The 227,976-nt window shown below is 55.2% G+C and carries 216 protein-coding genes, 1 tRNA gene, 1 other RNA gene, 1 pseudogene and 1 other annotated feature (2 of these 220 only partly in view); of the genes and pseudogenes, 90 read left to right on the top strand and 129 right to left on the bottom strand.

Going from position 1 to position 227,976, the window contains the following annotated elements; translation table 11 throughout:
• Nucleotides 1-388, top strand: partial view of an S-methyl-5-thioribose kinase gene (mtnK, locus tag ACMGG3_RS01915; RefSeq protein ID WP_073395733.1) — the 3' end only. Its footprint begins 812 nt before the window's first position; only the last 388 of its 1,200 coding nucleotides appear in the window; its start codon lies beyond the left edge, outside the window; the stop codon is at nt 386-388.
• Between the two features lie 54 nt (nt 389-442).
• On the opposite strand, the gene ACMGG3_RS01910 is transcribed toward mtnK, so the two are convergent.
• From ACMGG3_RS01910 to ACMGG3_RS01895, 4 genes are read right to left on the bottom strand one after another with little or no spacing between them, the layout of a single operon-like run.
• The gene (locus tag ACMGG3_RS01910) at nt 443-1,684 is read right to left on the bottom strand and encodes an LVIVD repeat-containing protein (RefSeq protein ID WP_014169085.1); all 1,242 of its coding nucleotides are present in this window, start codon (nt 1,682-1,684) and stop codon (nt 443-445) included.
• Nucleotides 1,681-2,745 (bottom strand): sugar ABC transporter substrate-binding protein, encoded by a 1,065-nt coding sequence (locus ACMGG3_RS01905; RefSeq protein WP_041162483.1) that lies wholly within the window; start codon nt 2,743-2,745, stop codon nt 1,681-1,683. Before ACMGG3_RS01905 ends, ACMGG3_RS01910 begins: the two co-directional genes overlap by 4 nt.
• 30 nt (nt 2,746-2,775) lie before the next feature.
• Nucleotides 2,776-3,771, bottom strand: a complete 996-nt coding sequence (locus tag ACMGG3_RS01900) for an ABC transporter permease (protein ID WP_025204689.1) — start codon at nt 3,769-3,771, stop codon at nt 2,776-2,778.
• Nucleotides 3,768-5,270 (bottom strand): sugar ABC transporter ATP-binding protein, encoded by a 1,503-nt coding sequence (locus tag ACMGG3_RS01895; protein ID WP_414149536.1) that lies wholly within the window; start codon nt 5,268-5,270, stop codon nt 3,768-3,770. Before ACMGG3_RS01895 ends, ACMGG3_RS01900 begins: the two co-directional genes overlap by 4 nt.
• 160 nt (nt 5,271-5,430) lie before the next feature.
• Between ACMGG3_RS01895 and ACMGG3_RS01890 the strand changes: the two genes are divergently transcribed.
• Nucleotides 5,431-6,519 carry an oxidoreductase gene (locus ACMGG3_RS01890; protein ID WP_073395727.1) on the top strand — a complete coding sequence of 363 codons (1,089 nt, stop codon included), beginning with the start codon at nt 5,431-5,433 and terminating at the stop codon, nt 6,517-6,519.
• Nucleotides 6,520-6,576: 57 nt separating this feature from the next.
• The gene (locus tag ACMGG3_RS01885) at nt 6,577-7,320 is read left to right on the top strand and encodes an SDR family NAD(P)-dependent oxidoreductase (RefSeq protein ID WP_014169080.1); all 744 of its coding nucleotides are present in this window, start codon (nt 6,577-6,579) and stop codon (nt 7,318-7,320) included.
• A 53-nt stretch (nt 7,321-7,373) separates the two neighbouring features.
• Here the strand turns inward: ACMGG3_RS01885 and ACMGG3_RS01880 are convergent, their stop codons facing one another.
• Both ACMGG3_RS01880 and cstA read right to left on the bottom strand, forming a co-directional pair.
• Complete coding sequence (locus ACMGG3_RS01880) at nt 7,374-7,571, bottom strand: YbdD/YjiX family protein (RefSeq protein WP_014169079.1); 198 nt, start codon at nt 7,569-7,571, stop codon at nt 7,374-7,376.
• Nucleotides 7,572-7,629: 58 nt separating this feature from the next.
• Nucleotides 7,630-9,735 (bottom strand): pyruvate/proton symporter CstA, encoded by a 2,106-nt coding sequence (gene cstA, locus ACMGG3_RS01875; RefSeq protein ID WP_014169078.1) that lies wholly within the window; start codon nt 9,733-9,735, stop codon nt 7,630-7,632.
• A 281-nt stretch (nt 9,736-10,016) separates the two neighbouring features.
• On the opposite strand from cstA, the gene ACMGG3_RS01870 reads away from it, so the two are divergent.
• The 3 genes from ACMGG3_RS01870 to ACMGG3_RS01860 are packed head-to-tail and all read left to right on the top strand — an operon-like array spanning nt 10,017 to nt 12,326.
• A complete protein-coding gene (locus ACMGG3_RS01870) occupies nt 10,017-10,739 on the top strand; it encodes a nucleoside recognition domain-containing protein (protein WP_020885022.1) in 723 nt (240 codons plus the stop codon).
• Entirely contained in the window at nt 10,736-11,200 is a 465-nt protein-coding gene (locus tag ACMGG3_RS01865; protein WP_014169076.1) for a YjiG family protein, read from the top strand. The genes ACMGG3_RS01870 and ACMGG3_RS01865 overlap by 4 nt, the downstream gene beginning before the upstream one ends.
• 13 nt (nt 11,201-11,213) lie before the next feature.
• Nucleotides 11,214-12,326, top strand: coding sequence for a M20 family metallopeptidase (locus ACMGG3_RS01860; protein WP_014169075.1), 1,113 nt, complete (start codon nt 11,214-11,216; stop codon nt 12,324-12,326).
• A gap of 47 nt (nt 12,327-12,373) precedes the next feature.
• Here the strand turns inward: ACMGG3_RS01860 and entH are convergent, their stop codons facing one another.
• From entH to entC, 5 genes are read right to left on the bottom strand one after another with little or no spacing between them, the layout of a single operon-like run.
• Nucleotides 12,374-12,787 carry a proofreading thioesterase EntH gene (entH, locus tag ACMGG3_RS01855; RefSeq protein WP_014169074.1) on the bottom strand — a complete coding sequence of 138 codons (414 nt, stop codon included), beginning with the start codon at nt 12,785-12,787 and terminating at the stop codon, nt 12,374-12,376.
• Nucleotides 12,788-13,543, bottom strand: a complete 756-nt coding sequence (gene entA, locus ACMGG3_RS01850) for a 2,3-dihydro-2,3-dihydroxybenzoate dehydrogenase EntA (protein ID WP_020885024.1) — start codon at nt 13,541-13,543, stop codon at nt 12,788-12,790.
• Nucleotides 13,543-14,397 (bottom strand): isochorismatase, encoded by an 855-nt coding sequence (locus tag ACMGG3_RS01845; protein WP_193163110.1) that lies wholly within the window; start codon nt 14,395-14,397, stop codon nt 13,543-13,545. The genes entA and ACMGG3_RS01845 overlap by 1 nt, the downstream gene beginning before the upstream one ends.
• Before the next feature lie 10 nt (nt 14,398-14,407).
• The gene (gene entE / locus ACMGG3_RS01840) at nt 14,408-16,018 is read right to left on the bottom strand and encodes a (2,3-dihydroxybenzoyl)adenylate synthase EntE (protein ID WP_333096291.1); all 1,611 of its coding nucleotides are present in this window, start codon (nt 16,016-16,018) and stop codon (nt 14,408-14,410) included.
• 9 nt (nt 16,019-16,027) lie between these two features.
• Nucleotides 16,028-17,203 (bottom strand): isochorismate synthase EntC, encoded by a 1,176-nt coding sequence (gene entC / locus ACMGG3_RS01835; RefSeq protein WP_014169070.1) that lies wholly within the window; start codon nt 17,201-17,203, stop codon nt 16,028-16,030.
• Nucleotides 17,204-17,390: 187 nt separating this feature from the next.
• On the opposite strand from entC, the gene fepB reads away from it, so the two are divergent.
• A complete protein-coding gene (fepB, locus tag ACMGG3_RS01830) occupies nt 17,391-18,350 on the top strand; it encodes a Fe2+-enterobactin ABC transporter substrate-binding protein (RefSeq protein WP_414149535.1) in 960 nt (319 codons plus the stop codon).
• A 44-nt stretch (nt 18,351-18,394) separates the two neighbouring features.
• Here fepB and entS read toward each other — a convergent pair whose 3' ends face one another.
• On the bottom strand, nt 18,395-19,642 hold the full coding sequence (entS, locus tag ACMGG3_RS01825) for an enterobactin transporter EntS (RefSeq protein ID WP_014169068.1): 1,248 nt from the start codon (nt 19,640-19,642) through the stop codon (nt 18,395-18,397).
• A gap of 108 nt (nt 19,643-19,750) precedes the next feature.
• Here entS and fepD point away from each other — a divergent pair, with 108 nt between their 5' ends.
• Genes fepD through fepC form a run of 3 tightly spaced genes read left to right on the top strand, consistent with a single transcriptional unit; the run spans nt 19,751 to nt 22,541 of the window.
• Entirely contained in the window at nt 19,751-20,755 is a 1,005-nt protein-coding gene (gene fepD / locus ACMGG3_RS01820) for a Fe(3+)-siderophore ABC transporter permease (protein WP_040016895.1), read from the top strand.
• Nucleotides 20,755-21,744 carry an iron-enterobactin ABC transporter permease gene (gene fepG / locus ACMGG3_RS01815; protein ID WP_106504357.1) on the top strand — a complete coding sequence of 330 codons (990 nt, stop codon included), beginning with the start codon at nt 20,755-20,757 and terminating at the stop codon, nt 21,742-21,744. The genes fepD and fepG overlap by 1 nt, the downstream gene beginning before the upstream one ends.
• On the top strand, nt 21,741-22,541 hold the full coding sequence (gene fepC, locus ACMGG3_RS01810; RefSeq protein WP_020885031.1) for an iron-enterobactin ABC transporter ATP-binding protein: 801 nt from the start codon (nt 21,741-21,743) through the stop codon (nt 22,539-22,541). The genes fepG and fepC overlap by 4 nt, the downstream gene beginning before the upstream one ends.
• A 47-nt stretch (nt 22,542-22,588) precedes the next feature.
• Here fepC and entF read toward each other — a convergent pair whose 3' ends face one another.
• From entF to fes, 3 genes are read right to left on the bottom strand one after another with little or no spacing between them, the layout of a single operon-like run.
• Nucleotides 22,589-26,446: an enterobactin non-ribosomal peptide synthetase EntF gene (gene entF, locus ACMGG3_RS01805; protein ID WP_414149534.1), complete on the bottom strand. Its 3,858-nt coding sequence runs from the start codon at nt 26,444-26,446 to the stop codon at nt 22,589-22,591.
• On the bottom strand, nt 26,443-26,655 hold the full coding sequence (locus ACMGG3_RS01800; protein ID WP_014169063.1) for an MbtH family protein: 213 nt from the start codon (nt 26,653-26,655) through the stop codon (nt 26,443-26,445). The genes entF and ACMGG3_RS01800 overlap by 4 nt, the downstream gene beginning before the upstream one ends.
• Before the next feature lie 10 nt (nt 26,656-26,665).
• A complete protein-coding gene (fes, locus tag ACMGG3_RS01795; protein WP_414149533.1) occupies nt 26,666-27,865 on the bottom strand; it encodes an enterochelin esterase in 1,200 nt (399 codons plus the stop codon).
• Between the two features lie 251 nt (nt 27,866-28,116).
• On the opposite strand from fes, the gene ACMGG3_RS01790 reads away from it, so the two are divergent.
• The gene (locus ACMGG3_RS01790; protein WP_151887621.1) at nt 28,117-30,366 is read left to right on the top strand and encodes a TonB-dependent siderophore receptor; all 2,250 of its coding nucleotides are present in this window, start codon (nt 28,117-28,119) and stop codon (nt 30,364-30,366) included.
• Nucleotides 30,367-30,486: 120 nt separating this feature from the next.
• On the top strand, nt 30,487-31,173 hold the full coding sequence (gene entD / locus ACMGG3_RS01785) for an enterobactin synthase subunit EntD (RefSeq protein WP_333096275.1): 687 nt from the start codon (nt 30,487-30,489) through the stop codon (nt 31,171-31,173).
• Between the two features lie 599 nt (nt 31,174-31,772).
• On the opposite strand, the gene betT is transcribed toward entD, so the two are convergent.
• The gene (gene betT / locus ACMGG3_RS01780; protein WP_014169058.1) at nt 31,773-33,806 is read right to left on the bottom strand and encodes a choline BCCT transporter BetT; all 2,034 of its coding nucleotides are present in this window, start codon (nt 33,804-33,806) and stop codon (nt 31,773-31,775) included.
• A gap of 128 nt (nt 33,807-33,934) precedes the next feature.
• Between betT and betI the strand changes: the two genes are divergently transcribed.
• The 3 genes from betI to betA are packed head-to-tail and all read left to right on the top strand — an operon-like array spanning nt 33,935 to nt 37,686.
• Nucleotides 33,935-34,522 (top strand): transcriptional regulator BetI, encoded by a 588-nt coding sequence (gene betI, locus ACMGG3_RS01775; RefSeq protein ID WP_020885037.1) that lies wholly within the window; start codon nt 33,935-33,937, stop codon nt 34,520-34,522.
• A gap of 13 nt (nt 34,523-34,535) precedes the next feature.
• On the top strand, nt 34,536-36,008 hold the full coding sequence (betB, locus tag ACMGG3_RS01770; RefSeq protein ID WP_333177819.1) for a betaine-aldehyde dehydrogenase: 1,473 nt from the start codon (nt 34,536-34,538) through the stop codon (nt 36,006-36,008).
• Nucleotides 36,009-36,021: 13 nt separating this feature from the next.
• Complete coding sequence (gene betA, locus ACMGG3_RS01765; protein ID WP_121340115.1) at nt 36,022-37,686, top strand: choline dehydrogenase; 1,665 nt, start codon at nt 36,022-36,024, stop codon at nt 37,684-37,686.
• Nucleotides 37,687-37,732: 46 nt separating this feature from the next.
• On the opposite strand, the gene ACMGG3_RS01760 is transcribed toward betA, so the two are convergent.
• The 5 genes from ACMGG3_RS01760 to budA form a co-directional block, all read right to left on the bottom strand.
• A complete protein-coding gene (locus tag ACMGG3_RS01760; protein ID WP_014169054.1) occupies nt 37,733-38,431 on the bottom strand; it encodes a GNAT family N-acetyltransferase in 699 nt (232 codons plus the stop codon).
• Nucleotides 38,432-38,593: 162 nt separating this feature from the next.
• The gene (locus ACMGG3_RS01755) at nt 38,594-39,067 is read right to left on the bottom strand and encodes a cold-shock protein (RefSeq protein WP_014169053.1); all 474 of its coding nucleotides are present in this window, start codon (nt 39,065-39,067) and stop codon (nt 38,594-38,596) included.
• 131 nt (nt 39,068-39,198) lie between these two features.
• Entirely contained in the window at nt 39,199-39,969 is a 771-nt protein-coding gene (locus ACMGG3_RS01750) for a (S)-acetoin forming diacetyl reductase (RefSeq protein ID WP_040016887.1), read from the bottom strand.
• A gap of 20 nt (nt 39,970-39,989) precedes the next feature.
• Entirely contained in the window at nt 39,990-41,711 is a 1,722-nt protein-coding gene (gene alsS, locus ACMGG3_RS01745) for an acetolactate synthase AlsS (RefSeq protein WP_086463059.1), read from the bottom strand.
• On the bottom strand, nt 41,683-42,462 hold the full coding sequence (budA, locus tag ACMGG3_RS01740) for an acetolactate decarboxylase (protein WP_025204708.1): 780 nt from the start codon (nt 42,460-42,462) through the stop codon (nt 41,683-41,685). Before budA ends, alsS begins: the two co-directional genes overlap by 29 nt.
• A gap of 105 nt (nt 42,463-42,567) precedes the next feature.
• On the opposite strand from budA, the gene ACMGG3_RS01735 reads away from it, so the two are divergent.
• Nucleotides 42,568-43,449, top strand: a complete 882-nt coding sequence (locus ACMGG3_RS01735; RefSeq protein WP_014169049.1) for a LysR family transcriptional regulator — start codon at nt 42,568-42,570, stop codon at nt 43,447-43,449.
• 346 nt (nt 43,450-43,795) lie between these two features.
• A complete protein-coding gene (locus tag ACMGG3_RS01730) occupies nt 43,796-44,251 on the top strand; it encodes a hypothetical protein (protein ID WP_025204709.1) in 456 nt (151 codons plus the stop codon).
• 86 nt (nt 44,252-44,337) lie between these two features.
• Here the strand turns inward: ACMGG3_RS01730 and ACMGG3_RS01725 are convergent, their stop codons facing one another.
• From ACMGG3_RS01725 to ACMGG3_RS01710, 4 genes and pseudogenes are all read right to left on the bottom strand, one after another.
• Nucleotides 44,338-45,126: a phosphotransferase family protein gene (locus tag ACMGG3_RS01725; protein WP_414149532.1), complete on the bottom strand. Its 789-nt coding sequence runs from the start codon at nt 45,124-45,126 to the stop codon at nt 44,338-44,340.
• A 224-nt stretch (nt 45,127-45,350) separates the two neighbouring features.
• Nucleotides 45,351-45,468: pseudogene (locus ACMGG3_RS01720) on the bottom strand (IS3 family transposase); the annotation flags it as partial.
• A 50-nt stretch (nt 45,469-45,518) separates the two neighbouring features.
• Entirely contained in the window at nt 45,519-46,088 is a 570-nt protein-coding gene (locus ACMGG3_RS01715; protein WP_073395695.1) for a dihydrofolate reductase family protein, read from the bottom strand.
• 218 nt (nt 46,089-46,306) lie between these two features.
• The gene (locus ACMGG3_RS01710; RefSeq protein ID WP_193163125.1) at nt 46,307-46,966 is read right to left on the bottom strand and encodes a TetR/AcrR family transcriptional regulator; all 660 of its coding nucleotides are present in this window, start codon (nt 46,964-46,966) and stop codon (nt 46,307-46,309) included.
• 122 nt (nt 46,967-47,088) lie between these two features.
• On the opposite strand from ACMGG3_RS01710, the gene ACMGG3_RS01705 reads away from it, so the two are divergent.
• A complete protein-coding gene (locus ACMGG3_RS01705; RefSeq protein WP_032681458.1) occupies nt 47,089-47,982 on the top strand; it encodes an NAD(P)/FAD-dependent oxidoreductase in 894 nt (297 codons plus the stop codon).
• Between the two features lie 53 nt (nt 47,983-48,035).
• Nucleotides 48,036-48,416, top strand: coding sequence for an antibiotic biosynthesis monooxygenase family protein (locus ACMGG3_RS01700; RefSeq protein ID WP_414149531.1), 381 nt, complete (start codon nt 48,036-48,038; stop codon nt 48,414-48,416).
• 89 nt (nt 48,417-48,505) lie between these two features.
• Here the strand turns inward: ACMGG3_RS01700 and ACMGG3_RS01695 are convergent, their stop codons facing one another.
• Both ACMGG3_RS01695 and ACMGG3_RS01690 read right to left on the bottom strand, forming a co-directional pair.
• Nucleotides 48,506-48,880 (bottom strand): cell envelope integrity TolA C-terminal domain-containing protein, encoded by a 375-nt coding sequence (locus ACMGG3_RS01695; protein ID WP_414149530.1) that lies wholly within the window; start codon nt 48,878-48,880, stop codon nt 48,506-48,508.
• Between the two features lie 294 nt (nt 48,881-49,174).
• The gene (locus tag ACMGG3_RS01690; RefSeq protein ID WP_414149904.1) at nt 49,175-49,651 is read right to left on the bottom strand and encodes a DUF2938 domain-containing protein; all 477 of its coding nucleotides are present in this window, start codon (nt 49,649-49,651) and stop codon (nt 49,175-49,177) included.
• An 80-nt stretch (nt 49,652-49,731) separates the two neighbouring features.
• On the opposite strand from ACMGG3_RS01690, the gene ACMGG3_RS01685 reads away from it, so the two are divergent.
• Nucleotides 49,732-50,130 carry a MerR family transcriptional regulator gene (locus tag ACMGG3_RS01685; protein ID WP_414149529.1) on the top strand — a complete coding sequence of 133 codons (399 nt, stop codon included), beginning with the start codon at nt 49,732-49,734 and terminating at the stop codon, nt 50,128-50,130.
• A gap of 179 nt (nt 50,131-50,309) precedes the next feature.
• The gene (locus ACMGG3_RS01680) at nt 50,310-50,720 is read left to right on the top strand and encodes an ASCH domain-containing protein (protein ID WP_414149528.1); all 411 of its coding nucleotides are present in this window, start codon (nt 50,310-50,312) and stop codon (nt 50,718-50,720) included.
• 229 nt (nt 50,721-50,949) lie between these two features.
• Here the strand turns inward: ACMGG3_RS01680 and ACMGG3_RS01675 are convergent, their stop codons facing one another.
• Complete coding sequence (locus tag ACMGG3_RS01675) at nt 50,950-51,306, bottom strand: DUF4440 domain-containing protein (RefSeq protein WP_047956204.1); 357 nt, start codon at nt 51,304-51,306, stop codon at nt 50,950-50,952.
• A 15-nt stretch (nt 51,307-51,321) separates the two neighbouring features.
• Nucleotides 51,322-52,281 (bottom strand): LysR family transcriptional regulator, encoded by a 960-nt coding sequence (locus tag ACMGG3_RS01670; protein ID WP_020885050.1) that lies wholly within the window; start codon nt 52,279-52,281, stop codon nt 51,322-51,324.
• Between the two features lie 92 nt (nt 52,282-52,373).
• Here ACMGG3_RS01670 and ACMGG3_RS01665 point away from each other — a divergent pair, with 92 nt between their 5' ends.
• Nucleotides 52,374-52,850, top strand: a complete 477-nt coding sequence (locus tag ACMGG3_RS01665) for a GNAT family N-acetyltransferase (protein WP_014169039.1) — start codon at nt 52,374-52,376, stop codon at nt 52,848-52,850.
• A 108-nt stretch (nt 52,851-52,958) separates the two neighbouring features.
• Here the strand turns inward: ACMGG3_RS01665 and ACMGG3_RS01660 are convergent, their stop codons facing one another.
• The 10 genes from ACMGG3_RS01660 to ACMGG3_RS01615 all read right to left on the bottom strand — a co-directional run bounded on the left by ACMGG3_RS01660 (nt 52,959) and on the right by ACMGG3_RS01615 (nt 62,231).
• Complete coding sequence (locus ACMGG3_RS01660; protein ID WP_041162472.1) at nt 52,959-53,345, bottom strand: hypothetical protein; 387 nt, start codon at nt 53,343-53,345, stop codon at nt 52,959-52,961.
• Nucleotides 53,346-53,408: 63 nt separating this feature from the next.
• Nucleotides 53,409-55,352, bottom strand: a complete 1,944-nt coding sequence (locus ACMGG3_RS01655) for a putative bifunctional diguanylate cyclase/phosphodiesterase (protein WP_414149527.1) — start codon at nt 55,350-55,352, stop codon at nt 53,409-53,411.
• Nucleotides 55,353-55,368: 16 nt separating this feature from the next.
• The gene (locus tag ACMGG3_RS01650) at nt 55,369-55,863 is read right to left on the bottom strand and encodes a molybdopterin-dependent oxidoreductase (protein ID WP_020885054.1); all 495 of its coding nucleotides are present in this window, start codon (nt 55,861-55,863) and stop codon (nt 55,369-55,371) included.
• Nucleotides 55,864-56,272: 409 nt separating this feature from the next.
• Nucleotides 56,273-56,860, bottom strand: coding sequence for a TetR/AcrR family transcriptional regulator (locus ACMGG3_RS01645; RefSeq protein WP_414149526.1), 588 nt, complete (start codon nt 56,858-56,860; stop codon nt 56,273-56,275).
• A 75-nt stretch (nt 56,861-56,935) separates the two neighbouring features.
• The gene (locus ACMGG3_RS01640) at nt 56,936-57,481 is read right to left on the bottom strand and encodes a cytochrome b (protein WP_335257853.1); all 546 of its coding nucleotides are present in this window, start codon (nt 57,479-57,481) and stop codon (nt 56,936-56,938) included.
• Entirely contained in the window at nt 57,478-58,533 is a 1,056-nt protein-coding gene (locus ACMGG3_RS01635) for a catalase family peroxidase (protein WP_020885057.1), read from the bottom strand. Before ACMGG3_RS01635 ends, ACMGG3_RS01640 begins: the two co-directional genes overlap by 4 nt.
• 97 nt (nt 58,534-58,630) lie before the next feature.
• On the bottom strand, nt 58,631-59,194 hold the full coding sequence (gene aroQ / locus ACMGG3_RS01630) for a gamma subclass chorismate mutase AroQ (RefSeq protein WP_020885058.1): 564 nt from the start codon (nt 59,192-59,194) through the stop codon (nt 58,631-58,633).
• Nucleotides 59,195-59,528: 334 nt separating this feature from the next.
• Nucleotides 59,529-60,176 (bottom strand): isochorismatase family protein, encoded by a 648-nt coding sequence (locus tag ACMGG3_RS01625; RefSeq protein ID WP_020885059.1) that lies wholly within the window; start codon nt 60,174-60,176, stop codon nt 59,529-59,531.
• Between the two features lie 170 nt (nt 60,177-60,346).
• Nucleotides 60,347-61,261, bottom strand: a complete 915-nt coding sequence (locus tag ACMGG3_RS01620) for a LysR family transcriptional regulator (RefSeq protein ID WP_414149525.1) — start codon at nt 61,259-61,261, stop codon at nt 60,347-60,349.
• A 232-nt stretch (nt 61,262-61,493) separates the two neighbouring features.
• On the bottom strand, nt 61,494-62,231 hold the full coding sequence (locus ACMGG3_RS01615) for an SDR family oxidoreductase (protein WP_414149524.1): 738 nt from the start codon (nt 62,229-62,231) through the stop codon (nt 61,494-61,496).
• A gap of 125 nt (nt 62,232-62,356) precedes the next feature.
• Between ACMGG3_RS01615 and ACMGG3_RS01610 the strand changes: the two genes are divergently transcribed.
• Nucleotides 62,357-63,265 carry a LysR family transcriptional regulator gene (locus ACMGG3_RS01610; protein ID WP_020885062.1) on the top strand — a complete coding sequence of 303 codons (909 nt, stop codon included), beginning with the start codon at nt 62,357-62,359 and terminating at the stop codon, nt 63,263-63,265.
• Between the two features lie 19 nt (nt 63,266-63,284).
• Here the strand turns inward: ACMGG3_RS01610 and ACMGG3_RS01605 are convergent, their stop codons facing one another.
• Complete coding sequence (locus ACMGG3_RS01605) at nt 63,285-64,154, bottom strand: LysR family transcriptional regulator (RefSeq protein WP_047357073.1); 870 nt, start codon at nt 64,152-64,154, stop codon at nt 63,285-63,287.
• Between the two features lie 114 nt (nt 64,155-64,268).
• Here ACMGG3_RS01605 and ACMGG3_RS01600 point away from each other — a divergent pair, with 114 nt between their 5' ends.
• The 4 genes from ACMGG3_RS01600 to ACMGG3_RS01585 all read left to right on the top strand — a co-directional run bounded on the left by ACMGG3_RS01600 (nt 64,269) and on the right by ACMGG3_RS01585 (nt 67,895).
• The gene (locus ACMGG3_RS01600) at nt 64,269-65,015 is read left to right on the top strand and encodes a glucose 1-dehydrogenase (RefSeq protein WP_414149523.1); all 747 of its coding nucleotides are present in this window, start codon (nt 64,269-64,271) and stop codon (nt 65,013-65,015) included.
• A 49-nt stretch (nt 65,016-65,064) separates the two neighbouring features.
• Complete coding sequence (locus tag ACMGG3_RS01595; RefSeq protein WP_414149522.1) at nt 65,065-66,522, top strand: MFS transporter; 1,458 nt, start codon at nt 65,065-65,067, stop codon at nt 66,520-66,522.
• A 107-nt stretch (nt 66,523-66,629) separates the two neighbouring features.
• Nucleotides 66,630-67,013, top strand: a complete 384-nt coding sequence (locus tag ACMGG3_RS01590) for a RidA family protein (protein ID WP_020885066.1) — start codon at nt 66,630-66,632, stop codon at nt 67,011-67,013.
• 99 nt (nt 67,014-67,112) lie between these two features.
• Nucleotides 67,113-67,895 (top strand): alpha/beta hydrolase, encoded by a 783-nt coding sequence (locus ACMGG3_RS01585; protein WP_348573838.1) that lies wholly within the window; start codon nt 67,113-67,115, stop codon nt 67,893-67,895.
• 86 nt (nt 67,896-67,981) lie between these two features.
• On the opposite strand, the gene ACMGG3_RS01580 is transcribed toward ACMGG3_RS01585, so the two are convergent.
• Together ACMGG3_RS01580 and ACMGG3_RS01575 are read right to left on the bottom strand one after the other, a co-directional pair.
• Nucleotides 67,982-69,376: a sensor histidine kinase gene (locus ACMGG3_RS01580; RefSeq protein ID WP_148576434.1), complete on the bottom strand. Its 1,395-nt coding sequence runs from the start codon at nt 69,374-69,376 to the stop codon at nt 67,982-67,984.
• Nucleotides 69,376-70,053, bottom strand: coding sequence for a response regulator transcription factor (locus ACMGG3_RS01575; protein ID WP_348573839.1), 678 nt, complete (start codon nt 70,051-70,053; stop codon nt 69,376-69,378). Before ACMGG3_RS01575 ends, ACMGG3_RS01580 begins: the two co-directional genes overlap by 1 nt.
• 205 nt (nt 70,054-70,258) lie before the next feature.
• On the opposite strand from ACMGG3_RS01575, the gene ACMGG3_RS01570 reads away from it, so the two are divergent.
• Nucleotides 70,259-71,095, top strand: a complete 837-nt coding sequence (locus ACMGG3_RS01570) for a MipA/OmpV family protein (protein WP_414149521.1) — start codon at nt 70,259-70,261, stop codon at nt 71,093-71,095.
• Nucleotides 71,096-71,247: 152 nt separating this feature from the next.
• On the opposite strand, the gene ACMGG3_RS01565 is transcribed toward ACMGG3_RS01570, so the two are convergent.
• The 3 genes from ACMGG3_RS01565 to ACMGG3_RS01555 form a co-directional block, all read right to left on the bottom strand.
• A complete protein-coding gene (locus ACMGG3_RS01565; RefSeq protein WP_014169017.1) occupies nt 71,248-71,565 on the bottom strand; it encodes a YebG family protein in 318 nt (105 codons plus the stop codon).
• Nucleotides 71,566-71,641: 76 nt separating this feature from the next.
• Nucleotides 71,642-73,429: a hybrid sensor histidine kinase/response regulator gene (locus ACMGG3_RS01560; protein ID WP_025204730.1), complete on the bottom strand. Its 1,788-nt coding sequence runs from the start codon at nt 73,427-73,429 to the stop codon at nt 71,642-71,644.
• Nucleotides 73,426-74,058, bottom strand: coding sequence for a LuxR C-terminal-related transcriptional regulator (locus tag ACMGG3_RS01555; protein ID WP_040016872.1), 633 nt, complete (start codon nt 74,056-74,058; stop codon nt 73,426-73,428). The genes ACMGG3_RS01560 and ACMGG3_RS01555 overlap by 4 nt, the downstream gene beginning before the upstream one ends.
• A 175-nt stretch (nt 74,059-74,233) precedes the next feature.
• Between ACMGG3_RS01555 and ACMGG3_RS01550 the strand changes: the two genes are divergently transcribed.
• From ACMGG3_RS01550 to ACMGG3_RS01535, 4 genes are all read left to right on the top strand, one after another.
• Entirely contained in the window at nt 74,234-74,548 is a 315-nt protein-coding gene (locus ACMGG3_RS01550; protein ID WP_014169014.1) for a lipoprotein, read from the top strand.
• A gap of 116 nt (nt 74,549-74,664) precedes the next feature.
• Complete coding sequence (locus ACMGG3_RS01545; RefSeq protein ID WP_414149520.1) at nt 74,665-77,727, top strand: autotransporter domain-containing protein; 3,063 nt, start codon at nt 74,665-74,667, stop codon at nt 77,725-77,727.
• Between the two features lie 255 nt (nt 77,728-77,982).
• Nucleotides 77,983-78,519 carry a GNAT family N-acetyltransferase gene (locus tag ACMGG3_RS01540; RefSeq protein ID WP_414149519.1) on the top strand — a complete coding sequence of 179 codons (537 nt, stop codon included), beginning with the start codon at nt 77,983-77,985 and terminating at the stop codon, nt 78,517-78,519.
• Between the two features lie 137 nt (nt 78,520-78,656).
• Nucleotides 78,657-79,553: a PhzF family phenazine biosynthesis protein gene (locus ACMGG3_RS01535; RefSeq protein WP_406767288.1), complete on the top strand. Its 897-nt coding sequence runs from the start codon at nt 78,657-78,659 to the stop codon at nt 79,551-79,553.
• Between the two features lie 67 nt (nt 79,554-79,620).
• Here the strand turns inward: ACMGG3_RS01535 and ACMGG3_RS01530 are convergent, their stop codons facing one another.
• Nucleotides 79,621-80,511 (bottom strand): restriction endonuclease, encoded by an 891-nt coding sequence (locus tag ACMGG3_RS01530; RefSeq protein ID WP_395016152.1) that lies wholly within the window; start codon nt 80,509-80,511, stop codon nt 79,621-79,623.
• Nucleotides 80,512-80,791: 280 nt separating this feature from the next.
• Between ACMGG3_RS01530 and ACMGG3_RS01525 the strand changes: the two genes are divergently transcribed.
• On the top strand, nt 80,792-81,016 hold the full coding sequence (locus ACMGG3_RS01525) for a putative quinol monooxygenase (RefSeq protein WP_395016154.1): 225 nt from the start codon (nt 80,792-80,794) through the stop codon (nt 81,014-81,016).
• Nucleotides 81,017-81,188: 172 nt separating this feature from the next.
• Here the strand turns inward: ACMGG3_RS01525 and ACMGG3_RS01520 are convergent, their stop codons facing one another.
• Nucleotides 81,189-81,515, bottom strand: a complete 327-nt coding sequence (locus tag ACMGG3_RS01520) for a winged helix-turn-helix transcriptional regulator (RefSeq protein WP_032681484.1) — start codon at nt 81,513-81,515, stop codon at nt 81,189-81,191.
• An 89-nt stretch (nt 81,516-81,604) separates the two neighbouring features.
• Here ACMGG3_RS01520 and ACMGG3_RS01515 point away from each other — a divergent pair, with 89 nt between their 5' ends.
• Complete coding sequence (locus ACMGG3_RS01515) at nt 81,605-81,931, top strand: nuclear transport factor 2 family protein (protein ID WP_032681485.1); 327 nt, start codon at nt 81,605-81,607, stop codon at nt 81,929-81,931.
• Nucleotides 81,931-82,710 carry an SDR family oxidoreductase gene (locus ACMGG3_RS01510; protein WP_047955189.1) on the top strand — a complete coding sequence of 260 codons (780 nt, stop codon included), beginning with the start codon at nt 81,931-81,933 and terminating at the stop codon, nt 82,708-82,710. The genes ACMGG3_RS01515 and ACMGG3_RS01510 overlap by 1 nt, the downstream gene beginning before the upstream one ends.
• Nucleotides 82,711-82,919: 209 nt before the next feature.
• Here ACMGG3_RS01510 and ACMGG3_RS01505 read toward each other — a convergent pair whose 3' ends face one another.
• The 6 genes from ACMGG3_RS01505 to ACMGG3_RS01480 all read right to left on the bottom strand — a co-directional run bounded on the left by ACMGG3_RS01505 (nt 82,920) and on the right by ACMGG3_RS01480 (nt 87,454).
• Nucleotides 82,920-83,411 (bottom strand): DinB family protein, encoded by a 492-nt coding sequence (locus ACMGG3_RS01505; protein ID WP_014169007.1) that lies wholly within the window; start codon nt 83,409-83,411, stop codon nt 82,920-82,922.
• Between the two features lie 150 nt (nt 83,412-83,561).
• On the bottom strand, nt 83,562-84,056 hold the full coding sequence (locus tag ACMGG3_RS01500; protein ID WP_063925476.1) for a GNAT family N-acetyltransferase: 495 nt from the start codon (nt 84,054-84,056) through the stop codon (nt 83,562-83,564).
• Nucleotides 84,057-84,361: 305 nt separating this feature from the next.
• Complete coding sequence (locus tag ACMGG3_RS01495) at nt 84,362-85,102, bottom strand: SDR family oxidoreductase (protein ID WP_193163768.1); 741 nt, start codon at nt 85,100-85,102, stop codon at nt 84,362-84,364.
• A gap of 381 nt (nt 85,103-85,483) precedes the next feature.
• Nucleotides 85,484-85,753, bottom strand: a complete 270-nt coding sequence (locus ACMGG3_RS01490) for a hypothetical protein (protein ID WP_414149518.1) — start codon at nt 85,751-85,753, stop codon at nt 85,484-85,486.
• Nucleotides 85,754-85,763: 10 nt separating this feature from the next.
• A complete protein-coding gene (locus ACMGG3_RS01485; protein ID WP_041162463.1) occupies nt 85,764-86,303 on the bottom strand; it encodes a hypothetical protein in 540 nt (179 codons plus the stop codon).
• 230 nt (nt 86,304-86,533) lie between these two features.
• Nucleotides 86,534-87,454, bottom strand: coding sequence for a LysR family transcriptional regulator (locus tag ACMGG3_RS01480; RefSeq protein WP_414149517.1), 921 nt, complete (start codon nt 87,452-87,454; stop codon nt 86,534-86,536).
• Nucleotides 87,455-87,557: 103 nt separating this feature from the next.
• On the opposite strand from ACMGG3_RS01480, the gene ACMGG3_RS01475 reads away from it, so the two are divergent.
• Nucleotides 87,558-88,766, top strand: coding sequence for an MFS transporter (locus ACMGG3_RS01475; RefSeq protein WP_014169004.1), 1,209 nt, complete (start codon nt 87,558-87,560; stop codon nt 88,764-88,766).
• 327 nt (nt 88,767-89,093) lie between these two features.
• Here ACMGG3_RS01475 and ACMGG3_RS01470 read toward each other — a convergent pair whose 3' ends face one another.
• Both ACMGG3_RS01470 and ACMGG3_RS01465 read right to left on the bottom strand, forming a co-directional pair.
• A complete protein-coding gene (locus ACMGG3_RS01470) occupies nt 89,094-89,531 on the bottom strand; it encodes a hypothetical protein (protein ID WP_232937271.1) in 438 nt (145 codons plus the stop codon).
• A gap of 418 nt (nt 89,532-89,949) precedes the next feature.
• Complete coding sequence (locus ACMGG3_RS01465) at nt 89,950-90,981, bottom strand: methyltransferase (protein WP_014169001.1); 1,032 nt, start codon at nt 90,979-90,981, stop codon at nt 89,950-89,952.
• Between the two features lie 710 nt (nt 90,982-91,691).
• Between ACMGG3_RS01465 and ACMGG3_RS01460 the strand changes: the two genes are divergently transcribed.
• Both ACMGG3_RS01460 and ACMGG3_RS01455 read left to right on the top strand, forming a co-directional pair.
• Nucleotides 91,692-92,699, top strand: a complete 1,008-nt coding sequence (locus ACMGG3_RS01460; protein WP_047357059.1) for a mechanosensitive ion channel family protein — start codon at nt 91,692-91,694, stop codon at nt 92,697-92,699.
• 812 nt (nt 92,700-93,511) lie between these two features.
• Nucleotides 93,512-94,249: a metallophosphoesterase gene (locus ACMGG3_RS01455; protein ID WP_025204744.1), complete on the top strand. Its 738-nt coding sequence runs from the start codon at nt 93,512-93,514 to the stop codon at nt 94,247-94,249.
• Nucleotides 94,250-94,454: 205 nt separating this feature from the next.
• On the opposite strand, the gene leuE is transcribed toward ACMGG3_RS01455, so the two are convergent.
• Together leuE and ACMGG3_RS01445 are read right to left on the bottom strand one after the other, a co-directional pair.
• On the bottom strand, nt 94,455-95,099 hold the full coding sequence (gene leuE, locus ACMGG3_RS01450; protein WP_014168997.1) for a leucine efflux protein LeuE: 645 nt from the start codon (nt 95,097-95,099) through the stop codon (nt 94,455-94,457).
• A 206-nt stretch (nt 95,100-95,305) separates the two neighbouring features.
• On the bottom strand, nt 95,306-95,791 hold the full coding sequence (locus ACMGG3_RS01445) for a GNAT family N-acetyltransferase (protein ID WP_047955183.1): 486 nt from the start codon (nt 95,789-95,791) through the stop codon (nt 95,306-95,308).
• 321 nt (nt 95,792-96,112) lie between these two features.
• Between ACMGG3_RS01445 and ACMGG3_RS01440 the strand changes: the two genes are divergently transcribed.
• On the top strand, nt 96,113-96,424 hold the full coding sequence (locus ACMGG3_RS01440) for a hypothetical protein (RefSeq protein ID WP_032677600.1): 312 nt from the start codon (nt 96,113-96,115) through the stop codon (nt 96,422-96,424).
• Nucleotides 96,425-96,591: 167 nt separating this feature from the next.
• Here ACMGG3_RS01440 and ACMGG3_RS01435 read toward each other — a convergent pair whose 3' ends face one another.
• The 4 genes from ACMGG3_RS01435 to ACMGG3_RS01420 all read right to left on the bottom strand — a co-directional run bounded on the left by ACMGG3_RS01435 (nt 96,592) and on the right by ACMGG3_RS01420 (nt 99,152).
• Nucleotides 96,592-97,335, bottom strand: a complete 744-nt coding sequence (locus tag ACMGG3_RS01435; RefSeq protein WP_040019001.1) for an SDR family oxidoreductase — start codon at nt 97,333-97,335, stop codon at nt 96,592-96,594.
• Between the two features lie 169 nt (nt 97,336-97,504).
• Nucleotides 97,505-97,987, bottom strand: a complete 483-nt coding sequence (locus ACMGG3_RS01430; RefSeq protein ID WP_414149516.1) for a glutathione peroxidase — start codon at nt 97,985-97,987, stop codon at nt 97,505-97,507.
• A 117-nt stretch (nt 97,988-98,104) separates the two neighbouring features.
• Entirely contained in the window at nt 98,105-98,404 is a 300-nt protein-coding gene (locus ACMGG3_RS01425; RefSeq protein WP_044859032.1) for an AzlD family protein, read from the bottom strand.
• Nucleotides 98,397-99,152 (bottom strand): AzlC family ABC transporter permease, encoded by a 756-nt coding sequence (locus ACMGG3_RS01420; RefSeq protein ID WP_032677597.1) that lies wholly within the window; start codon nt 99,150-99,152, stop codon nt 98,397-98,399. The genes ACMGG3_RS01425 and ACMGG3_RS01420 overlap by 8 nt, the downstream gene beginning before the upstream one ends.
• 102 nt (nt 99,153-99,254) lie before the next feature.
• On the opposite strand from ACMGG3_RS01420, the gene ACMGG3_RS01415 reads away from it, so the two are divergent.
• Together ACMGG3_RS01415 and ACMGG3_RS01410 are read left to right on the top strand one after the other, a co-directional pair.
• On the top strand, nt 99,255-100,634 hold the full coding sequence (locus ACMGG3_RS01415; RefSeq protein ID WP_414149515.1) for a PLP-dependent aminotransferase family protein: 1,380 nt from the start codon (nt 99,255-99,257) through the stop codon (nt 100,632-100,634).
• Nucleotides 100,635-100,964: 330 nt separating this feature from the next.
• Nucleotides 100,965-101,441, top strand: coding sequence for an RrF2 family transcriptional regulator (locus ACMGG3_RS01410; protein WP_020885097.1), 477 nt, complete (start codon nt 100,965-100,967; stop codon nt 101,439-101,441).
• 69 nt (nt 101,442-101,510) lie between these two features.
• Here ACMGG3_RS01410 and oqxB read toward each other — a convergent pair whose 3' ends face one another.
• Both oqxB and ACMGG3_RS01400 read right to left on the bottom strand, forming a co-directional pair.
• Nucleotides 101,511-104,663, bottom strand: a complete 3,153-nt coding sequence (oqxB, locus tag ACMGG3_RS01405) for a multidrug efflux RND transporter permease subunit OqxB (RefSeq protein ID WP_020885098.1) — start codon at nt 104,661-104,663, stop codon at nt 101,511-101,513.
• 23 nt (nt 104,664-104,686) lie between these two features.
• The gene (locus tag ACMGG3_RS01400) at nt 104,687-105,862 is read right to left on the bottom strand and encodes an efflux RND transporter periplasmic adaptor subunit (RefSeq protein WP_014168988.1); all 1,176 of its coding nucleotides are present in this window, start codon (nt 105,860-105,862) and stop codon (nt 104,687-104,689) included.
• Between the two features lie 332 nt (nt 105,863-106,194).
• On the opposite strand from ACMGG3_RS01400, the gene ACMGG3_RS01395 reads away from it, so the two are divergent.
• Nucleotides 106,195-106,545, top strand: coding sequence for a helix-turn-helix domain-containing protein (locus ACMGG3_RS01395; RefSeq protein ID WP_032670748.1), 351 nt, complete (start codon nt 106,195-106,197; stop codon nt 106,543-106,545).
• A 73-nt stretch (nt 106,546-106,618) separates the two neighbouring features.
• On the opposite strand, the gene ACMGG3_RS01390 is transcribed toward ACMGG3_RS01395, so the two are convergent.
• The gene (locus ACMGG3_RS01390; RefSeq protein ID WP_414149514.1) at nt 106,619-107,452 is read right to left on the bottom strand and encodes an oxidoreductase; all 834 of its coding nucleotides are present in this window, start codon (nt 107,450-107,452) and stop codon (nt 106,619-106,621) included.
• Between the two features lie 103 nt (nt 107,453-107,555).
• Between ACMGG3_RS01390 and ACMGG3_RS01385 the strand changes: the two genes are divergently transcribed.
• Nucleotides 107,556-108,476, top strand: a complete 921-nt coding sequence (locus tag ACMGG3_RS01385; protein ID WP_040016856.1) for an AraC family transcriptional regulator — start codon at nt 107,556-107,558, stop codon at nt 108,474-108,476.
• 70 nt (nt 108,477-108,546) lie between these two features.
• Here the strand turns inward: ACMGG3_RS01385 and ACMGG3_RS01380 are convergent, their stop codons facing one another.
• The 5 genes from ACMGG3_RS01380 to ACMGG3_RS01360 form a co-directional block, all read right to left on the bottom strand.
• On the bottom strand, nt 108,547-108,942 hold the full coding sequence (locus ACMGG3_RS01380; RefSeq protein WP_047357054.1) for a YidB family protein: 396 nt from the start codon (nt 108,940-108,942) through the stop codon (nt 108,547-108,549).
• 44 nt (nt 108,943-108,986) lie between these two features.
• A complete protein-coding gene (gene lysM, locus ACMGG3_RS01375; protein ID WP_020885103.1) occupies nt 108,987-109,436 on the bottom strand; it encodes a peptidoglycan-binding protein LysM in 450 nt (149 codons plus the stop codon).
• Nucleotides 109,437-109,640: 204 nt separating this feature from the next.
• Nucleotides 109,641-110,504 carry an efflux RND transporter periplasmic adaptor subunit gene (locus tag ACMGG3_RS01370; RefSeq protein WP_414149513.1) on the bottom strand — a complete coding sequence of 288 codons (864 nt, stop codon included), beginning with the start codon at nt 110,502-110,504 and terminating at the stop codon, nt 109,641-109,643.
• On the bottom strand, nt 110,501-110,716 hold the full coding sequence (locus tag ACMGG3_RS01365) for a DUF1656 domain-containing protein (RefSeq protein ID WP_025204767.1): 216 nt from the start codon (nt 110,714-110,716) through the stop codon (nt 110,501-110,503). The genes ACMGG3_RS01370 and ACMGG3_RS01365 overlap by 4 nt, the downstream gene beginning before the upstream one ends.
• On the bottom strand, nt 110,706-112,703 hold the full coding sequence (locus ACMGG3_RS01360) for an FUSC family protein (protein ID WP_414149512.1): 1,998 nt from the start codon (nt 112,701-112,703) through the stop codon (nt 110,706-110,708). Before ACMGG3_RS01360 ends, ACMGG3_RS01365 begins: the two co-directional genes overlap by 11 nt.
• A gap of 76 nt (nt 112,704-112,779) precedes the next feature.
• Here ACMGG3_RS01360 and ACMGG3_RS01355 point away from each other — a divergent pair, with 76 nt between their 5' ends.
• Nucleotides 112,780-113,574: an AraC family transcriptional regulator gene (locus ACMGG3_RS01355; RefSeq protein ID WP_044858974.1), complete on the top strand. Its 795-nt coding sequence runs from the start codon at nt 112,780-112,782 to the stop codon at nt 113,572-113,574.
• Here ACMGG3_RS01355 and ACMGG3_RS01350 read toward each other — a convergent pair.
• On the bottom strand, nt 113,571-114,461 hold the full coding sequence (locus tag ACMGG3_RS01350; RefSeq protein WP_032677591.1) for an oxidoreductase: 891 nt from the start codon (nt 114,459-114,461) through the stop codon (nt 113,571-113,573). The two genes, ACMGG3_RS01355 and ACMGG3_RS01350, sit on opposite strands and share 4 nt — an antisense overlap.
• A gap of 143 nt (nt 114,462-114,604) precedes the next feature.
• Between ACMGG3_RS01350 and ACMGG3_RS01345 the strand changes: the two genes are divergently transcribed.
• Nucleotides 114,605-115,726 (top strand): YbdK family carboxylate-amine ligase, encoded by a 1,122-nt coding sequence (locus ACMGG3_RS01345; RefSeq protein ID WP_025204771.1) that lies wholly within the window; start codon nt 114,605-114,607, stop codon nt 115,724-115,726.
• Here the strand turns inward: ACMGG3_RS01345 and ACMGG3_RS01340 are convergent.
• The 3 genes from ACMGG3_RS01340 to ACMGG3_RS01330 all read right to left on the bottom strand — a co-directional run bounded on the left by ACMGG3_RS01340 (nt 115,677) and on the right by ACMGG3_RS01330 (nt 122,697).
• Nucleotides 115,677-118,811: an efflux RND transporter permease subunit gene (locus ACMGG3_RS01340; protein WP_414149511.1), complete on the bottom strand. Its 3,135-nt coding sequence runs from the start codon at nt 118,809-118,811 to the stop codon at nt 115,677-115,679. The genes ACMGG3_RS01345 and ACMGG3_RS01340 overlap by 50 nt on opposite strands.
• Nucleotides 118,812-118,820: 9 nt before the next feature.
• Nucleotides 118,821-119,882, bottom strand: a complete 1,062-nt coding sequence (locus ACMGG3_RS01335) for an efflux RND transporter periplasmic adaptor subunit (RefSeq protein WP_044858095.1) — start codon at nt 119,880-119,882, stop codon at nt 118,821-118,823.
• A gap of 106 nt (nt 119,883-119,988) precedes the next feature.
• Nucleotides 119,989-122,697 (bottom strand): cation-transporting P-type ATPase, encoded by a 2,709-nt coding sequence (locus ACMGG3_RS01330; RefSeq protein WP_047744073.1) that lies wholly within the window; start codon nt 122,695-122,697, stop codon nt 119,989-119,991.
• Between the two features lie 488 nt (nt 122,698-123,185).
• Between ACMGG3_RS01330 and ACMGG3_RS01325 the strand changes: the two genes are divergently transcribed.
• Nucleotides 123,186-123,434 (top strand): DUF1158 domain-containing protein, encoded by a 249-nt coding sequence (locus ACMGG3_RS01325; protein WP_025204775.1) that lies wholly within the window; start codon nt 123,186-123,188, stop codon nt 123,432-123,434.
• A 60-nt stretch (nt 123,435-123,494) separates the two neighbouring features.
• Here the strand turns inward: ACMGG3_RS01325 and ACMGG3_RS01320 are convergent, their stop codons facing one another.
• Together ACMGG3_RS01320 and ACMGG3_RS01315 are read right to left on the bottom strand one after the other, a co-directional pair.
• On the bottom strand, nt 123,495-123,836 hold the full coding sequence (locus tag ACMGG3_RS01320) for a RamA family antibiotic efflux transcriptional regulator (protein WP_020885132.1): 342 nt from the start codon (nt 123,834-123,836) through the stop codon (nt 123,495-123,497).
• 32 nt (nt 123,837-123,868) lie between these two features.
• On the bottom strand, nt 123,869-124,972 hold the full coding sequence (locus ACMGG3_RS01315; protein ID WP_020885133.1) for an MBL fold metallo-hydrolase: 1,104 nt from the start codon (nt 124,970-124,972) through the stop codon (nt 123,869-123,871).
• A 190-nt stretch (nt 124,973-125,162) separates the two neighbouring features.
• On the opposite strand from ACMGG3_RS01315, the gene ACMGG3_RS01310 reads away from it, so the two are divergent.
• The 3 genes from ACMGG3_RS01310 (at nt 125,163) to nfsB (ending at nt 126,886) form a co-directional block, all read left to right on the top strand.
• Nucleotides 125,163-125,753: a TetR/AcrR family transcriptional regulator gene (locus ACMGG3_RS01310; RefSeq protein ID WP_020885134.1), complete on the top strand. Its 591-nt coding sequence runs from the start codon at nt 125,163-125,165 to the stop codon at nt 125,751-125,753.
• The gene (locus ACMGG3_RS01305; protein WP_032677586.1) at nt 125,743-126,111 is read left to right on the top strand and encodes an MmcQ/YjbR family DNA-binding protein; all 369 of its coding nucleotides are present in this window, start codon (nt 125,743-125,745) and stop codon (nt 126,109-126,111) included. Before ACMGG3_RS01310 ends, ACMGG3_RS01305 begins: the two co-directional genes overlap by 11 nt.
• A 121-nt stretch (nt 126,112-126,232) precedes the next feature.
• Complete coding sequence (nfsB, locus tag ACMGG3_RS01300; RefSeq protein ID WP_020885136.1) at nt 126,233-126,886, top strand: oxygen-insensitive NAD(P)H nitroreductase; 654 nt, start codon at nt 126,233-126,235, stop codon at nt 126,884-126,886.
• Nucleotides 126,887-127,008: 122 nt separating this feature from the next.
• Here nfsB and ACMGG3_RS01295 read toward each other — a convergent pair whose 3' ends face one another.
• Nucleotides 127,009-128,043, bottom strand: a complete 1,035-nt coding sequence (locus tag ACMGG3_RS01295) for a DUF2157 domain-containing protein (RefSeq protein WP_414149903.1) — start codon at nt 128,041-128,043, stop codon at nt 127,009-127,011.
• The gene (locus ACMGG3_RS01290) at nt 128,040-128,909 is read right to left on the bottom strand and encodes a helix-turn-helix transcriptional regulator (protein WP_014168966.1); all 870 of its coding nucleotides are present in this window, start codon (nt 128,907-128,909) and stop codon (nt 128,040-128,042) included. The genes ACMGG3_RS01295 and ACMGG3_RS01290 overlap by 4 nt, the downstream gene beginning before the upstream one ends.
• Before the next feature lie 107 nt (nt 128,910-129,016).
• Here ACMGG3_RS01290 and ACMGG3_RS01285 point away from each other — a divergent pair, with 107 nt between their 5' ends.
• Both ACMGG3_RS01285 and ACMGG3_RS01280 read left to right on the top strand, forming a co-directional pair.
• A complete protein-coding gene (locus tag ACMGG3_RS01285) occupies nt 129,017-130,453 on the top strand; it encodes an MFS transporter (RefSeq protein ID WP_032677583.1) in 1,437 nt (478 codons plus the stop codon).
• Nucleotides 130,454-130,519: 66 nt separating this feature from the next.
• Complete coding sequence (locus ACMGG3_RS01280) at nt 130,520-131,764, top strand: mechanosensitive ion channel family protein (RefSeq protein WP_014168964.1); 1,245 nt, start codon at nt 130,520-130,522, stop codon at nt 131,762-131,764.
• Here ACMGG3_RS01280 and ACMGG3_RS01275 read toward each other — a convergent pair whose 3' ends face one another.
• From ACMGG3_RS01275 to ACMGG3_RS01230, 10 genes are all read right to left on the bottom strand, one after another.
• Nucleotides 131,765-132,736: a LacI family DNA-binding transcriptional regulator gene (locus tag ACMGG3_RS01275; protein WP_025204778.1), complete on the bottom strand. Its 972-nt coding sequence runs from the start codon at nt 132,734-132,736 to the stop codon at nt 131,765-131,767.
• A 75-nt stretch (nt 132,737-132,811) separates the two neighbouring features.
• Complete coding sequence (locus tag ACMGG3_RS01270; RefSeq protein ID WP_193163167.1) at nt 132,812-133,954, bottom strand: Gfo/Idh/MocA family protein; 1,143 nt, start codon at nt 133,952-133,954, stop codon at nt 132,812-132,814.
• The gene (locus ACMGG3_RS01265; protein ID WP_414149510.1) at nt 133,947-134,972 is read right to left on the bottom strand and encodes a sugar phosphate isomerase/epimerase family protein; all 1,026 of its coding nucleotides are present in this window, start codon (nt 134,970-134,972) and stop codon (nt 133,947-133,949) included. Before ACMGG3_RS01265 ends, ACMGG3_RS01270 begins: the two co-directional genes overlap by 8 nt.
• A 15-nt stretch (nt 134,973-134,987) precedes the next feature.
• On the bottom strand, nt 134,988-136,226 hold the full coding sequence (locus ACMGG3_RS01260) for an MFS transporter (protein ID WP_414149509.1): 1,239 nt from the start codon (nt 136,224-136,226) through the stop codon (nt 134,988-134,990).
• 184 nt (nt 136,227-136,410) lie between these two features.
• Nucleotides 136,411-137,799: a phenylalanine transporter gene (gene pheP, locus ACMGG3_RS01255; RefSeq protein WP_014168959.1), complete on the bottom strand. Its 1,389-nt coding sequence runs from the start codon at nt 137,797-137,799 to the stop codon at nt 136,411-136,413.
• Between the two features lie 102 nt (nt 137,800-137,901).
• Entirely contained in the window at nt 137,902-140,085 is a 2,184-nt protein-coding gene (locus ACMGG3_RS01250; RefSeq protein ID WP_414149508.1) for a TonB-dependent receptor, read from the bottom strand.
• A 217-nt stretch (nt 140,086-140,302) separates the two neighbouring features.
• The gene (locus tag ACMGG3_RS01245; protein WP_025204783.1) at nt 140,303-141,343 is read right to left on the bottom strand and encodes an ABC transporter ATP-binding protein; all 1,041 of its coding nucleotides are present in this window, start codon (nt 141,341-141,343) and stop codon (nt 140,303-140,305) included.
• Nucleotide 141,344: 1 nt separating this feature from the next.
• Nucleotides 141,345-142,919, bottom strand: coding sequence for an ABC transporter permease (locus ACMGG3_RS01240; RefSeq protein WP_025204784.1), 1,575 nt, complete (start codon nt 142,917-142,919; stop codon nt 141,345-141,347).
• A 24-nt stretch (nt 142,920-142,943) separates the two neighbouring features.
• Nucleotides 142,944-143,960 carry an iron ABC transporter substrate-binding protein gene (locus ACMGG3_RS01235; RefSeq protein WP_032677574.1) on the bottom strand — a complete coding sequence of 339 codons (1,017 nt, stop codon included), beginning with the start codon at nt 143,958-143,960 and terminating at the stop codon, nt 142,944-142,946.
• 330 nt (nt 143,961-144,290) lie between these two features.
• Nucleotides 144,291-144,367 (bottom strand) — tRNA-Arg (locus tag ACMGG3_RS01230).
• Between the two features lie 278 nt (nt 144,368-144,645).
• Between ACMGG3_RS01230 and ACMGG3_RS01225 the strand changes: the two genes are divergently transcribed.
• The 3 genes from ACMGG3_RS01225 (at nt 144,646) to fimZ (ending at nt 147,530) form a co-directional block, all read left to right on the top strand.
• Nucleotides 144,646-145,344, top strand: a complete 699-nt coding sequence (locus ACMGG3_RS01225; RefSeq protein WP_047744085.1) for an EAL domain-containing protein — start codon at nt 144,646-144,648, stop codon at nt 145,342-145,344.
• A gap of 24 nt (nt 145,345-145,368) precedes the next feature.
• Nucleotides 145,369-146,085 carry a helix-turn-helix transcriptional regulator gene (locus ACMGG3_RS01220; protein WP_014168953.1) on the top strand — a complete coding sequence of 239 codons (717 nt, stop codon included), beginning with the start codon at nt 145,369-145,371 and terminating at the stop codon, nt 146,083-146,085.
• Between the two features lie 812 nt (nt 146,086-146,897).
• Nucleotides 146,898-147,530, top strand: coding sequence for a fimbria biosynthesis transcriptional regulator FimZ (gene fimZ, locus ACMGG3_RS01215; protein ID WP_014168952.1), 633 nt, complete (start codon nt 146,898-146,900; stop codon nt 147,528-147,530).
• A gap of 51 nt (nt 147,531-147,581) precedes the next feature.
• Here fimZ and sfmF read toward each other — a convergent pair whose 3' ends face one another.
• The 6 genes from sfmF to fimA form a co-directional block, all read right to left on the bottom strand.
• A complete protein-coding gene (gene sfmF, locus ACMGG3_RS01210; RefSeq protein ID WP_047356118.1) occupies nt 147,582-148,106 on the bottom strand; it encodes a fimbria assembly protein in 525 nt (174 codons plus the stop codon).
• Between the two features lie 9 nt (nt 148,107-148,115).
• On the bottom strand, nt 148,116-149,123 hold the full coding sequence (gene fimH / locus ACMGG3_RS01205) for a type 1 fimbria D-mannose specific adhesin FimH (RefSeq protein WP_020885154.1): 1,008 nt from the start codon (nt 149,121-149,123) through the stop codon (nt 148,116-148,118).
• Nucleotides 149,116-151,677, bottom strand: coding sequence for a fimbrial biogenesis usher protein (locus tag ACMGG3_RS01200; protein ID WP_044866375.1), 2,562 nt, complete (start codon nt 151,675-151,677; stop codon nt 149,116-149,118). The genes fimH and ACMGG3_RS01200 overlap by 8 nt, the downstream gene beginning before the upstream one ends.
• A 14-nt stretch (nt 151,678-151,691) precedes the next feature.
• Nucleotides 151,692-152,384 (bottom strand): type 1 fimbria chaperone FimC, encoded by a 693-nt coding sequence (gene fimC, locus ACMGG3_RS01195; RefSeq protein ID WP_020885156.1) that lies wholly within the window; start codon nt 152,382-152,384, stop codon nt 151,692-151,694.
• 34 nt (nt 152,385-152,418) lie between these two features.
• Nucleotides 152,419-152,964 carry a type 1 fimbrial protein subunit FimI gene (gene fimI / locus ACMGG3_RS01190; protein WP_020885157.1) on the bottom strand — a complete coding sequence of 182 codons (546 nt, stop codon included), beginning with the start codon at nt 152,962-152,964 and terminating at the stop codon, nt 152,419-152,421.
• 67 nt (nt 152,965-153,031) lie between these two features.
• On the bottom strand, nt 153,032-153,595 hold the full coding sequence (gene fimA / locus ACMGG3_RS01185; protein WP_014168946.1) for a type 1 fimbrial major subunit FimA: 564 nt from the start codon (nt 153,593-153,595) through the stop codon (nt 153,032-153,034).
• A gap of 310 nt (nt 153,596-153,905) precedes the next feature.
• Between fimA and folD the strand changes: the two genes are divergently transcribed.
• The 5 genes from folD to ACMGG3_RS01160 all read left to right on the top strand — a co-directional run bounded on the left by folD (nt 153,906) and on the right by ACMGG3_RS01160 (nt 158,400).
• A complete protein-coding gene (gene folD / locus ACMGG3_RS01180; RefSeq protein WP_014168945.1) occupies nt 153,906-154,772 on the top strand; it encodes a bifunctional methylenetetrahydrofolate dehydrogenase/methenyltetrahydrofolate cyclohydrolase FolD in 867 nt (288 codons plus the stop codon).
• Between the two features lies 1 nt (nt 154,773).
• Nucleotides 154,774-154,986: a ribosome-associated protein YbcJ gene (gene ybcJ, locus ACMGG3_RS01175; RefSeq protein ID WP_014168944.1), complete on the top strand. Its 213-nt coding sequence runs from the start codon at nt 154,774-154,776 to the stop codon at nt 154,984-154,986.
• Nucleotides 154,987-155,205: 219 nt separating this feature from the next.
• Nucleotides 155,206-156,705, top strand: coding sequence for a PTS transporter subunit EIIC (locus tag ACMGG3_RS01170; RefSeq protein WP_014168943.1), 1,500 nt, complete (start codon nt 155,206-155,208; stop codon nt 156,703-156,705).
• Between the two features lie 84 nt (nt 156,706-156,789).
• Nucleotides 156,790-157,806, top strand: coding sequence for a Mal regulon transcriptional regulator MalI (malI, locus tag ACMGG3_RS01165; RefSeq protein WP_410375308.1), 1,017 nt, complete (start codon nt 156,790-156,792; stop codon nt 157,804-157,806).
• Between the two features lie 72 nt (nt 157,807-157,878).
• A complete protein-coding gene (locus tag ACMGG3_RS01160) occupies nt 157,879-158,400 on the top strand; it encodes a metal-dependent hydrolase (RefSeq protein ID WP_025204825.1) in 522 nt (173 codons plus the stop codon).
• Between the two features lie 78 nt (nt 158,401-158,478).
• On the opposite strand, the gene cysS is transcribed toward ACMGG3_RS01160, so the two are convergent.
• Complete coding sequence (cysS, locus tag ACMGG3_RS01155) at nt 158,479-159,864, bottom strand: cysteine--tRNA ligase (protein WP_020885161.1); 1,386 nt, start codon at nt 159,862-159,864, stop codon at nt 158,479-158,481.
• A 174-nt stretch (nt 159,865-160,038) separates the two neighbouring features.
• Between cysS and ppiB the strand changes: the two genes are divergently transcribed.
• The 6 genes from ppiB to mnmH all read left to right on the top strand — a co-directional run bounded on the left by ppiB (nt 160,039) and on the right by mnmH (nt 164,547).
• Complete coding sequence (ppiB, locus tag ACMGG3_RS01150; protein ID WP_014168939.1) at nt 160,039-160,533, top strand: peptidylprolyl isomerase B; 495 nt, start codon at nt 160,039-160,041, stop codon at nt 160,531-160,533.
• 3 nt (nt 160,534-160,536) lie between these two features.
• Nucleotides 160,537-161,259: a UDP-2,3-diacylglucosamine diphosphatase gene (lpxH, locus tag ACMGG3_RS01145; RefSeq protein ID WP_279258963.1), complete on the top strand. Its 723-nt coding sequence runs from the start codon at nt 160,537-160,539 to the stop codon at nt 161,257-161,259.
• A gap of 137 nt (nt 161,260-161,396) precedes the next feature.
• Complete coding sequence (locus ACMGG3_RS01140) at nt 161,397-161,606, top strand: YdgH/BhsA/McbA-like domain containing protein (RefSeq protein WP_248048638.1); 210 nt, start codon at nt 161,397-161,399, stop codon at nt 161,604-161,606.
• A 212-nt stretch (nt 161,607-161,818) separates the two neighbouring features.
• Nucleotides 161,819-162,328, top strand: coding sequence for a 5-(carboxyamino)imidazole ribonucleotide mutase (gene purE, locus ACMGG3_RS01135; protein WP_020885164.1), 510 nt, complete (start codon nt 161,819-161,821; stop codon nt 162,326-162,328).
• Nucleotides 162,325-163,392 (top strand): 5-(carboxyamino)imidazole ribonucleotide synthase, encoded by a 1,068-nt coding sequence (purK, locus tag ACMGG3_RS01130; protein WP_414149507.1) that lies wholly within the window; start codon nt 162,325-162,327, stop codon nt 163,390-163,392. The genes purE and purK overlap by 4 nt, the downstream gene beginning before the upstream one ends.
• Before the next feature lie 84 nt (nt 163,393-163,476).
• Entirely contained in the window at nt 163,477-164,547 is a 1,071-nt protein-coding gene (gene mnmH / locus ACMGG3_RS01125) for a tRNA 2-selenouridine(34) synthase MnmH (protein WP_014168934.1), read from the top strand.
• Between the two features lie 71 nt (nt 164,548-164,618).
• Here the strand turns inward: mnmH and ACMGG3_RS01120 are convergent, their stop codons facing one another.
• The 3 genes from ACMGG3_RS01120 to ybbA all read right to left on the bottom strand — a co-directional run bounded on the left by ACMGG3_RS01120 (nt 164,619) and on the right by ybbA (nt 169,044).
• On the bottom strand, nt 164,619-165,764 hold the full coding sequence (locus tag ACMGG3_RS01120) for a porin (RefSeq protein WP_014168933.1): 1,146 nt from the start codon (nt 165,762-165,764) through the stop codon (nt 164,619-164,621).
• 182 nt (nt 165,765-165,946) lie between these two features.
• Nucleotides 165,947-168,361, bottom strand: a complete 2,415-nt coding sequence (gene ybbP, locus ACMGG3_RS01115) for a putative ABC transporter permease subunit YbbP (RefSeq protein ID WP_414149506.1) — start codon at nt 168,359-168,361, stop codon at nt 165,947-165,949.
• Nucleotides 168,358-169,044, bottom strand: a complete 687-nt coding sequence (gene ybbA / locus ACMGG3_RS01110) for a putative ABC transporter ATP-binding protein YbbA (RefSeq protein WP_014168931.1) — start codon at nt 169,042-169,044, stop codon at nt 168,358-168,360. The genes ybbP and ybbA overlap by 4 nt, the downstream gene beginning before the upstream one ends.
• Here ybbA and tesA point away from each other — a divergent pair.
• Genes tesA through ACMGG3_RS01095 form a run of 3 tightly spaced genes read left to right on the top strand, consistent with a single transcriptional unit; the run spans nt 169,015 to nt 171,350 of the window.
• Entirely contained in the window at nt 169,015-169,638 is a 624-nt protein-coding gene (gene tesA, locus ACMGG3_RS01105; protein ID WP_025206538.1) for a multifunctional acyl-CoA thioesterase I/protease I/lysophospholipase L1, read from the top strand. The two genes, ybbA and tesA, sit on opposite strands and share 30 nt — an antisense overlap.
• The gene (locus ACMGG3_RS01100) at nt 169,628-170,437 is read left to right on the top strand and encodes an SDR family oxidoreductase (protein WP_131828547.1); all 810 of its coding nucleotides are present in this window, start codon (nt 169,628-169,630) and stop codon (nt 170,435-170,437) included. The genes tesA and ACMGG3_RS01100 overlap by 11 nt, the downstream gene beginning before the upstream one ends.
• 58 nt (nt 170,438-170,495) lie before the next feature.
• Nucleotides 170,496-171,350: a co-chaperone YbbN gene (locus ACMGG3_RS01095; RefSeq protein WP_025204830.1), complete on the top strand. Its 855-nt coding sequence runs from the start codon at nt 170,496-170,498 to the stop codon at nt 171,348-171,350.
• 49 nt (nt 171,351-171,399) lie between these two features.
• Here the strand turns inward: ACMGG3_RS01095 and fetB are convergent, their stop codons facing one another.
• Together fetB and fetA are read right to left on the bottom strand one after the other, a co-directional pair.
• The gene (gene fetB, locus ACMGG3_RS01090) at nt 171,400-172,182 is read right to left on the bottom strand and encodes an iron efflux ABC transporter permease subunit FetB (protein ID WP_025204831.1); all 783 of its coding nucleotides are present in this window, start codon (nt 172,180-172,182) and stop codon (nt 171,400-171,402) included.
• Complete coding sequence (fetA, locus tag ACMGG3_RS01085; protein ID WP_041162451.1) at nt 172,175-172,846, bottom strand: iron efflux ABC transporter ATP-binding subunit FetA; 672 nt, start codon at nt 172,844-172,846, stop codon at nt 172,175-172,177. Before fetA ends, fetB begins: the two co-directional genes overlap by 8 nt.
• Nucleotides 172,847-173,063: 217 nt before the next feature.
• Between fetA and ACMGG3_RS01080 the strand changes: the two genes are divergently transcribed.
• Both ACMGG3_RS01080 and ACMGG3_RS01075 read left to right on the top strand, forming a co-directional pair.
• Nucleotides 173,064-173,978, top strand: a complete 915-nt coding sequence (locus ACMGG3_RS01080) for an SPFH domain-containing protein (RefSeq protein ID WP_014168925.1) — start codon at nt 173,064-173,066, stop codon at nt 173,976-173,978.
• Nucleotides 173,975-174,433 carry an NfeD family protein gene (locus tag ACMGG3_RS01075; RefSeq protein ID WP_414149505.1) on the top strand — a complete coding sequence of 153 codons (459 nt, stop codon included), beginning with the start codon at nt 173,975-173,977 and terminating at the stop codon, nt 174,431-174,433. Before ACMGG3_RS01080 ends, ACMGG3_RS01075 begins: the two co-directional genes overlap by 4 nt.
• Here ACMGG3_RS01075 and cueR read toward each other — a convergent pair.
• A complete protein-coding gene (cueR, locus tag ACMGG3_RS01070; protein ID WP_014168923.1) occupies nt 174,424-174,834 on the bottom strand; it encodes a Cu(I)-responsive transcriptional regulator in 411 nt (136 codons plus the stop codon). The genes ACMGG3_RS01075 and cueR overlap by 10 nt on opposite strands.
• A 108-nt stretch (nt 174,835-174,942) precedes the next feature.
• Between cueR and copA the strand changes: the two genes are divergently transcribed.
• The 3 genes from copA to ybaK all read left to right on the top strand — a co-directional run bounded on the left by copA (nt 174,943) and on the right by ybaK (nt 178,965).
• A complete protein-coding gene (gene copA, locus ACMGG3_RS01065) occupies nt 174,943-177,441 on the top strand; it encodes a copper-exporting P-type ATPase CopA (RefSeq protein WP_185791467.1) in 2,499 nt (832 codons plus the stop codon).
• A gap of 50 nt (nt 177,442-177,491) precedes the next feature.
• Nucleotides 177,492-178,286: a TraB/GumN family protein gene (locus tag ACMGG3_RS01060; protein WP_025204835.1), complete on the top strand. Its 795-nt coding sequence runs from the start codon at nt 177,492-177,494 to the stop codon at nt 178,284-178,286.
• 199 nt (nt 178,287-178,485) lie between these two features.
• A complete protein-coding gene (gene ybaK / locus ACMGG3_RS01055; RefSeq protein WP_020885175.1) occupies nt 178,486-178,965 on the top strand; it encodes a Cys-tRNA(Pro)/Cys-tRNA(Cys) deacylase YbaK in 480 nt (159 codons plus the stop codon).
• A gap of 89 nt (nt 178,966-179,054) precedes the next feature.
• Here ybaK and ushA read toward each other — a convergent pair whose 3' ends face one another.
• Nucleotides 179,055-180,707 (bottom strand): bifunctional UDP-sugar hydrolase/5'-nucleotidase UshA, encoded by a 1,653-nt coding sequence (gene ushA, locus ACMGG3_RS01050; protein WP_014168919.1) that lies wholly within the window; start codon nt 180,705-180,707, stop codon nt 179,055-179,057.
• Nucleotides 180,708-180,876: 169 nt separating this feature from the next.
• Here ushA and ACMGG3_RS01045 point away from each other — a divergent pair, with 169 nt between their 5' ends.
• Together ACMGG3_RS01045 and ybaL are read left to right on the top strand one after the other, a co-directional pair.
• Complete coding sequence (locus tag ACMGG3_RS01045) at nt 180,877-182,085, top strand: MFS transporter (RefSeq protein ID WP_032677549.1); 1,209 nt, start codon at nt 180,877-180,879, stop codon at nt 182,083-182,085.
• 229 nt (nt 182,086-182,314) lie between these two features.
• Nucleotides 182,315-183,991, top strand: a complete 1,677-nt coding sequence (ybaL, locus tag ACMGG3_RS01040) for a YbaL family putative K(+) efflux transporter (RefSeq protein WP_014168917.1) — start codon at nt 182,315-182,317, stop codon at nt 183,989-183,991.
• A gap of 89 nt (nt 183,992-184,080) precedes the next feature.
• Here ybaL and ACMGG3_RS01035 read toward each other — a convergent pair whose 3' ends face one another.
• The 9 genes from ACMGG3_RS01035 to ACMGG3_RS00995 form a co-directional block, all read right to left on the bottom strand.
• Entirely contained in the window at nt 184,081-185,385 is a 1,305-nt protein-coding gene (locus tag ACMGG3_RS01035) for an inosine/guanosine kinase (RefSeq protein WP_020885178.1), read from the bottom strand.
• Nucleotides 185,386-185,448: 63 nt separating this feature from the next.
• Nucleotides 185,449-186,411 carry a ferrochelatase gene (gene hemH / locus ACMGG3_RS01030; RefSeq protein WP_014168915.1) on the bottom strand — a complete coding sequence of 321 codons (963 nt, stop codon included), beginning with the start codon at nt 186,409-186,411 and terminating at the stop codon, nt 185,449-185,451.
• A 125-nt stretch (nt 186,412-186,536) separates the two neighbouring features.
• On the bottom strand, nt 186,537-187,181 hold the full coding sequence (adk, locus tag ACMGG3_RS01025; RefSeq protein ID WP_006809841.1) for an adenylate kinase: 645 nt from the start codon (nt 187,179-187,181) through the stop codon (nt 186,537-186,539).
• A 192-nt stretch (nt 187,182-187,373) separates the two neighbouring features.
• Nucleotides 187,374-189,248, bottom strand: a complete 1,875-nt coding sequence (htpG, locus tag ACMGG3_RS01020; protein ID WP_014168914.1) for a molecular chaperone HtpG — start codon at nt 189,246-189,248, stop codon at nt 187,374-187,376.
• A 110-nt stretch (nt 189,249-189,358) separates the two neighbouring features.
• A complete protein-coding gene (gene recR / locus ACMGG3_RS01015) occupies nt 189,359-189,964 on the bottom strand; it encodes a recombination mediator RecR (protein WP_006809843.1) in 606 nt (201 codons plus the stop codon).
• Entirely contained in the window at nt 189,964-190,296 is a 333-nt protein-coding gene (locus ACMGG3_RS01010; protein WP_010428194.1) for a YbaB/EbfC family nucleoid-associated protein, read from the bottom strand. The genes recR and ACMGG3_RS01010 overlap by 1 nt, the downstream gene beginning before the upstream one ends.
• Before the next feature lie 54 nt (nt 190,297-190,350).
• Entirely contained in the window at nt 190,351-192,279 is a 1,929-nt protein-coding gene (gene dnaX / locus ACMGG3_RS01005) for a DNA polymerase III subunit gamma/tau (protein WP_020885181.1), read from the bottom strand.
• Nucleotides 190,957-191,021: a sequence feature (DnaX frameshifting element), on the bottom strand. It overlaps the preceding gene by 65 nt.
• Nucleotides 192,280-192,367: 88 nt before the next feature.
• Entirely contained in the window at nt 192,368-192,919 is a 552-nt protein-coding gene (apt, locus tag ACMGG3_RS01000) for an adenine phosphoribosyltransferase (protein ID WP_059305808.1), read from the bottom strand.
• A 151-nt stretch (nt 192,920-193,070) separates the two neighbouring features.
• Nucleotides 193,071-193,448, bottom strand: a complete 378-nt coding sequence (locus ACMGG3_RS00995; protein ID WP_020885182.1) for a DUF454 family protein — start codon at nt 193,446-193,448, stop codon at nt 193,071-193,073.
• A 50-nt stretch (nt 193,449-193,498) separates the two neighbouring features.
• On the opposite strand from ACMGG3_RS00995, the gene priC reads away from it, so the two are divergent.
• Nucleotides 193,499-194,026, top strand: coding sequence for a primosomal replication protein N'' (gene priC, locus ACMGG3_RS00990; RefSeq protein ID WP_020885183.1), 528 nt, complete (start codon nt 193,499-193,501; stop codon nt 194,024-194,026).
• 12 nt (nt 194,027-194,038) lie between these two features.
• Nucleotides 194,039-194,224 (top strand): pleiotropic regulatory protein RsmS, encoded by a 186-nt coding sequence (gene rsmS / locus ACMGG3_RS00985; protein WP_020885184.1) that lies wholly within the window; start codon nt 194,039-194,041, stop codon nt 194,222-194,224.
• Nucleotide 194,225: 1 nt separating this feature from the next.
• On the opposite strand, the gene mscK is transcribed toward rsmS, so the two are convergent.
• Together mscK and acrR are read right to left on the bottom strand one after the other, a co-directional pair.
• Nucleotides 194,226-197,573, bottom strand: a complete 3,348-nt coding sequence (gene mscK / locus ACMGG3_RS00980) for a mechanosensitive channel MscK (protein WP_014168907.1) — start codon at nt 197,571-197,573, stop codon at nt 194,226-194,228.
• 113 nt (nt 197,574-197,686) lie between these two features.
• Entirely contained in the window at nt 197,687-198,340 is a 654-nt protein-coding gene (acrR, locus tag ACMGG3_RS00975; protein ID WP_414149504.1) for a multidrug efflux transporter transcriptional repressor AcrR, read from the bottom strand.
• A 141-nt stretch (nt 198,341-198,481) separates the two neighbouring features.
• Between acrR and acrA the strand changes: the two genes are divergently transcribed.
• From acrA to ACMGG3_RS00945, 6 genes are all read left to right on the top strand, one after another.
• On the top strand, nt 198,482-199,675 hold the full coding sequence (gene acrA / locus ACMGG3_RS00970; protein ID WP_032677536.1) for a multidrug efflux RND transporter periplasmic adaptor subunit AcrA: 1,194 nt from the start codon (nt 198,482-198,484) through the stop codon (nt 199,673-199,675).
• A gap of 22 nt (nt 199,676-199,697) precedes the next feature.
• Nucleotides 199,698-202,844 carry a multidrug efflux RND transporter permease subunit AcrB gene (gene acrB, locus ACMGG3_RS00965; protein ID WP_014168904.1) on the top strand — a complete coding sequence of 1,049 codons (3,147 nt, stop codon included), beginning with the start codon at nt 199,698-199,700 and terminating at the stop codon, nt 202,842-202,844.
• Between the two features lie 511 nt (nt 202,845-203,355).
• The gene (tomB, locus tag ACMGG3_RS00960) at nt 203,356-203,730 is read left to right on the top strand and encodes an Hha toxicity modulator TomB (protein WP_020885187.1); all 375 of its coding nucleotides are present in this window, start codon (nt 203,356-203,358) and stop codon (nt 203,728-203,730) included.
• A 27-nt stretch (nt 203,731-203,757) separates the two neighbouring features.
• On the top strand, nt 203,758-203,976 hold the full coding sequence (locus ACMGG3_RS00955) for an HHA domain-containing protein (RefSeq protein WP_014168902.1): 219 nt from the start codon (nt 203,758-203,760) through the stop codon (nt 203,974-203,976).
• Between the two features lie 209 nt (nt 203,977-204,185).
• Nucleotides 204,186-204,737, top strand: a complete 552-nt coding sequence (maa, locus tag ACMGG3_RS00950; RefSeq protein ID WP_020885188.1) for a maltose O-acetyltransferase — start codon at nt 204,186-204,188, stop codon at nt 204,735-204,737.
• Between the two features lie 117 nt (nt 204,738-204,854).
• A complete protein-coding gene (locus tag ACMGG3_RS00945) occupies nt 204,855-205,322 on the top strand; it encodes a YlaC family protein (protein ID WP_020885189.1) in 468 nt (155 codons plus the stop codon).
• Here ACMGG3_RS00945 and ACMGG3_RS00940 read toward each other — a convergent pair.
• Complete coding sequence (locus ACMGG3_RS00940; protein ID WP_333097414.1) at nt 205,294-206,754, bottom strand: PLP-dependent aminotransferase family protein; 1,461 nt, start codon at nt 206,752-206,754, stop codon at nt 205,294-205,296. The genes ACMGG3_RS00945 and ACMGG3_RS00940 overlap by 29 nt on opposite strands.
• A gap of 100 nt (nt 206,755-206,854) precedes the next feature.
• Between ACMGG3_RS00940 and ACMGG3_RS00935 the strand changes: the two genes are divergently transcribed.
• A complete protein-coding gene (locus tag ACMGG3_RS00935; RefSeq protein WP_414149503.1) occupies nt 206,855-207,565 on the top strand; it encodes a GNAT family N-acetyltransferase in 711 nt (236 codons plus the stop codon).
• Here ACMGG3_RS00935 and ykgO read toward each other — a convergent pair.
• Together ykgO and ACMGG3_RS00925 are read right to left on the bottom strand one after the other, a co-directional pair.
• Entirely contained in the window at nt 207,562-207,702 is a 141-nt protein-coding gene (ykgO, locus tag ACMGG3_RS00930) for a type B 50S ribosomal protein L36 (protein ID WP_003859006.1), read from the bottom strand. The genes ACMGG3_RS00935 and ykgO overlap by 4 nt on opposite strands.
• Before the next feature lie 2 nt (nt 207,703-207,704).
• The gene (locus ACMGG3_RS00925; RefSeq protein ID WP_010428154.1) at nt 207,705-207,965 is read right to left on the bottom strand and encodes a type B 50S ribosomal protein L31; all 261 of its coding nucleotides are present in this window, start codon (nt 207,963-207,965) and stop codon (nt 207,705-207,707) included.
• A 208-nt stretch (nt 207,966-208,173) separates the two neighbouring features.
• Here ACMGG3_RS00925 and ACMGG3_RS00920 point away from each other — a divergent pair, with 208 nt between their 5' ends.
• Nucleotides 208,174-209,739 carry an EAL domain-containing protein gene (locus ACMGG3_RS00920; protein WP_221716608.1) on the top strand — a complete coding sequence of 522 codons (1,566 nt, stop codon included), beginning with the start codon at nt 208,174-208,176 and terminating at the stop codon, nt 209,737-209,739.
• Here ACMGG3_RS00920 and ACMGG3_RS00915 read toward each other — a convergent pair.
• A complete protein-coding gene (locus tag ACMGG3_RS00915) occupies nt 209,732-210,004 on the bottom strand; it encodes a metal/formaldehyde-sensitive transcriptional repressor (protein ID WP_020885193.1) in 273 nt (90 codons plus the stop codon). The two genes, ACMGG3_RS00920 and ACMGG3_RS00915, sit on opposite strands and share 8 nt — an antisense overlap.
• Before the next feature lie 134 nt (nt 210,005-210,138).
• Between ACMGG3_RS00915 and ACMGG3_RS00910 the strand changes: the two genes are divergently transcribed.
• A complete protein-coding gene (locus ACMGG3_RS00910) occupies nt 210,139-210,990 on the top strand; it encodes a nickel/cobalt efflux protein RcnA (RefSeq protein WP_414149502.1) in 852 nt (283 codons plus the stop codon).
• 33 nt (nt 210,991-211,023) lie between these two features.
• Here the strand turns inward: ACMGG3_RS00910 and ACMGG3_RS00905 are convergent, their stop codons facing one another.
• The 3 genes from ACMGG3_RS00905 to ACMGG3_RS00895 all read right to left on the bottom strand — a co-directional run bounded on the left by ACMGG3_RS00905 (nt 211,024) and on the right by ACMGG3_RS00895 (nt 215,980).
• Nucleotides 211,024-214,116 (bottom strand): beta-galactosidase, encoded by a 3,093-nt coding sequence (locus ACMGG3_RS00905; protein ID WP_414149501.1) that lies wholly within the window; start codon nt 214,114-214,116, stop codon nt 211,024-211,026.
• A 103-nt stretch (nt 214,117-214,219) separates the two neighbouring features.
• Nucleotides 214,220-215,290 (bottom strand): LacI family DNA-binding transcriptional regulator, encoded by a 1,071-nt coding sequence (locus ACMGG3_RS00900; protein ID WP_025204847.1) that lies wholly within the window; start codon nt 215,288-215,290, stop codon nt 214,220-214,222.
• A gap of 78 nt (nt 215,291-215,368) precedes the next feature.
• Nucleotides 215,369-215,980 (bottom strand): YczE/YyaS/YitT family protein, encoded by a 612-nt coding sequence (locus tag ACMGG3_RS00895; RefSeq protein WP_014168890.1) that lies wholly within the window; start codon nt 215,978-215,980, stop codon nt 215,369-215,371.
• 87 nt (nt 215,981-216,067) lie between these two features.
• Here ACMGG3_RS00895 and ACMGG3_RS00890 point away from each other — a divergent pair, with 87 nt between their 5' ends.
• Nucleotides 216,068-217,489, top strand: coding sequence for a PLP-dependent aminotransferase family protein (locus ACMGG3_RS00890; protein WP_414149500.1), 1,422 nt, complete (start codon nt 216,068-216,070; stop codon nt 217,487-217,489).
• An 80-nt stretch (nt 217,490-217,569) separates the two neighbouring features.
• On the opposite strand, the gene ACMGG3_RS00885 is transcribed toward ACMGG3_RS00890, so the two are convergent.
• From ACMGG3_RS00885 to ffs, 3 genes are all read right to left on the bottom strand, one after another.
• Entirely contained in the window at nt 217,570-217,785 is a 216-nt protein-coding gene (locus tag ACMGG3_RS00885; protein WP_333177962.1) for a hypothetical protein, read from the bottom strand.
• Entirely contained in the window at nt 217,782-218,033 is a 252-nt protein-coding gene (locus tag ACMGG3_RS00880; protein ID WP_020885198.1) for a hypothetical protein, read from the bottom strand. Before ACMGG3_RS00880 ends, ACMGG3_RS00885 begins: the two co-directional genes overlap by 4 nt.
• 268 nt (nt 218,034-218,301) lie before the next feature.
• An RNA gene (ffs, locus tag ACMGG3_RS00875) (signal recognition particle sRNA small type) lies at nt 218,302-218,398 on the bottom strand.
• A gap of 170 nt (nt 218,399-218,568) precedes the next feature.
• On the opposite strand from ffs, the gene ACMGG3_RS00870 reads away from it, so the two are divergent.
• Nucleotides 218,569-218,880, top strand: a complete 312-nt coding sequence (locus ACMGG3_RS00870) for an MGMT family protein (RefSeq protein WP_414149499.1) — start codon at nt 218,569-218,571, stop codon at nt 218,878-218,880.
• A 30-nt stretch (nt 218,881-218,910) separates the two neighbouring features.
• On the opposite strand, the gene ACMGG3_RS00865 is transcribed toward ACMGG3_RS00870, so the two are convergent.
• A complete protein-coding gene (locus ACMGG3_RS00865; protein ID WP_014168885.1) occupies nt 218,911-219,438 on the bottom strand; it encodes a YbaY family lipoprotein in 528 nt (175 codons plus the stop codon).
• A gap of 203 nt (nt 219,439-219,641) precedes the next feature.
• On the opposite strand from ACMGG3_RS00865, the gene tesB reads away from it, so the two are divergent.
• Nucleotides 219,642-220,502, top strand: coding sequence for an acyl-CoA thioesterase II (gene tesB, locus ACMGG3_RS00860; RefSeq protein ID WP_020885200.1), 861 nt, complete (start codon nt 219,642-219,644; stop codon nt 220,500-220,502).
• A 75-nt stretch (nt 220,503-220,577) separates the two neighbouring features.
• Here tesB and amtB read toward each other — a convergent pair whose 3' ends face one another.
• The 5 genes from amtB to ACMGG3_RS00835 form a co-directional block, all read right to left on the bottom strand.
• Nucleotides 220,578-221,864: an ammonium transporter AmtB gene (amtB, locus tag ACMGG3_RS00855; protein WP_020885201.1), complete on the bottom strand. Its 1,287-nt coding sequence runs from the start codon at nt 221,862-221,864 to the stop codon at nt 220,578-220,580.
• Nucleotides 221,865-221,899: 35 nt separating this feature from the next.
• Nucleotides 221,900-222,238: a P-II family nitrogen regulator gene (gene glnK / locus ACMGG3_RS00850; protein ID WP_008503304.1), complete on the bottom strand. Its 339-nt coding sequence runs from the start codon at nt 222,236-222,238 to the stop codon at nt 221,900-221,902.
• A gap of 222 nt (nt 222,239-222,460) precedes the next feature.
• Nucleotides 222,461-224,242 carry a SmdB family multidrug efflux ABC transporter permease/ATP-binding protein gene (locus ACMGG3_RS00845; protein WP_414149498.1) on the bottom strand — a complete coding sequence of 594 codons (1,782 nt, stop codon included), beginning with the start codon at nt 224,240-224,242 and terminating at the stop codon, nt 222,461-222,463.
• Nucleotides 224,235-226,007 carry a SmdA family multidrug ABC transporter permease/ATP-binding protein gene (locus ACMGG3_RS00840; RefSeq protein WP_032677523.1) on the bottom strand — a complete coding sequence of 591 codons (1,773 nt, stop codon included), beginning with the start codon at nt 226,005-226,007 and terminating at the stop codon, nt 224,235-224,237. Before ACMGG3_RS00840 ends, ACMGG3_RS00845 begins: the two co-directional genes overlap by 8 nt.
• A 50-nt stretch (nt 226,008-226,057) precedes the next feature.
• A complete protein-coding gene (locus ACMGG3_RS00835; RefSeq protein WP_020885204.1) occupies nt 226,058-226,516 on the bottom strand; it encodes an Lrp/AsnC family transcriptional regulator in 459 nt (152 codons plus the stop codon).
• 115 nt (nt 226,517-226,631) lie between these two features.
• On the opposite strand from ACMGG3_RS00835, the gene ACMGG3_RS00830 reads away from it, so the two are divergent.
• Nucleotides 226,632-227,678: a PLP-dependent cysteine synthase family protein gene (locus ACMGG3_RS00830; RefSeq protein ID WP_414149497.1), complete on the top strand. Its 1,047-nt coding sequence runs from the start codon at nt 226,632-226,634 to the stop codon at nt 227,676-227,678.
• A 41-nt stretch (nt 227,679-227,719) separates the two neighbouring features.
• On the opposite strand, the gene cof is transcribed toward ACMGG3_RS00830, so the two are convergent.
• Nucleotides 227,720-227,976, bottom strand: the end of a protein-coding gene (gene cof / locus ACMGG3_RS00825) for an HMP-PP phosphatase (protein WP_014168878.1). The gene runs 562 nt beyond the window's last position; the window shows 257 of its 819 coding nt (coding positions 563-819); its start codon lies off the right edge, out of view; its stop codon occupies nt 227,720-227,722.

Below are 227,976 nucleotides of genomic sequence, written 5' to 3'. Positions count from 1 at the left end.
CGGCCTGCCGGGGCATCTCGGTATTCGCGATGCCGCCGCGGCCCGTGAACAGCGTCTGACCGACATTCAGACGCTGTGGAACACCTTCGCGGAGCGCTTCCAGATCCTGGCCAGTGAGAAAACGCGCGATGCGGCACTTGCTGCCCCGGGCTACGCCTCTGAATTCCTGAAAAAGGTTTGGAAAGACGCGATCGGATTCTGCGGCACGGAGCTGATTCGCCGCAGTGTCGGTCTGTCGCACGTGGCGGATATCGAGACCATTCAGGATGAAGCAATGCGCCACGAATGCCTGCGCCACGCGATTACGCTTGGCAAGGCGCTGATTGTGATTGCCGACCGTATCGACACCGCTGAAGATCTGGTGGCGCGGGTGCGTCAGTACAGTTAAACGCCTCGGCCCTCTCCCGATGAAGAGGGCCGTCAGAAAGACACCAGCGCGCCGTTACCCCAGATACTCAATCACCGACAATCCACCGTTATAATCCGTGCTGTAGATAATGCCCTGCGCATCGACAAACACATCGCATGACTGGATCACCTGCGGTCGATTCGGCCGCGTATCCATCATCCTCTCAGGCGCCGCCGGCACCAGCGCACCGGTTTCAACGGGACGGTAAGGATTGGAAATATCAAACGCGCGCACGCCCGCATTCTGCCAGGTCGCAAAAATCAGCGTTGAGCTGACAAAGCTTCCCGGCCGGTTCTCGTGCAGGTTGTGTGGACCAAAATGCGCCCCTTTGGCCACATAATCCCGCTCCTGTGGCTGCGGGAAAGTGGAAATACTCACCGGGTTCGACGGCTCGCGAATATCAAACAGCCAGATGAACTTCTCACCGTCCTCCTGGTTATCCAGTACCGCTTCATCCAGCACCACCAGCAGGTCACGATCCGGCAATGGCAGCGCGGTGTGCGTGCCACCTCCAAACGGCGGGCTCCAGTTGCGATGGCTAATCAGCTTCGGCTGCGTGCGATCCTTCACGTCCAGCAGCGTCAGTCCCCCGTCGCGCCAGCTCCCGTAAGCGGTATCCCCGGCGATAATCGCGTGGTGCAACGCGTAGCGTTTGCCTTCCGGCCAATTGGGTTGCTCACCGTCGGCCTGGTTCATCCCCGGCAGCCACCAGCGCCCGGCCACCTCAGGCTTTTGCGGGTCGGCCAGATCGATCGTCAGGAAAATATAGTCGGTAAAGCCGTCGATCAGCGCCGAAACATACGCCCAGCGCCCGCCGACGTACCAGATACGGTGAATGCCGATGCCGCTCAGGGATAAAAAACCGATCTCACGCGGTTTGTCTGGGGTGGAGATATCAAACACCCGCAACCCGGCGCTCCAGCCCTTGTCCTGCACGTCGCGTACGGTTTCTCCTACCTGACGGGTGTAGTAGACCTTTTCGTCAGCGAAACGGGCATCCGCGAACAAGTCTCGCGCATTAATGACCAGCAGGAGATCATCGTGCGCCTGAAGATGAACGTTCCAGGTGCCGGGCGGCGCGGGCATATAGCCTGCCGGTTTGGGATGTTTAGGGTCGCGCACGTCCACAATGGAAAAGCCCTGCGAGACCATATGCCCGATGTACGCGAAACCGCGATGCACCATCAACTGCACGCCGTCCGGGCGACCGCCCTGGTCGCTATGGCCAATCAGCCGCATATTGCGGCTGTATTCAGGCGTGGGAAGCACACTCATTGATGTTTCGCTTCAAGCGTCGCAAACCACGGGGCGATAAAATCTTCGGTCTGACCCCAGCCTGGAATGATTTTCCCCAGCGACGCCACGTTCACCGCGCCTGGCTGGGCGGTCAGCAGCGTCTGCGGGATCGCCGCCGCTTTGAAATCATACGTGGCGGGTGTGGTTTCACCGGCAATCTTGTTGGCAATCAGACGTACGTTGGTTGCACCAATCAGCTTCGGATCCACCGCCACGCTCACTTTCCACGGGCTGCCTGGCTCGCGCATCAGCTGAAGATCCTGGTTTGAGATATCGATGCTGTAGAGTTTGATTTCGGTGCGGCCATTCTCTTTCAGGGCTTTGTAGGCCCCCTGGCTGAAGGCATCCCAGGTTCCCCAGATGGCGTCAATTTTGCCTTTCGGGTATTTCGCCAGAATAGCACCCACTTTATTCGCGGTATCTCCCTGCACGTCAGACGAAACGGCACCGATAGACTCCAGCTCTTTAATGTCCGGATACTGCTTCTGCAGCGCTTTATAGGCTGCCTGACGACGTTCCATCGGCGGGAAACCGGCAACCCACAGCTTCACGATGTTGGCTTTACCGTTGAAATCTTTCGCCAGCTGGCCGAAGGAGAGATGGGTCAGGGAAGCATCATCCTGCTGGGTCACGGTCACCCCGGGAATGTCGCCCTGAACGGCGGTATCAAACACCGACACTTTAATGCCGGCATCGACGGCTTTTTTCACCAGCGCGGTCGCATAGGGGTCGCGCCCCTGAGAGAGGATAATCCCGTCATATTTCTGGCTGATCGCCTGATTAACGAAGTCCTGGAATTTGGCGTCGTCGCCATTGCTCAAAAAGGTGCTGACCTTAAAGCCGAGCTTTTTGCCTTCCTGAATGGCACCGGCGACAAACTGCGTGGTGTTGTCGTCAGAGCCGAGGTTACGGATCACCGCAATGCGGATAGGGCCGTCATGATTTGCAATGGCGGGCGGAAGCGGTGCGGGGGTTGCCGCAAGGCCTGGCAGCGACGTCAGTAACCCTAATGCCACCAGAGAGAGGGTGATTTTTTTCATTCTGTTTTCCCGTTGTGTTGTGATCAATCGTTAGCGTTTTTGTATGTAGGTAATCGCCAGCGCCACGGCGAGCACCAGCCCTTTTATAATGTCCATCGCGTAATAGGGTACGGAAAGCATCACCAGACCGTTCGACAGCACGCCAAGAATGACTGCCCCGACGAGCGTACCCAGCGCGTTCGGTTTTCCGGACCCGGCGAGCGAGAAGCCAATCCACGCCGCCGCAACCGCATCCATCAGATAGCCGCCGCCCGCATTCACCTGTGACGAGCCAATCCGCGAGGCCAGTAAAATGCCGCCTAATCCGGCGAGCAGAGAGGCAATCACGTAGGCCGCCACCTTGTAGCGCGTGGTGCGAATACCGGAGAGACGTGCCGCCTCCGGATTACCGCCGATGGCATACATGCGTCGTCCGTGGGTGGTCAGTGACAGCCCCAGCTGTGCGAGGATCGTCACCACCAGCATGATGATCACGATAGTCGGCACCTGTCCCAGCAGGCTGAATGCCGCCGGAATGGTCCCTTCAGCCATGTCGCCGCTCGGCAGCACCATGTTTTCGGTAATTGACCCGCCGTAGCTGTAGGTCATCGCCACGCCCTGGATAACAAACAGGCTGGCAAGCGTGGCAAGCATGTCCGGGATCCGCAGGATGACAATCAGAAACGCGTTAAACAGGCCAACCAGAGTACAAAGCGCCAGGGTAATCAGTATCGATTCGGTGGTGCCGAAGCCGTACCAGACGAACAGTGACACCACCAGCGCGTTAGCCAGCGATGCCGTTGAACCAACCGACAGGTCAAACCCGCCGATGGTCAGCGAAATTGACACCCCGATAGCAATCACCGTCACGATGGCAATGGAGCGCAGGATATTGATAATGTTGTTCGGATCGAGGAAGTTGTCCGACGCCAGGCCAAAGATGGCCACCAGTGCCACCACGGTCAGCAACATGCCCCACTTGTAGAGAAAATCAAAAATTTGCTGACGACCAGACGCTGCCGCCGTCACTGAAAGGGCCTTGCTCACGACGCCGTTCCTCCGGTTGAATAATAAAGTAGTGCCTCTTCGTGGGCCTCGGCCCCGGCGATTTCCGCCACGATACGTCCGTCCCACAGCACGCAAATGCGATCGCACAGCCCCACCAGTTCAGAGAATTCACCGGAAGCGTAAATCACCCCTTTGCCCTCGCGCGCCAGGCCGTCAATTAACTGGAACAGATCGGTTTTCGCTTTGACATCGACGCCTTTGGTCGGCTCATCGAAAATCAACACGCTGGCGTCGTTGCGCAGCCACTTGCCGATGGCAATCTTCTGCTGGTTGCCCCCCGACAGACGACGCAGCACCTGCCCCGGCCCACGCGCACGCACGCCGACGCGGGCAATCACCTCTTCCGCCCAGCGCCACGCCTGACGGTGGCCGAACAGACTCCAGCGCGAGAAGCTGTTATCCGCGGTGACCGCCAGGTTCATGCTCACCGGTTCATCAATAAAAATGCCCTCTTTACGCCGTTCCTCCGGTACCAGCGCCAGACCGCGCAATACCGAATCCGCCGGATCGCGCGGCTGCCAGGGCTGATGATTTAGCTCACCACACGCTACACGGCTTTTGCTGGCCCCAAACAGCGCCTTGCAGAGTTCCGTTTTGCCCGCTCCCGCCAGCCCGGCAATGCCCAGAATTTCGCCTTTTCGCAGGTGCAGGGAGATATCTTTCAACAGCGCGTCATCGTGCAGCCCTTCCACGCGCAGTAACGTCTCGTCACTGTGCGCAGGACGGGCCGGCGGATAGATATCGTTAAGCTCATGGCCAAGCATCTTCTCAACGATTGCGTCACCGCTGAGGTTCGCCATCGGGCCGGATTCAATCAGCTTGCCGTCGCGCAGCACGGTTAAGGTGTCGCAAATAGCGTTCAGTTCATGAATACGGTGAGAGATAAACACCACGCCAATCCCCTGCTTTTGCAGACGTCTCACTACGGCGAAAAGCCGTTCGCTTTCATGGCTATCCAGCGGCGCGGTCGGTTCATCCAGAATCAGAAAACGGCAGTGGTGTGAGAGCGCCCGCGCCAGCAAAATCTGCTGCTTTTCTGCCAGCGTGCAGGTGTCGACGATGCGTCGCACATCCAGAGCGATACCCAGCTGCGCCAGCGCCTGTTTCGCCTGCTGGCGGATTGCGCGCCAGCGATAGCGATGCCCCGGCTGTGCGAGCTGATCGAGCATGATGTTTTCGGCAATGCTCAGCCCTGGTATCAGCGCGACGTCCACTTCCTGCTGCACCAGGTGGATACCCAGCCGTTTGGCATCAAGCGGCTCGCGGATCGTCACCGGCTGGTTATTAATGCAGATCTCACCTTCGTAGCGATCGTAAGTGCCGCACAGCACCGCCATCAGCGTCGATTTCCCCGCGCCGTTTGCGCCGGTCAGCGCATGCACGGAGCCGCCCATTAACGTCAAATCCACGCGCGACAACGCCTGAAAGCCGGAAAAGGCCAGGCTGATACCGCGCATCTCAAGGCGACTGGAAACCATCCGCGTTAAATCCTTCTTTCATATTGTGATTTATCGAATTTTTCACAGCTCCGGTTGACTGACAACGACGGAAAAGGCATAAGATAAAGCGAAATATTATTAGCCATCCGGATGTCCAGACATAACATCGGGTTAGCGCTTGCTAAAAAAAGGACAACACATGAGCAACACCGATATCCGCGTCGTGCCAGGCCCGGCGAACTATTTCTCGCATCCGGGAAGTCTTGCGCACCTGAATGATTTCTTTACGCCGGAACAGCTCTCCCGCGCGGTGTGGATTTATGGCGAACGCGCCATTGAAGGCGCGCGCCCTTTCCTGCCGGAAAGCTTTCACACACCGGGGGCGAAACATCTGCTCTTTAAAGGGCACTGCAGCGAACGTGACGTCACCAATCTGGTGACGGCGTCTGGCAATAACGCAAGCGTGGTGATTGGTGTCGGCGGTGGCGCACTGCTTGATACCGCCAAAGCGGTGGCGCGCCGTCTCGGCGTGCCGGTGGTGGCTATTCCCACCATCGCCGCCACCTGCGCCGCCTGGACGCCGCTCTCCGTCTGGTATAACGATGCCGGTCAGGCGCTGCAGTTTGAGGTGTTCGACGATGCTAACTTCCTGGTGCTGGTGGAACCGCACATTATCCTCAAAGCCCCAGCGGAGTACCTGCTGGCAGGCATCGGCGATACGCTGGCGAAGTGGTATGAAGCGGTGGTCCTGGCCCCTCAACCCGAACACCTGCCTCTGACCGTTCGTCTGGGGATCAACGGCGCGCTGGCGATCCGCGACGTGCTGCTTTCCCGTAGCGAAGAGGCGCTGGCCGACCAGCAGCGTGGCGAAGCGACGCAGGCGTTCAGGGATGTTGTGGATGCCATTATTGCCGGTGGCGGAATGGTGGGCGGTCTGGGCGAGCGCTATACCCGCGTGGCGGCCGCGCATGCGGTGCACAATGGTTTAACCGTTTTGCCGCAAACGGAAAAATACCTGCACGGTACCAAAGTGGCCTATGGCATCCTGGTGCAAAGTGCGCTGCTCGGCCAGGATGACGTGCTGGCCGAGCTGGTGGCGGCCTATCAGCGCTTTACCCTGCCCACCACGCTTCGCGAACTGGAGGTGGATATCAACAACCGCGACGAGCTGGACAAGGTCATTGCCCATACGCTGCGCCCGGTGGAATCTATCCACTATTTGCCGGTCGCGCTCACCCCTGAGGTTCTGCGCGCCGCGTTTGAGAAAGTGGAATCCTTCAGCCGTTAATCGTTCCGACCGACTATACCTAATGATGATTCTCATCACTCTCGCAACGAGGTCATCATGCAGATCGATTTAACAGGTAAGAAGGCGCTGGTTACCGGCGCCAGCCGTGGGTTGGGTCGTGCCATCGCACTTTCACTGGCACGCGCCGGTGCCGATGTGGTTATTACGTATGAAAAATCCGCCGACAAAGCCCAGGCGGTCACCGAAGAGATAAAGGCGCTTGGGCGCCACAGCGAGGCGATTCAGGCCGACAGCGCCAGCGCACAGGCCATTCAGGATGCGGTTACCCATGCGGCACGCTCCCTGGGCGGGCTGGATATTCTGGTCAATAACGCCGGGATCGCACGCGGCGGCCCGCTGGAGTCCATGACGCTGGCGGATATTGACGCCCTGATTAACGTCAATATCCGGGGCGTGGTGATTGCCATTCAGGAAGCGCTGGTGCATATGTCTGACGGCGGGCGCATTATCAACATCGGCAGTTGTCTGGCAAACCGTGTGGCGATGCCCGGTATTGCCGTCTATTCGATGACCAAATCTGCGCTCAACTCCCTTACCCGGGGTCTGGCTCGCGATCTCGGCCCGCGCGGCATTACCGTGAACCTTGTGCATCCTGGCCCGACAAACAGCGATATGAACCCGGAGGATGGAGAACAGGCTGAATCTCAGCGCCAGATGATTGCGGTGGGACATTACGGCCAGCCGGAAGACATCGCCGCCGCGGTCACCTTCCTGGCCAGTCCTGCCGCCGGACAAATATCCGGCACGGGACTGGATGTCGATGGCGGGTTAAACGCCTGATCGCATGTTGAATGTAAACAAAAGCAGATTAGCCTTTGTTTACCGAAAGAGGGTTAACAGCACTTCGCGCCGCCCTTGCCGCCGTAACGGGCGTCCTGGCGGTCGCGGAAGAAAGCTTCGTAGGTCATTGGCGTCTGGTCAGGGTGGTTGACGCGCATATGCTCGACATAGTTGTCGTAATCCGGTACGCCGATCATCATTTTGGCGGCCTGGCCCAGGTATTTTCCTGCTTTGGAGAGGGTGTCGAACATAGTGGATGTCTCGTCTTTTATCCCCTCTCCCCGGCGGGGAGAGGGTGAGGTTGAGCGATTAATGCGCCCCTTTCGCCTGGGTCACAATCTCTTCCAGGTTCTCAGGCATTGGCTCATACGGTGTCTCTTTTGCCGTCGGCTTGTCTTCTTTCAGCGCCGCCAGTGCAGTCTTCAGAGAATACAACGCCAGCACCACAACCACCACCATAAAGAAGATGGTCAGCCCGGCGTCCAGACGGTTGTTAAACACCAGCTGCGACAGCTGTGATTCCGTATATTGCGCCGGGATCTTACCGCTGTCGATCATCGCCTGGAACTTGTTGGCGATAGCCAGGAAGCCCACCTTGTTGTCCGGGCTGAAGGCTTTCTGCCAGCCTGCCGTCAGGGTACAAATCAGCAGCCATGCGGTCGGCAGTAACGCCACCCACGCATAACGCTGACGCTTCATTTTGAACAGCACTACCGCACAGAGCATCAGCGCCATGCCCGCCAGCATCTGGTTGGCAATACCAAACAGCGGCCACAGGGTGTTAATCCCTCCCAGCGGATCGACGACGCCCTGATGGAGGAAATATCCCCACGCCAGTACGCACAGCGCCGTTGCCAGCAGGTTCGCCGGTAATGAATCGGTACGTTTCAGGTTCGGTGAGATCACCCCCAGCAGATCCTGCAGCATAAAGCGTGCCGCACGCGTTCCTGCATCCACCGCCGTCAGAATAAACAGCGCTTCAAACAGAATGGCGAAGTGATACCAGAACGACACGTCCATCAGCCCGCCCAGCGCGCCGTGCAGAATATACGCCATGCCCACCGCCAGCGTTGGCGCGCCCCCCGCACGGGAAATAATTGACTGCTCGCCCACTTCACTGGCGATATGGGTCAACGTGTCAGGGGTAATGGCAAAGCCCCAGCCGCTCACCACCTGCGCGGCAGAGGCCACCACGTCAACGGTGCCGGCCGGTGCCAGCAGCGCCATTGGGCTGTTCATCGCGAAGTAAACGCCCGGGTCGATAATACAGGCCGAGACCAGCGCCATTATCGCCACGAACGATTCCATCAGCATGCCGCCGTAGCCAATCAGGCAGGCCTGATTCTCATTGGCGAGCATTTTCGGCGTGGTACCGGAGGCAATCAGCGCGTGGAAGCCAGACACCGCGCCACAGGCGATGGTGATAAACAGGAACGGGAACAGGTTGCCGGTCCAGACCGGGCCGGTGCCATCAATAAATTTGGTCAGCGCAGGCATGGTCAGCGTTGGGCGCATAATCAAAATGCCGATTGCCAGCCCCACAATCGTGCCGATTTTCAGGAAGGTGGAGAGGTAATCGCGCGGGGCCAGCAGCAGCCACACCGGCAGCACCGCCGCCACAAATCCGTACCCTACCAGCATCCACGTCAGCTGTACGCCGGTGAAATCGAAGAACGGCGCCCACGTCGGGCTCTCAGCCACCCAGCCGCCTGAGATAATGGCAAACACCAGAAAGACCAGGCCGATGACCGACACTTCGCCAATGCGTCCCGGACGCAGGTAGCGAATGTAGATCCCCATAAACAGCGCCAGCGGAATGGTAAAGGCCACGGTATAGGTTCCCCACGGACTATGGGTCAGCGCTTTCACCACGATCATCGCCAGCACCGCGAGGATGATCACCATGATCATAAAGGTCGCGATCAGGGCGATCACCCCGGCCGTGGCTCCCATCTCCTCTTTCACCAGCTCACCGAGCGAACGTCCGTCGCGGCGGGTGGAGACGAACAGCACCATAAAGTCCTGCACCGCACCGGCCAGCACGACGCCCGCGAGGATCCAGATCATCCCCGGCAGGTAACCCATCTGCGCCGCCAGGACTGGCCCCACCAGCGGGCCCGCGCCGGCAATCGCCGCAAAATGGTGACCGAACAGCACTTTCTTGTCGGTAGGCACATAGTCCAGACCGTCGTTATGACGAACCGCAGGCGTCATGCGCGTGCCGTCGACCCCTAACACCGTCTTCGCGATATAGCGGCCATAAAAACGGTACGCGATCAGATAAATACAGACCGAGGCGACAACGATCCACAGCGCGTTAATCTGTTCCCCCCGGTTGAGGGCGATATAGCCCAGGGCAAATGCTCCCACAACGGAGAGCCCTGCCCACGTAAGGTATTTCCCTGAGTTGTTCATAGTTGTTGTCCGTTGTTGTGAAACAGTGAGATGTTACATTTTGTTTCTAGAACAACGCTCAAAATTTAACAACTTTGAAACGCAATAATGCGTGGTCAAACCAGACATTTACACCACATTGTTAAGCCGATCACCTTCCGCTGAAACACCCCTGCCGCCACGGGTCACACTTTTGCCTTTTTCGTCCTGACACCGCCTTACGAAATGATTTGTATCATTTTTTTTGCTCAAAACCTCGCCAGAATGACCCTGCGCAATCGCGTGCATACAAGGAAAAGGATATGAACAGTTCAGTACCTCAGGATCTCAAGGTCGGGCCCGGCGCGTACGTTGCGCTGGCATTCGCAGCCGTTTTCTTCTCTGGCCTGCTGGGCGGAAAAGAGTGGTACGGCGTGTTTGATTTCACCACCCTCAACGGTGCGTTTGGCAAGGTGGTCAGCAAGGCCAGTCTTGAAGACGGCACCCTGACTACCGCCACCAGCGCCTTTCGCGGTACCGGCGGCAGTGGCGCAATGGACGGGTTTCTCTTTGCGCTCGGTTTAATTCCGGCCGTGATGTTTGCGCTCGGGATGATCAACGTGCTGGAGCACTATGGTGCGCTGCGTGCGGCACGTAAGCTGTTAACGCCGCTGCTGCGCCCGCTGCTGGGCATTCCCGGTACCACCGGGCTGGCGCTGATTGGCAGCCTGCAGAGCACCGATGTGGGTGCATCCCTCACCCGCAACCTGTCCGATGAAGGGCAGATTAGCGAAAAAGAGAAAGACGTTTTCGCCATGTTCCAGTTCTCCGCCGGGGCGATGATCACCAACTTTTTCTCCTCCGGTGCCATCCTCTTTACCCTGGTCGCCGTTGACGGGACGGCCGCGGTGCCAACCTCCATTGGTGCCTGCATCGCCGTGATGTTCATCATGAAGATTGTCGGCGCGAATCTGCTGCGCCTGATCCTGACCGTCATCGGCAAAGATGCCCCTGAGCAACAACCGACACAAGGAGAGACCGTATGAGTGCCCCACAATCTCATCCCGTGATTACCGATGTGTTTGTCGAAGGCGCACGCAAGGGCTGGAGTATTGCCACCGGCAGCACCCTGCCCAACGTGGTCATGGCTTTTATCATCATCAAGGCGCTGGAAATTACCGGGGCACTGAAAGGGCTGGGGATGATCTTCTCCCCGCTGATGGGCCTGTTTGGCCTGCCGGGTGAAGCGGCTGCCGTGCTGATTGGCGGCTGGATGTCGATGGGCGGTGGGATCGGCGTGGCGATCGGCCTGTTTGATAAAGGGATTATTACCGGCGAGCACCTGGCGATTCTGGCACCTGCTATCTATCTGATGGGCTCACAGGTGCAGTATCTCGGCCGCATTCTGGGTGTGATCGGCACCCGCGCCAAACGTATTCCGCTGATGATTGCCATTTCGGTCATCAACGCCTTCTTAGCCATGCTGCTGATGCGCATTATTCTCTGAACAGGACGTTATTATGAACCTTGACCATTATATTGAAGAGCTGAAAACCCTGGTGAACGTAGACTGCGGCACCCGTACTGTCGCAGGCGTCGAAACCGTGGCTGGCATTATTGAAACGCTCTGGCAACGCGAAGGCTGGCACACCGAACGGGTCAATCTGGGCGACAAGGTCGGCCCGGGCGTATTCGTCAGTAATAAGCCACAGGCGGCACAGTTCGACGTTCTGCTGGTCGGCCATCTTGATACGGTATTTGCCCCCGGCACCGTCGCCGAGCGTCCGCTGAGCGAGGACGCCACCCGTCTTTATGGCCCTGGCGTATCGGATATGAAAAGCGGCTTGCTGAATATCTTGTGGGCGATGCGTGAGCTGGACGCAGCCGACCACGATCGTCTGGCCATTGCGATCGCCATGAATCCCGACGAGGAGACCGGTTCCGTCTATTCACACGAATGGATTGGCGAACTGGCAAAACGCGCCCGCTGCGTGCTGGTATGCGAAGCCGCGCGCGCCGACGGTTCGCTGGTGAAGGCTCGCAAAGGGATGGCGGGCTATCACCTGACGTTCAGCGGCGTGGCGGCACACGCGGGTAACGAACCGGAGAAAGGCCGCTCGGCGATAACCGCCCTGGCAAACAGCATTATTGCCATTAATGCCCTGACCGACCAGGAACGTGGCACCACGCTCAACGTCGGCGTGATCCACGGCGGCAGCGCGGCAAACGTGGTGGCCGATAAAGCCGTTGCCGAGCTGGACGTGCGTTTCTGGGAAAACGATGAGTACAGCCGGGTGAACCAGGCGCTGGAGGCATTGTGTGAAAAAGGCTTTTTAGAGGGCGTCACGACCTCGCTGGCGCGCGTGAACCACAAACCGGCGATGGCAGCGAGTAAAGCCACGCAGGCGCTGATGCAGCAGGTTGAAGCGGCAGGTCAGGCGGAAGGAATAGCCATTACCTGGCAGGCGGTCGGTGGTGGCAGTGATGCCAACCACACCGCCGCGCTGGGCATTCCGACCCTGGACGGGCTGGGGCCAATCGGTGCCGGGTTCCACAGCCCGGCGGAGTGGCTGGATAAAGCGTCGATTGCGCCGAGAATACGCTTGTTGAAGCGGGTGATTTCAATGCTGTAAGCCTTCCCCCTCTCCCCAGCGGGGAGAGGGATGTTGACCGTGCAACGCTAGCCCAAAATTTGGGTACTCAACCGGCAGGTACAGCACCGCCGTCCCTGCTCGTCGAACACCACAATCTCCCAGCTCTGGCTGGTTCGCCCAAGATGCAACGGCTGACACACTCCGCGCACCTTCCCATGCGATACCGCGCGATGGTGCGTTGCGTTCAGCTCCGTTCCCACCACGCTTTGTCCGTCGCGGGTCATCAGAAACCCGGCCATCGACCCCAGCGTTTCCGCCAGCGCCGCCGACGCCCCGCCGTGCAGCAGACCGAACGGCTGATGGGTACGCGCATCCACGGGCATTTCGGCCTCAAGCGTATCGTCACCGATGCGGGTATAGACGATGCCCAGATGCGCCACCATGGAGTTCAGACTGGTGGCGTTCATTTCTTCACGCGATAAGTGACGTTTCCAGATCATCTACGCCCCCAGCGTGGAGCCGCCGTCCACCACGATATCCTGCAACGTGATATGGCTGGCAGCATCGGACGCGAGGAACAGCACCGTGCTGGCAATCTCCTGCGGACGGGCGATTTTGCCCAGCGGAATACCGAGCTTGAACTGCTCGCCAAAGCCGCGAATACGCTGCTGCTCAGCGTCGTCGCTTTTCCACAGGGTGCGCTGCATATCGGTATCCGTTGACCCGGGCGACACCAGATTACAGCGCACGCCACTGCCCGCCAGCTCAAGCCCGACGGTCAGCGCCAGGCTTTTTAGCGCCGCTTTCGACGCACCGTAGGCGCTCATTCCGATACGCGGCGTGTGGGCCGCGTCAGACGCCACGGTGACAATCGCCCCGCTTTGCTGGCGACGGAACTGGCCCATCGTCTGCTGGAACAGGTTAAATGCCCCGCCGACATTAACCGCAAAGGTCTGCTGCCAGTCCTCCTGCGCAATCTGGTCGGTCGCGCCCATACGCAGAATTCCCGCCGCGTTCACCAGCACGTCCAGACGCTCAAGCCTTGCCAGCGCGCGCCCGCACACCTCGCGGACCTGTGCGGCATCCGCGATGTCCAGCGTTTCGGTGGCAAAGGGATACGCTTCCTGCGGGAAGGCCAGGTCAAATCCGGTGACCTGCGCGCCCGCTTCAACAAACGCCCGCGCCGTCGCGTAACCGATGCCCTTACCCGCGCCCGTTACCCAGACGGTTTTGCCGGTAAAATCGAACCCCGCCATCACTTCACCTCGCGGGAGAGCAGCGCCCACCAGGCGTCGAGGGTGGGATTTTTCGCCAGCATCACGAAGTCGATATCGCCGTGCACTTTGCGCCAGCGGGCGGCCAGCGCCATCATGCGCACCGAGTCCAGCCCATAGTCGATCAGGTTTTCGTCATCCATCGGCTCATCTGATTCATCCAGCAGCGGCAGGATGATGTCACGCAGCGCCGCTTTCGTGGCCGGAATGGACGGCAGCAGGTCGTCCGTCATAACCACCCGGCCGGCACGCCCTGCGACGTAGTTCAGGGACATCAGGTGCTCATCGCGGGTAAAATCGGCCAGCGCATCGGCGATAAAGAACGGTTTGATATCCCGCATAAAGGCGTCTGTAGCGGTCGTCATGCAGCCAATATGGGCGTAAACCCCGGTGATCAGCAGCTGGTTGCGCCCCGTCTCTTTCAGCATCAACTCCAGCGCCGAGCGGTGGAACGCGCTGTAGCGCCACTTCACCAGTACCGTATCGGCTTCATCCGGCGTCAGCTGAGACACAATGCGCTGCTGCTCTGGTGAGCGGGTCAGCCCCGGTCCCCACATATCGTTCAGCAGGGCGCGGTCTTCATCGCTTTGCGCTTTCGGCTGCGCGGTGTAGTAAACCGGAATATTGTGTTGCTTGCAGTAATCGCGAAGTCTGGCGATATTCGCGACCACCTGGGCCATCATCGGGCTGTTTTCGCCCCAGAAGTTCAGGAAATACTCCTGCATATCATGGATCAACAGCGCGGCACGTTCAGGCTCAAACGCCCAGTTCACTTTGTTGTCTGGCAGGTCTGCAGCCGTCGGCAGCGCATAAGCGGTTAATTGTGGAATGGCCATACTCTGTTCCTTAGCCCCGGGCGCGTTCAGCTAGCCACAGGCGCAACTGTTTCTTATCGACTTTGCCGACGGGCGTTAACGGAAGCGCATCAACGCTCTCCACGCGGTCCGGCAGTTTAAATTCTGCAACGCCCTGCTCACGCAGGAAGCGGCGTACCTCCACCGCACGCAGTGGCTCTTTCACCACCAGATACGCGCAGCTCTTTTCACCCAGCAGGCTGTCCTCCATGCTCACCAGGGCCGCGTGGATCACCGCGTCGTGGCGCAGCAGCAGGTTTTCAATCTCTTCTGCGGCAATCTTTTCGCCGCCGCGGTTGATCTGATCTTTCTCCCGTCCCTGAACGGTGATGTAGCCCTGTTCGTCAATGGCGATCAGATCCCCGGAGCAGTAAAAGCCGTCTGCATCAAAGGCGCTGGCGTTGTGCTCCGGACTGTTGAAATAGCCGCGGAAGGTATACGGCCCGCGGGTCATCAGGCGCCCGACTTCACCGCGCGGGAGCGGATTACCGTGCTCGTCCGCCACCCACACTTCGTCATCCGGGCACATCGGGCGCCCCTGCGTATTGATAATGCGTTCCGGCGTATCATCGAGCGCGGTGTAGTTCACCAGCCCTTCCGCCATACCAAACACCTGCTGCAGCTGGCAGCCAATTTCTGCCGGAATACGCGCCGCGAGCGACGCGGACAGGCGCGCCCCACCGACCTGCAGCAGCGTCAGCGATGAGAGCGGAGCATTCCCTGCACCGTCGGCAATCGCCTGCAGCCACAGGCTGACAGCCGGGGGCACCAGCGAGGTAACCGTAATCTGATGTTTTTCTATCAGCGGGAAGCAGATTGTGGCGCTCGGATCGTTTGCCAGCACCACGCAGCCCCCCGCCGTAAAGACGCCTAACGAGCCGGGTGAGCTCATGGCGTAGTTATGGGCCGCTGGCAGCGCATTCAGATAACGCGTGTCCGCGGTAATCCCGCAGATCGCATTGCTGCGACGGATGCTGTAGTCATAGTCGTTATGCGTACGCGGGATCAGCTTCGGCGTGCCGGTGCTCCCGCCCGAGAGCTGGAAGAACGCCACTTCGTCGGCAGGAGTCGGGTTCGGAATGAAATTTTCTGCCGGATGCGCAATCGCCGCGTCCAGCGCATGTTCACCTTTGTCGCCGCGCAGCTGCACGACGCGTACCGAACGGTGCTCATCGACAAAAGTATTGAGGAAGTCATCCCCTGCAAACAGGGCGTGCTCGCGATCGGCTATCAGCAGCGCAGGTTTGATCTGCGCGGCGTAGGCGTTCAGCTCCGAGCGCTGATGGCTAAAGAGCGCATTGACCGGCGCCACGCCCACCTGCAGCAGGGCGAAAAAGGTCATGTAAAACTCGCACACGTTGCCAAGCTGCACCAGCGCCGTTTCACCGCGATGAAGCCCCAACGCCTGCAGCCGCGATGCCAGGTTATTCACGGCCTGGTTAAACTCGCGGTACGTTATGCGACGGTCACCGTCGACGATCGCCACCGCATCGTTATTCTCCTGATCCGTCAGGATGTGGGTCAGCGGCAGATCCTGCCAGTAGCCTTTTTCACGGTAGCGCCGGGCAAAATCCTCGGGCCAACGGGTAAAGGGAAGGGTCATGAGTGTTCCTTAGTGCAAACCAAAAACATTGAGCATGGTGGAGAGTTTTACGCCGGTTTCACGCCACTCGCCCACGGGTGAAGAGGCCGGGACAATGCCCGCGCCGGCAAACAGGCGAACGGTATTCTGCTGCAGACGAGCGCAGCGGATGGTGACCACCCATTCGCCATTGCCTTCACTGTCACACCAGCCGACGATGCCGCCGAACAGCTCGCGATCGAACGGCTCCAGCCCGGCGATCAACGCCTTAGCAGCCTGATGCGGGAAACCGCTCAGGGCTGGCGTCGGGTGCAGCAGGCAGGCCAGCGTCAGCGCGTTTTCGTTTTCACGCGCCTCACCTTCCACCGGCGTGGCCAGATGCCAGAGCGTGGGGGTGGTGATCAACTGTGGGGAGGACGGCATGCTGAGGTGATGGCTGCGCGGTTTGAGAATGGCTTTCATCGCCTGGGTCACCAGGTCATGCTCGTGACGATCTTTTTCGGACGCCAGCAGCTTGTTGCCCGCCTCGCGATCCAGCACGTCATCCGGCTGACGACGCGCGGAGCCTGCCAGCGGCAGAGAGCTAAAATGCGCCCCTTCTTTACGCAGCAGCAGTTCCGGGCTTGCGCCGAGCAGCACGCCACCGTCTTCCAGCGGTACGTGGAAGTTGTAGCTGGCCGGGTTCTGGGCGATCAGCCGCTCCATGAGCGCACCGCTATCAATCGGTTTGTCGGTGACGATATCAATCAGGCGCGACAGCACCACTTTGTTCACCTGCGGCGTGGCGGTGAGGGCAGCCGCGCGGGCGACCATCTCTTCAAATACCGGCTGCGGCGGGATCTCGGTGCGTTTTTCCACCTTCAGCGCCTGTGAGCCGGCAACATAGCGGGCGGACTGCTGACGCGCCGGGCGAGAAAAGGTCTGCCAGCGTTGCGGAATAAACAGAGACGACGGCTTGCGGGTATCAAACGGAATGGCACCCACCATCACAGGATGGGCAATGCCGCTGGCTTTTGCGTTGCGGAAAGCCTGGGCTAATTTCTGCTGAAACTGTCCTGCCGGATCGTCACCCCCGACGGCGGATTCAGAGAAGCGGGAAAAACAGCCGGACGTGGTAAAACTGCGGTAAGGCGACATAAAGAAAAAGCTGTCTGATTGCAGCGTGCTGGCGGTGTGCTGAACTTCCTCAGCCAGGGACGTATCCATTTCATCCTCCTAAAATGATAAAGGCAGTAATAATGATTATCATTTATATTTACGCTCGCTAACCTAATCTCACATCGCGTCGCTGTCAACCGCAGAGCAAACATCTTCTTCGGGTAACGCTTGCATCCCGTCGTCGCAGACATGAAAATGAGAAGCATTAACTTCAACAGAAACAGGATGCCACGTTGTGAAATGTCTTGCCGTCTGCCGTAATCCCCTGCTTTTCATCGGACTTTTTGTTTTAGGACTTACCTCAGCGCTTGCCGCCGACTGGCCGCGTCAGGTGACAGACAGCCGCGGCGTGCATACGCTTGAGCACAAACCGACGCGCATCGTCTCCACCAGCGTGACCCTGACCGGCTCCCTGCTGGCGATTGACGCGCCGGTTATTGCCAGCGGCGCCACCACGCCCAACAACCGCGTGGCGGATGGGCAGGGATTCTTGCGCCAGTGGGGCGATATTGCGAAACAGCGTCAGCTTGCGCGTCTGTACATTGGCGAGCCGAGCGCCGAAGCGGTGGCCGCCCAGATGCCGGACCTGATTTTGATCAGTGCCACCGGCGGGGATTCGGCGCTGGCGTTGTATGACCAGCTTTCAGCTATCGCGCCGACGCTTGTTATTAACTACGACGACAAAAGCTGGCAAGCGCTGCTAAAACAGCTCGGCACAATCACGGGTCAGGAAAAACAGGCCGCCGAGCGCATCGCCGCGTTTGATAAGCAGCTTGCCCAGGTGAAACAGCAGATGACATTACCGCCGCAGCCGGTGAACGCCATCGTCTACACCGCCGCCGCACACTCGGCAAACCTGTGGACGGCGGAATCCGCTCAGGGCCAGTTATTGCAGCAGCTGGGCTTTACGCTGGCTGAACTGCCTGCCGGATTGCACACCTCCAAAAGCCAGGGTCAGCGTCACGATATTATTCAGTTAGGCGGGGAAAATCTGGCGACCGGGCTGAACGGCGAAGGGCTGTTCCTGTTTGCCGGAGATCAGAAAGATGTGGATGCGATTTACGCCAATCCGCTGCTGGCGCACCTTCCTGCCGTGCAGAACAAGCGCGTCTGGGCACTGGGAACAGAGACGTTCCGCCTGGATTATTACAGTGCAATGCGGGTACTGCAGCGTTTAGACGCACTGTTCAGGTAAGAGGCTAACCCGGCCCTCTTCGGGAGAGGGCCGGTGTGAACGCGTCAGGCCGCACTGTCGTTCAACACAACCTCCTGCCTGAACCGACGCAGCTCAACCAGGACCACCAGCAATATCACTCCCAGCATAGCCAGGACAAAGCCGCTGCTGCTCGCTGAAGCCACCGGGGTCATTATCGCCCCCAGCCCGCCGAGGATAGCCGCGCCAATGGCATCGCCCGTCACGTTCTGCGCGGTCCACAGACCGTTGATACGCCCCAGCATCCCTTCCGGCGTCTGGGTCTGAATCAGGGTGTACTGCAACAATGAACTGATGGCGCTTAGCCAGCCAAAAATCACCAGGCACATTACGCCCAGCGCCCATACCGGCATCAGGCTGAAGAAACCAATCGCAATAAACGACGCCAGGGTAGCCAGCAGCATGATCAGCCCGGGACGCGCACTCTGCGCCAGGTTACCGCTGGTCAGCGCGCCGCATGCCGCGCCGAGCGGAATAGCCGCGTACAGCACGCCGATTTCCGACGCGCTCATCTGCCACACGCCCGCCAGCGCCGGGTAAAGCACGCGTACGGCGCTGGCCATCGTCAGCAGACCGCCGAGCAGCGCAATGCCACCTATCAACGGATTGCTGAACAGAAAACGGATCGCGGCCATCAGTGATGTCAGCGGATGTTCGCGCGGCTGTGGCGGAGGCGGCAGGCGCGGCAAACGCAGGAGCGTGAGCGTAGTGATAAAGGTGCCCGCCGCCGCCAGCCCATAGTTCCACGCCACGTTGCCGGTCGCCAGCAGCAGGCCACCGACCATCGGTGAAATTACCGACCCGAGGCGCACGGTCAGCATGGTGATTGCCCCCGCCTGCATCAGGTTTTCGCGCCCGACCAGCGCGGGCGTGGCTGCCAGCAGCGCCGTGACACCGAGTGACGCAAAAAAACCGTCCCACAGACCGAGGGCGTAAATGGCAATCAGTGACGGCTCCGGCAGCATGGCGTTCAGACACAGCCCGATAAAGCCTACGCCGCACGTGCCGCGTGCCAGCAGGATCAGTTTTTTACGCTCATACCGGTCCGCCAGCACGCCGCCCACCATCAGGCCGATAAACATCGCCCCACCGGTTAAGGTGACCGAAAGCCCCACCAGCCAGCTGGAGTGGGTCATGGACTGGATCTGCACCGGCACGGCAACGCCAAGCAGGCCGAGGGAGAGGATGGAGATAAAACGGGCGATAAAGACAGCGCGGTATGCGGGGTGCGTCTTCAGCAGGCTGAGGTTGAGCAGCCAGGATTTTTGATTCATGACAAGGCCTTGAGTGTATTTCTACCAATTCCATTGGCGCACATGCTAACATAGCCAAATAAGATAGATAACGATAATCACTATCATTATCAAATCATGGATGTTGCTATGTCGTTTTCCTCTTCCGCGGTGCGCGCCATTGCCGTGCCCGTGTTATTGCTACTGTTAATCCTTGCGATTGCACTCAGTTTGCTGGTCGGCGCGAAGCCGCTGCCCGCGTCCGTTATTGTCGATGCGCTCACTGGCAGCTGTCAGAGCGCCGACTGCACCATCGTGCTCGATGCCCGCCTTCCCCGTACCCTTGCCGGACTGCTGGCAGGAGGGGCGCTGGGTCTTGCCGGTGCCTTAATGCAAACGCTCACCCGTAACCCGCTGGCCGACCCCGGTATTCTTGGGGTAAACAGCGGTGCCAGCTTTGCGATTGTGCTTGGCGCGGCGCTCTTCGGTTTTACCTCTCCGTCTGAACAACTGGTGATGGCCTTCTGCGGCGCGCTGGCGGCGTCGCTGGTGGTGGCGTTTACCGGTAGCCAGGGTGGCGGACAGCTGAGTCCGGTACGCCTGACGCTGGCGGGCGTGGCGCTTGCCGCCGTGCTGGAAGGGTTATCCAACGGCATCGCCCTGCTTAACCCGGATGTTTACGACCAGCTGCGCTTCTGGCAGGCCGGTTCGCTGGATATCCGCACCCTGGCAACCTTAAAAGTGGTGGTGATCCCGGTCGTCATCGCCGCCGCCGTCGCGCTATGTTTAAGCCGGGCGCTCAACAGCCTGAGCCTCGGGAGCGACACCGCAACCGCGCTCGGCAACCGCGTGGCGCGCACGCAGCTAACGGGTCTTGTCGCGATCACCGTACTGTGCGGCAGCGCAACTGCGGTAGTCGGCCCCATTGCTTTTATCGGCCTGATGATGCCCCACATGGCACGCTGGCTGGTGGGTGCCGATCACCGCTGGTCGCTGCCGGTCACGCTGCTTGCTACCCCTGCCCTGCTGCTGTTCGCGGATGTTGTGGGTCGCCTGCTGGTGCCTGGTGAACTGCGCGTCTCGGTGGTAAGCGCGTTTATCGGTGCACCGGTGCTGATCTTCCTCGTGCGACGTAAACGCGGAGGTGGCGCATGATGGCCCCGTCCCGACGTTTAGTCACCAGCGTGTCGTTGCTGGCCGTCGTCATTCTGATGCTGGCGGTCTGGAGCCTGCGCAGCGGCGCGGTCACGCTCGATTTCGCGCAGATTTTTAACGCGCTGCTTGGCAGTGCGCCGCGCAATGTCACCCTGGTGGTCACCGAGTGGCGACTGCCGCGCGTGGCGATGGCGATTCTGGTGGGCGCGGCGCTCGGCGTCAGCGGTGCCATTTTTCAGTCGTTGATGCGCAACCCGCTTGGCAGCCCGGACGTAATGGGGCTGAACACCGGCGCCTGGAGCGGCGTGCTGGTGGCGATGGTGCTGTTTGGTCAGCACCTGACGGCCATCACGTTCACCGCGATGACCGGCGGGATAGTCACCGCGCTCATTATCTGGGCGCTGGCCTGGCGCAACGGTATCGACACCTTCCGCCTGATCATTATCGGTATCGGCATTCGCGCCATGTTAATGGCTTTCAACACCTGGCTATTGCTGCAGGCTTCGCTCGACACCGCGCTCTCTGCCGGTCTGTGGTATGCCGGTTCACTCAATGGCCTGACGTGGGGCAAAACCTGGCCCGCTGCCCCGCTGATCCTGGTGATGTTTATTGGCGCGGTGTTGCTGGTACGCCGGATGCGCCTGCTGGAGATGGGTGATGACAGCGCCTGCGCGCTGGGCGTGGGCGTTGAGCGCTCGCGCCTGATGCTGATGCTGGTGGCAGTGTTACTGACCGCTGCCGCCACCGCCATCGCCGGGCCGATCTCGTTTATCGCGCTGGTTGCACCGCACATTGCCCGGCGCATCAGCGGCACAGCGCGCTGGGGATTAACCCAGGCGGCGCTGTGTGGCGCAGCGTTACTGCTGGCCGCTGACCTCTGCGCCCAGCGGTTATTTATGCCTTATCAACTTCCGGTAGGCGTCGTGACCGTCAGCCTCGGCGGGATTTATCTCATCGTCTTGTTAGTTCAGGAGTCACGCAAGAAATGACAAACAGCACAACCCGCTTGCGCGGCGAACACTTAACCCTCGGCTATGGCAAAAAAATCATTGCCCGTGACCTGACGGTGGCTATCCCGGACGGCCATTTTACGGCGATTATCGGCCCGAACGGCTGCGGTAAATCGACCCTGCTGCGCACCCTCAGCCGCCTGATGACGCCGGTTGAGGGCTGCGTGTATCTCGACGGCGAGCAGATCCAGCGCTTTGCCAGCAAAGAGGTGGCGCGCCGTATCGGCCTGCTGGCGCAAAACGCCACCACGCCCGGGGATATCACGGTGCAGGAACTGGTCTCACGCGGGCGCTATCCGCATCAGCCGCTGTTTACTCGCTGGCGTAAAGAGGATGATGAGGCGGTGAAGCGGGCGATGCAGGCGACGGGCATTACCGATCTGGCCCGGCAAAGCGTGGATACGCTCTCCGGCGGGCAGCGCCAGCGGGCGTGGATTGCGATGGTGCTGGCGCAGGAAACCGCCATCATGCTGCTGGACGAGCCAACCACGTGGCTGGATATCAGCCATCAGATCGATCTGCTGGAGTTGTTGAGCGAGCTGAACCGCACGCAGGGCTATACGCTGGCGGCCGTGCTGCATGATTTAAATCAGGCATGCCGCTATGCCACACATTTGATTGCGTTGCGCGACGGCGAAATTGTGGCGCAGGGTGCGCCAAAAGAGATTGTGACGCCGGATCTGATCGCGCAGATCTACGGCATGCGCTGCATGATTATCGACGATCCCGTGGCCGGTACGCCGCTGGTGGTGCCGTTGGGCAAGCATGCAGTCTGATGCCCTCACCCTCTCCTGGAAGAGAGGGTGAGAGTGAGGGGAAACCGCTACCCCAATATCGCCTTCAGCACCGGTCCTATTGTCTCAAACGCCTGCGGTGAAATGATATCCACGTGGGCGCAATCCTGGCAGTAAACCTCCAGTTCCCCCACCCACGGCGCCCAGGCCTGCTGCGGATCCAGCGTTTGCGTGCGCCCGGCAACAAACAACGTCGCTTTACCGTCGAACCGTGAACTGTGCGCCGTTGTCAGCAGGCGGACGGCATCGGCGTAATTCCCTTCGATGGCGTTAAAGAGCTCGCCAGAGCCTTGCCCCTGCTGCGCGGCGATAAACGCCTGACGCTCGCGTTCAATTTCTGCCAGTACGTCCGGATCGAGACCATTGGCCTCTTTCTCTGCCCAGTTCTGGGTTTCCGGCGGCCAGGTATCCAGCAAGCCGAGAAACGCCACCGCGTCCCCCTGCTCGCGCAGACGGGCCGCAATGCCCTGCGCCAGCGTGCCGCCAAGCGAGTAGCCGAACAGATAATACGGCCCCTGCGGCTGTTGCGCGCGCAGCGTCTGCAGATGCTGTTCGATCACCTCGTCCAGCGTAGCGCACTGCTGCATCGGCCCTTCCGGACGCGGCGACTGAATGCCGGTGATTGACCAGCGCGGGCTGAGATAGCGCGCCAGCACGCTAAACTGCCAGGCAAAGCCGGATGCCGGATGGAAGCAGAACAGCGTCGGACCGTTGCTTTCACGCAGCGGCAGAAGGGTCTCGTAGCCCAGACGCTGTGCCTGTTCGTCATTCATCGATGAATCCAGCAGCGCGCTGAGCATGCTGACCGTCGAGGCCACCATAATCTGCCCCGGCGTGACCCTGCGGGCAAACGTCCGGCTGAGCTGCGCGGCCAGGCGCATCGCCAGCAGGGAATGACCGCCGAGGGCGAAGAAATCGGCATCGATGTCGTTCACCTCACAGCCGAGCAGGGCAGAAAATGCCTGCGCGACGGCCACTTCAGCGTCTGTGTCTGGCGCCCGCCCGGACGTCTTGCGGGTCAATTCCGGCAACGGAAGCGCCTTTCGGTCAAGCTTTCCGTTGGCAGAGAGCGGCAGCGCGCTGATTTGCAGCAGCACCACCGGCACCATATGGGGCGGCAATTGAGCTTTAAGCGAGTGCAGCAGCGCATCGCGGTCCAGCGGCAAGCCGGACCCGGAGACGACATACCCTACCAGCTGTCGGGCATCGCCCCCGGTTGCCGCCGCCTGATTAAAGACGCACGCGTGCGCTACGGCCTGCGCCACGTCAGGCAGCGAAAGCATCGCACGATCGATTTCACCAAGTTCGATACGCTGACCACGAATTTTCAGCTGATCGTCACTGCGGCCCAGATATTCCACCGCGCCGTTATCCAGCCAGCGCGCCACGTCACCGGTGCGGTACATCCGCTCGCCAGGTGCAAAGGGATCGGCAATGAAGCGGCTGGCGGTCAGGTCCGGACGACCGAGATACCCCTGCGCAAGCTGGGTCCCGGTAAGATAGAGGTCACCGGCCACGCCGAACGGCACCGGACGCATCATCGCATCCAGGATGCGCAGCCCCGTATTCCACACCGGGAAGCCAATCGGCACGCTGTTGCCCGCCACCGCCGCCAGTTCCGGACCCGACGCCGGATACCAGCTCACGTCCACCGCCGCTTCCGTTGGACCATAAAGGTTATGCAACGGGACATGAGTAAGGTGCTCCCACTCCCGACACAGTTCTGTCGGCAGCGCTTCCCCGCTGCAGAACACCTGCTTCAGGGTCTGACAGCAGCCGGCATTTTCCGGCGTCAGCGAGGCAACGAATGCCGCCAGCATCGACGGCACAAAGTGTGTCGTGGTCACGCCATAATGCGCGAAGAAGTTCTGCATCGCCTGCGGATCGCGGTGCGCGTCCGGCTCGGCCATCACCAGCTTCGCGCCGGCGATAAAGGGCCACCAGAACTCCCAGACCGAGACGTCAAAACTGCACGGCGTCTTCTGCGCCACCACGTCATGCGCGTCCAGCGGATAGTGGTCCTGCATCCACATCAGGCGGTTAACGATGGCGGTATGCCCTACCATCACGCCTTTTGGCCGTCCCGTTGAGCCTGAGGTAAAGATGATGTACGCCGTGTGCCCCGGCTTTGCCAGCCGCAGCGGTTCACTGCCCGCAGGGGGTAATAGTGTGTTGTAACTAAATACAGGGACCGGCAGATCGCTAAAGCGCGAAAGCTGATCGTCAGAGGCGATCAGCAGGGACGGTTTCGCGTCCTCCAGCATCATGCGCAGACGATCGTCCGGGTAACCGGTATCCAGCGGCAACCACGCGGCGCCCGCCTCCACGATGCCGTGCAGCGCCAGGGTAAGAAACACCGAGCGCGGCAGGGCTACCGCCACGCTGTCGCCAGGCTTAACGCCGCGTTCCCGCAGTAATGTCGCAAGAGCCACCACCTGCTCGCGCATCTGGCGGTAATTCAGTTCGATGTGCGCATCAGCAAGCGCGGGGGCATCCGGCGTTTTGCCCGCCTGGTCTGCCACCAGCTGAGCCAGCGTGGTTGACGGTAGCGCCAGCCCGGTATCATTGATACGCGCCAGCTGCTGGTATTCCTGCTCTGAGACGGTTTCTGCTTCGCCGCAGCGCAAATCCGGGTTGGCAGCAAACTGCATCAGCATGGCGTTCAGGCGTGCAACGTGGCGCGTTAGCGTCGCTTCATCGTAGCGCTGCTTATTGGCAAGGATCTCAATACTCAGGCCGCCCTGCTCGTCCGGGAACAGCGCCAGTTCAAGGTCATTGACCGGGCCAGTGGCCAGCGTATGGGTGATGGCGTCCACGCCATCCATATCCAGCTGATAATCAAACACCTTGACGTTCAGTACCGGGCCAAACAGCGCGTCATCACCCGCGGCACGTCCGCTGTCGCGCACGATCTGCTCGGCGTCATAACGCTGATGGCGACGCATTTTTTTCAGCTGGTGTGCCAGACGATGCGCCAGCGCAGGCAGGCTTTCGTGCGGGGCGATGTTCACCGCCAGCGGCAGCACGTTCAGTACCGGACCGGTTGCCGTTAAGGCCGCCGACCCCATTCGGCGCATAAAGATAAACCCGGCGGCGTAGTCCAGCCGTCCGGTCAGACGCCCGATCCACAGCGCCACCAGCGCAAGCGCCAGATCGGTACGCTGAACCGGCCCCGCCGCCTGAGCAAGCCGGGTAAAGGCACGACGGTCAGCCGTCACCTTCAGACGCAGAATATCGGTGGTCACCGCACGGCCCGGCAGCGGTGCCGACGACAGCGAGACCGGGGAAGGAAGCTGCTTACGCTGCTCCGCCCAGAACGCCCCGTCGCGCTGATACGCTTCGCTGTCGCGATAGCGCTGGTACTCCTCCACCACCTCGGCGAAAGGGGTAAACGGCGACGCGGGCGTAGGCTCGCCGTTTTGCCATGCGCGATAAATGGCGGCGATCTGGCGGGTAATCGCCGGAAAACTGAAGCCATCCACCACCAGATGATGATATCGCTGATACCAGTACCAGTGCCCTTCGCCTACCTGAATCAGCTGATGGAACGCCAGCGGCTGACCGCTGTCCACGCGCAGGTTCTGGTTTAAATCCGCCGCCATCCAGGCCATCGCCGCGTCATGGGATTCGGCGCGAACCACGGACGGTTCAGGCAGTGACATAGCGTCATCCACCCACTGCCACACCTCGCCATTCTCTTGCACAAAACGCATGCGCAGGGTGTCGGCCTGCCTCATCCCTTCAACAATGGCTTTTGCCAGCAGCGGTGCGTCAATATTGCCCTTCAGCTCGGTGTAGTGTGCCACGCTCCAGGCGTTTGGCAGGGAGGAAAGCTGCTCCGCCATCCAGATACCCGGCTGGGCGGCGACAAGGGGAAGACGGTTCATGCTTTCTCTCCCGCAAAATAAGACGGTTGCAGGGTTTGCCAGTGGTCGGCGAGCCACTGCTGACAGGCTTCCTGAGACTGCGCTTCACAGACCACGCGCCAGCCCGCCGGCAGCTGGCACTGCTGCGGCCACAGACTGTACTGTCCCTGGTCGTTACGCAAAATAGCAAACTGACCCTGCGGATTATCGAAAGGGTTGCTGAATTCCATACAGACTCCGTTAGTGAATAAGCGGCTGCCAGAGGGTCATCAGCCCCTGCGTCAGCCCACCGCGCCAGCAAAGCGCGTCGTGTCCGCCGTCAACCTGACGCCAGATAACCGGTTGCTGCGGGTGCAGTTCGGCGTAAATCGCCTGATTCGCGCGGAAGATGAGCGGCTCATTGCGCCCGGCTTCAAGAACGATACGCAGCCCGCGCGCGGTGAGGTCGCCCGCTTTAAGTTGTTCGATGAGCAACCCGTCCTGCTGACCGCCACGGTGCGGCCACCAGTAGGAGCCGGACTGGCTTAATACGCAGCCAAAGCGCTCGGGCCAGTTAAGCCCGGCATAAAGTGAAGAGAGGCCGCCAAAGCTTTGACCCGCGACTACCGTTCGGTCGGCGCGGTCGCTGAACGGAGTGCGGCTGTTCACCCGCGGGAGAAGTTCCTCCTGCACCGCCTGCCAGAAATCCGGGTTGCAGGGTAACTCGTGATTGCGATGCGCCATGTCGATCACATCGATTAAGACGTAGACGGCAGGCGGCAGTTTGCCCGCGTTTGTCAGCGCGGTTAGCGGAGACCACACGGGCATGCTTTCGGCCCAGAACTGGCCGTCGAGCAGTACGGCAAGCGGCCGCTCCGGGCTGTCTTCACCGGTGGTGAAAACCCACACCCGGCGGCGGTTATTCAGACGCACGCTTTCCCATTCAAAGCAGACGGGCGCGTTGCCGGGCGTTGCGGGCGTATTCCAGCCGGGCTGAACCGGGGCCTCGGGCATTTCGAGCGCCGAGACGGGATGCCCGCGTCCGCCGCGCCAGCTTTGCGGATTTAGCGGATCGGCCATCGCCGCGGGGAGCAACTTTCGCCAGCCTTCACGCAGCGCCAAACGATCGGGTTGCTCGCCGTGGAAGACCGCGTCGGCAAAATCATCTTCGTTCACTGAGGGGATAAAACAGTAGCTGCCGCGCCACTGCGGGGTGAACTCGCCCTGCCACTGCCAGACGTCAGTATCAGGAATGCGCTCAAGGGATTGCGGACGGGCATTTTGATGGTGATCGGTCACGCCGGTGATGTAGAGCCAGACGCGTTTTAGCGGCGAGGTCTTTTGCGTTCCTGCCGGATCACGCCACCAGAAAGTGACGCGATAGTGCCCCTTCTCGCGGGTCCATTCGGGTCCGTTTTTCGACTGCCACCAGGCTTCACTTCCCGTTTTTAACCCCGTCACCCGTATAACCTCATGTTTATCAGTCTTTTTTGTTTCAGGACAAATTTTATTGATAATATTATTGATAACTATTTGCATTTGCAATAGCGTAGTGGCCGCGCTGTGGGAAGCGCGCTTATAAAACAACCATGCCACGCGTTGTGTGCGCTCGAGGACGGGGCTGCTTACGCAAACTGCGGGTGACACCATGCCGCCTCCCCTCCCTTTCGGGAATGGAGCCCGGGGATGCGGCGCGAAAAGCAGGACGTACAATGAATAAGAAGATTCACTCCCTGGCCTTGCTGGTCAACTTAGGGATTTACGGCGTTGCGATGCCAGCGCTGGCAGACGACAACACCGCCAACACGCAGCACGAAGACACCATGGTGATCACCGCCGCAGAGCAAAACCTGCAGGCACCAGGGGTATCGACCATCACCGCCGATGAAATCCGCAAAAACCCGCCCGCACGTGACGTGGCCGAAATCATCCGCACCATGCCTGGCGTTAACCTGACCGGGAACTCCACCAGCGGACAGCGCGGCAATAACCGTCAGATTGATATTCGTGGTATGGGTCCGGAAAACACCCTGATCCTGATTGACGGCAAGCCGGTCACCAGCCGCAACTCCATCCGTCTGGGCTGGCGCGGCGAGCGAGATACCCGCGGTGACACCGGCTGGGTACCGCCAGAGATGATTGAACGCATTGAGGTCATTCGTGGCCCGGCCGCAGCTCGCTACGGTAACGGTGCGGCAGGCGGCGTGGTGAACATCATCACCAAAAAATTCGACAACCAGTGGCATGGCTCCTGGAACACCTACCTGAATGCTCCAGAACATAAGGATGAGGGTTCCACTAAGCGCACCAACTTCAGCCTGAGCGGCCCGCTGGGCGGCGACTTCAGCTTCCGCATGTTTGGTAACCTGGACAAAACCCAGGCCGATGCGTGGGACATCAACCAGGGCCACCAGTCCGATCGTACCGGTACTTATGCCGACACCCTGCCTGCAGGCCGTGAAGGGGTCGAGAACAAAGACATTAACGGCGTGGTCCGCTGGGACTTCGCGCCCATGCAGTCCCTGGAGTTTGAAGCGGGCTACAGCCGCCAGAACAACCTCTACGCGGGTGATACCCAGAACACCAATAACGACAACAGCTCCAGCGGTCTGGTGAAGAAAAACTACGGTAAAGAGACTAACCGTATCTATCGCCAGAACTTTGCGGTGACCTGGAACGGCGGCTGGGATAATGGCATCACCACCAGCAACTGGGCGCAGTACGAACACACCCGCAATTCGCGTCTCGGCGAAGGTCTGGCGGGCGGTACAGAAGGATTGTTCAACAGCAATAAATTCACCGACACCGACCTGGCTGATGTGATGCTGCACAGCGAAATCAACCTGCCGATTGATTTCCTCGTCAACCAGAACCTGACGCTGGGCACCGAGTGGAACCAGCAGCGCATGAAGGACTCGACCTCCTTCTCGCAAACCCAGCAGGGCGGGACCATTCCGGGGCTCAGCAACGATCGTAGCCCGTATACCTCGGCGGAGATCTTCTCCCTGTTCGCTGAAAACAACATGGAGCTGACGGACAGCACCATGCTGACCCCGGCGCTGCGCTTCGATCACCATACGATCGTCGGTAACAACTGGAGCCCGTCCCTGAACCTGTCGCAAGGCCTGGGTGACGACTTTACGCTGAAGATGGGTATCGCTCGCGCCTATAAAGCGCCGAGCCTGTACCAGACCAACCCGAACTATCTGTTGTACAGCAAAGGCCAGGGCTGCTACGCCAGCTCCGACGGCGTGGGTTGCTACATGATGGGTAACGACGACCTGAAAGCCGAAACCAGCATTAACAAAGAGATTGGTCTGGAGTGGAAACACGACGGCTGGCTGGCGGGCGTGACCTGGTTCCGTAACGACTACCGCAACAAGATTGAAGCGGGGTATGCGCCAGTCGGCCAGACCTCCACCAGTAAAGTGACCACCGATATTTACCAGTGGGAAAACGTGCCTAAAGCGGTGGTTGAAGGTCTGGAAGGCTCCCTGAACGTGCCGGTCAGCGACACGATCAACTGGACCAACAACATCACCTATATGCTGCAAAGTAAGAACAAGGAGACCGGCGACCGTCTGTCGATCATCCCGGAGTACACGCTGAACTCAACCCTGAGCTGGCAGGTACATCAGGATGTGTCGCTGCAGTCGACCTTCACCTGGTACGGCAAGCAGCAGCCGAAGAAGTACAACTACAAAGGCCAGCCGGTGACCGGGTCTGAGAAAGACGAAGTCAGCCCGTACAGCATCGTTGGCCTGAGTGCGACCTGGGACGTGACCAAAAACGTCAGCCTGACCGGCGGCGTGGATAACGTCTTTGATAAACGCCAGTGGCGCGCGGGTAATGCCCAGACCACCGGCAACGCCACAACCGGTGCGTATATGTACGGCGCGGGTGCATACACCTATAATGAGCCGGGCCGAACCTGGTTTATGAGCGTGAACACGCACTTCTAAGGCAGGCTGTGTCTCCCCTCTCCTGCCGGGAGAGGGGCTGAATGTCTCCCTCTCCCGGCAGGAGAGGAGCGGTGTGAAGGCATCAGGCCGCTCTATTCCTCAACGTCAGGACGAGAAAACATGCGCACCACCCACTCCACATTTCGTCTTGCCGGAACCACGGTCCACCAAATTACCTTCGATCCCACCACCTTTACCGACGCCGACCTCCTCTGGCTTCCTCACCATAACGCGCTTGCTCACGCTGCCTCCAAACGTAAAGCTGAACACCTGGCCGGACGCCTCGCCGCCGCCCACGCCCTGCAGGAATATGGCTTTACGGCCATACCGGCTATCGGCAGCAGCGGCGAGCCGCTGTGGCCTGTCGGCATGACGGGCAGCATCAGCCATACGGCCAGTCGTGCGCTGGCCGTTGTAACGCCGCACGGGCTAACGGGTATCGACGGGGAAATTATCCTCGCTGATGACGAAGCGGTGGAGATCAAAGACGGGATTATTGGCCCCGCAGAGGACACGCTGCTGCGCCACACCGGCCTGCCATTTGCGCAGGCGCTGACGCTGACGTTTAGCGCCAAAGAGAGCCTGTTTAAGGCGCTGTTTTCACAGGTTAACGCGATGATGGGCTTTGATTGTGCCCGCGTCACGGCGCTCGACGAGAACACCCTGACGCTGGCGCTGACCCGCCCGCTGGCGGGGTTTTCGCAAGATGATGCCTTCACGCTGTTTTGGCTGCGTGACGGCAACACGCAGATCACACTGCTTCCGCCTTTTCCCGCCGCTTCGCACAAGTCATCATCACGGCGTTGAACAATACGCCAGACTGCAGTCTTTTCAATCCTTGCCGCGGGTGCAGCGCAGATAAGGCTGGGTGTTACGTCTTACTGAATAAAAACCTCATGCAAATGACTGTTATCCCAGTGGCACCAATGGCCGAGACGGACAGAGCAAGAATCGAAGCAAAATCATGCGCACCCTCTATGCCGTAAATACTAAACACGTTTGCCAGACGTTGAATGTTGTCCAGTGGAAAAAAGGCTGCCCATACCAGGCCGCAAACGAAAAACCAAAATACTATTTGTACACAAAACAGGAAAAAACCGGTGAAAGTCCTCATCGGGTCACCGTTATTGCTCCGCAGGAGAACCGTTAATATCAACACCGCCATCGCCTTTAAGCCACACGTAAGCTGGGTTCGTCATTTTTATCTCCTTATAAAAACCAGCAGTATTATCGTAAATCGCTTTTTGAATTAATGCATTTGTGCTTAAGGAAAGACTGATAAAAACAGATAAGGCAGATAAATATAAAAAAAGAATGGGCAAATAGCAGTGCTACTGAGTCGTAAAGGATAAGCAGTCGTAGAACGGGGCCAGAACTGGCCCCGCGGTTTTACTTCAATTCAGTGCTCAAACATCCGGGAACATCACACTATTCCCCGGTGCCTCGCGATGGAGGTGAATAAAGTTCAGGTGCCGCTCATACTGATCCAGTATGTCCGTAATTACCTGTTCCTTACTGTAATCCATCAGGTCATTCCCCTGGCTCCCTTCCAGCAGGAACGTCTCAAGACGGTAATACGTTGATTTCCCGCTGCGTGCGCGATAGGTAAACCCGGGCACCGAATACTGCTGTGGCCAAATCTGGTAGACAAAGTTTTGTTCGTCGCCCATATGCACCAACAGGTCCAGGTGTCCCAGAGTCTCACCGTCGTCCGGCGGCAGGTTTTTCAGTTCAACATACGCACCACGCAGCTTCAGCTCCTGCGCCACCTCTTCCATCGCCGGGAAGCAGACCGTTTCCATCATCTGTTTGGTGTAGCGCGTGCCCGGATAGTTCATCAGGCGTGACAACCGCTTTTTCCAGCTCAGTCTGTCCTGCGCACCCATCGGGCGTGGCGCGGTGTCGCGGCTGGCGCTGACGCGGCGGTAATCTTCCACCTTGAGAGATTTATACAGCCCGGCCATCACGAAGAAGATAACGAAACTGAACGGCAGACCCATGATCACCGTGGTGTTCTGCAGGGCAGAAATACCGTTGGTCATCAGCATGCCCAGGGTCAGCAGGCCAATGGCGACAGACCAGAAGATGCGCAGCCAGTTGGGGGCATCGCTGTTGATGTCCTTGAGCTTCGAGGTGAAGTTCCCCAGCACCAGCGCGCCCGAATCCGCCGAGGTGACGTAAAACAGCAGGCCGGTAATGGTTGCAACAGAGGCGCTAAAGGTAAACGCCGGATACTGCGCCAGCAGGCTGTAGAACCCCCGCTCCGGATGCACCATCGCTTCCTGCGCAAACGTCGCATTGCCGTGAATGATCTCGTGCAGCGCGCTATTGCCGAACACCGACAGCCACAGCAGCGTAAAGGTGAACGGGATAATCAGCGTGCCCATCACAAACTGACGAATGGTGCGTCCACGCGAAATACGCGCCAGGAACAGGCCAACAAACGGCGACCACGCGACCCACCACGCCCAGAAGAACAGCGTCCAGTTGTTCATCCACTCGACCGGGCGGTCAAAGGCGAAGCTGTTCAACGTCATACCCATAAAGCGGTTCACGTAATCACCCACGTTCAGCACTAACGCATTGAGCAGGAATGACGTATCGCCCATAAACAGCACGAACAGGATCAGCCCCAGCGCCAGCGCGACGTTCAGCTCAGAAAGCACGCGAATGCCCTTGTCCACGCCGGAGGTAACCGAAATGGTGGCGATAATCACCGACAGCGCGATCAGCGCCGCTTTGGCCGCCATGGAATCCGGGATATCAAACAGCACGCTCAGACCGTAGTTGAGCTGCACCACGCCGATACCGAGCGTGGTGGCGATCCCAAAGATGGTACCAATCACCGCCGCGATATCCACGGTGTGTCCAATCGGTCCGTTAATTTTTTTACCGAAAATCGGATAGAGCGCGGAGCGGATCGTGAGGGGTAAATTATAACGATAGCTAAAGTATCCGAGCGCCATCCCCATCAGGGCATACATCGACCAGCCGGTTAAGCCGTAGTGGAACAATGTCCAGACCATCGCCTGTCGCGCGGCCTCCATCGTCTGCCCCGCCCCTTCCGGTGGCTGCATATATTGCGTGACCGGTTCCGCCACGGAGAAGAACATCAGGTCAATACCAATGCCCGCGGCAAACAGCATCGCGGCCCAGCTCAGCAGGCTGAACTCGGGTTTTGACTGTTCCGGCCCGAGCTTTACCGAGCCAAAGCGCGAGCAGGCGATGCAGACGACGAAGACGATATAGAGCGTCGCCGCCAGCAAGTAGTACCAGCCGAAGGTCTTCGACACCCAGTTAAGGGTGCGCCCAATCCACTCGGCAGAAAAATCGCTAAAGAAGATCGTCATCAGGGAAAACAACAAAATCAGTCCTGCGGATGTATAAAAAACAACCGGATTGATTTTGTCCTTTTCTCTGTCTTGCGAAAGATCTGTCATCCAGTATCCCCACTGTTTTTGTAACTATTGAAATCCAAAACCGCAACAATTAAGACACATTTTATATTGAACGTCCAATCAAAAACCGCTTTAATGGTTAACCAACGCTGATGAATGGAGTGGCAAAAATGCCCAAAGTGGGGATGCAGCCAATCCGGCGCAGGCAACTGATCGACGCCACGCTGGAAGCAATAAATGAAGTGGGAATGCATGACGCGACCATCGCGCAGATCGCCCGTCGGGCGGGCGTTTCCACGGGGATCATCAGTCACTATTTCAAGGACAAAAATGGCCTGCTGGAAGCGACCATGCGCGACATCACCGGCCAGCTGCGCGACGCGGTATTGAACCGTTTGCATGCCTTACCGCACGGCAGCGCAGAGCAGCGTCTGCAGGCGATTGTCGGCGGCAATTTTGATGAAACCCAGATCAGCGGCGCGGCAATGAAAGCCTGGCTGGCCTTCTGGGCGAGCAGCATGCATCAGCCAATGCTCTACCGTCTGCAGCAGGTGAGCAGCCGCCGTCTGCTGTCGAACCTGGTGTATGAGTTCCGCCGCGAGCTGCCGCGCGAACAGGCGCAGGAGGCGGGTTACGGGCTCGCGGCGCTGATTGACGGGCTGTGGCTGCGCGCCGCGCTGAGTGGCAAACCGCTGGATAAAACCCTGGCCCAGTCGCTCACCAGCCACTTTATTAGCCAGCATTTACCGACCGATTAACCGAGGAGAATTTATGTCCCGAATGGCAGAACAGCAGCTTTATATCAATGGTGGTTATACATCGGCCACCAGCGGTCGCACCTTCGAGACCATCAACCCGGCCAACGGTGAAGTCCTGGCGACCGTTCAGGCCGCCGGGCGCGAGGATGTCGATCGCGCCGTAGAAAGCGCACAGCGCGGGCAAAAAATCTGGGCGGCGATGACCGCCATGGAGCGCTCGCGCATTCTGCGCCGTGCGGTAGACATTCTTCGTGAGCGTAACGACGAGCTGGCGAAGCTGGAAACCCTCGACACCGGCAAAGCGTACTCAGAAACCAGCACCGTTGATATCGTCACCGGCGCGGACGTGCTGGAGTACTACGCAGGGCTGATCCCGGCGCTGGAAGGCAGCCAGATCCCCCTGCGCGATACCTCATTTGTCTATACCCGTCGTGAACCGCTGGGCGTGGTCGCGGGCATTGGCGCGTGGAACTACCCGATCCAGATCGCCCTGTGGAAATCCGCGCCAGCGCTGGCCGCAGGTAACGCGATGATCTTCAAGCCGAGCGAAGTGACGCCCCTCACCGCCCTGAAGCTTGCCGAGATCTACACCGAAGCGGGTCTGCCGGACGGCGTATTTAACGTTCTGCCGGGCGTGGGCGCAGAAACCGGCCAGTTCCTGACCGAGCACCCGGGCATCGCCAAAGTCTCCTTCACCGGCGGCGTTGCCAGCGGCAAAAAAGTGATGGCCAATTCGGCGGCCTCGTCCCTGAAAGAGGTGACAATGGAGCTGGGCGGGAAATCCCCGCTGGTTATTTTCGACGATGCCGACCTGGATCTCGCGGCGGACATCGCCATGATGGCCAACTTCTTCAGCTCCGGCCAGGTATGCACCAACGGCACCCGCGTGTTCGTGCCGGCGAAATTCAAAGCCGCGTTTGAGCAGAAAATTGTTGATCGCGTGGCACGTATTCGCGCGGGCGATCTGTTCGATGAACGCACCAACTTTGGCCCACTGGTGAGCTTCCCGCACCGCGAAAACGTGCTGCGCTATATCGCCAAAGGCAAAGAGGAAGGCGCGCGTGTGCTGTGCGGTGGCGACGTGCTGAAAGGCGAAGGCTTTGACAACGGCGCGTGGGTGGCTCCCACCGTGTTCACCGACTGCACCGATGAGATGACCATCGTGCGCGAAGAGATCTTCGGGCCGGTGATGTCCATCCTCACGTACGAAACCGACGAAGAGGTGATTCGTCGCGCCAACGACACCGAGTACGGTCTGGCGGCGGGCATCGTGACTGCCGACCTGAACCGCGCACACAGCGCGATCCACGAGCTTGAAGCGGGTATCTGCTGGATCAACACCTGGGGTGAATCCGCGGCAGAGATGCCGGTTGGTGGCTACAAACACTCCGGCATTGGCCGCGAGAACGGCGTAATGACGCTCCAGAGTTATACCCAGGTGAAGTCCATCCAGGTTGAGATGGGTAAATTCCAGTCCATATTTTAACCGGGAGGTTTTTTTGCAATTTGACTACATCATTATTGGTGCCGGCTCTGCCGGCAACGTACTGGCAACACGACTGACGGAAGATCCCAATACCACCGTTCTGCTGCTAGAAGCGGGCGGCCCGGATTACCGTTTTGACTTCCGCACCCAGATGCCTGCCGCGCTGGCGTTTCCCTTGCAGGGCAAGCGTTACAACTGGGCGTATGAAACCGAGCCCGAGCCGCACATGAACAACCGCCGTATGGAGTGCGGTCGCGGCAAAGGGCTGGGCGGCTCATCCCTGATCAACGGCATGTGCTACATCCGCGGTAACGCGATGGATCTGGACAACTGGGCAACTGAGCCGGGTCTGGAACACTGGAGCTATCTCAACTGCCTGCCCTACTACCGTAAGGCTGAGACCCGTGACGTGGGGCCAAACGACTACCACGGCGGCGACGGCCCGGTGAGCGTGACCACCTCTAAACCCGGCGTAAACCCGCTGTTTGAAGCGATGGTAGAAGCCGGTGTGCAGGCGGGCTACCCGCGTACTGACGATCTTAACGGCTATCAGCAGGAAGGCTTCGGCCCGATGGACAGAACCGTGACGCCGCAAGGCCGTCGCGCCAGTACCGCACGCGGCTATCTGGATCAGGCGAAATCACGCCCGAACCTGACCATTCGCACCCATGCCATGACCGATCACATTATTTTTGACGGCAAACGCGCGACAGGCGTCGAGTGGCTGGAAGGCGAGAGCACGATTCCGTCAAAAGCGACGGCCAGCAAAGAGGTGCTGCTGTGCGCCGGGGCGATTGCCTCTCCGCAGATCCTGCAGCGCTCCGGCGTGGGTAACGCGGAACTGCTGAAGCAGTTTGACATCCCGCTGGTACATGACCTCCCGGGTGTGGGTGAAAACCTGCAGGATCACTTAGAGATGTACCTGCAGTACGAGTGCAAAGAGCCGGTCTCTCTCTACCCTGCCCTGCAGTGGTGGAACCAGCCGAAGATTGGCGCGGAGTGGCTGTTTGGCGGCACCGGCGTGGGAGCGAGCAACCACTTTGAAGCGGGCGGGTTTATCCGCAGCCGCGAGGAGTTTGAATGGCCGAATATTCAATACCACTTCCTGCCGGTCGCCATTAACTACAACGGGTCGAACGCGGTCAAAGAGCACGGCTTCCAGTGCCACGTTGGCTCCATGCGCTCACCAAGCCGCGGGAGTGTACGGATTAAATCACGCGATCCGCATCAGCATCCGGCGATCCTGTTCAACTATATGTCCCACGAACAGGACTGGCAGGAGTTTCGCGATGCGATCCGCATCACCCGTGAGATCATGCACCAGCCGGCGCTGGATAAATACCGTGGACGGGAAATCAGCCCGGGCATTGAGTGCCAGACCGACGAACAGCTGGACGAGTTTGTGCGTAACCACGCTGAAACCGCCTTCCACCCGTGCGGCACCTGTAAGATGGGGTATGACGAAATGGCCGTGGTCGACGGCGAAGGTCGCGTTCATGGGCTGGAAGGATTGCGCGTGGTGGATGCGTCCATTATGCCGCAGATCATCACCGGCAACCTGAACGCCACCACCATCATGATTGGCGAGAAAATTGCCGATGCCATTCGCGGACGCGAGCCGCTGGCGAAGAGTACCGCGGCATATTATGTCGCCAACGGTGCACCGGTTCGCCTGTAACGCAGTTTGCTAAGCAGCCCCTCTCCCAACGGGTGAGGGGCATATTTTACAGACGAAACGCCTCCAGCTTTTTACGCTGCCGCCCTTCCCCGTCAAAATTCGCTTCAGCCAGCCAGGCGCGGAGTTCGGCATCCCGCTGTGGCCATTCGCCATCAATGATTGACAGCATGTCGCTGTCGCGGTTGCGCCCTTTGCGCACCAGCTTCTGACGCAGCCGGCCTTCCCAGACAAATCCCAGCCTTTCCGCCGCATTACGCGAGGCAGTGTTCATTGAATCGCACTTCCACTCCAGCCGACGATAGCCATGCTCGAATGCATTCCTGAGCAACAGCCATACGGTTTCCGTGCCGAGGCGGGAGCCTTTCATCTTGCGTGACCAGGTGACGTGGCCGATCTCCACCGACCCTTGCATGCGCTCTATTGCCATATAGCTCACCAGCCCCACCGCTTGCCCGGTACGCAAATCGATGACGGCATACGGCACCAGTTCATCATCCAGTACTTTGCCAAGGACCCATTCTGCGGTGTCTTCAACGCTCACGGGCTGGGTGCTGACAAGCCACGTCCAGTCGCTGTCGTCCCCCAGCGCATAGGCCTCATACAAATCCGCGGCGTGGCGTTCGGCATCCAGCGGCTCCAGACGACAATACTGACCGACGAGCGGAGTGCGGGTTAACGCACGGGCGCATTTCCAGTCGGGGACGATATCGTTAACAGTTTGACCATGTTGATTAAGCTCGGGCACGGCGTTGACTCCCGGAAGGATAAGGGTTTTGTTATAGCAGGTTAAAAAGCGGACGAAAAGAGACGCGGCGTATCGCCTGCTCGGGAAAACGGGGGAAGTGGCGTTTGCACGCCAGGATGACAGCGGTACGCCGGGTAAGCCGTCGCCCTACCCGGCAAAACATTATTTCAGCAGCTTCACCGTAGCATCGATGTCGATCTCATCTTCCGTGAAGATCATCGTCGTATTCTGGAAGGTGGTGATAGCCAGCTTCTTCACCGTGCGCATTTCACCTGGTTTTTTGTCAGACTTGGGTTTGATGTTGTTCATCAGCAGCCCCACGGACAGTACCGCGTTCTCTTTATCGATACCGGTATCTGCTGGCTCTTCTTCGCTAAACACCACAAACGATTTGATCGAAGTGAGCTTCACGCGCTCGCCTGCGATATAGAGGTGTTTGCTTTCCGGGATCACCTTCACCGCATAGGCGGAAAGGCCTTTGTTGTTGGTTGTGGGCTCGAAGGTCACCGCTGCGTCTTTCTTAATCAGATCAGGGTTGGCGACCTTAATCACATGAAAATAGCGGTTGTCACCGTTTTCATCTTTGATAAATCCAAAGCCTTTATCTTTAAACCACGTTGTGATTGTACCGTTCATCGCTGTTACCGCCTGTCAGATCTCTAAGACTAAAGTTTTGCAGCGCGCAGTGTAATCCACAATGGCTGAGGAGACAAAAAAAAGCCCCTGCACGGGGGCAGGGGAAAACTCATGTCAGAGCTTATTAGTATTTAGTTGAACACCATACCACCGTCAATCAACAGGGACTGACCGGTCATGTAGTCGGAATCTGGCCCGGCGAGATAAGAGACGCAGGCGGCCACATCTTCGGGTTCGGACAATCTGCCAAGCGTAATGCGTTTGGCAAACGTTTCAGTGCCGTAGCCGAGCGGTTTACCCGCCGCTTCGGAGACCTGGCGGTCAATTTCCGCCCACATCGGCGTTTTGACGATGCCCGGGCAGTAAGCGTTAACGGTGATCCCTAATGGCGCAAGGTCACGTGCCGCCGTCTGGGTTAACCCGCGTACCGCAAACTTACTGGAACTGTAGACCGCCAGTTCAGGGTTCCCGGTATGGCCTGCCTGGGAACAGGCGTTGATGATCTTGCCGCCGTGCCCTTCTTTACGGAAGGCGTCAATGGCAGCCTGGATACCCCAGATAACCCCTTTGACGTTGATGTTGTAAACTTTGTCGACAATTTCCGGGGTGATCGACTCAATTGGCGTGGAAGGCGCGACCCCGGCATTGTTGACGATCACGTTGAAACCGCCCAGCGCAGTGCGGGCTTTTTCCACCGCTGCAAACACCTGCTCGCGGCTGGAGACATCCACCTTCACGGCGACGGCCTTCCCCCCATTGCGGACGATCTCATCGGCAACGGCTTTTGCCGTCTCTTCGTTGTAATCCGCGATGGCGACGGCAAAGCCGTCTTTCACCAGGCGAAGCGCAATCGCTTTACCAATCCCCTGGCCTGAGCCTGTTACGAGAGCAACTTTTTGCATTTCTCTGTCCTTATATTGATTCACAAAATCTGGCTGAGATGGAGCTGGCCCATCAGCAGCGGGTTATCGCTATAGTCGACGGGAATGGCGACCACGGCCGGGCCATCGACATCCATTGCAGCACGCAGCGTAGGCTCCAGCGCATCCGCGCTCTCGACGGCAAAGCCTTTCGCCCCGAAGGCATCGGCATAGACTTTGAAATCGACCGGGCCGAACTCTACGCCGGAAAGGCGCTGGTATTTTTTCTCTTCCTGGATCGCCACCATGTTGTAGGCGTTGTCTACCCAGATGATGTGCAGCACATTGGCGTTAAGACGCACGGCGGTTTCCAGCTCCATGCTCGACTGCAGGAAGCCGCCGTCACCGGACACCGAGACCACCTTGCGGCCAGGATTGACCAGCCACGCACCAATCGCCCACGGCAGTGCAACACCCATGGTCTGCTGACCGTTAGAGATCATGACCTGACGTGCGCGGAAGCTATAGAGATAGCGGGCGATCCAGATGTGGAAGCTCCCCATATCAACGGTGAGCGTAACGTCGTTATTGACGATGTCCTGCATGGCCCGCACGATGCGCAGCGGATGCAGGGCAAACTGATTAAGCGAGGCGCCACGGCGATCGAGCAGATCCCGTTGATGCTGACGATCGACCAGGATTTCTGACGCGCGCGCGCTGAGCTCCAGCTTGTGGGCGATCCGGCTCGCGAGCAGGTTCAGCGTTTCGGCGATGTCCCCCACCAGCTCGAGGTCAGGCACATAATTGCGTTCTTCATAGGCGGGCAGCACATCGATATGCACCAGCGTGGCGTCGCCGCTGTTCCACATGGACGGTTCGTATTCCACCGGGCTGTAACCGATGCAGATAATCAGATCCGCCAGATGCAGCAATCTGTCGCCTGCCTGGTTGTTAAAGAGGCCGACACGTCCGGCAAAGCGGGTGAAATGTTCCTGATTCACCGCCCCGGCCGCCTGATAGGTACTGGTGACCGGGATGCGACTTTTCTCCAGCAGCTTACGCAGCGCGGCGCTGTTGGCAGGCTGGCTGGCCATCAGGCCCAGTAAAATGACCGGATTCTTGGCTTTTTCGATAAGCTTCGCCACATCGTTAATGGCGGACTCCGGTGCCGGCCCCATTTTGGCAGTACTGCTGCCCGGCAAAATCGCGCCCGTGGCGGGCTGGTCGACAATATCCTGCGGCAGGCTGACGAACGCGCCCCCTGGCCTGCCGTGCTCGGCAGCGCGAAACGCGTTCGAGACCACTTCGGCAATCGCATCCGGTGAACTCACCTCTACAGCGTATTTCGTCACCGGGCTGAACATGGCGACCGTGTCCATGCTCTGATGCACCAGCTTCGCTTTATCTGCCCGCTTCACGGCACCGCCCAGCGCGACCACCGGGTCGCCCTCACTGTTGGCGGTGGCAATCCCGGTGATCAGGTTTGAGCAGCCCGGTCCGGAGGTGACCAGCGCGACCCCGGCCTTGCCGGTCAGGCGCCCTACCGCTGCGGCCATAAACGCCGCGTTCGCTTCGTGGCGCACGGGAATGATTTCGATGGAGGAATCGAGCAAGGAATCAAACACTTTGTCGATTTTTGCACCCGGAATACCGAAAACCTGCTTCACGCCCTGCGCTTCCAGCTGGCCTACGACCATATCGGCGCCATGCGCCCACTGACGTGCCTGTTTATCACTGTTCACGGTGGTTCTCCTGTTAGTTTTCGACGGAACGGATTGCAGCATCAAGGTTGCTGGGGTGAAGGTTGGCCTGTAAAAATGCGCTGTCGGCAGGCAGGTCGATCATCAGTTTGTGAATTTCACCGAAGGTCAGCACGCCGCTCTCCAGCTGGTAGTCGAGCAGATGCCCGCCGCCCTGACGATCGTCGGTGATAAAATGTTCGTGATATCCCGCGACGTTAATGCCCTGCATATGCTGCGGCGTGCGGAACCCGACCAGTACCCCTTCTCGCTGGTTAAAGCGGAACACCGGCTGGTCGTCCAGAACGTCGGTCATCGCACGGTATGGCGGCTTCTGACGCGGAACGGTACGGGTGTGGGCGTGGCGGAAATTACCGTCGATGCGTAACGCACAGAACAGGTTATCGGAGGGGATTTGCTGGTCGATCACGTCGTGGATCTGCTGACGGCTGACCGGCGCATCGAAGGTTTTGCGATACTGCGGCTGGAACCAGGTCATCACCGCAAACGGTGTTTTTTGCTCCGGCTTCGCGGCACGGGCACTCCCGTCGGCGCGCAGCTGATACACCTGGCTGCTGAAGGCAATCATTTCGCCATCCAGCTCGTTGAACGTACCCAGACCAAAATCGCCGTGCGCAAGCAGATCGGCGATAGTGGTATCCCCCTCGTACACGCCGCTTAACAGGGCGCTCATTAGCGATGTCTGATAGATCACGCTGTCAGGATGCTGGGCAGAAAACCCACGCAGGGTCTCGCACAAACTGGCCTCACAGTCGCATGCAGATGAATGCACCATCATGCTCGTCCTCTTCAACTTTATTTAGAAAGGTTAAATAAATGTTGACCCGATTCAGCATAGAGTTCCAATATAGAATCCATGCTGGTTTGAGACGTTTTTGATATGGAACTTCGTTATCTGCGGTATTTTGTCGCCGTTGCACGTGAGCGACACTTCACCAAAGCGGCCAAAGCGCTGGGTATTTCACAGCCTCCTCTGAGTCAGCAGATTAAACGGCTCGAGGAAGAAGTGGGCACGCCGTTATTCAGACGCCTGACGCGAGGCGTGGAGCTGACTGAAGCGGGAGAAGCCTTCTATGAGGACGCCTGTAAGATCCTGGCGCTGAGCGACGCCGCGCTGGAGAAAGCCCGGGGCATTGCCCGCGGGCTGAACGGCAGTCTGTCGATTGGGATCACCAGTTCAGACGCCTTTCACCCCAAAATCTTCACCCTTATTCGCCAGTATCAGCTGCAGAACATGGCGGTGAGAGTGCACCAGGTGGAAGCCAATATGTCTTCGCTGACGGCGATGCTGGCGGAGGGTGAACTGGATATCGCGTTTGTGCGTCTGCCGTGTGAGAGCAGCAAAGCGTTTGAGCTAAAAATTCTCGACCGTGAGCCGATGGTTGTGGCGCTGCATCGCGACCATCCACTGGCGAAGTGTGGATCGCTGGCGCTGGAGCAACTGCGGGATACGCCGGTCGTTTTGTTCCCGCAGGAGGTCGCGCCAGGGCTGTACGATCGCGTTTACGGCTGCTGCGAGCGGGCCGGAATTGACGTGCAGCACACGCTGCAGTCTTCGCAACTTTCCTCTTCCCTGAGCATGGTGTCCGCTGGCGGCGGGTTCGCCCTGGTGCCGAAGTCGATGGCCGCCATTTCGCCCCCCAATGTGACCTACCATGCGCTGACATCACCGGAGCTTTATACTGATATCGCGCTGTGCTGGCGGCGTTTTGAACGTTCGCGGACGGTGAAACGGTTTCTGGCGATGCTGAGTGAAGGGTAATGGCGCGGCGCTGCTTGCGCCCGCTAAGGCCTTTCTGGAAGCCGCCTCGCAAATCTGCAAGTAACCCTGTGTAATTCAGGGTTAGTGCTTTTCTTACTCTCCTCCCGGCCGTAAAGTGCCTGCGTTGCGGCACATCCGCAACCGGGCGTAGGAACCCGCATATCACGATACGACAATTATTTTGTCGCGGCAGCGCTCATCCCGTTACACTACGGTCGCGCTGGCGGAGCAACCGAAAGGTTGGCCGTTTTTGTCGTGTGCGGTATTCCTACCTCCGTCAGCGCTACCACCCATGAGCGTAGGAACTTATTGGATGGTCTGGAGTTTTTTTAAAATGGAAAATCACATGACAACTGTCCCTTCCCTGTCTTACGCGCTCTCTGAAGAAAGCGCTATACACCATCTGATTCATCTACAACTGCCTGAATCTGCAGATCTCTTCGAACTGGCCGATGCCTGCACCGCGTATGTAAGCGTGCTGGTAGAAACCGACGATGCGGTCACCCATGCAACACTGTGCACGCGTTTGCTGGCAGTCCTTAAACGCCTTCGCGCGCGTTGTGATTCTGCCCTCCCGCCTTATCTGGTCGAACAGCTGATTGCAGGAGAGAAGATTGTCTCCTGCGTTCCGGACTGCTGGCAGGATACGTCGCTCCAGGTGGACTATGCGCTGGCGTTAACGCAGGCGGTAATGGGCGGAACATTGCCTGCAAACGTGGCAAAAGAGCTGACCGGTCTGCTACATGATATGGTCTGGCTGCTGGCGGAGTTCGTGAAAGAGCCGTATATCACGGCGCACTAAGGCCAGTGCGTAAGGGCCGAAATTCAGCTGGTCTGTGAGCCAGAATTTCGGCCTTAATAATATAAAAAACCCATGCAGACGAAGGGTTAAAGTACTGAGATAGCCTCGTCCAGCCAGCCGGGAAGCGTTTCTCTGTACCAGTTCAGGTACAGCTCAAAATCTGTTTTGTTCCGGTCATAGAGCAGGGACACCACCTCTGACACAATCCATGCTTTAGCAAGGGTTATTTCCATCGCTAACTGTCGGACAGGCATATGCGGATAATGCACGCTGTAACGCTCCGCAAGCTGTAAAATGATTTGCCTGGAGCCCATCCCCTTTATCAGCGGGGCGAGGTCGATAGCCGGACTGCCCGTGCCAAACCTTTCCCAGTCAAAGAGAACCCACTCTCCGTTTTCTCTCCTCCCCCAGTTACCGGCATTGGTATCCCCTGAGATTAAATATTTCTGCCGAAACAAAACGCTGCCCGCTTGCTGAAAACAGCGCATCTGGTGGGCCGCGCGGTCCGGTAATTTCAAAAGCGCCAATGATTTTTCAAGCGCTTTCTCGGACCAGGAATGAGGGTGATACACCCAGGTTGGGTCTGGTGGAGTGCGATGAAGATGAGAAAGGCATTTCAATATGTCATCCCCCGACACCTCATCCTGAGACACTTTTCCAGGGATATATTCCAGCCTTAACCGGCGTGGATGTGGATCGGCAGACAACAGCGTCGGCGTTTTGATCCCCCTGCTGTTGAGCTCTTTCGCCGCATGCTCGTAGAAAGCGTATTCCACAGGGCTAACAGGGCATTTTTCTATGACTTGCTGACCATATTGATCCACCAAACGCTGCACTTTTGCCGCACCCATTTGGGATAAATTCTCCGCAGACATACATGACTTCCTGTGTCAGGTTTGGCTTTAAGGGATAAGTGTAGTGTGATGCGGAGAGATCAGGGGAATTGCGTTTTACGGGCGGTGTTGCGGGTTGTGGGAAGGTCCGCTTAGATCGAAGTGCGGAAGCTGGCTCTTGTACAGACTGCCAGTACAATGGTAGACAAATTCAGCCCCCACGAAGGAGAGTGTTCAAAGGCCTCTACTGACGCCCCAATATGGCTTTACCGCCGTCTCCGACTGATAAACATGTCAATGTCATCGAAGATATCGGCGCGAGCCAGATTCCGGAGTTTGTAGACCCGCTTCTCTGATTCATTGCTTTTTGAGCGAACTGAAGTAAGGCCGTAGAAGTAAAACAGTACCGCTGGCAGATGGGGCATTTTCTCGCGTTAGCGGAGGTCATCACTCTGCTTAGATTCAGCATATGACGTCAGCCGATAGTGTGACTGTACCAGACCCGAAGGGAAGCTACGGCTGGATAATAGCGTCAAATCTATATCATGGGGCAGCACTCCGAACAGCGCCTTTCCCGAACCGAGCAGGACAGGAACAGTAGTGATAACGATATCGGCGACCAGACCTTCGCGAAGGAACGACTGTATTAACTGCCCACCATCGATATAGGCCCGGTGCACGTTCTTCTCCATTAGCTCAGTAAGAGCCTCCCTTGGCGTGCAGCATGAAAACTGCACTTTACCCTTCAGCGCCTCGGGCACGGGGGTACCGGTTAGCTGCCGGGAAAGCACCAGCACGGGTCGATCATAAGGCCATTCGTCAAAAGTCAGCACCTTCTCATAGCTGCCTCGCCCCATAATGATCCATTCTTTGTCCGCGATAAATGCGGCATAGCCATGATCTTCTGTCGGGTCATCGCGCTTCAACAGCCAGTCGATATCACCATCCTGTCGAGCGATATAACCATCAAGACTGACCGCGATGAAAACATGTGTGGTGACCATCACGTGCTCCGTATTCAGGTTGCATATATCTCGTTGAGTTTAGCAATGTTAGCGATATTGATATGCTGCGATAAAGTCACATCACAATGTTAGCAACATCTGCTCCAGGCACGCAGCGAGCAAGTTACCTTAGGTGAATGTCCGCTAGCGGACATTCCAGTTGCATCACGTCTGGGCTTTACGTTGCGACCAGGACGGAGCGGGAATATAGGGCAAGTTCACAGCTGCGATATCGCATCCTGGGTGCCACCGTGCGCGGCGATAAACATGGCGACGGCCGACCGACAATATGATTCGATTTCGTTGTCGTCCTCTGCTCTGGCCGCATCGAAGCGCGCGATAATCAGAAGGTCAGAGCCTTTGAAAAGCGCGGCAAACAAGCGAGCGGATTGAAGAGGATCGGGAACGTTCAGAAGCGCTTTCTGGTGCAATTGACGTAAAAGAGCTTCGATTTGGGCGATGACATGAGCGGGGCCAGCTTCATAATGGAGCTTGCTTAACGACTTTTGATTCGTCTTGTCAGCCATGACCATGGCTTCGACGCTACTCACGTCGGGCCTCAGCAACGTGCGCAGCAGTAATGATCCCACCGCCATCAGTTGATCTTCAACCGAACCGTCAACGCCTTCAAGAAGGGACTGTGGTGCAAACAACTGATGACAACCGGCCACAATGGCCGCACTGAAGAGTGCCTCCTTGTTCTCGAAGTGCCGATAGATGCTGAGTTTGGATATCTTCGCTCGCTGGGCGACTTTGTCCAGGGTCGTCGCCTGAAATCCCAATTCTACGAATAGCTCGGAGGCGGCCTCGACGATTGTCTGGCCAAGCGCCTCGTTGACAGGCCGGCCCCGCCGGGTCGGGTTGTTTTTATTGGTCACTATAAATACAGTCCTTGACAGTATCGTAATTATTTAATTACGATACCATGCAGTTTCATAAATGTGCAAGGTGCGCCAGAGCTAGCACATCTCCTTACATCCTCAACACGGAACTCATCACCATGAATGACGTCATCATCATCGGAGGCAGCTTTGCCGGTCTTGCCGCCGCCCTGCAGCTTGGCCGTGCCCGTCGCAAGGTTACGGTCCTCGACACTGGCCGGCAACGTAATCGCTTTGCTGCCCGTTCACATGGTGTGCTCGGCCACGATCACAAGCCGCCACAGGACATCCTGGCCGAGGCGCGGCAGCAACTGGCACGCTACCCAACGATCAAGCTCGTCAACGCGCGGGCCGAAAGCGTATCTGGCACCATCGACGATTTCTGCGTCGTCACGGACGATAACGAAAGCCTGCGGGCGCGCCGCTTAATTCTGAGCTATGGCGTCGCTGACCAGATGCCTGATATTCCCGGCTTTGCCGAAAGCTGGGGTACATCCATCATACCATGCCCCTATTGCGACGGCTTTGAAGTCGCCGACCAGCACTGGGGCCTCATCTGGTCTGGCGTACAGTCGCACAATCAGGTCAGGCTCTTCCACGACTGGACAAACAGATTGACTGTCTTTGGCAACGGTCACGACATCAGTCTCGACATACGGGCCGATCTGGCCACTCGCCAGGTACCTCTCATTGATGGCAGGATCACTGAAATCGAACCTCACGGAAGCCATAGTGCCACCATCAGGATCGAATCCGGCCCCGATGTTTCAGTCGATATTCTGTTCGCGCATCCGCGGACCAGGCCGTCCGCAAGCCTTCATGATGCACTGGGCCTCGCCACGGTCAATACGCCAACCGGCATCGCCCTCAAGACCGACGAGCGCCGCGAAACCAGCATGCCTGGCATCTACGCCGCCGGTGACCTTGCCAACCCCGGTATCCCCTCGGTCACTACGGCAGCATGGCAAGGCACGATGGCGGGTATCTTCGCTCAGCAGTCGATGCTCAGTTGAGCGCAGGCAGCATCGTTCATCCAGTTCAATTTACTGTAGACAGGAGTGCCGCCATGGCCGCGATAAAACCATTTAAACCTCTGGACGAGAAATTTCCGTTTGACCGCCAACTAGGCGTTGCGGCTGCACCTCTCGTGCTAATCAACCTCTTCGCGGTCTTGGATCCCGCCGACGAAGCAGGCTTCCTGGACGCTTTCAAGGCAGCTGCCGAGGTCATAACGAAGCAACCGGGCTTCATTTCCATGCAATTACATCGGGCGATTGGCGATAGTCCGACTTACCTGAACTATGTAGTGTGGGAATCCACCGAGGCGGTTCGCGCGGCCTTCACTGATCCCGAGTTCCTCGCGAAACTTCCAGCATATCCTTCATCCGTCATAGCCAGCCCTCATCTGTTCCAGAAGGTCGCCGTCCCCGGCTTCTGCACAGCCTGACTCCGGAAATATAGTAAAGCGCGCCCCCCTAACTGAGCCGTAAGGTCCGCTACGAGCGAAAAGCGGACCTACTGATGTTCATGGTATGACTAACCGCGTAAATCAAAGCGAGATTTTTGAAAATCGCGGTACACTTCCTGATTAGTAAAAGCTGGAAAGGTGGCTTTCTGGGCTGCTGATTTTACCGCTTCGCAATATGCTTTATTACCGTCGCTAGTTGATATGTTTAAAGCCTTACCATTCTGAGCAAACTCTATGTGTAATCGACACTTCTTCCCTTTCCAGTTTTGTGGGTCAGCCAGTTTTGCATTTATCGCTGCTCTGATCGCCCGCGCTTGCGCGCCCCATTCATCCTGATCGTCCCAGTAGCCAGAACCGCAATTAGCCCTTGCAGTGGTTTTATGGCATCCGGAAGGTTTTAATGGCGTGCATCCCGTTACCAGACTGGCAACAAATGCCAGCATAAAAAATTTCCTTACCATTTCATTCGCTCTCACTCCCTGCACCCTCACTCCATTAAATTCGTTATGTACATTGATAGATTATTCCGCCATCACGAGTACATTTTCAACTGCCCATTCTGGCGATGACGAGGTCGTTATTAAGCAGTTACTGGTTCCCTTTTGATAACCTCATGGAGTTTTTCAATGCCCGCCTCTTAAGCGCTCTCAAAATGCCGATTATTGCGAAATTCGACAGAGGGTAGTTCCGGGTAAGAAGCACGAGCTGTCTCACGCCTGAACGACTTGATGAGGCTCTTAGAATGACGCCAAAACAGCGGCAACGCCATATAAGCCAATACCAAATACAATGTGTGTAAGCAGGCTTAACAGACGCAAAAGCCATGGATGAGGTGTACGTGAGGCCGCGATACCAAAGCCAAACGCGGGTTGCAACATCAAAAACGGGGCAGTTAACGTTATTAAGCCTGTCAACACGCCAATTAACAGCGAGGGTTCATGGAGCCAGCACTTTCCGTCAAGCGAAAACGGGATAAACGCAAAAAATATACCGGTAAGGTAATGGAATATCCAGCCAGTAAGCATCTCTCCATGTATCTGCGGCGATGAAAGAATGGTGTGATGCCTGAATTTCCCCTTAGGGAGGAGTAAAACCCAGCGCCCAACCAAAGCATAATTCAATGGTGGTATTTTCAGAATGTACTTCTGAAAAAGTGACCACAAATCCATAACCAGCGTTGCGCCAATTCCCGTTATGATCGTTTTGAAAATAATATCCAAAGTCCACTTCCTTTTATCAGTGAAATGATAAGCTGATAATCAGTGTGCAACTTAAAGTGCGGTTTAAGTCAACAATGAAAGAACTGGATATCAGAGAAGTCGCCAACCTTACGGGAGTTACACCATCGGCATTGCGATATTACGAAAAGAAAGGGCTTATTAAACCTATTGGTCGTAATGGCCTTAGGAGGCAGTATAACGAGATTGTGGTCAATAAATTGCAATTAATCGCTCTGGGACAGGCAGCAGGTTTTTGTCTTGATGAGATTGCCGACATGTTCAGTGAAGACAACAAACTCATACTCAACAATGTTCTGCTTCTTCAACGAGCAAAGGAGATCGACAGTACCATCCGTCGGCTCCAGTTGTTAAGCCGGGGACTGAAGCATGTTGCTTGCTGTTCGAAAAGCGTGCATTCCGAATGCGATGAGTTCAAAAAGATTGTCTCAAAAGGACTTCGGCTCGTCATATAAATGACGATTAACGAATCGGGCACGCCTCATGATACCAGGCGGATTAACAAAAGAGTTGTGAAGTCTCCAGCAGCAAAAAGTGGACGACGTTACCAGTGGGAAACATCGCTATTAATATCTGGACAGTTCATGCTCAACTCCGTGTGACATTTTTCATAGACAATTAAGAAGGGCTATTCATGGCTGCTGTTGAGGAATTGAAAGTGAAGTATCCAGGTGCAAATGCCTGGCAAATGGGTGACAGCCCGGAACTGGCCAGTGAGCTTGCGGATCTGATTAAAAAAGGGATCAAAACAGCCTCTTGCGGATCATTTGCCTCTTATCAGCAGGAAGAGCCTGCGCCGAAAATTGGGAGCTATAACATTATCCTTGATGGCCAGAGCATCCCGGTCTGCGTAATCAGGCTGGTTTCAATGCGACTGGTTCGTTTTTGTGATGTTACTGAGGAGTTTGCCCGCAAAGAAGGTGAAGGCGATTTAAGCCTTGAACACTGGCAGAAGGAACATCAGCGGTTTTTCACCCGCGAAGGGTATTTCTCTGAAGAAATGGAGCTAATTACAGAAGAATTTGAAGTGGTTGAACTACTGTAAGATCAGCTAAACGATCTTGCGTTCAATCCCCTGCCCTTTATAACAACTCCCGCTTCTGGCACAAAGCGGACCGACATAAGAGCCGCAAGGTTTGCTACGAGCGATAAGCGACCCCACAAGCTTACAATAAGCGTGGAGCAATGCCGCTATTTCAGGCCAGCCCGTCGGCTGGCTTAACTCACCCCACTTGAGATCCAGAAATCGTTTTCTGCGGTGCGCTCCTGGGACCTTATCCGCTCCCCGCATCAGGTGTCCCCTGATGGAATACCAGTTTCCATTGCCCGCTCCCGGCCCGCTCCCAACACGAAGAGCGCAAAGTTGGGCGAGTGCCGTCCGCATTGAATGTCCTGTAGTGCAATATCGCGACATCCTCTCTTATTTTAATGAGCTGAAAGTCGCTGCTGAGAATGGTCGGGATAACTGTTTCGGCAGAAAGTGCCTCTATTGTCTGCGAACGATCGATCAACACACCTGATCGTGTCATTTCCCTGAACTGGTCGTGAAGTATCTGTTCAAGCCATTCACGATCGTTGCGCCTGCTGCCATGAAGCGTGCGTTCCAGCGTTTTCAACTGTTCCAGAAGCATGGCATTTACCCTCATTCAAATTCGACTGTCAGTTTCATGGCCATAAATGTTTTGCGGCAACTCGTCCGCCAGCATGTGAAGTGTCGTCTTCAGCCATTTGGTTGCCCCTCTCTGGCCACTGCGTTTATGCGAGTAAATCTTTACTTCAAACGGGCTTATGGTGAACGGCAATGAAAAAATCTGAATACTGGCAGCATGTTTCAGCTTCTCAGCTGCAAAACGGGGAATGGCCATTAGCAGGTCGCTTTCCGCAACGATAAACGGGGCACTCAGCATGGATGGCGTCTTAAGCGCTATCTGCCGCGTATACCCCAACTGCTCAAGCCGTAAATCCAGTACCCCCTGCTTTTCGTTCCAGGGGGTTATCACCAGATGCCGTGCGGCAAGATAATCTTCCAGCGTCAGCTGTGTTCGGCGGGTATTGCTGATGACAACATACTCATCCTCAAACCAGTTTATCTCATCCAGTTCATTGTGGCGGATATCGTCGGGTGTACTGAATCCCAGCGCCAGATCCACTTCTCCTGCCAACAGTTCGTTCAGCGCCGGGCTGTGTGGCAAATAGCGTAAATCAAAGCGCAAGCCAGGCGCTTCCTGCTGCAGTCTCTGCATCAACGTCGGGAAAATGCACAACGCGGTAAAGTCCGTAATCGCAATCTGGATCCGCTCCGTGCTTTCGCAAGCCACGAACGCCGGTTGTACAGTCAGCTCCTGATTGAGAAATTTCAGTGCTGATGCAATAGACGGCGCGAGCTGGGTAGCATACACGCTTGGGCACATCCGGTGGCCTTCCCGGTAAAATAGCGGGTCATTGAGCGCAATACGCAGTCGGGACAGCGCGTGGCTCAACGCAGAGGTGCTCATCGCCAGTTCATCCGCGGCGAGGCGAACGGAACAGTGCCGATAAATGGCGTCAAAAATGAGCAGCAGGTTTAAATCAAGACGTCGTAGCGCTGGATGCATAATATTCATCATTGGGTGATTTCATTGCACTTAATTCTTCCGACAATACCCCCTATGCTTAACGCCATCAATAACGATGCCTTGCAAAAAAGACAGGAAAACATATGAGTATCAGCCTTCGCCAGGCCCGCCCGGAAGATGCCTCCGCTATTTACGATATGATTTATGAGCTGGCGGTTTACGAAAAAGCCCCGCAAGAAGTGGTCACCACACCGGATGAGATTCGCGAAACACTCTTTGGCGACGGCAGCCATACCGAAGCATTAATCTGCGAGATTGAAGGGAAAATCGCCGGGTACGCCGTGTTCTTCACCAGCTACTCCACATGGCTTGGACGTAACGGTATTTATATGGAAGATTTGTATATTTCCCCCGATTATCGCGGCAAGGGCGCGGGAAAAGCGATGCTGAAGAAAATTGCGCAATATGCCGTGGAACGGCGCTGCGGACGCCTTGAATGGAGCGTACTGGACTGGAACCAGCCCGCAATTGATTTTTACCTCAGCATTGGCGCATTACCTCAAAACGAATGGGTACGGTATCGCCTGGAGGGTAACGCGCTGTTGAACTTTGCCGAATAACGCGACCGTGTTGCAGCAAATTGCAGATGCAGGCTGCTTCTGTTGAGGGGCAATCATGTTCGCGTTGAGGGGAGTATCAGGAACACATTGATCAGGCTTCGGGCCTGTTCAGTCGCGGCGCGTTCGTCGGTGGAGTATTTCTTCGACATAATGGTCAATGGCAATATTGTGCTCACGGCTCACGCGCGAAATGAATATGTGCAAAAGCGCCAGCGATGCGTGGAGTGTGACTGCGACCAGATTGTCGAAGTCTTTCTGAGTGAAACGGTCATTCCCCTTCAGTGTCGAATGCTGGAGCAAGGTGTGGGCCGTGATCTCGAGGACGGCTCGCCTGTAATCGCTCGACAGCAGGACATCCAGATCGGTCTGGCGAAGATCAAACGTGAAGTTAAAACTGACAAATCCGGAATCGACCGGCAAAGAGTAGGTCAGTCTGTCACCCTGTTGCTCAACGTACGGTTCATACCCCTCCCCCATCAGCCGTTGCGCCTGCATATCGCCCTCTCTTCTCTTCCAGGCGCCAGGCACACGTGTTGACCAGGGAGCGTCGCCGCAGGATTAAACAAGTGTTTCACCCGCTTTGATTGATTGACTGATAAAGGGCGCGGGCTTTCCAAAGAGATATCCTTGTGCCAAATCACACCCTAAACGTTGAAGGCACAACAGTTGATCATTGGTTTCAACGCCTTCAGCAATAATTATCATATCAAGGCATTTCGCCATGCCGACCATTAATTTTGCGATGGTCTGAGTTTCTTCATCCGTGGATATTGTTCGCACAAACGATTTATCGATTTTTATTTTATCAAAGCCTAACTGAATCAATCTTGAAAGGGAGGAATAGCCCGTACCAAAATCATCAATAGAGATTTTTATGCCCAGCACTCTGAGCGCCATAAGGATTTCGATGGGGGTTTCACTGTCGGTAAACAGCGAAGATTCCGTCACTTCCAGTTCGAGTCGGGTCGCGGGCAACCCCGTTTCGGCCAGCACTGCGCGTACTGTATCGACAAAATTCATACTGCTTAACTGCACCGGAGACACGTTGACAGAGATCCTTGCCGGCACCTTCCATGTCGTCGCTTCCTTGCAGGCGATTTCAAGCGCGGCTTTGCCTATCTCATGAATGAATCCCGTTTTCTCTGCTACCGAAATAAAATCATCCGGCGCAATGATGCCCTTAACGGGATGATTCCAGCGCAGAAGGGCTTCATAGCCATATATTTCAGTGGTGTACGAATCAACAATCGGCTGATAGTAAACGACCAACTCTTTATTTGCGACTGCCACTGATAAATCACGCTCCAGGGTTCTGCTTTCCTCGAGCTTTTGCAGCATAATACGGCGAAACACTTTGATCATGTTTAAGCCTGCACGTTTAGCTTCATACAGAGCCAGATCGGCAAACTTATAAAGGTAATCTGAACGTCGTTCTAACTCTGAAACAACAATACCGACGCAGGTACCAATGGTGACGTTAGAGTTACCTATTATGTAAGGCTTTTTAATGCACTCACAGATTTCCATGGCCAGATTAACGGCACTTTCTTCCGTCAGCTCATGCGACAATAATGCAAACTCGTCGCCCCCGAGGCGATAGAATGTATTTGTTTCGTTGCTCATGGAGGATAACCGGTGCGCAACCTCACGCAATAACAGATCGCCGGCATCGTGACCAAAGCTGTCATTGACTTCTTTAAAGCGATCGAGATCAAACAACATGACCGTGATTGGCCTGTGTATGCGGCTCGCTATCGAGATGTTATTAATAAGATCATCCCAGAAATAAAGCCTGTTTTTAAGCCCCGTCAACGAGTCATGGTAAACGTCATACGCCAGTTTTTTATTCTGTTGCTGGAGTATTTCCTTCGATTTTTGGAGTTCATTTGCCAGGCTGGTAACCTGTCGGTGAGTTTTAAGTATCTTCCTGTTCTGGCAGACGTTTAAAACACCCAATATCGCACTTAAAATAATCAGCAGAACCGAAAGGCCTGAGTAGATACGATACAGCTTTTGTATATTCTGGTTTGTCTCGTTGATGGAGTTAACATCATTGGAGAGTGCACTGGATGAAAACTGGCTAAGGGAGGAATCAAGCGCATACATTTTCTCAAGATAATCAGCAAGTTGAGCGCGACTCATCCCTTCCAGATGATGATCAAGGTAATCAAGCGTTTCATGCAGGTTTTTTGCCAGTGCATTATGGCTTTTATTCGACTTTACATATTTCCCTAAATCGCCTTCTTTCAGTAACTCACGCTGGCTAAGCATGATCTCCAGCCGCATGCGGAGATCGTCCATGGTGATATCAGGATTATTGTCAGAATAACGGCTGATCCACGACTCCAGCCTGTAGTATTCTGAAACCATCTGAGACACAGACCAGGAGTCCTTATAATGGTTGAGTTTTTGCAAATCCTCCTGCCGCTCATGCAAAAGAAATGAAATATACCCGGTTGTAATGAATAGGAAAAATATAATGCCTACCAGGATCCTGTTCATGCATTTCTCCAGATTATTACTCTACGACCATTTTGCTAATCTGCCATGCTGATCTCGAGTAATAGACCTGGTTATCCAACTCTTTGTTACTTTCATAAGGATAGACAATAAACAGAGGGCCCTTGTCGCGAACGCGCATATATTGGCCGTTCATTTTTATTGCAAGGATCACGTTATATTTTGTGAAGTCTTCAATGGGAATTTCAGTCGTATAATCATTGAGCGCGGTTACACTCAGAACAGTGCCTTTGGCGCCGACCAGTTCCATGAGTTTTTTCATGGGAATACCCTCAAAGCTTGTCTGGTCATTATACCATGGGTTACGGGTACGCATGGTAACGAGGCCGATTTTTTCCAGGCCAGCGATATCAAAGACTGCAGCGCCATTTTGATTACTGTTCTCGATTTTCCCGGAGATGGTTAACACGGGTTTCCCTTCAAGCTTAGGGAGTTCCTTCCCCCAGGAACAGGTCGAAATAATCAAGAAAAGTAGGGTGATTGCCATTCTCATGCGCGATGACTCCATTAAGGAAATAGGTATGTCTTGTCGTCTATTCTGACACAAATTGTTACCAGCCAACCAGATAAGACTCCAGGACGAAACGGTCCCGTTATACTCTCGTTTAACGGTCCATGACAGCCATCCCGACGTTGTTGCTTGCCGTATCGTCATTAACAAAGATTAGCCTTCAGACGTGTCCCTGTCTCCCTTTTACACCATGATAATATGAGACAGAGCAGGTTATTAAAATTGGACGAAGGCGGAATTTGAAAAAATTGTCGTTTCTAATCCCCCGTTGCGTCTTAAACGGTCAGAATTTGTGCGGAGTGGTCAATTATTGGTACGGAATACCCTCAGGAGAGATGCACATTGCGCCCTTATAAGCAGGTTAAAAGGGCAATGTCGTGCTATCGAGCGATCAATCCGACACAAGAATATTGTCGATGACCGGCTGGACGATTTGCTGAAATACTTTCGCGTCGTTAAACGCGCGTGCGGCTAACATGGCACCATGTACCGTTGCCATTAACTGCCCCGCCTCGCTGGCGTGGGTTGACCGGACAGTAAAGCATTTTTCCCTTTCTCCTTTCTGGAGCAACTCCGTCAGCCAGCCAGAGAGATCGGCGAAATGTCCCGTCACTTCCGAAGCGACTTCGGGCGGCAACGTCGGCAGTTCGGCGGCAAGCATCGCGCAGATACAAAATGGCGCAGAACCGTCCTGGATGCATTTGGCCCAATAATCGGCATAGGCCTGAAGTTCGGCAACCGGATTATTTAGCTGACGGCTTAATGCCTGCATTCCGGCGCGAGCCTCCTGGCGATACTCGCTCACGACGACCCTTACCAGCTCCGCCTTGCTTGAAAAATGGTGGTGAATACTCGCCTTGCGAATATTCACCTTTTCAGAAAGGTCGGCAAAACTGAAGCTTCGGTAGCCACCGGTGGTAAGCAATTGTCGCGTGAAAAATATAATGTCGTTTGCTTTCTGTGAACGTTCGGTGGACATAGCCGTAACCCATTGTCAGTATACAGATCAATAAGATATCAGAGAGCAGAGCGAAAACCTACCGACAGGCCGCCTTTACTGCCGCCGTCTGCCGCTCCCCGCCATACTGTCAAAGACGCCATCTCGCAGCACTAACGCATGAAAAAGCGCGGCCGCCAAATGCAGCATCACGGTAGCAAATAGCATCAGCGCAACCAGAGAGTGCAAAGGCCGCAGAATGGCAAACCAGTCGTTATTCACCGGAACAATGGGTGGCAAAACAACCCCGCCGCCGAGGGTGATGGGGTACCCCGCCGCTGACTGCATCGCCCAGCCAATCAGGGGCTGAAGGAACATCATGAGGTATAACGCCCAGTGTGAGAGATGCGCTATCAGGCGCTGCCAGGCCGGTATGGAAGCCGGTAGCGAAGGGACGGAGGTATAAAACCTCAGCCATAGCCTGACCACCACCAGAACCAGAATCATCAGCCCCAGCGGTTTGTGGATCGCCACCAGCAGGGCATGCTTCGACGAAATGGTTGAAACCATCGCAATGCCGATAAACAGCATTGCCACGATAGCCGCTGCCATGAACCAGTGCAGAATGCGCAACGCCGGATGGAAATAAGCAACCTGTTTCATAAGCCAGCTCCTGACTGTTGGGACTGTTCACGGGTACGCGCATTGTAGGATTTGGCATAGGCCGCCGAGCGCGCATTCAGTAAAGGATCGTCCGAAGGGGCAATGCCATCGGGCAAAATCAGCGGATCGTAGTTGATGTCATTGCACGGACCGTTTTGCTGCGGTGTTGCACGCGTCAGCACGAGCATGCCGGCATTGATGGTTTGCCGATCTTCAGGCCAAACCTGGCTTGCATCGTTGCCCGGATCGCCCGGTTTAGCGACGGTAATCATCAGATCCCATTTCAGCGGCCCTTGCTTCAGGCGCTCTTCAAGATCGTGTTGCAGAAAATCTTTATCATTTTTATCCGCCTCGCTCATCGGCTGAGAGCCAATATGCGGCACCATACTCCAGCGGACCAGATGCTCTTTACCCGTTTTATCAATAAAGCGAAATGCATTCAGGCTATTAAAGCGATCGCTTGCCCAACTGGATGAAGGTACATACTGCTTTGCCCAGGCGAGGTAGGGTTGCATCTGAGGATGCGCGATCACAAACGCCTTAAGCTTATCGGGGTTGGGTTTACCGGTTGCCGGATCGGGCAGAGTCAGGTTTTGCAGCGCATAGAAGTCTTCAACGGTAGAGACCGGAAAGCGTGGCATCGCGTTCATGCCTGTTCGCCACTGCTCGCCGTTGCTCTGCCTGAATTGCAGCGCCATGCTGCGCACGGGAACGGCATAATCCGGCGCTTTTGGGTTACCCCCTGCGATGGCGAAACGGCCCGTAACTGGCGTTTCGCCAGGGGCAAATAGCGCTGCTCGCGATAACGAACTGACCTGGCCGTTAGAGATAAAATCCCCCACCACGCACACGCCCTTCGCGTGATTGCGGCGAAAACCGGGATGTTCCCCACCCGATTTCTGCAATACCGAAACCAGTTTGTCAGACGTCAGACGATTCGGCGTCAGCCAGCCGCCTGACCAGAGAAACAGCGCTATCAAGACAAGGGGAATAATCGCGACCAGGCACAGGCGGACTATTTTTTGGCCGGTGGAAAGTGAAGTGTTCGTCATATTTTTGCTCACACAGTGAATACACAATCAAATACGCGAGAACGTATTCCTGAAAACATTAAGCACGTCTTTCGCTGCTGGCGTGATAACTCGCCCATTAAGACGCGCCACAGGATGAATGAAGCAGGATTTTTTTAACTGTAGCCCAGAGCCGCTCTTTATCTCTGTCACGTATTTTTTCATGCTGAATTTCTCGCATGAATGCCGCTTTATCAGCCCCGGAAAAGCCGCCCTCCGTTTTTAATTTCCGGGCGATACTGCGAAGCGTTGATTCATCGGCATGGGCAATTTTTGCTCTCACCGCAGAGAGCGGCATCGGTGTCCTCGGTGTGTCTTCTTCCATCAGCCAGTCGGCACAATGGAAATGCTGGATAGCCTTCGCAATGTCCATCTGCAGTTGAATGAAAGACCTGACGCTCTCTCTTTCCAGCCCTGACGCGTGGGCGACAGCAAAGGCTCTTTCAAGCACGTCCCGTTCCTGTTCAGGGTCAGCAATTGCCTGACCCTGCTGCGCCTTATACGCTGCAACCTCTTTCATCAGGCAAAAACGCAGGTTGATACTCATGCCAGGGCCGGAAAAAACCTCGGTCGCTGTCGTTGTTTCCGCAATGCCATCTCCCTGAATGGATGGCCCTGCCGCTAACTCATGCTTTTTCTCCATTACCGATCTCACTTATCGCATAGGTAAAAAAATAACGTTCTCAGGCCCGGATCCGGTTGTCTGGAAAGCGAACGAAAACCAACCTATCAGTTGGTAGGTTTGGTGTCAATTTCATCACTCATTTTTTACTCAATGCTGGATGCCATGTTTGTTCGGAATGGTTTTCAAAAAAATTCGGGGTAAGACAGGCTGCCGAAACGGCGAGCGAGGGGGAATGAAGAAAGATGAACAGAACTCAGAAAAAACATGCGGGCAGGAATATTGCATCCTGCCCGCATACCGGCCATACGGTCATTCCACTCCCCCAGCAAAAAAAATCGTATGGCGAGTTATCTTAGGCGTGAACCATATCTGCACAATACTGGATGCCAATACCGAACGCTCCGCCATGTTTCTGGCTGATCGAAGTGGTCAGTTCGTAGGTTTCATGACGTGCCCAGTCACGTTGCAGTTCAAGCAGGTAAGTCAGGGCAGTAATCGGCTTTGCGCCAGCCTGAATCATGCGTTGCACAGCGCGTTCATGAGCTTCTGCACTCATGTCACCGCTGGCGTCTGTGACGATATAGACGTCAAAACCTTGCTCAATGGCAGACTGAACCGGACCATTCAGACAGACCGAGGTCCACAGACCTGCAAACACCAGGCGGTCGCGCTCCAGTTTGTTGACGGCATCAACAAAATTACCATCTTCCCATGCGTTGGAGGTGGATCGGTTAACATACGACGCGTCATCCGGGAATACCGCTGAAACTTCAGGAAATACCGGGCCCGCAAAATCATGGCGTGAAATCGTCGAAACAAGGGTCGGAATATTAAACCCCTTACCTGTTTCCGCGAGGACTGCGGTATTTTGTCTCAGCAGGCCGATATCAATATTTTTCACATTGAACGCCATCTGGCTCTGGTGATCCAGCAGGATCAGCGCATGGTTTTCCGGGCTTAACAGATTTCTGGCCGCTGCAGGTGTTGCTTTAATCGTCATAATAATTTCCGCGATGTTTGTTTAAATTTATCAGTGTATTAAGGACCTGATTCGTGAACTCGGGAAAACTATACAAAACGAAATATTCTTTTGTCCGTTCATTTTTGCAAAGGGCTTATTGCAAAAATGAACGCTGTGAAATATTAATGAATTTTATATGAAAAAAGGAATTAACATGTCTGTCCGAATATTCTCTTTCTGTTTTCTGCTAAATAGTGGGAACAGTGATTCATAAATTCCCTTATTTTTGCTGATTTCCTTACATCAGGATGCGCGAGCAGCCAAATGTCTTCACCCAGTCCCTCCACGATGGGGCTAATCTGAGCCAGTTTATCTATCTGATTGCCATGCATGCAGGGTAACAAACCGATCCCGATCCCGCTTGAGATAGCCGACGCAACACTGAGAACGGAGTCGCCGCGAAAGGTGATATTTTTCTCGGGAATATTTTTTTCAATCCACAGAAAGGCGTTTAACTTAGACATTGCGTAATGGAAGGAGACCCAGCGATGCTCCGTGAGCGCCATAGCATTGACTTGCTTTTTTTCCCATTGTTCACGTAAACCATACACTGCCCAGAACGCCGATCCCACCTTGCGGCCGGAAAGATGCTCCGGAATGTCTCTGGTGGCTCGAAACGCGATATCCGCCCCGCCATCGAACAAATTGACGGATTCATTTCCTGTCGAGACCTGAAAGGTAATGTGGGGATTTACCCGGCTAAATGACGCGATCAGCGGGTTAAGGTAATCCTGCAAAAGGGCATCCGACGTGGTGACCCTTATCTCCCCCGAAAAACCGCATTCATCCTCTTCAATGTTCTGTAGAACATAGTGGATATCCTCTTCAATGCGGTGTCCCAGGGCGATCAGCGCGGTTCCGGCTTTTGTCGGAACGTAGTGGGTGCGGTGACGCAGAAAGAGGGCTAATGCCAGCGACGTCTCAATGGCCCCCAACCGACGAAACAAGGTGGAATGATTGATGCCCAGAGCATCTGCGGCGCGTGACAGATTACCGTGCTCACCTATAGCCATAACGGTTTTCAAATCATCCCAGGAAAAGTTCTGGGAGGTCATTTTCTTCATACTCTTTAAATCCAAATATCTTATCGGCAGGCCAGCTGTAAAAATTGCTGGCGGATGCGCTCGGCAATGGCATTGACCACCGCCGCACTCTCATCAGTCGGATCAATATCAACCCGGAAGGGACGTTTCCCGCAGGTGTATTGACGATATTGACTATTGCCTGCGCGGCATGACCGTGCAGGCCTCATCGCTCATTTACCCCGGAAGCGTATGCATCCGCCTGTCGGGGGGATTAGGCGAAGCCACCGTTTACACGAATAACCTGCGAGTTGATCCAGCTCCCGTCCGGACCTGCGATCATCGCTACTGCGCTGGCGATCTCTTCTGGGGTACCGATGCGCTCGAGCGGGGCCAGTTTTGCAACGGCCGCAACCTGCTCTTCGCTCTTATCGTTAAAGAAGAGCTCAGTCCCGGTGGGGCCCGGAGCAACGGCATTAACGGTGATATTTCTGCCCCGCAGTTCGTTTGCCAGCACGTGTACAAGCCCTTCCACGCCTGCTTTTGAGGCGATATAGGGACCATAAGCCGGGAAGGATTTGGCGATCACGCTCGTCGAAAGGGCAATGATTCTGCCGCCTTCACTCACGGTTTCAGCAGCATTTGCCAGCACCAGAAATGCGCCACGCAGGTTGGTATGAATGACACGATCAAAATCGTGAAGACCGGCAGGGGTAATCTTCGCCATTGGCATGATCCCCGCGCTGTGCACCACCACATCCAGTCTGCCGGTAACCGCTTTCGCTTGCTGGAACAAGTGGCTGACATCCGCTTCGCTGGCAACATCAGCCTGAATCGCCGTCGCACGGCCACCTTTAGCAACGATGCTCTGCACGGTTTGCTCTGCCGCCTCGGCATTACCTGCGTAATTCACGATAGTGGTAAAACCGTCCCGCGCGAGACGCTCAGCAATGGCGCGGCCGATACCACGGGAACCGCCCGTAACAAGGGCAGTTTTATTAACTTTGTCCATCGTTCTCTCCGGTTTCAGTGAAAGGGGGTCTGAATGAAGATATTAATGTTTTAGCGGGAGAGATAAATGGGTGATATTTGATAACATAATTCCATTATCGTTAATAATCGCCTTCAGGATCCGTAATGGATAAATTTGATACCATGCTGCTCTTCACCCGCATTGTAGAGCTTCAAAGCTTCAGTCAGGCCGCGGACCAGCTAGGGATCCCCAGAGCGACGGCCAGCAATGCAATAAAAAGCCTGGAGAAAAACCTGGAGTGTCGTCTGCTGGAGCGGACGACCAGACACGTGCGGGCCTCGCTGGATGGCGAGGCATTTTATGAACGCTGCGTGCATATTCTTTCTGAACTGGACGATGCGGAGTCTTCCCTGCGTCATTCCGGCGTAAGACCACAGGGGATTTTGCGCGTGAATCTTCACGGGGCCCATGCGACCCGCATTGTACTGCCCCGTATTGACGAGTTTCACGCCCGCTATCCCGCCATCAGGCTGGTTATCAGCAGTGGGGATCGTCTGGTCGATCTGATTCGGGAAGGCGTTGACTGCGCCGTACGCGCGGGCAAGCTCTTTGATTCATCATTAATTGCCCGGCCTTTAGCCCAGATGCCTCAGGTTATCTGCGCCAGTCCGGACTATCTTCGTAAGCACGGCCGACCGATGACTCCAGACGATCTGCTTTCTCACCAGAGCGTCAATTTCTTTTCCACCAGCCGGGGTAAGAACTATCCTCTGGAACTCATTGTTAACGGTAAAGAGAAAAGCTATCCGACCAAAGGCTGGATGACAGTGAATGACGCAGAAAATTACGTTATTTGCGCGTTGCGTGGATGTGGGCTGGTTCAGCTTCCACGTTATCATGTGGACGATGCCCTTCGGGATGGCCTGCTACAGGAAGTGTTAAGCGACTGGAAAAGCCCGGCCATGCAACTTTCGGCTATCTATCCACAGCACCGACAGCTTTCTCCCCGTGTCCGGATTTTTGTAGACTGGCTGGTTTCTCTCTATCGGGAACGCTTTGAGGTGAACGCTTAATGGCTGCGTAAACCGTCGCTCACGTTGACGGCGCCGCGGGATCGGCAAGCATCGCATCGGCGATATCCAGCATAACCCGCAGGCGATCCATATGCCGGAGGTCAGAGTGATACCCTACCCATATATCTTTGGACGGCGGTGGCTCCGGCATGCTGATAGCCGCTAAGCCGGTGATGGCATCACCAAGCGGGCGCGGTAACACGGCGATGCCCATTCCGCGCTGGCACATCTGTGCCTGTACGGCCCGGCTGGTACTGGTGAACACACGTCGTGACTGGGGGAACCTGTCGAGCAGCCAGGCGACGTCAGAGAAGTGGGATTGTGCCGTGTTCATCAGAATAAGCCCCACTGCGGCCGGATCACGTCGGGCGATATCGGCGATTTCCGGCGTTCCATATAGCGCATAGGGGATGCGCATCAGGCGGCGCTGGACAATATCCGGTTCGGTAAAGGGAACGATGCGAAACGCAATGTCGGCATCACGCCGCGACAGGTTAAGTAAGCGGTAGCTTGCGATAAGCTCCGGCACAATCGCCGGATGGCGGCGCGTCAGTTCCTCCAGGACCGGTGCGAGAACATAGTTGGCAAACCACTCTGCTGAAGAGATCCGCAATATCCCTTCAAGACGTTCGTGATTACCGGCGAGACGCCGCTCCATCGCCAGCGCGGAGTTTTCCATCGCTTCTGCCAGCTTCAGCACCCTGTCGCCGGCGTCGGTCAAAACCAGACCCTCCTGTGTCCGGCGAAATAGCGCTTGCTGCGCCTCTTCCTCAAGCGCCTTTATCCGGCGACCAATCGTCGGATGGCTCACACCCAGGCTTCGTGCCGCCTCGCCGAAAGAGCCCTTACGCATAACTGCAAGAAATACCCGGACGTCGCCCCATTCCATGCCAGTGTCTCACCGTACAAAAATGAACATTGAATATACAAAAGTGGCAGTTCCAAAACAACTTTGTCGATATCACTATAGCGTCCTCACCCCCCCAGTCAGAAAATGAATGACATGTACAAATTAAAAGACAAAGTGGCGATTGTAACCGGTGGTTCCAAAGGCATCGGAGCCGGGATTGCCCGTCAACTGGCGGCTGACGGCGCGAAGGTCATTGTCAATTACGCGTCAGGCAAAAGTAGTGCTGATCACGTCGTTGCCGATATACAGGCTGCCGGTGGGCAGGCGGTAGCGGTCGCGGCGGATGTCACCCGTCAGGCTGAGGTTGAGGTGCTGGTTAACGCGGCCATCGACATTTTCGGGCGGCTGGACATTGTGGTGAACAACGCCGGCATTTATGAGTTCGCCCGCATTGAAGAGAGCACAGAGGCACTCTACCGCAGACAATTCGACATCAATGTTCTGGGCCCGCTGTTAATGTCCGGCGCTGCTGCGCCGCATCTGAATAAAGGCAGCAGCATCATTAACATCAGTTCGTTCGTCACCCGCGTCTTTATCGCCGAGAGTGCCATCTACAGCGGCACCAAAGGGGCGATCGATGCTATTACCGGGGTACTGTCACGAGAACTCGGCCCCCGGGGAATTCGCGTCAACGCTGTCAACCCTGGCCTTATCGAAACGGAAGGCAGTCATAGTGCAGGCGCGATGAACTCGGACTTCCAGACATGGAATGAAAAGCAGACCCCACTCGGCCGCATCGGTCAGGTGCAGGATGTTGCGCCGATCGTCTCATTTCTCGCATCAGACGATGCGGGATGGATCTCCGGTGAGGTGATTCTTGCCTCTGGTGGCATGCGCTAACGCCCTGCCTCTCAATCTCTGCACATAACCGTTACCTGTGGAGTGTTCCATGTCGCCCCCTATCCTCCCGCAAGCCGAGCCGCGTCGCTGGGCAATGTTTGTCATCCTGCTGGTTGGCGCATTTTTGCCCCCGCTCGATTTTTTTATCGTCAATGTTGCGCTACCTGCTATTCAGGACGAGCTGAGCGCCTCTTCCTCTGCTGAACAGCTGGTCATTTCGTCCTATGCAGCCGTGTATGCCGTAACCTTAATTACCGGCGGTCGTCTGGGTGATATTTATGGTCGTGGGAAGATGTTTTTTATAGGGCTTATCGGTTTTGCGGTGGCATCGCTGCTGTGCGGTTTAGCCTGGTCACCATGGGTACTGATTAGTGGACGCGTGTTACAGGGTGCTACGGCCGCGATTATGGCGCCTCAGGCATTGGCTTCCGTACAGGCCATTTTTCCGGAAGCGGAAAAACCGTTCGCGTTGAGTATCTATGGCGCTGTATTTGGCCTGGCCTCGGTTATCGGGCAGGTAATGGGCGGTATCCTGATCTCAGCGGATCTGTTTCACCTGGGATGGCGGGCTATTTTTCTCGTTAACTTGCCGGTGGCGCTGCTGGTCATTCTCTTCGGGCTGCCACTGCTGAAAGAGACGCGTGCGCCATCCGCACAACGACTGGACCCGGTCGGCATGTTACTGGCGACCGCCACGTTGAGTGCGCTGATTGTGCCGTTAATTGAAGGCCGTGAAGCGGGATGGCCCTGGTGGACATGGCTGTCATTTCTGGCTGTCCCTCTGCTGGCGTCGCTGTTATGGCGTTATGAGCGTCGCCTTAGCCAGAACGGCGGTTCGCCTCTGCTTGATCCGGTCGTATTACGCGCGCCGGGGCTGGGCCAGGGGCTGGCGATCGTTTTGCTGTTTTATTCTATCGGGGCCTTCTTTCTTTTGTTCTCCGTTTATCTACAAGATGCGTTGCAGTTAAACGCCCTGACTGCGGGCCTGCTTTTTCTGCCTTTTGGCGTGGGTTTTCTGATCGGTCCGTTGCTAACACCTTATCTGAGACGTTTTGTCGGCAATTACCTGAGCGCAATCGGGATGGGATGCGAGACGTTGGGGTTAGCAGGCCTGGCAGGGTTGATTGCCCATACCATGACGGGTAGCGCACCGGCCATGCTGCCGCTCGCCGTATTGCTTTTTATCACCGGCCTCGGCCAGGGACTGGCGATGCCGACGCTGGTCCGGATGGTGACAGGCCGCGTTGCACCGGCGTTTTCAGGCATGATTGCCGGGGTAACCAGCTCGACACTCCAAATCAGCACTGCGCTGAGCGTCGCCGTCATCGGTGGCATTTTTTACAGCATGCTGGACACCGGCAGAAGCGGCGCAAATATTACGCATGCCTTTATCGTCGCCCTTCTGGCGATGGCGATATGCCTGGCCACGGGTGCCGCGCTAAGCATCCGGCTTATCCGGCAGGCCTCCGGTTTATTTTCTGCTGCGAGCGGCGCGTCTATCAAGTAACGTAACAGACAATCAACTGGCTGAGGCGTGGACATCCTTGCTCATGTTCCTCCCCAGCGTGCCGTTTACCCGCAGCAGGTACTCATGCGTCAACCTGAGAAAAAATCATGAAAAAATCGATAGTCCCTGAAGAATTCCAACATTATTTCGATGACTGGCACTTCTCGCCTGTCATCGAAGCAGATGGCACGGTGTATCTCTCTGGTGTTACCGCGGCACGGAAGGACAAACCGATAAGTCAGCATCCGGAAGAACAATTCCATGATGCGTTTTATAAGCTTGGTGTTTATTTGAAAGCCGCAGGCTTAGGGTATGAAAATATTCTTGAGATGACCACTTTTCATATTGATCTTAAAAAACATATAGACGTTTTTTCTAAGGTGAAAGATGAATATGTTAAGGCACCCTACCCGGCGTGGACTGCCATAGGCGTATCAGCGTTCATTCCAGAAAATGCGCTGGTGGAAATGCGGATTGTGGCTAAAAAGTAGTGCCGCCGTGTGTCCCCAAATCACCCCAGGCACGAACCGGATCGACTTAAGCGCCGCAAGGTCTGCTACGAACAAACGGCAGACCTCGACGAGACGACAATGTCTTCATCAACTGCAATAGGCTATGTTTACAGATTCAGAAACTCTGGCAATGGCACTGCGGCCAGAAAATGGGACTTGCCGATGAATGCAGAGAACCTTCCTGTGGTACTTATCCCGGGATTTATGCTTGATGAAACACTGTGGGACGATTTTATCACCGCATTTCCCGAGCGCAGGCTCTTTATACCTGCGAGCCTGAGCCAGGGAACCACAATCCAGGACATAGCCGCTAACATAGTCCAGAAACTACCGGAGCGTTTTGTGCTGGCCGGCTTTTCGCTAGGTGGTTATGTTGCCAGAGCTATTTATGAGGCTTTTCCGGAACGGACAGCGGCGATGATCCTCATTGCCACGTCTCTCAGAGAGGATTCGGCAGAACAGATAAATACCCGTGTTGCTGCAGCGAATATCAATTCCTCCAGAGAATTTAGTGGGCTGAGCACAACGGCCATTAGAAAATCACTTCATGCTGATCTCGCCAGTAATACGGCCATTATTGAGAAAATCCGTAATATGGGAAAAAGGCTGGGAGCCGATGTATTCAGAGTTCAGTCAGGGCTAAACCGCGGGCGAATAACGTTAAGACCCATTTTATGCCCGACCTACGTTATTGCAGCGAAACATGATCGGCTGCGTTCAACGGAGGAGGCAGAAGAACTCGCCAGGCTAACCGGAACCTGTGTGGATTATGTTGACGGTTGTGGACATCTTATTCCTCTGGAAAAACCGGATGAACTGGCCCAGCGTGTGTCCAGATGGCTCGATAAAACAGGCCTTTAAAATAACGTTGATGCAAACAGAGTCCCCCTATTCTCTGCGAATCAAACGCCAGGTCATTTTTCTTAGATGTCTGCTTCTGGCCTCTGCTACGCATTTTCGGCTATCGGAGTTGGGAAATCGACAGTGACCAGCAGCCCGCCTTCTGCAGACGTACACAGGCCTACGCTGCTGTTGTGTTGCTGTGCAACCGCGTTGACGATGGCAAGTCCCAGTCCACTCCCGCTTTGCATCTGGTTGGGGTCGCGAAAAAATCGGTCGAATACACGCTCCCTCAATTCAGGCCGAATACCGGGCCCGGCATCTGAGACACGAAGCTGCGTGGCTTTATCCCGCGATCGTATCTCTACTTCAACCCGTCCGCCCTCAGGGCTGTACTTGACTGCGTTCTCAATCAAATTGTCAATCAGCGACATCAGGCGCTCCCTGATGCCTGTGATCCAGACTTCATCATCAGAGACGAATTCAAGCTCTATCCTGCGCTCCGTAGCCAGCGGTTCCAGTGCAGCCATTCGCTCCTGAATGAGCGTCGTCAGCGGCACTGGCTGCATAACGGTATCAATACGTGCTTCACTGTGCATCATCAGCAACAATTGATTGACGAGTCGGGCGGCCCGGCTGTTGCTGCGAATAATCCCCGCCAGTAATTCCTGTTGAGTCTCATTGCTTACATACGACTGCAGCGCCTCCACGTTGATTCGCATTGCAGCCAGAGGAGTACGCAGCTCGTGAGCGGCATCAGCAATGAAAATCCGTTCCCTTTCCGCGCTTTCGCGCACCCTGGCAAGAAACACGTTTATCGCGTCCACCATTTGGCGAAGCTCCCTGTGTTTTGGCATGGCTTTTAATGGAGAGAGATCGTCTGGCGTTCGCAAGGATATTTCATTTACGACCTTGCTCCAGGGTCGCATTGCAATACGAATTGACAGCCACGCGGGAAATAAAAGAAAAGGAATGCACACCAGTAGCGGCAATATGTAATAGCCACGCGAGTTCAGGTAGATAAAGAAGTTCCAGCCTCCGGCAGGCGTCACAAGTGTCACCTCCACATCGGAGTTCCCGGATTTGAGCGTACGGCTGGTCCAGGTGCGCCCCTCACTCTCAATGCGCTGTAATTCCCCAAATTGGGTGTTTACGACCCCTGTTGGTGCGCCATCAGATGAATAAATTATCTCGTTATGTTTGCGAATAATGAGGCTGATTGACAGTTCAGGATCTTCACCTCCGCCATATCCCTCCCGCAACGCCTTACTGAACGTGTTCAGCACATCGGTGCGTTCCTGGGGGCGATCGTCCATACTGTCCACCAGCGTAAAAAGGGTTTCGTAGGTCTTACTGCCCGTTAATATCGGGGGGCTACGCAAGTCCTCCCACAAAACAAAAGTCAAAAAAAGACACCACAGCAAGGTCAGCAGCAGCATCTGGGCGATGATGATTCGCCGAACGAGCGTGGGGAGTCTCAGGGTGCGCCAGATATTTCGCATCAATCACCGCCTTTGTAGATCGGTACAGTATCAATGACATACCCCACCCCTCTCACCGTTCGCACATAACCGTCCCCGATTTTTCGACGCAAATTCCCCATATGCACGTCGAGAGCATTACTCAGATTTTCTTTGGTGCCGAAAATTCTTTCTTCCAGAAATCGTCGTGTAAGCACGCGGTCAACGCGCAACATTAACGTTTCAAGCAGCGCGTATTCACTTGCCGTCAACTCCACGTGACGGGCACTCACCGTCACGCGACGCGTTGGCACATGAAGAGATAACCCTCTGATTTCTATCGCCTCATTCTGAAAACCGTAACTGCGTCGCGCAAGCGCTCTTACCCTGGCCAACAACTCGGCAAGAATAAAAGGTTTAACAAGGTAATCGTCTGCACCGGCATCCAGCCCACACAGGCGATCCTGTAGCGTGCCTCGAGCAGTCAGGATGATGACAGGGATCCCCTTGAACTGTTGCCGCAAGCAGGTCATCAGGCCCATGCCATCGCCATCGGGCAGTCCCAGGTCGAGCAATATCAGTTCTGGCACGCAGGCATCAAGCTGATGCAGCGCATCCTCTTTGCGGCGAACCCATATGACATCAACCCATTGATCTGCAAGGGCGATCCGCACGCCATTGCCCAGATCCAGGTCGTCTTCGATTAGTAGAATTTTCACATTGGTAACGGTATCAACAGTGAATGAAGAACGTCTTAAGAAAAAAACGGTTTCGATAAATCTATCAGGTTTACTGCAGCGGTACTTGCTTCAGCGTTTCTTCATTTTCGGCTCATAAGAACCTTAGGGTGCGTATTCAAACTGAGAAAACTGGCGTGAATAACCGCTTGTATCGTCATCATTTGAATCCACAAGGACTTCTTTAATGAGAAACATCGCACTGCGTCATCAGTTTCCTCCTTTGCTCCCGCCTCGCAGCCTGAAAAAAATAGTGCCGGGAGTCGTTCTGGCGTTTCTGACCACCCCGACACTGGCGGCAGAACAGAACCAGGGTAACGTGTTGACCCTGGGGGGAGGTGTGGATATTGCGCCACGCTATTCTGGTTCGGATAAAAGCCGCGCCACTACAGCATTAGTGCTTGATTACTCCATGGCAAATGGCGTCTTTATCAGCACCACTCGGGGTATCGGTTACGGTAACAGTGTCGGTAAACTGGATTACAACGCTGCGCTGAGCTATCGCGCTGGTCGCAAGGATCGTGACGTGAACAGCGATTCAATAAGCTCCGGCAGTGACGACTTGCGGGGTATGGGTGACGTCAAAGGCTCGGCCATCATTGTGCCCGGACTGGGGTATAAGGTGACCGACTGGCTGAGTGTGCAATTGCAGGCTGAAGTGCCGATTTCTGAAAGAAACAACGGTGAGGCCCTGCATTTCGGGATTATCAGCCCGCTTTATACATCACCGAAAAATTCGCTGACGCTGGCGCTGACCACCAGTTGGGGATCCAGCAAATACATGCAGACTTACTACGGCGTGAATGCTGCACAGTCAGCAGCATCGGGGTTTTCCCAACATGATGCTGGATCCGGTATTTATGCTTACTCGCTGAATGTGGACTGGACCCACAAGCTCACCCCAGACTGGAGCGTAGCTGTCGCAACAGGTATTACGCAGTTGACGGGAGATGCAGGCAATAGCCCCATTGTTCAACGAAAAACGTCGCCCACGGGAAGTTTGAAAGTGACGTACAGCTTCTGATCGTGATGGGATGAGTGCTTCCCGACGACTTCTCGCTCTGAACTCTCAATAATATGTTTTCGTTCCGCCCCTGTCAGATAACGGGGCGGCACTCAACACGCCCTGATGCCCCCCTGACTCGGGGCATCAGAATCAATGATGCACTCTGGCGATCAGGCAGCTTTAACGGCTCTGATTTTCTTACTGCCAGCCGCATCTGGCTCTGGGTTATCTGTGGCAGTGGCGGCATTGAGATCGGGAAGCTTGCTGGTACGCAGAATATGCTGCACGGCCTCTTTCTGCTCGGCGAGATACAGCCCAAGATTTTCAGCCTGCGTTTCATCCATCTGCATGCCGCTTTGCAACAGCCAGTCGGTGAACGCTTCTGCCATGTCGAGCAGTTTGTCGTGAGCGTCAGCCTCTTTTTTACTGGCAAATGTCATTTTCTCTTCACCTTTTCGTACGACAACGTATTTTGTTTCAACAGCCATTATGCACCTCTCATACTGTATTTATATACAGTATAGCATTTCCAGAATTGTGTTGCAGTCAAATTGTACTTTCGTTTTAGCCCGAGCCCGCAGACCACTGTGTCAGTAGCGCATGCAGTTTGGCTGGCTCCAGCGGCTTACGCAACACCAGGTAGCCTTCCTGCTCCGCTTCCAGCAAAACCGGCGAGTTAAACTCCCCGCTGACCATCGCGCCGCTCATGTCGGGCAGACGTTCGAAAAGTGCTTTCAGGATGTCGAACCCGCTTTCGCCGGATCGCAGGCGCTGGTCGCACAGTACAGCAAATGGCGTGAAACCGTCGTCAATGATGGCAAAAGCGTCTTCGGCCGAGGCCGCGCAGCGCACGTTAATCCCCCAGAGGCTCATCAGGCTTTCCCAGGCGGACGTCACCAGCGGATCGTCGTCAACGATCAGGCAGGAGCCATGCAGTGGCGCATAGCGTACCGGTGTAGCGATGTTGTCACCGGCGGGCAGTGGATCCACCGCTTTCACGTCACCCGTGTATTGCGTAAAGCGCATCCAGAAGCGCGAACCTTTGCCTTCAATGGAGTGCATTCCATACTTCACGTTCATCAGCTTGGCACAGCGGGCAACCACCGCCAGGCCCAGCCCGTGCCCTGCGCTGTCGATCTTCCATGCCAGCTCGGGGCGGTAGTAAGGCGAGAAGATTTTGCTTTTTTCGTCGTCGGCGATCCCGACCCCGGTGTCCCATACTTCCACCAGACACTCGACACCGCGCGGACGGATCGCAACCAGCACACCGCCCTGTTGCGTATAGCGAAGGGCATTTTGTATCAGGTTAATCAAGGACTGACGCACCAGCAGCGGGTCACCCATCACGAAGAGGCGACGTTTGGGCCGCCAGGTTCGCAGCCGCAGTGCGCGACTGTTGGCCTCTTCGCGAAACAGGGTGATCACCGAGTCGAGAAGCGTGCCGATGTCCACGCGTGTAGGGGCGGTCATTACATTGCCAGATTCAATTTTGCTGAGATCGAGCAGGGAATTGAACATCAGGTGCACCGAACGAACGCTCTGTTGCAGGTCAAGCAGCTGCGGCGTCAGGCTGTCGTCCTGGTTTCTGTGGATAATGGCTTCGATCAAAAAGCCCATGGCATGCACTGGCTGGCGCAGATCGTGGCTGGCGGTCGTCAGGAACTGATTTTTATCGAGCAACGCCTGTTCCGCTTCTTCTTTGGCCTGCCGGAACTGCTCCGCCAGGCGTGAGCTTTGCTCTTCCAGCAGTGCTTGCTGGATAAAGAACGCGTGGGACGTTAACGCATGGCGGTAGATTGCGAAGCCGTACAGCAGATTCAGCATCAGCACGATGAACATCAGGTCATCCAGTCGCAGGATGATACCGAGAGTCAGAACCCCCCAGGAGGCAAAGAAAAACCGTGTGAAGGTGCTGATGACCGGCGTCAGATGCGTCGCATTGGCAGCGACAATAGCGGCAATGCTGATATTAAGGAGCAGGAAAAAGTCAAAATTCTGCGTCTGCGGGGTAATTAAATAGAGTGATGAAATCCCCAGCCCGTGAAAAAAGGCCACCTTATTAATGCGCGGAAGCCAGCGGCGCAGGACGGCCTCATCATCATTTTCTTTAACCTCTTGCTGATAGCGCCGATGCACTATTCGGATCGCCACAGCACAGAGCAAGTAAATTATTATCCAGGTAATGGTGGGACCCAGATCGTCCCCCAGCAAATGGATCCAGATAGCGAAAGGAATGCCGACAAAAGGCACAGCGCTAAAGCTGAATACCAGCCGCAGAAACGTATTATTCAGCAGGCGAATTTGCGCGGGGGGAGAGATGCCATCGTTCTGTGAACCCTGGAAAAACCTCATTCCGACGGCTCCCGTTTGCCATGCAGTAGCGTGATGGCTTCCACCCGACTGTTAACGCCTATCTTTTTCAGAATATTGCTGATGTGTTCTTTTACCGTGGGCTCAGAAATAGAAAGCTGGGCGGCAATTCTCTTATTTGGCAGGCCGCGCATAATCATATTCAAAACATCAATTTGCCGCGGCGTTAAGTTAAATTTACTTAACTGCTCATTATTCGTCTTAACGGCACATTCGTTTGCACAAGGAAACCATGTCAGATTATCCGCCAGGGCAAAAACGGCCCGTGAGAATAATTCAGGAGGTTCGCTTTTCAATACGAAACCGTGTCCTCCGGCCGTATGCACTTTCTGCCAGATATCGTTATTTTCATCCCCACTGACGACCAGGAGGCGCACCTGAGGGTAACGTTGTTTCACTTCTTTGAGTAATTTCAACGCCGTACCGGAAGATAGCCAAAAATCGATTACCAGTAAACGTGGCGGGCCATTTTCCCTAATATGACGGTAGCAATCTTCTTCATTCGTCACGACATACGCCTGTTTGAACCGGCAATGTGTAATCAGAAAATTGGCGATGCCGCTTGCTACCAATGGATGATCATCAACGACCAACGCATAATTCTGCCCCAAAGGAATCTCCTTTCACCTTCGCGTATCTGAGAGTACAGATGAATTATTATCGACCCACCCTACTTTAGGAGGGTTTTTTCAATTAGGAAAGAGAAATATATTACCCGCTGATTTGGGTAATAGAAAACATAAATACAATCAGTGATTTTAACTGGTTGGATATAAAGGATAATTTATGAAAAGACCACTAATCGCTTTAACCGTTACGTTGATGCTAGCCGGTTGTTCCACCCTGAAAACCGATCAGGCTATTCCATTGCTGCAGGCGGAAACCGCTAAAATGCTGGGGCTGGGCTCGTCGGACGAAATAACGGTGACCAACGTGAATGGTGCCCAGCCGGATGCGTTGGGCGGCCAAAAACTTTCTTATCGCGCCACGACAGAAAAAGGGCGAATTTTCGATTGCTCATCAATGATGATGCCTGGAATTTTAGGATCTGCGCCGACGCTAAGCGCGCCGACCTGTACGCCGGTTGTCACGCATAAATAATTTCCTCAATACCAAAAGGCGTACAAATAATAACGCCTTTTAAATTTCCCGACACATTTGAGTTTCATATAAAAACGATTTTCCAGACATCATGCTAATGAGTACGGAGATAGCCCGTGAATAACTCTACATCGCATTCTTTAGCGGTTAAGACACCGCTTTCCAGACTTTACCTCGCTCTATTTTCCGCACCGCTGTTGATGCTCTCCCCTGCCGATTTCGCTCGCGCAGCGGATGCCATTTTTGACGGCGATGCGCGTGTTACCGAATCTTTAGGTTACACCGGCGATGTTTACGTCGGCCGTAACCAACGTGGGAACCTGCTGATCGATAATGGCAAAATCACTGCCTATAACATCAATATCGGTCGACTGTTCAACGGACAAATTTATGAAAGCGCGGTCACGGTCCGCGGACCAAATGCTGAGCTGAACGCGGTTAACGATCAGTACATTCTGCGTGGTGGCCTGAATCTTGGCCTGGGCACCCTGCGAGTCGAAGACGGTGCGCTGGCCAGCGCGAAGGAGATCGTGGTCGGTACCACCCGTGGCTACGACAGCCACCTAATCGCTACGGGCGCCGGTTCACGCGTAGTGAGTAATTTTCTCAGCGTTGGCACTGACCTGGGTGCCCGCTCCACGCTGGCGATTGAAAACGGTGCGACGCTCAACACCACCTACGATGCCCGTATCGGCAATGGTTCCGGCCCAGATGAAACCGACAAGCTGAGCCCGAAAGCTACTGTCACGGGATCCGGTTCGCAATGGAATGTTGGCCGTACGCTCACGCTTTATGGCGATCTGGACGTGCTCAACGGCGGAGCGGTTAACGTGGGCAACATTCAGGTGGCGGGCGTCTCTGGCGCGCGTAAAACCGCCGAGCTGGTTATCGCGGGCGAGGGCTCGCGTTTTACCAGTGCCAGCAGCGTTAGCGTTGGCGATTACGGCAATGGCGTACTGTCGGTCATGGACGGCGGTGCATTTTCCGCAGGCAGTAACGAGCTGGTAGTGGGGATGACGGGTTCCGGCTCGAACCGGGGCGCGCTGATAATCGGCAGCCGCGGCAATATGGACTCCGGCACCGGTTTAACGGAGCCGACCCTCGGCGCGGCGGGCGGCGCGGGCACTCTTGATGCGAAGACGGCAATCAGCCTTCGGGGTGGGTTATTCGGCAGCTATGTCTACTTCAACCATACCGACGGAAATTACGTTTTCAGCAACAAGATGAGCGGCGAAGGTGAAGTGATCAATACCTCCGGCCAGACCACGCTGAACGGTGATCTTTCAGGGCTCAAGGCGAACGTGACCGCGCGCGGTGGAAAAGTCATTATTGCCAGCAATATCAACACCCAACCCGAAGACGATATTTTTGATGTGCAGACGCTTAGCGCCGAGAACGGCGGCACGCTGATCCTCAACGCGACGGCGGGATCGGAGGTCAGTAACGGACAAGGTTACAGCAGCGCCGCATCGATCAAAGCCGGCGGCACGCTGGGCGGTGACGGCACGCTGGGCCAGACAGAGATCCTCTCCGGCGGCCATATCTCGCCCGGTGATGGTACTATCGGCACGCTGACGCTGAAACGCTACCTGAACTTTGTGGGTGAATCGTTCTATGACGTTGATATCGCCGGTGACGGCCGCAGCGATCAGTTACTGGTGTCTGGCAAAACGACCATCAGCGATCAGGCTAAAGTACAGGTTACCGCGCTGGATCCGCAGACCAGCTACAAAACGGGCCAAAGCTATCGCATTCTAACCTCCGAGGGGGGAATTGACGGCCAGTTCGCCGGGGCCATCTCCAAATCCGCCTTCCTGGACGTGGCACTGAAACAGAGCACCGACGCTGTCGATCTCACCATCGCGCAGAAAGAGACCGGCGGAGAGAATCCTGGGGGCGAAAACCCGGGTGGTGAGAATCCGGGCGGTGAGAACCCAGGGGGTGAAAATCCGGGTGGTGAGAATCCAGGCGGCGAGAACCCAGGGGGTGAAAATCCGGGTGGTGAAAACCCAGGCGGCGAGAATCCAGGTGGAGAAAATCCAGGAAGCGGTAAGCCGGGTATTTTCCAGACGGTAGCCAACACCAGCAACCAGTGGAATACCGCCGGCGCGCTTTCCACGCTGACACAAAACGGCCCTTCCCTGGCGCTGTATAACTCTCTGCTGGTACTCAGCGCACCGCAAGCGCGCGAGGCGTTCAACCAGCTGTCAGGTGAAGTTTACCCGTCGGTACAGTCTAACCTGATCGCCGGCAGCACTCAGCTGTTCAACGTACTGAACCAGCGCATGCAGCGCGCGTTCGATAATGACAGTCTGCCGATACCGCCGTTAGCGATGTCGCTGGTACAACAGCCGGAGCAACAAAATAACGGCGTATGGGGCCAGACCTTCAGTTCCTGGAGCAGAACGAGCGGCAACGGTAACGCAGGCAAGCTGGACGGCAACACCACCGGCTTCCTGCTGGGCGCGGATCGCACGTTGGCTGACCATAACGTACGTGTCGGGGGGTACTTCGGCTATAGCCGTGGTGATTACGACGTCGATAGCCGTCGTTCATCCACGGATACCGACAACTATCACCTTGGCCTGTATGCCGCAGGGCAACAGAATGCGTTCTCACTGCGCGGCGCGCTGGGTTACACCTGGCACAAGATTGAAGGCGAGCGCAACGTTGATTTCAGTGGTTTCTCGGACCGCCTGAAGTCAGATTATGACGCCAACTCGCTGCTGGCGTTTACCGAGGCGGGCTACCGTTTTGGCCAGCCGGCGATGAATGTTGAACCGTTTATCAACCTGTCCTGGATTCGACTGCATACCGACAGTTTCAGGGAAGATGGCGGTGCCGCCGCGCTGAGCGTGCGTAATGAAACGATGAACACCTTCTACTCCACGCTCGGGATGCGCGGCGTCACCGAACTGCCGAAAAACGTTAACCTGTATGGTTCGTTGGGCTGGCAGCACGCCTACGGGGATAAAAACACCTCATCGCGGATGGCATTTGCCGGCAGTGACGCGTTCATCACCCAGGGCCAGGCCGTTGATGAGGACGTGATGGTGGGCGATATCGGCGTCAGCGTACAGCTGTCGCGCGCTGCGACGCTGGATGTCGGTTATCAGGGGCAACTCGGTCAAGACACCCGCATCAATTCGGTCAACGCTAACCTGCGCTGGTCGTTCTGATTACCCTTTTCAGCATTTATACAGACCCGCGTACTGCGGGTCTTTTTTTGTCCGTTTTCTGTCCATCGCAAACTGATATCTGGTGAGGCTGACCTGTTCCCATCGGTTAACACACCAGGGTATTCGTCGTGAGCGTTTCGCCACGACAGCACACAATCGGCTCTGTCGAATTACGTCAAAACACATATATGCTTAAATCAGAGAGCATCAATTAATGAAAGACATATTCCCGTCAACACATATCAGGAGGTCTGTTTGCGAATTGAAACAACTCGATTGTGCATGCGCCCGGTAATGGCATCAGACGTAGCCGATCTTTTCAGAATTTATGGTGATCCGGCGACGAACACGTTTAACCCCGCAGGCCCCTATCCGGATATTGATCATGCAAAAACAGTTCTCAATCGCTGGCTCGCCCACTGGCAAACTCACAGCTTTGGTAGCTTCGCCATATCGCTTCTCGAATCCCCTGAAAAAATCATCGGATTTGGTGGTCTGAGCATCCGTTGCTATGGCGATAGTGTGATTAACAATCTTGGGTATCGGTTATCGACAGATGCCTGGGGAAAAGGCCTGGCGACAGAATTTGCTACACGCGCGGTAAGGTATGGTTTTGATGATAGGAAACTCACCGAGATCTCAGCCGTTGTCAGAGCTAACCATCTGGCGTCACAGAACGTTCTTGAAAAAACGGGACTGAGATATGTCAGAGATATACATGATATTAAAGACGCACCGCCGAGCCTTTTGTATTCACTCACCTTAACGGAGTGGATGAACAAAACCAGGTAAACATCACCTTCCGTCGTTAAGGTGAAAAAAACGCATACAGTTAAATGCCAGTGGGTTATGTTTTCACGTGAGCGTATATTAAAACGACAAACTCGGTGAGTATAAATTCATTTTAAGGCATGGAAGTTGAGGTCCTGGTGAGAAGACGTTATGTGATTGCAGATGTGTTTACTGATAAACCGTTTTGCGGTAATCCGGTAGCTGTCGTTCTGGATGCCGAGGGATTGACCACTGAGCAAATGCAGCTGCTCGCGTTAGAATTTGGCTACAGTGAAACGACGTTTGTTTTACCTCCTGAAGAACCATCACATACGGCTTGGGTACGGATTTTTACCCCGACGCGTGAAATACCTTTCGCTGGTCATCCCAATATTGGGACTGCTTTTGTCCTGGCGTATCAGGCTGAACTGAATGGCGAATCGCTACCTGAAACGCTGATATTCGAAGAAGCCGCCGGGCGGGTACCTGTCAGGATTATCAGAGAAAATGCAAAGGTCACGGGTGCAGAGCTTCTTGTTCCGCAACCTTTATCCTGCCATTCAGAAGTCAGTCCAGAAAACGTGGCGGCCTGCCTCTCTCTTGAAGCCAGTGATATACGCACTGAAATGCATATGCCTGTCGTCGCCTCTGTTGGCCTGCCTTTTTTGATTGTCGAACTCGCGACCCGAAATGCGCTTCGCTGTTGCGTACCCAATTTGCAGGGTTTCCGGGCTATTTTGCCCCTCGACGGTGCGGTGTCCATTTACGCCTATACGCTGGAAACGGATCCTGAAGACCCGTGTGATTTACAGGCCCGGATGTTTACGCCACGCATGACCGAAGATCCGGCAACAGGCAGCGCGACTGGCGCAGTAACAGCCCTGCTGGCCCAGCTTCGCAATAAAAAAGAGCTCTCTCTTCGCGTAAGCCAGGGCGTTGATATGGGGCGCGCCAGCATATTATTTTCAGGCTATGACGGCACTGCAGAAATCCCGTCAGTTCGGGTAGGAGGAAAAAGCGTTATTGTCATGGAAGGTTCATTTACATTGCCCTGACGGCCGCGGTGAATGAGGTGCGGATGTCAGATTCCTGCAAAATCATGCATTTATTGTTTTTTATTATCTATATTTTTCTTTTTAAAATTTTCTCCGCCAATTCGGCGCCAATTTTACCTTTCATTGTTTTTAATATTTTAAAAAGAGTAAGTTCATTCTTGAATCGTGACTTCCTTTCAACGTAAAATTCCTTATACTCCCCGGGTAATATTTCTGATAAAAGATATCTTTCCTTTAATTCAGCAGATTCAATTAAAAACCCCTTTGCTTGTTCTTCCGTCAACGCAGGAAGCATCAAGAAAAATAAAGGATTTAAACGTTCTGTCATTCCAATAAATCTTTTCAAATAATGCTGTGGAACACCGCGTATTGCAAAAACCGTCGCCAGCTCAGATTCGTTTAGAAAATCGATAGCTTCACGTTTTGAAAAAAATAAAGGTATCACATATCTTCCGTTATGTTTTTGTGCAAATTTAAAGTATGAACCTGAAACATTATCTTCCTCTCTTTCCATCAAAATCCAGAAAGGTTCTCCAATCCAATCTTTTGTAGGTAAAGCTGAGTTTATTAAATAATCAGCAACCAATATATTGAATTTTGGTAAATCCTCAGTTGTTAGTAAAGTAATACCATGCTTTTCTGCATATTCTTTTGCGCCACTCTGGTAACCAGACTTACTGACTATAACCCCGATAATGTTCCCAATATCAGTAACTTTGTTACAAAAAGGCATAATAGTATCACGATCAAGAGGACGATTATGATATTTGCACTCTATCGCTACGCGATGTATGACGCCTGCATTTTCAAATTGATAAAAAACATCTATTTGATATTCACCTTTTAATCCTTTGAGTTTAACGTTACGACTAACTTCTACCCCATTATCTCTTGGATTAAGCAAGGTAGAATAAACGTACTGAGTATAACTTTCTAAATCATTCCATGTTTTGAACATTTTCATCACCTAACTAACAAAATTATTCTAATAGAATTCCTATTCTACTGTATTGGTATTCGATTTGCTAATTATGATAAATGTAACAGTATCCATACACTATTTAAGTTTCAGATACTTCGGAGTAATGGAGGTGATATGCTCACCTCAGAACAATACATGTATCCTATGATAAGAAGAAATATAGTGCAGAGTTCAACGCAATGGCTTCTTGACCAGCTCTTCAAGCTGGCATTATCTGTAGATAAGTTTTGTACCATTTTTTAATGAAGGAGTTCACATGCTAAAGGTAATTATTAAAGATTTTATTAAATCCGAGTATGTCGGTATCCTTCTTCTTTTTTACCACAAACTCATCTCGGCAACGAAGAAAGAACCGTTGTGTATTGTTTGTGGTTTATACAGGTATGGAAAGGATCAAAGGCTTTTTATTTTCATTGAAGATTGGCCTGACCTGGTAGCACTTGACGCGCAATACACCAAGGAGCATTTCACTCGGTTTTGATCAATACGCGCGTAAAGTAGCGCAGTACATTCTGATGGATGGTAAGGTGGATCCATAGAGATAAAGTTCGCACCTGCCAAAAAGCGGACCGAAATAAGAGCCGCAAGGTCTGCTATCAGCAAGGAATGAACATCAACAATTTTCGACCATAAACAAAAATGTACCCGAGCCCCTAGACCTCGCGTTTTTCTGCCCATTTCAGCATCGCATCGAGAGCCGGACACAGCGCCTGCCCCCACTCAGTGAGCCGATATTCGACTTTCGGTGGAACCTGAGGATACACCCTACGTGACACAATACCGTCGGCCTCCAGCTGCCGCAGCTGTTGTGCCAGCATCTTCTGCGAAATTTCGGGGATCAGTTTTTCAAAATCAGAATAGCGTTGCACCTTTCCGTCGAAAAGATGAAACAGAATAATGAGTTTCCAGCGACCTTCCAGCATTCGCAGAACTTGTTCCACGCCGCTTGCGGCAGATTCCGGGCTATATAACTTACTCATAATTCAGTTGCTCACTTTTTTGTGCGTACTTGCCAATTTTACAGTCTATGTTAAAAATTCCCGTACTGTAAATAACGGGAGTAAGGGCCATGTCATTATCTCTACCGCAAGCTATTTCAACCTATTTTGCGATCGGCAATGGTGCCGATATTGCCAGCGTTAAGCGCTGTTTTACCCTCAATGCCATCGTGTTCGACGAAGGTAAAACCCATCGGGGGCACGCGGCAATCGAAGCGTGGCAACGCGCGGCGCGTGATGCGTTCGACTATAGCGTTCACCCCATTGAAGTTCTCACGCAAGGCGATCGGGTAATAGTCACCTCGAACGTTGTCGGTAATTTTCCCGGCAGCCCCGTGATGCTTACACATACTTTCGGCCTCGCTGGCGACAAGATTGCGACTCTGGAGATAATCTGATGCTGATGGATCTTGATTTACAGGGCAGACGTGTTCTGGTTACCGCAGGTACCAAAGGGATCGGCAAAGCAGTTGTCCGCCTTTTAAAACAGCAAGGGGCAACGGTGCTAACCACCGCGCGTCACGAGCCCGCAGAATCTACCGCAGACGCTTTCGTGGCGGCGGATCTGACCACCATCCAGGGATGTAATTTAGTCGTGGACGCCGTTCAGAAACACCTGGGCGGCGTCGATATCATCATCCACGTAGCAGGCGGTTCTACCGCTCCCGGCGGTGGGTTTGCAGCCCTTGGGGAAGAGGAATGGCAACAGGAGCTCAATCTTAATCTGTTGCCTGCGGTACGCTTAGATCGCGCGTTGTTGCCTGGGATGCTGGCGCAACAGGATGGGGTGATCATCCACGTCACCTCTATTCAGCGTGAACTGCCGTTACCGGAATCGACCACCGGATATGCGGCGGCCAAAGCGGCACTGTCGGCGTACAGCAAAAGCCTGTCGAAAGAGGTGTCCCCTAAGGGAATTCGGGTGGTGCGTGTGGCGCCTGGCTGGGTAGAAACCGAAGCATCGGTAGCGATGGCGGAACGACTTGCTCAGCAGGCTGGAACGGACTACGAGGGCGGTAAGCAGATCATCATGAATGCACTCGGTGGAATTCCGCTGGGCCGTCCCTCAAAGCCCATCGAAGTGGCGAACCTTATCGTCTTCCTTGCGTCATCCTGTGCTGCCACTATTACCGGTACGGAATATGTGATCGATGGCGGTACTGTCCCGACGGTATAATTTTATATCTGAAACAGTGCATTATTTTGAGCCTTAACGTTTCCTCACGACAAACGAGTGGTCAGGCGTAACGTCCGCTTAGGGCACAAAGCGGACCGACATAAGAGCCGCGAGGTCCGCTACGAGCAAGAAACGGACATTCATTTATGCTTTCACGTTTTTGCTTAAAGGGCCTATGGAGTTTTAAATTTATAGACCCTCTCACTCGTTTAGTCGGGGTTATGATCTCTTAGAAAAACGGTCACTACGTCCTTAGGCGGGGTTACACCACTTTCTGAAAGTAGCCAACCTACAGCGCCGCGATGATATGTCCCGTGAAACAACACATGATTGAGCATATCGACCGCCTTCATTTCGCCATACCCGCCATCGACGAACTGGAATTTTATTGTTTCAGTAAGTTGAATGGGTGACATAGAATCGACATGTTGGATATACCAGTCTGTACATTCAGTCATCGTTACCAGAAGTTCATCGGCAGAGGGAGTCTCTGGCGTATTCAGTGCAGTGTAGGAATGTTTCTGGCCGATAATGTTAGCTCTGAAAATCATATCAACCACATGTATGTGGTTCATCAATCTGAGCGTCAGATGGCGCTTTTCTGCATTAACAGACGCATCAATTTTTTTAATCGCTTGCAGCGTTTCAATATCTATCCAGCGCTTGTATCTTAAAAGCGTAATTATCGTTTCAGTACCCATGCGTCACCTCTAGTAACTATTTATGATCATATCAATAACATGTTGGGCTATCTACTATCTTTCGCTTCAGGCACGGAACGGACCACCTGAAGCACGGCGAGGTCTGCTATGGGCGAAAATCAGATCTGGTCTCGATGATGGTGCTGGGTTTTATCGAGTACCAGTATCTCTGCCCGTAATCGATTTACTCATATTGACACCCGTAACCCCGAAACCGCTGGTTTCATAAACATGTCGGGCACGAGCATTATCACCTGCCACGCGCAATCTGATCTCTTTAAAACCTTTGTCCTGCAAATACTCGTCAAAAGCACGTAGAGATTGTTTGCCAAGTCCCAACCCTTGGTTGGAGTTGAAAATATGAAAATCGTAGATAAAAGCAGTGCGCTTAGTTGAGTCTGGTTTGTACCATAGATAACCTACATGACTTTGCGCTTTGTCCAACTGAAAAATAATACACATTAATACTTGCCCGTGTGTGTTCACTCCCTCGGGAAGCATTTCCGAAATCTCCTGCTTTGCTCTGGCAAGAGAATCTTGAAGGGATTCCCCATAGTTTGCTTCGATTTCACATGCATAATCATTAACAAAATATTCGAGGTAAGCAGGATACTCATCTTTTGTCATCGGTCGGAAAGAAATCATATTGGACATCTCAAGTTTATGGTACTGAAAGTATTAAATATTAATAACGATAAGGTTCCCTATCGTCAATCATATTCATTTGTGAATACGTGTTTAGGTCAGGAGAATAATTTACTGGCGCTAAGTCCCCTTATGACACAAAGCGGACCGACATGAGAGCCGTAAGATCCGCTACGAGCGAAAAGCGGACGACTCTGAAGTAACGGATTGTTTATTTATAAAAGAAGGTAACCGTTATTTTCCCCACCTCTACAGTGGGGCTATGAGGACCTGTTTCAGGAAATGATGTGCCGTTCTTGCAATAGCTAGTAACGCACAAGTCCGCCATCTACGGCGTACTGGCTGCCGGTTACATAGGATGCGTCATCTGAAAGCAGAAAGAGTGCGACAGCAGATGCTTCTTCCGCTGTTCCTGCCCGGCCGAGAGGGACCTGGCTGACAACAAAATTCTCAAACTGCTGACGCGATTCCTCCGGCATGAAATGTCTAAAGTTCGTTTCAATCGGACCCGGAACCAGCGTATTGGCCCGAATACCGCGCCCAGCCAGCGCAGAGGCCCAGCTTTTAACCATTGCGACAACTGCCCCTTTAGTTGCTGCATACAGGCTGGTCATTGCCGCACCTTCATATACAGAAGAAGATGAAGTGACAAGAACAGACGCACCTGAATTGAGTGATCCCGAAAGAGCTGCAAGCTGTAGCATCGGGCCACGTACGTTAGCATTCATCATGCGGTTAAAAACATCAGCTGTCACAGATTCCGGTGAACCTACTTCTGCAAATCCAGCATTAAGCCATAATCCGTCGAGTGAACCCCAGCCGCTTATCGCTGCCTGAAGATCGCTTATATCTGCTTCGCTGGCAGCATCGTTTTTCAGAATAAGAGATGATCCCGGCAGCATGCTACGGGCGCGATTCAGCCTTTCATCATTGAGCCCGGTAATGGCAACATGACCGCCCTCACTAACGATGCGCTTTGCGCCTGCAAATCCCATGCCGCTAGTACCACCAGTTATAAGTATGCGTTTTCCTTGAAATCTGCCCATGATTAGATTCTTTGTCTTTCGAGTCATCACTTACCTTACAAAGATAACCATCAGTCGTCATCTGTTTCATCACGCAACGGTGACATTATTGTTTCAACGTCTGCATTTGGAACGAAGTGGCAAACCAAGACATCGCAAGGTCCGCTGTGAGCGAAAAGCGGACATTGCCACAGACGGACCTTCTGAATCCAGGATTCCAAAAAAGCCAAATTGATTTCATACAGATGGCTAATTACAAATTCAGGTTCTTAAAAAAAAGGAAATTTACTGATCTTACAATAAAACAGACCTTATGAATTTCATGATGAATAGCCATTGCTGAGTCAAAATTAGTTCCATCCGCTACATATTATTGTTGTGGGCTCGACGAGATCATCTGCTCTAATGACTACAAAGAATATTCCCTAAATCTTCAGATCCCGGAAATTGTGATATGGTGTATGCAATAGCACCAGCAATAATAGCCACAGGAACTATCTGAGGGACTAAATAAATAGCCGCCACAGTAACTAATCCAAGCGCTATTTTAGTTGCGGGGTTCATTTTATCAAAAACAGAAGAAATATCGCATGCATACGAAAGTTTGGGGTAAATCGAAATCAAAGATAAAGTAAATGCTGATAGGACAAATTCTCTACGTGAAATTTCCATTTGAAATTCCTCACTTAAGTACTGTCACAACAGGGGTGGTGGTTACACTATAAATTTCCTTTAATGCAACACTGGTCAGTATACCTGACAAGGCAGCCGTCTTCGTGTCGTATCCAGAATATACCTGTACAAGTGGCACGGACGACAAATATTCATCAATTACTTTATGAATGCTTTTCATGGAAAACCCAGCTCCCCTCTTAAATGAATCTTGGAATATTTTATTTATCAATACCATTCTGTAATTATGCTTAAGTTTAAATATTCGCGTCCAAACATTGAGATCATGGTCATGTCTTAGAATGTTTGCCAGAATGAAGGGCTCTTTCCTTTGCACCCTAGGAAATACATCCTTTATAAATCTATCAACAGAATCACCACATGAAATGCTAAAAATAAAAATGTTACTACTTTTATTAACGTCCCAAACAGGGAAAGTACTCATGGTTTCAATTGTTTGTGACGTTAATAGCTGGCTTTCGGATTTTTTTACTTCGATGTTTTGAAAATCAGATATCTTAAGCTGCTCTGGCTTTGCTGAAAGGTCCATAATCAATTACTCACCGTTAGTAACATGTTTTTATGATAGTACAAATTTTAAATTGTGAGTAGTTTACTCACAAACCACATTTAATATTGAAAACATACAGTTGGTCTATTGGCGGTTAAATCATCTCCTTCATAAAGATATTTCATTATTTTCAATGATTTTTTGTGGCACATAGCAGACATGCGCGCGAGTTAACGTCCGCTTCTGGTACTAAGCAGCCTATTGCAGCATCAGCAGGCTGCTATGGGTGTATTGCTCAAATTCTGCTGTATGTATTCAATAAGCGCTCGTGTTTTAGCGGGCAAATAACGCTTGTCTGAATAAAGTGCGTACAATTGAAGTGGGGCTGGCGGTTGTTCAAACTTAGTCTCGATCAGCCGTCCATCATCGATGTAGGGTTGGCAGGCCTGTTTCGAAAGAATAGCGAAACCAACACCCGCTACCGCCGCGCGTCCTGCCATCTCTCCGCTGTTTACCCGGTACTGGCCTTTAACCTTTATCGTCTCAAATCCCCCCTTTTTATTCACAAACTGCCAAGGAGCACCTTTAAGTGCATTTACCGTGGTAATACAGGGTAATTCTTCAAATTGCTGTATACGAGATGGTATGCCATGACGCTGAATGACGGAGGGGGCTGCAACGATGGTGCAAGGGATCGTCACCAGATGACGGGCTATGTAATCACCGTCATCCATCTGGCCACGGCTCACAATGATGGCTAAATCCAGATCGTCTCTCAGGGATTCAAGACCAGACAAATTTGTGGCACAGCTAATTTCCAGATCCGGGTGCTGGCAGGCGAAATCGGCAATCACAGACCCCAGCAGTGCAGGACCTATTTCATTGGGAATACAGATACGTAGTGGCCCCTTGAGTTGCATCTGCCGCAACGTTAATTCTGTTTCAGTCTGCTCAAGTGCATCCATTAATGGCTTCGCCCGGGAATAGAGCAGGTGCCCCGCTTGTGTGAGTTTCATATGTCGGGTGCTGCGCTCAATGAGCTGAAGATTCAGTCTGTCTTCTAGCTGAGAAATACAACGACTAACGTTTGATGTCGGCATTTCAAGGACTTTAGATGCCCCAACAAAACTTTCTCTTTCAACCACCGCAATGAAAACTTTCAGGGTATTAAAATCAAGAGCTGGTCGCATAGACTATCCCATAAATGATAACAATACGTGCCATTTTTACCATCTACTGGACAAGATTGAAAGCAGTTAAACTCGGATATCTTTTACCCACAGGTCGCTTGTTATGTCATCGGTCACAACAACGTTTAATCATAAAGCCCTCATCCGGATAGCGGTTGTCATGGCTTTTATCCAGTTCACAAATGCGCTGGAATATATGATGTTCAACCCTGTTTTTGCTTTTATGGCAGCAGACTTCGCCGTTCCCGTGTCATTCTCTGGCTACGTATCGGGCATGTACACCTCCGGGGCGGTCCTGTCGGGAATTATCGCCTTTTACTGGATTGGTCGTTTCAATAAGAAACGTTTCTTAATCGCCAATATGGCACTACTCGGCCTGCTGACACTTTTGACGACATTTACCTCCAGCTTTAGCCTTCTGCTTACATTACGATTCTGTGCCGGATTGGTTGGAGGCACAACTATGGGGGTGAGTATCAGTATATTGATAAATCTCGCACCAACTAACTTGCGAGGGAAATTGTTGGCGACGGTAATTGCATCATTTTCGATGGTAAGTATTGTCGGAATGCCCACGATACTATTTTTGTGTGCTCATTACGGCTGGCATGTCGCTTTGTGGCTAACCAGTACGCTGTGTTTGTTGGCACTGCCACTGATTGTTTCCATCATCCCTCAGGATACAGTCTCTTTCGATACACCTCACGCACTGCCTCTCGACGTTAATACTTTACTGTTCGCTTCCAGTAATGCGCTGGTACAGTTTAGCCCGATGCTGGTCATTCCAGTTTTGGTACCATTAATGACCCAACAGCTGGGGGGCTCTCAATACCTGCTGCCATGGCTGTTTTTCGCCGGGGGCATAGCAGGATACCTGTCAACAAAAATGACAGGTGCGCTAACTCCGCATTTTTCTCCTGTGAGTCTGGCTACAGGGTCAACTTTCGTTTTTTTACTCGCTTTGCTAATACCTGTTATGGGCTATTCGAATCCGACGCTATTTATTATTTTATTTCTCGGTGCATCTTACAGTCGTCTGGTTTCCTCCTCGGCGGTGAGTATTCAGTTTCCTGATGACAGGCAACGAGCGGGATTTTCTTCATTGCAGTCATCAATAATGTACCTGATCACAACTGTCGCATTTTTTCTGTCTGCTTTTCTATTACCTGGGAACTCCATAGCACAACAAAATATGAACACGTTGCTGGGGGTATGTGCAATTTCCGCATCAGGGTTCCCCATCATCGTTATCATTCTGCAAAAGAAGCTGGCTAAGCGTACGCTCCAACCAAATCATCTCATCAATGATTAGCATAACGTCCGCTATTGGCACAGAGCGGACGCACATTCCCACCCGTGAACATCAATGGCATATCTCATGCGACAACATTGCCCTTCCCTTGCCAACAACCAAACCGCTAACCCTACAGTCAGCGCTGGTGGAAGACTCGACACGCTCTGAAGCGCGCTATAGCGTTATCGTCTCCCTGCATGTACCGGAAGACCGATGTCGATCTGCTGACGCCGGTACAGAGTAAAGTGGATGCGCTCATCGCCAGTCAGATCGAAATTACGTCCTGAAAAAAGTGATGCATTTTCATTCGGCTCTCTCACCGGGAATGCGTCGCCACAGGTTTAATCACCACTGCTCCCGTATCACCTTTTTCACCTGGTAGAACACCCGCTGGCAGACTGACCAGAACGTTGACCCTACGGACGATGAGCGGGATACAGGTTTGTCCTTCTGGATTGGCCTCTCATCGCCGGAGATGCTCTCTTGTTCACCGACGGCGGGCACTGCAGTGCTCTCCGTCGCGACAGGCGGAACCTCAAGCTCCAGCGAAAGCTGATTCTCAGCAGGGATGTTGTCGCCCTCTGCTGCTGTCTCATCCTCGAGTGTAATCCCCTGCGTTTCGAGCCACGAGATATCCAGTTGCCAGGCATGACGAGAGCGTTCCCGCCACACGTCAAAGGCCTCATCCATATTGTCAAATGCGCCCTGAAGAGACCAGCCGTTGAGAAGAGCCAGATGAGCCACCACTTCGTTCTTTTTACCCCAGAGCTCGCTGAACCCCATGTGTTTGACTTCATGGCATGAAGGGCATAACGCGATGAGCCCGGTGAGGGGCTGACACTGCCTGTCATCGTCGTAATGCCAGATTTCATTGCACTCCACAGGCCATCGTGGTCCCTTTCCACCGCAGATCTGGCATTTCCACCCTGCTGTTCTGGCCGTTTGTTGGCGTAACCGTTTCCAGTCCGATGAAGATACCGCACTACCTATGAAGAGATTGTATTGTCAAAATGGCGGTCATCTTCTGACCGATGACGAAAAGGAGATTTAATGTCTTGTATCAACCTTAGTTGCCCCATTTCTCGTTAACTTTCTGAATTTATAGATAAAAACCATATGAAATGGGGCTGTGCTAAAAAAAACAATTTCTTCCGTAGAGGTCGACGTTAAGAAACGAGAAAACCTGAATCAAGATACAGGTTTACCTGATTACTGCCTCCACTATGGATAAATAACTGTGTGTATGAATAATGTTACTGATTTTCAGGTCTGCGCCATCCAACATTTTCCCCAGCGCCTGTTCTGTACGGGCCTGCCCGCCGTCAAAGCTTGCCAGAAGAAGCATGTCAATTTCATACCGGCCATCCTCATTATCTTTATCCTTTATAACGGGTTCTATAATTAATAATTTCGAATCAGCTCGCATGGCCCGACGACAACTCGACAGGATCTGGCAGGCCTTTTCATCTGACCAGTCCATGAGGATATACTTCAGCATATAGATATCTGCAGTAGGGCATTTTTCAAAAAAACTACCTGAGACCGTGTCCCAACGGGTATCGTCCTTGAGCTGATGAAGCACGTTTTTACTCAGAATATCTGACTGATCGAACAAAATACCACGCAATGAGCTGTCCTTACGTAACACCCGTAAAAGCAGATTTCCATATCCTCCAGCAATGTCCGCGACCGTTGCTCCGTGCGGGAAATCATAGGCGTCAGCAATAATTTCGTTTTCCACTGTCGACATCGATGACATACCAGCATGAAAATCATACTCACCACGGGAGTGCTTTTCCTTAGTCCAGTAGTCATAGAACGGCATCCCGAAAAGACTGCTAAAGACATCTTCCCCCTTAAGCGCCCTGTCAAGATGACCTGCAGGCTCCCAGAATGTTTTATCCGTGAGCATCAGTATCGCTGACCGCAATGAATGGCTGTGGTCCTTACAGAGAAAGTGGGCCGCAGGGGTAAGGGAAAAATAACCTTCCGGGAATTCCTTAAACACAGCGCCGGAGGCAAGGATCCGCATTACCCGCAGAAGTGCCTGGGCGTCAAGTTTCAGCATATCGGCCAGTTCATCGCATGATTTAGGCCCACTGGTAAGATGTTCGGCCACGCCCAGTAACGTGACAGACCGGAGTGCAGCAGCCCACATAAAACTCATGCTTTTCTCAAGCAAATATATACCATGATCACAATCCTGCGCTGAAAATATATGTTTGTCAGTCATATTAGCTCCTGAAGGATTAAAAAATGTGAATTTCTTATTTACAGCTACCGGGTACAGTTAAACCTTTATTACTTCATATGTAACGCCCCCTCCCAGAAAACAGGAGTAACATTTAAGTTACATAAGACAGACTCCTGTAAATAAAACCGGACATTAAGTCACCGTTTTTTAATGCTGGTAACTAATACCGTTAAAGATCATGCGTTTTTCAATTCATTTCCGGGTGTGGCCTGTGAATATTGTTATATATATCTGAATGCGAAATTAACGGTTGTTTACGGCGAAAGCCAATCTTCAGCATCCTTAATGTCTCTCGCTGACCAGCGCAGTATGTACCCGGTATTCCGCGCCAAAAAAGCCGCGAATTACAGGTCGCCAGTATCATGCCTGACGAAATCTTGTTTCCGGCACGCGCTGTATCGTTCGTGATGAGGTGAACAGCATCCCGGTCCCGAATGGCTCCGCTTTATTCTCCGTACTGATGTCCGCTGCCGCCTGGTTTCAGGGAACAGCGGCATCAGGACGGCCGCAGAATATCAGTCAGAGCCTGTTTGTCGGGACCGTTCTTCTGCGTTCCCCGATCTGGACGCGCTATAAATCCCTTTTTCAGGGAGACAGATATAAAACGCAAGAAAGAAAATTTATCCGGTTGTGTTCCCTGAACTGAAAAGCGTAAAATTTAACGGTTGCGAATACGAAAGGAGTCGACGATGTCCGGTGAACTGTTTATTCATAATTCAGTGGGGATAATTTTCATGATCTTCGCTATTCCTGTCCTGGGGGTTATCACCTGCCGGGGAGTGAACTTCCGGAATATTCGGTACCGTTTTACTGAGCACCTGCTGGGTTTTGCTTTATGGTCAGGAATTATACTTCTTGGCACAGATTATTTGTATGACGGAATTGCTGATTTGCACATCAGATACCTCTCACGAACGGCGGTGAATTTATTCGGTATCACGCTGATCGCTCTTTTGTTCCTGAGAAAACTGTTTCTGGTTATTGATTATTTTGAAATCCGCCAGATTAATAAAGGACATGATGTGACAGACTCGCGGGTTATCACCCGGGTGCTGAAGATAACCGTTACTCTGATAGCCATGCTGATTTTTGGTCAGCATTTCGGAATGAGTTTCTCCGGCCTGCTCGCCTTTGGTGGTATCGGTGGGATTGCCGTCGGGATGGCAGGTAAGGACATACTGAGTAATTTTTTTGCCGGCATCATGCTCTATTTTGACCGACCATTTAACATTGGTGACTGGATCCGTTCACCGGACCGGAATATTGAGGGTGTCGTGGCTGAAATTGGGTGGCGCTTAACCAAAGTAATGACGTTTGAAAACCGGCCAATGTATATACCCAACTCCGTTTTTGCTGATATCACGGTCGAGAATCCGGGGCGAATGCTGAACCGGCGCATCGAGACCACGGTTGGTTTACGTTATGAGGATGCTGAGAAAATTGCCGATATCGTGAATGATATTCACACGTTTCTGGCTCAAGACCCGGATATCGATCAAAGTCAGACACTGCTGGTCAACTTTAATAATTTTGGCGATTCTTCGCTGAATATTATGGTGTACTGCTTCACGTATACAACGGTATGGAGCGAGTGGCTGGCGGTGCAGCAAAAAGTGTTTATGAAAATCATCAGTATCGTCCATAGCAGGAATGCTGACTTTGCGTTCCCGAGTTCAACCGTTTATCTCCCACAATAACACCGGATCGTATTCACAGGTTAAATCGTCTTTCGTCGCTGGCCACCTCGCTGCACGACTCCATAAAGTCAGGATCAGCGTTTTCACGCTGCGCGAACGAACTCCGGGTCAGCCGGACGGGGCACAGGATGATGCTTTCCGACTCTGACGATCTCCGTCGCGCTCCACCCACTGAAATCCAGATCGAGGGGCAGATGGATCGCACGGATGTTCAGGGTGAAAATGATGTGGGTAGATTCGCCGTCAGGATGACTTATCAGATGAGAGCAACAATTCGCTTATTTTAAGCGTCCATTGCAACAATCTTTCTTCTCCTTTCCCGAGATCTGGAAGGCCAAGTCAGATCTCAAGATCACAGCCGGGTTGCGTTGGCTGAAATGCAGAAGATGGTTCTCCTGGCTTTCACATCAGTGATCGTCAGGCAAAAGACCTTAACCTCTCTTCTGCTTCTAAGATCCGAAAAATACCAATGTCGGATCCGGGCTGTCTAATCGTATGGAAGGCTGAGGGAAATACGGCAGGAAGGAGTTCAAGGCAAAAGGCAGGTGGGAACGGAAAGTCCGCTTTGAGCGAAAAGCGGACCTTACGCATCCCTGCTAACATTGGCTCTGAGCATTAGAAATTAAACTTAGCGATTTACTGTGAATTCCCGACCGCCTTCGGAGCCAGTTTGATTCAGCGTAACTTTTGAATTACCGATCCTAATTAATCTGTCCATTGTTGCCATAGTGGTGAAAAAATGAAATTTGAAACCGGATTTATGGCCATGTATCACGATCTTGTTCCCCACACAATAATCGTATGAGGCCTTTATGCTGATAGCGCAGGTTTCAGACATTCACGCCTCACCCGAGAATGATCATCTGTTTCGGTTCGACCAGATATTAAATTGGCTTACGCATCTGCAACCGGACGTACTGGTACTTACAGGTGATCTAACGGATGGGTATTGGCAGGAAGGTTATGTACAGATAGCTGACCGCCTGAATCAGCAAAATTACCCTTCGTATATCCTGCCGGGTAACTCAGACGACCGCAGTCTGATGCGTTCTGTTTGGGATGAAAATAGATGGGCGCACGATGCCCAAGGAGAAGCCCTGCACTTAATTCATAATACCGGTGGCATTCGCCTGATTGGTCTGGATTCGACGGTTAATTATAAGGATTACGGCAGTGTGACTGACCATCTGGAATGGTTGGATAATCAATTTAGCGACGCAGACAGCCCTCCTTCATTGCTGTTTTTGCACCATCATGTATTTGCATCTGGCATACCAACGCTAGACGAAACTATGTGCAGAGGTCTAACTGAGATGGAAGATTTGATAAGACGCTCCCCGACCAGACTACTCGCCATTTCTACAGGCCATGTCCATAGACCAATAGCTGGTACATTTGCGGACATACCTGCCTACATTTGTGGCTCCGTCTGCCCGGCTAATCCTGTCTGGTTTGGAACAGTAAACGCTCCTCCTGCAAATGACCCGCCAGCGTTGATGATTCACCGCTACGTCAGTAACTCTCTTACCAGTCATCACGTTTGCGTTTAACTGGCATTCAGAAAATGCATAGACCTCATAGAAAACGACCTGACCCCCAGTGATTAATACATAATGGTTGCGAAGGAGAAATGCCTGCTTTTGGCACAGAGCGGGCGAACTCACCGAGCATAAAGTCCGCTGTGAGCGAAGAGCGGCCGTCCCATCCAGCGTAAGAACGTAAAAAAAACCGCCGTGAGGCGGTTTAGCTGTCTTGTCAGGAAGTTGCGCTTGCGAGTCGCGCTGCAAATCCAATGAAGAACATACCTACCAGCGCGTTTCCAATGGTTGATAACCTACGGTTGCCTTTCAGACGGCTGAGCAGATAAGAGCCGCAGAAAACGAGGAAACCGAAATAAACGAGAGTAATTGCGAACATTACTGCAGCAAGAATGATAAACGCCATCCAGGAGTGTTCAGCCTGAACATTGATGAACTGGGCGAAGAAAGAGATATAGAACAGCAGCGTCTTTGGATTCAGTAGAGTAACCAGCATTCCGCGCCCGATGATCTCCTTAGCATCAGCTGAAGATTTATTTTCCTGACTCGTTTCGAGAGCTGGCTTAAAGATAGCGCGTATCGTCTGGACACCGAGATAGAAAAGATAGGCAGCACCTGCGTATTTGATGGCGTTAAACAAGGCAGGAGTTGAGCTTATAACCGCGGCCAGCCCACACCATGCCAGCAGAACCAGAAGTACGTCACTCATGAGAATGGAAAATATTGCAGCAAAGCCTCGTTTGATGCCGCTCGTAATGCTTGTTTTAATCACGAACATGGTCTCAGGGCCGGGGGCAAGGACTATCAGTGTCGCACCAAGTAGATACGTCCAGAAATTCACGATACCAAAATCAGCAAACATTTTTACTCCAGCTCTATCGTTTTCAACGAGGCTATTCTAACGTAACCGGTCATAATGAAAACACATCATGGCTACTTTCAATTCAGCCTACGTCCGCTGCTGGCATAAAGCGGCCAAACTAACGGAGCAGAAGGTCCGCTATGAATGAGAAGCGGACCTTCCATAATGATATGGTTTTCAACGGGGAGTATCTTTGCCTGAATGCTTCAGTTGGCACGACGGGCAAGCTTATCTATTGATGGGCCTGAAATCCGATGATAGTTAACGCTCCTGATAATCTGAGCACCGAGAGACTCATAAAACGTCTGCGCCAGTGGGTCTGCTGTCACAGATAACCAGTCGAGCTGAAAGCACCCGCGTTCTATAGCACGACTGGCTATAAAACTCATCAGCCCTCTCCCAATTCCAGCCCTTCTGAAAGGTGCAGAGACAAAAAGCTCTTTGATAAACATTTGCCCACTAAATCGCGGAGAGGGGTACATTACTGATACACATGAGAACGCAGCGATAACTCCATCACAAACCACTTTGTGAACTTCGGTACCGGAGTCGGCTGCAAAGATCTTATCCCTCAGATACACGGACATATCACGCCTGGACAGGCAAAGCGTCTGGTTATAGTAGGTTTCCATTTCGATAAAAATATCAGCCAAATCATCATATTCGTCTGGTCTGCAGATGGAGATGTTCATGTATGGCCCTTGAGCAAAATATAATGATTTATCATAGCGTAAGGAAAACCGAAGTGAGGGAGCTATCTCAACAAAGAGCGCTGCAGCGCTTCCCTCCTCAGAGCACTAATGTTTGCCGCTAGCGGTACACAGCGGCTGGATGCAACTGTGAGCGAAAAACGGAAGTGACCTAAATTTATCGTGGTCATGAGATTCAGTCTGAAGCAAGGTGAAGAATGTCCGATAAATCGATGTGTGAGATAACGCTCTTCGTTAATCACACCATGAGGTGCTTTCTGATGATATGGTTATACCCTCACCATTCCTAAAGAGAGAACACTAATGATTGTAAGGACCTGGCATGGATGTGTTCCGCTTGAACATGCGGAAGGTTTTGCAAAACACCTTGAAAAAACAGGGGTAGAGCATTCCAGGAGCATATCGGGGAACAAAGGCGCGTTCGTTCGCAGAGAAACGCAGGGAAGTTGGGAGCATTTCTTTCTGGCAACTTACTGGCAGGATCTGCAGTCAGTGAAGGCATTTGCTGGAGAAAACTATCATGTGGCAGTCACTTACCCGGATGATGAAGAATTTAAGCTACTTTCTGACCCTTACGTTTTCCAGCATGTTGTTGAGACAATTTCACCCCTTTAATGTCAACTTCCGGATATCCTGTCGGGATCCTTGAATTGTCATAACCCCTGATTTGCCATAACCCCCATATTGACTCAACGCATCCACTTAAGGCACAGAGCAGCCTGTTTCATCTGGTATCAACATGCTGCTCTGTGCGTAGACTGTTTTGTTTAACATCACCCGATTTAGACCCTATCACTCAGGTCTTCGCGGGTTGGACCTTGAAAGTAGAGGCTACTTATATGGCAACTACGCGGTTGAACTAACACAAAACGAATCGCTTCCCAGACCGATCGCCCGTTCAAGAGTCGCTCTCCCATTCTGCATTGGCTATCGACACTCGAATCTAACCCTGTAAGTTCGAAATCAGGAGGGTACAGTCCGGTAACCCGTATATTTTCTTCGGACAATTGCTGTGCGAGTTTTGTTGTAAATCCGCTGAGCCCATGTTTGCTGGCGAAAAAAGCGGGGTGCGCAATTGAATCCGTGAAATTCGGGATCCCGCAGGAAGAGATAATTGAGACGATATCAGCACTGTCTGAACGTCTTAACCCAGGCAACAGAGCCTGCGTCAGAAGAATCGACGCTGTCAGGCCGGAACTGACGGTATTAATAATGTCGGTATCAGGCTGGTCGTCTAACGTTCCTGACAACCATTGGGCAGCATTGAGAATTAAAATATCTATGGGCTTGTCTGAAGTTAATAGCTGTGAAGAAAACGCAGAAACGGATTCAGGCCGGGTTAAATCACAGATATACCCTTTTGCCATACCGCCTTCAGCAGTGATAAGACTGCAGGTTTGTTGAATATCATCAGCCCGCCGCGCGCAAAAATCTACCTCAACGCCTTCCCGCGCCAGCCATACGCACAGCGCCTGACCAAATCCCCTGCCCCCACCCGTAATAACCGCTCTTTTGCCTCTCAGCATCTCCATACGTCCTTTCATTAATGGGTATGTTTATGGAGATATAGCATGAGGAGAGGGAGTGACATCTTTCCGTGAGTGCTATTTTAGATGCGGACATGGCGTCTGCGATGCGCGATAAACGCCCCTGCAATGAATACCCCCTGAGTTCAGGCCATCATGACCACAATGCTTAGCGTTCAAGCGCAGCAAGGATTGCGGCTTCCATTTTCTCGGGGGTGGTGATCGGCGCAAAACGCTTGAGCGGTTTACCGTCGCGTCCGATCAGGAACTTGGTGAAGTTCCACTTGATTCGTCCCCCCAGCACGCCGGGCAATTCGTTTTTCAGATAGCGAAACACCGGATGCGCTGCGGCTCCGTTGACCTCGATTTTCTCAAATATCGGGAAGCTCACACCGTAATGAATGTGACAGGTCCTGGCGATGTCGTCGGCATCACCGGGCTCCTGTTTACCGAACTGGTTGCAGGGGAAGCCAAGCACCACCAGCCCCTGAGCGGCGTATTTCTTATAAAGCGCCTCAAGGCCGCCGTATTGTGGCGTGAAGCCACATTGGCTGGCGGTATTCACGACCAACACCACCTTGCCAGCGAAGTCGAGCATAGCGACAGGCTCTCCATCCAGACGGGTGGCTGTCAGTTGATAAAACGTGGTCATAGCGGGATCCTCAACGCAGAACCTGTTCGACGCCAACATTACCACGTCGCGCAAAGCGGCGGAGAATGGAATGTGGGAAGTCGGTTCTGTTTTTGGTTGCGCGCCAGGTCTGGAAACTTACCCTAAATAATAGCGAAGTATAAAGGCAAACATCACGCCGGAGATCACCGTCACCGGCATTGAAAAGCGCATTGCAACAATCAACGTTAACCCTAACGCGATCAGATCTGCAGGATTTCCGGAGGCAAAAAAAGGCGCAATGAAAGCCAGCATGACACAACCGGGAGAGGATTTAAGTACCGTCATCGCCCTGGGCGTAAGCACCCGGTTTCGTAATATAAGATAAGCGGTCACACGCGTTGCATACGTGGTGAGTGCCATTAATACGATGGCGATGAAGGTCTGATAATCAGGCATCCTCTCCCCCTAAAAATGCGGCAACGGCTAATCCTGCTAAAGGGCCAGCAATGACGTACCACAGGCCGGCAATAAAATGACATACCGCCACGGAGACGACCAGACTGATTATCCAGGGCACAGCTTTACGAATGCCATTCCACATGCCTCTGACCAGCACAAGAAAGACCGCCGGAAAGGCCATATCAAAACCATACTGGTGAACATCGCCCAGCACTGGGCCAATTAACGCGCCGAGTGCGGTACAGAAAACCCACATCGTATAGAAAGATAAAGAGACCGCCATATAATATGGCATGCTGAACAGCGGCGCCGTTTTGTTATTTCTGGAATGCGCGTCATTATAACTGAGTGCCCAACTCTCATCCGTCATAAAAAAAAGCGCAGGTAAGACTTTTCGTTTTGGAAAACGAGAAAGTAAGGGAACCAGCGTCGCCCCCATTAAAATATGACGACTGTTTACCAGTAATGTTACGGCCATAATAAGTAAAAAAGGTGGCGGCGACGTCCAGATTTGTATGGCGGCAAATTCAGACCCGCCGGCAAAATTTAATCCTGTCATCAAGGGAACGTCGAGAGGCGTGAGCCCCTTATGGCTTGCCTGCGCACCCAACACCAGCGCAAACGGGATCACGCCCAGTAATACGGGTAACCCATCTTTCAGGCCACGAAGGATTTCTTTTTTCTTCGTTTCACTCTTATCCAGTAATGGTCTGGCAGAACTGACATCCACACGTTGTTCACTCATGCGTTTCGCTCATTTCGTCTATTTCAAATACTGGCGCCAGAATAAAATATGTGACACTATCAGTAAATATAAATAGTGTCACATTACACTTATGGTAATCTCATGCGCGAACGTTCTCCGTGGCAACCCCGTCTTGCAGAAGGCAATTCATCCCCTACCGATCGGCTGGTCCAGGCGTTGTCAGACGATATTCTTTCAGGCCTGCTGAGGCTCGGTGCGCGCCTTCCGGCGCATCGTGAACTGGCAGATACGCTCGGTATCGCGGTGGGTACTGTAACGAAAGCCTATGGGATCCTGGAGAGACGGGGTCTGGTTCGAAGCGTTAAGGGCAGCGGAATGTTTGTCGCGCTGGCCAATTCCAGAAGCCGAACCTTTATCGACCTGTCGCAAAACACCCCGCCAGCAGCACTGACCTCCCGGTCACTGAGTAAGACACTCACCACCCTCGCCCGGCGTCCTGACATGGATATGTTTAACACTTACGCCCCGGCAACGGGCCATGATGAACACCGGCGGCTTCTTGCGCAGTGGTTCAGTCGTCTGGGTGTCCCGGCAGATTACCAGCATCTCATCTTAACGAACGGTGCTCAGCATGCGCTCTCTGTAGCGTTGTCTACGGTCTGTGAACCTTTTGGCCGACTGTACGTTGAGGCTCAAACCTATTCAGGGCTGATTCAGCTGTCGCATTTACTGAAGCTCACATTAGTGGGGATCCCGATGGATGACGAAGGCATGAATGTCTCTGTTCTGGAAAAGATCCTCGATGAAAATGCGGAAAAAGGCGGTGCTGTCTATGTCACGCCGCTCTTACAAAGTCCGTCCACACGCATTATGAGCCTGGCCCGCCGTCAGGAACTGGTTCGGGTTTGTCGGGAAAGGGGCATAAAGATTATTGAGGATGATGTTTATCGGCTGATGAGCACGACAGAATTGCCACAGATTGCCAAAATCGCCCCCGATATCACCTTATATGTGAATAGCCTATCTAAGATCCTTAATCCAGCATTGCGGATTGGCGGGCTGCTGGTACCGGAGACGCTGTATTCACGAGCAGAATCCATGCTGAGGGCAACGGCGATGATGGTCTCTCCGCTAAGCAGTTCCATCATGGAGCAATGGCTGATTGATGGCACAGCAGAAACCGTCACCCTCGCAATTGAACACGAAACCCGGCGTCGTTACCAACTCGCTATCGACATTTTAGGAGAGCACGTTTATCGCTCGGGGCTGCCCAGCTTTCATCTCTGGTTACCGTTTTCACGCGATGACGCGCACTCTTTCTACAATGCAGCGCTGGCGACAGGCATCAAAGTGACAGCACCGGCCTCAACTGAAGTGGGTCAACAGTCGGATCAGTACGGCGTCAGGTTGTGTATTGGCGGAACGGAGTTCAGCCAGTTAAAGCAAGCACTCTTGAAACTCAACGAGATTGCCGGGCAACTCAAACAGAAACCAGACCCGTTCCCGCTTTTTAATGTATGAATGACAGGATAGGTCTGACTCCTGTTTCTTCTGGCGAGGATAATGTCATTCCCTTTATGTGCTCAAAAAATCAGCGGCGATTCGATCAGCATTTTTTCATAATATTTTTATCAGTCGCCATGATGAAATAGACGATGCTTATACAATCGGTAAAGCGTATGGATGGGTCTTATGCTGCCATTCGACGCGAAGCGTAAACGCTTTTTTACGGACCAGGTCAGGCGTTGTCTGCTTCAAAAAAATTGCCGTATTTGTTATATTGTTACTTATTGATTATTCACCTCTGCGGTGCCAAAAAGAACAAGATTCACCGCAACCCAGGACAATGAAATGTTAGATTACCGCTTCCCGACAGCTTTGCAGATGGTTCTCAGCGTAGCGATGGCGGAGCAATCGGGTGAACGTTCGACGAGTGCGATTCTGGCCTACGGACTGGAAGCAAATCCGAGCTTTATCCGCAAGTTAATGGTTCCGCTTACGCGTGACGGCATTATCGTCTCAACCCTTGGCCGTAACGGTTCTATTCATCTTGGTCGTCCGGCGGATAAGATCACCCTGCGTGATATCTATGTTTCTGTCATAGAAGATAAAAAGCTGTGGGCGTCGCGTCCTGACGTACCGGCTCGCTGCGTCGTCAGCGCCAATGCGTGCTGGTACTTCAAATCTATCGCCGATGAAGCGGAGCAGGCTTCGTTAGAGGTTCTGGCTCAACATACCGTGGCCAGCGCGCTGGAAAAGGTCAAAAAAGCCGATACCAGCGGGTGCGATCCGGTGCCTGAAATTGAAGGCCTGCATAAAAAAGCGTAGCCATGCCCTTCCTGATACGAAAAAAAACCGCCTTAACGAGAAGGCGGTTTTTTTGTGCCCTGTAAAAACCTAGGCAGGTAAAACGTCGTTGACCGGTTTGCCGCGCGTAACGAATTTACGCAGCGTCACGTAAAACACCGGCGTCAGGAACAGACCAAACAGCGTCACGCCCAGCATCCCGGAGAACACCGTGATCCCGGTGACACCGCGCACTTCTGCGCCTGCGCCATGGCCGAGGATCAGCGGAATCGTCCCGGCAATAAAGGCGATGGAGGTCATCACAATCGGGCGTAAACGCAGGCGGCACGCTTCCAGCGCCGCTTCCATAATTCCTTTCCCCTGAAGCTCCAGCTCGCGCGCAAACTCAACGATAAGAATGGCGTTTTTACATGCCAGCCCCATGAGTACCACCAGCCCCACCTGCACGAAGACGTTGTTATCGCCCCCGGTCAGCCAGACGCCAAACAGCGCGGACAGCATCGTCATCGGAACGATCAGGATCACCGCCAGCGGCAGGGTCCAGCTTTCATACAGTGCGGCCAGCACCAGGAAAGCCAACAGTACCGCGACCGGGAAGACGATCAGCGCCGTGTTGCCCTGAGTGGCCTGCTGGAAGCTCAGATCCGTCCATTCAATATTCATCCCGTTCGGCAGGATCTGCTTAGACATTCCGTCCAGTTGCGTCATCGCCTGTGCCGAAGAGAGAATGCGCGGATCGGCATCGCCAATCAGATCCGCCGCCGGATAACCGTTATAACGGATCACCGGATCCGGCCCGTAGGTAGTGCTGATGTTCACCATACTGCCGATCGGCACCATTTCGCCCTGATTATTACGGGTGCGCAAATTCGCAATGTCTTCCACGCTGTCGCGGAACGGCCCGTCGGCCTGCGCCATCACGCGCCAGGTACGCCCGAACTGGTTAAAATCGTTCACATAAGACGATCCCAGATAGGTTTGCAGCGTACCGAACAGATCGGTCAGCGACACGCCCTGCGCTTTCGCCTTATCTCGATCAACCTGCACATCCAGCTGCGGAACGTTAGCCTGGTAGGTTGAGATCGGGAAATGCATCCCCGGCGTCTGCATAATCGCACCAGACATGGTGTTCACCGCGTTTTGCAGCGCACCATAGCCCAGACCGCCGCGATCCTGGATGTACAGCGAATAGCCCGACCCCTGCCCCAGCCCTAAAATCGGCGGTGGCAAAATGGAGAAACCAAAGCCCTGCTGAATTTGAGCGATTTTGGCATTGATCTCAGCGTTAATTTCCGCCGCCGTGTGTTTACGCTGATCGAACGGTTTCAGACCAAAGAAGACCGTCCCGGTATTCGGCGTGTTGGTGAACTGCAGCGCGTTAAGCCCAGGAAAAGCGACCGCATAATCCACGCCTTCGGTATTCATCCCGATTTCGCTCATTTTGCGGATCACCGCATCGGTGCGGGCCAGTGAAGAACCTTCCGGCATTTTCACGCCGCCAATTAAATACAGCTTATCCTGGGTAGGTATAAACCCGCCGGGGACCGCTTTAAACATGACGCCAGCCGCGCACAGCAGCAGCACATAAACAACAAACACCGCGCCACGGCGTCCGAGCGTTTTCCCCACCAGTCCCTGATAACCATTAGAGCTACGGTGGAAAAAGCGGTTAAACGGACGGAACAGCCAGCCGAACAGACGATCGATAAGCCGGGTCGGGAAGTCTTTCGGGGCGCCGTGCGGTTTTAACAGCAGCGCTGCCAGTGCCGGCGAGAGCGTCAGCGAGTTGATGGCGGAAATCACCGTCGAAATCGCGATAGTCACCGCAAACTGTTTGTAGAACTGGCCGGTTACCCCGGAGAGGAACGCCATCGGTACAAACACCGCGCACAGCACCAGCGCTATCGCGATAATCGGCCCCGAAACTTCACGCATCGCCTGATGCGCCGCCTGAAGCGGAGAAAGCCCCTCTTCGATATTTCGCTCGACGTTTTCCACCACCACGATGGCGTCATCCACGACGATACCGATAGCCAGCACCAGCCCGAACAAACTCAGGGTATTCAGTGAGAAGCCAAGCAGGTAGAGAATGCTGAACGTCCCCACAACCGATACCGGCACCGCGATCAGCGGAATAATTGACGCGCGCCAGGTCTGCAGGAACAGGATCACCACCAGTACTACCAGCACCACCGCTTCCAGCAGGGTCTGCACGACCGCGCGAATGGAATCACGAACGAAAACCGTCGGGTCGTACGGTGCTGCCCATTTCATATCTTCCGGGAAACGCGTGGCCAGTTCGTTCATTTTCGCGCGCACGGCGTTAGACAAATCGATGGCGTTCGCGCCCGGGGACTGGAAGATACCAATCCCGACCGCGTCTTTGTTGTTGAGCTGGGAACGCAGCGCATAGCTGCCAGAGCCCATTTCAATACGCGCCACGTCGCGCAGGCGTACCAGCGAGCCGTCTTGCGCCGTTTTCAGAATAATATTGCCAAACTCTTCTTCCGTGTGCAGACGCCCCTGGGCGTTAATGGAGATCAGGAAATCGCTCTCTTTCGGCAGCGGCTCGGCGCCAAGCTGCCCGGCGGAAACCTGAACGTTTTGCTCCTGCATCGCCGTCACGACATCCGAGGCCGTCAACCCGCGGGCTGCCACCTTGTCGGGATCCAGCCAGATGCGCATCGCGTATTCGCCAGAGCCAAAAATCTGAATCTGACCCACGCCCGGCAGACGCGCCAGTTCGTCCTTCACTTTAAGCGTGGCGTAGTTACGCATATACAGTGAATCGTACTTGCCGCCCGGCGAAAACAGATGCACCACCAGCGTCAGCGTCGGTGATTGTTTCTGGGTGGTAATACCCAGACGTCGTACATCTTCTGGCAGACGCGCCTCGGCCTGTGACACGCGGTTTTGCACCTGAACCTGCGCCTGATCCGGGTCGGTACCCGGGCGGAACGTCACGGTGGTTACCAGTACGCCGTCAGAGCCTGCAACGGATTTCATGTACATCATGTTTTCAACGCCGTTGATGGCTTCTTCCAGCGGCGTCGCCACGGTTTCTGCAATCACTTTCGGGTTGGCACCCGGATACTCCGCGCGCACCTGCACGCTTGGCGGTACGACGTCAGGATATTCGCTCACCGGCAACAGCGGGATAGCGATTAATCCTGTGATGAAAATCAGAATCGACAGTACTGCGGCGAAAATCGGCCTGTCGATAAAAAAGCGGGAAAAGTCCATATGTCGGATTCTCGGGTAAGGGATCAGTTAAGCGCGGCGCTGGCGGTCATCGGAACGGTTTTCGCGTTAACCGGCATACCCGGCATAAACACTTTTTGTAAACCGTCGACGATGACTTTATCGCCAGGGTTCAGCCCCTGCTGCACGATACGTAAACCGGCGGCCAGACGTCCCGGCGTGATATCGCGGCGCTGCGCTTTACCTTCTTTATCAACGATATAAACGTATTTGCGATCCTGATCGGTCAGCACCGCTTTATCGTCGACAAGCGTGGCTTTGAATTCAGCGCTGCCCGGCAGGCGTACGCGGGCAAACAGTCCTGGCGTGAACTGACGCTGCGCATTATCCAGCAGCGCGCGCATACGGATGGTGCCGGTGCTCGGCGTTAACTGATTATCAAGAAAATCCACCTTGCCCTGATGGGGATAACCCTCCTCCCCCACCAGACCAATCTCAACCGGGAGCGCCAGGTGATTACTGGACGCGCCCTGCCCGCTGCGAGCGAGATTTTGATAGTGGAGGTAGGTTGCCTCATCCACGTCAAAGTAGACGTAAACCGTTTTCAGGGAGACCAGCGTGGTGAGGACGCTGGCACTGTCACCCGCAGTGACCAGATTACCGCTGGTGATCAGCGCGCGGCTGGCGCGGCCATCAATAGGCGCGGTCACTTTGGTGAAATCGAGGTTAAGTTGTGCCGCGTCAACTGCTGCCTGCGCGGCGCGAATGTCGGCCTGCGCCTGAGCGGCGGCCGAACGGCGCTGCTCCCACTCTTCACGGGAGACGACGTTGGTATTGACGAGTTTATCGGTACGGTTAGCCTCACTGCGCGCCAGGCTGGCCTGCGTTTTGGCTCTCGTTAAGGTGGCCTGCGCCTGTTCCAGCGCAGCGCGATAGGTTCTGTCATCGATAGTGAACAGCACCTCGCCCTTTTTCACTTCCTGGCCGTCGGTGTAATTCACTTTATCAATGTAGCCGGAGACACGGGGGCGCAGCTGAACGCTTTCCACCGCTTCAATCCGGCCGTTAAAGCTATCCCACTGACTGATGGATTTCACTACCACGTCAGCGGCGCTCACAGCGGGCGCTTGTGGGACGGCATTTTGTGCCACGCCGTCATCGCATCCGACAAGCAGCATGGAGAGGAACATCGCTCCCAGCGCCGTCAGATGAACGTTAACCCAGGGTTTTTGCAGGCTCATTATTTTTATTCCGGTAATGGTAGCCGCCGGGCAAGACGCTGCGGGAGACGCGGCGCCACTTCCTTTGTCCGGACTGGCTTGAGACTATTTGTGTCGTTCATCGCCACAAAACTGTAACAGTTGCGAATACACTATCGCGGCGATTGTAGGAAGGCGTCAGATTTAGTGCAAGAATAATTAATACACTTTATGTGCTATTTGGCTCAGGGACAAAAGGCGCGTTTTCGGCAAGGAATTAAATGCAACAATAAAACTTGCATTTAATGTCAGAGCGAGTCATCTTTAAATGCAACAGACAAAAATGCTTTTTAAAACGCGGCGTGGGGGAAACCATGAACACTGACGCATTTATTCATGATCTACTCGACTGGATCGACAACAACCTTGAAAGCCGCCTGGACATTAACACCGTTTCCAGGCGCGCCGGCTACTCGAAATGGCATCTCCAGCGGATCTTCAAGGAACATACCGGTTATCCGCTGGCCGAGTATATTCGTGCACAAAAGCTGCAAAAATCGGTCGAGCGCTTAACCCACAGCGATGAACCGATCCTGAACGTGGCGATCGCGCTGGGCTTTGACTCCCAGCAGTCCTTCAACCGCAGCTTTAAGCGTCAGTATGGCCAGGCCCCCGGGGCATGGCGTCGCAGTACCGTCTGCCCTGAACGCCAGCAATCAACCTAGTGTCGCGGCTTTCGCCGCGACCCGTACTGGCCGGTGGCAAACCGGCCTGTAATCATGCTCCCGTGTTCGCCGCTCAGCCGTCCGTTGAACGTGTTAACGCTTCCCAGCGATCGATTTCCTCGCCTAAACGCGCAAGCTTTTCCCGCACTAAACTCAAAGCATCACTGCCAAGCAATAAATGCGTCGGCGGGTTCTGTCTCTCAATGATAGCCAGCATGGCGCGCGCCGCTTTTACGGGGTCGCCGAGTTGCTGACCACTTTTTTCCTGACGAGCCTGGCGGACAGGATCGAATAACGCGTCATAGTCCGGGATGCTGCGCGCGCTGCGTACCATCGAGCGTCCTGCCCAGTCGGTGCGAAACGAGCCCGGTGCCACCGCAGTGACATGTATGTTGAACGGAGCAAGCTCTTTGCTTAGCGTATCTGATATGCCTTCGAGCGCAAATTTACTGCCGCAGTAATAGCTGATGCCGGGCAGAGTGATGAAACCGCCCATCGAGGTGATATTAAGAATATGGCCGTGACGACGCTGGCGCATGCCCGGCAGCACGGCTTTGATCATCGCGACGGCGCCAAACACATTCACCTCAAACTGGCGGCGCATGTCTGCGAGCGAGGACTCTTCCAGTATGCCTTCGTGACCGTAACCAGCATTGTTCACAAGGACATCAATCGGGCCGACGGCAGACACACTCAGCGTAACCACTTCATCAATGTGCGCATAGTCCGTGACATCAAGCAGGCAGCCGAATGCCCGCTGCGTATCGAGTGCCTCGAATGCCTGCTTTGCTTCGGGGGTGCGCACGGTCCCCACGACCCGATGGCCTGCGGTGAGGGCTTCCTCCGCCAGAGCACGACCAAAGCCGCTGCTAACGCCGGTGATTAAGATTGTTTTTGCAGATGCCATAAATTACTCCCATGAACAGTGAAGGTTGCATGGTATTCTCTGATTTGCCGTATTTTTAGGCCGTATTTTCTCTTTTTATTGCCTGATTTTATGAGGTGCAGTGATGTCCGGGATGATTACCTTAGTAAAAGCACTGGCGGTGCAGGAGGGGTACAACCTGACGGCGTTGCCTGATGTGCGAATTTTGCGTGCCGACCGCCCGCTTGCGCGAACGCCCGTGCTTTACGATCCGGGGATTGTGATTGTCTGCCAGGGCAGCAAACGCGGCTTTTTCGGTCAGCAGACCTATCTGTATGATGAACAGCACTATCTGGCCGTGTCGGTTCCGGTGCCGTTTGTGATGGAAACCGACGCGTCGGCAGAACACCCCTTACTGGCGATATATCTGCATCTGGATTTTCAGCTTGCCGCTGAACTGATGTTGCAGATTGAGCAGCATCACGCCCCACATCCTCCCGCTGCGCCACAAAGCATGATGTCGAGCCCGATGGACGACGCGGTAAAAACGGCCGTGCTGCGCCTGCTTGAAGTACTGAACAATCCGCTTGAGGCGGCGATCCTCGGCCCGGCGCGGGTGCGAGAGCTCTATTTCCGCGTCCTGACGGGCGCCCAGGGCAAGGCCATGCGCGCCGCGCTGGCCTTACAGGGGCAGTTCGGCAAAATTGGCAAAGTACTGCAGCACATCCATACCGCCTACGCTGAGCCATTAACGCTTAATCAACTGGCGATGGAGGCCGGAATGAGTGTGCCGACGTTTCACACTCATTTCAAAGCGATAACCCGTATGCCGCCGATGCAGTATGTGAAATCGGTGCGCCTGCACCAGGCAAGGATGTTGATGGTGCGTCAGCATATTACCGCCGCCGCCGCGAGCTACGCCGTCGGTTATGAAAGTCCGTCGCAGTTTAATCGTGAATTCAAACGGCTGTTTGGTTTGCCACCCGCAGAGGAAATAAAACGCATGCAGCGTAATTTCGCCGTTCCGCCTGTGCAGCAGGCGTCGATATTTGTCTCTTCCCATTAAGCCTGATACTACATACCAGGCCTGAATACAGGCCTGGTATGTACACGGCGTCATCACGCCGTGGATTGCACTAACTCAGGAACTTACCTTTGAGCAGGTTAAGTCCCGCAGACATCAGGTCGCCCTGGGCCGGGGCTTCGCCCTGCGGTGAAAGGCCGTCGACGATTTTAGGCAGGTATTCAGCAATCAGCGTCGACGCGGTTTGAGAATCCACGCCCAGTTTCGCGCCAAGATCCTGCAGCGCTGGCGATCCAAACACCGATGTGATCTGTTCGCTGCTCACCGACTGATTACTCTGCTGGCTAAGCCACGACTCGACAACGCCGCCCAGGCCGCCATTGCGGAATTTTTCGAGGATCCCCTGAATGCCGCCCTGCTGCTCAATCCAGGTCATGATCGCCTGGAGTTGCTCCGTCTTACCGCCCTGCCCGCCGGCCAGGCTGCCGATTTGATCTAATAATCCCATCACAGACTCCCTACAAACATCGCTAACACGTCCTGATTGACGGCTTACTTAGCCGGGATAATCAGTACCTGACCCGGGTAGATTTTGTCGGGATGCGTCAGCATCGGTTTATTGGCTTCAAAAATACGCTGATACTCATTGGCAGAGCCATACATCGCTTTTGAGATGGCGCTCAGGGTATCGCCGGATTTCACCGTGTAATAGCGGCTTTCCACCCCGCTTTGGGTGACGGTCACGCTATCATTGACCTGACCAATCCCGGTGACGTTACCTACCGCCACCAGAATTTTTTCTTTATCTTCCTGGGAGCCCACGTCGCCGGTCACCGTCGCCGTACCGTCGTCCGCGACATTAATGTTGACCTTTTCGGCACCAGGCAGGTTAAGACTATCAATATGTTTTTTCAGCTTGTCGGCCTGATCTTCCTTGCTACCGCCGGATACGGCATCCCAGATTTTCTCGCCCGCTTCTTTCACAAAACTTAATAATCCCATCTTCCACACCTCCATAACTGTTTCATGGTGAACATTTTCATTGGATCCCGTTGCAGGATGTACGATGCGGTGTCTCCGCTCTGGCTGAAAAATCGGGAAACAGCACAACCTGCCACATGAAGTATATCCAATAAGCGTCAGGGTGCAGGATATTTGCCCTGGTATCGCCGTTATGCCGCAATATAAACAGGGATCCCGTCGCCCTCAACGCACCACCTCCACGCTCGCCGACAACCCGGCTACCAGCTCAATCCCCTTCGGCAATGCATCAATATGTATGCGCACCGGGACGCGCTGCGCCAGCCGCACCCAGCTAAACGTCGGCTCGACGTCGGGAAGCCCAAGCCCGCCCGTCTCATCGTTGTTATCACCGATCCCATGGCCGATGCTCTCAACATGCCCGGCAATCACCGGTTCATAGCCCATCAACACGATATGCGCCGTGTCCCCAACGCGAATATGGCGAAGTTTGGTCTCCTCGAAATACCCCACCACCCAGAAACTGTGCGCATCGACGATGGCGACCTTAGTCTCCCCCGCGGTGGCATAGTCCCCCGGGCGAAGCCGCAGATGGGTGATATAACCCGAGACGGGAGCCCGTACGGTTGCATGGGACAAATTAAGCTCGGCCAGCTCCAGCGCGGCCAGCGCACCGTGATAATTCGCCACCGCGACGTTCGCGGCGCTGCCCGTTTGCTGTAAATCCTCGCTGGAAATCGCGGCTTTAATCTGTGCGCGTCGCCTGGCGGCATCCTGTCGCATCACCATCTCATGCCGTCTGGATTCCACCTCAGCCTGCGCGCTGGCCACCGCCAGCGTGAGCCAGTGCGGATCGATAGCGTAGAGCACATCGCCCCGGTTAACCCACTGGTTATCCCGGACGGCCACGCGGATTACCGGCCCGGATACGTCCGGCGCAATCTGTACCACATCCGCCCGCACCCGGCCGTCGCGGGTCCAGGGCGTTTGCGCATAATGTTTCCACATCATAAAAGCCAGAAGCGTGGTCGCCGCGACGGCACACAACGTCAGCGCATAGCGACCGACCAGAGAAAGTAGTGATTTCATCTAAATAACCCCAGCGCGGTCAGGCCCTGCATCAGCAGGAAAAAGGTGACCAGATAAGTTGAAACGTCCAGCAGCGGGCGAAAAGGCAAATGACGGTAGAGCCTGCTGAGCGATAAAAGCGCGATGAGTGCCAGCGTGCAGGCCAGCGCCGCGAGCGCGGTGACAAGCAGTCCCGGGATAAAAACGCCCCCGATATTCAGATCATTGACCATCGTCTGCCCTCCGTAATGCGCAATGTAAATCCACCAGATGGCCGACAAACTGGCGCGTTTGTGCATCTGTGGCAGGCAAACAGAGGCGGATGTGGTCGGCGATGTGTTCACGCAAGGCGTCGGTGTCGTTCAGGTGATACAGGCGCGCGCTAATCTCTCTGCTCGCGGGCATATCGCAGCGGCGTAAATGCATCACCGAAAGGCCGATGCGCAGCGCGCGCAGCAGCGGGTTAAGCACCTGCTCTGAGGCACGTCCGCTGCGCTGCAGGCACGGCATTAACAGGGCAGCGCGGTCAATCATCAGATTGGTCCAGTGCGTCTCATCCAGCAGAAGCTTGCCCTTCACGCTGCGACGAATATCGCGCTGGCACAGCGTGTGCAGACGTGCGATGGCCGCGTCGGCCTGTACGGTTTGCAGCAGGCTCATGCTGATAACAGCAAAGCCGGTTGCGGCAAACAGCGCAATGGCGGTATTGGCCGCCGTGGCAAAGTCTCCGCTGTAGTGGGCACCCAGCTCGCACAATACCGGCAGCGTCAGGGTGATCCCCATCGCCATAAACGTGGTGGGAGGACGTGCCTGAAGCGACCCGGCCAGCAGATATACCGGCGCCAGCACGGCCACCAGCACGGGGAAATCGCTCACCTGCGGAAGCAGCACAAAGCTGTACAGCAGGCTAATCAATACGCCCCAGAACGAGCCAATAATGTATTTCACTATGTGCGGAGCCGGGGTGTCGAAACTGCCAAACAGCGTGCAGCAGACCCCAAGGATAGAGACTGCCGTGCTGCCATCGGGCCAGGCGGAGAAGATCCAGACCAGGCAGCCGCTCAGGATAATGGCGAACGCGCCCAGCGAGGTGCGGGCGGCAGTAAGAGGATCGCGGTGAAAAACATACCCTTTAACTGCCCTGCCCGCCGTCAGTCCGTGGGCGGGCTTCGCATGGTGGATGGCATCAGAAAGACGTTCGCACTGCTGCAACAGCGTAATGGCCTGCGTCAGATAACGGACAAAACTGGCCAGCAGCGCGTCGTTCATCGTCCGGGCCTGTGCAGCGTAGCGCTCTGCGAGCTGTTCACTGCGTGCTATTAACGCATCTGCCGTGCTGTGGCGTGCAGCATCTTTATCCCCCAACCAGGCCTGAACGTCGTCGAGCAATACCTGCAACCCGGCAGGCACCGTCGCCGGTAAGCGATCGCGTAATTCACAGTTAACGATGACCAGCCGCCCCAGTCGGTCATGGATAGCCTTTCTGCCCTGCCGCACCGGAGCAGACAGGGCAAAATCATACGGAATATGGTGGCTTATACCCTGCAGAAACTGCAGCGCCAGCGCCAGATGCAGCGGGTCTGAAACCGCGACGGGTTTGCCTGCGAGGGTGTCAGCCACCCGCTCACGTGCGGCGTGCAGGGTTTGCGATAACTTACTGTTGAACAGGCCGGAGATACGCGCGGGTAACACATAGCGATGTATCAGCGCCGCGCAGAAGATCCCAATGACAATCTCCTGCACACGGATAATGGCGATATTAAAAATCCCGCCGGGGTCGGATACCGCAGGAAAACCAATCAGGCTCGCAGTGTACCCGGCCAGCACAAAGGCATACGCCCGCGGGGTGCGCTCCAGCAGAGATAAATAGAGGCAGAACGTGATCCAGCCCGACAGCATCACGCTGCAGAGGATCGGCATATTGACGAAGACAGGTACGATCGCAACGGTGGCGCAGGCCCCCACAACGGTGCCGGCCAGACGATAGAGACTTCTGCTCAGCGAGGCCCCCACCGACGTCTGCGACACGATATAGACGGTAATAATGGCCCACGATGGACGTTCGAGGCCTATCGACAGCGCAATGGAGTAAGCGAGCATCGCCGCTGCAAAACTTCTCGCGGAATAGAGCAACGCACTGGCATCGTTACGCAGCACGGGAGATAAGCGCTCACGCATGGCGCGCCACGAATGAAAATGAAAAGCGTTTAATATGTTCATGCCAGAATTATTACTGGCTTGCGAACCCGCTTAAATACTCTATTCTGTCAAAAAATACCTAAATGTTGCCAGAAACGTGAAACCTCAACTTGCCAATACGCTCTTCGATCCTGACACCACCGCATGCCCGGCCGTAGCCCGACATCTGGATTTCGTGGAGTACGCCGCGGAAGTGCCGGTGCACACCCACCGTAAGGGGCAACTGATTATTGCTTTGTATGGCGCGGTGATTTGTCATGCGGAAAATGATATCTGGATCGTGCCGCCAGACTGTGCCGTCTGGATCCCTGGCGGGATCGCACACAGCGCCAAAGCGACCTGGAATGCTCATCTCAACTATCTGTTTATTGAGCCCGGTGCCGCCGCGCTGCCGGAGAAATGCTGCACGCTGGCCATTTCCCCGTTAATCAAAGCGCTGGTTGACCGTTTGACGCATGAACGCGTTGATTATCCGCCAGAGAGCCATGCCGCGCGGCTGACCAGAGTGACGCTTGATGAGCTCGCCAGCATGCCGCAGCAGAAGCTGAGCCTGCCCGTTTCAGCCCATCCCAAAATACGCGCCATGGCCGACGCGCTGGTCAGCCATCCTGACGACAGAAGCACCCTGAAAGCGTGGGCGAAACGGCTGGCGCTGAGCGAGCGCTCATTTGCACGTTTGATGGCGCGCGAGACCGGGCTGAGCTTTGGCCGCTGGCGTCAGCAGCTGCAGTTGATTATTGCCCTGCAGGAGCTGGCAAGCGGTGTCCCGGTCCAGAACGTGGCGACAACGCTTGGGTATGAATCCGTGAATGCGTTTATCACCATGTTCAGGAAAGCCATGGGCACCACGCCCGCGCACTATTTTGCCGAACGAAAAGTCAGCGGCCGTTAACCCGGCCCTTCGCTGCCTGCAGCAAGCAGGGGAACCAGCACATCGCTAATCGGAACGGGAATACCGTGAGCACGACCATAGCGCTGGATCACGCCGTTGCGGATATCCCACTCCATGGGACGGTTGGCCTGACGATCGGCGAGGATAGACGTGCCTAAATCGGCAGGTGCGCGCTGGAAATTCGCCAGGATCTCCTGCGCAACGTCATCGTGCAGCACCGCGCCTTCTGCTCGGGCCACGGCAAGCCCCTCGCGCAAATACGCCAGCGCCAGCTCGCTGATATCCTCACGGGAGAACATCCCGGCACGACGATTCGCAAGCACCATCAGGCCTGCAACCGCATTTTGCAGCAGCTTGCGCCATGCGACGGTAAGAAAATCTGCCGACAAGTCTACCGCGCAGCGAGTGCCGTTCAGCGCATCAGCCACCCGTTTTGCCTGCGGCACATCCGGCAGCGTCAACCGCGGACTGGCCCGCAGCCAGACTGACGCATCCGGCTCACGCTGTGCCGGGAACCAGACCACCGACGGCAGTACCGTCGCACCATTGACCCACGGTGCAAGCTGGGCCTTTTGCTCGACGCCGTTTTGCAACGCGCAAACCACCGTGTTTTCATCGCACAGCGCGTTCAGCCATCCCGCGCTGTCGGCGTTCTGGGTCGTTTTCACTGCGATAAAAACCAGATCGTACGGACGATCGATGACCGTCGGATCGGTTAATACCGGCCCGGGTACCACGATTTCACCCTCATCGTGCCGCAAACGTAATTGCGGATGTGCGGTACGTCCGCACAGTTGCGGCGTGCGGCCAGCCTCATGTAGCACCGCAGCGATAGTGGTTCCGATTGCACCGGGTCCAATCAGCGCAATGGTTGGATAGTCAGACATTGTTAACTCCCCTGGTCGCTAAAGCCCTAATCAGTGTGCCGTGGCGTTCAGCATAGCCGCCACACGTCCCTTTATACCACCGCCTGAAGTGGGAGCCATACCCGTTGTCTATACTCATTTCATCTACGACAACGGAGTGCACCATGCCATTACCCGATTTCCATTCCTCTGAACCTTATACCCTTGGTATTGAACTTGAACTGCAGGTGGTTAACCCGCCGGGGTACGATCTGAGCCAGGACTCCTCCGCCCTTATCGCTGCCGTCAAAGACGACATCAAAGGTGGGGAAGTGAAGCACGATATCACCGAGAGCATGCTCGAAATCGCCACCGGCGTGTGTCAGAACATTGATCAGGCCGCCGCACAAATCTCGGTGATGCAGCAAAGTATTCTGCGCGCCGCTGCGGAGCAGCATATTCAGATCTGCGGCGGTGGGACGCACCCTTTTCAGAAGTGGCAGCGTCAGGAGGTGTGTGATGACGAGCGCTATAACGTCACGCTCGAACGGTTTGGCTATCTGATTTTGCAGGCGACGGTATTCGGCCAGCACGTGCATGTCGGGTGTCGGACCGGCGACGACGCTATTTATCTGCTGCATGGTTTGTCGCGCTTTGTCCCCCACTTTATTGCTCTGGCGGCGTCCTCACCCTATATGCAGGGTACGGACACGAAGTTCGCCTCGTCGCGACTCAATATCTTCTCGGGATTTCCGGATAATGGACAGATGCCGTGGGTGAACAACTGGCAGGAGTTCGAAGGGTTGTTTCGTCGTCTGAGCGCCACCAGCATGATCGACAGCATTAAAGATTTGCACTGGGATATTCGCCCCAGCCCGCATTTTGGCACGGTCGAGGTGCGGGTGATGGATACACCGCTGACGCTCGGCCACGCGATCAACATCGCCGGGTTGATTCAGGCGACGTCTCACTGGCTGCTGACCACGCGGCCCTATAAGCATCAGGAAAAGGATTTTCTGCTGTACCGCTTTAACCGTTTTCAGGCGTGTCGTTATGGGTTAGAGGGCATTCTGACAGACGTGCAGACTGGTGAGCACAAAACCGTGGCGGAAGATATTGCGTGGCTGCTGGAACAGGTTGCGCCGTCGGCCGAGAAGCTCGGCGCGACGAGCGCGATTAAGGAAATAGCCCTGATGTTAAAACAGGGCAAGAGCGAGGCGCAGCGCATGCGCGATTTTATCGCAGACGGCGGTTCGCTTATTTCTCTGGTTCAGAAACATTGCGAGCTGTGGGCGACGAGTCCGTAAGGCGATGCCCCCACTCACGCAGGCGCTGGAACAGCACAAACAGCGCCGGGATAAACAGAATGCCGACCACGGTGGCCACCAGCATCCCGCTGAACACCGTGGTGCCAATGATGCGGCGGCTCTGCGCCCCTGCCCCGGACGCCAGCATCATCGGCAGCACACCGATAATAAATGACACCGCCGTCATCATCACCGCCCGGAAGCGGCGGGAGGCACCTTCACGGGCCGCATCGACAATCGCCATCCCCTCATGACGCCGTGCGCGGGCAAACTCGACGATCAGGATCGCGTTCTTGGCCGCCAGCGCGATTAACAGTACCAGGCCAATCTGCACATACACATCGTTGGCGTATCCCGCGATCCACAGCCACACCAGCGCGCCCCCGATGGCGAACAGGACTGAGAGCATCACGCTCGCGGGCAGCGTCCAGCTCTCATACTGCGCGACAAGGAACAGCCACGCCATAACCACCGCGGCCAGGACAATCCAGATGGCCTGATTCCCGGTCTGCTGCTCCTGATAAGACATCCCGCTCCAGGCATAGTCGTACCCGGCAGGCAGGTTTTCCGCCAGAAGCTCGCTCATCACGGCCATCGCCGTGCTGCTGCTCACGCCGTCTGCTGCCGACCCGCTCACTGACACCGACGGGAACTGGTTGTACTGCTGCAGGAACGGTGCGCCAACGGTCGGGGTAATCGTGACAAGATTACTCAGACGCACCCGCTCACCGTTATTGCTGCGCACGAACAATTCGCTGATTTGCCCGGCACGCTCGCGCCACTGCATTTCGTTCTGTACCACCACGTGGTAGACGCGGTTGTTAACGCTAAAATCCCCGGCCCGCGTGCCGCCAAAGGCGGTTTGCAGGCTGCTGAAGATGCGCGAGACCGGCACGTCGAGGCGGGCAGCGCGCTCGCGATCAACGGTCAGCGTCAGCTGCGGCACGTTGCTGCTCCAGGTGGTAAACACCCGGTTAAGCTGCGGATGCTGGTTAGCTTTTATCAGAACGTTGCGGGTAACGCGTTCCAGCTCCGCCGGGCTTTGCCCCGCCTGGGCCTGAATACGCAGGTCGAAGCCGGAGGCGTTGCCCAACCCCGGCAACGTCGGCGGGGCGAAGGTCATGATGGTCGCTTCCGGCAGCGCCAGCAGCTGACGCTGCAGCGTTCCCATCACCTCATCAAGCGGCGGACGCTCACTCCATGTCTTCAGCATGATGGAGATAAACCCGCCGTTAGATGCGCTGGTACCGTTGAGAATGTTAAAACCGGAGACCTGAATCACATCCTCGACCGCAGGGTGTCTGGCGATAAGCTCCCGCGCGGTGGTCATCACCGCTTCTGTACGCTCCAGCGACGCCGCTTCCGGCAGTTGCACGCTGGCGAAGAAGTAGCCCTGATCTTCCTGCGGCAGGAAGCCCTTTGGCATCGACATAAAGCTGAACACCACCACGCCCGCCGCGCCGGCCGTTGCCAGCAGCACCAGCCACGGACGAAGGTTAATGCAGTTAACGATACGGGTATAAACGGTGCGCGTGGTATCCAGTCCGCGGTTGAAAACGCGGTAAACCGCGGCTGGCTTCTTCGGGCGCGGGCGCAGCAACAGCGCACAGAGCGCTGGCGTCAGGGTCAGCGCCACCAGGCTTGAGAGCGTGACGGCGGTGGAGAGCGTGACCGCGAACTGGCGATACAACTCCCCCACGATCCCCGGCAACAGCGTCACCGGCACAAATACCGCCAGCAGCACCAGGGTGGTGGCAATCACCGGTCCGGCAATCTGGCGCAGCGCCTGTGCGGTAGCCGCCGTGCGGCTTTGCCCTTCCGCCATTAGCGTTTCAACGCTCTCCACCACCACAATGGCGTCATCCACCACCATGGTAAGCGCCAGAATAATGGCGAACAGGCTGAGCGTGTTGGCCGAATAACCGAGGGTATAGAGCACCGCAAAGGTGCCGACCAGCGACACCGGAATGGCGAGCGCCACAATCAGCGTCGCACGCCAGCTCTGCAGAAATAAGGAAACCACCACCACGACGGCGAGCAGGGTCAGCGCCAGCGAGACGCCAATCTCCTTGATGGTCGCAGCGACGAAGGTGGTGGTATCGAATTTTACTTCATAGGTCAGATCGTCCGGGAAGCGTGCGGAGAGTCGCGCCAGCTCCGCGCGAACCGCATCGGCTACGCGCAGGGCGTTGGCGGACGGCGTAGGGTAGATGCCAAGATAGGCCGAGTCATGCCCGTTCAGCTGGGCGCCGGAGCTGTAGCTGCGCGACCCCAGTTCAATCGTGGCGACATCTTTCAGGCGCACCAGCTGGCCCATCTCCCCCGCACGGATAATGATGTCTGCAAAGTCCTCAGCCTGATTTAAACGCCCCAGCCCGTTAATCGTCAGGGTTTGCTGCTGGCCGTTAAACACCGGCGGCGTTCCGACCTGGCCTGCCGCCCCCTGGACGTTCTGCTCGCGTAACGCCTGAGCCACGTCATCGGTGGTCACGTTCAGGGCGTTCATGCGATCCGGACGCAGCCAGATACGCATGCTGTAGTCGCGCGCGCCAAACATCTGCACCTGCCCGACGCCCGGCAAACGCGCCAGCGCTTCACGCACCTGCGTGCTGGCGTAGTTACTGACGAAAAGCGGCGTGTGGCTATTGTCCGGTGAGTAAAGGCTTACCCCCATCATCAGATTGGTGGCGCGTTTACGCACCTGCACGCCGTTTTGCTGCGCCTCGGTGGGCAATTGCGCCACAGCCTGCGCCACGCGGTTTTGCACGTCGATGGCGGCCAGATCCGGATCGGTCCCTGCCGCAAATGTGATGTTCAGGCTGTAGGCACCTTCATCCGAACTGGTGGATTCCATATAGAGCATGTGATCCACGCCGTTAAGCTGAGTCTCCAGCGGCGTGGCAATGGCTTCCGCCACGTCAGCCGAACTGGCACCGGACCAGCTGGCGGAGACATTCACCACCGGTGGGGTGATCTGCGGGTACTGCTCCACCGGGATAATCTTCAGCGCGATGGCACCCAGCAGGGTTATCACCAGCGCAATCACCATCGCGAAGCGCGGGCGTTTGATGAAAAACGTCAGCATGATGGCTCCTTAATTCAGTATCTGGACGGCTGCGCCAGGCTGTACGCGCTGGGCACCGTCGGTGATCGCTCGCTCACCGGGATGTAAGCCGGATGAAATCTCAAACTGCTGGCCAATCTGTCCGGCAATCTTCAGCGGGCGTTTTTCGGCTTTGCCTTCTGCGTTAACCACCCAGGCAAAGAATCCCTCGCCGTTTTGCTGTACCGCCGCAGCGGGTACTGTCAGCACCGGCTGCGCGCTTGCCGGACGCAGGTAGACATTCACATTGCCGCCCGGCAGCAGCTGATGGCGCGGGTTGGCGAATTCGGCGCGCAGCATCACGCTGGCGGTACGCGGGTCGATACGATTGTCCACGGAGGTCAGTTCACCGCTCAGGCGCTGACCATTGCTGTCAATCCGCGCCTGCCAGGCGCGCTTCAGGGCGCTGATATCCGCATGTTGTCCGGCTTTGGTGGCAAACGCCCCCTCTTCCAGCGCAAAGGCGATACGGATCGGATCAAGCTGCACGACATCCACCAGCACGCCGCTTGACGGGTTCACCAGGCTGCCGGCATGGAACTGGCTGTGCCCCACGCGGCCATCAATCGGCGATGTGATGCGCGTGTACGCCAGCGTCACGTTACGGGTTTCGAGGCGAGCTTTCGCCTGCTCCAGCGCAGCGCTGGCGACATCGCGCTGCATGCGCGCGTTATCCACGTCGTGACGGCTGATGGCATTGCTGTTGCCCAGGCTTTCAAAGCGTGAAAGCTGCTGCTGCGCCTGACGCAGCGTGGCTTCCGCGCTCTTTACCTCAGCCTGTGCCAGACGCACGGCGGCGCGTGGCTCGGCATCATCCAGCTCAAACAACACGTCACCTTTTTTCACGTATTGTCCGTCGCGAAAATGAACCTGGGTAATCACGCCTTCCGTGCGCGCTTTTATCTCGACGGTATGAATGGCTTCAATGCGGCCAGGCACGTGCCGTTCAGCTGCGTGGGTCGTTTGCTCCACAACCGCCACGCGAACCGGAATGGCAGCAGCAAACGCGGGTTGAAAGAGGGCGAGGAGGACAAACAGGAGCGGGAATTTCATGGGGATGTACCTCTGATGTGTTTCCCTCACCCCGGCCCTCTGCCCAATGAAAGGGAGGTCAGCATCCCCTCTCCCGGCGGGAGAGGGTTAAGGTGAGGGCAAAAGGTTATGCAGCCTTACGGAACCTGCGGGTCAGTCGCTTCTCGATTTCAACAACGAAGAACATCACCGCGGCTACCGCCAGCGTGACGAACCAGTAGCGCAGAGGCAGCGCTTCCGTACCGAAAAGCATCTGCATAAACGGCAGGTAGATGATTGCCGCCTGGAGCAGGAACAACACGCCTGTGACCAGCCAAATCCCTTTGTTCGCCAGCAGGCCACGGTTCAGGGAGAACCCTTCAGTGTTGCGGCAGTTAATCATGTATACCCACTGGGCGCAGACCAGCATCTGCAGCAGCACGGTGCGGATGAACTCCGCGCTGTGGCCGCGCGGTGCCAGCCAGGCTTCCAGCGCAAAAGCGGCGATGGCAATCATGGTCCCGACAAAGGCCACGCGCCATACGGCGTACGCATCCATCACGTGCTGTCCGGTCTGACGCGGCGGACGCTTCATGATGTTGCGCTCGGCGGCTTCAAAGGCCAGGCCAAAGGAGAGCGTGGCGGAGGTTGCCATGTTCATCCACAAAATCAGTACCGGCGTCAGCGGGATAATGTTTCCTGCCAGCAGCGCAATAACAATCAGTAACCCCTGCGCCAGGTTGGTCGGCATAATGAACAGAATGGTTTTCTTCAGGTTGTCGTAAACGCGACGCCCCTCTTTTACCGCGCTGGCGATGGTCGCGAAGTTATCGTCGGTCAGGACCATATCCGCCGCCTCTTTGGTCACTTCGGTGCCTTTGATGCCCATTGCGATGCCCACGTCCGCCTGGCGCAACGCCGGAGCGTCATTCACACCGTCGCCGGTCATGCCCACGATCTCACCCTTGTCCTGCAGGGCTTTCACCAGGCGCAGCTTATGCTCCGGGCTGGTACGGGCGAAAATGTCATATTTCACCGCGGCGTCTGCAAGCTCAGCGTCGTCCATTTTCTCCAGCTGGTAGCCCGTCACCGCCTGCTCGCTGTTGGTGATCCCGAGCATCTGGCCGATGCTCATTGCCGTCTGCGGGTGATCCCCGGTGATCATCTTCACGCGGATCCCGGCCTGCTGGCAGGCATGAATCGCATCAATCGCTTCAGGACGCGGTGGATCCATCATTGCGGCAATACCGAGGAAGATCAGCCCGTGATTCAGATCGTCATGCGTCAGCGCCTGCTCACCGTTCGCCGGTTTGAACGCCGCGGCAACCATACGCAGCCCCTGGCGTGCATAGCGCTCCATCTCGGTTTCCCAGTAAGCGCGATCGAACGCTTCAGCGCCGTTACGGGCCTGCTGCTGTTTACACAGCGCGAAAATCACGTCCGGCGCGCCGGTAATCAGGATGTGCTCCTCGTGACCAATCTGATAGTGGGTGCTCATGTACTTGTACTGCGAATCGAACGGGATCTTGTTAATCAGGGTGGTCATCACCGGCTCAAGATGCGCCTTCGCCGCCAGCACCTTCAGCGCCCCTTCGGTCGGCCCACCGGTGATGCCCCACAGACCGCGTTCGTCCTGAATCAGCTGACTGTCATTACAGAGATCGACAGTGCGCAGGTACTGCTCCAGCACGGTGCCCGGCTGGATCTGCATCGGCTCGTCGCTGCCTTCCAGGTAAATGTTCCCCACCGGCTCGTAGCTGTTACCGTCCACGCGGTAGCAACTGTCGGCAGTAATGATGGCTTTCACCGTCATCTCGTTCATGGTCAGGGTGCCGGTTTTATCCGAGCAGACCACGGTCATCGCCCCCAGGGTTTCAACCGTTGGCAGCTTGCGGATAATCGCCCGCTTGCGTGCCATCGCCTGCACGCCAAGAGAAAGGATGATAGAAATAATGGCTGGCAGACCTTCCGGCACGGAGGCGACCGCCAGGCTAATCAGAGAGAGCAGCAGCTCGCCCATGGGGATTTCGCGGAACACCAGGCTGAAGACAAACAGTGCCGCCATCATCGCCAGAATAATGGCGAAGATCGCCTTCCCCAGCTTGTCCATCTGCACCAGCAGCGGCGTACGATGCTTTTCAATACCCGCCATCATCTGGTTAATGTGGCCAAGTTCAGTCTCTTGCCCGGTGGCAATGACCACGCCAATGCCGCCCCCTGCACTCACGGTCGTACCGGAAAAGACCAGGTTAGTGCGGTCGCCCAGCGGTAATTCACCGGTCAGCGGATTAATGTGTTTATCCACCACGGTAGATTCGCCGGTCAGAATAGCCTCTTCCACGCGTAAATTATGCGCTTCGATTAAACGCATATCCGCCGGAATACGATCGCCCGCGCGTAATACAATAATATCGCCCGGGACTATTTCAGTTGTCGGTAGCGTTTCATGATTGCCATTGCGAATGACGCGCGCTTCGCTGGAGAGCATATTGCGAATACTCTTCAGGGATTTTTCCGCATTGCTTTCCTGAATATGGCCAATTAACGCGTTGATTACCGCCACACCGAGGATAACCAGCGTATCGACCCAGTGGCCCATAACCGCGGTTAATACCGCCGCGGCAAGCAGAACGTAAATCAGTACATCATTAAAATGGGCGAGAAAACGTAGCCAGGCGGGTTTGCCTTTTTTCTCCGGCAACGCGTTAGGGCCATACTGATGCAGACGTGCCTGCGCTTCAGCACGGTCGAGGCCGCTTGCCTGGCTCTGCTTGTTAGCAAGCACTTGCTCAACGGTCTGCTGATACGCCTGCCCACCAGCAGGTGGCATGTTCTGAGAGAGATTTTTTTTGGTCATCGTATTTTTCCTTCAATATACGGTGGACGGAAGCCTGAATTCCTTTCTGGCTTTAATAAATTCATTTTTAAGGCTTACGGGTAAAATTGATCTACCGCAATATAATTACTGCCGGGATATTCAAAACTAATAAATATTATTCGAATACGATGATTTTTACAAAATATTTCTAAACCAACGCTAAACGAGGAGGAACCATGTTTGGTATTTATCGCGCACGCCGCCTGGCGTTATACATTGTCGCAGCCATTGTTATTGCCACGTTAATTGGATATAGCACTTATATGTTTGTAAAATTATTTGCATGACAAGGACATTTATTTACATAACGCGATAATAATTTAATCGCTTCAGAGAGATTATTCTCTTTCTGTTATTTATTCGCAGAAAAGTGCATTTGATTTAACAAAAAACGTCTGCCGGGTTTATATTGCTTTACGTTCCGCGATGCCGGACAATGACATTTTTAACTGACGATTAACATTAAGATGAAACACCCGTTAGAATCGCTGCTCACAGCGGGGGGCATTTTGTTGATGGCCCTGCTCTCCTGCCTGCTGTTACCTGCGCCGTCGCTTGGGCTGGTGCTGGCGAAAAAGCTGATGACGATCTTCCACATGGTCGATCTTAACCAGCTGTACACCATTTTGTTCTGCGTGTGGTTTTTACTGCTTGGCGCCCTCGAATTCTTCATCCTGCGTTTCGTCTGGCGTCGCTGGTTTTCACTGGCATCGTAAGTAAAAAAAAACCGGGTGCGGCTGCGCCTTACCCGGTCGGATTTCTGCATAACGACACGTTCAGTGTGTCCGGCTGTGGTTCTCTTTGCGGTACGCGCCAGGCGGCTGGTTGAAGGTACGGGTAAAGATACGCGTAAACGTCTGCTGCGAATCAAAGCCGTAGCGCAAACAGATATCGTAGACGCGCTCGTCCGATTCACGCAGGTCACGCGCTGCCAGCAGCAGCTTGCGTTCGCGAATGTAACGCCCGAGACTTTCTCCCTTGTACTGCATAAACAAACGCTGCAGATGCCATTTCGAGTAACCCGCGTGGCGGGCGATCTCTTCGATACGTAATGGCTGGTGCAGGTTGTCGTCGATCCACTCGACGATGGTGTCGATGACTTGAGCGGAAATGGTCATACTGCTCTCCCCCTCTGCTTCTCGCTTAAACATTATTCCCACCACTCACGAAAGGTTTGCGTGGTATCACTGACGTGAACAGGTTCACCCAGCTCCGGCGTCAGTAGCCGATAATTTTTATCTTTGCTGGCCTGCGCCAGCTGGATCAGCGGATCGTTCCAGGTGTGTTTCGCCAGCACAAAGCGTCCGTTATGACCGGGCACGACAGCTTTCGCGTTAAGGTCAGCCGACGCCTGCGCCGTTTCCGCCGGCATCATGTGAATGTACTTCCAGTCCCGATCGTACTGGCCGTTTTCCATGATGGCTAAATCCACCTCGCCGAACTGCTCACCGATGGCCCTGAAGTGCGGGCCGTAACCTGAGTCTCCGCTGTAATAAACCTTCTGCGCCGGCGTGACGAACATAAAGCTCCCCCACAGGGTTTGATCGCGTTTAATCCCGCGTCCGGAGAAGTGACGTGCCGGCAGGACGTGCACCGTTAAGTCATCACTGATGCGCACCGACTGGTTCCAGTCGCGCTCGTCGATAATTTCCGGCTTCATGCCCCAGTAGCGCAGATGAGATCCAACGCCCAGCGGGGTAACCACACGTTTCACCTTCGGCAGTAACGCCCTGATGGTGGCGTAATCCAGATGATCGTAGTGATCGTGGGAGATGATCAGCAGGTCGATCTCCGGCATGTTCTGCGCATGCCAGGGATACTCGCCCGCAAAAGCTTTATTGAGGAACGAGAACGGCGCGGCATAGTTGCTGAGTACCGGGTCAATCAGAATACGTTTACCCGCCAGCTGCATATACCACGACGAGTGACCGAGCCAGACCAGCGTGTCCTGCTCCAGCGGCAGACTGGCGAGATCGGTTTTCACCAGCGGCAGCGGCTGCGCGGGACGGGCATTTTCGGTTTTGCGGGTCAGAAATTGCCACCACGCCACCAGCATATTTTGCTCGCCGGTGAAGCCCGGTGTCGGCAACGTATTGTGGAATTTCCCGTCGCGATACTGCGGGGAGGCCTCCACTTCGGTAAGCTGCGCACCCTGCGGTGGCTGGCCAAATCCAGGATTCAGGACAAAAGGTAAACTCGCAGCTGAAGCAATAATCATGACGAACACCACGCAGATGAATAGAGGCTTTTTCATATCCTGACCCAAAAACGCGCCCCATCCGATGGTTTACGCGGGTTGAACTTGATTATGAGTGAGTAAGCACTCATTATAGATATGATGATAAAGTCGTCAAGACGTTTTCGATCTTTGACATTGCGCGTTGCAGCCTGTCAAAGCTCGTGTTTCAATCAAGGTTTTTACAATTGACAGGAGGAACAATTTAGTGGCACGTCCGAAGAGTGAAGATAAAAAACAGGCCTTACTGGACGCAGCAACCGCTGCATTTGCACAGTCAGGTATTGCCGCCTCAACGGCCTTAATTGCCCGGAACGCGGGCGTCGCTGAAGGCACACTGTTCCGCTACTTTGCTACCAAAGACGATCTGCTGAATGCCCTCTATCTGCACCTAAAGCAGGATCTCTGCCAGACGATGCTGGCGGAGCTTGATCGCACGCTCACCCTCCCCAAAGAACATACCCGCAATATCTGGAACAGCTACGTGGACTGGGGCATCCGTAATCCTGTCGCTCACGCCGCCATTCGCCAGCTTGGGGTCAGCGAGAAGATCAGCGCCGAAACGGAGCAGGCCGTGCAGGAGATGTTCCCGGAGCTGCATGAACTGTGCCGTCGCGCAGTGCGCCCGGTATTTATGTCCGATGAGTTTCGTACCTTTGGTGATGCCATGTTCTTATCGCTTGCCGAAACCACCATGGAATTTGCCACCCGCGATCCGTCCCGCGCCGTCGATTTTAAAGCGCTGGGCTTTGAAGCCATGTGGCGTGGACTCGCCTCCGAGGATATTGATGGACAGTAAATCGCTGCAGGAACACGCCAAACGCGTGGCGCTGGAACTGCCGTTCACCGAACACTGCTGGCCGTTCGGGCCGGAATTTGATGTGTTTAAAGTGGGTGGCAAGATTTTCATGATTGTTGCGGTTGCTCACGGGCGACCGCATGTCAGCCTGAAATCCGAGCCGGAAAAATCCCTGTTAAACCAGCAGATCTACCGCGGCGTTGAGCCGGGGTATCATCTCAATAAAAAGCACTGGATTTCACTCTACGGCACCGACGATGTTACGCCGGAACTGGTGGCCGATCTCATCAACGATTCCTGGAATCTGGTCGTCGATAAACTGCCGAAAAAAGACCAGAAATGGATCAGGCCGCGCTGATTGTTCGTCTGAGACGAACAGATTAAGCGCTCAAAATGCACTTATCTTTTCCCGCTTCGCACGGTAATCTGCACTCCTTTTCGCGCCCGCACGCGGGCGAACTTTATCACCAGGAGTTGTTATGGATATCATTTCCGTTGCCCTGAAACGCCACTCCACCAAGGCGTTTGACCCAAGCAAGAAACTGACCGCTGAAGAAGCGGAGAAGATCAAAACCCTGCTGCAGTACAGCCCGTCCAGCACGAACTCCCAGCCGTGGCATTTTATTATTGCCAGCACTGAGGAAGGTAAAGCGCGCGTGGCCAAATCTGCGGCAGGCACTTACGTGTTCAACGAACGCAAAATGATGGACGCCTCTCATGTGGTGGTGTTCTGCGCGAAAACCGCCATGGACGATGCGTGGCTTGAGCGCGTCGTGGATCAGGAAGAGGCCGACGGTCGCTTCAACACCCCAGAAGCAAAAGCGGCGAATCACAAAGGTCGCTGCTATTTCGCCGACATGCACCGCGTGGATCTGAAAGATGACGACCAGTGGATGGCGAAACAGGTTTACCTTAACGTCGGTAACTTCCTGTTAGGCGTGGCCGCGCTGGGCCTGGATGCCGTACCCATTGAAGGTTTTGACGCCGCCATCCTCGACGCAGAGTTTGGCCTGAAAGAGAAAGGCTTCACCAGCCTGGTGGTGGTCCCGGTTGGACACCACAGCGTGGAAGATTTCAACGCCACGCTGCCAAAATCTCGCCTGCCGCTGAGCACGATTGTGACCGAGTGCTAAGACAAACGGGCCGCAACTGCGGCCCGTTTTCAATCACGCGTCATCTGCCTGGTTTCGCCATTGAGTCAGCATCTCACGCAGACGACGTTTTCTGCGTCTTCCCGATCAACACGCGCAAAAACTTACTTCTCCGCACTCCCGGCATGCCAGATCCGCTCCGCATACCGCCCTATCACCGCCAGCGACGCCGCCAGAATCAGGAAGAACACCACCTTGTTCATCCCATCCCAGAAGTATTCGAAGTAGCGGGTATAGAGGTTAATGGCGAGGAACGTCAGGCCAAACCCGCGCAGCATGCCATCGTCGGTTTTCAGACTGATGTAAATACAGAGAACCGCCGCCACCGCAAACAGCAGCGCCCACGGCAGCAACGAGGCCTGGGTCACGCTGTACCAGTTATCGATATCGTAATTACCAAATATCGACATGATCCACAGGGCGACAAAGAGATACGTCAGCCCCATCGCTTTACTGGTGGTGTAGAGATGACGGGACTGCAGCACAGCACGCAGGATCCAGCACAGGGCCAGCAGCGCGCCGCCGAAAAAGATAAAGCGCACCGGATAGTTCATCCCCAGCCAGTAAGCGCCCCAGCCGGACATATAGCCCGTCTCCGCGCCAAACCAGTTGCCAAGCGAGAGCAAGAAGAACAGCCAGACCAGCCCGGAGCGGCCGAAAAAGCCTACCAGGCCATAGACGGCACAGCCGGCCAGGAACAGGGGGGCGATGTGGCCGCTGCCGTTATCCAGCCGTTCACCCAGCTGCCAGAGCGCGATGGCGGTAAACAAGACTCCGAGGAACAAAATCGCTTCGGTACTGTAATGCCACTGCGTCTCCCGCCGCTGGCGGCTGAAGCCCCACAAATAAAACAGCACGGCCATCAGTGCCGGCAGCCCGATGCGGGCAAGGGAGGAAAAAGCGAAGAATTCGATAATGCGCGCCATCAGTTCGCTGTCCGAGAACAGGCTGCCGATGGCGATAATGACGCAGGCGAGTGCCGTCCAGAAGGCGTAGCGGCTCAGCCGCTGCCAGTCCATGGTCACGCGTTGAAGCGTACCGGCCAGCCGCTGATGGTCGTCAGCGGTTAATGTGCCTTCCTGTTGCCACTCGTTGAGTGCGCGGCGTAGCAGCCGCTCCTGTTTGCCGGTAACCTTCATTTTGCCTGCTCCGTCAGCCATTCCATTGCTCTCTCCCCGGCTTCATCCACTGGCAGATACACCAGCAACCGGGAACCGTTTCGTGGAGCAGAGTACCAGTACATCTGCTGCAGGGTAAATTCCCCAAGCTCAGGATGGGTAAACAACTTGAGCTGGTTTTCCACACCGCGCACGTCATTGCGCTGATGCCACAGATTTTTAAACTCCTCAGACACCGCAAAGAAGCGCGCCAGTTTGGCTTCCCACAACGGGTCACCCCGGTGCTCGGCCATCGCCGCCCGGAAATAGGAGACAAAGACGGGCAGCACATCGTCACGTCTGCCGAGACGGGCGCGCCATGCCGGGTGGGTGAGGAACAGATAAATACAGTTGCGGTCTTCCGGGGGGATCGCATTGAAATCGACCCCCATCAGATGACCAAAGCTGTCGTTCCACGCCACGATGTCGAAATTGGGTTTCTGAATGCTGGCCGGTTTCGGCATCAACGTATCAAGCAGGCGGCGCGTGCCTTCGCTGATCCCTTCACAGCAGGTGGCCTGCGGTGCTTCACCCGGCGGTAGCCCGGCCAGCACAAAAAGATGGCGCGCTTCGGTCGGGGTACATTGCAGCGCTTTTGCCACGGCGGCCATCACCGCGCTGGACGGATTGACGTCCCTGCCCTGCTCAAGCCAGGTGTACCAGGTCACCCCGACGTCCGCCAGCAGGGCCACCTCTTCACGGCGCAGCCCGGGCGTGCGGCGTCGACCGCTGCGCGGCAGGCCGAGCCGCTGCGGATCGAGGCTTTCGCGTCGGGCGCGTAAAAACGCACCAAGTTGTTTTCGGGTGTCATCCTTGAGCGAGACGACGGGTTCAGACATCAGCGCCATAAATCCCCCTGCATGGTAGTGCCAGTACCAGTATAAGCAAGAACTGGTACCCGTTTATCAGATCGTTGATGCTACGACCATCTGTTGAATGACGCAATGGAGTTACCATGAATACGTCAGTCGTTTCACCGGGCCGCGCAGGCCTGATATTGCTGTTAACCGGCCAGATGCTGCCGCTGATTGATACCTCAATCACCAACGTGGCGCTGGATGCTATCACCCACTCGCTGCACGCTACGGCCACCGAGCTGGAATTAATTGTTGCCCTCTACGGTGTGGCCTTTGCCGTCTGCCTTGCCCTCGGCAGCAAGCTGGGGGATAACCTTGGCCGCCGTCGTCTTTTCATGTGGGGCGTGGCGAGCTTTGGCCTGGCCTCGCTGCTGTGCGGAATGGCAGGCAACATTGAACAACTGCTGGGCGCCCGTATTCTTCAGGGGGCTGGCGCGGCGCTGATCATGCCGCAAATTCTCGCCACCCTGCACGTAACACTGAAAGGCACGGCCCACGCGAAGGCCATCAGCCTCTTTGGCGGCATCGGCGGCATCGCGTTTATCGTCGGCCAGATGGGCGGAGGCTGGCTGGTATCGGCGGACATTGCCGGCCTCGGCTGGCGTAACGCCTTCTTTATCAACGTGCCAATTTGTCTGGTGGTGCTGGCCATGAGCCGCCGTTACGTGCCGGAAACCCGCCGCGACACGCCATCAAGCATTGACTGGACGGGCACCGTCCTGCTGGCGATCATCCTCTGCTGCCTGCTGTTCCCGATGGCGCTTGGCCCGCAGTGGCACTGGTCCTGGCCGCTTAAGGTCGCGCTTATCGCCATTATCCCGCTTGCCGGGTTGATGGCCCTCAACGCCCGCAAAAAAGAGCGGGACGATGCGCATCCGCTGATCCCGCCGCGCCTGCTGCAGTTGCGCAGTATCCGCTTTGGCGTGCTGATTGCGTTGCTCTTTTTTAGCGTCTGGTCCGGCTTTATGTTCTGCATGGCGTTAACCATGCAAACCGGTCTGGGGATGGCGCCGTGGCAGTCTGGCAACAGTTTTATCGCCCTGGGTGTCACCTACTTTATTTCAGCGTGGTTTGCCCCGCGTCTGATTGCCCGCTACAGCACCAGTACCATTCTGCTGACCGGTCTGGCGATCCAGATAGCGGGCCTGCTGGCACTGATTGTCACCTTCCGCCTCTGGGGAATGCACAATACCGCGCTGACGCTGGCACCCGCGACCGGGCTGGTCGGCTACGGTCAGGCGCTGATCGTGAACAGCTTTTATCGTATTGGCATGCGCGATATTCAGCCTGATGACGCCGGGGCGGCGAGCGCCATTTTGAGCACGCTGCAGCAGGCGGCGCTTGGACTCGGCCCGGCCATCTTTGGCGCGATTTTGCTGCACGGTCTGCAGAATCATCACGGAGATTACACCCAGGCGATCACCCTCTTCCTCGCGGTGGAAACTGGCCTGATGGTGATCCTCGCGCTGGCGACGCTGCGGGTTCGCCATCACCTGTGCCTGCCGGTGGTGACGACCTGCCACGCCGTCAAATAACCCTGACGAATTTGCATAATAGATCCGCAGCCGCCATTATGGGGCTGCATCAATACAGGAGACGTTATGCAGGAATTAATTGCTCAGGTTGAAGAGTTAGGCATTGAAATTAATCACACCACCTCTTTAGTGATTATCTTTGGTATTATTTTTCTTACCGCACTCATCGTTCATTTTATTCTGCACAAAGTGGTCCTGCGGGCCTTTGAGAAACGCGCGCAGGCCAGCAGCCATTTATGGTTGCAAATCATTACCCAGAACAAGTTATTTCACCGTGTCGCCTTTACCCTGCAGGGGATAATTGTCAACGTTCAGGCGGTACTGTGGCTGCAAAAAGGCAGCGAAGCCGCGGAAATGCTCACCACCTGCGCAAAGTTGTGGGTGATGGTGTATGCCCTGCTCTCGTTCTTCTCGCTGCTGGACGTCATTTTCAATCTTTCGCAAAAGATGGCGACAGCCTCGCAGCTCCCGCTGAAGGGCATCTTCCAGGGGATAAAACTGGTGAGCGCTATTCTGGTGGGGATTTTAATTATCTCGCTGCTGATTGGTCAGTCGCCAGCCATTCTGATTAGCGGCCTGGGCGCCATGGCTGCGGTGTTAATGCTGGTGTTTAAAGACCCGATCCTCGGGCTTGTCGCCGGGATCCAGCTCTCCGCCAATGACATGCTTAAACTCGGTGACTGGCTGGAGATGCCAAAATACGGAGCCAATGGCACGGTCACGGACATTGGCCTGACCACCGTCAAGGTGCGCAACTTCGACAATACCATCACCACCATTCCGACCTGGGCACTGGTCTCTGATGCCTTTATCAACTGGAGCGGCATGTCGGCCTCCGGCGGGAGACGCATCAAGCGCAGCCTGAATATAGACACCACCAGCATCCACTTCCTCGACGAGCAGGAGCAACAGCAGCTGATTCAGGCGAAGCTGCTTAAGCCGTACATGGCGGCGCGTCACGAAGAAATTTCGCTCTGGAATCAGGAAAACGGTGAAGGCGAATCGGTGCTGAACCTGCGCAAAATGACCAATATTGGAACCTTCCGCGCCTATTTAAATGAATATCTGCGTAATCACCCGCGGATCCGTAAAGATATGACGCTGATGGTTCGCCAGTTAGCACCAGAAGCTAACGGGCTGCCAGTTGAAATATACGCGTTCACTAACACGGTCGTCTGGGCGGAATATGAGGCGATTCAGGCCGATATTTTCGACCATATATTCGCCGTGGTGGATGAATTTGGTCTGCGTATTCATCAGTCTCCGACCGGAAACGATATTCGCTCGCTGGCTGGCGTAATAGCGAAATAATCAGGCGCTGGCGCGGGAGATAAAGCGCCAGTCCATCATCACTCTTTCCGTGGGCGCATCCGGGTTATCGATTTTATTCAACAACAAATCGACCGCCTTGCGCCCAATATCCCGCGACGGCTGTTCGATGGTGGTGAGCGAAATCATCTCCGCCAGTTCCGTACCGTCAAACCCGACTACCGCAATGTCTTCCGGCACGCGTAATCCCGCCTGCTGGATCGCATGCAATGCGCCTGCCGCCAGGGTATCGGAAACGGCAAAGACCGCGTCAGGCGGGTTTTCCTTCAGCAGGTTTTGCATCGCCGCCATTCCGGCGCCGAAGCTGAGATCGCTGGCGTATTCCACCGCCTGGTAAGCCAGATCTTTCAGGTGGATAACGCTCTTATAGCCACGCTCGCGCAGGCGGGCATATTTATAACTCAGGTCGTGGTTAATCATCGCGATCCGCCCGCGCCCGCCGTCGGCAAGCTGGCTGACCGCATGCTGCGAGGCGTCCACATCGTTAATCCCGACGCAGGAGACCGCACCGGCATCGGCGTATTCGGCGCACTGCACCCACGGCGCAGCGCCAATCAGGGCGGCCAGCTCAGGAAGCTTTGAGAAGGCATCCATGGTGATAATGCCGTCGACAATTTTACCGGACAGCAAACTCAGCCCCGAACGCGAGCGTTCAATGTCAGAGCCGGAATTGCACAGCAGAATGCGGTAGCCGTTCTTTTCGGCTTCCTCTTCAATGCCTTTCACCACTTCGGCGCAGAACGGGTTAGCGATGTTCGACACCATTACCAGAATCATATAGCTGCGGGCAGTTCGCAGCTGGCGCGCCAGCAGGTTGGGCTGGTAATTACTCTCTTTGATCGCCTGCAGGACGCGTTCGCGGTTTTTCGCTTTCACGGTATCGCTGTTGTTAAGCACGCGAGAGACCGTTGCCACGGACACCCCGGCAAGCTGAGCGATTTTCTGAATGGACATAGCGACGGCATTTCCTGCGGTTAACGTTTTATGCAGGCTACCATAAATTCGTTGCCCGGCGAACCGGGCAACGCGTCAATACGCAACGCGCACCCAGCGCTGCTGCTGATGGCTTTTCACTATCGCATCAATGATATACATGACGTTCGCGCCGTCATGGAACGTCGCAAACAGCGGCTGTGCCGGCATCTCCCCCTGCATCACGGCGCGGTAAAACTGCGCCATCATATTTTTAAAGGCATCAGGCCAGCCTTCGATATGTCCGCCGGGAAAATGGGCGCTTTCGGCCACGTCACGGTTCATCAGGTTTGGATCGTCGGAGAGGGTCTGGTTTGCCTGCGCACGATGGCCGATCCAGAGTTGCTGCGGCACCTCCTGATCCCACGCCACGGACCGTTCGCTGCCGTTAACTTCAAACGTCAGCCGATTTTTGCGCCCGGCGCTGACCTGCGAGACGTTAAAGCTGCCTTTGCTGCCATCGTCGAAGCGCACCAGCACCGAGCCAAAATCTTCGGTGGTGACCGGTTTGTCTTCATCGTTCGCGCTGCGATCATCCGTGAAGGTCCGGTTTCCCGCCGCACTGGCCTTGCGCGTTGGCCAGACGATGGCGAGGTCGGCCATCACGTCGGTGATCCGCCGCCCGGTCACAAACTGCACCGTGTCACACCAGTGGGAGCCGATATCCGCCACCGCGCGCGATGCACCGCCCAGCGCGGCATCCACCCGCCAGTTGTAGTCGGTTTCCAGCAGCATCCAGTCCTGCAGGTAGCTGCCATGTGTGGCAAACAGCCGACCGAGACTGCCCTCGCGCCTCATGCTGGCCGCCTGGCGCACCATCGCAAACTGGCGATAGACAAAGCTGACGCCGTGTACCACGCCCGCCTGCTCAGCCAGTGCCACCAGCTCGCGGGCCTCCTCCGGGGTCATACACAGCGGCTTTTCGGAAAAAACATGCTTACCCGCCCGCAAAATCTGGCGGTTAATCTCTGCGTGCAGATGGTTTGGCGTGCAGTTATGCACCACGTGCAGATCCGGATGGGCGAGCAGCGCCTCAACGTTCCCGTAAGCATGGGGCACATTCAGCTGGCGCGCCTTTTCCTGCGCTTGTGAAAGCGAGCTGTCGCACAGGGCGACCACCTGCACACTGCCGAGACGCCGCAGCGCCTCAATGTGCGCCGGGCCGATAAAGCCGCTGCCGACGATCCCGACGTTAATCATGGCTGCCTCCCGCGGCGAAATCGTCAAACGCGCGCCCGGATACCGGAATGATATGGCGACGGATAAATTCGCTGCCTTCGCGGGCGCCGGTATCGCCATCCTTAAGACAGCACTCCCACTCCAGCACTGCCCAGCCCTCGTAGTCGTACTGGGTCAGTTTGCTGAAAATACCGGTGAAGTCGATCTGCCCGTCGCCCGGCGACCGGAAGCGACCCGGACGATGAAGCCACGACTGGTAGCCACCGTATACGCCGCTGCGCCCGTTGGGACGAAACTCTGCATCTTTGACGTGAAACGCTTTAATGCGCGCATGGTAGAGATCGATAAACGTCAGGTAGTCCATCTGCTGAAGCAGCATATGGCTGGGATCGTAGAGAATATTGCAGCGCGGGTGGTTGTCTACCAGCGCCAGAAAACGCTCAAACGTCACGCCGTCATGCAGGTCTTCCCCCGGATGCAGCTCATAACAGACATCGACGCCGTGCTCATCAAAGGTGTCCAGAATGGGCCGCCAGCGGGTTGCCAGCGTCTGGAAAGCGTCCTGAAAACGTTGCGCGTTGTGCGGCGGCCACGGGTAGAAAAATGGCCACGCCAGCGATCCAGAAAAAGTGGCGTGCGCTGTCAGGCCTAACTTTTCGGAGGCCGCCGCCGCCTGATTGAGTTTGCTGGTCGCCCACGCCCGACGGGCCGCGTCGTTACCCCGCACGTCTGCCGGCGCGAAATGGTCAAACGCGTCGCCGTAGACCGGGTTCACCGCAATAAGCTGCCCTTCCAGATGGGTCGACAGCTCGCTGATCGCCAGCCCGTGCTCTGCCAGCGTGCCGGTAATGTCGTCACAGTAGGTCTGGCTCTCAGCCGCTTTCTCCACGTCAAAAATGTGCGGATGATTGCAGGGGATCTGCACGGCTTTGTAGCCCTTACCTGCTGCCCAGCCTGCCAGCCCATCCAGCGAGTTAAACGGCGCTTCTGCGCTGATAAACTGCGACAGGAAAATACCGGGTCCCTTAATCGTTCTCATACCACCTCCTGAACGTTACGCCTTGTCATCGTCATATTTGAACGTGAGAAGGAAAATCAGCGCAATCACCGCTGCCGCCACCGCCGGGATCCACCAGAAGGTGACCCACGCCTGCGGCACGGCCTGTCCCGCCACCAGACGGTTATACAGCGCGCCAGAAATCTGCGAACCAAGCAGCATGCCGATGCCGTAGGTGAACATCACGATCATGCTCTGCGCCTGGCCTTTCACCTTTTCGCCCGCCACGCGATCGGTATAGATAAAGCCCACCACAAAGAAGAAGTCATAGCACACACCGTGCAGCAGGATGCCGAGATAGAGCAGGAAACGTCCCTCCTCACTCACCCCCATGGCAAACATCGCGTAACGGACAAACCACGCCAGCATGCCGACCAGCAGCATAACTTTCACGCCCAGACGACGGAAAAGCAGCGGGATCACCAGCATGAAGACAATCTCTGACATCTGGCCGAACGACATCGCGGTGCTGACATCAGCAATCCTGGCATCCGCCAGATACGAGGCGGTGTAAGCGTAGTAGGTGCCAAGCGGCACGGAAATCAGCATTGCGCAGACGGAAAAGACCAGGAAGTGGCGGGTTTTCAGCAGGGCAAACGCATCAGCGCAGAACAGATCGCGAATCTGGACCGGCAGCCCTTTTGCCGGGGCGGGCGTGTGCGGCAGCGTCAGGCTGTAGAGCGCCAGCAGCACGGAGCTCGCCGCCGCAACCTGGAAGATCGTGACGCTGGAGGCCACGCCGGTAACGCCGATAAAGATCCCCGCGACAATCCAGCCGATAGTGCCGAACACGCGCACCACCGGGAAGGTTTTATCGACGTTTACCAGGCTGTGAAACGCGATGTTGTTCGTTAACGCCAGCGTCGGCATATAGCAAAGTGTGTAGCCAAACAGCAGGCCGATCAGCAGCGCACCATTTTCAGCGATCAGCGCCCCCGGAACGAACCACAGGATAGCCGCGCCCGCCAGGTGCATTACCGCCATCACCTTCTGCGAGGCGAAGAAGCGATCCACCAGCATCCCGAGCACGAACGGCGACAAAATAGAGGCGATGGGCCCGGCGGAGAACGCATCACCAATCAGCAGCGACATGTTGTGCTGGGTCATCACCAGACCCAGCGTGACCGACCAGCTACCCCAGATAAAAAACTGCAGAAACATCATCAGCGACAGACGCGGAACCAGCAGCCGGTGCTGCGCTATCACCTTTCCACTACTTTCAGTTGTTGACACCATAATGAGCCTCACCCTAGAAAAGTAATCGATTACAAATACCCTCAAATGAAAAGTAATCGATTACAAAATAAAGATCCTGTGGATCAGGAGAGATTTGGGAGAGGGGTCACGATAAAGAGGTTAATCGCGTTGGGATGGGAAACCGGATAGCTCGTCCTCTCCCACCGGGAGAGGACGGCATGCATTATTGCTTGCGGGAAAGTTTAAATGCCACAAACAGGAAGATGACCCACACCGGGAGCAGCATCGCGGAAAGGCGCATGTCGTCCATGGTGCACATCAGCACAAGGATCAACCCGAGGAAAGCGATGCAGAGATAGTTTCCTGCCGGATAAAGCAGCGCTTTAAACTGCGTCTCACGTCCCTTGCGACGCATCGCGGCACGAAAACGCAGGTGCGCCAGGCAGATCATGATCCAGTTCAGCAGCAGGGTGGCAACCACCAGCGCCATTAGCAGGCCAAACGCCTCTTTTGGCAGCAGGTAGTTGATCACCACCACCAAAGAGGTGATCGCACCGGACAACAGCAGAGAATTCACCGGCACGCCGCGACGGCTGACGCGGGTTAAGAACTTCGGCGCATTCCCCTGCACGGAGAGGCCAAACAGCATCCGGCTGTTGGAGTAGACGCCGCTGTTATAGACCGAAAGTGACGCCACCAGAATAACGAAGTTCAACGCTGAGGCCACCACATTGCTGTTGAGATCGTGGAAAATCATCACAAACGGACTGCTGTTTGATTTCACCTCAACCCAGGGATAGAGCGCGAGCAATACCACCAGCGAACCAATGTAGAACAGCAGAATACGGTACACCACCTGGTTGACCGCTTTCGGAATGCTTTTATGCGGGTCGCGCGCTTCAGCGGCGGTGATACCAATCAGCTCCAGCCCGCCGAAAGAGAACATGATCACCGCCAGCGAAAGGATAAGCCCCTTCCAGCCGGTCGCCAGGAAACCCCCGTGCTGCCACAGGTTGTCGATCGTGGCACGCTCACCGCCGTGACCCGAGAACAGCAACCACAGGCCAAAACCAATCATGCCGATAATCGCCAGCACCTTGATGAGCGCAAACCAGAACTCGGTTTCACCGTACAAACGGACGTTCACAAGGTTGATGGCATTGATGATAATGAAGAAGGCCGCCGCCCAAATCCAGGTGGGCACATCCGGGAGCCAGTACTGCATGTAGATGCCAGCGGCGGTCAGCTCTGCCATCCCCACCAGCACAAACATCACCCAGTAGTTCCAGCCGGAGAGGAACCCCGCAAACGGGCCCCAGTATTTATACGCAAAGTGTGCGAACGAGCCTGACACAGGCTCTTCGACGACCATCTCGCCAAGCTGGCGCATGATCAGGAAGGCGATAATCCCGGCGAGGGCATAACCCAGCAATACCGCCGGCCCCGCCATCTGAATGGCCGGGCCGATGCCGAGAAACAGCCCGGTACCGATAGCCCCACCGAGGGCAATTAACTGTATATGTCGATTTTGCAAACCACGTTGCAGCGTCGGATTCTGTTCCGACGAAGCTTCAGCGCTACCGGTGCCTGAAGCGGATGACGCGTCTTTCACGCCCTACCCCTGTCTCTTTTTTAGAAGGGGCACGTTTTAACACTTCAGGCTGGTGGTAGCAAGGGAATGGGGCATCCCTGCCCCGGATAACGAGCGGCGTTCTCAGAATGCGTAGCCCACCGAGACTTTAAAGGTACGCGGTTCGCCCTGGGTGATGTAGGTACCTGAATCATCCACGCTGGACCAGTAGTTTTCATTGGTCACGTTGTCGATACCCGCACGCACCGTCATCTGATTTTGATTGTGGTTAACGGCGAAGCGATAACGCATACCCAGATCCAGCGTAGTGTAGCTGTCCAGCTTTTTGGTGTTCGCCAGGTCCGCGTATTGCGTGCCGGAGTGGTTCACGCGCGCGGTAGCGGTCAGGCCATCAATCGGTTTGATGTCATACTCTGCGCCCAGAACAGTATAGAAATTCGGAACGCCAATCGCATCATTGCCCTGGTTGAGGCCGTTGTTGGTTTTGGTCAGCTCCGCCTGCAGCCAGGTAGCGCTGGCGTTCAGACGGACGCCCAGCAGGGGCTCGCCGAACACATTCAGCTCCACGCCGCGGTTACGCTGCTCGGCATCAAGACCATAATGACCGTTGCTGTTGAGGATCGCCGACGGCATTTTGATCTCAAACAGCGCCAGGGAGCCGCCCACGCGACCAAAATCCGCCTTCACGCCCACTTCGTTCTGCTTAGAGTGAACGATGCCGGTGCTCTGCCCGTAGTTGGTGGCGGTGTTGGGGGCTGATTGACCCGGCTGCAGCGCTTCGGTGTGGTTAGCATACAGGGAGATCGCCTCCCACGGCTTGTAAACCACGCCGTAGGTAGGCATCCAGCGGCTGCCGTCGAAGCCGTCTGCTTTATTCTCCTGCCCGGTAATTTTGTTGTATCCGCGAATGACCACCTTCTGATGACGCGCCCCGGCGGTAAACAGCAGTTTGTCGTCCAGCACGCCCAGCGTATCACTCAACAGCCAGCCCTGCGTCCGGGTACGCCCGCTGGTGAGCGGATCGCTGTAATTTCCGCCTAAGCCGTTGAAACTGGAGCTGTCCGGCATATCCACACCGGTATTGTGATAGATATTGGTGGTTGGGTTATCCGCCGCCGACGACATTTTCCAGCCGATTTTTTCGTTTTTGGTCATCGCGGAGTAACCGACGTTGACTTTATGCGTTACGAAGCCGGTAGCAAAGTTACCGCGAATACCCGCCATCCCGCTGATGGAATCGCTGATGCGGTTGGTATCAAGACGGCTGACCGTCGCCTTACCGCTTTTATCCAGCAGCTTCGGCGCGCTGTAAATCCCTTCTTCGTGAGCGTGCTGTGCGCCGAGGCCGGTATAGGCCGTCCAGTTATCGGTAATGTCGTACTCGCTGCGCCACATCCCGAATTCATTTTCGATGTTGCTGTAGGCCCATTTCTGCGAGAAGTTGCGATCGTTTTTCGGCGGTTCAGGCACGAAATCCACGGCGGAGATATTGACGCTGGTCGGGCTGCCATGGAAGGTTTTCTTCTGATACCCCACATCCAGAGACGTGCGGAAATTGTCGCCTTTGTAGTCGAGGCCGGTGGAGAGCAGCGTAGTGCGGCGGCGATCGTTGGGCACCCCGCTTTCCCCTTCGCGATGAACGAGGTTCACGCGCGCGCCAAACTGGTCGTTGTCGCCATAGCGACGGCCCGCATCCAGCGTGGTGCCAAACTGGGAATCAGAGGTGTAATCAACACCCACTTTTGCCTGCGGCGTTTCATCCGCGTGTTTCGGCTCAAGGTTAATCATTCCCCCCACGCCTGAACTTGCCGCGCCGTTCATCAGGGCGTTTGCGCCTTTAAAAATCTCAATGCGGTCGACCATCTGCGCATCCACCACCTGACGCGGCAGAACGCCGGACAGGCCGCCGAAGGTCATGTCATCTCCGTCAAACTTCAGGCCACGGATACGGAAGGTTTCGGCGCTGTTGCCGTAACCCTGCACGTACTGCACCCCCGCGTCGTTAGCGACCACATCAGCAATGGTTTTCGCCTGCTGATCTTCTACCAGCTTCGAGGTGTAGCTGATGATATTAAACGGCACGTCCATGGCGTTCTGCTGCCCCAGCATCCCCATGCGTCCACCGTTCGCCACCTGCCCGTCAAGGAACGCCGGCACAAGCTGGTCACCGCCGGGTTTAAAATCGCTGGCAGGCGCAGACTGGACAATCAGGGTGTCTTCTTTCTTTTCATCCACCGCCAGGGCGGAGTGCGTGACCGCGCCAATGGCGAGAGCCAGCAGCGTTTTATGCCTTTTCGTGTTGTTCATAATTAACTCATTAAACGTGCGCGCAAAAAGGGCCCGTTGTCGGGCCTTAGAATGTAATCAAGTGCAATGCAAATGAGAACTATACGCATTACATGATTGTTGGCAAGCGTAAACGCACGTCACTGCGTGAGAAAATCGGTTAACAGGCGCGGGAAATCAGGAGGACATATGGACGGGATAGCGTGGCGCATAACCGCCCCGTTTCCGGGACGGTCTTTCAGGCGCGGCGGGAGAACGATAAAACGCGGGCGGTTCCCGCAACATCAATACGCACAGCCGTACCCGGATTCCAGCCAGGCTGGCTTACAGTCTTCAGAACAACAGGCTCCTGATGCCCGGCAAACGCCAGGGTGAGCGTGGACAAATGACCGGTAAAATCGACATCAATTATCGACACCGGGCTTTCATGCGGCGCGCACGCCGTCACGCGCAGTTGTTCAGGGCGCATCATGACCCGGCCCTGCCCGGTGGCATGCGTATTGTTGGTGGGTATCTCACCCAGCGCGCACACCGCATGGCCGGCGGTAAGCTGAGCGGGCAGGATCACCGCGTCGCCCAGAAACAGCGCGGTCTCTTCATCAACGGGCTGAGTGTAGACGTCATACGGGGTACCCACCTGGGTGAAGCGCCCGGAACGCATTACCGCCACCTGGGTGGCAAAAGATAACGCTTCGTTTTGATCGTGCGTCACCAGAATCGAGGCAACGCCTGCTTCCGCCAGCAGGTCAGCGGTCGCTTTGCGGGTCATGGCGCGAAGACCGGTATCGAGCGCCGAGAACGGCTCATCCAGCAGCATCAATGAAGGACGCTGAGCCAGCGCGCGGGCGAGCGCCACACGCTGCTGCTGTCCGCCAGAAATCTCATGTGGCCAGTGGGTCGCGAGCTGCCTGTCCAGCGACACCATCTCCATCAGTGCCTCTACGCGCTGGCGCTTTTCGTGGCGCGTGCCGTCCAGCCCCCAGGCAATGTTGTCTGCAACGCTGAGATGCGGGAATAACGCCCCCTCCTGGGGAACAAAGCCGATGCCGCGCAGATGGGCGGGAACGAAGCTGTTTTCGTCAAACAGCGTTCGGCCCTGCATCACTATCCGCCCGGCGTCCGGCGTTTCAAAGCCGGCAAGAATGCGCAGCAGCGTCGTTTTCCCTGACCCGGACGGCCCGACTATCGCCGTCCGGCTCCCCGGCGCAACGCTCAGGTTTAAGCTGTCGAGCACCTGCACACCGGAAAAGGATTTAGAAATGGACGTCAATTCAAGCATGTCATAGTCCTGCTATTTTTTTCGACTGCACGTAGAGGATGGCGGTCAGCGGGAGAGAAATCAGGATCATCAGCATCGCGTACGGCGCGGCGGCAACATAATCGATCTCACTGGTCAGCGCCCAGAAACCGGTGGAAAGCGTGCGTGTTCCCAGCGGAGAGAGCAGCAGCGTGGCGGTCAGTTCGTTGCTGACGCCGAGAAAAACAAGCGCAGCCCCCGCGGCGGCACCCGGCGCGGCCAGCCGCATGGTGACGCTCCACAGCGCCTTCGCAGGCGTGCTGCCAAGGCTACGCGCCACGTTTTCCAGCTCTACCGGCGCCTGTGCAATCCCGGCCCGCAGGTTGATGAGCGCGCGGGGCATAAACATCAACAGATAGGCGAGGAACAGCGTAATTTCCGTCTGATAAATGGGGCGGGCGTAATGAATCGTCACCGTTACCAGCGCGAGAGCGGTCACAATCCCCGGCAGCGAGCTGGTGATGTAGATACACCCTTCCAGCATCCGGAAGACGCGATGCGGATAACGGATACCAAGCCACGCAATGGGGATCACGCAGGCCGTGGTCAGCAGTGCCCCACCCACGCCGAGCATGAGCGTCTGGCGCAGGGAGTGCCAGAGGTCCGCGCTCATCCAGTTCTCAATACCGCCCAGCCAGACCCAGCGACAGAGCACAATTAACGGTACGCCCAGCGCCAGCACGATCAGCGTGAGGAAAAACAGCTGGCCCAGCGTGGCCGCGACCGGCTTCAGCGGCCAGCGTTTCTGTTCACGTGCAGCCCCGCCGCCGATGCGCGCATAGCGTGCTTTTCCGCGCGTCACCCCTTCCAGCATTAAGATGGCCAGACAGCATAAGGCCAGCACGCCCGCCAGCATATTGGCTGCCGGGCCGCTGAAGGTAGACTGAAACTGGTCATAAATCGCGGTGGTGAACGTATCAAAGCGGATCATCACGTACAGGCCGTATTCCGCCAGCAGGTGCAGCGCGACCAGCAGCGCCCCGCCGCAGATAGCAAGCTTGAGCTGCGGCAACACTACGCGGAAAAAGACCCGCCACGGCGGCGTGCCGAGCGACGCGGCCACATCTTCAAGCGTCGGGTCGAGGCGGCGCAGTACCGCGGCAACCGGCATGTAGATAAACGGGTAGTAAGCTAAAACAGAGAGAAATACTCCCGCGGAAAGACCGTGCAGGGAGGGGATGACGCTCACCCAGGCATAGCTTTGTACAAACGCGGGGATTGCCAGCGGGGCGACCGCCAGCGCAGACCATATTCCCCGCCCTGCCAGCCGGGTACGCTCCGTGAGCCAGGCTATCGCCACGCCGGTCACAATACAAAGCGGAACCGCTAAGGCCGTCAGCCACAGCGTGTTGCTGAGCAGTTCAGCAACACGCGGGCGGAACACCAGCGTCTTAATGGTCTCCCAGCCCGTCTCAATGCCAATGGCAATGATAAAACCCAGAGGCAGAAGCGCCATTAATGAAAATAAGACAGCTAACGCAACCATCGGCAGCGCAGGTCGCCTGCGAGCAGGCTCCTGCATCCTGTTTTTTCCGATGTCGAGACTCAGACCAGACATAAGGCGTTCACTTAACTCTCACGATCACAGCAGGCCGGCTTGCGTCATCAGCTCGATAACTTTTTTGCTGTTAAGCGTTGAAGGTTCCACTTTCGGCGCATCCAGATCTTTCAGCGGAACCAGTTTCGGGTTAGAGGCCGCGTTCACGCCAACCGCATATTCAAACGCGTTGTTGGTGCGCAGGCTCTCCTGACCTTCTTTACCGGTGATCCACTTGATGAATGCCTGAGCCTGTTCTTTGTGTTTGCTGGACGCCAGTACGCCACCGCCGGAAAGGCTGACAAAGGCACCCGGATCCTGATGTTTGAAGTAGTAGAGTTGGGTGTTTTTGCTGTTTTCACCCGTTTTGGACTGATCGACAAAACGGTAGTAGTGATAAATCACACCGCCATCAATCTGGCCGGCGTTAACGGCTTTCATCACGGTGCTGTTACCTTTGTAGGCCACAAAATTGGTTTTCATCGCCTTCAGCCACTCAAGGGTGGCCTGCTCGCCTTTCAGGGCCAGCATTGCACTCACGATCGCCTGGAAATCCGCGCCTGACGGCGATGCCGCCCAGCGGCCTTTCCACTCAGGTTTCGCCAGATCCATCAGCGATGTTGGCAATTGCTGTTCGCTCAATTTTTCCGGGTTATAGACAAACACCGTGCTACGCGCAGCAATCCCGATCCAGCGGCCGTGCGCAGGACGAAATTCCGCAGGCACCTGCTTCAGGGTCTCTGCATCCAGTGGCGCGAACAGTTTGGCATTATCCACCAGAACCATTGATGGCGAGTTTTCCGTCAGAAACACGTCTGCAGGTGATGCCGTGCCTTCCTGAACCAGCTGATTACCCAGCTCGCTGTCATCGCCATTACGCAGCGTCACCTTAATACCCGTTTCTTTGGTAAAACCGTCAACCCACGCCTTCACCAGATTTTCATGCTGCGCGTTATAAACAACGATACCTTCGTTGTTATCAGCGGCAAGTGCTTGTGTGGAAAGGAAAAGAGATGAAGACAACAAGGCAAGCGAGAAGCATGACAACAGGCGAGAATTCATGAACATATCCTTTATAGACCAGGGTGATTTACCACGCATAGCGTTGTGGGACAGGATTAAAGCATACAAAAACGCTAATGATAATTAGTATCAATCAAGTTTAGTCGTAAAAGTGTAAAATATTCTTATACAGCGGATAAATATGATAAAAATCCAGATTATAAAAATGGATGAAATAAAGATTAAGAAAACCTTAGGCTGGAAAAATAACAAATATTCATTAGCGTTCTATTTATTTCCCGATTATTTAATCGACAGAATGAGATCGGCATAAACGTGTATTTAGCGTAAAACGGGAGAGTGGAAGCGCAAAAGGGTGAAGGCAGTAAATGGCACGCCCTGTAGGATTCGAACCTACGACCTACGGCTTAGAAGGCCGTTGCTCTATCCAACTGAGCTAAGGGCGCACTGAGAAGAGTGAACTTCGCGGTGGTGAAACGCCTGGAATTATACGGTCAATGACAGGTGAGTCAATGCCTTTTCGGCTTTCAGGGGCAATTACCGCTAGCCGATTGTAAATACGGCTGTTTTTTCAACATTCATCGCTTTTCCGTCGTAGAATTTCGCGCTGCGAAAAGGCTTAGTTGCATTTAAGTAACGCCTGCTGTTTTCCTGAGCGTCAGCTCGTCACACTAGTGTGAGGTATCCCGGCCGCCTGGAGGCTGACAGACAACAGGACCATGGAGTGACAGCGCAAAACCTGACCTATACGCCCCCCCGGTTACAGTACCTTTCTCAGGACATCGTCGGCATCAAACTTGAGCCCATCGTCGCCCTCTCCTCTTTACGCAGGGTCGGCGTGGAGGTCCTTAGCGTCCTGTCTGAAACGCAGCATAGCGAAGCCTTTTTCCGCCATCAGTCTGCAGACTGGTCGATAACGCTGCTTGAAGCACAGCTCACCGCGTTAAAAAATACCCCGCACTGTAATAATTTTTTCATTAATCTGCCGATAACCGTCCTGACAGAGCCCGACGCTTTTCAGCGGCTTAGCCGGATAAAATGTCCGCCGCTGAATATTGAACTTGTCGACCCCAGTGCTTTTTTAACGCTGTCAGCCGCGCAGAGGCAGACCGTTACCCGGAGCCTGTTGCAGCTCATAAGACAAGGTCACGGTATCTGGCTGGATGACATTGATGAAACACTCATCCCGCCCTTTTTATCCTGCCGGTTACCGTTAAGCGGCGTAAAAATCGATAAGGATGCATTCTGGCGTCTACGCGCCACGCCCGCGCTACGGCAACTGGTGTCCCGGTGCTTTCAGCTTGCCGGGAAAGTGCTTATTGAAGGTATTGAGACTGAGCAGGATTGTACCTGGGCACTGCAGGCAGGCGCAGAACTCGGCCAGGGCTATTACTGGCCGTCCTGGACATGGCCGGAGGATTAAAAAGCCATTTCCAGGGGGGAGGCCATGCGAATGACAGTGCGCCGTTACCGGCGGCGGCGTACAGGAAGTGATGCACTGGGATTTACGCACTCGCCTTTTGCTCCCCCCTTCTTCGACCGGCTCGAATTTTTGAGTCAGTCCATCAGCCAGCCCCGCAAAACAGACGCTCCGTTTATCATTCTGGTGACGGAGGATCATTTTCTACGCACCGGTTTTCTCAACGGCCAATTCCCCCTGAGCAGCTGTTGCGACTATCCCACGCTGGAGGATGCGTTTAGCGCCCTGGCCCAGTGGCCTTCCGCCCGCCTGGTGGTGGATATTGAAAGCCGCTCCACTGCGCTGATCGACAAGCTGGATCAGCTCAGAAGGCATAGCCTCTATCCCCCTTTTCTGACGCCCTATCTGTTAGTCAGGGCGGATAATTACGATACTCGCCTGTTCTGCAAAGCGGCGGGTCCTTTTCACGTGCTCGAACGTCAGCTGACGCCGTCTGCTTTCCAGCACAGCCTGATGGATACCAGCCCTCCCCAGGGCTGCGATAAAGACTGGTTCTCCCGCACCGAATGGCCTATTTTGCAGGAGTTATCGCGGGGGAAGACCCTTCGCCAGATAGCGTTGATGCAGAATCGCCCCTATAGCCGCATTATCTATCGTCTCAGCTGCATTCTGTTGAAACTGGGTCTGACCCATCGCCAGGAACTGCTGCACCTTCTCAATAACCTCTCAGACTGCACCTTCTAACCCACCCACTAAGCCCTTATTTCCTAAAGACCTTTAGGAATTTACTTATCAATCATGTTGCTTATTTGTTAAATTTTAACAATAATTTCAATTTTATAACTATTCCTAATTTACGGGCTTAAACCATGTGAAATGTCACAGAATGAATAATCTGCAGCACTTTCCTCCGTGCGTTAAGTGTTTGATAAAGGAGTTAATAAGACGATAATGATGTAAAAACAAGCGGCTCGGCGAGACTGCCTGGCAGTCGAAAGCGAAGTCTGTAGTATGTTCTGCTGTACGACGGGTGCCCTTTCCGGCGGCGACCCGATCACTTTCAAACGAAGGTCTGGTGCCCTCTGTGAACACTTTTTCACCATCCGTTCCCGCTTTCAGCCCCTGAAAACGGCCGTCGATTTGTTAACATTTGATCAACATACAGTGTGATATGTCATTTTTTGTTATTACATAAAGATCAAAAGATGTGGTAAATGGGATAACAGGATATTTAAGCTAATTTTAAAAAAATAGCTATTCGGATCCAGAAGATAATACAAAGTAATAAGCGAGGGGTAATTTACAGGGTTTTCGGAAAAAACTTACACGGTATAATAAGACGCGTATCAAATATGAATAAGAAAAACCTTTTTGCCAACACCAGCCAAATGAGATGACCGCGCTGAGGCATAGATTTCTTCACTACGTTAACAAGGATGCTTTCGCTCTTTCCAGGGAAATACTACGGTATAAGGATCTGCACATTTATCCTTCCGGCATTTCGAGAGTTTTAACCAAACTCGGCATAACGCTTTTAACAGTCTGAGGCATTAAAAATGAAACCGGCATCCGTTATCATTATGGACGAACACCCTATCGTCAGAATGTCGATAGAAGTCCTGCTACAGAAAAATAAAAACATCACAGTCAAACTCAAGTCTGGCGACAGCCATGAAGTCCTTGACTGTATCCGTAACCACCCTATCGATCTGGTGATCCTGGACATCGAACTTACGGGCACAGATGGCTTCGCTTTACTGAAGAGAATCAGAAACTTAAATAAAGACATCAAGGTCCTGTTCCTCTCTTCAAAATCCGAGTCTTTTTACGCGGGACGCGCCATTCGCGCCGGGGCAAATGGTTTTGTCAGTAAACGAAAAGATTTGGGCGAGATCTACAACGCCGTTGAAATGATCCTGATGGGCTATTCTTTTTTCCCGTCGGAAACGTTGAATTTTATAAACCATTTGGGTTCGGGGAAAGGGATGGTCGCGGATATGCCATTATCGAATCGTGAGGTGACGGTATTACGTTACCTGGCAAATGGTTTATCCAATAAGGAGATTGCAGAGCAGTTGCTATTAAGCAACAAAACCATCAGCGCACATAAATCCAATATTTATTCCAAGCTGGGTGTGCAAAGCATCGTTGAATTAATTGATTATGCCAAAGCACACGAACTGCTATAACCTGAATTCACTCCCTGCAGCTTATCCGAGCTGCAGGGAGTGCGGTCAGCGCTAATTATAATTAATCATGAAGGTGGCATCAGCATCAGCCCGTCCGGGCTGAGGGTTATCAGCAGTGGCAATATAATTGGCATAAAATGACAATGTCGCATTTCCCTGCGCATCAACCGCTACCGGCTGGCTGGCCTCCTGAAGTGCCAGACGCGTTTTATCCGCATCCCTGATCTCGACGGCAACGTTGCTTGCCGTACTGGCGTCATTGAGCGCCAGTAACCCGTTATTGCTTCCGTCGGCTTTACCCGAAAACGTGATGGACGCCGCACCAGGCGGACAGCCGGTCAGCTTCAGCGTAAACGGCATGGGCTGCGTGCGGCTTCCCGTGGTGCTGAGCTGTTTCGTGGGCCAGGTTCCCAGCGTAACGCTCTTGTCGCTATCGCTGCCCTCGGCCACACAGGTAAAATCAACAATGTTGCCGTACATCTGAATATTGATCTCCCCCAGCGCAGTGGCTGCCTGCGCGCTGGCGTGAAGCATCATCAGTGTCATCGCGGCGAAATGCCAGTTCCGGTTCCGCATCTCTTCCCCTTAATCGTAATCCACACGCAGATAACCCCGCGACGTAAAACGGCCTTCCGCAGGCTTATTCCCCGTCACGCTGACCGGCCAGACCCGGATCCCCACCTGCGCCTGCGCGCTGTCGTCGAGACGGAACGGGATTTTGCTGGTCAGGTTGTTGGGCGTTAGCGGGGTACCGCTTTCGTTGGCAATCACAAACCCCACATCGGGGTTATCCGACACCACCGCGTTGCTGGAGACCTTTTCTGCCTCAACGCGCATCGTCAGCATTGCGTTCGCTTCCACGTTGGTGCATTTGATGGCGATGGTTTTGCTTTGCGCGGTTACCCCCTCCGGTTTGTTACCCGCCCCGGCCTTGCTGAACAGGGAGGCACCGATATCGCCGAAGTCAAACTCCACGATATTCCCCGCATTGATGGCGCAGCTTTGCGGCACCTGAATGGTCCCGCTGTAGCTGATGGTGTAGACCGGCGAGGTTAACGGATCAGAAGAGGTAGTGGTGACATAGACGCGGAACATGGTCGCCCGCGGGATCACCACCATATTAATAAACCTTCGGGTCACTTTGAGGCGAAAGACGAGGCTGGAATCCTGAACGCCAAACGGTTTGTTTTTAGAGACGTTCGGGTGACTCCCCATCTGGATGTAACTTTTGGGCGGATAAAATACGCCAGCAAAGCTGTCCGTAATTTTCATTGCCCCATCCAGATAGTCGTTTAGCTTCAGGTACTGATAGCCATCACTTGTTCCCGTGACCGGGTAATCGGTAACATAACTACGTTTGGTCGTGTTCCCGGTGGTACCCTTCGGGCAGACGGCATTCACCCCCACCCACTGCGATTTCTCGCTGAGCGTCACCACCTGTCCGATCTGGTTATTCGAACTGTTAAATTTATCCGTCAGGTCGTAATGCACCTCCGTAGGGACGCCCTTTTCATTCACACACACGGTGGCTAAGGCATTCCCCACGGGCAAAATAGAGAGAAGTGATAAAGCCAGGCAATGGATTTTACTCACAGCGAATCCCCTTAAGTGTGATTGCCTGTTGCAGGCTCTTTTCTGGCAAGCTGTAGTGCGCACGACACTGGGATTGCATCCCGTTGCCCCACTGGATCAGCAGTTCACCTTCCAGCGGCAGGCCGCTCAGGTAAATCTGTCCGTCATCGCCCACCATACTGGTGACGCCGCTCTGGGTTTCACGCACCACGGCACCGAATGGCACAGGCTGGTTGCCGCGCGTGACGGTCAGCAGGGCGCGCACGCCAATACGGGTATCAAAGCTGGCGCGCACCAGCGCCCCTTTTGTCGGCACCACGCTGCTCACGTTATTTTCGATATCGGTGTTATTGCTCATGGTGTTGGTATCCAGCGCCACGCGGTTATAGCGGTAGACGGTGGCATACGGCATCACCGCATAGCCACGCCAGTCGGTTTTCACACCGGTCTGGTTTTCCACGCTCACGCCCGATGCTCCCGGCGCTTTGATCAGAACGTTGGTATCACCCAGCGGCTGGCTGAAGGTTACGCCATCCGCATGGCCGACCACGCCGCCGGAGAGCTGCCAGTTGAGATCGTGCTGGTCGCGTGCGTAGTTGTAGCCAACACCCAGCGTGCCGTAGGTTGCCTGCCAGTTCGCGCTGGCGCTTCCGCTTGAGCCGTTATTGCTGGTGTGGCCCTGGGTCACGCTGTAGTTCAGGTTGCGATCTTCCAGCAACGTCCCACTGACCCCGGTTTGCCAGCTTGTGTCGCCATCACTATTACGGCTGGCTGACGCCGTAGCATAGGCGCGGTCAATGGCGCTGTCCCGACGAAAACCCTGGCGGGTAAAGAGGCTGAACGGTACGGAGACGTTAAACGACGCGATTCGGTCCGTGCCGTCTATCCCGACGGATTTGTTCCATGACCAGGACACAGAGTAGTTGATGCCCTTCACGCCGCCCGCGTACCCCAGTTGATACCAGAGGTTGGACTCATCGGTGCCCCAGTACGTCTGTTCACTACCGGAGATATAGACCGAGCCGTAATCCCCCAGCGACTGGGAAATATTGAGCTGGAAGCGCCCTTTTTTATTCCACGTCAGGTTGTGATAACTCTCCACATCCGGCACACCGTCATCATCCTGGTTGTCGGCATACTGGTAGCCTTCCATCGAACGCCACGCGACATCATCCAGGGTGTAGAACCCTTTTGTGGAGTAGCGGTAGCCCAGCAGCTGGAAGTTGGTTCCGAATCCGTTAAGCGATTTTGCATAGAGGAAACGCAGCGACTGCCCTTCATGGCGGCTGTCATCCGCAAGCTGGCTGCGGGCATGGGTAATATCGAGCGACACCGCCCCCCAGTCACCGAGGTTTTTCCCGGCCCCGATGGCCACCGCGGTATAACGTGACGCGAGTTGGGTACCGCCGTACAGCGTGTAGCCGTCGCCAAGCCCGGTAATCAACGTACCCTGCGTGAAGAATGGCGTATCCTGTTCGCTGTTGCCGCTGCGGTAATCCCCGGCCACCAGATCATACTTCCAGCGCCCTTCGCGCTGCAGGAGGGGCACGGTGGAATACGGCACGGTATAGCGCTGCTGGCTGCCATCCTTCTCTTCAACCGTCACCTCAAGGTCACCGCTTGACGAGGTTGGGTTAAGATCGGTGATGGCAAAGGCGCCAGGCTGTACATAGCTTTGATAGATAACGTAGCCGTTTTGTCGAACGACCACTTTGGCGGGCGTCCGGGCGATGCCGCGAACGGTTGGCGCGTAGCCCTGCAGGCTGTCCGGGTACATGCTGTCAGACGAGAAGAGCCGCCCGCCGCGAAAGCCCACGCTGTCGAAAACGTCATTACCGGTATTGCTGTCGCCCAGCACCAGCTCGCTTTTCAGCGGGATCACGGTGCGCTGCGCCCAGGTGCCAATATTCTGCCAGTTGCTGTGCCGCTGCCCGTTATTCTGCGTGTAACGCCATGCGCCATTATTGCGTAAACGCCACGCGCCATAGTTCAGCCCGCTCTGCAGGTTCAGATAATAGCTGTCGTCCTCGCTCCCGCGGTTGCCGGTAAAGCTGTAGTTCACCAGCGCGGCAGGGATCCCTTCATCCCATTGATCGGGCGGAATGTAGCCGCGTGCGCTGTTCTGCATCGCCACCTGTGGCAGGCTGATATTCAGGCGCAGCGAGGCGAAGTTGAACGCGATCTCACTGCCGGGAATAGCCTTCGCCAGGGGTATACAGGTCTCCCCTTTCACGTTAACCAGCTCAGGAAAGGCCGCGATATTGACGCCAAAACGCTCCAGCATCACGCGCGTAATGCACGGCGACAACCCACCGGCAACCGGCGGTGTATTGTCGGCCTGCTCGAAGCGCACATCCTGCGTCGCGATAAACTCATCGTTACGCCAGATATCCACGCGATAAACGCCAGGCGCCTGCTGGTGGCCTTGTTCAAAACGCGATAAATCCGCCACGTTGGCGGTGTCATCGGACAAGAAGGCCGGGTTAAAGTAGCTTTCGCTCCAGCCAGCCTGTGGCCAGAGCGCTGCCATCAGCGCCAGTGCGACCGGGCAGTAACGTCCCTGGTGATTATTCATCGCCCTGACTCTGCTCACAGGTTGACGCTACGCGCCGGCGTAATGGCACCGTAGTCATTCACGCTCTGCCAGGAGAGCGTACCGCTTGCGGCGGCTGGCAGTACCTGCTGCGCCGAGTTTTTAGGCGCAACCATCAGGTTATCCAGTGTCTGTCCGCCCAGCTTCATATTGACCAGCGTGATGTAATACGGCGAAGCGTTACTGACTTTGAGGTGGTTGCCGACGCGCTCAAAACGCAGCTGCGAGAGCGCCTCTTCCGGCTGCATCGGCAAATTTGTCGGGCGGACAAACAGCTTGATCCGCGACAGGATGGCCAGCTGCAGCACGTTATTGTTTTCCGTTTTCGCTTTGTTCACGGACGGGATCGCTTTCACGTTCATGTAGAAGAGCGATTCACGATCGGCAGGCAGCGCGGGCCCGGCATAAATAATGCGCAGCGTATTTTCGCTGTCCGGCTCGCTGACAAACAGCGGCGGGGTCACGGCAAAGGTTTTTTCTTTTTGCCCGTTCGCATTTTCGATCCACGCGTTGATTAAATAGCGCTCTTGTTTATTGCTGTTGGTGATCGCCAGCGAAGTTTGCTTTGCATCTGCCGGATAAATAACGCGGGTGGCCCCCAGCGCAATACCGCCGGAAGCATTTGCGCATGCAGAAACCATCATTAAAATTAACGATAAAAACAGTCCTGGTTTAATTAGGGTATTCATCACAACCGTACCTTTAATAATGTGTTCGCAGGTGTTATGGATAAATCAACGTAAACCAGACATCTGACTGAATATTGCCTGGCACGAGGTGTTCGGAAATAGCCCGATAGCGGGCGCTAAAATGAAACGCAAGCTCACTGGTATTCACCGGCAACCAGCTGACGGCCGTTGCGTTCGGGATAATCTGACGTTGTTGTTCGTCAAAAAGAGCCAGCCCGACGCCGCTGCTTATCGGTGATTCACCTGGCCGCGATGTCGCCAGAAAAACCTGCGGATCTTCTGCTGGCGTAACACCCTGAAACTGGATCCCCACGGTGCGCGAGACATCCACGCTGCAATCCAGCAGCCGCACGGTGAAGGGCACATTGACCGTGGAAAAACTGCCAACACCGGAAAATGAATTGGTTCGGTACTGCCCCATTTCGATGCGCATGTTCTGGCTGTCGGGTGCCACGGCGCAGCCGCCGTTCACCAGCTCACCTCTGAGATGAACTTTGCCGCCGTCGATCACCACGGTATGTGCTGAGGCCTGGCAGGCCATCGCAAGGGTTAACAGCAGTAGTGTTCCGGTCCTTGTCATCCTTCGTTCCTGGCCTTAGCGTATGACGGCCTCTTCCCTGAGGCCTGAACATCCCTGTGCGGAGGAATTACTCGTATTTCATTACGAAAGTGGCGTCAGCGTTTGCCTGGCCTGGCTCGGTGGTCGCAGCCGTTGATTTGTAACGCGCGGTGAAGTTCAGGGTGTTAGTCCCTTCGATCAGGTTCTGCGCGGCAGAGAAGGTTGAACCATCTGGAGTCAGGGTGGTGGATTTGCTGTCGAGGATCTCGATGCCCACGCCCTTCGCGGAGTTGTCGTTGTTACCAGAGGTTACCGCCAGCAGGGTTTTGTCGGTCGCGTCGATCTGACCGGTGAACGCAACTGCGGCCGTTTTCGCAACCAGCGGGTCACAATCATTCAGTTCAATGGTGAACGGAATATTAGAGGTGGTGTCACCCACTTTCGTGAACTTCGCGGTACGGTATTGGCCCAGGTTAACCGTCTGCTCGGAAGAATCAGTATTTACTGAACATGCAGCATTAACCAGTTCACCTTTAAAGTGTACGGTACCGCCATTTACGGTAACCGGAGTGGCTGGATCTGCTGCATTTGCGGCACCCGCAACCAGGGCCAGAGTAGCAATAACAGTAGAAGCAATGTTGCTGAGTTTCATGTCTATTCCTTTAAAATGTAAATAACCCTTCCCGCGAATAATCGGGAATAAGAAATACGTTCAATTGATTAATTGAAAGCTTATTTCGGAGGAGACAAAGTAGCTCATGAATGTATTTTAAAATATGTCAAAACGCTGTCATTTCGCCAGGTCACATCCTAATCCTGCCTAAGAAATTGACCATCCCCTCAGAAGGGTTTTTACGGCCTCCTGATGAAAACTCGCAAAGGGTGACTGACAGCGGCGCTCGCTTCTGACAAAATACAGGCAATCCCCCCTTTCAAACGTTACAGACGGAATCTTCTCTCTGATGGCAGCAAAGATTATTGACGGTAAAACGATTGCGCAGCAGGTGCGCTCTGAGGTCGCGGAAAAAGTGAAGGCGCGTAAAGCTGCCGGAAAACGCGCCCCCGGGCTAGCCGTTGTGCTGGTCGGCAGCAACCCGGCATCGCAGATTTATGTCGGCAGCAAACGCAAAGCGTGTGAAGAGGTGGGGTTCGTCTCCCGCTCTTACGATTTGCCGGAAACCACCAGCGAAGCAGAGCTGCTGGAACTTATTGATACCCTGAATGCCGACAACGCGATCGACGGTATTCTGGTTCAGCTGCCGCTGCCAGCCGGCATCGACAACGTGAAGGTGCTGGAACGTATCGCCCCCGACAAAGACGTCGACGGTTTCCACCCGTACAACGTGGGCCGTCTGTGCCAGCGCGCCCCGCGTCTGCGTCCGTGCACGCCGCGCGGTATCGTTACGCTGCTGGAGCGTTATAACATCGATACCTACGGTCTGAACGCCGTGGTCATTGGCGCATCAAACATTGTCGGCCGTCCGATGAGCATGGAGCTGCTGCTCGCTGGTTGCACCACCACCGTGACCCACCGCTTCACCAAAAATCTGCGTCATCACGTAGAAAACGCCGATCTGCTGATCGTGGCGGTCGGGAAGCCGGGCTTTATTCCGGGTGAATGGATTAAAGAAGGCGCGATCGTTGTGGACGTCGGTATTAACCGTCTGGAAAACGGGAAAGTGGTCGGTGACGTGGTTTACGAAGATGCTGCGGCTCGCGCCTCTTACATTACCCCAGTTCCGGGCGGCGTAGGCCCGATGACCGTTGCCACACTGATTCAGAATACTTTGCAGGCATGCGAAGAGTACCACGACGTAGAGGACGCGTAAGATGGCCACATTTTCATTAGGTAAACACCCGCACGTTGAGCTGTGCGATCTGCTGAAGCTGGAAGGCTGGACCGAAAGCGGCGCGCAGGCCAAAATCGCCATTGCCGACGGGCTTGTTAAGGTGGACGGCGCAGTGGAAACCCGCAAGCGCTGCAAAATTGTCGCGGGTCAGACCGTGAGCTTTGAAGGGCAAACCGTGACGGTGACCGCCTGATGCTCTCCCCCTCTCCCGTCGGGAGAGGGAACCCACATTTCCCCACACCCATCACGGTTAATTATCGATCGACTTCAAATAATCACTATTTCATCTGTTGAAAAGTGAAAATTCTGTTGCGCGTTTTTCACTCTTTCCCCACGATAAGTAGAACGTTCTACTAAAACGTTCTACTTACAATAACAGCGCAAAAAAAAGCGCTACTCGGGGGAAATCAGCATGAGTCTGATATCAGGGTTTGTTAAATCGCTCTCTAAATTATCGATGATTGGTCGCGCGTTAATGCTGCCAATTTCACTGCTTCCCGCTGCGGGCCTGCTGCTGGCCTTTGGCGATAAGTTTCACCTGCCGCTGATGATGAACGCGGGCGGGGTTATCTTTGATAACCTGCCGATGCTGTTTGCCATTGGTTCCGCCGTGGGGCTGGCATCCGAGTCCGGCATTGCCGCGCTCTCGGCGGCGGTCTCGGTGTTTGTCACCAACATCACCATCAGCACCGTCTTGAGCATCACGCCGGAAATGGCGTCTCAGGGCGGCAAATACGCGATGGTGGTCGGCATCCCGACGTTGCAGATGGGCGTCTTCGGCGGCCTGATCTGCGGTATTCTCGCCGCCTGGTGCTATAACCGTTTCCACACCCTGCAGCTGCCAGAGTTCCTCGGGTTCTTCTCCGGGAAACGCTTTGTGGCGATTGCGACAGCGTTTCTCTCTTTCCTGCTCGGCCTGCTGTTGCCGTATGTCTGGCAGCATATCCAGGCGGGCATCGATGCGCTCTCCGTGGTGGTTAATGGCGATAATCAGGCAGCCTCGACCTTTATCTTCGGTCTGGTGGAACGTGCGCTGATCCCACTCGGCCTGCACCACATCTGGTATCCCTCTTTCTGGTATTCGTTTGGGGATTACACCACCCAGGCCGGTCAGGTGATTCACGGCGACCAGACCATCTGGTTTAAGATGCTCGAAGAAGGGGTCAAATCCTTCAGCAGTGACAGCTACCAGAACGCCGGTAAGTTCATGCAGGGTGAATTCCCGCTGATGCTGTTCGCGCTGCCTGCGGCGTGTCTGGCGATGTACCACGAAGCGCACACCAAAAATAAGAAAATCGCGGCCGGTATTTTGTTCTCTGCGGCGCTCACCTGCTTCCTGACGGGGATCACCGAGCCGGTTGAATTTACCTTTATCTTCGTCGCCCCTATTCTGTACGTCTTTAACGCCATCATGGCCGGTCTGGCGTACATGACCATGTATCTGCTGCATGCGCATATCGCCAAGTCGTTCTCTGCGGGCTTTATCGACTACCTCTCGTTCGGGATCCTGCCGTCATTTAACGGCTACAAAACCAACTTCCTGAACGCCATTATTATCGGCATTCCGATGGGCCTGATTTACTACTTCACGTTCCGCTTTGTGATCCGTCGTTTCGACGTGAAAACGCCGGGCCGTACAGAAGTGACCGCCAGTGCGGACGATAAGTCAGATTCAGAACTCGCTACAGAGATCATCAACCTGCTGGGCGGCGCGCACAACATCGACTCCGTCGGCTCCTGCATCACCCGTCTGCGCCTGGAAGTGGCAAAAAGTGAAGCGGTTGATAAGGACGGTCTGAACGGCCTTGGCGCCCGCGGCGTAGTGTTCGTCGGTGATAACGGTATTCAGGTGATTTTCGGTGCCAGAGCACAGTTTATCGCCCAGACCATGTCCACCATGATTGGCAAATAATAAGATGCCTGAACGACACGTCTCCTGTACGCTGGGGGACGTTGTCTTATCTGGCTGATAATCGGTAAATTTCAGGGAGCGGTTTTGAAGAAAGTCAGCATCATTGATGTCGCAAAGCATGCGGGCGTTTCGGTCTCCACCGTGTCGCTGGTGCTGCGCCAGAAAGGGAAGATTTCAGACGCAACGATCGCGAAGGTCAATGCTGCCATCACTACGCTGGGCTATGTTCACAACGTCGCCGCTGCCAACCTCCGCGCCAACACCTCCAACCTGATCGGCCTGATCCTGCGCGACTTTAGCGACAGCTTTTCCATCAAGGTGATGGCGAGCATCGTCCAGGAGCTGGAGAGACAGGGGTATATGGTTTTCCTCGGCCAGCCGCTGAACGACCATGAACATCTTGAGCGCTGCCTGCTGTCGTTTAAACAGCAAGGGGTCGCCGGCGTTATCTATCTGGCCTCTGACACCCGGGCATCCTCGCTGCCGGAACACATACGCCAGTGCCCGCTGCCGCTGGTGGTGGTCTCTCAGTCCCTGCTGGATGAAAAATGCAATCTGGTGATGCGCGACAATCGCCAGGCGGCGAACCTTGCCGCGCGTTATCTTATCGAGCGCGGACACCGCAACATTGCCTACATTGGGGGTCGTGAAGGCTGCCTTATCCGCGAGCAGCGTCTGCTCGGCTTTCGCAGCGCGATGACCCAGAACGGCCTGGTCTGGCGTGAGGAATACTCGCCTGCGTGTAGCGATGACACGCTGGCCGCAGGTTTCGCCACCCGCCAGCTGCTGGAAAAAAACAACACCATTACCGCCCTGCTCTGCCACTCGCCGGATGCGATGATCGGCTCCATCTCCGGCATTCATCAGGTGGGGCGCACCGTGGGGAAAGATGTGTTTCTCACCCAGCAGGTCGCGCTGGTCGGTTTTGAAGATATGCTGCACGTGAACCTGACGTCTCCCTCGTTTACCTACGTTTCCTCCGCCAGTGAGGAGACGGGGCGTCAGGCGGTGGGGTTGATCATCCGCAAGCTAAAAGAGCCGGATCTGCAAACACAGCGTATCACCCTTTCCGGGCAGCTTATTGCCCGGGAATCGGCGTAAATAAGACGCTAACACCATCCTCATTGCGCCCATTCGCTGCTATATTTCCCTGCTTTGCCATGGATAATCGCAATGCCTACCGTTATCACCCACGCTGCAGTGCCTTTGTGTCTGGGTTTAGGCCTGGGAAGTAAAATCATCCCTCCCCGCCTGCTGTTTGCCGGCGTCGTCCTCGCCATGCTGCCGGACGCCGACGTGCTGGCGTTTAAGTTCGGCGTTGCCTACGGCAATGTGTTCGGCCACCGCGGCTTTACCCATTCCCTGCTGTTTGCCTTTGTGGTGCCGATACTTTGCGTACTGATGGGCCGACGATGGTTTCGGGCAAGTCTGACCCGCTGCTGGCTGTTCTTAACCGTGTCTCTGCTGTCGCACAGCTTGCTGGATTCCATCACCACCGGTGGGAAAGGCGTCGGCTGGCTGTGGCCGTGGTCAGATGAACGGTTCTTTGCACCGTGGCAGGTCATTAAGGTCGCGCCGTTTGCGCTGTCACGCTATACCACGCCCTACGGGCATCAGGTGATTATGTCGGAACTGCTGTGGGTGTGGCTGCCAGGGGTCGTGCTGATGGGGCTGTTGTGGTGGAAGCGGAGGTAAAAGCAAAACGGCAACCCAGTTGCCGTTTTAGTGTTTGCACCCTTTCCCGGTGGGAGAGGGCATCAGCGCGCACCAGAATTATTTCCGACGCCAGGTGGTTCCCTGCGGGCCATCTTCCAGAATGATGCCCATTTCCGTCAGACGGTTACGCGCGGCATCTGCTGCCGCCCAGTCTTTCGCCTGACGCGCTTCCAGACGCGCGTTGATAAGTTGCTCAATCTCCGCCACTTCGCTATCGTCCGCCTGTGCACCGCTTTGCAGGAACAGATCCGGTTCCTGCTCCAGCAGACCCAGTACCGAAGAGAGCTTACGCAGATGGGAGGCCAATGCATTCGCTGCCGCCATATCTTCTGACTTCAGACGGTTAACTTCACGCGCCATATCAAACAGCACGGAGTAGGCTTCCGGCGTGTTGAAGTCATCGTTCATCACGTCAATAAAGCGCGCTTCAAATGCCTCACCGCCTGCCGCGGGTACAGATTTATCGGTACCGCGCAGGGCAGTGTACAGACGCTCCAGCGCCGCACGCGCCTGTTTCAGGTTCTCTTCGCTGTAGTTCAGCTGGCTGCGATAGTGACCAGACATCAGGAAGTAGCGCACGGTTTCCGCATCGTAATATTTCAGCACGTCGCGCACGGTGAAGAAGTTGCCCAGAGATTTAGACATCTTCTCACGGTCAACCATCACCATCCCGGAGTGCATCCAGTAGTTCACGTACTCGCCACCATGCGCACAGGTTGACTGTGCAATTTCGTTTTCATGGTGCGGGAACATCAGATCCGAACCGCCACCGTGAATATCGAAATGTTTGCCCAGCTGTTTGCAGTTCATCGCCGAGCACTCAATGTGCCAGCCAGGACGCCCTTCGCCCCACGGGGAAGGCCAGCTTGGTTCGCCCTCTTTGGACATCTTCCACAGCACGAAGTCCATCGGGTTACGCTTCACGTCCACCACATCAACGCGCGCACCGGCCTGCAGCTGATCCAGATCCTGACGGGAAAGCTGACCGTAGGTAGGGTCAGTCGGCACGGAGAACATCACGTCACCGTTATCGGCCACATAGGCGTGACCACGTTCGATCAGCTTTTCGGTGATGTCGATAATTTCGTGGATATGGTGGGTGGCACGCGGCTCGCTGTCCGGACGCTGAATATTCAGGGCGTCGAAATCTTTGTGCATTTCCGCGATCATACGATCCACCAGCGCAACAAAGCTTTCGCCATTTTCGTTCGCGCGCTTGATGATTTTGTCGTCGATGTCGGTGATGTTACGCACGTATTTCAGGTTGTAGCCCAGAAAACGCAGGTAGCGCGAGACAACGTCGAATGCAACAAAGGTACGGCCATGGCCGATATGACAGAGATCGTAAACCGTAATACCACACACGTACATGCCGACTTCCCCGGCATGGATAGGTTTAAATTCCTCTTTTTGGCGCGTCATTGTATTAAAGATTTTTAACATCGAAGATTCCATGTAAACACGTGTGTGGTTGAAAACCGGTTATTCTACCTGTAATTCAAACCTGAAGCAGCACACAATGCAAGGTGATCGCATCCTGTGGTTATGCTATAACAAGCCCCTATAGATGACCCAAACGCGGGTCGACGTACCACAATAACGGAACAGGATGCAAAAATGGTTACTTTCCACACTAATCATGGCGATATCGTAATCAAAACCTTTGATGACAAAGCGCCTGAAACAGTTAAAAACTTCCTGGACTACTGCCGCGAAGGTTTCTACAACAACACTATTTTCCACCGCGTGATCAACGGCTTTATGATCCAGGGCGGCGGTTTCGAACCTGGCATGAACCAGAAAGCGACGAAAGAAGCGATCAAAAACGAAGCGAACAACGGTCTGAAAAACACCCGTGGTACGCTGGCGATGGCGCGTACGCAGGCTCCTCACTCTGCAACAGCCCAGTTCTTCATCAACGTTGCTGACAACGACTTCCTGAACTTCTCCGGCGAAAGCCTGCAGGGTTGGGGCTACTGCGTCTTCGCAGAAGTGGTTGAAGGTATGGACGTAGTCGACAAAATCAAAGCCGTGGCGACCGGCCGCAGCGGCATGCATCAGGACGTTCCAAAAGAAGACGTCGTGATTAACAGCGTGACCGTCAGCGAGTAATTCGTGGCGACACTCTTTATTGCAGATTTGCACCTGCAAACAGAAGAACCGGCGATCACCGCCGGTTTTCTGCGTTTTTTACGCGGTGAAGCGAAAAGTGCCGATGCACTTTACATTCTGGGTGACCTGTTTGAAGCCTGGATTGGCGACGACGATCCCAACCCGCTGCACCGTGAGATGGCGGCTGCCATTAAAACGCTGGTCGATTCCGGCGTCCCCTGCTTCTTTATCCACGGCAACCGTGATTTCCTGCTCGGCAAGCGCTACGCCCGCGAAAGCGGCATGACGCTGCTGCCGGAAGAGCGGGTGCTCGACCTTTATGGCCGAAAGGTGTTAATCATGCACGGTGACACACTCTGCACTGACGACACCGGCTATCAGGCGTTTCGCGCTAAGGTTCATACCCCGTGGATCCAAAAACTATTCCTGGCTCTGCCGCTGTTTATCCGCAAGCGGATCGCAGCCAGAATGCGTGCCGACAGTAAGGCCGCCAACAGCGGCAAATCCATGGCCATTATGGACGTTAATCCCCAGGCGGTAGTCAGGGTCATGGAAAAACACCGCGTTCAGTGGTTGATCCACGGTCATACTCATCGTCCCGATGTGCATACCCTTACCGCCAACGGCGAAGCGGCCCACCGCGTCGTCCTGGGGGCCTGGCACAGCGAAGGTTCTATGGTCAGCGTCACGCCTGACGGTGTGGAACTGATCGCTTTCCCGTTTTAACCCGCCAAAAAATCATTCTATTTTTTTGAACAATATCGGCAAATTGTTTCGATTTTAATCAGCCCGTGGTCGGCCTACTATTTATCACATCAGGGCAGCACGCCCTATCCCAGATAAAACATTTAAGGAATACGACCATGAAATCCATCAAAACTTTCGTTGCTGTTGCCGCACTCTCTCTGTTCTCTTTCGGTTCTTTTGCTCAGAGCGTCAGCGCCACTGCCTCTACCCTTGACCGCGCAGAAGCGAAAATTGCCGCTCAGGCTGCTGAACAGGGCGCGTCTTACAAAATCACCAGCGCTCAGTTTAACAACCGCGTTCACATGACGGCAGAACTGACTAAATAAGACGTCTGCTGACCGTGCCGCCCGTCAAAAGCACATCAAAGCACATCGATGCCTGATAAAACAGACCGCCAGAACGCGGTCTGTTTTGTTATCTCCTGAGGGCCACAACGGCTCAGTTTTTAACCGCGCAACCGTTTTCCTTGCCCCTATTACATGCTATTCTCTGTGCCCTCGAAAGCAGTGTGTTTCGCACCACAGGAGTTTTAAGACGCATGTCTTCCCGCAATAATCCGGCGCGTGTCGCCATCGTGATGGGGTCCAAAAGCGACTGGGCTACCATGCAGTTCACCGCCGAAATCTTTGAAATCCTGAATGTTCCGCACCACGTTGAAGTGGTCTCCGCACACCGTACACCGGACAAACTGTTCAGCTTCGCCGAAAGCGCCGAAGAGAAGGGTTATGAGGTGATCATTGCCGGTGCGGGCGGCGCAGCACATCTGCCAGGCATGATTGCCGCCAAAACGCTGGTACCGGTTCTGGGTGTTCCGGTGCAAAGCGCTGCGTTAAGTGGTGTCGATAGCCTCTATTCCATCGTTCAGATGCCGCGTGGCATTCCGGTCGGCACGCTGGCCATTGGTAAAGCGGGCGCTGCCAACGCTGCCCTGCTCGCCGCGCAGATCCTGGCGACTCACGATAAAGCGTTACATCAGCGTCTGGCGGACTGGCGTAAAGCTCAGACCGACGAGGTGCTGGACAATCCGGACCCGCGGGGTGCGGCATGAAGCAGGTATGCGTCCTCGGTAATGGTCAGTTAGGCCGTATGCTGCGTCAGGCCGGTGAGCCGCTGGGTATTGCCGTCTGGCCCGTCGGGCTGGATGACGAACCGGAAGCCGTGCCGTTTCACCAGAGTGTGATCACCGCGGAGATTGAACGCTGGCCACAAACGGCCCTGACCCGCGAGCTGGCGCGTCATAATGCCTTCGTTAACCGCGACGTCTTTCCCATTATTGCTGACCGTCTGACGCAAAAGCAGCTGTTCGATAAGCTCGGGCTGCCGACTGCGCCGTGGCAGCTGTTGTCCGATAAAAGCGAGTGGAAGGATGTTTTTGCAATGCTGGGCGAGCTGGCAATTGTGAAGCGTCGCGTCGGCGGGTACGACGGTCGTGGACAGTGGCGTCTGCGCGCCGATGACACTCACGAGCTGCCGGACGATTGCTACGGGGAGTGCATCGTTGAGCAGGGCATTAACTTCAGCGGTGAAGTCTCTCTGGTGGGCGCTCGCGGGCAGGACGGCCATACCGTTTTTTATCCGCTGACGCATAACCTGCATCAGGACGGGATCCTGCGTACCAGCGTTGCATTCCCGCAGGCCAGTGCTGAACAGCAGGCGCAGGCAGAAGAGATGCTCTCTGCCATCATGCACGAACTCGGTTACGTGGGCGTCATGGCGATGGAGTGTTTTGTCACGCCGTCCGGTCTGCTGATTAACGAACTGGCACCGCGCGTTCACAACAGCGGTCACTGGACCCAAAACGGGGCGTCCATCAGCCAGTTCGAGCTGCACCTGCGCGCCATCACTGACCTGCCGCTGCCGCAGCCGGTGGTGAACAGCCCGTCGGTGATGATCAACCTGATCGGTACCGATCTGAACTACGACTGGCTCAAGCTGCCGCTGGTGCATCTGCACTGGTATGACAAAGAGGTGCGTTCGGGTCGTAAGGTCGGTCACCTGAACCTGAACGATACCGACACCGATCGTCTGAGCGCCACGCTGGAAGCGATTATTCCTCTCCTGCCGCCGGAATACGCGAGCGGAATTATCTGGGCGCAATCAAAGCTTAAGTAATACTCCTCTGCCGGGGAGTTGACCTTCCCCCTCCCCGGCGTACAATCCCCGCCCATTGCAGCTTAGTTTTCTTCTGGAAAAACCATGAACGATGGAACGGACTATCGCGCGATCCTCGCATCCGATACTCCTTTAATCGACGTTCGCGCGCCGATCGAATTCGCCCAGGGCGCGATGCCTGCGGCAATCAACCTGCCTCTGATGAACGATGATGAACGCGCCGCCGTCGGTACCTGCTATAAACGCCAGGGGCCGGACGCTGCGCTTGCTCTCGGCCATAGCCTGGTCGCAGGCAGTACCCGTGAGATGCGCATTAACGCATGGCGCGAAGCCTGCCTCTCCCACCCCACCGGCTACCTCTGCTGCGCGCGTGGCGGTCAACGCTCGCATATCACTCAGGCCTGGTTGAAAGCGCGCGGCGTGGATTACCCGCTGATCGCAGGCGGCTATAAAGCGCTGCGTCAGACCGCGATTGAGGTAACCGCTGAGCAGGTGCAAAAACCGATGGTGCTGATCGGCGGCTGTACCGGGAGCGGCAAAACGTTGCTGGTGAAACAGCACGCGCAGGGCGTGGATCTGGAAGGGCTGGCACACCATCGCGGCTCGTCGTTTGGCCGCACGCTTACACCACAGCTTTCGCAGGCGAGCTTCGAAAACCAGCTCGCCGTCGTGCTGTTGAAAAAAGAGGCCGCACGCTGGGTGCTGGAGGATGAAGGGCGGATGATTGGCTCCAACCACCTGCCGGAATGCCTGCGAGACCGCATGGTTCAGGCACCTGTTGTGGTGGTAGAAGACCCGTTTGATGTCCGTCTTGAACGCCTGCGTGAAGAGTATTTCGACCATATGTGGGCGGATTTTTCTGCTGCCTTTGGCGAAGAGGCGGGCTGGAAAGCGTACAGCGAATACCTGCACCACGGCCTGTTTGCCATTCGCCGCCGTCTGGGGCTGCAACGCTTTGCAGACTTTACGGCGCTGCTGGATTCCGCCCTGCAGGAGCAACAACGTTCTGGCAGCACCGACGCGCATTTGCGCTGGCTTGCCCCGCTGCTGAACGACTATTACGACCCGATGTACACCTGGCAGCTGGCAAAAAAAGCGGAGAAGATTGTGTTTCGCGGAACGTTTGAGGACGTGGCTGACTGGCTCAATCGCTGAATCACGCGCAAAAAAAACGGCAACCCAGGGTTGCCGTTTTCATATCGGGGTGACTTCCCTGCTGACTGAACTTAGAAGTCGTAACGCAGACGCACCAGGTTCATGTCGCCCAGGTTATCCGTGCTGGAGGTGAACACGTGTTCGTAATCAACACGGAAACCGTAGTCCAGCTGGACGCTAACACCCACGCCGTTATCGATACGCTGGTAGTTACGACCATTCACGTACTCAATACGGTCACCCATGAAGTAAGGCTGGATGGATTTCACCGCATACTGATCGATTGGGAATTTGTACCCTGCGAAGTATTCAATACCCCATGCATCACCGGCAAAGTAGTTGTCAGTAGACACTTTTTTGGTGGTCAGGAAGTTCTGGTACCAGCCGCCGCCAGCCGAGAAGGTCCAGTTATCCGGCGTCCAGCTCAGCGCGGTACCGAGGATATTCTGGTCGTAAGATTTGCTGTCGCCGTTGTCCGGGTTACGCATGTCCGCGCGGGTGTAGTTCCACGCTGCGCCCCAGGTCAGATCGGTGGTCAGGTGGTAATCCAGACCCAGTGAACCGCCGCCTTTACGTTTGTAACGCAGGCCATTGCCCGGCAGGTATTCGCTGTCTTCAAACAGGTAGGATGCATAGATATCCGCATCGCCTACGGTTTTCTTATATTTCAGCATTTTGCGTGAACGATAAGAGCCGTCGTAGTCACCGTTGATCCCGTTACCTGGAGCCTGACCAATCATGTCGTAGTCCCAGATATCGGTTTTCACGCCAACCACATCATAGTAAACGCTGTTCTGTTGACCGAAGGTCAGCGTACCCCAGGTGTCGCTCTTCAGACCGGTGTACAGCATACGGCGAGAGGTGTCGTTAGCACCTTCAGCGTAGTGGTTATCCCAGTTGAACAGCGCCGGAATGTTCACACCCAGCTCGTAGTAACTGATCCAGCTGATGTCATCAAACAGATAGTAATCTGCTGCGAAACGGAAACGGGTGCCGCCGTCGAAGCCATTACGTTTGTAGGAGCCTTTATCGCCGTCGCCCGTCATCATGTTGAACTGAGGACGAATACTGCCGCCAACGGTAAAGTTAAGACGGCTCAGCGGGTTACCTGCCTGAGGGTCTTGTTTAAGAACCGTGATTTCCGCCTGAGATGCGAAGGAGGTCAATGCCACTGCTGCGCCAATTGTTACTGCCAGCGCTGATTTTTTTATAGTCATTATTTTTCCTTTATAGACACGCTGCTAAATATTTAGCAGGTGAATATTAACTGGAAATAATCTTGCTGTGTGCGCGGGTTTTTAATGTTTTGTGCTACTAAACGCATGGGTATTACCGATTTGTGCTGCTAAATTATTACGCACCAGCAGATAAACCGGTGCGTAATTATCACGGATTTGAACTAACTGGCAAACTGACGGAACAGCGCTTTGCCTTTTAGCAATCGCGTGCCGAGCCAGCCGCCGCACAGCGACAGCAGCACCGCACCGCAGACCGGCAGCGTGAACCACAGTCGCCAGTCAGGCTCCCACGGGAAATCGAAGACCCGGGTCTGCAGCACGGCTAACGCCGTCTCAGCCCCCATCGCCGCCACCAGACCCGAGACCAGCCCCAGCAGGGCGAACTCGCTCCACAGCGTGGTGCGCAGCAGTCGCTTGCTCGCCCCGAGCGTGCGATAGACCACCAGCTCCTGATGACGCTGCCGCATCCCGACCTGCACCTGGGCCAGCAGCAACAGTACGCCGGAGATCGTCACCAGCACCACCATAACCTCCAGTGCCCGGCTGACCTGCTCCAGCACCTGCCCGACCTGTTTAAGGATCGCGCCAATATCCAGCAGGCTGACCGTCGGAAATTCGCGGTTCAGCCGGGTCAGCATACCGTTGCCGTTTTCCCAGCGGAAACTGGTGAGCCAGCTTTGCGGCTGCCCGTCCAGTGCGCCTGCGGGGAAAATAAAGAAGAAGTTCGGCCGCAGGCTTTCCCAGTCCACCTTACGCAGGCTGGTGACCTTAGCGCTAAAGTCCTGGGTATCGCCGGTAAAGGTCACGCTGTCGCCCAGCCTGACGTTCAGGCGCGTCGCCAGCCCCTCTTCCATCGACACTTCACCCGCTTTCGGCGGCCAGCTGCCGGCGGTAATCGGGTTGTGATCTGGACGTTTCTCCTGCCAGGTCAGGTTCAGTTCGCGGTTAAGCGATTCATCCTTGTTGCCCTCCGTGGACTGGCCGTTGATCTGCGTCAGACGCGCACGGACGATGGGGTAGAACGACTCCGGCACAATCTGGTGTTCCGCCAGGAACGTCTTCAGCGGTGTCACCTGCTCAGGGGCGATATTGATCAGGAAATAGTTCGGGCTTTCCGGCGGAAGCTGCTGTTGCCAGCGATCCAGCAGATCGCCGCGCAGCACCAGCAGCAGTGCCAGCAGCATAAACGACAGCGAAAAGGCAGACAGCTGACTCAGCGTAGACCAGGGCTGGTGCAGCAGACGGTTCACCGCCAGCCGCACGGGAAGCGACTTCACCGTCAGCTTTTTAAGCACATTAAGGAGCACCCAGCCGACCACACCACACAGCAGCGCCAGCACCACCGCCCCGGCCAGTACGGCCCACAGCAGCGTGCTGCCGCCCATCAGCCAGGCCAACAACCCAACCGACACCGCAACAATGACAGGAAGATAGAACTTCAGCGGCCAGACGTTGGCCACCACGTCACGGCGCAGCACGCGCAGCGGCTGCGTCGCTAGCAACAGCCGGTACGGGCGAAGCCCCACCAGCACCGAGATCACCATCATCGCGCCAATCGCCCACAGCCACGGCCAGAGGCTGGCCGGTGGAAGTGCGGCAGGCAGTACCGGTTTCAGCATGACCATCAGCAGCTTTTCAAACAGCAGCCCCATCGCCCCACCGGTGAGTGCTGACAACACCAGCAGCATCAGCCACTGGCCGACAATCAGCTTACGCAGCTGGGCGCTGCCCGCGCCAAGGGTCTTGAGGATCGCCACCAGATCGTATCGGCTGCGGCAGTAGTGCCCCATGGCCACCGCCACCGCCGCCACGGCCAACAGCAGGGTTAACAGCGCTGAAAGCAGCAGGAACTGCTGAGACCGTTCGAGAGATTTACCAAGCGCCCCTTCGTCCTGCTCCAGTCCGTACCAGCGGTGCTCCGGTTTTAACTGCGGCAGCAGCCATTTTTCATACGTGTCAAGCTGGGCGGGCGTTCCCGCAAACTTATAGCGCCAGGTGACGCGGCTTCCCGGCTGCACGGCATGGGTATTCGCCACATCAGCGGTATTCATCAGCAAGCGCGGGGCAAGCTGGAACGGGTTAAAGCCGGAGTCAGGTTCCTGAATCACTTCCCCGGCGATACGGAGCGTGGCGTCACCCACGTCGATGCTGTCACCCGTTTTCAGGTTCAGCAGCGCCATTAAACGTGGCGCCAGCAGCACCGTGCCCGGTTTCGGCTTTAACCCAGGCGGGCTGGTCTGCAGTTCACCGTACAGCGGGTAAAGGTCGTCGACGGCTTTGACGCTCGCCAGCTGCGGCGTATCGCCGGCAAAGGTCATGGTCTGAAAGCTCAGCTGTTCCCCCACCTTCAGCCCACGCTTACGCGCCTCCTCAAGCCAGCCCGGCGGGACGGGACGCGAGCTTTGCAGCGCCCTGTCTCCGGCCATAAACTCGCGGCTTTGCTGGCTTAACCCTTTCTCCATGCGATCGCTGACGCTGCCCAACGCCAGCACGCAGGCTACCGCCAGGCTTAACGCCATCCAGACAATCAACAGCGTGGGCGAGCGCCATTCGCGCCAGAACCAGCGGGCAATCATGCTTCCTCCTGCAGTTCACCGTTAACCAGCCGCAGGCGACGGTCGCAGCGGGCAGCCAGTTGCGGATCGTGGGTCACCAGAATCAGCGTGGTCCCGTGTTCGCGGTTGAGCGAAAACAGCAGGTCGGCAATTTTATCCCCGGTCTTTCGGTCGAGGTTTCCGGTAGGCTCATCCGCAAACAGCACGTCCGGGCGGCCGTTAAACGCCCGGGCCAGGGCCACACGCTGTTGCTCCCCGCCGGAAAGCTGTGCCGGAAGATGGTCGAGGCGTTTGCCAAGCCCAAGCTGCTCCAGCAATGCCTTCGCGTGGGCGCGGCTTTCACGGCTGTTACCGCCGCGCAGCAGTGCCGGCAGTTCAACGTTTTCCAGCGCATTGAGCGTCGGGATCAGCATGAAGGACTGAAAGACAAACCCGATATGACGTGCGCGGAGCGCGGCACGCGCCTCTTCATCAAGCTGATGCAGCGGTTGCCCGACCAGGTTGACCTCTCCACTGCTGCCGTCGTCCAGACCGGCTAAAATGGCCAGCAGCGTGGACTTCCCGGAGCCGGACTCGCCAATCAGCGCAATGGTTTCGGCGCGTTTGACAACGAGTTCAACTCCGGTGAGGATGGAAAGCTCGTGTTCCCCCTGACCGACGGACTTCTTAAGACGATGAACTTCAACAATGTTTTCCGCTGGCATTTGCCCTTCCTGTTTTTAATCCTGATGACCTTCCGCGCGGCGGCAGCGGACACGTTACTGGTTCTCGGTGACAGCCTGAGTGCAGGCTATCGCATGGCGGCCAACGCGGCCTGGCCAGCTCTGCTCAATGACAAATGGCAGAGTAAGACAACGGTTATTAATGGCAGCATCAGCGGTGATACCTCGCAGCAAGGCTTGTCGCGCCTGCCAGCCTTGCTCAAACAGCATCAACCGCGATGGGTGCTGGTTGAGCTGGGCGGTAATGATGGCTTGCGTGGTTTCCAGCCTCAGCAAACGGAACAGACCCTGCGCACGATCCTTAAGGATATTAAGGCCGCGAACGCGCAACCGCTGCTGATGCAAATTCGCCTGCCCGCCAACTATGGACGTCGGTATAATGAAGCCTTTAGCGCGATCTACCCAAAGCTTGCCAACGAGTTTGATATTCCGCTGCTGCCATTTTTTATGGAAGAGGTCTATCTCAAACCCCAGTGGATGCAAGACGATGGGATCCACCCCAATCGCGATGCGCAGCCGTTTATTGCCGACTGGATGGCAACACGGCTGGCCCCTTTAGTTAAACATGACTCCTAATTCAGCGGAGATCCTGACAGGTAAAGTTATGCAAAAATCGGTCTTAATTACAGGATGTTCCAGCGGAATCGGTCTTGAAAGTGCACTCGAATTGAAGCGTCAGGGATATTGGGTACTGGCGGCCTGCCGTAAACTCGACGACGTCGAACGCATGAACGGGCTGGGCTTTACCGGTGTGTTACTGGATTTAGACTCACCGGAAAGCGTGGAACGCGCAGCCGATGAGGTGCTGGCCCTGACCGACAACCGTCTGTACGGCCTTTTTAACAATGCCGGCTACGGCGTGTATGGTCCCCTGGACACGCTCACCCGCGAACAGCTGGAAAAACAGTTTTCCACCAATTTCTTTGGCGTCCATCAGCTCACCATGCGCCTGCTCCCCGCCATGCTGCCGCACGGTGAAGGACGCATTGTGATGACCTCCTCTGTGATGGGGCTGATTTCAACCCCGGGCCGCGGGGCCTATGCCGCCAGCAAATATGCGCTGGAGGCCTGGTCCGATGCCCTGCGCATGGAATTGCGTCACAGCGGCATTAAGGTCAGCCTGATTGAGCCGGGCCCTATCCGCACCCGCTTTACGGAAAACGTTAACCAGACCCAGGCGGATAAACCGGTCGAAAACCCCGGTATCGCCGCACGCTTTACGCTCGGGCCGGAAGCAGTCGTCGCTAAAGTGCGCCATGCTTTTGAGAGCGAAAACCCAAAAATGCGCTATCCGGTGACGCTGGTAACCCATGCGGTAGGCTGGTTAAAACGCCTGCTGCCGGGCCGGATGATGGACAAAATTTTACACGGTTGAGTTGAAGCGTCGTCGCTAACCCCCATGTAAATAACAAACCGATAAAAGAGAAGGCCGCATGTCCGTACAGAATATCGTCAATATTACTGAAGCAAACCTGCAACAGACCCTCGAACAGTCCATGACCAAACCGGTGCTGTTCTACTTCTGGTCTGAGCGTAGTCAACACTGTCTGCAGCTGACGCCGGTACTCGAAAGCCTTGCCGCGCAATACAATGGCCAGTTCATTCTCGCCAAACTGGATTGTGACGCAGAGCCTATGGTGGCGTCTCAGTTTGGCCTGCGCGCGATTCCTACCGTCTATCTGTTCCAGAATGGTCAACCTGTTGATGGCTTCCAGGGGCCACAGCCTGAAGAAGCGATCCGCGCCCTGCTGGATAAAGTCCTGCCACGCGAGGAAGAGCTGAAGGCGCAGGAAGCCATGGGACTGATGCAGGAAGGCAAATACGACGAAGCGCTGCCGCTGCTCAAAGAGGCGTGGCAGCTGTCGAAACAGGACAGCCAGATTGGCCTGCTCCTTGCGGAAACGCAGATTGCCCTGCACCGTTCCGACGATGCAGAAGCTGTGCTGAAGACCATTCCACTGCAGGATCAGGATACCCGTTATCAGGGTCTGGTCGCGCAGATTGATCTGCTGAAACAGGCGGCGGATACGCCGGAGATCCAGCAGCTTCAACAGCAGGTTGCCGATAACCCGACCGATGCCGCGCTGGCAAGCCAGCTGGCGCTGCAGCTGCATCAGGTGGGACGTAACGAAGAAGCGCTGGCACTGCTGTTCAGCCATCTGCAAAACGATCTGGGTGCCGCCGACGGTCAGGCGCGGAAAATGTTCCAGGAGATCCTGGCCGCGCTGGGCACCGGCGATGCGCTGGCGTCAACGTACCGCCGTCAGCTGTACGCCCTGCTCTACTGATGAACAGGCCCGGTGCCGCTAGCGCTCACCGGGCCTGCAAAAGAGGCGGTCACCCCGCCTTTTTCAACTGCGTCACCACCAGCTGATGGCGCGCGTTGTAGAACTTCCGATAGGTTAAATAGCAGGCAATGATGGTCGACAGGCTGGCCGTAGAGAGCAGCATAAAGGTCACCATGATCTGATATTTAATGGCTTTGACCGGATCGATACCGGCAAAAATCAGCCCCGACATCATTCCCGGCAGGCTAACCAGCCCAACCGTTTTTGCGGAATCCACCGTTGGGATCAGCGACGAGCGGATGCTGTCGCGGATCAGTACCGCCGAGGCCATTTTCGGTGTCGCCCCCAGACTTAATTTCTCCTGCAGCTTCTGTTGTTCACTGCTAAATCGCTGGCCGAGGTTGTTGTAACACAGTCCTACAGCCACCATAGCGTTCCCCGCAATCATCCCGGAAATAGGGATAACCTGCATCGGCGTAAACTCGATTGAGCCGGACACCACCAGCACCGCCAGCGTCAGCGCCGTCCCGGTTGTAATGGCGATAAACGATGAGACAAACGCCTTATCGATATACTTACTGCGTTTCTGCGCGTTCCACGCCGCGTTAAAGCAGATAAACAGCACCATCAGGAGCGTCAGCACCGCGTGGTTGACGTTAAAAATATACTTCAGCACATAGCCGACAATAATGAGCTGGATAACCGCGCGGCAGATACTCCAGACAATATCTTTCTCCAGGCCCAGCTTTTCCCGGTAGCTCACCACAATAGCGATCAGTACCAGCACCATCGAAAACGCCAGCGACGTATTCGTAATATTATGCTCACCCACGGTTTGCCTCCTGCATTTTCCCGCCCTGCGGCTCAAGCGTAATGACATCATCCGCATGGGTAATTTCGTTTGAATCGTGCGTAACCCACAGCACGGCAATATTCTGCTCGCTTGCGTAACGATGAATAATCTCGTTAACGTTGCGTTTGTTCACCTCATCCAGCGCGCTGGTGATCTCGTCCAGTAACAATATCTTCGGCAAAAACTGCAGATTGCGAATCAGCGAAACGCGCTGCTTTTCGCCGCCCGATAATTCATTGATGGATTTAGTCAGCGTCTCTTTCGACAGGCCAAAGCGGGCCAGATCGGTGATAAATTTTTCTGGCTCCGGCGTTTTATGACGGATTTGCCACGGAAAGACCAGGTTGTCATAAACCGTGTCCCCAAACAGCGAAGGGGTTTGCACGCAGTAAGAGACCTGCTGGCGATAGCTTTCTGGCGACAGCGTCGCGATATCCTGCCCTTCAAACAGAATAGCGCCCTCAGTGGGGCTGAGCAGTGAAGCGACAATCTTTAATAACGTGCTTTTACCACAGCCTGACGGCCCTGTTATCAGTTTGAACTCACCCGGGGAAAGACAAAAATCGACATGCTGAAGGATCGTGGTATTTGCCACACGAAAACCGACATCCCTGACCTGCAAGAGCGTATTTTTATTGTTCATCATGCATCCTGTAACCACCTTTATTGCAACCATGCGTAGAATAATCCTTTCACGAACGCAGCGCGAATAGGGTGTGTCGATGGCTGGAGTAAAGGTTTTACCGGTATTCGTCGCGCCCCCTTCTTTACAGGGGCGAATTTCAGCCCGATAGCCGATATACTGACTCATAACACACACGCAGTTCCCTTCGTCACAGCATGCAAAACAGGAGGTTTTTATGCTTATCGTTATACCTGTCCTTATTTTCGTTGCGCTGGTTATTGTCGGCGCTGGCGTCAAAATTGTCCCACAGGGGTATCAGTGGACCGTTGAACGCTTTGGCCGCTACACCAACACGCTCCAGCCGGGTTTAAGCCTGATTGTCCCTTTCATGGACAGGATTGGACGTAAAATCAATATGATGGAACAGGTGCTGGATATTCCTTCCCAGGAAGTGATCTCCAAGGATAACGCCAACGTCACCATTGATGCGGTCTGTTTTATTCAGGTTATTGATGCCCCAAAAGCGGCCTATGAAGTCAGCAATCTGGAGCTGGCTATCGTAAATCTGACGATGACCAACATTCGTACCGTGCTCGGTTCAATGGAGCTGGACGAGATGCTCTCTCAGCGCGACAGCATTAACACCCGCCTGCTGCACATTGTCGACGAGGCCACCAACCCGTGGGGGATCAAAGTTACCCGTATTGAGATCCGTGACGTGCGCCCGCCGGCAGAGCTGATCGCCTCCATGAACGCGCAGATGAAAGCGGAACGGACCAAACGCGCCTACATTCTGGAAGCTGAAGGGGTACGTCAGGCAGAGATCCTGAAAGCCGAAGGGGAAAAACAGTCGCAGATCCTGAAAGCGGAAGGTGAACGCCAGTCTGCCTTCTTACAGGCGGAAGCCCGTGAACGTTCTGCAGAAGCGGAAGCCCGCGCCACCCAGATGGTCTCTGAAGCAATTGCAGCAGGTGATATCCAGGCGGTGAACTACTTCGTTGCGCAAAAATACACTGACGCGCTGAAAGAGATTGGCTCCGCGAACAACAGCAAAGTGGTGATGATGCCGCTGGATGCCAGCAGCCTGATGGGTTCCATCGCCGGGATCACGGAACTTATCAAAGACAGCGGAAACGAGCGCAAAAAATGATTGAGCTCATCGTCGCACATCCTCATGCATTCTGGCTAAGCCTCGGTGGCTTATTGCTGGCCGCGGAGATGCTTGGCGGCAACGGTTACCTGCTCTGGAGCGGTGTTGCCGCTGTCATTACCGGGTTAGTGGTCTGGCTACTGCCCCTGGACTGGGCGTGGCAGGGGGCGTTATTTGCCATGCTGACGCTGTTGGCCGCCTGGCTGTGGTGGCGCTGGCTTAACCGCCAGGTGACAGAGCAGAAACCGCTCGACGCCCACCTCAATCAGCGCGGGCAGCAGATTGTCGGCAAACGTTTTACGCTCGACACGGCGCTGGTTAACGGGCGCGGACATATGCGCGTGGGCGACAGTTCATGGCCCGTGGTGGCCGACGATGACCTCAGCGCCGGCACGCAGGTTGAGGTCATTGCGGTGGAAGGGATAACCCTGCGGGTTAAAGCCTGTCAGGCATGAGCCTTACGATGACAGCAGCCGGACAGATTATCGATAATCGGGCAGTCGGCGCTGTCATCCCCCGGACAGGATTCCGCCAGCGCCAGAAGCTGCTGACGCATCGCCTGTAACTCGGTAATGTGGCGTTCAATCTCAGCCACTTTCTCCAGCGTTCGTTTTTTCACATCTGCGCTATGGCGCGCCGGATCGTTGAATAAGGTGACCAGCTCGCCGCACTCTTCAAGGTTAAATCCCACCTGCCGCGCCTGGCGCAGCAGCGTCAGTTCATCCAGATGCAGTTGCGTATAACTGCGGTAGCCATTTTCACTGCGCAGCGGCGGTGTCACCAGCCCCTTCTCTTCATAAAAACGGATCGCTTTGCTGGTCAATCCGGTTTTTTTCGCAACATCACTGATATTCACATTTCCCCCTTGACCTTCCCCTTGATGGAAGGTTTAACCTTCATAACAGTTAGCGAAAAGCGTTATGCCGGTCAACATCTGACCAGATCATTATACGGGAGTTTTGTTATGTCTCACACTATTGACCTGACACTGGACGGCCTCTCCTGCGGCCACTGTGTCAAACGCGTTAAAGAAAGTCTGGAACAGCGCCCTGATGTAGACAGCGCTGAAGTGACCCTTGATCACGCCGCCGTCACCGGTAGCGCCAGTGCGGATGCGCTGATTGATACGATCAAACAGGCTGGTTATGGGGCGGAGCTGAGCCACCCAAAGGCTAAACCGCTGGCAGAGTCATCATCCCCGTCGGAAGCACTGACAGCGGCCACTCCTGAGCTTCCGGTAGCTGATGATATTGATGACAGCCAACAGCTGCTGATCAACGGCATGAGCTGCGCCAGCTGCGTCTCCCGGGTACAAAATGCCTTGCAGGCTGTACCGGGTGTCGCGCAGGCACGGGTCAATCTTGCGGAGCGTACTGCGCTGGTGATGGGCAGTGCCTCCGCCGCAGATTTAGTGCAGGCCGTTGAAAAAGCGGGCTACGGCGCAGAGGCCATCGAAGATGACCTCAAACGTCGTGAACGCCAGCAGGAAACGGCCGTCGCCACCATGAAACGCTTCCGCTGGCAGGCCATCGTCGCGCTGCTGGTCGGGGTGCCGGTCATGGTGTGGGGTATGATCGGTGACAATATGATGGTCACCGACGATAACCGCACGCTGTGGCTGGTCATTGGGTTGATTACGCTTGCCGTGATGGTTTTCGCAGGCGGTCACTTCTACTCCAGCGCCTGGAAAAGCCTGAAAAATCGCACCGCGACGATGGACACCCTTGTCGCACTCGGCACGGGTGCGGCGTGGCTGTACTCCATGAGCGTCAACGTCTGGCCCCAGTGGTTCCCGATGGAAGCGCGTCATCTCTATTATGAAGCGAGCGCGATGATTATCGGCCTGATTAACCTCGGCCATATGCTTGAAGCGCGCGCCCGTCAGCGCTCCTCCAAAGCGCTGGAACGCCTGCTGGATTTAACCCCACCGACCGCGCGCGTCGTGACGGATTCAGGTGAAAAAAATGTCCCATTGGCTGAAGTTCAACCCGGCATGACGCTGCGCCTGACCACCGGCGACCGCGTTCCCGTCGACGGTGAAATCACTCAGGGCGAAGCCTGGTTTGACGAAGCGATGCTGACCGGCGAACCCGTCCCGCAACAGAAAGCCCAGGGCGATGCCATTCATGCCGGTACGGTGGTGCAGGACGGTAGCGTGCTTTTCACCGCCAGTGCGGTCGGCAGCCATACTACGCTGTCACGCATTATTCGTATGGTGCGTCAGGCACAGAGCAGTAAGCCGGAAATTGGTCAGCTGGCCGATAAAATCTCCGCCATTTTTGTGCCGGTCGTGGTCGGTATCGCGCTGCTGAGCGCGGCTATCTGGTATGTCTTCGGCCCGGCACCGCAAATTGTTTATACCCTGGTGATTGCCACGACGGTGCTGATCATTGCCTGTCCTTGCGCGCTCGGTCTTGCCACGCCAATGTCGATCATCTCAGGCGTAGGCCGTGCCGCTGAATTTGGTGTGCTGGTACGGGATGCCGATGCGTTGCAGCGGGCGAGCACGCTGGACACGCTGGTGTTTGATAAAACCGGCACGCTGACGGAAGGGAAACCGCAGGTAGTGGCCGTGATAACGGCAGGCATCACGCAGGATGACGCGCTGCGTCTCGCCGCGGCGCTTGAACAAGGCTCCAGCCACCCGCTGGCCCACGCCATTATTGAGAAAGCCGGGAATGCCAGCCTGCCGCAGGTGAGCAATTTCCGCACCCTGCGCGGTTTAGGCGTCACCGGTACCGCCGAAGGGCACACGCTGCTGCTGGGGAATCAGGCACTGCTGAAGGAGCATGGCGTTGAGACCTCAGCCCTGGAACAAGACCTGAAAGCTCAGGCCTCTCAGGGCGCAACCCCGGTTCTGCTTGCCGTTGATGGCAAGGCCGCGGCGCTGCTGGCAATTCGCGATCCGCTACGCCAGGACAGCGTGCAGGCGTTGCAACGCCTGCATCGCGCGGGCTATCGCCTGGTGATGTTGACCGGGGATAATCCTGTGACGGCGAACGCCATCGCCCGGGAAGCTGGGATTGACGAGGTCATTGCCGGGGTGTTACCTGACGGCAAAGCAGATGCCATCAAGACGCTGCAAAGCCAGGGTCGCCAGGTGGCGATGGTCGGTGACGGGATTAACGATGCGCCGGCGCTGGCACAGGCGGAAGTGGGTATTGCGATGGGGGGCGGTAGCGATGTCGCCATTGAGACGGCCGCCATCACCCTGATGCGTCACAGCCTGATGGGCGTTGCGGACGCGCTGGCGATTTCAAAAGCCACCTTGCGCAACATGAAGCAGAACCTGCTGGGTGCCTTTGTCTACAACTCGCTCGGTATCCCGATTGCTGCCGGTATTTTGTGGCCGCTGACCGGCACGCTGCTGAACCCGGTTGTCGCGGGTGCGGCGATGGCGCTCTCGTCCATTACCGTGGTGAGCAACGCAAACCGGTTGTTGCGGTTTAAACCGAAAGATTGAACCTTCTTCTCCTACGCGCTAGCATGAACCTTTCCGTTTATGGAGCGCGTATGAGTCTGTTTAATCGTATAAAAACATCGTTTCGCGCCCTCTTCCCCCGCCGTTATGCCTGGCCCGGCATGGATATCTCGCTTCCCGGCGGGCAGCACCTTCACCTGGTGGGCAGCATCCATATGGGCACGCAGGATATGTCCCCGCTGCCAGCCGGTCTGATGAAACTGCTGAAGAGCGCCGATGCGCTGGTCGTTGAAGCGGATATTTCGGGCCAGACGTCGCCGTTTGCCGGCCTCGAAAGCGATCTCCCCCTGGCTGAACGTCTGAACGACACGCAGTTCGCTGAACTGACGCGCGTAGCAGATGAGACGGGCGTGTCGCTCTCCATGCTGGACACACTGCCGCTGTGGCAAATCGCGATGGTCCTGCAGGCGACCCAGGCGCAGCGTCTGGGGCTACGCGGGGATTACGGTATTGATTACCAGCTGTTGAATGCCGCGAGAGCACGCCATTTGTCAGTCATTGAGCTCGAAGGCACGGACAGCCAGATAGCCCTGCTGCGCCAGCTTCCTGATGATGGGCTGATGCTGCTGGATGATACCCTGACCCACTGGCACACCAACGCGCGTCTGTTGCAAACGATGATCGGCTGGTGGCTGAATGCGCCGCCCACGGACGGTAAACTGGCGCTGCCGTCGACGTTCAGTGAATCGTTGTATGATGTGCTGATGAACGAGCGCAACAAAGCCTGGCAGCAGACGTTACATGCGTTGCCTGCTGGGCGTTACGTGGTCGCTGTCGGGGCGTTACATTTGTACGGAGAAGGGAATTTGCCGTCACTGCTGAAATAAAAAAATGGCCAATATTTCTATTGGCCCGTCAAAGAGGAATTTCATCGTTTTTATTATGCCGAAGGAGACCTTCGGTTGAGCCGATTGTCGCTCAAAGTGACCATCACTGCCAATACTATTGCGCAAGATGGTGCTATTTTTTAGACAAACGTCAGGCGTATGCTGTCAGCATGAATTGTCTGTCGTAAGAAGGATAGCTATGACTCCCGCCGTTAAATTACTCGAAAAAAACAACATTCCCTTTCGGATCCACACCTACGATCACGATCCCAGCGAAACGAATTTTGGTGATGAAGTGGTGCGCAAACTGGGGCTGAACGCCGATCGGGTTTATAAGACGCTGCTGGTGGCGGTGAACGGTGATATGAAACACCTCGCCGTCGCGGTAACGCCTGTTGCCGGGCAGCTGGATCTCAAGAAAGTGGCCAAAGCGCTGGGGGCAAAGAAGGTGGATATGGCCGATCCGATGGTTGCGCAACGCACTACCGGCTACCTTGTTGGCGGTATCAGCCCGCTCGGGCAGAAAAAACGCCTGCCGACGCTGATTGATGCCCCTTCGCAGACCTTCGACACTATTTATATTTCCGGCGGCAAACGCGGGCTGGATATTGAACTGTCCGCAGGCGATCTGGCGAAAATACTGGACGCGACATTTGCGGATATTGCGCGACGGGATTGAGGAATTGGCCCGGAGGCACTGTGCTTACCGGGCCGACGATTCTCATACAGGCCGGGTCAGGCGTAGCCGCCCCCCGGCACAAAACCGCACTACTGCCAGCTCACCTCGCCTTTCGGCTCGTAGGTATTCACGTCGATCGGTGAATTCTGCTCGATAAACTGCTTCAGCACTTCCGCATCGATAAACCCGGTATTCACATAGCCCGGTTTATTGTCGATATGCGGATAACCGTCACCACCGGTGGCGTTAAAGCTTAATGTTGCCATGCGGTAGGTTTTAGCAGGATCGACCGGCTCGCCTTTGATTTTGAGGTCGTTGAGCTTGCCGTCCTTCGCCACAAAGCTGACGTTGGCAAACTGCGGATAAGCGCCGGAATCCGGCTTCATCTGCGCCACGGCGGTGAGATAGTCAATCACCTCTTTACCGCTCATGTCGACATACACCACGATGTTACCGAACGGCTGAACCTTCAGCACATCTTTATAGGTGATGTTTCCGCCTTCGATGGAGTCACGGATGCCGCCGCCGCTCATCACGCCAAAATCGGCATTTGTGCGCGCCATTTGTGCCGCCAGCACCAGATGCCCCATATTGGTCTGCACAAAGCGAACTTTGCTGCGGTCCCCTTCCAGACGACCATTCAGCGTACCAATCTTCACGTCCAGCTGCGCCTTGCCTTTATTCTGGAAGGGCGTCAGCAGGGAGAGCATCTGTGCGTTCTCGGCAATTTCCGGGGTGTAGAGTACGCGCTCACTTTTCCCGTCAGGGTAAGTCACTTTCTTCTTCAGGTTGACCGGAATGAGCTGATAGTGCACCAGCTTCATCTCGCCGTTACGGAACTCAAAGTCCGCACGCCCCACGTATTTACCCCATTCATGCGCCTGCACAATCCAGATACCGTTCTGACGGTCCGGAGCACACGGCGTGCCTGGCACGTAGTCGACCTGCTTTTTATTCTCTGACGCCATGCAGACCGGGTCTTGTGAATGACCGCCCACAATCATCGCCAGCGAGCCTGCAGGCAGGCTGCGAGCCATCTCCACGTCACCCGGCGCATTCGAGCCGTGCTCACCGTTGTCGTAGTGGCCCATATGGGTGGTGGCAATAATGACATCCGGCTTTTCGTTCTGCTGCAATTCCTGAATGACCAGCTTCGCTTCGTCTGCCGGTTTACGGAATTCGATATCGGTAAAGAACTCAGGGTTGCCGATTTTCGCCGTATCGTCAGTGGTTAACCCGATGACCGCAATTTTCAGATCCTGACGCTTAAACAGCGCCCAGGGTTTGAACAGTCGCTCGCCGGTGCTTTTCTGGTAGATGTTGGCAGAGAGGAACGGAAATTTGGCCCATTTTTCCTGCTGACGCAGCACCGTCAGCGGGTTATCGAATTCATGGTTACCGACGGCCATCGCATCGTAGCCAATAAGATTCATGCCGCGGAAATCAGGCTCCGCATCCTGTAAATCAGATTCCGGCACACCGGTATTGATATCGCCCCCCGACAGCAGCAGTACGCTGCCTCCCTGGGCTGCCACCTCTTTACGAATGCCATCCACCAGCGTTTTTTGTGCCGACAGACCGTATTCGCCGTATTCACTGCGCCAGAAATGGCCGTGGTGATCGTTGGTATGCAGAATGGTGATTTTATAGGTTTTATCTTTTTCATAGGCCTGCACGGGCAGGCTAACCAGACCCCAGGCGGCGATCAGCGCCAGCGCGACGCTCCGCTTCATTAACTTCATCTTCTCTCTCCCTGACCAATAGACAAAGGCAAAAATTACAGTGACTAATAAGAATAGACAAATAAGTTTTCAGAATTGCGACTTTATTCAAATGTCACTGCCGGGTATGTTAGTTGGATAATAATTACACCCTGCATTTCTAATAACAAAAGACGTGGTATTCATCTCTATGGCAATCAGTGAATCAACCCAGCCCGTGTCTGGCGCTCCGGCGTCGCGCACCTCGTTTAAAGTGTTAGGCGCAATCAGTCTTTCACATCTGCTCAACGACATGATCCAGTCGTTGATTCTCGCGATCTACCCGCTGCTGCAGTCCGAGTTTTCGTTAACGTTCGTGCAGATCGGGATGATCACCCTGACCTTCCAGCTGGCCTCCTCACTTCTGCAACCGGTCGTGGGCTACTGGACGGATAAATATCCCATGCCGTGGTCGCTACCGATTGGCATGTGTTTTACCTTGAGCGGGCTGGTGCTGCTGGCAATGGCAGGCAGCTTTGAAGCAGTGCTGATTGCCGCCGCGCTGGTGGGCACGGGGTCGTCGGTCTTTCACCCGGAGTCCTCACGCGTGGCGCGCATGGCCTCCGGGGGCCGTCACGGGCTGGCGCAATCGCTGTTTCAGGTGGGCGGTAACTTTGGCAGCTCCCTCGGCCCACTGCTGGCAGCGGTGATCATCGCTCCGTACGGCAAGGGTAACGTGGCGTGGTTTGTGCTGGCAGCCTTGCTGGCGATTATTGTGCTGATTCAGATCAGCCGCTGGTATGCCGCGCAGCATCGCGTGAACAAAGGTAAACCTAAAGCGAAGGTTATCAATCCCCTTCCTCGCGATAAGGTCATTCTGGCCGTCTCCGTGCTTCTGGTGCTGATTTTCTCGAAATACTTCTATATGGCGAGCATCAGCAGCTATTACACCTTTTACCTGATGCAAAAATTCGGATTATCGGTCCAAAACGCCCAGCTTCACCTGTTTGCCTTCCTGTTTGCGGTGGCTGCAGGGACGGTTATCGGCGGGCCTGTGGGCGATAAAATCGGGCGCAAATACGTCATTTGGGGCTCTATCCTCGGCGTGGCCCCGTTTACCCTTATTTTGCCGTATGCAAGCCTGGAGTGGACGGGGATTTTGACCGTGATTATTGGGTTTATCCTCGCCTCGGCGTTTTCCGCCATCCTTGTTTACGCGCAGGAGCTGCTGCCAGGCCGTATCGGTATGGTTTCCGGGCTCTTTTTCGGTTTTGCTTTCGGCATGGGCGGCCTTGGTGCAGCAGTGCTGGGCATGATTGCCGACCACACCAGCATCTTCCTGGTCTATAAAATCTGTGCTTTCCTGCCGCTTCTGGGGATGTTGACCATATTCCTGCCTGATAACCGCCATAAAGCGTAATATAACGGTCGCTAAAGTTTTACTTTGGCGACCTGACCCCCTGATGCCATAAGGGTTTCTTCTGCATCCCCCCGCCTAATTTATCAAAATGCGCTTTTTTACACGCATATTGCTGTTTTATTCAAACTTCAACAATTATTCATAAACATAACGGCAAAAATTGTCATAAACTATTACTCGGTTTTTGGTTTTTTAACCAAATGGAACACCCACAACGAAAGGAGACGGAATGCATCACGCCACACCGCTTATCACCACCATTGTTGGTGGACTTGTGCTCGCTTTTATCCTCGGCATGATTGCCAATAAACTGCGTATTTCGCCTCTGGTGGGCTATTTGTTAGCGGGTGTGCTGGCGGGTCCTTTTACGCCAGGTTTCGTGGCGGATACCAAACTGGCGCCTGAACTGGCGGAATTAGGCGTGATTCTGCTGATGTTTGGCGTGGGTCTGCATTTCTCACTCAAGGATCTGATGGCGGTAAAGTCGATCGCCATACCGGGAGCGATCGCACAGATAGCCGTAGCGACGCTGCTGGGAATGGCGCTTTCGACAGTGCTTGGCTGGTCGCTGATGACCGGTATCGTCTTTGGGCTGTGTCTTTCAACCGCCAGTACTGTCGTACTGCTGCGCGCGCTTGAGGAGAGGCAGCTTATCGACAGCCAGCGCGGACAAATCGCGATAGGCTGGCTGATTGTGGAAGACCTGGTGATGGTGCTGACGCTGGTGTTGCTGCCTGCCGTCGCCGGTATGATGGAAAAAGAGAGCGTCGGCTTTGCGACGCTGGCGCTGGACATGAGCATCACCATCGGGAAAGTGGTGGCGTTTATCACCATTATGATGCTGGTGGGCCGCCGTCTGGTGCCGTGGATCCTGTCCCGCAGCGCGGCCACCGGCTCCCGTGAGTTGTTTACCCTGTCTGTCCTTGCCCTGGCGCTGGGGATTGCCTTTGGGGCCGTAGAACTGTTCGACGTCTCCTTTGCACTGGGCGCGTTCTTCGCCGGGATGGTGCTGAACGAATCCGAGCTGAGCCACCGTGCGGCGCACGATACGCTGCCGCTGCGCGACGCCTTCGCCGTCCTGTTCTTTGTCTCCGTCGGGATGCTGTTTGATCCGATGGTTCTGGTTCAGCAGCCGCTGGCCGTGATGGGCACCCTGGCGATTATTATCTTTGGTAAGTCGGTTGCCGCCTTCTTCCTGGTACGGATGTTTGGCCACTCGCCGCGTACCGCTCTGACCATCGCCGCCAGCCTGGCGCAGATTGGTGAGTTCGCCTTTATTCTGGCGGGCCTGGGTATGGCGCTGAATCTGCTGCCGCAGGCCGGGCAAAACCTGGTCCTCGCCGGAGCGATCCTCTCCATCATGCTGAACCCGGTCCTGTTTGCATTGCTGGAAAAATACCTCGATAAAACCGAAACGCTGGAAGAGCAGACGCTGGAAGAAGCTATCGAAGAAGAGAAGCAGATCCCGGTGGATATTTGCAATCATGCCCTGCTGGTCGGCTTTGGCCGCGTAGGAAGCCTGCTCGGTGAGAAGCTGATGGCGCAGGGGATCCCGCTGGTGGTGATTGAAACATCACGTACCCGCGTCGACGAGCTGCGCGAGCGCGGCGTTCGTGCGGTGTTGGGCAATGCGGCAAACGAAGAGATCATGAATCTCGCGCATCTGGACTGCGCGCGCTGGCTGCTGCTGACCATTCCAAACGGCTATGAAGCGGGTGAAATTGTGGCGTCCGCACGTGAAAAATGCCCGAATATTGAGATCATTGCCCGTGCCCATTATGACGATGAAGTGGAGTACATTACCGAACGGGGTGCGGATCAGGTGGTGATGGGTGAACGCGAAATTGCAAAAGCGATGCTGACGCTGTTAACGAAACCGCCGGTTGACGAGGTGGTGACAGGGTAAGTGTGCCTCCTGCAGCCCCTGACTGACCCTCTCCCACGGGGAGAGGGTACAAACACGAATACGGCAACCGCAAGGTTGCCGTTTTGCCTTTATCGGTCCCAGTAGGCTTCTTCGAGGCTATCTTCCCTTTCCGGCAGACCGCGGGTTAAGCGCGGCGAGTGCTGGTTCAGCACCTGATAACTCACGCGGTTCGCGTACTTACACACCTGCGCCAGCGACGAATAGGTCAGCCAGTTGAATTTGTGCTTGCTGGAATTCGGGACGTTGGTTTTATGGTAGGCATTCGCAGTGATGTCATGCAGCAGCGCCGCCAGTGCGCCATCTCCCGCGCCATTGGTGTTCATGATCTTTTCTGGCCCGCCCATATACGGCGCGATGTGGGAGTAAATACGCAGCGGGTTTTCGCAATCTTTATGGCGAATCGCGCGGCTGAACTCGTACTGGTTAAACTCGGCAATGGCGCCTGGCAGCAGTGGATGCTGCGTTTTGCGTTTGCTCTCTTCTTCCGTGAAGCCTGCCATATACAGCCCTACCGGTCCGGCAGTGCAGAGCACCAGATCGACCCAGTCGAGCGCTTTATCGGAGGCCAGCAGCGGATCGCTCTCGCCGGTCAACGCTTCAGCCTCTTCTTCGTTCATCGCCAGAATCGAGACGTGTTCCTTCAGGAAGGCCTGCCACCACTCGGGGTTGTCGGCTATCACGAATTTGGTACCCAGCGTCAGAACGACCGGCACATTGTATTTCTTCGCGTACTCAATCGCTTTCATAGTGGCTTCCGGCATCGGCTCGCCGGGTTTACAGCGCACCAGATACGACGTCAGCACCAGTGCAGACGCGCCCGCAATCACCGCTTCCGGAATGCTCTCTGCACGCAGCTTATTCATGTGGCCGGGGCTGATGGCAAAGGTACGTTCGCCAGAATCGCTGATCAGCGTGAAGCAGCGGCCAATCGGCCCGTCAACGCCCTGAAGGTAGTTCAGATCGGTGCGGCTGGAGGTATTGCACAGGTAACGGTAGGCGTAGCCACCAATTTCGATGTTGCTGCACATGACGCCCAATAACACAGAGCGGTCGTCGGCAAGCACCGAGTAGTTGTGCATGGTGTTGCCGATAGTGCCACCAGCAAACTGATGGGTGATCAGGTTTTCGCGCGTCAGCTCCTGATACAGGGCTTCGGCAACATCGTCCTCAATCACCAGCGAGTGACCGGCGCTCAGACCGTAACGAGCGACAAACGCATCATCCACTTTAGCTTCAATGTCCACCAGCGTCTGATCGATACCGACGACCCATGCGGCGCTAGTTTCATTTTCCGGCTGGATTTGCTGCAGGAGCGGATCGCGGGCATCAACGGGAAAGTAGTGTTTAGATTTGCGTTTACCGGGAAATTTCATGGGTCTGAACTGTGCAAGGATTATGGGCCGGGAATGGTAGCACAAACCCGGCCCATAGTGCGATCAGCGGCTGTTTGTCACCAGCGACACCATCATCTCGATATGCTCAGGCGAGTCGTTAAGGGCCGGAATGTATTCATATTTCGTTCCGCCCGCCTCGAGGAAGAACTCTCTGTTCTGCACGGCAATCTCTTCCAGCGTTTCCAGACAGTCGGCGGAGAAACCGGGTGACATCACCTGAATATGTTTCACGCCCTTCTCACCGAGCATTTTGAGGGTTTCGTCGGTGTAAGGCGTTAACCACGGCTCGCGACCAAAACGCGACTGGAAGGTCATCATCACTTTCTCTGGCGGCAGGTCGAGGGCTGAGACCAGCTCACGGGTAGTATCGCGGCAGCGCTGCGGGTAATCATCCCCTTCATTGGCGAAGCGCTGCGGGATCCCGTGATAGGAGAGCAACAGCAGATCCGGCTCGCCATGTTTTTCAAACGACGCGCGCGCGCTACTGGCAAGCGCTTTAATATAGCGTTCGTTATCGGCGTAATCGCGAATAAAGGTCACGCCAGGAATACGGCGGCGGGTCGCCAGAATACGAGCCAGCTCATCCCAGACGGCGGCAACCGTCGAGCAGGAATACTGCGGATAAAGGGCGAGTACCACAATGTGGTCGACGCCCTGCGCCAGCAGCGAGTCGACCGCGCTTTCCAGTGACGGTTTACCGTAGCTCATACCCAGCGCGACGGGCATATCCGGCAGGCGGGCGGCCAGCGCTTTTTCCTGCCGACGGCTATACACCATCAGCGGTGAGCCCTCTTCCATCCAGACGGACTGATAAAGCTTTGCTACACGTGGGGCACGAATCGGCAGAATGACGCCACGCAGCAGCGGCCACCACAACAGTCTTGGGGTATCCACGACGCGCGTGTCGCTTAAAAATTGTCGCAGGTAGCGTTTTACCGCTTCTGATGTCGGTGCATCTGGTGTACCCAGATTGGCAAGCAGGATGCCGGTTTTCGCCTGACTCATTCACGCCTCTTAACCATTTGAATGGTTTTCAATTGTAGCGGAAAAGCGTTTAAACGAAACCCATTGCTGCAATAGGTAAGATGAGAATTTTTCTCACCCGGAGAGCCCGGGTGAGAGAGGTGCAATTAGCCGAGGATTTTTTCCAGCTCTGCACGAACGTCAGCAACGGCTTTGGTGCCATCAACTTTCGCGTATTTGGTGTTACCCGCCTGCGCTTCTTTGGTGTAATAACCGATCAGCGGAGCGGTCATCTGATGGTATTCCACCAGACGTTTACGCACGGTCTCTTCCTGATCGTCTTTACGGGTGGTCAGCTCTTCACCGGTAACGTCATCTTTACCTTCAACCTTAGGCGGGTTGAATTTGATGTGGTAAACGCGGCCAGAGGCAGCGTGTACGCGACGACCAACAATACGGTCAACGATCAGCTCGTCCGGCACGTCGAACTCGAGCACGTAGTCCACGTTGATGCCCGCTTCTTTCATGGCATCAGCCTGAGGAATGGTGCGTGGGAAGCCGTCCAACAGGAAACCGTTACGGCAGTCTTCCTGAGCAATGCGCTCTTTGACCAGAGCGATAACCAGCTCGTCGGTCACCAGCTTGCCTGCGTCCATGATGTCTTTCGCTTGTTTACCCAGCTCGGAGCCAGATTTAACAGCGGCGCGCAGCATATCACCGGTGGAGATTTGCGGAATACCGTATTTCTCCATGATGAACTGAGCCTGAGTTCCTTTACCCGCGCCCGGAGCGCCAAGCAGAATAATACGCATTGCGAAAATCCCCTCAAAAGTCGATTCAATTTTTCAAAAGCGCTAAACAATACCACCAGAACGGATATGGCTCAAGGAAGGCAGGCGGGCTGAAACGGTTAATGAAGGGAGATTAACGGGAAGGAGCGGTCTGGTGCCCTCCCCCGGTCCTCTCCCACAGGAGAGGGAGAAGACCAGGGGGAGGCGGGTCAATTACGCCAGCAGCAGCGCATTCACACGTTTAATGAACAGGTTAGGATCTTCCAGCGTGCCGCGCTCGGCCAGCAGAGACTGATCCAGCAGAAGCTCAACCCACTCGGCGAAGCGTGCTTCGTCCTGCGTATCCGCCGCGCGTTTCACCAGCGGATGATCCGGGTTCAGCTCGAAGATATACTTCACTTCTGGCATCGCCTGGCCCGCCGCGGCGAACAGTTTCGCCATCTGGGTGCTCATTTCATCCGCATCCGTGGTGACAATGGCCGGGGTATCAGTCAGACGGTGAGTGAAACGCACCTCTTTCACGCGATCGCCCAGTAGCGTTTTCACGCGCTCAACGAAAGGCTCAAGCGCCTTCTCCGCTTCTTTCGCGCTTTCGTCCACTTCATCGGCCAGTTTATCGATCGACTCATCGGCTTTGGCGACGGACTGGAACGCCTTACCGTCGAACTCGGTCAGGTAGTTCATCATCCACTCGTCGATGCGGTCAGACAGCAGCAGTACTTCGATGCCTTTCTTACGCAGCAGCTCGAGGTGTGGGCTGCTCTTCGCCGCGGCGTAGCTGTCGGCGGTGATGTAGTAGATCTTCTCCTGCCCTTCTTTCATGCGGGAGACATACTCTTCCAGCGACACGGTCTGCGCAGAGGAGTCGGTGTGAGTGGAAGCGAAACGCAGCAGTTTAGCAATGGCTTCTACGTTGGATGTATCTTCCGCAGGGCCCTCTTTCAGCACCAGACCGAACTGTTTCCAGAAGGTCTGGTATTTTTCTGCATCGTCTTTCGCCAGTTTTTCCAGCATCTGCAGCGCACGTTTGGTCAGTGCATTACGCAGGTTGCGGGTGACGGTGCTGTCCTGCAGAATTTCACGGGAGACGTTCAGCGGCAGATCGTTGGAGTCAATCAAACCACGCACAAAGCGCAGGTAGTTCGGCATGAACTGCTCGGCGTCATCCATGATAAACACGCGCTGGACGTACAGCTTCAGACCGTGCTTGTGATCGCGGTTCCACATATCCCACGGCGCCTGTGACGGGATATACAGCAGGCTGGTGTACTCCTGCTTACCTTCCACACGGTTGTGGCTCCAGGTGAGCGGATCGGTAAAATCGTGGGCGATGTGTTTGTAGAATTCGTTGTATTCGTCGTCTTTAATTTCAGACTTATTGCGCGTCCACAGCGCCTGCGCCTTGTTGATTTTCTCCCAGGACACCACGGTTTCACCGTCTTTCTCTTCCTGTTTTTCAATCTCAACCGGCAGGGCAATATGGTCGGAGTATTTGCTGATGATGGAGCGCACGCGCCAGTCATTCAGGAAATCATCTTCGCCTTCACGCAGGTGAAGGGTGATTTCGGTACCGCGGTCCGCTTTGGTGATGTCATCAACGGTGTATTCGCCTTCGCCTTTAGATTCCCAGAAGACGCCGTGATCCGCACTGTCGCCTGCTGCGCGAGTACGCACGGTGACTTTGTCCGCAACGATGAACGCCGAGTAGAAGCCCACACCGAACTGGCCGATCAGCTGGCTGTCTTTCGCCTGATCGGAGCCCATTGATTCGAGAAACGCTTTGGTACCGGATTTAGCAATGGTCCCGAGATGGTCGATGACCTCGTCGCGGTTCATACCAATGCCGTTATCGGCGATAGTCAGGGTACGGTTCTCTTTATCAAAAGAGACGCGCACGCGCAGCTCTCCGTCGCCTTCGTACAGATCCGGGTTAGACAGGGCGCGGAAGCGCAGCTTGTCCGCCGCATCGGAGGCGTTGGAAATCAGCTCACGCAGGAAGATTTCTTTGTTGGAATACAGGGAATGGATCATCAGGTGCAGAAGCTGTTTTACTTCTGACTGGAAACCACGGGTTTCTTGTCCTTTCATCTATGTCGACCTCAACAATGCCATTTAATGGGGTTTTAAAACGTTGAGGGAGAGATGGGGATACGAGGGGAGAATTTCAAGCGGAGGCCGCGATTGCAGCCTCCGTTTGGTCAGAAAATAATCTTATGACGTCCAGCCAGAGAGTGGGACAGCGTGGTGCCGTCCACCATCTCCAGCTCACCGCCCACTGGCACGCCGTGAGCGATGCGGCTGGCGTCAACGCCATACTGTGCGCACAATTCGGCGATGTAGTTAGCCGTAGCTTCCCCTTCCACCGTTGGGTTGGTGGCGAGGATCACCTCTTTGATCGTTTCGGACTCAAGACGCTGTTCAAGGCGATCGAGACCGATATCGTCCGGGCCAATACCGTCCAGCGGGGAGAGATGCCCCATCAGCACAAAATAGCGGCCAGAAAACTGCCCGGTCTGTTCGATGGCGTAGATGTCCGCCGGACTCTCCACCACGCAAATCTGACCGTTTTCCTGACGACGCGGATTAGTGCAGATGTTACACACGTCCTGCTCGGTAAAGGTACGGCAATCCGCACAGTGACCAATTTCTGACATGGCACGGGTCAAAGCCTGCGCCAGGCGCATCCCGCCGCTGCGGTCGCGCTGCAATAGCGTAAACGCCATGCGCTGCGCCGACTTCGGGCCGACACCCGGCAGACAGCGCAGTGCTTCCATTAACTGCGTGAGCAGCGGACTGGTTTGCATCAGAATGGCATCTTGAAGCCAGGCGGCAGTTGCATACCGCTGGAAACAGAGGCCATTTTCTCTTTCTGAGTTTCATCGATACGGCGCGCAGCATCGTTAAACGCGGCTGCAACCAGATCTTCCAGCATGTCTTTGTCGTCTTCGAGCAGGCTTGGGTCGATTTCAACGCGACGGCAGTTATGCGCACCGTTGATGGTCACCTTGACCAGACCGGCACCGGATTCACCCGTGACTTCCAGCTGAGCGATCTCTTCCTGCATCTTCTGCATTTTTTCCTGCATCTGCTGAGCCTGCTTCATCAGGCCACCCAGACCGCCTTTTCCACCAAACATAGGCTTCTCTCTTCTTTCACGTTTAAGGATTACAACCGTAAGTCAGACTCACGATCAAATGGGGCGAATACTCTCTTCATCCAGATCGGCGTCGAAGAACCGGCGCAGAGTCTGGATATTGTTATCCGCGATAATCGACTCGCGCGCCTGCGCGAGCTTCTCTTCATAAATTGCCTGACGCCATTCCAGTGGCGTTCGCACCGCCGGATTATCATCTTCAATGATAGTCAATTCAACCGGTGCACCGTGTAATGCGGTGAGCGCCTCGGCCAGCGCTTTTTGCGCGCCAGGGGAATTCAGGTGCCGCTGACCCGGTCGCAGGTGTAAACGTACCTGATGACCGTCCTGCTCTTTCCAGGCATTCAGCGCGACCTGCTCAACCAGCTTCGGCAACTGCAGTTTACTGACCTCTGCGGCCCACGCGTCACGCTCAATAGACTCTTCGGCAAGTTTCGCGGAAAGCTCAGGTGTTTTTTCATGCTCCAGCGCCTTTTTTAGCGCTTTCGGTGTGGCAACTTCTTCTTTCACCTCTTCAACGAGGGTCGTTGCCTTCCAGCGGTAAGCCTCTTCTTTCACCGGGGCTTTTTGCTCGAGCGCGGACGGTGCAGGGCGCGACTGAACGCGCTCCGTAACCGAAGCCAGTCGTTCAAGCGCGGCGTTGTTCACCGGCCGCGCTCTTCCTGGCGCTGCCGGTTCACTCTTTTTTGGTTTGGTTGCTCCCTGAGCACGTTGCAACTGGCTTCGTGCGGCAAGCACCGAACTGGTGGCCTCCGGTAGCGGTACGTTCTGCTGCGGGGGAGCCGTCGGCTGCGGTGGCACCTGCTGAGGCGACATCACCGCAGTGGGGGCGACCGGAGCAAAAGACTGTCGGGGCACTTCCGGCTCCGGCAGAGGCATGCGCGGATGGAACGCCAGCGCACGCAGCAGGGTCATTTCAACGCCCATCCGGGGATCCGGTGCAAACGGCAGCTCTTTGCGGCCAATCAGCAGCGTCTGGTAATAAAGCTGCACGTCAGCCGGTGGGACGGTGCGCGCAAGTTCACGCATCCGGTGTTCAATAACCGCCATATCGGCACCGATGGCTGACGGAGAAAGCTGCAGCATCGCCACGCGGTGCAGCAGACTCAGCATCTCAACCAGCAGCGCTTCCCATTCAATGCCCCGGGCAGCCGCGGCGTTCACCAGCGACATGACGCGTTCACCGTTGGCGGCGATCATCGCTTCGATGAGAGAAAGCGCCTGATCGTCATCCAGCGTGCCGAGCATGGTGCTGACCGCGTCGGTCGAGAGTTTACCGTCACCGCTGGCAATCGCCTGGTCGGTGAGACTTAAGGCATCACGAAGGCTGCCGTCTGCCGCGCGAGCCAGCAGCTGCAGGGCGCGCGGTTCGTGGACAATCTTCTCTTCATCAAGAATATGTTCAAGCTGAGCGCGGATCTGCTCGACGTCCAGCGCCTTCAGATGGAACTGCAGGCAACGCGACAAAATAGTGACCGGCAGCTTTTGCGGATCGGTGGTCGCCAGCAGGAATTTCACATGCGCGGGCGGCTCTTCCAGCGTTTTCAGCAGGGCGTTGAAGCTGTGGCGTGACAGCATGTGCACTTCATCGATCAGGTAGACCTTGAAGCGGCCACGCGCCGGCGCGTACTGCACGTTGTCGAGCAGATCGCGGGTATCTTCCACTTTCGTGCGCGAGGCGGCGTCGATCTCAATCAGATCGACAAAGCGCCCCTGCTCAATTTCACGGCAGTTGTCACACACGCCGCACGGCGTGGCGGTGATCCCGGTTTCGCAGTTCAGACCTTTTGCCAGCAAACGGGCAATAGAGGTCTTACCGACGCCGCGGGTGCCGGAGAAAAGATAAGCGTGATGGATGCGACCTAGCGACAAGCCGTTCGCCAGGGCCGTCAGCACATGCTCCTGACCGACAACGTCAGCAAAGGTTTGTGGTCGCCATTTACGGGCTAACACCTGATAACTCATGGGCAGGCTCTGCAACGCTGGAAGGTGAATTTATGGAGGGGAATGCTATCACAACCTCACCCATTGAGCGAGGTTGTGAAAACCGGGATTAATGACCCGGGAAAGGCACCAGGCTGTAGCAGGTAATGCCCTGTTTTTCCAGGCGCTGTTCGCCACCCAGGTCAAACAGGTTAATAATGAATGCCGCATCGGTCACTTCACCACCCAGACGACGGATCAGCTTCACGGTCGCTTCAATCGTGCCGCCGGTCGCCAGCAGATCGTCAACCACCAGCACTTTATCGCCAGGCTTGATCGCATCAACGTGGATTTCCAGCTGATCGGTGCCGTACTCCAGTTCGTAGCTCTCTGCGATGGTTTCACGCGGCAGTTTGCGCGGTTTACGTACCGGCACAAAGCCAACACCCATTGCCAGCGCGACCGGCGCGCCAAACAGGAATCCACGGGCTTCGGTACCCACTACTTTGGTGATCCCGGCGTTTTTATAACGCTCGACCAGCAGTTCAATGCTGAGCGCGTACGCTTTCGGGTCTTCCAGCAAGCTGGTGACATCACGGAAAAGAATGCCAGGCTTTGGATAGTCCTGGATACTTTTGATGCTGTTTTTCAGATATTCAAGCTGCTGTGCAGTTGCGGTCATCGGTTTGTGCCTAAATGAAACAGTGTTACTCACAGCGCGCAACGAGTCGGCCAGGGTAACAATTGTTTAACCTTTGACCAGGCGCAGCTGTGCTCGAAAACGGTCGAATTTACTGGCTGCGCGCAATAATTGCAACAGCCATTATAAGGCTTCAGTGCTTTTGTTGCTTTTCATCAACCACGGGGATCCGCCACATAAAGAAAAGCAGACAGGCGAGGATCGTCAGCAACAGAATGCGCACCCACATCATTTTCACCAGCCATAATGAAATGGCAAAGGTAATCAGGATCACCGCGATCGCACGCGGCTTCGCACCGGGCGGCATTGCCCGATGTTTTTGCCAGTGGCGCAAATAGCCGCCAAACCAGGAGCGGTACAGCAGCCAGTGGTGAAAGCGCGGCGATGAACGGGCGAAGCACCAGGCTGCCAGCAGGATAAAAGGCGTGGTGGGCAATAAGGGCAAAACCACGCCCAGCGTGCCTAACACTACCGCGAGCCAGCCAATGATGATTAAAATAGTACGCTGCATAATGCGAATCGTTATCAAACTGAACGGCTACTTTACCACTGGAGAGCGTATTGAAAACAGCCCTGCTTCTGGAGACGCTGCAAAATCAGCTGTCTACCCTGCGCGCGCAGGCTACGCCGTTAATGGGGCATGCTACGCTGAAGCCGCGCTTTGACCGGCAGCTTTTTCGTACCCGCAGCACGCGCATCCAGGATTATGTTGATGAGGCGCAGATGAATCTTGATGAGTTGCGCCACGCGGTTGAGAACAATCAACAGCAACAGGTCGCCTGGCTTGCGGAACATCTCACCGAGCAGATCACCGCCCTGCACCGTGAAATGACCGCCTGGCCGCTACGCGTCTGGGACAGCGCGTCGCCGGGTCTCGGTAAATGGCAGCGCAAGCGGCTGGAGAACCAGGAGTTTGCGCGCCGTCTGTTTGAGATGAAGCAGGAGCGGGAAACGCGCCTGAACGCAAGCGAGACGCTGGAAGAGCAGCAGTTATTAATGCGAGAGGTTAGCGCCCTTGAGGGCCGCATCGTTCGTTGCCGTCAGGCACTGGATGAAATTGAACGCGTCATTGAACGTCTGACCCGTTAACAGGAGCCGTAAATGTCACTGGAAAATGCACCCGATGAGGTCAAGCTGGCCGTCGATTTGATTATGCTGCTGGAGAATCATGACATCCCTGCCCAGACGGTGCTGAAAGCACTTGAGATAGTGAAGACGGATTTTGAAGGCAAGGTGAAGGCCAGTCGCCTTCACCCTGCCCCTCTCCCACCGGGAGAGGGAACCTGAATTACGCCGGGGTAGGATCGTCACCCTGAATCTCGCGCTTCACTTCCGTATGCTCGTCACCTTTCTCGTTACGCAGGTGAACTTCAAGCTGGTTGAAGGCGATGTTAATGTTGTTTTCACGGCACAGACGATCGATAGTACGGTTCAGCTCATCCACGGTGTAGCTGCGATCGCGCAGCTCACGCACGTATAACCGCAGCTCGTGATCCAGCGTGCTCGGCCCGAAGGTGGTGAAGAACACATCTGGGGCGGGCTCGTGCATCACCTTAGGATGCGATTTCGCGGCTTTTAACAACACCTCTTTCACTTTATCCAGATCGGAGCCGTAGGCTACGCCCAGTCGAATGACGACGCGCGTTGTGGTGTCGGAGAGCGACCAGTTGATCAGTCGCTCGGTGACGAACGCTTTGTTCGGGATGATCACCTCTTTGCGATCGAAGTCGGTGATGGTGGTAGCACGAATACGGATCTTGCTGACCGTTCCCGAGAAGGTGCCGATGGTGACGGTATCACCGATACGTACCGGACGTTCGAACAGAATGATCAGGCCGGAAACAAAGTTACCGAAGATCTCCTGCAAGCCAAAACCGAGACCGACAGAGAGCGCGGCCGCCAGCCACTGCAGCTTATCCCATGAGACGCCAAGCGATCCAAAGACCGTCATCGCCCCGACAATAATAATGACGTAGTTGAGGATGGTGGTGATGGCATACGACGCCCCCTGACGCAGGTTCAGACGCGACAGCACCAGCACCTCAAGCAGGCCTGGCAGGTTTCGAATCAACGCCCAGGCCACCACTGACGATACCAGGGCAAAGAGCAGGCTGCCCATGGTCACGCTTTTCATTACCGCGGCGCCCGCTTCGGTGCCGTTGTATTGCCAGAGGGTGATACTGTCGAGGTAGGCGAAGACGGTGATTAAATCAGACCAGATCGCCCAGAACATCACCGCAAACAGCGCGATCATCACCAGCATGGTGATACGCAGTGTCTGCTGGTTAACCTGCTCCAGCGCGATGGTTGGCTCTTCCTGTGGCTCCGCGCCTTCAGCCCCCTCTTTCACCTGATGCTGGCGACGCGCGATGGCACGACGATAAGCGATGCGGCGAGCCGCCACGCTCAGGCCGCGCAGTACGGTCTGATAGAGCAGGTTCCAGACGATCACCAGATAGACGGTTTCAATCCAGCGTCCGGACAGGCGCAACGTGGTATAGAAGTACCCCGTCGCCGTGAGCACCATCAGTGCCAGCGGAATAATCGCCAGTACCGTCACGGTGGCCAGACGAATGTTGTGAGACTCTTTATCCCGCCAGCTGTCGCGGCACATCGGCCACATCAGGATGGCAATGAGCAGCAGGTTCAGCAAAATAACCAGCTGGCCCATGACATCGTCCATCAGGTGCAGCGGAGACAGCTCAGCGACAACGGACCAGAAGTGCAGCGGCAACAGCGCCAGGCTGACGCGCACAATCTGACGACGCCAGTGGCTGGTCAGTTGCGCAGGCATGTTGAAATGACGCACCGCAACGCCGTCTTTTTCCAGCACTTTCCAGCACACGCCAAACACCAGCCAGAACAGGGCCAGTTTTTTACTGAACGCCCACAGCAGGTCGCTGATGTTGAGCTGCATCGTCAGCAGGATAAGCCCCACCGCCAGAATAATCAGGCAGACCGGCAGCGCGCGGATCAGATCGATCAGAATCGCTTTTGGCGTGTGCAGCTGGCTGTCGTTACGCAGTTGCCCCACTTCAGACGCCAGCTTATCCTGGTATTTCTTCAGCCAGCCCAGACGCCAGCGGATCAGGCCGGCAATCAGCAGCAGCGGGAGCCCCGCCAGGAAGGCAATCATCACCGCAGGCCAGGCTTTCTCCCAGTTTACGGTGATTTTCATGCTCTTAATCTGCGCCTTCAGCGTTTCAGGGAAGGATTTGATCCAGTCCCAGTCCATCGGCTTGTTGCTGTTAACCCAGAAAATCTGCTGGGTCAGGATCTCCTGCAGACTTTTCGACACGCTCACCAGCTGTTGCTGGTTGATCTGCAGGTTAATCGCCATCATCAGCTGGTTGCCGAGCTGTTTGTTGAGCTGGTCGAGCAGCTCGCGGCGCATATCCACAACCTGCAGCAGGGCGTCGTGAACTTCCGGGTTCACTTCACTGGAATGGCCCTCTTCCAATTTGGCGACAAACGTATCGCTCTGGAAAAGGGCGTCGCGCTGCTGGTTCACATCGAATTGTTCCAGACGCAAATCCGCAATGCGGTTGGTCATGTCCTCGAGCTCATCGGCGGACGGCAGCGTCTGCTGTTGCTGGTAGAGAATACGCGACAGCAGCAGGCTGCCTTTCAGAACCGCAATCTGCTCTTTAATGTTGCGTTCAGCCTGCAGCGCGCGGTCCAGCCAGTTTTTCACTCTGATATTTTGCTGAACCAGCGAGTTTCCGCTTTCTGTTGCCAGTATCAGGCGCTGGCTCAGCTGATGGTTAGCCTCGAGCTCCTGTTTCACCAGCGGGTTCGCCTGAATGCGGGCAGTTTCGTCCGGTGATACGGCTTCCTGAGCCGTTTTCTCCGTCAGCGTAAGGCGCTTACTGTTAACCGCCTCCTGCAACAGCTGAAGCTGATGTTCCAGACGATTAATGTTCGCCGTTACGTAGTCGCGCTGCTTCTGGAGCGTATCCTGCAGCACCGTATTCCCTTCCAGGCTTTTACGCTGCTGTTCGATTTGCGCATTCAGTAAGGCCTGCTGCACCAGCAGCAGCGTTTGCTGCGTTGGGCGCAGGGTGCCTTCGCCAACCGACGTGCCGTTCAGACGGTTGCGGATCTGCTGCAGCTGCTGAGAGGCGGCGTACATCGCATTTTGCACGCGCTCGGGCTGGGTTTGCAGGGAGACAAGCTGGCTGTTGTACGTGCCGAGATCGGACTGCGCCGTTTGCAGATCGTCGAGCAGCTGTGCGACGCGCGATTCCAGCTGACGCAATGACAGGGTCGCGAGCGTTTTACGGGTTTCGTCGTCATTATCCACATCGCTCAGGGCATTCAGCGATTCCGTGGCCTTACGCATGTTTTCAGGCGCCTGCGCCACTTTCTGCCGAAGCTGTGTGGTTTCCGCTTTAACACGCTCAATTTTATCAAGCGTTTCCAGCGTCTCCGTCAGATCCTGCTGAACGAGCTTATCCAGAGCAGAGAGATCTTTTTGTTTATTCAGGGTGTCGAGTTGCGACTGAACATCACTGCGTGAAGGGATGTCATTGTTGTTATCGGCGCGGGCCCAGGAAAGCGGTGCCGTTGCGAAGAAAAACAGCGTCGCCAATAAAAATACAAGAACAGGATGTTGCGAGCGATTGGTGTGCAGCATAGTTGTGAATGATGTCAGAAGATGACCGAAAATAGTCCGGCGTGCAGGATATCACGCTCGCCTGAAGCAGAATAGCGCGAACGTGAGCCTCTAAGAGAAATCCTGGAATCGCGTCAGGCTGTTAGCGAGCCTGACTTGCCATGCAGCGTCGGGGAGAGCTGGCACATCTCCAGGAAAATAGCGACATAGCTGCGGGCTTCGTTCTTCAGGTCAAAGGAGTCCGGGGCGAAAAGCCAGTTTTCCATCAGGCCGGAAATATAACTGCGCATCAGGACAGCCGCCCGTCGGGTCATTAACGTCGCCGGCAGCTGGTTCGCCTGCATGCACTGGATGAGGACCTGTTCAATGCGATCGTAGCTTTCCAGACACAGGCTGCGCTGCGCCTGCTGGACGACCGCCATCTCTCCGACCAACTCGCATTTATGGTAGATGATTTCCATCATTAACCTGCGACGTTCTTCAACTACCGTTGCTTCAAGGATATATACTAATATTTCTCTTAATACTGAGAGTGGATCCTCGGGGAATTTTGCCCGATACTCAGTCTCAAGATCGCTAATGCTGGACTCTGAGAGTTGCCAGATTTCACTGAACAGATCTGTCTTGTCTTTAAAATGCCAGTAAATCGCTCCCCGCGTGACGCCCGCGGCCTGAGCAATCTGCGCCAGCGAGGTTGACGAAACACCCTGCTGAGAAAACAAACGCATAGCCACATCCAGAATGTGTTGTCGGGTTTCAAGCGCTTGTTGTTTGGTTTTTCGTGCCATACGTTAGTGAATTTACAGGAGTCAGATTTACATACATTTGTGAATGTATGTACCATAGCATGACGATAATATAAACGCAGCAATGGGTTTTTGGACTCAGGACCATTGATCAATTTGAAATCGGACACTCGAGGTTTACATATGAACAAAAACAGAGGGTTAACGCCTCTGGCGGTCGTTCTGATGCTCTCAGGCAGCTTAGCGCTAACAGGATGTGACGACAAACAGGCTCAACAAGGAGCTCAGCAGGTGCCAGAAGTTGGCGTGGTGACGCTCAAGTCCGAACCTCTCCAGATAACGACAGAATTACCGGGCCGTACCAGCGCATACCGCATCGCAGAAGTGCGTCCTCAGGTGAGTGGTATCATCCTGAAACGTAACTTCACCGAGGGTGGTGAAGTGAAAGCTGGCGAGTCTCTGTATCAGATTGATCCGGCAACCTACCAGGCCTCCTATGAGAGCGCGAAAGGCGATCTGGCGAAAGCAGAAGCTGCAGCCAAAATCTCCCAACTGACGCTGAACCGTTACAAAAAACTGCTCGGTACCCAGTACATCAGTCAACAGGATTATGACACTGCCCTGTCTGATGCACAGCAGACCAACGCCGCCGTGATTGCCGCGAAAGCTGCAGTGGAAACAGCGCGTATCAACCTCGCCTATACCAAAGTGACCTCCCCAATCAGCGGTCGCATCGGTAAATCTTCCGTCACGGAAGGGGCGCTGGTGCAGAACGGTCAGACCAACGCGTTGGCCACCGTGCAGCAGCTTGATCCGATTTACGTTGACGTGACCCAGTCCAGCAACGATTTCCTGCGCCTGAAACAAGAGCTGGCAAATGGCACGCTGAAGCAGGAAAACGGTAAAGCCAAAGTGGAGCTCGTGACCAATGACGGTATCAAGTTCCCGCAGGCAGGCACACTGGAATTCTCCGATGTGACGGTCGACCAAACTACCGGTTCCATCACCTTACGTGCGATTTTCCCGAACCCGGATAAGACACTCTTACCTGGTATGTTCGTTCGCGCGCGTCTGGAAGAAGGCACCAACCCAACCGCACTTCTGGTGCCTCAGCAGGGTGTCACCCGTACGCCACGTGGCGACGCGAGTGCACTGGTTGTCGGGGCTGATGACAAAGTCGAAACGCGCAACATCACTGCCACGCAGGCGATTGGCGATAAATGGCTGGTGACGGAAGGTCTGAAAGATGGCGATCGCGTGATTATTACTGGTTTGCAAAAAGTTCGTCCTGGCGCGCAGGTCAAAGCACAGGAAGTGAAATCTGACGATAAACAACAAGCTTCGGCCGCTGGCCAGTCAGAACAAACCAAGTCTTAACTTAAACAGGAGCCGTTAAGACATGCCTAATTTCTTTATCGATCGCCCCATATTTGCATGGGTGATCGCCATAATCATCATGCTTGCTGGGGGACTTGCGATCCTGAAACTGCCTGTCGCGCAATATCCAACGATTGCGCCACCGGCGGTAACAATTTCCGCAACCTACCCCGGGGCTGATGCAAAAACGGTGCAGGACACCGTGACACAGGTTATCGAACAGAACATGAACGGTATCGATAACCTGATGTACATGTCCTCAAACAGTGACTCAACCGGTACGGTACAGATCACCCTGACCTTCCAGTCAGGTACTGATGCTGACATCGCGCAGGTTCAGGTCCAGAACAAACTGCAGCTCGCCATGCCGTTGCTGCCACAGGAAGTACAACAGCAGGGTGTGAGCGTCGAGAAATCGTCCAGTAGCTTCCTGATGGTTGTTGGCGTTATCAACACCAACGGCACCATGACGCAGGAGGATATTTCCGACTACGTGGGCGCCAACATGAAGGACGCCATCAGCCGTACGTCTGGTGTGGGTGACGTTCAGCTGTTCGGTTCTCAGTACGCGATGCGTATCTGGATGGATCCGAACAAACTGAACAACTTCCAGCTGACGCCGGTGGACGTGATCAACGCCATCAAAGCGCAGAACGCCCAGGTTGCCGCCGGTCAGTTAGGCGGTACCCCGCCGGTGAAAGGCCAGCAGCTTAACGCCTCGATCATCGCACAGACCCGTCTGACCTCCGCCGATGAGTTCAGCAAAATTCTGCTGAAGGTGAATCAGGACGGTTCGCAGGTTCGTCTGCGCGACGTGGCGAAAGTGGAACTGGGTGGCGAAAACTACGACATCATTGCGAAGTTTAACGGCAAGCCAGCTTCCGGTCTCGGGATCAAACTGGCGACAGGTGCTAACGCCCTGGACACCGCGACGGCTATCCGTGCGGAACTGAAGAAGATGGAACCGTTCTTCCCGTCAGGCCTGAAGATCGTTTATCCGTATGACACCACGCCGTTCGTCAAAATCTCGATTCACGAAGTGGTTAAAACCCTGGCAGAAGCGATCATCCTGGTATTCCTGGTCATGTATCTGTTCCTGCAAAACTTCCGCGCGACGCTGATCCCAACCATCGCCGTACCGGTCGTATTGCTCGGCACCTTCGCCATACTGGCCATCTTTGGCTACTCGATAAACACCCTGACAATGTTCGGGATGGTGCTCGCCATCGGCTTGCTTGTGGATGACGCCATCGTGGTGGTAGAAAACGTCGAGCGTGTTATGGCGGAAGAAGGTCTACCGCCGAAGGAAGCAACCCGTAAATCCATGGGCCAGATCCAGGGCGCGCTGGTCGGTATCGCGATGGTACTGTCTGCGGTATTTATCCCGATGGCCTTCTTCGGCGGCTCAACCGGTGCAATTTATCGTCAGTTCTCCATCACCATTGTCTCGGCGATGGCGCTGTCAGTACTGGTTGCATTGATCCTGACGCCTGCACTGTGTGCCACCATGCTGAAACCTGTTCAGAAAGGCGGTCACGGCGAGCATAAAGGGTTCTTCGGCTGGTTTAACCGCATGTTTGATAAGAGCACGCATCACTACACCGATAGCGTGGGTAACATCCTGCGCAGCACCGGTCGTTACCTGCTGCTCTATATCATCATCGTGGTGGGTATGGCCTATCTGTTCGTTCGTCTGCCAAGCTCGTTCCTGCCAGATGAAGACCAGGGCGTGTTCCTGACGATGGCACAGCTACCGGCGGGTGCCTCGCAAGAACGTACCCAGAAGGTGCTGGATGAAGTAACGGATTACTACCTCACCAAAGAGAAAGCCAACGTTGAATCCGTGTTTGCGGTTAACGGCTTTGGCTTTGCGGGTCGTGGTCAGAACACCGGTATTGCCTTCGTTTCTCTGAAAGACTGGTCAGAACGTCCGGGCGAAGAGAACAAAGTTGAGGCGATTACTGGCCGTGCAATGGGCACGTTCTCACAGATTAAAGATGCGATGGTCTTCGCCTTTAACCTGCCAGCGATTGTTGAACTGGGGACAGCGACAGGTTTCGACTTCCAGCTGATTGACCAGGGCGGTCTGGGTCATGAAAAACTGACGCAGGCACGTAACCAGCTGTTCGGTGAAGTGGCGAAACACCCTGACCTTCTGGTCGGCGTGCGTCCTAACGGTCTGGAAGATACGCCTCAGTACAAAATCGACATCGATCAGGAGAAAGCGCAGGCACTGGGCGTTTCCATCAGTGACATCAATACCACGCTGGGCGCGGCCTGGGGCGGTAGCTACGTCAACGACTTCATCGACCGTGGTCGTGTGAAGAAAGTGTACGTGATGTCAGAAGCGCAATACCGTATGTTACCGAACGATATCAACAACTGGTACGTTCGCGGCAACAACGGTCAGATGGTGCCGTTCTCATCCTTCTCTACGTCGCACTGGGAATACGGTTCGCCGCGTCTGGAACGTTATAACGGGCTGCCATCCATGGAGATCCTGGGTCAGGCCGCACCAGGTCGAAGCACCGGTGAAGCCATGAACCTGATGGAAGAGCTGGCAGGTAAACTGCCTGCGGGTATCGGCTATGACTGGACCGGTATGTCCTACCAGGAACGTCTGTCCGGAAACCAGGCCCCTGCCCTGTACGCCATTTCACTGATTGTGGTCTTCCTGTGTCTGGCGGCACTGTATGAGAGCTGGTCGATTCCGTTCTCCGTTATGCTGGTGGTGCCACTGGGGGTTATCGGTGCGCTGCTTGCGGCAACGTTCCGTGGATTAACCAACGACGTGTACTTCCAGGTGGGCCTGCTGACAACCATTGGCTTGTCGGCGAAGAACGCGATACTTATCGTTGAATTCGCCAAAGATCTGATGGAGAAAGAAGGTAAAGGCCTGATTGAGGCGACCCTTGACGCGGTGCGTATGCGTCTGCGCCCAATCCTGATGACATCGCTGGCATTTATCCTCGGGGTAATGCCGCTGGTTATCAGTACCGGTGCGGGTTCCGGTGCACAGAACGCCGTCGGTACAGGCGTTATGGGGGGTATGGTTACCGCAACCGTACTTGCTATCTTCTTCGTTCCGGTATTCTTCGTGGTGGTTCGCCGCCGCTTTAGCCGCAAGAATGAAGATATTGAGCACAGTCATTCGGTAGAACCGCACTGATACCGGTTTCACATGATAAAAAGGCCGCATTAGCGGCCTTTTTCTTTTTCAGAAAAAAATCATAAAATAGGCTTATTGTGCTTCTATTTATTTCCTGCCGCCTACAATGACATATCATAATTAAGTGATAACGTAATCGGTGAATTCAGGATTTTTTTAATTTCATTTCCCTGCTTAAGTGATTAGGAATATTCCTAACCATATCTTCAGACAAAGAGAACTCCGGATTTGGATCTCTCCGGATTGTTTACGCTAAGCCAATGAAACGTAAGGGAGCGAAAAAAGTTCCGCGTTAATCTGGATAAAAATGTTTAGCGCTGAAGGCACATTTGCGTAAAGGCTCGCAGTCAGTGCTTTTATTTGTAATTTTTCGTAATAGCGCGGTGAAATCTTGATCAGAGTGGATTATAGTTAGAGTTATCAGGAACACAGCACCCGTGCGGCTAAGTATGTTGTATCCATCCCGACATGATGTTCGGTGAGTAAGAAATCACTCAGAAGGGGATGCGCTATGGACGAGTACTCGCCAAAAAGGCATGATATCGCGCAGTTGAAATTTCTCTGCGAATCCTTGTACCATGACTGCCTTGCCAATCTTGATGAAAGTAACCATGGCTGGGTAAACGACCCAACGTCTGCCATCAATTTACAGTTAAACGAGTTGATCGAGCATATTGCAACCTTCGCACTTAATTATAAAATTAAGTACAATGAAGATAATAAGCTGATTGAGCAAATTGATGAATACCTGGATGACACCTTTATGTTGTTCAGCAGCTACGGCATTAATGCGCAAGATTTGCAGAAATGGCGTAAATCGGGCAACCGACTATTTCGTTGCTTCATCAACGTGAGCAGAGCTAACCCCGTTAGTCTTTCCTGTTAAAATTATTACAATTAGTAAGGTAAATTTATGTCTGAAAAACCACTCACAAAAATCGATTATTTGATGCGTTTGCGACGCTGTCAGTCAATAGACACGCTTGAACGTGTAATTGAAAAGAATAAATACGAGCTTTCTGATAATGAACTGGCGGTATTTTATTCAGCGGCTGACCACCGTCTTGCAGAACTGACCATGAATAAGCTGTATGACAAAATCCCAACATCCGTGTGGAGATTTGTCCGTTAATCTTTGAAGTGTGTCTGTAGAGGTTCTACGCCACTTTCTCAGCTGTATTCAACTTTCTGGCTATACCCTCCTGCCCCAGTGCAGGTCTCCGTGTAAAACGTGCTCATCCGCAATATTATTGTGATTATAGTCACAGTGGTTTTCCGGGAACGTTCCCCTGTTATCCTGTTCCGATTACCCTACGGTAAAGACGACCAGTGAGGTTCCCAATGAGCATAGAAAAGCAGAAGATGATTGCAGGTGAACATTACCGCCCTGGTGATGAAACATTACGGGCCGACCGATTACGCGCCCGACACCTGGTTCACCGTTATAACCACACTGCACCTGATGAGAAACTCGAACGCCAGAACATTCTGGCGGAACTCCTCGGGCAAAGCGAAGGGGCCTATATTGAGCCGAGCTTCCGCTGTGACTACGGATATAACATTTATCTGGGCAAAGAATTTTACGCCAATTTCGATTGCGTGATGCTGGATGTCTGCCCGATACATATTGGCGACAACTGCATGCTCGCGCCAGGGGTGCATATTTACACGGCAACCCATCCGCTGGACGCCGACGCGCGTAATAGCGGCGTGGAGTTTGGCAAGCCGGTGACCATCGGCAACAACGTCTGGATTGGCGGACGTGCGGTTATTAACCCGGGCGTTACGCTGGGTGATAATGTGGTGGTGGCCTCCGGCGCTATCGTAACGAAAGACGTCCCGGCGAATGTCGTCGTCGGCGGCAATCCGGCAACAATCATTAAACGGCTGTAAAGTGACGGGGAGTCAACTGTTATGGTCTTTTAGCGCCTGACTGTTACTTTTTTCAGCCAAATGGCTCCCCTAAAATTGGCAGACATCCTGTATTGTCAATTCTCATAAAGGCAAAAAATGACCGAGATACAGCGCCTGCTTACTGCCACCATCGACGATCTTAATCACCGCGAAAAGCGCGACAATCGCCCGCGCTTTAGCATCAGCTTTATTCGCAAACACCCTGGACTGTTTGTCGCAATGTATGCCGCCTGGCTGGCGACACTGATTGTGATGCTGAAGTCCGAAACTCTGGTGGACTCCGTCTGGCTGCTTGTCATTCTGTTTGTGGTATTTAACGCCTTTTTCTTTTTTGACGTTAATCCCCGCTACCGCTACGAAGATATCGACGTCCTTGATTTCCGGGTTTGCTATAACGGTGAATGGTATAACACGCGTTACGTGCCGCCGGAGCTGATCGAAAGCATCATGCACTCCCCCGCGGTTGAAACAGTGCAAAAAGAGAAGCTGCAGAAGATGGTATCCACCAAAGGTCAGCTCTCTTTTTATGATGTCTTTACCCTTTCCCGTCCTGCTGCTGTGTGATTACAGCCTGTATGCGTCGGATACCCGACACAAACTGAGAAGCAGAGGTATTGCCGTAACCTAACACCAGACCGGTTTGCCCCTGCTTCGGCTCCAGGTAATACCCGCTCAGTGCAGCGGGTGCCAGCTGAAACGCCCTCGCCTGCTCAACCACTTTTTGGTCGTCGATGCCGTCTATTGCCAGCGTCAGATGCATCCCCCCTTCACCCGCCAGAATGCGATGCGGAATATGAAGCTCAGCACTCAGCACCTCACGCAGCTGCCGGTAGCGCTTACGGTAGAGCCGGCGCATGGCGGCAAGGTGGCGGGCATAATGTCCTTCCTCAATAAACAGCGCCAGGGTTCGCTGTTCGGCGCGATGCCCGCCACGCAGCAGCGCGCCAATGGCCGGACGGGCCGCTTTTGCCAGCGCCGGGGGTAACACCATGAACCCCATTCTCAGCGACGGAAAGAGGGTTTTGCTGAAGGTACCGAGATAGACAACCGGCGCATTGTTGACCATTCCCAGCATTGCAGGCACGGGCTCACCGGAATAACGAAACTCGCTGTCGTAATCATCTTCAATAATCCAGGCGTTATGCTGCCGGGCCAGATCCAGCAGCGCCAGGCGTCGCCGCGCACTGAGCACGCTTCCGTACGGAAACTGGTGCGAAGGTGAGGTGAAAATAAGCGCAGGGGACGGCGTATCCAGCCCTTCCCAGAACATGCCTTCGTCATCAACCGGCATCCCCGTCATGACTAAGCCCGCTTTGGCAAAGGCGCTTTTAGCCCCACCATAGCCAGGATCTTCCACCCACGCGACGCTGCCGGGTTCGCTCAGCAGCATCGTGCAAAGGTTTACCCCCTCAAGCGCACCTTCGGTCATTACTATCTGACTGGCATCGCAGTCAATGCCGCGCGAAAGGGCAAGGTGGCGAGCAATGGCCGCCCGCAGCGACGGCTCTCCGGCAGGATCGCCATACCCTAACAGCGCGCTGCCCTCTTCGCGCAGAACCCGGTCGTACAAGCGCCGCCACAGCGGCAGGGGAAAGTAGTTGATGGCCGGTGTTCCCGGCGTAAATGCCGGAACCGGGGTATCACGCGGCACCGGCGCAGGCAGCGAGGCGACCCGGCTGCCGAGCGCGACGGCAGAGTCCGGCAATGCCTGAACGAGCGTACGCTGCGCCAGCTGCGCCACCCGCGTCCCCTGGCGGTTACGCAGCAGATACCCTTCGAGCGTCAGCTGTTCCAGCGCCGCATTGACGGTATTCCGTGAAAGCGAGAGCTGCTGAGCCAGCATTCGCGAACCGGGAAGCCGGCTCCCGGCGTGTAGCCGGCCGCACAGTATCGCCTCACGCAATGCATGATACAGCGCGCGCTGTAGCGTCTCTTCCCCCCGCGCTTTCAACGCGGCATTCAGCAAAGTATAAAATTCATCGCCCGGTATGTTCATCTCGCCTCCCGTGGTACCACCAAAACATAGCTGAGTGGCACTTTTTAAGGAACCAGTAATTCACTAGTCTGGCGTTCTTATCAACGTCACGGACAGTAAAATGAAAACATTCAATGAGTTTGGACAGCCTGTAGGCGAGGCGCTTATCGACTGGCAACCCCGCCAGCACCCTTCACGTGTGGTGCTTCAGGGCCACTATTGTCGCCTTGAGCCGCTGCGGGTGGAGCACGCTGAGGCGTTGTTCAGCGCGTATTCTCTGGCCGAAGATACCCGCAGCTGGACGTGGCTGCTGCGTGAGCCGGATGCCAGCGCAGAGGCGTTTGCAAGGTGGGTAGAGAGCGTGCGTGACTTATCCGATCCGATTCACTTTAGCGTTATCGACAACCAGACCCAGTCTCCGGTCGGCACGCTGGCTCTGATGCGGATCGATCCAACCAACGGCGTTGTGGAGGTGGGACATGTTCATTTCTCCCCGCTGCTCAGCCGCACGCCGATGTCGACGGAAGCGCAATATCTGCTGATGCGATACGTGTTCGACACCCTTGGGTATCGTCGATACGAGTGGAAGTGCAACAGCCTGAATGCGCCTTCGCGCAAGGTGGCACTGCGTCTTGGCTTTCAGTTTGAGGGGCGTTTTCGTCAGGCACTGGTCACGAAAGGTCATAACCGGGATACCGACTGGTTTTCGATTCTCGACAAAGAGTGGCCGGCGCTGGCGAGTGCCTTTGAAGGCTGGCTTGCCACCGACAATTTTACTGCCGATGGCAACCAAAAAAGATCCCTGGAAAGCTGGCGCGAAGCACGCGTCTAGCGTCTTTTCTTACGTCCCTGAACCGCCTTAAAGCGCGGATTGGATTTGCAAATCACGTATAAGCGTCCCTTGCGTTTGACTATCTGGCAATCCGGGTGACGCTGTTTTGCACTGCGCAATGAGTTAAGTACCTGCATGGTTATCCCCGCTTCGCATTAAGAAAGCCGCCGAAACGCTTACGGAAGCGCGCCGCACTGCCATCCGTCGAGAACGTTTTCTGCTTGCCGGTGTAGAACGGGTGCGATTTTGAAGAGACCTCGATGGTGATATACGGATACGTTTCACCGTCGAGTTCAATTTCGCGGTCGGTCTTAATGGTTGAGCCGACTTTAAAGTATTCATTAGCACTGGTGTCGTGGAACACCACGGTGCGATAGGCTGGGTGGATATCTGGTTTCATCGTAAACTCTTTATGTTTTGTTATAACATAACAAAATGATATCTAACCCCTGCTGAAAAAACAACCCCTCTGCCCCGACGATATTTTCTGTTGTGCCGTAAATCATGACCTGCGCGTGCTATAACTTTATCATTTAGCGGTAAAATCTTTCTCCTCTGGCAGGTTTTTCAGCGCCCAGGAGCGGGCATAAGAGGAAGGAGACAGCACCATGAAAACCCGACATCTGGTCAGTCTGGTGACCGGCGTACTTATCATTGCGGTACTGGTTCCGATTAGCCTGAGCATCTGGCTGGCACATCGCCAGGCGGAAGATAAGTTTGTCGATGCGCTGGATAGCTATGCCTCACGCGTGCTGATACGTACCGCCAGGGTAGTGGATGATGCAAAGGAAGCGCTCAATAGCCTGCAGACCTTTAAAGGGATCCCCTGTAGCGTTATGCATTTAAGGGAGATGCGGCGGGTCGCTTTTTCATGGCGTTATGTTCAGGAAGTTATTTATATCAACAATCTTGAACCCCTTTGCTCGTCCCTGGAACAAACCAGTCAGTCGGCCCCTTTCCCGCCGCCCATGCGAATCACGGAAGATGGTTATGGCACATGGCTCACCACGCAAAACGATCTCGGTTTTAGCCGCTACATGGCGGTCCTGGGTCGGGGCCACTATCTGGTGCTGGTGGATCCTGCCTCGCTTGTCGATGTGATCCCTTTCGGTGAGATCGCCACAGATGCCGCCCTGGTGGGCAGCAAATCACATCTCATTTTTGCCAGCAGCAGCAAGCTCGATCCGCATATCCGCAATCTGGTTAAGGATCAGGGCGTCACCCGCATTCAGTACAACGGCTCGATATACATTATGAAGCCTGTTCCTGAACTGGGGTTTACGGTGGTCGCCTGGGCGGCGTTAAAACCGCTGGCTGAAACCTGGCACAAGCAACTTCTCATCTGGCTGCCGTTCGGCATACTGATAAGTCTGCTTGCCGCACTCTTTGTTTTACGACTGCTGCGTCGCATCCAGTCGCCACGCAACCGCCTGCTTGACGCCATCAATAACCGGGAATTTGTGGTTCATTACCAGCCCATTATTGAACTCTCTAGCGGGAAGATTGTGGGCGCAGAGGCGCTAACCCGCTGGCCCCAGCCTGACGGGAGCAGCCTTTCACCGGATATTTTTGTGCCGCTTGCTGAGCAAACGGGGCTCATCTCGCAGCTGACGCATTTGGTCATTGAAAAGGTGTTTGAGGATATGGGCTACTGGCTGCACCTTCACGACGGTCAGCATATTTCCATTAACCTCGCGCCGGCCGATTTGACCTCGGGAAAACTCCCGCCACTGTTGAGTCACTTAATGAATAAGTGGAAAGTCCATCCGCAACAGATCGCCCTTGAGTTAACCGAGCGCGGCTTTGCCGATCCTAAAATCAGCGCGCCGGCCATCGCCGCCTTTCGTCATTCAGGCCACGCAATCTATATTGATGATTTCGGTACGGGCTATTCCAGCCTGAGCTACCTGCAGGATTTGGATGTCGACACGCTAAAAATTGATAAAGCGTTTGTGGATGCACTGGAATATAAAAACGTGACGCCACACATTATTGAAATGGCAAAATCGCTGAAGCTGGCGATGGTGGCGGAAGGCGTGGAGACCGAAGGGCAACTCGCCTGGCTACGTCGTCACGGCGTGCAGTATGGGCAGGGTTGGTACTACAGCAAGGCGTTGCCGAAAGCGGACTTTATTCTTTGGGCGGAAGATAACCTCAAAACACATCCTACTTAAGATAGGATTTGATCACCTGTAACACGACGCCAAGATCGGCTTCGCGCTGAGCTTCTTCAGGCTCTTTCACCACATGATCGGTGAGATGACCTTCGATCACCTGCATCATCATGCCGTTTACCGCGCCGCGGATCGCCGCCAGCTGTTGTAACACGTCGGCGCATTCGTGGTCGCTATTGAGCATTTTTTCCAGGGCAGCGCTTTGCCCCTGAATTTTCTTCAGGCGAGTCAATAACATCTTCTTGTCGCGAACCGTATGTGACATCTCTGTCTCCCTCATCGTATGGCTTTTAAAGCATATCATGCTCTACTCCCCCTGAGTATTTTTCTACTGGGGGGTAGTATTAGACTACTGGGGGGGAGTAGTATCTGAACACGCTTTCCACTCCGGAATTTTCCATGAACGATTTTGCTTCACTCCTGCAGCAGGGCAATGCCTGGCTGTTTGTACCCAGCGCTATCCTCCTCGGCGCGCTGCATGGCCTGGAGCCGGGCCACTCCAAAACGATGATGGCCGCGTTTATTGTGGCTATTCGCGGTACGCTGAAACAGGCGGTGTTGCTTGGTCTGGCGGCAACGCTTTCCCATACGGCGGTGGTCTGGATCATTGCCATGGCAGGATTATGGTTTGGCCGGGGCTGGGATGCGCATACGTCTGAGCCCTGGTTCCAGCTGGTCTCGGGGATACTGATCGTGCTGATCGCCCTGTGGATGGCCTGGCGAACCTGGAAGGAGAGTCGGCCACACGATCACTACCATCATCACGATCACCATGACCATGACCACCATCATGATCATCACGACCATGACCATGACCATGACCATCATCATGATCATCACGACCATGGGCATCCACTGGTTGAAGAAGAGTGGCAGGACGCCCACCAGCGCGCGCATGCACAGGATATTAACCGCCGCTTCAACGGCCAGAACGTTACCACCGGACAAATTGCACTGTTTGGCCTGACCGGAGGGCTTATCCCCTGCCCGGCCTCAATCACGGTCCTGCTCATCTGCCTGCAGCTGAAGCATTTTGCCCTCGGCGCAACGCTGGTATTCAGCTTCAGTATTGGTCTGGCGTTAACGCTGGTCGCTTCCGGTGCAATTGCCGCCCTGAGCCTTAAGCATGCGACAAAACGCTGGCCGGGTTTCAGCGAGTTTTCACGAAAAGCACCGTGGATCTCCGCTGCCCTGATTACTGTGGTTGGGATTTACATGAGCCTGCACGGCCTGAGCGGTATCCTGGCGTAAGCGAGGCGGCCACTGCTGTGGCCGCCTCTTTGCTCAGTCAGGGTTCTGCTGCCAGCTGAAGGTATAGCGAAGCTGGCGTTTCTGCAGAATAAATTCCGGCGAGACGCTGGGGCTCCACGAGTCATCACCGCCCACGCCCATATGGAACGCGTCCAGGTTAAGCCAACACCCCGGCTCCTCGCGCAACAGATGATGGTGAGTTGTCTCATGCAACTGCTGCTGGCTGTAGCGGCTGACGGAGAAATGGAACAGGCCATTCAGCCGATGCGCGCCCAGCAGCAGTTCACGGGTATCACAGCGCAGACCATTTTCTGTCGGGAAGATGTAAGGCGTGTGCATGGCTTCCAGCGGTAATGTCCAGCGCCCCTGCTGAGCCGCCAGCGTTCTGTCCGGGTAATTTTCATGTGGCCCAAGCCCCAGCCATTGAACCGTTTCCGGCGTTGCGGCAAGGTGAACACTCAGGCCTACGCGTGCCGGTTCCGGGATATCAGACGCAATATCGACCTGAACATCGCCATGCAGAACGCCCCGATCGTCCACCCGCCAGACTTTACGGCTCAGGAAGAGCGCTTTACCGCGATACTCCCAGACATGCAGGGTTTTCACCACCGCCTCGGCTGCATGCTGCTCTCCTTCACAGTGCAGTAATCGCGGGGTGAGCTCGTACATGCCTGCCGCTTTCCAGCGCTCCACCCACGCATTCGGATCGATTCGCGTGGCCTCGCTCACGCCAATATCATTGTCCAGCGGTGCGCGGCTAACGTTATCCGTCAGCGGTGAGAGCAGCGTTTCAACGCCGTTGCGCCACCATTGCGTCAGGTGTCCTGACGCGCGGTTGAACTGCCAGCGTTGCTGCTGATGCACCAGCTCAAGCACGTCGCCAGTTTGCGTTAACACCGGCGGTACACCTTCTGGCGCTGGCGGGGCGATATACAGGGGAGTCGGAACCGGCCACTGCTCCCACGCGCAGCGATGGTTTGCCGGTGACCACGGCGTCGCCCGCGGCTGGTGCACTTCAACGTTCAGCCAGACGTCACCCGCTTCAGGCGCCAGCGCTGGCAGGTCGATGTCCAGACGCTGTGTGCCCTGGGGAGCAATGGAGAGCGTCACGTCCCCTCTGGCCAGCACGTTGCCATCGCGGACAAGGGTCCAGCGCAGCACCTCGTTATCGGTATGACGGAACAGGTAATCGCTGTGGACTTCAAGCACCAGCGGAGACGTACTTACCCGCGTAAAGGTGAAAAACTGCTGAGCGCGCTGGGCTTCATACAGCGCCGGATGCGGTGTGCGATCGGGAAAAACCAGCCCGTTAAGGCAGAACTGGCGGTCATTGGGCGTGTCGCCAAAGTCTCCCCCGTAGGCCCAGAACGGTGTGCCATTGTCGTCTTTTCTGGTCAGCGCCTGGTCAACCCAGTCCCAGACAAATCCCCCCTGCAGGCGAGGATGGCGGCGAAACGCCTGCCAGTATTTGGCAAAACCACCGAAGCTGTTCCCCATCGCGTGGGCGTATTCACAGAGAATAAGCGGACGCGTTTCATCCGGCATGCCGATCCATTTTTTAACAGACCATTTCGGTACCGCCGGGAAGGGCTGATCCTGATCGACCCGGGCATACATCGGGCACACGATATCGGTCGCTGCCGTATTCGCCCCACCGCCTTCGTACTGCACCGGACGCGTCGGATCGGTAGTTTTCAGCCAGCGATACAGTGCGTCATGGTTCGCGCCATGGCCGGACTCATTCCCCAGCGACCAGATGATAATCGAAGGATGATTGCGGTCGCGCTGCACCATGCGGGTGACGCGTTCGCTCATGGCAGGGAGCCAGCGCGGATCGTCAGCAAGGCGACTCATCGGCACCATGCCGTGGGTTTCAATATTGGCTTCGTCGACGACATACAAACCATAGCGGTCGCAAAGCGTGTACCACAGCGGATGGTTCGGATAGTGCGAGCAGCGCACGGCGTTGAAGTTGTGCTGCTTCATGAGTTCGATATCGCGGCGCATCGTCGCTTCATCCATCACCTGGCCGTTTTCCGGGTGATGTTCATGGCGGTTAACGCCGCGGATCAGCAGGGGTTTACCGTTGAGCTTCAGCAGGCCATTGCTGATCTCTATGCGGCGGAACCCCACATCGCAGGCCTCCGTTTCCAGCACCTCACCCTGCGCGTTCAGAAGGGTCATCGTCAGGCGATAAAGTTCCGGCGTTTCCGCACTCCACAAGGCGGGCGCTTCAACGGGGAGCGCCACCGTTAGCCGCTCGGCCCAGCCGCCGCGCTCATCGACAACGGCAGTGCCCGGCCGCCCGGTGGCACTGGCGCATTTTTCGCCGTTGCGCCACAGGGTAAACGCCACCTCACACTCCGCAAACTGTGCGCCTGCGAGCGCGAGATCCACCTTCAGCACCGCGCGATCCCGCTCCGCATTCAGGTCAGTCACAACCTGATAATCGGCAATGTGCGTCTCTGGCTTATGCAGTAGCGACACATCGCGGAAAATCCCGCTCATGCGCCACATGTCCTGATCTTCCAGATAGCTCCCGTCGCACCAGCGCAACACCATGACCGCAATGCGGTTCTGGCCAGGACGCAGCACCGTAGAAAGATCGAATTCGGCGGGCAGTCGGCTGTCCTGTGAATAACCGATCCACTGACCGTTACACCACAGATGAAACGCCGAGTTCACGCCATCGAAGATAATGCGGGTTTGGCCGCTCTGCAGCCAGGCATCATCCATCTCAAATGTGAGCGAGTAACAACCGGTTGGGTTTTCTTGCGGCACAAACGGTGGGTTTACAGGGATCGGATAGGTCACGTTGGTGTAGATGGGCGTGTCGAACCCCTGCATCTGCCAGTTAGAGGGCACGGGCATCAGCACGGCATCGGCGCAATCTTCACTAACCCATACCGAAGGAACCTGCTCTGGTGCAGGAAAGAAGCTAAAACGCCACTCCCCGTTAAGGAGGCGTCGGCTGACGGTTCCCCCGTCTTCTCTGGCGGAGTGTTCATCACGCCAGCTGTGCAAGGGTGCATGTGCTGCCAGGCGGTTCCACTGGGTGACTCCGGGATTTTCCCAGTCCCGACGAGCCAGAAGTGCGCTGAGGGTCAGCGATGGAGTGTTGGACATATTAACCTCTTTGCGAAGCGCTCACAATTTTAGCTAACATGCCCTGGCTACCGGGTGCGGTAAAGCATCGGATCGCGGGGTAGCGAGTCAGATCACAAAAGTCTTACCGGCGGGCAAGTTGCTCAGCCGCTAGCGCCAGGCTCCTGAGCTGCTGTGCCAGACCCTCGCGTTCGATCTGCTGCGGATCGTGGCGAGCGGTAGAATGGCGGGTCACCAGCGTCACCGGAAGCTGAACCTGCCAGCATGCGTCACCCTCAACTGGCGCCAGCAGCCACTCCACGCTTCGCTCGCCGGCCTCGCGAAAAGCCTGGCGAATGGTGGTCAGTGGGGGAGAAAACCAGGCGCTGTCTGCCGTATCGTCGAACCCGACAACCGACATCTGGCCCGGGATCGCGGTCCCTTTTTCCGCACAGGCACGCATCACCCCCAGCGCCATTTGGTCGTTCGCGACCACTATCGCATCCGGGAGTTGCGCGGCAGATAACAGCAAATGTCCTTTCTCATAGCCGCTTGCCGCACTCCAGTCGCCGTGCGCCACCGCGACAGCCTCAAGCCCGGCCTGTGCCAGCGTGGTGTTCCAGCCTGCGAGACGTGCCCGGGCAGAGACAGAGCTCTCCGGTCCGCTCAGCAGCGCTATACGCTCATGCCCCAGCGAAAGCAGATGCTCAATCCCGAGACGAGCACCCTGCTCTGCATTAAACACAAGACTGTTTACCTGAGCCGAGGGCGAGACATCCAGAAACAGCACCGGAATGGGCGATGCGAGGGCTTTTAGCGCTTCAGCATGAGGATCCTCCAGCGGCACATTCACCAGCAGAGCTTCCACACGCTGCGCCAGCAGCGCCTGAAGGGCAGACTGGCACTGCTGTGGATGTTCCACCATTGAGATAAGCACGCTCGCCCCCTGTTCAACCGCCCGGGATTTTACCGCCGAAACAATTTGCGAAGGGGCGTGCAGCGCCAGATCGGTAGTAATAAGACCAAGCGTACGGGTACGTTTACCCGCCAGCTGTTGTGCCCTGAGATTGGGGACGTAGTGCAGTTCCGCCATCGCCTGCTGCACCTTTTCCCGCGTGCGGGCAGAGACATGCTCCGCGTCGTTAATCACACGGGAAACGGTCTGATAAGAAACCCCCGCAAGGAGGGCAACATCATAAAGAGTGATTGCTTTCATGCATTCTGGCATCGCGTCATTCGAAGGCCACTATTCTGACACAGCGTCGCCATGAAAACATGTGAGCGCTTCGCAGAATTAAACAACCCGCTCCGGCTGGGGGGCCTTCTCAACGCGCGGCTTATAACGGAACAGAGGCAAGCAGATCTGGATAAGCGGGCCAATGGTCAGAGCATACGCGACGGTGCCTATCCCGAACGTTCCGCCCAGCATGCACCCAATCAGCAGCACGGACACTTCAATCGAAGTACGTACGCTGCGGATGGACCATCCCATACGGGCATGGATCCCGGTCATGAGACCGTCGCGCGGGCCCGCCCCGAAACCGGCACCGATATACATACCGGTGGCTATCGCGTTCACGACAATTCCGGCCACCAGCAGCGCGATACGCAGGGGCAGCGAGGTCACCTCGGGGATCAGGGCCATGGAGGCATCTGCCGCCAGGCCAATAATAATCACGTTACTGAGGGTTCCCAGACCAGGCATCTGACGCAGTGGGATCCACAGCAGCAGTACCGCCGCACCGGTTAAAATAATCACCATCCCAATGCTCAACCCCAGCTGGATTGCCACGCCCAGGTGGAAGACGTCCCACGGGTCGAGCCCCAGATCCGAACGAATAAACATCGTGGTTGAAAGCCCATACAGCCCTAAACCGACATACAGTTGTAGCAGACGACGTACCATTTTTTATCTTCTCCAGTGAACCAGGCTTTCATCTTGAGCGAAAATGGCATTATGATTAATGTCCAGTTTTCAAATAGTGGACTGCACATGTCATCTCGCCGCTTCGGAAGCCAGTCATTGGTACGCCTGTTAGGCCACTGGCAACAAACCTCGACCCGGACACCGCTCTGGCGTCAGCTGGCGGATGCGTTACGCCTGTTAATTCTTGATGGCCGACTGGCGCTTAACACCCGTCTACCCGGCGAGCGGGAGCTGGCCACTGCGCTGGATGTGAGCCGGACCACCATCAGCAGCGCACTCGCCCATCTGCGTGAGGAAGGTTATCTTGAAAGCCGCCACGGCAGCGGTTCACGCGTGATCCTGCCCGACACACGCGCCGTGCCAACCCTTTCAGCAGCCAGTGCCGCGCTGGATCTCTCCACCGCGGCGCTCAATGCCGGGCCTGAGATCCACCAGGCCTATACCCATGCGCTCACGGCCATTACGCAACATCTCTCGCTTACGGGTTACGATCAGCTTGGGTTGCCGGCGCTGCGGGAAGCCATCGCCGCACGCTATACCGCGCGGGGGCTTCCGACCCGGAAAGACGAGGTGATGGTGGTCAATGGCGCGGTCAGCGGTTTTGCGCTGGTCCTGCGGATGATGACCGGTCCGGGGGATCGCGTCGTGGTCGATCATCCCACTTACCCGCTGGCGATCGCCGCTATTCAGGGAGCGCAGTGCCGTCCAGTGGGCGTGTCGCTGCCGGAAACGGGCTGGGATACCCATGGGTTTGCCGCAACGCTTGCCCAGACAGCGCCGCGCCTGGCGTACCTGATGCCCGATTTTCATAACCCGACCGGGCGATGCATGGATATTCCCACCCGTCAGGCAATCACCGAGATTGCCGCGCAAACCCGCACGACGCTGGTAGTAGATGAAACGATGGTGGATCTGTGGTTTGACTCGCCCCCGCCGCCGCCGCTGGCGTCATTTAACCCGCAGGCCACCGTGATAACGTTAGGCTCTGCCGGAAAAAGTTTCTGGGGCGGCCTTCGTCTTGGCTGGATCCGTGCCTCCTCGCGCACCATCGCTACGCTTGCCCAGACGCGGGATACACTGGATTTAGGATCGCCCATGCTCGAACAGCTGGCGACGCTGTGGCTTATCAATAACAGCGAAACGTTTTTGCCTGCTCGCCGGAAGATGCTGGCGGAACGACGAGACCAATGCGGCGCGCTGTTGCGCGAGCACTTCCCTGAATGGACATTCCATGAAGCGGAAGGCGGGCTTTCCTACTGGATTGAACTGCCGGGGATGCTGGCAACACAGCTTGCTGCACGCGCAGAGATACTGGGAATCAACCTGGGGACCGGCACGCGGTTTGGTTTATCGGGTGCGTTTGATCGGTATTTACGTATGCCCTTTTCACTCGATCCGGCTGAGCTTGAACAGGCGTTACTGAGAATTAAACCCTTGTGGCTCGCCCTGAATAAAAACGTGCCATCAATAAAAAGAAGTCTGGTTTGATATAAAAAATTTGAAGTGGATCATAAAATAAAAACTGCTGACTGTCACAGATACAGTCAGCAGTTTTCACCATTCAGGATTTAGTGCTGAGGAGGAATAGGAAAACCTTTCAGTGAAATAACGAAATTTTCACCGTCTTTCTTTATTTTTGCGCCGGTATCACACCAGTCAGACGCAATACGAAAGAACTCATCACTTCCTACATTCCAGCCAAGACGTACATGCTTCACGTAGCCTGAACGCAACAGATCGCAGGCCTCGTTGTAGTCACTGGCAATTGACAGTTGTTGTTTCATTTTCTCTTCTTAAGAATTTTACGTAGAGCCTTGATTTCTTTAGGAGTAAATGGAGAAACACTCTCTTCTTCCGTATGCTGGTTATCAATATCCTCTTCCGATACTCCCGCCTCTTCTACCGCTTCGAATGCCAGCAGCAGCAGTTTCTCTGTCGTCACGCTTAAATTCTCGTTATTAACTTCTGCATAGTGGCGAAGTCTTTCTTTTAGCGCTTGATCAATCTTAACGTTTAACACCGCAGTAGCCATGTTTGTCACTTCCCTTCGGAATAAGTACTTTATTTAATACACGAACTTACCAATGTTATCCAGATATATATTTTTAAGTTATGACAGAAAAAAGACATCCGATATTAAAATGACAGTCTATTATTACAGGTTTATGACAGTAATATTTCAATGCAATGAAATATATATTACATGCAGTCAGTAAAGTCCTAATAACGTTGTGGATTAAAGGCTATTCGAAGCGAAGAGAAACAGGAAGAGTGTTGATGAGAGCAGAAATGGGTGGGGGCCCTGCCAGCTACATCCCGGCACACACGTCGTCTGCCCTGGCTGCTTCCTTCCGGACCTGACCTGGTGAACAGAGTAGCGTTGCGGGAGAACCAACAGAGCCCCCATTGAGAGCGTTGATAACCAACGCGCTGGCGCATTATCCCTGTGCTTACCGCCAATTGCAAGCGACCCGCAACTGGATGCTGGTTTCTTGCGCAAACTGGCGCAGCAATTGGGTTTATCTTCGTTTAACATGACTGTCCAGACATTCCCCACAGGTAGACGTATGGACGAACATGACTCCTTTCCACAACGCGTATGGCAAATTGTGGCCTCTGTGCCGGAAGGTTATGTCACCACCTATGGCGACGTAGCGCGTCTGGCCGGTTCCCCGCGTGCGGCGCGGCAGGTCGGTGGCGTACTGAAAAGGTTGCCCGAAGGAAGCATCCTGCCCTGGCATCGGGTGGTAAATCGTCATGGGGCGATCTCGTTGACCGGGCCGGATCTGCAGCGCCAGCGTCAGGCGTTACTGTCAGAAGGGGTGCAGGTGTCGGGGTCAGGACAGATTGATTTGCAAAAGTACCGCTGGGTGTATTAAACCCTCTCCCGAAGGAGAGGGTTTGAAGCGTTACATCTGGGTCGGAGGGGTTGGCAGAGACGGTTGGTTAGTCTGTGGCGCAACCGGCACTTCGGTTTGCTGTACCGGAACCAGGTTCAGGTCAACTTTTGTCCCGCCGTGGTTAATCGCTTCCTGCACCGTATCGGTGATAAACACCAGTTTATCGTTGATCGTTACTGCTGCGCTCAGGAGGATACGGGCATTAGGCTGCACGTCTGATGGGTTATACGGCAACACGAAGCTAAACGGTGCCTGCTTACCTTCCGTACGCACGGCACGCTGGGCCAATACTTTAGACGGCGCGTCTGCCAGGGAAGCATCAGACAGGGTTACCGTTAATACCGCATCTGGCGGTAACGCGACTTTCTGTTTAATCCAGATAGTCCCGGAAACGTTAGGCTGCTGAATGGACTGCTGTGAGAGTGTATTAATCCCGTTTGGATCTGCTGCTGGCACCGGCACCTGGGCGCTCTTTCCTGCACAGGCGGACAACGCCACCGCAATTGCTACACCACTTAGCATGGGCACGAGTTTCATTGAAGTCTCCTTATCATCAATGCACCAGCGGGATCGATCCCATCCGATGTCGTTTCAATCACATAACACAGGTAAGTTTGGCACAGATCACTGATTTATGCCTAAAATCGTCCAGATATTCAGATTATTCTACCCATCGGACCACTTTCATTTCTGCGTTATACTCTGCCTATCTTTCGCTACGGCGTTTATTGAGGACAACTATGAGTCAGGCACTGAACAATCTGCTGACATTACTGAATCTGGAAAAAATTGAGGAAGGACTCTTTCGCGGACAGAGCGAAGATCTCGGCTTACGCCAGGTCTTCGGCGGGCAAGTCGTAGGACAAGCGCTCTACGCAGCAAAGGAGACCGTCCCTGCAGACCGTCTGGTGCACTCATTTCACAGCTACTTCTTACGCCCTGGTGATAGCGCGAAACCCATCGTGTATGACGTTGAGGTATTGCGGGATGGCAACAGCTTTAGCGCGCGTCGTGTCGCGGCGGTTCAGAATGGCAAGCCTATCTTTTACATGACCGCCTCGTTCCAGGCGCCGGAACCGGGTTATGAGCATCAGAAAACGATGCCACCCGCGCCGTCGCCAGACGATCTCAAATCCGAGACCGATATCGCTCGTGCGCTGGCGCATCTGCTTCCACCGCAGGTAAAGGAGAAGTTTCTCTGCGATAAACCGCTTGAGATCCGCCCTGTCGAATTCCATAACCCGATGAAAGGCCACACGGCCGAGCCAAAGCGCCAGGTCTGGATCCGCGCTAACGGCACCGTGCCCGCGGATTTCCGCGTTCATCAGTATCTGCTGGGTTATGCCTCAGATTTCAACTTCCTGCCGGTGGCGCTGCAGCCGCACGGCGTGGGCTTCCTTGAAAAAGGGATGCAGGTGGCCACCATCGATCACTCCATGTGGTTCCATCGTCCGTTCGACATGAACGAGTGGCTGCTCTACAGCGTGGAAAGTACCTCGGCGTCAAGCGCGCGCGGCTTTGTGCGCGGTGAGTTTTACACTCAGGATGGCGTGCTGGTCGCGTCGACGGTGCAGGAAGGGGTAATGCGTAACCGCGGGTGATGCTGTACTGCGGCCCTCTCCCGACGGGAGAGGGAACAAAACGAAAACGGCAACCCTGGGTTGCCGTTTTGCTTATCAGGCGTTGTACGCATTCTCGCCGTGGCTGTTGACGTCCAGACCTTCGCGTTCCTGCTCTTCCGGAACACGCAGACCGACGGTCATATCCGCCAGCTTATAGCCGATGAAGGCCACAACGGCAGACCACACGACGGTGATGGCGATACTTTCCAGCTGCACCAGCACCTGGTGAACCATGGTGACGCCTTCTGCGTAACCCACGCCACCCAGCGATTTCGCCGCGAAGATACCGGTCATGATACAACCGACGATGCCGCAGACGCCGTGTACACCGAAGACATCGCACGGGTCATCGACGCGCAGAACACGTTTCAGCGCCGTCACACCCCACAGACCCGCCAGACCGGCCACCAGCCCGACAAGCAGCGCGCCGCCAACACCGACGTAGCCACAAGCTGGCGTGATACCAACCAGACCGGCAATTGCACCTGAACAGGCACCCAGCAGCGAAGGCTTACCGCGTACCGCCCACTCACCAAATACCCATGAGAGGATCGCACCCGCCGTTGCCACAACAGTGTTCACGAAGGCCAGCGCGGCGATTTCGTTTGCTGCGCTTGCTGAACCGGCGTTGAAGCCGAACCAGCCAAAGTAAAGGATCGCTGTACCGGTAAAGACCATCGGCAGGTTGTGCGGTTTGAAGGCTTCTTTACCGAAGCCCACGCGTTTGCCAATCAGGTATGCCCCTACCAGGCCCGCCACCGCGGCGTTGATGTGTACAACGGTACCGCCTGCGAAGTCCAGCGCGCCATGGCTCGCCAGCAGACCGCCACCCCAGACCATGTGCGCAATCGGCACATAGGAGAGCGTCAGCCAGACCACCACGAAGATCAGTACGGCGGAGAAGCGAATACGCTCAGCCAGCGCACCGACGATCAGCCCAACGGTGATACAGGCGAACGAGCCCTGGAAGGCAACGTGAATATATTGATAGAAACTGCCCATCAGCGCGGTCAGTTCGATGTTTTTCAGCATGACCCAGTCAAAGTTTCCGAAGAACGCATTGCCCGTGCCGAAGGCCAGAGAGTAACCGTAGACCACCCACAACACGCAAACCAGCGCGAACGTGACGGCAACCTGCGTCAGCATGGAGAGAACGTTTTTGCCACGGATCAGGCCGCCGTAGAACAGCGCAATGCCCGGAATGGACATGAACAGCACCAGCGCGGTGCTGATCATCATAAAGGCGTTATCGGCTTTGTCTGCCACCGCAGGGGCAGCCAGTGCCAGGCCCGGCAGCAGTGCCAGCGAACCCAGACCCGTTTTGATTGTTGCTATCTTCATTTTCTCGATCCCTATCACTGTGTGCCAGGAGTTACTTACAGTGCCGCTTCGTCAGATTCGCCGGTACGGATGCGAATGACGCGCTGCAATTCGGCAACGAAAATTTTGCCGTCGCCAATTTTGCCGGTGTAGGCCGCTTTGCTAATGACATCAATAACTTCATCAAGCTGGTCATCAGCAATCGCGACATCAATTTTTACTTTTGGCAGGAAGTTAACGCTGTATTCTGCCCCGCGGTAAAGCTCGGCATGACCCTTCTGACGACCAAAGCCTTTCACTTCGGTGACAGTCAGTCCCTGAATACCCATGGAAGACAATGCTTCACGCACGTCTTCGAGTTTGAATGGTTTGATTACAACCGTAACCAGCTTCATAGATCCCCTCCAGTCAGAATTCGGTAATGGCCGCCGCTAATACGCAGAAGACATTGCAAGGGGTGTGCCAGAAATGAAAACCTGAGGGAAACGCGCTGTAATGAGCATTACACGAGCATGTTTAACGAACCGGTGAAAAAAAACGCACCATGACAGTGCACGGTGCGTTTCAGTTTTGCACCAACAGTAATGACTGTTAGCGCGCTGCCTTGTTTTGGTGCATCAGGCGCTGAGGGACTCGTCCTCACGCACGCTGGCGGCCAGCTCTTCACCGGCCAGCTGCAGCTGATACATCTGCCAGTAGCGCCCTTTTGCTTCGAGCAGCTCCCGGTGCGTACCGCGTTCGACGGCCTGACCGCGATGCAGCACCAGGATGGTGTCTGCGTCGACAATCGTTGAAAGACGGTGTGCGATAACCACCAGCGTCGTGTGGTCACGCACCGCGGCCAGCGCCAGCTGGATAGCCTGCTCAGTACCAGAGTCGATGCTGGCGGTCGCTTCGTCGAGTATCAGCACCTGCGGCGTTTCAATCAGCACCCGCGCCAGGGCCAGAAGCTGCTTTTGTCCCACCGAGAGGTTATTCCCCTGCTCACCAAGCCGGGTATTGATCCCATCGCTAAAGCCGCACGCCAGCTCTGCCAGCTGCACGGTTTCCAGCACATCCCACACCTGTTGCTGGGTATAATCCCGCCCCAGGGTGACGTTGGCGTAAAAGGTATCGGCCATGACTACTGGGTCTTGCTGCACCATTGCAACGCCTTTGCGCAACACATTGTGGCTCAGTGATGCGAGCGGACGACCATCAATGCGGATTTCACCCTGACTGACCGGGTAATAGCCCATCAACAGGCTGGCGAGGGTACTTTTGCCGCTACCGGTGTGCCCCACCAGCGCCACAAAGCCGCGCGACGGCACATCAAGAGAGATGTCCTGCAACACCAGACGGTCTTCACGGTAAGCAAACGAGACCTTATCAAACGTAATCTCTCCGCTTTGCAAAGGACGCTCATCATCGCCGTAGGTCTGACGTGGCCGGTCCATCAGTTCGAACACGCGCTCCCCCGCCACCACGGCCTGTTGCAACATAGATTGCTGGGTGGTGAGTTCTATCAACGGTTCATTAAGACGTCCCAGATAGCTGATAAAAGCGTACAGAACCCCAACTTCAATTGTTCCGTTCGCGCTCATCCCGAAAAGCATCAGCAGGCCACAGAGAACCAGCGCCGAGAAGAGGCTCAGCAGCGGACGCAGCAGGAAACCGTCCAGTCGCAGCGTCTGCATACGCGCCATATAGTGCGACCGGCTCGCTTCCCCCATGCGTTCACCAAAGCGAGCCTGTTGGCGGAACTGCTGAATGACGCTCATGCCGTTGATCACTTCGTTGAAGCCATCGTTGATATCAGCCAGATAGGCGCGCACCCGACGCACAATCGGCGTGCTGTAGCGTTGATAGATGACCATTACAATCAATACGGCCGGGAAGATGGTGATCGCCACCAGAGCCATACGCCAGTTGAGGCTAAACATCGCCACCAGCATGGCGCCAATCAGCGCCGCGCTGCGCAGCACGGTTGCCACGACGGTGACATACAGATCGCGGATCACCTCGGTATCGTTGGTCACCCGGGATATCACCTGCCCAACCGGCTGGGTATCAAACTCGCTCAACGGCTGGCGCAGCGCCGCATCCATCACATCCGTACGTAACTTCTGCACCACGCCCACGGCCGCCCGGTTAAAGAGCAGAGACTGGGCGTAATGCAGTGACGCCGCAGTCAGCTGTAGCCCAACGTAGGCCACACCTAACCCCGCGACGAGCCCCAGCGGCAAATAGCTTTTCGCCACCATATTGTCGATAAAGTAGCTGATGAGCAGCGGACCGCTCACTTCTGCAATCGCGGCAATCCACAGCAACAGCACGGCAAGTGAAAGCGGTTTTCGCCACGGAGAACCATAGGCCAGCAGGCGTTTTAGCGTCGGCCACTGCGTCACGGTCTTACGCATTAGCGTTCTCCTCATCCTGTTCCGGGGCGTCGTCTAGCGCCGCTTCAAGCTGCTGATAACGATACATATCGCGATACCAGCCCGGTTGCTCCGCAAGCGGTTCATGCTGTCCGCGCTGGGCAATGTGCCCGTGCTGTAATACCAGAATTTCATTGGCTTCCGTCAGCGCCGACAACCGGTGTGCACTGATGATCACCGTCCTTCCATCCCCCCACTGTCGCAGGTTATGCAGGATCTGGTGCTCGGTGCGGCCATCGACGGCGGAGAGCGCATCATCAAGGATCAGGATTTCGGCATTCAGCAGCAGCGCGCGGGCAATCGAGAGACGCTGTTTTTGCCCGCCGGAAAGCATAACGCCACGCTCACCCACTTCCGTTTCATAGCCCTGTGGCAGACGCAGAATATCGTCATGGACGCTGGCCAGGCGCGCGACGTGCTCAATCTCTTCCTGAGTCGCCGCCGGGCGTCCGAGGGCAATGTTATTCGCCACGGTGTCAGAAAAGAGAAACGGCGTCTGGCTGACCACCGCCAGACGACCGCGCCAGTCATCGAGCAGCAGGTTCGTCAACGGAATATCATGGAAGCGAATATCGCCCTGCGTGACGTCAAAGTGACGTTGAATCAGGGAGAGTACGGTACTTTTCCCGGCGCCTGTCGGACCGCAGATACCGAGCATCTGACCCGGTTTGAGCGTAAAGCTGACGTTCTCCAGTACCGTATGTTCCGTTTGCGGATACACAAACTTACGGACGTCGACATTCATCACGCCGCGCCCTTCCGGTACCGATTCGCTACCGTCATTCACCACTGGCGCTTCGGCAAGCATCGCGCGAATACGGCTGTAGGCGGCGCTGCCGCGCTCTACGATGTTAAACATCCAGGCCAGTGCCAGCATCGGCCATATCATCAGCCCCAGGTACATGGCAAAGCTGGTCAATTGCCCGAGGGTTAGCGAGCCCTGCACCACCATCCAGCTCCCGCCACCAATGGCCAGCAGGTTTGCCATGCCAATCGCGACATAGATTGTCGGGTCAAACCGCGCATCGATACGCGCAACGCGCATGTTCTTCGCCCCCGTGTCGGCGGCATCGGCTGCAAACAGCGCGGATTGTCGATCTTCCAGGCCAAACGCTTTGATCATGCGGATGCTGGTCATGCTCTCCTGCGTACGGTCATTCAGCGAGGAAAATGCCGCCTGCGCCAGCTTGAAGCGCTCATGAAGCTGTTCGCCATAGCGGTTGATCGCCAGCGCCATCAGCGGCATAGGCAGCAACGCCAGCAGCGTGAGCTGCCAGCTTATCTGGGTGGACATCACAATCAGAACCGCACAGCCCATCACCAGGGAGTCCACCAGCGTTAACACCCCTTCCCCGGCGGCAAACACGACGCGGTCAACGTCATTGGTGGCGCGAGCGATAAGATCCCCGGTGCGATGACGCAGGTAGAACTCGGGATGCTGGCGGCTCAGCTGGCGATAAAAATCTTCACGCAGTTCGACGGCCAGCTGATAGGACGCGCCAAACAGCAGTACCCGCCAGACGTAGCGCAGCAGATAGACAATGATGGCTGTCAGCACCAGCGTGCCGACCCACATCAACACCCGTGCGGTGGTGTAATGCTGTTCTGTAACGCCATCCACCACGTATCCCACCACTTTCGGTGGAATTAACTGCAGGATGGCAATGATAATAAGCAGGGCCACAGCGCCGAGGTAGCGTTGCCACTCCCGACGAAAGTACCAGCTTAATTGGGCAAATAATCGCACGCGGTTTGTTCCTGAAGGTATGGATCCGGCTACGCCGGGAAGTTATTCAATTAATCAATGGGTAGTGCTGTGGTGTATTTAATCTGTTCCATGGCGAAGCTCGAGGTGACGTCCGACAAGCCCGGTACGCTGTTCACCAGCCGCTTGTAAAAATCATCATAACGCTTCATGTCTGCCACCTGGACGCGCATCAGATAGTCATACTCTCCCGCCATGCGCCAGAAACCGAGCACCTCCGGCATCTCGGAGACCTGTGTTACGAAGCGGCTGTACCACTCGCTGCTGTGATGTTGGGTTTTTATCAGGACAAATGCCGTCAACCCAAGCCCCAGTTTTTCGGGATCTAAAAGCGCGACTCGCCCCAGAAGGATGCCGTCATCTTCAAGCTTCTTGAGGCGCTTCCAGCACGGCGTGGTGGTCAGATTAACGGCATCTGCCAGTGCCTGCAAAGAGAGGGTACAGTCACTTTGCAGTAAAGAAAGCAGCTTACGGTCTATTTTATCTAGCATACCCACCTCACAGAGAAAAATTTTCTCCCTTCATTCTATTTTAAAGGCCATATAGCAACAATTTTTTCTGTGCTTTTCGCTATGCTGGGCACAAAATGACAAACGGATAAATACGATGAATAGCGCCTGGGTTAAACATGCCATCAGCGAAATCAATGCCGACTATCAGCGCTCGGCGGACACCCATCTCATTCGCCTGGCTCTGCCGGGTTTTGCTGGCATCCAGCTGTACCTGAAAGATGAAAGCACCCATCCCACCGGTAGCCTGAAGCATCGCCTGGCGCGTTCGCTCTTTTTATACGGTTTGTGTAACGGCTGGATTAAGGAGGGAACCACGATTATTGAATCCTCCTCCGGTTCAACCGCCGTATCCGAAGCCTACTTTGCCCGCCTGCTGGGCCTGCCGTTTATCGCCGTGATGCCCTCCTGCACCGCGAAACGAAAAATTGAGCAGATCGAATTTTACGGTGGACGCTGCCACTTTGTGGAAAGCGCCTGCGAAATTTACGCCGCGTCTGAAATGCTGGCCCGTGGGCTGAATGGCCACTATATGGACCAGTTCACCTTTGCCGAGCGAGCGACAGACTGGCGCGGCAATAACAACATCGCCGACAGTATTTTCCGCCAGATGACCCACGAACCTCACCCTGTTCCGTCGTACATCGTGATGAGCGCCGGTACTGGCGGCACCTCAGCCACCCTGGGGCGTTACATCCGCTGTCAGGGCTACGATACGCAGCTGATGGTGGTGGATCCGCAGAACTCGGTGTTCCTGGACTACTGGCAAAGCCGCAATGCGGATCTGCGCAGCCCGGTGGGCAGTAAGATTGAAGGTATTGGCCGCCCGCGCGTGGAGCCTTCATTCATTCCGGACGTGGTGGATGAAATGCTCCGCGTGCCGGATGCCGCCAGCGTGGCAACCGCGCACTGGCTGGAGACACAGATTGGCCGTAAAGTCGGTGCTTCTACCGGCACCAACATGTGGGGAGCCCTGCAGCTTGCGGCTCGCATGCGTGAAGAAGGGCGCACCGGCTCTATCGTCACCCTGCTCTGCGACAGCGGCGAGCGCTATCTTGAGACCTATTACAATGCGCAGTGGATTCAGGCAAACATCGGCGATATTGAGCCGTGGAAAGCGCAGATTACGCAGCTGGTGAAATAAAAAAAAGCCAGACCGGGGTCTGGCTTGCTGGAAGGGTCTCACTATTCGGGGGAATATGGGAGGTTGTTGTTGTCCAGCCAATGCGTCAAAAAATGAGACACTGCTTCGTTACCGCAGTGCCCGATAACCGGTAGATGGGGAAGCTCTGCCTTCAACTGCGGCATCGCATTTCCCATGATCAGACCGCGACCAACGCTGCCCAGCATTTCGCGGTCGTTCATGGCGTCGCCAAACGCCATACATTCCTGCATCGTTAAGCCCAGGTGATCGCTCAGTACCGCCAGCGCCGATCCTTTAT

Source organism: Enterobacter sp. BNK-18 (assembly GCF_047456135.1).
GTDB classification, from domain to species: Bacteria; Pseudomonadota; Gammaproteobacteria; order Enterobacterales; family Enterobacteriaceae; genus Enterobacter; species Enterobacter ludwigii.
Note: the sequence above shows the minus strand (reverse complement) of the source record. Positions and strands in the feature narration are given on the sequence as shown.

What these genes read in the sequence shown, in the direction of transcription:
- ACMGG3_RS01910 (WP_014169085.1), bottom strand. Translation starts at nt 1,684, where the DNA reads ATGAGTGTGCTTCCCACGCCTGAATACAGCCGCAATATGCGGCTGATT.
- ACMGG3_RS01905 (WP_041162483.1), bottom strand. Translation starts at nt 2,745, where the DNA reads ATGAAAAAAATCACCCTCTCTCTGGTGGCATTAGGGTTACTGACGTCG.
- ACMGG3_RS01895 (WP_414149536.1), bottom strand. Translation starts at nt 5,270, where the DNA reads ATGGTTTCCAGTCGCCTTGAGATGCGCGGTATCAGCCTGGCCTTTTCC.
- ACMGG3_RS01890 (WP_073395727.1), top strand. Translation starts at nt 5,431, where the DNA reads ATGAGCAACACCGATATCCGCGTCGTGCCAGGCCCGGCGAACTATTTC.
- ACMGG3_RS01885 (WP_014169080.1), top strand. Translation starts at nt 6,577, where the DNA reads ATGCAGATCGATTTAACAGGTAAGAAGGCGCTGGTTACCGGCGCCAGC.
- ACMGG3_RS01880 (WP_014169079.1), bottom strand. Translation starts at nt 7,571, where the DNA reads ATGTTCGACACCCTCTCCAAAGCAGGAAAATACCTGGGCCAGGCCGCC.
- cstA (WP_014169078.1), bottom strand. Translation starts at nt 9,735, where the DNA reads ATGAACAACTCAGGGAAATACCTTACGTGGGCAGGGCTCTCCGTTGTG.
- ACMGG3_RS01870 (WP_020885022.1), top strand. Translation starts at nt 10,017, where the DNA reads ATGAACAGTTCAGTACCTCAGGATCTCAAGGTCGGGCCCGGCGCGTAC.
- ACMGG3_RS01865 (WP_014169076.1), top strand. Translation starts at nt 10,736, where the DNA reads ATGAGTGCCCCACAATCTCATCCCGTGATTACCGATGTGTTTGTCGAA.
- ACMGG3_RS01860 (WP_014169075.1), top strand. Translation starts at nt 11,214, where the DNA reads ATGAACCTTGACCATTATATTGAAGAGCTGAAAACCCTGGTGAACGTA.
- entH (WP_014169074.1), bottom strand. Translation starts at nt 12,787, where the DNA reads ATGATCTGGAAACGTCACTTATCGCGTGAAGAAATGAACGCCACCAGT.
- entA (WP_020885024.1), bottom strand. Translation starts at nt 13,543, where the DNA reads ATGGCGGGGTTCGATTTTACCGGCAAAACCGTCTGGGTAACGGGCGCG.
- ACMGG3_RS01845 (WP_193163110.1), bottom strand. Translation starts at nt 14,397, where the DNA reads ATGGCCATTCCACAATTAACCGCTTATGCGCTGCCGACGGCTGCAGAC.
- entE (WP_333096291.1), bottom strand. Translation starts at nt 16,018, where the DNA reads ATGACCCTTCCCTTTACCCGTTGGCCCGAGGATTTTGCCCGGCGCTAC.
- entC (WP_014169070.1), bottom strand. Translation starts at nt 17,203, where the DNA reads ATGGATACGTCCCTGGCTGAGGAAGTTCAGCACACCGCCAGCACGCTG.
- entS (WP_014169068.1), bottom strand. Translation starts at nt 19,642, where the DNA reads ATGAATCAAAAATCCTGGCTGCTCAACCTCAGCCTGCTGAAGACGCAC.
- fepD (WP_040016895.1), top strand. Translation starts at nt 19,751, where the DNA reads ATGTCGTTTTCCTCTTCCGCGGTGCGCGCCATTGCCGTGCCCGTGTTA.
- fepG (WP_106504357.1), top strand. Translation starts at nt 20,755, where the DNA reads ATGGCCCCGTCCCGACGTTTAGTCACCAGCGTGTCGTTGCTGGCCGTC.
- fepC (WP_020885031.1), top strand. Translation starts at nt 21,741, where the DNA reads ATGACAAACAGCACAACCCGCTTGCGCGGCGAACACTTAACCCTCGGC.
- entF (WP_414149534.1), bottom strand. Translation starts at nt 26,446, where the DNA reads ATGAACCGTCTTCCCCTTGTCGCCGCCCAGCCGGGTATCTGGATGGCG.
- ACMGG3_RS01800 (WP_014169063.1), bottom strand. Translation starts at nt 26,655, where the DNA reads ATGGAATTCAGCAACCCTTTCGATAATCCGCAGGGTCAGTTTGCTATT.
- ACMGG3_RS01790 (WP_151887621.1), top strand. Translation starts at nt 28,117, where the DNA reads ATGAATAAGAAGATTCACTCCCTGGCCTTGCTGGTCAACTTAGGGATT.
- entD (WP_333096275.1), top strand. Translation starts at nt 30,487, where the DNA reads ATGCGCACCACCCACTCCACATTTCGTCTTGCCGGAACCACGGTCCAC.
- betT (WP_014169058.1), bottom strand. Translation starts at nt 33,806, where the DNA reads ATGACAGATCTTTCGCAAGACAGAGAAAAGGACAAAATCAATCCGGTT.
- betI (WP_020885037.1), top strand. Translation starts at nt 33,935, where the DNA reads ATGCCCAAAGTGGGGATGCAGCCAATCCGGCGCAGGCAACTGATCGAC.
- betB (WP_333177819.1), top strand. Translation starts at nt 34,536, where the DNA reads ATGTCCCGAATGGCAGAACAGCAGCTTTATATCAATGGTGGTTATACA.
- ACMGG3_RS01755 (WP_014169053.1), bottom strand. Translation starts at nt 39,067, where the DNA reads ATGAACGGTACAATCACAACGTGGTTTAAAGATAAAGGCTTTGGATTT.
- ACMGG3_RS01750 (WP_040016887.1), bottom strand. Translation starts at nt 39,969, where the DNA reads ATGCAAAAAGTTGCTCTCGTAACAGGCTCAGGCCAGGGGATTGGTAAA.
- alsS (WP_086463059.1), bottom strand. Translation starts at nt 41,711, where the DNA reads ATGCTGCAATCCGTTCCGTCGAAAACTAACAGGAGAACCACCGTGAAC.
- budA (WP_025204708.1), bottom strand. Translation starts at nt 42,462, where the DNA reads ATGGTGCATTCATCTGCATGCGACTGTGAGGCCAGTTTGTGCGAGACC.
- ACMGG3_RS01735 (WP_014169049.1), top strand. Translation starts at nt 42,568, where the DNA reads ATGGAACTTCGTTATCTGCGGTATTTTGTCGCCGTTGCACGTGAGCGA.
- ACMGG3_RS01730 (WP_025204709.1), top strand. Translation starts at nt 43,796, where the DNA reads ATGACAACTGTCCCTTCCCTGTCTTACGCGCTCTCTGAAGAAAGCGCT.
- ACMGG3_RS01725 (WP_414149532.1), bottom strand. Translation starts at nt 45,126, where the DNA reads ATGTCTGCGGAGAATTTATCCCAAATGGGTGCGGCAAAAGTGCAGCGT.
- ACMGG3_RS01715 (WP_073395695.1), bottom strand. Translation starts at nt 46,088, where the DNA reads ATGGTCACCACACATGTTTTCATCGCGGTCAGTCTTGATGGTTATATC.
- ACMGG3_RS01705 (WP_032681458.1), top strand. Translation starts at nt 47,089, where the DNA reads ATGAATGACGTCATCATCATCGGAGGCAGCTTTGCCGGTCTTGCCGCC.
- ACMGG3_RS01700 (WP_414149531.1), top strand. Translation starts at nt 48,036, where the DNA reads ATGGCCGCGATAAAACCATTTAAACCTCTGGACGAGAAATTTCCGTTT.
- ACMGG3_RS01695 (WP_414149530.1), bottom strand. Translation starts at nt 48,880, where the DNA reads ATGCTGGCATTTGTTGCCAGTCTGGTAACGGGATGCACGCCATTAAAA.
- ACMGG3_RS01685 (WP_414149529.1), top strand. Translation starts at nt 49,732, where the DNA reads ATGAAAGAACTGGATATCAGAGAAGTCGCCAACCTTACGGGAGTTACA.
- ACMGG3_RS01680 (WP_414149528.1), top strand. Translation starts at nt 50,310, where the DNA reads ATGGCTGCTGTTGAGGAATTGAAAGTGAAGTATCCAGGTGCAAATGCC.
- ACMGG3_RS01675 (WP_047956204.1), bottom strand. Translation starts at nt 51,306, where the DNA reads ATGCTTCTGGAACAGTTGAAAACGCTGGAACGCACGCTTCATGGCAGC.
- ACMGG3_RS01670 (WP_020885050.1), bottom strand. Translation starts at nt 52,281, where the DNA reads ATGATGAATATTATGCATCCAGCGCTACGACGTCTTGATTTAAACCTG.
- ACMGG3_RS01665 (WP_014169039.1), top strand. Translation starts at nt 52,374, where the DNA reads ATGAGTATCAGCCTTCGCCAGGCCCGCCCGGAAGATGCCTCCGCTATT.
- ACMGG3_RS01660 (WP_041162472.1), bottom strand. Translation starts at nt 53,345, where the DNA reads ATGCAGGCGCAACGGCTGATGGGGGAGGGGTATGAACCGTACGTTGAG.
- ACMGG3_RS01655 (WP_414149527.1), bottom strand. Translation starts at nt 55,352, where the DNA reads ATGAACAGGATCCTGGTAGGCATTATATTTTTCCTATTCATTACAACC.
- ACMGG3_RS01650 (WP_020885054.1), bottom strand. Translation starts at nt 55,863, where the DNA reads ATGAGAATGGCAATCACCCTACTTTTCTTGATTATTTCGACCTGTTCC.
- ACMGG3_RS01645 (WP_414149526.1), bottom strand. Translation starts at nt 56,860, where the DNA reads ATGTCCACCGAACGTTCACAGAAAGCAAACGACATTATATTTTTCACG.
- ACMGG3_RS01640 (WP_335257853.1), bottom strand. Translation starts at nt 57,481, where the DNA reads ATGAAACAGGTTGCTTATTTCCATCCGGCGTTGCGCATTCTGCACTGG.
- ACMGG3_RS01635 (WP_020885057.1), bottom strand. Translation starts at nt 58,533, where the DNA reads ATGACGAACACTTCACTTTCCACCGGCCAAAAAATAGTCCGCCTGTGC.
- aroQ (WP_020885058.1), bottom strand. Translation starts at nt 59,194, where the DNA reads ATGGAGAAAAAGCATGAGTTAGCGGCAGGGCCATCCATTCAGGGAGAT.
- ACMGG3_RS01625 (WP_020885059.1), bottom strand. Translation starts at nt 60,176, where the DNA reads ATGACGATTAAAGCAACACCTGCAGCGGCCAGAAATCTGTTAAGCCCG.
- ACMGG3_RS01620 (WP_414149525.1), bottom strand. Translation starts at nt 61,261, where the DNA reads ATGAAGAAAATGACCTCCCAGAACTTTTCCTGGGATGATTTGAAAACC.
- ACMGG3_RS01615 (WP_414149524.1), bottom strand. Translation starts at nt 62,231, where the DNA reads ATGGACAAAGTTAATAAAACTGCCCTTGTTACGGGCGGTTCCCGTGGT.
- ACMGG3_RS01610 (WP_020885062.1), top strand. Translation starts at nt 62,357, where the DNA reads ATGGATAAATTTGATACCATGCTGCTCTTCACCCGCATTGTAGAGCTT.
- ACMGG3_RS01605 (WP_047357073.1), bottom strand. Translation starts at nt 64,154, where the DNA reads ATGGAATGGGGCGACGTCCGGGTATTTCTTGCAGTTATGCGTAAGGGC.
- ACMGG3_RS01600 (WP_414149523.1), top strand. Translation starts at nt 64,269, where the DNA reads ATGTACAAATTAAAAGACAAAGTGGCGATTGTAACCGGTGGTTCCAAA.
- ACMGG3_RS01595 (WP_414149522.1), top strand. Translation starts at nt 65,065, where the DNA reads ATGTCGCCCCCTATCCTCCCGCAAGCCGAGCCGCGTCGCTGGGCAATG.
- ACMGG3_RS01590 (WP_020885066.1), top strand. Translation starts at nt 66,630, where the DNA reads ATGAAAAAATCGATAGTCCCTGAAGAATTCCAACATTATTTCGATGAC.
- ACMGG3_RS01585 (WP_348573838.1), top strand. Translation starts at nt 67,113, where the DNA reads ATGTCTTCATCAACTGCAATAGGCTATGTTTACAGATTCAGAAACTCT.
- ACMGG3_RS01580 (WP_148576434.1), bottom strand. Translation starts at nt 69,376, where the DNA reads ATGCGAAATATCTGGCGCACCCTGAGACTCCCCACGCTCGTTCGGCGA.
- ACMGG3_RS01570 (WP_414149521.1), top strand. Translation starts at nt 70,259, where the DNA reads ATGAGAAACATCGCACTGCGTCATCAGTTTCCTCCTTTGCTCCCGCCT.
- ACMGG3_RS01565 (WP_014169017.1), bottom strand. Translation starts at nt 71,565, where the DNA reads ATGGCTGTTGAAACAAAATACGTTGTCGTACGAAAAGGTGAAGAGAAA.
- ACMGG3_RS01560 (WP_025204730.1), bottom strand. Translation starts at nt 73,429, where the DNA reads ATGAGGTTTTTCCAGGGTTCACAGAACGATGGCATCTCTCCCCCCGCG.
- ACMGG3_RS01550 (WP_014169014.1), top strand. Translation starts at nt 74,234, where the DNA reads ATGAAAAGACCACTAATCGCTTTAACCGTTACGTTGATGCTAGCCGGT.
- ACMGG3_RS01530 (WP_395016152.1), bottom strand. Translation starts at nt 80,511, where the DNA reads ATGTTCAAAACATGGAATGATTTAGAAAGTTATACTCAGTACGTTTAT.
- ACMGG3_RS01525 (WP_395016154.1), top strand. Translation starts at nt 80,792, where the DNA reads ATGCTAAAGGTAATTATTAAAGATTTTATTAAATCCGAGTATGTCGGT.
- ACMGG3_RS01520 (WP_032681484.1), bottom strand. Translation starts at nt 81,515, where the DNA reads ATGAGTAAGTTATATAGCCCGGAATCTGCCGCAAGCGGCGTGGAACAA.
- ACMGG3_RS01515 (WP_032681485.1), top strand. Translation starts at nt 81,605, where the DNA reads ATGTCATTATCTCTACCGCAAGCTATTTCAACCTATTTTGCGATCGGC.
- ACMGG3_RS01510 (WP_047955189.1), top strand. Translation starts at nt 81,931, where the DNA reads ATGCTGATGGATCTTGATTTACAGGGCAGACGTGTTCTGGTTACCGCA.
- ACMGG3_RS01505 (WP_014169007.1), bottom strand. Translation starts at nt 83,411, where the DNA reads ATGGGTACTGAAACGATAATTACGCTTTTAAGATACAAGCGCTGGATA.
- ACMGG3_RS01500 (WP_063925476.1), bottom strand. Translation starts at nt 84,056, where the DNA reads ATGATTTCTTTCCGACCGATGACAAAAGATGAGTATCCTGCTTACCTC.
- ACMGG3_RS01495 (WP_193163768.1), bottom strand. Translation starts at nt 85,102, where the DNA reads ATGGGCAGATTTCAAGGAAAACGCATACTTATAACTGGTGGTACTAGC.
- ACMGG3_RS01490 (WP_414149518.1), bottom strand. Translation starts at nt 85,753, where the DNA reads ATGGAAATTTCACGTAGAGAATTTGTCCTATCAGCATTTACTTTATCT.
- ACMGG3_RS01485 (WP_041162463.1), bottom strand. Translation starts at nt 86,303, where the DNA reads ATGGACCTTTCAGCAAAGCCAGAGCAGCTTAAGATATCTGATTTTCAA.
- ACMGG3_RS01480 (WP_414149517.1), bottom strand. Translation starts at nt 87,454, where the DNA reads ATGCGACCAGCTCTTGATTTTAATACCCTGAAAGTTTTCATTGCGGTG.
- ACMGG3_RS01475 (WP_014169004.1), top strand. Translation starts at nt 87,558, where the DNA reads ATGTCATCGGTCACAACAACGTTTAATCATAAAGCCCTCATCCGGATA.
- ACMGG3_RS01470 (WP_232937271.1), bottom strand. Translation starts at nt 89,531, where the DNA reads ATGGGGTTCAGCGAGCTCTGGGGTAAAAAGAACGAAGTGGTGGCTCAT.
- ACMGG3_RS01465 (WP_014169001.1), bottom strand. Translation starts at nt 90,981, where the DNA reads ATGACTGACAAACATATATTTTCAGCGCAGGATTGTGATCATGGTATA.
- ACMGG3_RS01460 (WP_047357059.1), top strand. Translation starts at nt 91,692, where the DNA reads ATGTCCGGTGAACTGTTTATTCATAATTCAGTGGGGATAATTTTCATG.
- ACMGG3_RS01455 (WP_025204744.1), top strand. Translation starts at nt 93,512, where the DNA reads ATGCTGATAGCGCAGGTTTCAGACATTCACGCCTCACCCGAGAATGAT.
- leuE (WP_014168997.1), bottom strand. Translation starts at nt 95,099, where the DNA reads ATGTTTGCTGATTTTGGTATCGTGAATTTCTGGACGTATCTACTTGGT.
- ACMGG3_RS01445 (WP_047955183.1), bottom strand. Translation starts at nt 95,791, where the DNA reads ATGAACATCTCCATCTGCAGACCAGACGAATATGATGATTTGGCTGAT.
- ACMGG3_RS01440 (WP_032677600.1), top strand. Translation starts at nt 96,113, where the DNA reads ATGATTGTAAGGACCTGGCATGGATGTGTTCCGCTTGAACATGCGGAA.
- ACMGG3_RS01435 (WP_040019001.1), bottom strand. Translation starts at nt 97,335, where the DNA reads ATGCTGAGAGGCAAAAGAGCGGTTATTACGGGTGGGGGCAGGGGATTT.
- ACMGG3_RS01430 (WP_414149516.1), bottom strand. Translation starts at nt 97,987, where the DNA reads ATGACCACGTTTTATCAACTGACAGCCACCCGTCTGGATGGAGAGCCT.
- ACMGG3_RS01425 (WP_044859032.1), bottom strand. Translation starts at nt 98,404, where the DNA reads ATGCCTGATTATCAGACCTTCATCGCCATCGTATTAATGGCACTCACC.
- ACMGG3_RS01420 (WP_032677597.1), bottom strand. Translation starts at nt 99,152, where the DNA reads ATGAGTGAACAACGTGTGGATGTCAGTTCTGCCAGACCATTACTGGAT.
- ACMGG3_RS01415 (WP_414149515.1), top strand. Translation starts at nt 99,255, where the DNA reads ATGCGCGAACGTTCTCCGTGGCAACCCCGTCTTGCAGAAGGCAATTCA.
- ACMGG3_RS01410 (WP_020885097.1), top strand. Translation starts at nt 100,965, where the DNA reads ATGTTAGATTACCGCTTCCCGACAGCTTTGCAGATGGTTCTCAGCGTA.
- oqxB (WP_020885098.1), bottom strand. Translation starts at nt 104,663, where the DNA reads ATGGACTTTTCCCGCTTTTTTATCGACAGGCCGATTTTCGCCGCAGTA.
- ACMGG3_RS01400 (WP_014168988.1), bottom strand. Translation starts at nt 105,862, where the DNA reads ATGAGCCTGCAAAAACCCTGGGTTAACGTTCATCTGACGGCGCTGGGA.
- ACMGG3_RS01395 (WP_032670748.1), top strand. Translation starts at nt 106,195, where the DNA reads ATGAACACTGACGCATTTATTCATGATCTACTCGACTGGATCGACAAC.
- ACMGG3_RS01390 (WP_414149514.1), bottom strand. Translation starts at nt 107,452, where the DNA reads ATGGCATCTGCAAAAACAATCTTAATCACCGGCGTTAGCAGCGGCTTT.
- ACMGG3_RS01385 (WP_040016856.1), top strand. Translation starts at nt 107,556, where the DNA reads ATGTCCGGGATGATTACCTTAGTAAAAGCACTGGCGGTGCAGGAGGGG.
- ACMGG3_RS01380 (WP_047357054.1), bottom strand. Translation starts at nt 108,942, where the DNA reads ATGGGATTATTAGATCAAATCGGCAGCCTGGCCGGCGGGCAGGGCGGT.
- lysM (WP_020885103.1), bottom strand. Translation starts at nt 109,436, where the DNA reads ATGGGATTATTAAGTTTTGTGAAAGAAGCGGGCGAGAAAATCTGGGAT.
- ACMGG3_RS01370 (WP_414149513.1), bottom strand. Translation starts at nt 110,504, where the DNA reads ATGAAATCACTACTTTCTCTGGTCGGTCGCTATGCGCTGACGTTGTGT.
- ACMGG3_RS01365 (WP_025204767.1), bottom strand. Translation starts at nt 110,716, where the DNA reads ATGGTCAATGATCTGAATATCGGGGGCGTTTTTATCCCGGGACTGCTT.
- ACMGG3_RS01360 (WP_414149512.1), bottom strand. Translation starts at nt 112,703, where the DNA reads ATGAACATATTAAACGCTTTTCATTTTCATTCGTGGCGCGCCATGCGT.
- ACMGG3_RS01350 (WP_032677591.1), bottom strand. Translation starts at nt 114,461, where the DNA reads ATGTCTGACTATCCAACCATTGCGCTGATTGGACCCGGTGCAATCGGA.
- ACMGG3_RS01345 (WP_025204771.1), top strand. Translation starts at nt 114,605, where the DNA reads ATGCCATTACCCGATTTCCATTCCTCTGAACCTTATACCCTTGGTATT.
- ACMGG3_RS01340 (WP_414149511.1), bottom strand. Translation starts at nt 118,811, where the DNA reads ATGCTGACGTTTTTCATCAAACGCCCGCGCTTCGCGATGGTGATTGCG.
- ACMGG3_RS01335 (WP_044858095.1), bottom strand. Translation starts at nt 119,882, where the DNA reads ATGAAATTCCCGCTCCTGTTTGTCCTCCTCGCCCTCTTTCAACCCGCG.
- ACMGG3_RS01330 (WP_047744073.1), bottom strand. Translation starts at nt 122,697, where the DNA reads ATGACCAAAAAAAATCTCTCTCAGAACATGCCACCTGCTGGTGGGCAG.
- ACMGG3_RS01325 (WP_025204775.1), top strand. Translation starts at nt 123,186, where the DNA reads ATGAAACACCCGTTAGAATCGCTGCTCACAGCGGGGGGCATTTTGTTG.
- ACMGG3_RS01320 (WP_020885132.1), bottom strand. Translation starts at nt 123,836, where the DNA reads ATGACCATTTCCGCTCAAGTCATCGACACCATCGTCGAGTGGATCGAC.
- ACMGG3_RS01315 (WP_020885133.1), bottom strand. Translation starts at nt 124,972, where the DNA reads ATGAAAAAGCCTCTATTCATCTGCGTGGTGTTCGTCATGATTATTGCT.
- ACMGG3_RS01305 (WP_032677586.1), top strand. Translation starts at nt 125,743, where the DNA reads ATGGACAGTAAATCGCTGCAGGAACACGCCAAACGCGTGGCGCTGGAA.
- nfsB (WP_020885136.1), top strand. Translation starts at nt 126,233, where the DNA reads ATGGATATCATTTCCGTTGCCCTGAAACGCCACTCCACCAAGGCGTTT.
- ACMGG3_RS01295 (WP_414149903.1), bottom strand. Translation starts at nt 128,043, where the DNA reads ATGAAGGTTACCGGCAAACAGGAGCGGCTGCTACGCCGCGCACTCAAC.
- ACMGG3_RS01290 (WP_014168966.1), bottom strand. Translation starts at nt 128,909, where the DNA reads ATGGCGCTGATGTCTGAACCCGTCGTCTCGCTCAAGGATGACACCCGA.
- ACMGG3_RS01285 (WP_032677583.1), top strand. Translation starts at nt 129,017, where the DNA reads ATGAATACGTCAGTCGTTTCACCGGGCCGCGCAGGCCTGATATTGCTG.
- ACMGG3_RS01280 (WP_014168964.1), top strand. Translation starts at nt 130,520, where the DNA reads ATGCAGGAATTAATTGCTCAGGTTGAAGAGTTAGGCATTGAAATTAAT.
- ACMGG3_RS01275 (WP_025204778.1), bottom strand. Translation starts at nt 132,736, where the DNA reads ATGTCCATTCAGAAAATCGCTCAGCTTGCCGGGGTGTCCGTGGCAACG.
- ACMGG3_RS01270 (WP_193163167.1), bottom strand. Translation starts at nt 133,954, where the DNA reads ATGATTAACGTCGGGATCGTCGGCAGCGGCTTTATCGGCCCGGCGCAC.
- ACMGG3_RS01265 (WP_414149510.1), bottom strand. Translation starts at nt 134,972, where the DNA reads ATGAGAACGATTAAGGGACCCGGTATTTTCCTGTCGCAGTTTATCAGC.
- ACMGG3_RS01260 (WP_414149509.1), bottom strand. Translation starts at nt 136,226, where the DNA reads ATGGTGTCAACAACTGAAAGTAGTGGAAAGGTGATAGCGCAGCACCGG.
- ACMGG3_RS01250 (WP_414149508.1), bottom strand. Translation starts at nt 140,085, where the DNA reads ATGAACAACACGAAAAGGCATAAAACGCTGCTGGCTCTCGCCATTGGC.
- ACMGG3_RS01245 (WP_025204783.1), bottom strand. Translation starts at nt 141,343, where the DNA reads ATGCTTGAATTGACGTCCATTTCTAAATCCTTTTCCGGTGTGCAGGTG.
- ACMGG3_RS01240 (WP_025204784.1), bottom strand. Translation starts at nt 142,919, where the DNA reads ATGTCTGGTCTGAGTCTCGACATCGGAAAAAACAGGATGCAGGAGCCT.
- ACMGG3_RS01235 (WP_032677574.1), bottom strand. Translation starts at nt 143,960, where the DNA reads ATGAATTCTCGCCTGTTGTCATGCTTCTCGCTTGCCTTGTTGTCTTCA.
- ACMGG3_RS01220 (WP_014168953.1), top strand. Translation starts at nt 145,369, where the DNA reads ATGCGAATGACAGTGCGCCGTTACCGGCGGCGGCGTACAGGAAGTGAT.
- fimZ (WP_014168952.1), top strand. Translation starts at nt 146,898, where the DNA reads ATGAAACCGGCATCCGTTATCATTATGGACGAACACCCTATCGTCAGA.
- sfmF (WP_047356118.1), bottom strand. Translation starts at nt 148,106, where the DNA reads ATGCGGAACCGGAACTGGCATTTCGCCGCGATGACACTGATGATGCTT.
- ACMGG3_RS01200 (WP_044866375.1), bottom strand. Translation starts at nt 151,677, where the DNA reads ATGAATAATCACCAGGGACGTTACTGCCCGGTCGCACTGGCGCTGATG.
- fimC (WP_020885156.1), bottom strand. Translation starts at nt 152,384, where the DNA reads ATGAATACCCTAATTAAACCAGGACTGTTTTTATCGTTAATTTTAATG.
- fimI (WP_020885157.1), bottom strand. Translation starts at nt 152,964, where the DNA reads ATGACAAGGACCGGAACACTACTGCTGTTAACCCTTGCGATGGCCTGC.
- fimA (WP_014168946.1), bottom strand. Translation starts at nt 153,595, where the DNA reads ATGAAACTCAGCAACATTGCTTCTACTGTTATTGCTACTCTGGCCCTG.
- folD (WP_014168945.1), top strand. Translation starts at nt 153,906, where the DNA reads ATGGCAGCAAAGATTATTGACGGTAAAACGATTGCGCAGCAGGTGCGC.
- ybcJ (WP_014168944.1), top strand. Translation starts at nt 154,774, where the DNA reads ATGGCCACATTTTCATTAGGTAAACACCCGCACGTTGAGCTGTGCGAT.
- ACMGG3_RS01170 (WP_014168943.1), top strand. Translation starts at nt 155,206, where the DNA reads ATGAGTCTGATATCAGGGTTTGTTAAATCGCTCTCTAAATTATCGATG.
- ACMGG3_RS01160 (WP_025204825.1), top strand. Translation starts at nt 157,879, where the DNA reads ATGCCTACCGTTATCACCCACGCTGCAGTGCCTTTGTGTCTGGGTTTA.
- cysS (WP_020885161.1), bottom strand. Translation starts at nt 159,864, where the DNA reads ATGTTAAAAATCTTTAATACAATGACGCGCCAAAAAGAGGAATTTAAA.
- ppiB (WP_014168939.1), top strand. Translation starts at nt 160,039, where the DNA reads ATGGTTACTTTCCACACTAATCATGGCGATATCGTAATCAAAACCTTT.
- ACMGG3_RS01140 (WP_248048638.1), top strand. Translation starts at nt 161,397, where the DNA reads ATGAAATCCATCAAAACTTTCGTTGCTGTTGCCGCACTCTCTCTGTTC.
- purE (WP_020885164.1), top strand. Translation starts at nt 161,819, where the DNA reads ATGTCTTCCCGCAATAATCCGGCGCGTGTCGCCATCGTGATGGGGTCC.
- purK (WP_414149507.1), top strand. Translation starts at nt 162,325, where the DNA reads ATGAAGCAGGTATGCGTCCTCGGTAATGGTCAGTTAGGCCGTATGCTG.
- mnmH (WP_014168934.1), top strand. Translation starts at nt 163,477, where the DNA reads ATGAACGATGGAACGGACTATCGCGCGATCCTCGCATCCGATACTCCT.
- ACMGG3_RS01120 (WP_014168933.1), bottom strand. Translation starts at nt 165,764, where the DNA reads ATGACTATAAAAAAATCAGCGCTGGCAGTAACAATTGGCGCAGCAGTG.
- ybbP (WP_414149506.1), bottom strand. Translation starts at nt 168,361, where the DNA reads ATGATTGCCCGCTGGTTCTGGCGCGAATGGCGCTCGCCCACGCTGTTG.
- tesA (WP_025206538.1), top strand. Translation starts at nt 169,015, where the DNA reads ATGAACTTCAACAATGTTTTCCGCTGGCATTTGCCCTTCCTGTTTTTA.
- ybbA (WP_014168931.1), bottom strand. Translation starts at nt 169,044, where the DNA reads ATGCCAGCGGAAAACATTGTTGAAGTTCATCGTCTTAAGAAGTCCGTC.
- ACMGG3_RS01100 (WP_131828547.1), top strand. Translation starts at nt 169,628, where the DNA reads ATGACTCCTAATTCAGCGGAGATCCTGACAGGTAAAGTTATGCAAAAA.
- ACMGG3_RS01095 (WP_025204830.1), top strand. Translation starts at nt 170,496, where the DNA reads ATGTCCGTACAGAATATCGTCAATATTACTGAAGCAAACCTGCAACAG.
- fetA (WP_041162451.1), bottom strand. Translation starts at nt 172,846, where the DNA reads ATGAACAATAAAAATACGCTCTTGCAGGTCAGGGATGTCGGTTTTCGT.
- ACMGG3_RS01080 (WP_014168925.1), top strand. Translation starts at nt 173,064, where the DNA reads ATGCTTATCGTTATACCTGTCCTTATTTTCGTTGCGCTGGTTATTGTC.
- ACMGG3_RS01075 (WP_414149505.1), top strand. Translation starts at nt 173,975, where the DNA reads ATGATTGAGCTCATCGTCGCACATCCTCATGCATTCTGGCTAAGCCTC.
- copA (WP_185791467.1), top strand. Translation starts at nt 174,943, where the DNA reads ATGTCTCACACTATTGACCTGACACTGGACGGCCTCTCCTGCGGCCAC.
- ACMGG3_RS01060 (WP_025204835.1), top strand. Translation starts at nt 177,492, where the DNA reads ATGAGTCTGTTTAATCGTATAAAAACATCGTTTCGCGCCCTCTTCCCC.
- ybaK (WP_020885175.1), top strand. Translation starts at nt 178,486, where the DNA reads ATGACTCCCGCCGTTAAATTACTCGAAAAAAACAACATTCCCTTTCGG.
- ushA (WP_014168919.1), bottom strand. Translation starts at nt 180,707, where the DNA reads ATGAAGTTAATGAAGCGGAGCGTCGCGCTGGCGCTGATCGCCGCCTGG.
- ACMGG3_RS01045 (WP_032677549.1), top strand. Translation starts at nt 180,877, where the DNA reads ATGGCAATCAGTGAATCAACCCAGCCCGTGTCTGGCGCTCCGGCGTCG.
- ybaL (WP_014168917.1), top strand. Translation starts at nt 182,315, where the DNA reads ATGCATCACGCCACACCGCTTATCACCACCATTGTTGGTGGACTTGTG.
- ACMGG3_RS01035 (WP_020885178.1), bottom strand. Translation starts at nt 185,385, where the DNA reads ATGAAATTTCCCGGTAAACGCAAATCTAAACACTACTTTCCCGTTGAT.
- hemH (WP_014168915.1), bottom strand. Translation starts at nt 186,411, where the DNA reads ATGAGTCAGGCGAAAACCGGCATCCTGCTTGCCAATCTGGGTACACCA.
- adk (WP_006809841.1), bottom strand. Translation starts at nt 187,181, where the DNA reads ATGCGTATTATTCTGCTTGGCGCTCCGGGCGCGGGTAAAGGAACTCAG.
- htpG (WP_014168914.1), bottom strand. Translation starts at nt 189,248, where the DNA reads ATGAAAGGACAAGAAACCCGTGGTTTCCAGTCAGAAGTAAAACAGCTT.
- recR (WP_006809843.1), bottom strand. Translation starts at nt 189,964, where the DNA reads ATGCAAACCAGTCCGCTGCTCACGCAGTTAATGGAAGCACTGCGCTGT.
- ACMGG3_RS01010 (WP_010428194.1), bottom strand. Translation starts at nt 190,296, where the DNA reads ATGTTTGGTGGAAAAGGCGGTCTGGGTGGCCTGATGAAGCAGGCTCAG.
- dnaX (WP_020885181.1), bottom strand. Translation starts at nt 192,279, where the DNA reads ATGAGTTATCAGGTGTTAGCCCGTAAATGGCGACCACAAACCTTTGCT.
- apt (WP_059305808.1), bottom strand. Translation starts at nt 192,919, where the DNA reads ATGACCGCAACTGCACAGCAGCTTGAATATCTGAAAAACAGCATCAAA.
- ACMGG3_RS00995 (WP_020885182.1), bottom strand. Translation starts at nt 193,448, where the DNA reads ATGCAGCGTACTATTTTAATCATCATTGGCTGGCTCGCGGTAGTGTTA.
- rsmS (WP_020885184.1), top strand. Translation starts at nt 194,039, where the DNA reads ATGTCACTGGAAAATGCACCCGATGAGGTCAAGCTGGCCGTCGATTTG.
- mscK (WP_014168907.1), bottom strand. Translation starts at nt 197,573, where the DNA reads ATGCTGCACACCAATCGCTCGCAACATCCTGTTCTTGTATTTTTATTG.
- acrR (WP_414149504.1), bottom strand. Translation starts at nt 198,340, where the DNA reads ATGGCACGAAAAACCAAACAACAAGCGCTTGAAACCCGACAACACATT.
- acrA (WP_032677536.1), top strand. Translation starts at nt 198,482, where the DNA reads ATGAACAAAAACAGAGGGTTAACGCCTCTGGCGGTCGTTCTGATGCTC.
- acrB (WP_014168904.1), top strand. Translation starts at nt 199,698, where the DNA reads ATGCCTAATTTCTTTATCGATCGCCCCATATTTGCATGGGTGATCGCC.
- tomB (WP_020885187.1), top strand. Translation starts at nt 203,356, where the DNA reads ATGGACGAGTACTCGCCAAAAAGGCATGATATCGCGCAGTTGAAATTT.
- ACMGG3_RS00955 (WP_014168902.1), top strand. Translation starts at nt 203,758, where the DNA reads ATGTCTGAAAAACCACTCACAAAAATCGATTATTTGATGCGTTTGCGA.
- maa (WP_020885188.1), top strand. Translation starts at nt 204,186, where the DNA reads ATGAGCATAGAAAAGCAGAAGATGATTGCAGGTGAACATTACCGCCCT.
- ACMGG3_RS00945 (WP_020885189.1), top strand. Translation starts at nt 204,855, where the DNA reads ATGACCGAGATACAGCGCCTGCTTACTGCCACCATCGACGATCTTAAT.
- ACMGG3_RS00940 (WP_333097414.1), bottom strand. Translation starts at nt 206,754, where the DNA reads ATGAACATACCGGGCGATGAATTTTATACTTTGCTGAATGCCGCGTTG.
- ACMGG3_RS00935 (WP_414149503.1), top strand. Translation starts at nt 206,855, where the DNA reads ATGAAAACATTCAATGAGTTTGGACAGCCTGTAGGCGAGGCGCTTATC.
- ykgO (WP_003859006.1), bottom strand. Translation starts at nt 207,702, where the DNA reads ATGCAGGTACTTAACTCATTGCGCAGTGCAAAACAGCGTCACCCGGAT.
- ACMGG3_RS00925 (WP_010428154.1), bottom strand. Translation starts at nt 207,965, where the DNA reads ATGAAACCAGATATCCACCCAGCCTATCGCACCGTGGTGTTCCACGAC.
- ACMGG3_RS00920 (WP_221716608.1), top strand. Translation starts at nt 208,174, where the DNA reads ATGAAAACCCGACATCTGGTCAGTCTGGTGACCGGCGTACTTATCATT.
- ACMGG3_RS00915 (WP_020885193.1), bottom strand. Translation starts at nt 210,004, where the DNA reads ATGTCACATACGGTTCGCGACAAGAAGATGTTATTGACTCGCCTGAAG.
- ACMGG3_RS00910 (WP_414149502.1), top strand. Translation starts at nt 210,139, where the DNA reads ATGAACGATTTTGCTTCACTCCTGCAGCAGGGCAATGCCTGGCTGTTT.
- ACMGG3_RS00905 (WP_414149501.1), bottom strand. Translation starts at nt 214,116, where the DNA reads ATGTCCAACACTCCATCGCTGACCCTCAGCGCACTTCTGGCTCGTCGG.
- ACMGG3_RS00900 (WP_025204847.1), bottom strand. Translation starts at nt 215,290, where the DNA reads ATGAAAGCAATCACTCTTTATGATGTTGCCCTCCTTGCGGGGGTTTCT.
- ACMGG3_RS00895 (WP_014168890.1), bottom strand. Translation starts at nt 215,980, where the DNA reads ATGGTACGTCGTCTGCTACAACTGTATGTCGGTTTAGGGCTGTATGGG.
- ACMGG3_RS00890 (WP_414149500.1), top strand. Translation starts at nt 216,068, where the DNA reads ATGTCATCTCGCCGCTTCGGAAGCCAGTCATTGGTACGCCTGTTAGGC.
- ACMGG3_RS00885 (WP_333177962.1), bottom strand. Translation starts at nt 217,785, where the DNA reads ATGAAACAACAACTGTCAATTGCCAGTGACTACAACGAGGCCTGCGAT.
- ACMGG3_RS00880 (WP_020885198.1), bottom strand. Translation starts at nt 218,033, where the DNA reads ATGGCTACTGCGGTGTTAAACGTTAAGATTGATCAAGCGCTAAAAGAA.
- ACMGG3_RS00870 (WP_414149499.1), top strand. Translation starts at nt 218,569, where the DNA reads ATGGACGAACATGACTCCTTTCCACAACGCGTATGGCAAATTGTGGCC.
- ACMGG3_RS00865 (WP_014168885.1), bottom strand. Translation starts at nt 219,438, where the DNA reads ATGAAACTCGTGCCCATGCTAAGTGGTGTAGCAATTGCGGTGGCGTTG.
- tesB (WP_020885200.1), top strand. Translation starts at nt 219,642, where the DNA reads ATGAGTCAGGCACTGAACAATCTGCTGACATTACTGAATCTGGAAAAA.
- amtB (WP_020885201.1), bottom strand. Translation starts at nt 221,864, where the DNA reads ATGAAGATAGCAACAATCAAAACGGGTCTGGGTTCGCTGGCACTGCTG.
- glnK (WP_008503304.1), bottom strand. Translation starts at nt 222,238, where the DNA reads ATGAAGCTGGTTACGGTTGTAATCAAACCATTCAAACTCGAAGACGTG.
- ACMGG3_RS00845 (WP_414149498.1), bottom strand. Translation starts at nt 224,242, where the DNA reads ATGCGTAAGACCGTGACGCAGTGGCCGACGCTAAAACGCCTGCTGGCC.
- ACMGG3_RS00835 (WP_020885204.1), bottom strand. Translation starts at nt 226,516, where the DNA reads ATGCTAGATAAAATAGACCGTAAGCTGCTTTCTTTACTGCAAAGTGAC.
- ACMGG3_RS00830 (WP_414149497.1), top strand. Translation starts at nt 226,632, where the DNA reads ATGAATAGCGCCTGGGTTAAACATGCCATCAGCGAAATCAATGCCGAC.